General features: G+C 66.5%; 226 protein-coding genes, 1 tRNA gene and 5 pseudogenes. 125 read left to right on the forward strand and 107 right to left on the reverse strand.

Going from position 1 to position 221,249, the window contains the following annotated elements; all coding sequences use genetic code 11:
- Both OEZ60_RS07305 and OEZ60_RS07310 read left to right on the forward strand, forming a co-directional pair.
- A pseudogene (locus tag OEZ60_RS07305) lies at positions 1-128 on the forward strand (transposase); the annotation flags it as partial.
- A gap of 55 nt (positions 129-183) precedes the next feature.
- A complete protein-coding gene (locus tag OEZ60_RS07310) occupies positions 184-888 on the forward strand; it encodes an IS6 family transposase (RefSeq protein WP_263334643.1) in 705 nt (234 codons plus the stop codon).
- A 474-nt stretch (positions 889-1,362) separates the two neighbouring features.
- Here the strand turns inward: OEZ60_RS07310 and OEZ60_RS07315 are convergent, their stop codons facing one another.
- From OEZ60_RS07315 to OEZ60_RS22265, 9 genes and pseudogenes are all read right to left on the reverse strand, one after another.
- Positions 1,363-1,698, reverse strand: coding sequence for a DUF982 domain-containing protein (locus tag OEZ60_RS07315; RefSeq protein WP_263334645.1), 336 nt, complete (start codon positions 1,696-1,698; stop codon positions 1,363-1,365).
- Positions 1,699-1,728: 30 nt separating this feature from the next.
- Positions 1,729-1,935, reverse strand: coding sequence for a cold-shock protein (locus OEZ60_RS07320; RefSeq protein ID WP_263334647.1), 207 nt, complete (start codon positions 1,933-1,935; stop codon positions 1,729-1,731).
- 1,124 nt (positions 1,936-3,059) lie between these two features.
- Entirely contained in the window at positions 3,060-3,563 is a 504-nt protein-coding gene (locus tag OEZ60_RS07325; protein ID WP_263334649.1) for a hypothetical protein, read from the reverse strand.
- Positions 3,564-4,906: 1,343 nt separating this feature from the next.
- The gene (locus OEZ60_RS07330) at positions 4,907-6,379 is read right to left on the reverse strand and encodes a TniQ family protein (protein WP_263334651.1); all 1,473 of its coding nucleotides are present in this window, start codon (positions 6,377-6,379) and stop codon (positions 4,907-4,909) included.
- On the reverse strand, positions 6,379-7,353 hold the full coding sequence (locus OEZ60_RS07335) for a TniB family NTP-binding protein (protein ID WP_263334653.1): 975 nt from the start codon (positions 7,351-7,353) through the stop codon (positions 6,379-6,381). Before OEZ60_RS07335 ends, OEZ60_RS07330 begins: the two co-directional genes overlap by 1 nt.
- Before the next feature lie 2 nt (positions 7,354-7,355).
- Positions 7,356-9,551 carry a hypothetical protein gene (locus OEZ60_RS07340; protein WP_263334654.1) on the reverse strand — a complete coding sequence of 732 codons (2,196 nt, stop codon included), beginning with the start codon at positions 9,549-9,551 and terminating at the stop codon, positions 7,356-7,358.
- Complete coding sequence (locus OEZ60_RS07345; protein WP_263334656.1) at positions 9,551-10,231, reverse strand: PDDEXK family nuclease; 681 nt, start codon at positions 10,229-10,231, stop codon at positions 9,551-9,553. Before OEZ60_RS07345 ends, OEZ60_RS07340 begins: the two co-directional genes overlap by 1 nt.
- Positions 10,232-10,829: 598 nt before the next feature.
- Entirely contained in the window at positions 10,830-11,111 is a 282-nt protein-coding gene (locus OEZ60_RS07350; protein ID WP_263334658.1) for a hypothetical protein, read from the reverse strand.
- Positions 11,112-11,162: 51 nt separating this feature from the next.
- Positions 11,163-11,714 (reverse strand): annotated as a pseudogene (locus tag OEZ60_RS22265) (transposase); the annotation flags it as partial.
- 204 nt (positions 11,715-11,918) lie between these two features.
- Between OEZ60_RS22265 and OEZ60_RS07355 the strand changes: the two are divergent.
- The 3 genes from OEZ60_RS07355 (at position 11,919) to OEZ60_RS07365 (ending at position 13,462) form a co-directional block, all read left to right on the forward strand.
- Positions 11,919-12,419 carry a hypothetical protein gene (locus tag OEZ60_RS07355; RefSeq protein ID WP_263334659.1) on the forward strand — a complete coding sequence of 167 codons (501 nt, stop codon included), beginning with the start codon at positions 11,919-11,921 and terminating at the stop codon, positions 12,417-12,419.
- Between the two features lie 188 nt (positions 12,420-12,607).
- Entirely contained in the window at positions 12,608-13,060 is a 453-nt protein-coding gene (locus tag OEZ60_RS07360) for a hypothetical protein (protein WP_263334661.1), read from the forward strand.
- 12 nt (positions 13,061-13,072) lie between these two features.
- Complete coding sequence (locus tag OEZ60_RS07365) at positions 13,073-13,462, forward strand: hypothetical protein (RefSeq protein ID WP_263334662.1); 390 nt, start codon at positions 13,073-13,075, stop codon at positions 13,460-13,462.
- On the opposite strand, the pseudogene OEZ60_RS07370 reads toward OEZ60_RS07365, so the two are convergent.
- The 3 genes and pseudogenes from OEZ60_RS07370 to OEZ60_RS07380 form a co-directional block, all read right to left on the reverse strand.
- Positions 13,422-13,633, reverse strand: a pseudogene (locus tag OEZ60_RS07370) (IS5/IS1182 family transposase); the annotation flags it as partial. The gene OEZ60_RS07365 and the pseudogene OEZ60_RS07370 overlap by 41 nt on opposite strands.
- A 54-nt stretch (positions 13,634-13,687) precedes the next feature.
- Entirely contained in the window at positions 13,688-13,969 is a 282-nt protein-coding gene (locus OEZ60_RS07375; RefSeq protein ID WP_263334664.1) for a hypothetical protein, read from the reverse strand.
- A 16-nt stretch (positions 13,970-13,985) separates the two neighbouring features.
- Positions 13,986-15,038, reverse strand: coding sequence for an AAA family ATPase (locus OEZ60_RS07380; protein WP_263334666.1), 1,053 nt, complete (start codon positions 15,036-15,038; stop codon positions 13,986-13,988).
- Between the two features lie 274 nt (positions 15,039-15,312).
- On the opposite strand from OEZ60_RS07380, the gene OEZ60_RS07385 reads away from it, so the two are divergent.
- The 6 genes from OEZ60_RS07385 (at position 15,313) to OEZ60_RS07410 (ending at position 26,124) form a co-directional block, all read left to right on the forward strand.
- Complete coding sequence (locus tag OEZ60_RS07385; protein ID WP_263334668.1) at positions 15,313-18,063, forward strand: type I restriction-modification system subunit M; 2,751 nt, start codon at positions 15,313-15,315, stop codon at positions 18,061-18,063.
- A complete protein-coding gene (locus OEZ60_RS07390; protein WP_263334670.1) occupies positions 18,056-19,312 on the forward strand; it encodes a restriction endonuclease subunit S in 1,257 nt (418 codons plus the stop codon). The genes OEZ60_RS07385 and OEZ60_RS07390 overlap by 8 nt, the downstream gene beginning before the upstream one ends.
- A 15-nt stretch (positions 19,313-19,327) precedes the next feature.
- Positions 19,328-22,594, forward strand: coding sequence for a type I restriction endonuclease subunit R (locus OEZ60_RS07395; protein WP_263334672.1), 3,267 nt, complete (start codon positions 19,328-19,330; stop codon positions 22,592-22,594).
- Positions 22,594-23,346 carry a M48 family metallopeptidase gene (locus OEZ60_RS07400; protein WP_263334674.1) on the forward strand — a complete coding sequence of 251 codons (753 nt, stop codon included), beginning with the start codon at positions 22,594-22,596 and terminating at the stop codon, positions 23,344-23,346. Before OEZ60_RS07395 ends, OEZ60_RS07400 begins: the two co-directional genes overlap by 1 nt.
- A 484-nt stretch (positions 23,347-23,830) precedes the next feature.
- Entirely contained in the window at positions 23,831-24,289 is a 459-nt protein-coding gene (locus OEZ60_RS07405) for a hypothetical protein (RefSeq protein ID WP_263334675.1), read from the forward strand.
- A gap of 95 nt (positions 24,290-24,384) precedes the next feature.
- Positions 24,385-26,124 carry an NACHT domain-containing protein gene (locus tag OEZ60_RS07410; protein ID WP_263334677.1) on the forward strand — a complete coding sequence of 580 codons (1,740 nt, stop codon included), beginning with the start codon at positions 24,385-24,387 and terminating at the stop codon, positions 26,122-26,124.
- A 490-nt stretch (positions 26,125-26,614) separates the two neighbouring features.
- Here the strand turns inward: OEZ60_RS07410 and OEZ60_RS07415 are convergent, their stop codons facing one another.
- From OEZ60_RS07415 to OEZ60_RS07430, 4 genes are all read right to left on the reverse strand, one after another.
- Complete coding sequence (locus tag OEZ60_RS07415; RefSeq protein ID WP_263334679.1) at positions 26,615-27,523, reverse strand: hypothetical protein; 909 nt, start codon at positions 27,521-27,523, stop codon at positions 26,615-26,617.
- 390 nt (positions 27,524-27,913) lie between these two features.
- The gene (locus OEZ60_RS07420; protein ID WP_263334681.1) at positions 27,914-28,837 is read right to left on the reverse strand and encodes an MYG1 family protein; all 924 of its coding nucleotides are present in this window, start codon (positions 28,835-28,837) and stop codon (positions 27,914-27,916) included.
- 208 nt (positions 28,838-29,045) lie between these two features.
- Positions 29,046-29,357, reverse strand: a complete 312-nt coding sequence (locus OEZ60_RS07425; RefSeq protein WP_263334684.1) for an ETC complex I subunit — start codon at positions 29,355-29,357, stop codon at positions 29,046-29,048.
- A 132-nt stretch (positions 29,358-29,489) separates the two neighbouring features.
- Positions 29,490-31,415, reverse strand: a complete 1,926-nt coding sequence (locus OEZ60_RS07430; protein ID WP_263334685.1) for a DUF3604 domain-containing protein — start codon at positions 31,413-31,415, stop codon at positions 29,490-29,492.
- Between the two features lie 411 nt (positions 31,416-31,826).
- Between OEZ60_RS07430 and uvrB the strand changes: the two genes are divergently transcribed.
- Positions 31,827-34,001, forward strand: a complete 2,175-nt coding sequence (gene uvrB / locus OEZ60_RS07435; protein WP_263334687.1) for an excinuclease ABC subunit UvrB — start codon at positions 31,827-31,829, stop codon at positions 33,999-34,001.
- Between the two features lie 86 nt (positions 34,002-34,087).
- Here the strand turns inward: uvrB and OEZ60_RS07440 are convergent, their stop codons facing one another.
- On the reverse strand, positions 34,088-34,930 hold the full coding sequence (locus tag OEZ60_RS07440) for a bestrophin-like domain (RefSeq protein WP_263334689.1): 843 nt from the start codon (positions 34,928-34,930) through the stop codon (positions 34,088-34,090).
- A 494-nt stretch (positions 34,931-35,424) separates the two neighbouring features.
- Here OEZ60_RS07440 and OEZ60_RS07445 point away from each other — a divergent pair, with 494 nt between their 5' ends.
- From OEZ60_RS07445 to OEZ60_RS07495, 11 genes are all read left to right on the forward strand, one after another.
- A complete protein-coding gene (locus tag OEZ60_RS07445; RefSeq protein ID WP_263334690.1) occupies positions 35,425-35,634 on the forward strand; it encodes a Flp family type IVb pilin in 210 nt (69 codons plus the stop codon).
- A 142-nt stretch (positions 35,635-35,776) separates the two neighbouring features.
- Complete coding sequence (cpaB, locus tag OEZ60_RS07450; protein ID WP_263334692.1) at positions 35,777-36,580, forward strand: Flp pilus assembly protein CpaB; 804 nt, start codon at positions 35,777-35,779, stop codon at positions 36,578-36,580.
- A gap of 19 nt (positions 36,581-36,599) precedes the next feature.
- Positions 36,600-38,099: a TadE/TadG family type IV pilus assembly protein gene (locus OEZ60_RS07455; RefSeq protein ID WP_263334694.1), complete on the forward strand. Its 1,500-nt coding sequence runs from the start codon at positions 36,600-36,602 to the stop codon at positions 38,097-38,099.
- Between the two features lie 4 nt (positions 38,100-38,103).
- A complete protein-coding gene (locus OEZ60_RS07460) occupies positions 38,104-38,628 on the forward strand; it encodes a TadE/TadG family type IV pilus assembly protein (protein ID WP_263334696.1) in 525 nt (174 codons plus the stop codon).
- A complete protein-coding gene (locus tag OEZ60_RS07465; RefSeq protein WP_263334698.1) occupies positions 38,625-39,275 on the forward strand; it encodes a TadE/TadG family type IV pilus assembly protein in 651 nt (216 codons plus the stop codon). The genes OEZ60_RS07460 and OEZ60_RS07465 overlap by 4 nt, the downstream gene beginning before the upstream one ends.
- A gap of 54 nt (positions 39,276-39,329) precedes the next feature.
- Complete coding sequence (locus tag OEZ60_RS07470) at positions 39,330-40,538, forward strand: AAA family ATPase (protein WP_263334699.1); 1,209 nt, start codon at positions 39,330-39,332, stop codon at positions 40,536-40,538.
- Positions 40,539-40,543: 5 nt separating this feature from the next.
- On the forward strand, positions 40,544-41,935 hold the full coding sequence (locus OEZ60_RS07475) for a CpaF family protein (protein WP_263334701.1): 1,392 nt from the start codon (positions 40,544-40,546) through the stop codon (positions 41,933-41,935).
- Entirely contained in the window at positions 41,932-42,900 is a 969-nt protein-coding gene (locus OEZ60_RS07480; protein ID WP_263334703.1) for a type II secretion system F family protein, read from the forward strand. The genes OEZ60_RS07475 and OEZ60_RS07480 overlap by 4 nt, the downstream gene beginning before the upstream one ends.
- Positions 42,901-42,912: 12 nt before the next feature.
- Entirely contained in the window at positions 42,913-43,908 is a 996-nt protein-coding gene (locus tag OEZ60_RS07485; RefSeq protein ID WP_263334704.1) for a type II secretion system F family protein, read from the forward strand.
- A 294-nt stretch (positions 43,909-44,202) separates the two neighbouring features.
- Positions 44,203-45,066 (forward strand): helix-turn-helix transcriptional regulator, encoded by an 864-nt coding sequence (locus OEZ60_RS07490; protein WP_263334706.1) that lies wholly within the window; start codon positions 44,203-44,205, stop codon positions 45,064-45,066.
- 13 nt (positions 45,067-45,079) lie between these two features.
- Positions 45,080-45,568: an A24 family peptidase gene (locus OEZ60_RS07495; protein WP_263334708.1), complete on the forward strand. Its 489-nt coding sequence runs from the start codon at positions 45,080-45,082 to the stop codon at positions 45,566-45,568.
- A 21-nt stretch (positions 45,569-45,589) separates the two neighbouring features.
- Here OEZ60_RS07495 and OEZ60_RS07500 read toward each other — a convergent pair whose 3' ends face one another.
- From OEZ60_RS07500 to OEZ60_RS07515, 4 genes are read right to left on the reverse strand one after another with little or no spacing between them, the layout of a single operon-like run.
- Positions 45,590-46,369 carry an ABC transporter permease gene (locus OEZ60_RS07500; RefSeq protein ID WP_263334710.1) on the reverse strand — a complete coding sequence of 260 codons (780 nt, stop codon included), beginning with the start codon at positions 46,367-46,369 and terminating at the stop codon, positions 45,590-45,592.
- Positions 46,366-47,091 (reverse strand): ABC transporter permease, encoded by a 726-nt coding sequence (locus OEZ60_RS07505; protein ID WP_263334711.1) that lies wholly within the window; start codon positions 47,089-47,091, stop codon positions 46,366-46,368. The genes OEZ60_RS07500 and OEZ60_RS07505 overlap by 4 nt, the downstream gene beginning before the upstream one ends.
- A 9-nt stretch (positions 47,092-47,100) precedes the next feature.
- Positions 47,101-47,874 (reverse strand): transporter substrate-binding domain-containing protein, encoded by a 774-nt coding sequence (locus tag OEZ60_RS07510; RefSeq protein ID WP_263334714.1) that lies wholly within the window; start codon positions 47,872-47,874, stop codon positions 47,101-47,103.
- A 30-nt stretch (positions 47,875-47,904) separates the two neighbouring features.
- On the reverse strand, positions 47,905-48,702 hold the full coding sequence (locus OEZ60_RS07515; protein ID WP_411709790.1) for an ABC transporter ATP-binding protein: 798 nt from the start codon (positions 48,700-48,702) through the stop codon (positions 47,905-47,907).
- A gap of 140 nt (positions 48,703-48,842) precedes the next feature.
- Here OEZ60_RS07515 and OEZ60_RS07520 point away from each other — a divergent pair, with 140 nt between their 5' ends.
- From OEZ60_RS07520 to OEZ60_RS07530, 3 genes are all read left to right on the forward strand, one after another.
- A complete protein-coding gene (locus tag OEZ60_RS07520) occupies positions 48,843-49,625 on the forward strand; it encodes a dimethylarginine dimethylaminohydrolase family protein (protein ID WP_263334717.1) in 783 nt (260 codons plus the stop codon).
- 123 nt (positions 49,626-49,748) lie between these two features.
- The gene (locus OEZ60_RS07525) at positions 49,749-50,051 is read left to right on the forward strand and encodes a hypothetical protein (RefSeq protein WP_263334719.1); all 303 of its coding nucleotides are present in this window, start codon (positions 49,749-49,751) and stop codon (positions 50,049-50,051) included.
- Between the two features lie 110 nt (positions 50,052-50,161).
- Positions 50,162-51,136 (forward strand): zinc-dependent alcohol dehydrogenase family protein, encoded by a 975-nt coding sequence (locus OEZ60_RS07530; RefSeq protein ID WP_263334721.1) that lies wholly within the window; start codon positions 50,162-50,164, stop codon positions 51,134-51,136.
- A 15-nt stretch (positions 51,137-51,151) separates the two neighbouring features.
- Here OEZ60_RS07530 and OEZ60_RS07535 read toward each other — a convergent pair whose 3' ends face one another.
- The 3 genes from OEZ60_RS07535 to OEZ60_RS07545 all read right to left on the reverse strand — a co-directional run bounded on the left by OEZ60_RS07535 (position 51,152) and on the right by OEZ60_RS07545 (position 53,285).
- Positions 51,152-52,144 carry an Lnb N-terminal periplasmic domain-containing protein gene (locus tag OEZ60_RS07535; protein ID WP_263334722.1) on the reverse strand — a complete coding sequence of 331 codons (993 nt, stop codon included), beginning with the start codon at positions 52,142-52,144 and terminating at the stop codon, positions 51,152-51,154.
- 61 nt (positions 52,145-52,205) lie between these two features.
- A complete protein-coding gene (locus OEZ60_RS07540; RefSeq protein ID WP_263334724.1) occupies positions 52,206-52,484 on the reverse strand; it encodes a YiaA/YiaB family inner membrane protein in 279 nt (92 codons plus the stop codon).
- A 123-nt stretch (positions 52,485-52,607) separates the two neighbouring features.
- A complete protein-coding gene (locus OEZ60_RS07545) occupies positions 52,608-53,285 on the reverse strand; it encodes a PspA/IM30 family protein (RefSeq protein WP_263334726.1) in 678 nt (225 codons plus the stop codon).
- A gap of 104 nt (positions 53,286-53,389) precedes the next feature.
- On the opposite strand from OEZ60_RS07545, the gene OEZ60_RS07550 reads away from it, so the two are divergent.
- Together OEZ60_RS07550 and OEZ60_RS07555 are read left to right on the forward strand one after the other, a co-directional pair.
- Positions 53,390-54,007 carry a TetR-like C-terminal domain-containing protein gene (locus OEZ60_RS07550; RefSeq protein ID WP_263334727.1) on the forward strand — a complete coding sequence of 206 codons (618 nt, stop codon included), beginning with the start codon at positions 53,390-53,392 and terminating at the stop codon, positions 54,005-54,007.
- A gap of 67 nt (positions 54,008-54,074) precedes the next feature.
- On the forward strand, positions 54,075-54,845 hold the full coding sequence (locus tag OEZ60_RS07555; protein WP_263334730.1) for an FCD domain-containing protein: 771 nt from the start codon (positions 54,075-54,077) through the stop codon (positions 54,843-54,845).
- Positions 54,846-54,851: 6 nt separating this feature from the next.
- On the opposite strand, the gene OEZ60_RS07560 is transcribed toward OEZ60_RS07555, so the two are convergent.
- From OEZ60_RS07560 to OEZ60_RS07585, 6 genes are all read right to left on the reverse strand, one after another.
- A complete protein-coding gene (locus OEZ60_RS07560; RefSeq protein WP_263334732.1) occupies positions 54,852-55,610 on the reverse strand; it encodes an SDR family oxidoreductase in 759 nt (252 codons plus the stop codon).
- A 118-nt stretch (positions 55,611-55,728) separates the two neighbouring features.
- Complete coding sequence (locus tag OEZ60_RS07565) at positions 55,729-56,283, reverse strand: F0F1 ATP synthase subunit B (RefSeq protein ID WP_263334734.1); 555 nt, start codon at positions 56,281-56,283, stop codon at positions 55,729-55,731.
- A 4-nt stretch (positions 56,284-56,287) separates the two neighbouring features.
- On the reverse strand, positions 56,288-56,863 hold the full coding sequence (locus OEZ60_RS07570) for a F0F1 ATP synthase subunit B' (RefSeq protein WP_263334736.1): 576 nt from the start codon (positions 56,861-56,863) through the stop codon (positions 56,288-56,290).
- Between the two features lie 80 nt (positions 56,864-56,943).
- Entirely contained in the window at positions 56,944-57,180 is a 237-nt protein-coding gene (locus OEZ60_RS07575; RefSeq protein WP_263334738.1) for a F0F1 ATP synthase subunit C, read from the reverse strand.
- 49 nt (positions 57,181-57,229) lie between these two features.
- Complete coding sequence (locus OEZ60_RS07580; protein WP_263334740.1) at positions 57,230-58,000, reverse strand: F0F1 ATP synthase subunit A; 771 nt, start codon at positions 57,998-58,000, stop codon at positions 57,230-57,232.
- Positions 58,001-58,002: 2 nt separating this feature from the next.
- Positions 58,003-58,332 (reverse strand): AtpZ/AtpI family protein, encoded by a 330-nt coding sequence (locus OEZ60_RS07585; protein ID WP_263334742.1) that lies wholly within the window; start codon positions 58,330-58,332, stop codon positions 58,003-58,005.
- 259 nt (positions 58,333-58,591) lie between these two features.
- Between OEZ60_RS07585 and OEZ60_RS07590 the strand changes: the two genes are divergently transcribed.
- Positions 58,592-58,927 carry an ArsR/SmtB family transcription factor gene (locus OEZ60_RS07590; protein WP_263334744.1) on the forward strand — a complete coding sequence of 112 codons (336 nt, stop codon included), beginning with the start codon at positions 58,592-58,594 and terminating at the stop codon, positions 58,925-58,927.
- Between the two features lie 187 nt (positions 58,928-59,114).
- On the opposite strand, the gene OEZ60_RS07595 is transcribed toward OEZ60_RS07590, so the two are convergent.
- Positions 59,115-60,026 carry a DMT family transporter gene (locus tag OEZ60_RS07595; protein WP_263334746.1) on the reverse strand — a complete coding sequence of 304 codons (912 nt, stop codon included), beginning with the start codon at positions 60,024-60,026 and terminating at the stop codon, positions 59,115-59,117.
- A gap of 4 nt (positions 60,027-60,030) precedes the next feature.
- Positions 60,031-60,918, reverse strand: a complete 888-nt coding sequence (locus OEZ60_RS07600) for a LysR family transcriptional regulator (protein ID WP_263334748.1) — start codon at positions 60,916-60,918, stop codon at positions 60,031-60,033.
- A 102-nt stretch (positions 60,919-61,020) separates the two neighbouring features.
- Here OEZ60_RS07600 and OEZ60_RS07605 point away from each other — a divergent pair, with 102 nt between their 5' ends.
- Both OEZ60_RS07605 and OEZ60_RS07610 read left to right on the forward strand, forming a co-directional pair.
- Positions 61,021-61,611: an FMN-dependent NADH-azoreductase gene (locus OEZ60_RS07605; RefSeq protein WP_263334749.1), complete on the forward strand. Its 591-nt coding sequence runs from the start codon at positions 61,021-61,023 to the stop codon at positions 61,609-61,611.
- 41 nt (positions 61,612-61,652) lie between these two features.
- On the forward strand, positions 61,653-62,108 hold the full coding sequence (locus tag OEZ60_RS07610; RefSeq protein ID WP_263334751.1) for a hypothetical protein: 456 nt from the start codon (positions 61,653-61,655) through the stop codon (positions 62,106-62,108).
- Positions 62,109-62,136: 28 nt separating this feature from the next.
- Here the strand turns inward: OEZ60_RS07610 and OEZ60_RS07615 are convergent, their stop codons facing one another.
- A complete protein-coding gene (locus tag OEZ60_RS07615; protein ID WP_263334753.1) occupies positions 62,137-63,348 on the reverse strand; it encodes a flavin-containing monooxygenase in 1,212 nt (403 codons plus the stop codon).
- Between the two features lie 283 nt (positions 63,349-63,631).
- Between OEZ60_RS07615 and ffh the strand changes: the two genes are divergently transcribed.
- The 10 genes from ffh (at position 63,632) to trmD (ending at position 69,582) form a co-directional block, all read left to right on the forward strand.
- Positions 63,632-65,146, forward strand: a complete 1,515-nt coding sequence (gene ffh, locus OEZ60_RS07620) for a signal recognition particle protein (protein WP_263334754.1) — start codon at positions 63,632-63,634, stop codon at positions 65,144-65,146.
- Entirely contained in the window at positions 65,143-65,688 is a 546-nt protein-coding gene (locus OEZ60_RS07625) for a GNAT family N-acetyltransferase (RefSeq protein ID WP_263334757.1), read from the forward strand. Before ffh ends, OEZ60_RS07625 begins: the two co-directional genes overlap by 4 nt.
- Positions 65,685-66,194, forward strand: coding sequence for a GNAT family N-acetyltransferase (locus OEZ60_RS07630; RefSeq protein ID WP_263334758.1), 510 nt, complete (start codon positions 65,685-65,687; stop codon positions 66,192-66,194). The genes OEZ60_RS07625 and OEZ60_RS07630 overlap by 4 nt, the downstream gene beginning before the upstream one ends.
- The gene (locus OEZ60_RS07635) at positions 66,191-66,727 is read left to right on the forward strand and encodes a GNAT family N-acetyltransferase (protein ID WP_263334760.1); all 537 of its coding nucleotides are present in this window, start codon (positions 66,191-66,193) and stop codon (positions 66,725-66,727) included. Before OEZ60_RS07630 ends, OEZ60_RS07635 begins: the two co-directional genes overlap by 4 nt.
- Positions 66,724-67,251, forward strand: coding sequence for a GNAT family N-acetyltransferase (locus OEZ60_RS07640; protein ID WP_263334762.1), 528 nt, complete (start codon positions 66,724-66,726; stop codon positions 67,249-67,251). The genes OEZ60_RS07635 and OEZ60_RS07640 overlap by 4 nt, the downstream gene beginning before the upstream one ends.
- 154 nt (positions 67,252-67,405) lie before the next feature.
- Positions 67,406-67,702 (forward strand): chorismate mutase, encoded by a 297-nt coding sequence (locus OEZ60_RS07645; protein ID WP_263334763.1) that lies wholly within the window; start codon positions 67,406-67,408, stop codon positions 67,700-67,702.
- Positions 67,703-67,756: 54 nt separating this feature from the next.
- Entirely contained in the window at positions 67,757-68,113 is a 357-nt protein-coding gene (rpsP, locus tag OEZ60_RS07650) for a 30S ribosomal protein S16 (protein ID WP_263334765.1), read from the forward strand.
- A gap of 11 nt (positions 68,114-68,124) precedes the next feature.
- Complete coding sequence (locus OEZ60_RS07655) at positions 68,125-68,277, forward strand: hypothetical protein (protein ID WP_263334767.1); 153 nt, start codon at positions 68,125-68,127, stop codon at positions 68,275-68,277.
- The gene (gene rimM, locus OEZ60_RS07660) at positions 68,267-68,773 is read left to right on the forward strand and encodes a ribosome maturation factor RimM (RefSeq protein ID WP_263334768.1); all 507 of its coding nucleotides are present in this window, start codon (positions 68,267-68,269) and stop codon (positions 68,771-68,773) included. Before OEZ60_RS07655 ends, rimM begins: the two co-directional genes overlap by 11 nt.
- 68 nt (positions 68,774-68,841) lie before the next feature.
- Positions 68,842-69,582, forward strand: a complete 741-nt coding sequence (gene trmD / locus OEZ60_RS07665; RefSeq protein ID WP_263335050.1) for a tRNA (guanosine(37)-N1)-methyltransferase TrmD — start codon at positions 68,842-68,844, stop codon at positions 69,580-69,582.
- A 78-nt stretch (positions 69,583-69,660) separates the two neighbouring features.
- Here trmD and OEZ60_RS07670 read toward each other — a convergent pair whose 3' ends face one another.
- Positions 69,661-70,173, reverse strand: coding sequence for a c-type cytochrome (locus OEZ60_RS07670; RefSeq protein WP_263335052.1), 513 nt, complete (start codon positions 70,171-70,173; stop codon positions 69,661-69,663).
- Positions 70,174-70,709: 536 nt separating this feature from the next.
- Here OEZ60_RS07670 and rplS point away from each other — a divergent pair.
- On the forward strand, positions 70,710-71,093 hold the full coding sequence (gene rplS, locus OEZ60_RS07675; protein ID WP_263334770.1) for a 50S ribosomal protein L19: 384 nt from the start codon (positions 70,710-70,712) through the stop codon (positions 71,091-71,093).
- An 11-nt stretch (positions 71,094-71,104) separates the two neighbouring features.
- Positions 71,105-71,326 carry a 50S ribosomal protein L31 gene (rpmE, locus tag OEZ60_RS07680; RefSeq protein WP_263334771.1) on the forward strand — a complete coding sequence of 74 codons (222 nt, stop codon included), beginning with the start codon at positions 71,105-71,107 and terminating at the stop codon, positions 71,324-71,326.
- Between the two features lie 94 nt (positions 71,327-71,420).
- On the opposite strand, the gene OEZ60_RS07685 is transcribed toward rpmE, so the two are convergent.
- Complete coding sequence (locus tag OEZ60_RS07685) at positions 71,421-71,906, reverse strand: hypothetical protein (RefSeq protein ID WP_263334773.1); 486 nt, start codon at positions 71,904-71,906, stop codon at positions 71,421-71,423.
- A gap of 285 nt (positions 71,907-72,191) precedes the next feature.
- On the opposite strand from OEZ60_RS07685, the gene OEZ60_RS07690 reads away from it, so the two are divergent.
- Positions 72,192-73,001, forward strand: a complete 810-nt coding sequence (locus tag OEZ60_RS07690; protein WP_263334775.1) for a division plane positioning ATPase MipZ — start codon at positions 72,192-72,194, stop codon at positions 72,999-73,001.
- A gap of 6 nt (positions 73,002-73,007) precedes the next feature.
- On the opposite strand, the gene OEZ60_RS07695 is transcribed toward OEZ60_RS07690, so the two are convergent.
- Positions 73,008-73,184, reverse strand: a complete 177-nt coding sequence (locus OEZ60_RS07695; protein WP_263334777.1) for a hypothetical protein — start codon at positions 73,182-73,184, stop codon at positions 73,008-73,010.
- A gap of 540 nt (positions 73,185-73,724) precedes the next feature.
- Between OEZ60_RS07695 and OEZ60_RS07700 the strand changes: the two genes are divergently transcribed.
- From OEZ60_RS07700 to OEZ60_RS07725, 6 genes are all read left to right on the forward strand, one after another.
- The gene (locus tag OEZ60_RS07700) at positions 73,725-74,078 is read left to right on the forward strand and encodes a hypothetical protein (RefSeq protein WP_263334779.1); all 354 of its coding nucleotides are present in this window, start codon (positions 73,725-73,727) and stop codon (positions 74,076-74,078) included.
- 13 nt (positions 74,079-74,091) lie between these two features.
- A complete protein-coding gene (locus OEZ60_RS07705; protein WP_263334780.1) occupies positions 74,092-76,122 on the forward strand; it encodes a dynamin family protein in 2,031 nt (676 codons plus the stop codon).
- Between the two features lie 13 nt (positions 76,123-76,135).
- Positions 76,136-77,668: a dynamin family protein gene (locus tag OEZ60_RS07710; protein ID WP_263334782.1), complete on the forward strand. Its 1,533-nt coding sequence runs from the start codon at positions 76,136-76,138 to the stop codon at positions 77,666-77,668.
- An 88-nt stretch (positions 77,669-77,756) separates the two neighbouring features.
- On the forward strand, positions 77,757-78,128 hold the full coding sequence (locus OEZ60_RS07715; RefSeq protein ID WP_263334784.1) for a hypothetical protein: 372 nt from the start codon (positions 77,757-77,759) through the stop codon (positions 78,126-78,128).
- 33 nt (positions 78,129-78,161) lie between these two features.
- Positions 78,162-78,929 (forward strand): hypothetical protein, encoded by a 768-nt coding sequence (locus tag OEZ60_RS07720; RefSeq protein ID WP_263334786.1) that lies wholly within the window; start codon positions 78,162-78,164, stop codon positions 78,927-78,929.
- A gap of 16 nt (positions 78,930-78,945) precedes the next feature.
- Entirely contained in the window at positions 78,946-80,268 is a 1,323-nt protein-coding gene (locus OEZ60_RS07725; RefSeq protein ID WP_263334788.1) for a P-loop NTPase family protein, read from the forward strand.
- Positions 80,269-80,417: 149 nt separating this feature from the next.
- On the opposite strand, the gene OEZ60_RS07730 is transcribed toward OEZ60_RS07725, so the two are convergent.
- The 6 genes from OEZ60_RS07730 to OEZ60_RS07755 all read right to left on the reverse strand — a co-directional run bounded on the left by OEZ60_RS07730 (position 80,418) and on the right by OEZ60_RS07755 (position 88,182).
- Complete coding sequence (locus tag OEZ60_RS07730; RefSeq protein ID WP_263334790.1) at positions 80,418-81,521, reverse strand: LysM peptidoglycan-binding domain-containing protein; 1,104 nt, start codon at positions 81,519-81,521, stop codon at positions 80,418-80,420.
- Positions 81,522-81,583: 62 nt separating this feature from the next.
- The gene (locus OEZ60_RS07735) at positions 81,584-82,741 is read right to left on the reverse strand and encodes a LysM peptidoglycan-binding domain-containing protein (protein ID WP_263334792.1); all 1,158 of its coding nucleotides are present in this window, start codon (positions 82,739-82,741) and stop codon (positions 81,584-81,586) included.
- A 106-nt stretch (positions 82,742-82,847) separates the two neighbouring features.
- Positions 82,848-83,672: a PP2C family protein-serine/threonine phosphatase gene (locus OEZ60_RS07740; RefSeq protein ID WP_263334793.1), complete on the reverse strand. Its 825-nt coding sequence runs from the start codon at positions 83,670-83,672 to the stop codon at positions 82,848-82,850.
- Positions 83,632-84,495: an FHA domain-containing protein gene (locus tag OEZ60_RS07745; RefSeq protein WP_263334795.1), complete on the reverse strand. Its 864-nt coding sequence runs from the start codon at positions 84,493-84,495 to the stop codon at positions 83,632-83,634. Before OEZ60_RS07745 ends, OEZ60_RS07740 begins: the two co-directional genes overlap by 41 nt.
- 88 nt (positions 84,496-84,583) lie before the next feature.
- Positions 84,584-86,647, reverse strand: coding sequence for a serine/threonine-protein kinase (locus OEZ60_RS07750; RefSeq protein ID WP_263334797.1), 2,064 nt, complete (start codon positions 86,645-86,647; stop codon positions 84,584-84,586).
- Between the two features lie 332 nt (positions 86,648-86,979).
- Positions 86,980-88,182: a PepSY-associated TM helix domain-containing protein gene (locus OEZ60_RS07755; protein WP_263334799.1), complete on the reverse strand. Its 1,203-nt coding sequence runs from the start codon at positions 88,180-88,182 to the stop codon at positions 86,980-86,982.
- A 150-nt stretch (positions 88,183-88,332) separates the two neighbouring features.
- Here OEZ60_RS07755 and pcaD point away from each other — a divergent pair, with 150 nt between their 5' ends.
- The 6 genes from pcaD to OEZ60_RS07785 all read left to right on the forward strand — a co-directional run bounded on the left by pcaD (position 88,333) and on the right by OEZ60_RS07785 (position 94,489).
- Positions 88,333-89,121, forward strand: coding sequence for a 3-oxoadipate enol-lactonase (pcaD, locus tag OEZ60_RS07760; RefSeq protein ID WP_263334801.1), 789 nt, complete (start codon positions 88,333-88,335; stop codon positions 89,119-89,121).
- A 3-nt stretch (positions 89,122-89,124) separates the two neighbouring features.
- A complete protein-coding gene (locus tag OEZ60_RS07765) occupies positions 89,125-89,871 on the forward strand; it encodes an alpha/beta fold hydrolase (protein ID WP_263334803.1) in 747 nt (248 codons plus the stop codon).
- Positions 89,872-90,015: 144 nt separating this feature from the next.
- Positions 90,016-91,239, forward strand: a complete 1,224-nt coding sequence (locus OEZ60_RS07770; RefSeq protein ID WP_263334804.1) for a TCR/Tet family MFS transporter — start codon at positions 90,016-90,018, stop codon at positions 91,237-91,239.
- Between the two features lie 18 nt (positions 91,240-91,257).
- Positions 91,258-92,334, forward strand: coding sequence for a Zn-dependent alcohol dehydrogenase (locus OEZ60_RS07775; protein ID WP_263334806.1), 1,077 nt, complete (start codon positions 91,258-91,260; stop codon positions 92,332-92,334).
- A 94-nt stretch (positions 92,335-92,428) separates the two neighbouring features.
- Positions 92,429-93,670, forward strand: a complete 1,242-nt coding sequence (locus OEZ60_RS07780; RefSeq protein WP_263334807.1) for a mandelate racemase/muconate lactonizing enzyme family protein — start codon at positions 92,429-92,431, stop codon at positions 93,668-93,670.
- A 195-nt stretch (positions 93,671-93,865) separates the two neighbouring features.
- The gene (locus OEZ60_RS07785; RefSeq protein ID WP_263334809.1) at positions 93,866-94,489 is read left to right on the forward strand and encodes an exopolysaccharide biosynthesis protein; all 624 of its coding nucleotides are present in this window, start codon (positions 93,866-93,868) and stop codon (positions 94,487-94,489) included.
- A 497-nt stretch (positions 94,490-94,986) separates the two neighbouring features.
- On the opposite strand, the gene rpsO is transcribed toward OEZ60_RS07785, so the two are convergent.
- From rpsO to OEZ60_RS07820, 6 genes are all read right to left on the reverse strand, one after another.
- On the reverse strand, positions 94,987-95,256 hold the full coding sequence (rpsO, locus tag OEZ60_RS07795; RefSeq protein WP_263334811.1) for a 30S ribosomal protein S15: 270 nt from the start codon (positions 95,254-95,256) through the stop codon (positions 94,987-94,989).
- 144 nt (positions 95,257-95,400) lie between these two features.
- Entirely contained in the window at positions 95,401-96,501 is a 1,101-nt protein-coding gene (locus OEZ60_RS07800; RefSeq protein WP_263334812.1) for a calcium-binding protein, read from the reverse strand.
- 104 nt (positions 96,502-96,605) lie between these two features.
- Entirely contained in the window at positions 96,606-97,136 is a 531-nt protein-coding gene (locus tag OEZ60_RS07805; protein ID WP_263334814.1) for a DUF1643 domain-containing protein, read from the reverse strand.
- A complete protein-coding gene (locus tag OEZ60_RS07810; RefSeq protein ID WP_263334816.1) occupies positions 97,133-97,789 on the reverse strand; it encodes an RluA family pseudouridine synthase in 657 nt (218 codons plus the stop codon). The genes OEZ60_RS07805 and OEZ60_RS07810 overlap by 4 nt, the downstream gene beginning before the upstream one ends.
- Before the next feature lie 106 nt (positions 97,790-97,895).
- Complete coding sequence (locus OEZ60_RS07815; RefSeq protein WP_263334818.1) at positions 97,896-98,792, reverse strand: homocysteine S-methyltransferase family protein; 897 nt, start codon at positions 98,790-98,792, stop codon at positions 97,896-97,898.
- 4 nt (positions 98,793-98,796) lie between these two features.
- Entirely contained in the window at positions 98,797-99,420 is a 624-nt protein-coding gene (locus OEZ60_RS07820) for a LysE family translocator (RefSeq protein ID WP_263334819.1), read from the reverse strand.
- A 122-nt stretch (positions 99,421-99,542) separates the two neighbouring features.
- On the opposite strand from OEZ60_RS07820, the gene OEZ60_RS07825 reads away from it, so the two are divergent.
- A complete protein-coding gene (locus OEZ60_RS07825; protein WP_263334821.1) occupies positions 99,543-99,965 on the forward strand; it encodes a VOC family protein in 423 nt (140 codons plus the stop codon).
- Positions 99,966-99,974: 9 nt separating this feature from the next.
- On the opposite strand, the gene OEZ60_RS07830 is transcribed toward OEZ60_RS07825, so the two are convergent.
- The 3 genes from OEZ60_RS07830 to OEZ60_RS07840 form a co-directional block, all read right to left on the reverse strand.
- Positions 99,975-100,751, reverse strand: a complete 777-nt coding sequence (locus tag OEZ60_RS07830; protein WP_263334823.1) for a GFA family protein — start codon at positions 100,749-100,751, stop codon at positions 99,975-99,977.
- Positions 100,752-100,797: 46 nt separating this feature from the next.
- Positions 100,798-101,253 carry a GAF domain-containing protein gene (locus OEZ60_RS07835; RefSeq protein WP_263334824.1) on the reverse strand — a complete coding sequence of 152 codons (456 nt, stop codon included), beginning with the start codon at positions 101,251-101,253 and terminating at the stop codon, positions 100,798-100,800.
- Positions 101,254-101,327: 74 nt separating this feature from the next.
- On the reverse strand, positions 101,328-102,506 hold the full coding sequence (locus tag OEZ60_RS07840) for a thiolase family protein (protein WP_263335053.1): 1,179 nt from the start codon (positions 102,504-102,506) through the stop codon (positions 101,328-101,330).
- Positions 102,507-102,604: 98 nt separating this feature from the next.
- On the opposite strand from OEZ60_RS07840, the gene OEZ60_RS07845 reads away from it, so the two are divergent.
- Both OEZ60_RS07845 and OEZ60_RS07850 read left to right on the forward strand, forming a co-directional pair.
- Positions 102,605-102,949 (forward strand): STAS domain-containing protein, encoded by a 345-nt coding sequence (locus tag OEZ60_RS07845; RefSeq protein ID WP_263334826.1) that lies wholly within the window; start codon positions 102,605-102,607, stop codon positions 102,947-102,949.
- Positions 102,909-103,430: an ATP-binding protein gene (locus OEZ60_RS07850; protein ID WP_263334828.1), complete on the forward strand. Its 522-nt coding sequence runs from the start codon at positions 102,909-102,911 to the stop codon at positions 103,428-103,430. The genes OEZ60_RS07845 and OEZ60_RS07850 overlap by 41 nt, the downstream gene beginning before the upstream one ends.
- Before the next feature lie 538 nt (positions 103,431-103,968).
- Here OEZ60_RS07850 and hspQ read toward each other — a convergent pair.
- Positions 103,969-104,295: a heat shock protein HspQ gene (gene hspQ / locus OEZ60_RS07855; RefSeq protein WP_263334829.1), complete on the reverse strand. Its 327-nt coding sequence runs from the start codon at positions 104,293-104,295 to the stop codon at positions 103,969-103,971.
- Positions 104,296-104,572: 277 nt separating this feature from the next.
- Here hspQ and OEZ60_RS07860 point away from each other — a divergent pair, with 277 nt between their 5' ends.
- Positions 104,573-105,154 carry a transglycosylase SLT domain-containing protein gene (locus OEZ60_RS07860; protein WP_263334832.1) on the forward strand — a complete coding sequence of 194 codons (582 nt, stop codon included), beginning with the start codon at positions 104,573-104,575 and terminating at the stop codon, positions 105,152-105,154.
- A 4-nt stretch (positions 105,155-105,158) separates the two neighbouring features.
- Here the strand turns inward: OEZ60_RS07860 and OEZ60_RS07865 are convergent, their stop codons facing one another.
- Both OEZ60_RS07865 and OEZ60_RS07870 read right to left on the reverse strand, forming a co-directional pair.
- A complete protein-coding gene (locus tag OEZ60_RS07865) occupies positions 105,159-105,767 on the reverse strand; it encodes a LolA family protein (RefSeq protein ID WP_263334834.1) in 609 nt (202 codons plus the stop codon).
- A 230-nt stretch (positions 105,768-105,997) separates the two neighbouring features.
- Positions 105,998-106,756, reverse strand: coding sequence for a porin family protein (locus OEZ60_RS07870; protein WP_263334836.1), 759 nt, complete (start codon positions 106,754-106,756; stop codon positions 105,998-106,000).
- 317 nt (positions 106,757-107,073) lie between these two features.
- Between OEZ60_RS07870 and pnp the strand changes: the two genes are divergently transcribed.
- The 7 genes from pnp (at position 107,074) to OEZ60_RS07905 (ending at position 116,722) form a co-directional block, all read left to right on the forward strand.
- Positions 107,074-109,227: a polyribonucleotide nucleotidyltransferase gene (pnp, locus tag OEZ60_RS07875; RefSeq protein ID WP_263334838.1), complete on the forward strand. Its 2,154-nt coding sequence runs from the start codon at positions 107,074-107,076 to the stop codon at positions 109,225-109,227.
- Positions 109,228-109,497: 270 nt separating this feature from the next.
- Complete coding sequence (gene pdxR, locus OEZ60_RS07880; protein ID WP_263334840.1) at positions 109,498-110,928, forward strand: MocR-like pyridoxine biosynthesis transcription factor PdxR; 1,431 nt, start codon at positions 109,498-109,500, stop codon at positions 110,926-110,928.
- 166 nt (positions 110,929-111,094) lie between these two features.
- On the forward strand, positions 111,095-112,189 hold the full coding sequence (locus tag OEZ60_RS07885; protein ID WP_263335055.1) for an ABC transporter ATP-binding protein: 1,095 nt from the start codon (positions 111,095-111,097) through the stop codon (positions 112,187-112,189).
- A 35-nt stretch (positions 112,190-112,224) separates the two neighbouring features.
- On the forward strand, positions 112,225-113,283 hold the full coding sequence (locus OEZ60_RS07890; protein WP_263334842.1) for an ABC transporter substrate-binding protein: 1,059 nt from the start codon (positions 112,225-112,227) through the stop codon (positions 113,281-113,283).
- A gap of 74 nt (positions 113,284-113,357) precedes the next feature.
- Positions 113,358-114,596 carry an ABC transporter permease gene (locus tag OEZ60_RS07895; RefSeq protein WP_263334844.1) on the forward strand — a complete coding sequence of 413 codons (1,239 nt, stop codon included), beginning with the start codon at positions 113,358-113,360 and terminating at the stop codon, positions 114,594-114,596.
- Positions 114,597-114,601: 5 nt separating this feature from the next.
- Positions 114,602-115,453, forward strand: coding sequence for an ABC transporter permease (locus tag OEZ60_RS07900; protein ID WP_263334845.1), 852 nt, complete (start codon positions 114,602-114,604; stop codon positions 115,451-115,453).
- Positions 115,454-115,690: 237 nt separating this feature from the next.
- Positions 115,691-116,722 carry a YeiH family protein gene (locus OEZ60_RS07905; protein ID WP_263334847.1) on the forward strand — a complete coding sequence of 344 codons (1,032 nt, stop codon included), beginning with the start codon at positions 115,691-115,693 and terminating at the stop codon, positions 116,720-116,722.
- Positions 116,723-116,775: 53 nt separating this feature from the next.
- On the opposite strand, the gene OEZ60_RS07910 is transcribed toward OEZ60_RS07905, so the two are convergent.
- Complete coding sequence (locus OEZ60_RS07910; RefSeq protein WP_263334849.1) at positions 116,776-117,930, reverse strand: Do family serine endopeptidase; 1,155 nt, start codon at positions 117,928-117,930, stop codon at positions 116,776-116,778.
- Positions 117,931-118,218: 288 nt separating this feature from the next.
- Between OEZ60_RS07910 and OEZ60_RS07915 the strand changes: the two genes are divergently transcribed.
- From OEZ60_RS07915 to OEZ60_RS07935, 5 genes are all read left to right on the forward strand, one after another.
- The gene (locus OEZ60_RS07915) at positions 118,219-118,890 is read left to right on the forward strand and encodes a winged helix-turn-helix domain-containing protein (protein WP_263335057.1); all 672 of its coding nucleotides are present in this window, start codon (positions 118,219-118,221) and stop codon (positions 118,888-118,890) included.
- Positions 118,891-118,944: 54 nt separating this feature from the next.
- Positions 118,945-120,294 carry a sensor histidine kinase gene (locus tag OEZ60_RS07920; RefSeq protein WP_263334851.1) on the forward strand — a complete coding sequence of 450 codons (1,350 nt, stop codon included), beginning with the start codon at positions 118,945-118,947 and terminating at the stop codon, positions 120,292-120,294.
- The gene (locus tag OEZ60_RS07925) at positions 120,291-121,211 is read left to right on the forward strand and encodes a LysR substrate-binding domain-containing protein (protein WP_263334853.1); all 921 of its coding nucleotides are present in this window, start codon (positions 120,291-120,293) and stop codon (positions 121,209-121,211) included. Before OEZ60_RS07920 ends, OEZ60_RS07925 begins: the two co-directional genes overlap by 4 nt.
- 179 nt (positions 121,212-121,390) lie before the next feature.
- Entirely contained in the window at positions 121,391-122,857 is a 1,467-nt protein-coding gene (locus tag OEZ60_RS07930; protein WP_263334855.1) for a trimethylamine methyltransferase family protein, read from the forward strand.
- 24 nt (positions 122,858-122,881) lie between these two features.
- A complete protein-coding gene (locus OEZ60_RS07935; RefSeq protein ID WP_263334857.1) occupies positions 122,882-125,293 on the forward strand; it encodes an FAD-dependent oxidoreductase in 2,412 nt (803 codons plus the stop codon).
- Positions 125,294-125,304: 11 nt separating this feature from the next.
- On the opposite strand, the gene OEZ60_RS07940 is transcribed toward OEZ60_RS07935, so the two are convergent.
- From OEZ60_RS07940 to OEZ60_RS07955, 4 genes are all read right to left on the reverse strand, one after another.
- Complete coding sequence (locus OEZ60_RS07940) at positions 125,305-126,351, reverse strand: YeeE/YedE family protein (RefSeq protein WP_263334858.1); 1,047 nt, start codon at positions 126,349-126,351, stop codon at positions 125,305-125,307.
- A gap of 47 nt (positions 126,352-126,398) precedes the next feature.
- Positions 126,399-126,698 carry an ArsR/SmtB family transcription factor gene (locus tag OEZ60_RS07945; protein WP_263335059.1) on the reverse strand — a complete coding sequence of 100 codons (300 nt, stop codon included), beginning with the start codon at positions 126,696-126,698 and terminating at the stop codon, positions 126,399-126,401.
- A 91-nt stretch (positions 126,699-126,789) separates the two neighbouring features.
- Positions 126,790-127,281: a GlcG/HbpS family heme-binding protein gene (locus tag OEZ60_RS07950; protein WP_263334860.1), complete on the reverse strand. Its 492-nt coding sequence runs from the start codon at positions 127,279-127,281 to the stop codon at positions 126,790-126,792.
- Positions 127,278-127,652 (reverse strand): thioredoxin domain-containing protein, encoded by a 375-nt coding sequence (locus OEZ60_RS07955; protein ID WP_263334862.1) that lies wholly within the window; start codon positions 127,650-127,652, stop codon positions 127,278-127,280. Before OEZ60_RS07955 ends, OEZ60_RS07950 begins: the two co-directional genes overlap by 4 nt.
- 74 nt (positions 127,653-127,726) lie before the next feature.
- Here OEZ60_RS07955 and OEZ60_RS07960 point away from each other — a divergent pair, with 74 nt between their 5' ends.
- The 13 genes from OEZ60_RS07960 (at position 127,727) to OEZ60_RS08020 (ending at position 139,173) form a co-directional block, all read left to right on the forward strand.
- Positions 127,727-128,464 carry a cytochrome c biogenesis CcdA family protein gene (locus OEZ60_RS07960; protein WP_263335060.1) on the forward strand — a complete coding sequence of 246 codons (738 nt, stop codon included), beginning with the start codon at positions 127,727-127,729 and terminating at the stop codon, positions 128,462-128,464.
- 19 nt (positions 128,465-128,483) lie between these two features.
- Positions 128,484-129,050: a SoxW family protein gene (locus OEZ60_RS07965; RefSeq protein ID WP_263334864.1), complete on the forward strand. Its 567-nt coding sequence runs from the start codon at positions 128,484-128,486 to the stop codon at positions 129,048-129,050.
- Positions 129,051-129,166: 116 nt separating this feature from the next.
- Positions 129,167-129,637: a sulfur oxidation c-type cytochrome SoxX gene (soxX, locus tag OEZ60_RS07970; protein WP_263334866.1), complete on the forward strand. Its 471-nt coding sequence runs from the start codon at positions 129,167-129,169 to the stop codon at positions 129,635-129,637.
- A gap of 41 nt (positions 129,638-129,678) precedes the next feature.
- Entirely contained in the window at positions 129,679-130,098 is a 420-nt protein-coding gene (gene soxY, locus OEZ60_RS07975) for a thiosulfate oxidation carrier protein SoxY (RefSeq protein ID WP_263334868.1), read from the forward strand.
- 17 nt (positions 130,099-130,115) lie between these two features.
- Complete coding sequence (gene soxZ, locus OEZ60_RS07980) at positions 130,116-130,445, forward strand: thiosulfate oxidation carrier complex protein SoxZ (RefSeq protein WP_263334869.1); 330 nt, start codon at positions 130,116-130,118, stop codon at positions 130,443-130,445.
- A 71-nt stretch (positions 130,446-130,516) separates the two neighbouring features.
- A complete protein-coding gene (gene soxA / locus OEZ60_RS07985; protein WP_263335062.1) occupies positions 130,517-131,368 on the forward strand; it encodes a sulfur oxidation c-type cytochrome SoxA in 852 nt (283 codons plus the stop codon).
- Between the two features lie 117 nt (positions 131,369-131,485).
- Complete coding sequence (gene soxB / locus OEZ60_RS07990; protein WP_263334871.1) at positions 131,486-133,177, forward strand: thiosulfohydrolase SoxB; 1,692 nt, start codon at positions 131,486-131,488, stop codon at positions 133,175-133,177.
- 34 nt (positions 133,178-133,211) lie between these two features.
- The gene (gene soxC, locus OEZ60_RS07995) at positions 133,212-134,480 is read left to right on the forward strand and encodes a sulfite dehydrogenase (protein WP_263334872.1); all 1,269 of its coding nucleotides are present in this window, start codon (positions 133,212-133,214) and stop codon (positions 134,478-134,480) included.
- Positions 134,464-135,555 (forward strand): c-type cytochrome, encoded by a 1,092-nt coding sequence (locus OEZ60_RS08000; protein WP_263334874.1) that lies wholly within the window; start codon positions 134,464-134,466, stop codon positions 135,553-135,555. Before soxC ends, OEZ60_RS08000 begins: the two co-directional genes overlap by 17 nt.
- Position 135,556: 1 nt before the next feature.
- Positions 135,557-136,276, forward strand: coding sequence for a c-type cytochrome (locus OEZ60_RS08005; RefSeq protein WP_263334875.1), 720 nt, complete (start codon positions 135,557-135,559; stop codon positions 136,274-136,276).
- Between the two features lie 23 nt (positions 136,277-136,299).
- Positions 136,300-137,565, forward strand: coding sequence for an NAD(P)/FAD-dependent oxidoreductase (locus tag OEZ60_RS08010; RefSeq protein ID WP_263334877.1), 1,266 nt, complete (start codon positions 136,300-136,302; stop codon positions 137,563-137,565).
- Positions 137,566-137,603: 38 nt separating this feature from the next.
- On the forward strand, positions 137,604-138,035 hold the full coding sequence (locus OEZ60_RS08015) for a DUF302 domain-containing protein (protein WP_263335064.1): 432 nt from the start codon (positions 137,604-137,606) through the stop codon (positions 138,033-138,035).
- Positions 138,036-138,111: 76 nt separating this feature from the next.
- On the forward strand, positions 138,112-139,173 hold the full coding sequence (locus OEZ60_RS08020; protein ID WP_263334879.1) for a YeeE/YedE family protein: 1,062 nt from the start codon (positions 138,112-138,114) through the stop codon (positions 139,171-139,173).
- Between the two features lie 41 nt (positions 139,174-139,214).
- On the opposite strand, the gene OEZ60_RS08025 is transcribed toward OEZ60_RS08020, so the two are convergent.
- The 4 genes from OEZ60_RS08025 to OEZ60_RS08040 form a co-directional block, all read right to left on the reverse strand.
- The gene (locus OEZ60_RS08025) at positions 139,215-139,475 is read right to left on the reverse strand and encodes a hypothetical protein (protein WP_263334881.1); all 261 of its coding nucleotides are present in this window, start codon (positions 139,473-139,475) and stop codon (positions 139,215-139,217) included.
- A gap of 61 nt (positions 139,476-139,536) precedes the next feature.
- Entirely contained in the window at positions 139,537-140,970 is a 1,434-nt protein-coding gene (locus OEZ60_RS08030; RefSeq protein ID WP_263334883.1) for an ABC transporter permease subunit, read from the reverse strand.
- Positions 140,967-141,878, reverse strand: a complete 912-nt coding sequence (locus tag OEZ60_RS08035) for an ABC transporter permease (RefSeq protein ID WP_263334884.1) — start codon at positions 141,876-141,878, stop codon at positions 140,967-140,969. The genes OEZ60_RS08030 and OEZ60_RS08035 overlap by 4 nt, the downstream gene beginning before the upstream one ends.
- Positions 141,875-142,930 (reverse strand): ABC transporter ATP-binding protein, encoded by a 1,056-nt coding sequence (locus OEZ60_RS08040; RefSeq protein ID WP_317852825.1) that lies wholly within the window; start codon positions 142,928-142,930, stop codon positions 141,875-141,877. Before OEZ60_RS08040 ends, OEZ60_RS08035 begins: the two co-directional genes overlap by 4 nt.
- 232 nt (positions 142,931-143,162) lie before the next feature.
- Between OEZ60_RS08040 and OEZ60_RS08045 the strand changes: the two genes are divergently transcribed.
- A complete protein-coding gene (locus OEZ60_RS08045; protein WP_411709789.1) occupies positions 143,163-143,624 on the forward strand; it encodes a GNAT family N-acetyltransferase in 462 nt (153 codons plus the stop codon).
- 10 nt (positions 143,625-143,634) lie between these two features.
- Here OEZ60_RS08045 and OEZ60_RS08050 read toward each other — a convergent pair whose 3' ends face one another.
- A complete protein-coding gene (locus OEZ60_RS08050) occupies positions 143,635-144,306 on the reverse strand; it encodes a DNA-3-methyladenine glycosylase I (protein ID WP_263334886.1) in 672 nt (223 codons plus the stop codon).
- Positions 144,307-144,415: 109 nt separating this feature from the next.
- Between OEZ60_RS08050 and OEZ60_RS08055 the strand changes: the two genes are divergently transcribed.
- Positions 144,416-144,492: transfer RNA gene (locus tag OEZ60_RS08055), tRNA-Arg, on the forward strand.
- Between the two features lie 213 nt (positions 144,493-144,705).
- Here the strand turns inward: OEZ60_RS08055 and OEZ60_RS08060 are convergent.
- Positions 144,706-145,809: a hypothetical protein gene (locus OEZ60_RS08060; RefSeq protein ID WP_263335069.1), complete on the reverse strand. Its 1,104-nt coding sequence runs from the start codon at positions 145,807-145,809 to the stop codon at positions 144,706-144,708.
- Between the two features lie 65 nt (positions 145,810-145,874).
- Positions 145,875-146,036, reverse strand: a pseudogene (locus tag OEZ60_RS08065) (IS3 family transposase); the annotation flags it as partial.
- Positions 146,037-146,095: 59 nt separating this feature from the next.
- Here OEZ60_RS08065 and OEZ60_RS08070 point away from each other — a divergent pair.
- The 5 genes from OEZ60_RS08070 to OEZ60_RS08090 all read left to right on the forward strand — a co-directional run bounded on the left by OEZ60_RS08070 (position 146,096) and on the right by OEZ60_RS08090 (position 152,245).
- On the forward strand, positions 146,096-146,251 hold the full coding sequence (locus OEZ60_RS08070) for a hypothetical protein (RefSeq protein ID WP_263334888.1): 156 nt from the start codon (positions 146,096-146,098) through the stop codon (positions 146,249-146,251).
- A gap of 173 nt (positions 146,252-146,424) precedes the next feature.
- On the forward strand, positions 146,425-147,753 hold the full coding sequence (locus tag OEZ60_RS08075; RefSeq protein ID WP_263334889.1) for an amidase: 1,329 nt from the start codon (positions 146,425-146,427) through the stop codon (positions 147,751-147,753).
- Positions 147,754-147,878: 125 nt separating this feature from the next.
- Entirely contained in the window at positions 147,879-149,057 is a 1,179-nt protein-coding gene (locus OEZ60_RS08080; RefSeq protein ID WP_263334891.1) for an aminotransferase class I/II-fold pyridoxal phosphate-dependent enzyme, read from the forward strand.
- Positions 149,058-149,068: 11 nt separating this feature from the next.
- Entirely contained in the window at positions 149,069-151,966 is a 2,898-nt protein-coding gene (locus OEZ60_RS08085; RefSeq protein ID WP_263334893.1) for a DNA translocase FtsK, read from the forward strand.
- Positions 151,967-152,005: 39 nt separating this feature from the next.
- The gene (locus OEZ60_RS08090; RefSeq protein ID WP_263334895.1) at positions 152,006-152,245 is read left to right on the forward strand and encodes a hypothetical protein; all 240 of its coding nucleotides are present in this window, start codon (positions 152,006-152,008) and stop codon (positions 152,243-152,245) included.
- Between the two features lie 155 nt (positions 152,246-152,400).
- On the opposite strand, the gene OEZ60_RS08095 is transcribed toward OEZ60_RS08090, so the two are convergent.
- Positions 152,401-153,513: a RelA/SpoT domain-containing protein gene (locus OEZ60_RS08095; RefSeq protein ID WP_263334897.1), complete on the reverse strand. Its 1,113-nt coding sequence runs from the start codon at positions 153,511-153,513 to the stop codon at positions 152,401-152,403.
- 212 nt (positions 153,514-153,725) lie between these two features.
- On the opposite strand from OEZ60_RS08095, the gene OEZ60_RS08100 reads away from it, so the two are divergent.
- From OEZ60_RS08100 to OEZ60_RS08110, 3 genes are read left to right on the forward strand one after another with little or no spacing between them, the layout of a single operon-like run.
- A complete protein-coding gene (locus OEZ60_RS08100; protein WP_263334899.1) occupies positions 153,726-154,007 on the forward strand; it encodes a helix-turn-helix domain-containing protein in 282 nt (93 codons plus the stop codon).
- 3 nt (positions 154,008-154,010) lie between these two features.
- Positions 154,011-155,237: an FAD-dependent monooxygenase gene (locus OEZ60_RS08105; RefSeq protein WP_263334900.1), complete on the forward strand. Its 1,227-nt coding sequence runs from the start codon at positions 154,011-154,013 to the stop codon at positions 155,235-155,237.
- Between the two features lie 43 nt (positions 155,238-155,280).
- Positions 155,281-155,730, forward strand: coding sequence for a MaoC family dehydratase (locus OEZ60_RS08110; protein ID WP_263334902.1), 450 nt, complete (start codon positions 155,281-155,283; stop codon positions 155,728-155,730).
- Between the two features lie 57 nt (positions 155,731-155,787).
- Here the strand turns inward: OEZ60_RS08110 and OEZ60_RS08115 are convergent, their stop codons facing one another.
- Both OEZ60_RS08115 and OEZ60_RS08120 read right to left on the reverse strand, forming a co-directional pair.
- Positions 155,788-155,976, reverse strand: a complete 189-nt coding sequence (locus OEZ60_RS08115) for a hypothetical protein (protein ID WP_263334905.1) — start codon at positions 155,974-155,976, stop codon at positions 155,788-155,790.
- 139 nt (positions 155,977-156,115) lie between these two features.
- The gene (locus OEZ60_RS08120) at positions 156,116-157,078 is read right to left on the reverse strand and encodes a LysR family transcriptional regulator (RefSeq protein WP_263334908.1); all 963 of its coding nucleotides are present in this window, start codon (positions 157,076-157,078) and stop codon (positions 156,116-156,118) included.
- 132 nt (positions 157,079-157,210) lie between these two features.
- Here OEZ60_RS08120 and OEZ60_RS08125 point away from each other — a divergent pair, with 132 nt between their 5' ends.
- Positions 157,211-157,531, forward strand: coding sequence for a hypothetical protein (locus OEZ60_RS08125; protein WP_263334909.1), 321 nt, complete (start codon positions 157,211-157,213; stop codon positions 157,529-157,531).
- A gap of 34 nt (positions 157,532-157,565) precedes the next feature.
- Here OEZ60_RS08125 and OEZ60_RS08130 read toward each other — a convergent pair whose 3' ends face one another.
- The 5 genes from OEZ60_RS08130 to dapD all read right to left on the reverse strand — a co-directional run bounded on the left by OEZ60_RS08130 (position 157,566) and on the right by dapD (position 160,706).
- Complete coding sequence (locus OEZ60_RS08130; RefSeq protein WP_263334911.1) at positions 157,566-157,748, reverse strand: Trm112 family protein; 183 nt, start codon at positions 157,746-157,748, stop codon at positions 157,566-157,568.
- Entirely contained in the window at positions 157,745-158,383 is a 639-nt protein-coding gene (locus OEZ60_RS08135; protein WP_263334913.1) for an LON peptidase substrate-binding domain-containing protein, read from the reverse strand. Before OEZ60_RS08135 ends, OEZ60_RS08130 begins: the two co-directional genes overlap by 4 nt.
- Before the next feature lie 27 nt (positions 158,384-158,410).
- On the reverse strand, positions 158,411-159,319 hold the full coding sequence (trxA, locus tag OEZ60_RS08140) for a thioredoxin (protein WP_263334915.1): 909 nt from the start codon (positions 159,317-159,319) through the stop codon (positions 158,411-158,413).
- 144 nt (positions 159,320-159,463) lie between these two features.
- Positions 159,464-159,796 (reverse strand): hypothetical protein, encoded by a 333-nt coding sequence (locus OEZ60_RS08145; RefSeq protein WP_263334916.1) that lies wholly within the window; start codon positions 159,794-159,796, stop codon positions 159,464-159,466.
- A gap of 82 nt (positions 159,797-159,878) precedes the next feature.
- Positions 159,879-160,706, reverse strand: a complete 828-nt coding sequence (dapD, locus tag OEZ60_RS08150; RefSeq protein WP_263334918.1) for a 2,3,4,5-tetrahydropyridine-2,6-dicarboxylate N-succinyltransferase — start codon at positions 160,704-160,706, stop codon at positions 159,879-159,881.
- 167 nt (positions 160,707-160,873) lie between these two features.
- Between dapD and OEZ60_RS08155 the strand changes: the two genes are divergently transcribed.
- On the forward strand, positions 160,874-161,740 hold the full coding sequence (locus OEZ60_RS08155) for an LOG family protein (RefSeq protein ID WP_263334920.1): 867 nt from the start codon (positions 160,874-160,876) through the stop codon (positions 161,738-161,740).
- Between the two features lie 9 nt (positions 161,741-161,749).
- On the opposite strand, the gene OEZ60_RS08160 is transcribed toward OEZ60_RS08155, so the two are convergent.
- The 5 genes from OEZ60_RS08160 to OEZ60_RS08180 all read right to left on the reverse strand — a co-directional run bounded on the left by OEZ60_RS08160 (position 161,750) and on the right by OEZ60_RS08180 (position 166,370).
- A complete protein-coding gene (locus OEZ60_RS08160; RefSeq protein WP_263334921.1) occupies positions 161,750-163,321 on the reverse strand; it encodes a 5-guanidino-2-oxopentanoate decarboxylase in 1,572 nt (523 codons plus the stop codon).
- Between the two features lie 2 nt (positions 163,322-163,323).
- On the reverse strand, positions 163,324-164,508 hold the full coding sequence (locus tag OEZ60_RS08165; protein WP_263334923.1) for a pyridoxal phosphate-dependent aminotransferase: 1,185 nt from the start codon (positions 164,506-164,508) through the stop codon (positions 163,324-163,326).
- Complete coding sequence (locus tag OEZ60_RS08170; protein WP_263334925.1) at positions 164,505-165,149, reverse strand: TetR/AcrR family transcriptional regulator; 645 nt, start codon at positions 165,147-165,149, stop codon at positions 164,505-164,507. The genes OEZ60_RS08165 and OEZ60_RS08170 overlap by 4 nt, the downstream gene beginning before the upstream one ends.
- Positions 165,150-165,241: 92 nt before the next feature.
- Entirely contained in the window at positions 165,242-166,063 is an 822-nt protein-coding gene (locus OEZ60_RS08175) for a methyltransferase domain-containing protein (protein ID WP_263334926.1), read from the reverse strand.
- A gap of 61 nt (positions 166,064-166,124) precedes the next feature.
- Positions 166,125-166,370 (reverse strand): hypothetical protein, encoded by a 246-nt coding sequence (locus OEZ60_RS08180; protein WP_263334928.1) that lies wholly within the window; start codon positions 166,368-166,370, stop codon positions 166,125-166,127.
- An 84-nt stretch (positions 166,371-166,454) separates the two neighbouring features.
- On the opposite strand from OEZ60_RS08180, the gene OEZ60_RS08185 reads away from it, so the two are divergent.
- On the forward strand, positions 166,455-167,168 hold the full coding sequence (locus OEZ60_RS08185; protein ID WP_263334930.1) for an ArsR/SmtB family transcription factor: 714 nt from the start codon (positions 166,455-166,457) through the stop codon (positions 167,166-167,168).
- A gap of 91 nt (positions 167,169-167,259) precedes the next feature.
- A complete protein-coding gene (locus OEZ60_RS08190) occupies positions 167,260-168,624 on the forward strand; it encodes a tetratricopeptide repeat protein (RefSeq protein WP_263334932.1) in 1,365 nt (454 codons plus the stop codon).
- Positions 168,625-168,629: 5 nt separating this feature from the next.
- Here OEZ60_RS08190 and pncB read toward each other — a convergent pair whose 3' ends face one another.
- Positions 168,630-169,922: a nicotinate phosphoribosyltransferase gene (gene pncB / locus OEZ60_RS08195; protein WP_263334933.1), complete on the reverse strand. Its 1,293-nt coding sequence runs from the start codon at positions 169,920-169,922 to the stop codon at positions 168,630-168,632.
- Positions 169,923-170,531 carry a bifunctional nicotinamidase/pyrazinamidase gene (gene pncA / locus OEZ60_RS08200; protein WP_263334935.1) on the reverse strand — a complete coding sequence of 203 codons (609 nt, stop codon included), beginning with the start codon at positions 170,529-170,531 and terminating at the stop codon, positions 169,923-169,925.
- A gap of 97 nt (positions 170,532-170,628) precedes the next feature.
- Here pncA and OEZ60_RS08205 point away from each other — a divergent pair, with 97 nt between their 5' ends.
- Genes OEZ60_RS08205 through trhO form a run of 4 tightly spaced genes read left to right on the forward strand, consistent with a single transcriptional unit; the run spans position 170,629 to position 173,495 of the window.
- On the forward strand, positions 170,629-170,877 hold the full coding sequence (locus OEZ60_RS08205; protein ID WP_263334937.1) for a hypothetical protein: 249 nt from the start codon (positions 170,629-170,631) through the stop codon (positions 170,875-170,877).
- On the forward strand, positions 170,874-171,281 hold the full coding sequence (locus tag OEZ60_RS08210) for a hypothetical protein (RefSeq protein ID WP_263334938.1): 408 nt from the start codon (positions 170,874-170,876) through the stop codon (positions 171,279-171,281). The genes OEZ60_RS08205 and OEZ60_RS08210 overlap by 4 nt, the downstream gene beginning before the upstream one ends.
- 39 nt (positions 171,282-171,320) lie before the next feature.
- Positions 171,321-172,553, forward strand: coding sequence for an Hsp70 family protein (locus tag OEZ60_RS08215; RefSeq protein WP_263334940.1), 1,233 nt, complete (start codon positions 171,321-171,323; stop codon positions 172,551-172,553).
- A 36-nt stretch (positions 172,554-172,589) separates the two neighbouring features.
- Positions 172,590-173,495, forward strand: a complete 906-nt coding sequence (trhO, locus tag OEZ60_RS08220) for an oxygen-dependent tRNA uridine(34) hydroxylase TrhO (RefSeq protein ID WP_263334942.1) — start codon at positions 172,590-172,592, stop codon at positions 173,493-173,495.
- 7 nt (positions 173,496-173,502) lie between these two features.
- Here trhO and OEZ60_RS08225 read toward each other — a convergent pair whose 3' ends face one another.
- Positions 173,503-174,963, reverse strand: coding sequence for an O-antigen ligase family protein (locus OEZ60_RS08225; RefSeq protein ID WP_263334944.1), 1,461 nt, complete (start codon positions 174,961-174,963; stop codon positions 173,503-173,505).
- Positions 174,964-175,116: 153 nt separating this feature from the next.
- On the reverse strand, positions 175,117-176,088 hold the full coding sequence (locus OEZ60_RS08230; RefSeq protein WP_263334946.1) for a glycosyltransferase family 2 protein: 972 nt from the start codon (positions 176,086-176,088) through the stop codon (positions 175,117-175,119).
- Positions 176,089-176,310: 222 nt separating this feature from the next.
- Here OEZ60_RS08230 and OEZ60_RS22245 point away from each other — a divergent pair, with 222 nt between their 5' ends.
- Together OEZ60_RS22245 and OEZ60_RS08240 are read left to right on the forward strand one after the other, a co-directional pair.
- Positions 176,311-176,859: an acyltransferase gene (locus OEZ60_RS22245; protein WP_317852826.1), complete on the forward strand. Its 549-nt coding sequence runs from the start codon at positions 176,311-176,313 to the stop codon at positions 176,857-176,859.
- A gap of 237 nt (positions 176,860-177,096) precedes the next feature.
- Entirely contained in the window at positions 177,097-179,337 is a 2,241-nt protein-coding gene (locus OEZ60_RS08240) for a LamG-like jellyroll fold domain-containing protein (protein ID WP_263334947.1), read from the forward strand.
- Between the two features lie 90 nt (positions 179,338-179,427).
- Here OEZ60_RS08240 and OEZ60_RS08245 read toward each other — a convergent pair whose 3' ends face one another.
- On the reverse strand, positions 179,428-179,688 hold the full coding sequence (locus OEZ60_RS08245; protein WP_263334949.1) for a spike base protein, RCAP_Rcc01079 family: 261 nt from the start codon (positions 179,686-179,688) through the stop codon (positions 179,428-179,430).
- 277 nt (positions 179,689-179,965) lie between these two features.
- Between OEZ60_RS08245 and OEZ60_RS08250 the strand changes: the two genes are divergently transcribed.
- Entirely contained in the window at positions 179,966-181,870 is a 1,905-nt protein-coding gene (locus OEZ60_RS08250) for a choice-of-anchor Q domain-containing protein (RefSeq protein ID WP_263334952.1), read from the forward strand.
- A gap of 67 nt (positions 181,871-181,937) precedes the next feature.
- Here OEZ60_RS08250 and OEZ60_RS08255 read toward each other — a convergent pair whose 3' ends face one another.
- From OEZ60_RS08255 to OEZ60_RS08270, 4 genes are all read right to left on the reverse strand, one after another.
- Positions 181,938-182,807 carry a glycosyltransferase family 2 protein gene (locus tag OEZ60_RS08255; RefSeq protein WP_263334953.1) on the reverse strand — a complete coding sequence of 290 codons (870 nt, stop codon included), beginning with the start codon at positions 182,805-182,807 and terminating at the stop codon, positions 181,938-181,940.
- Between the two features lie 71 nt (positions 182,808-182,878).
- Positions 182,879-183,700 carry a tyrosine-protein kinase family protein gene (locus OEZ60_RS08260; protein ID WP_263334955.1) on the reverse strand — a complete coding sequence of 274 codons (822 nt, stop codon included), beginning with the start codon at positions 183,698-183,700 and terminating at the stop codon, positions 182,879-182,881.
- Positions 183,701-183,742: 42 nt separating this feature from the next.
- A complete protein-coding gene (locus tag OEZ60_RS08265) occupies positions 183,743-185,278 on the reverse strand; it encodes a GumC family protein (protein WP_263334957.1) in 1,536 nt (511 codons plus the stop codon).
- On the reverse strand, positions 185,275-186,165 hold the full coding sequence (locus OEZ60_RS08270; protein ID WP_263334959.1) for an ExeA family protein: 891 nt from the start codon (positions 186,163-186,165) through the stop codon (positions 185,275-185,277). The genes OEZ60_RS08265 and OEZ60_RS08270 overlap by 4 nt, the downstream gene beginning before the upstream one ends.
- A 479-nt stretch (positions 186,166-186,644) precedes the next feature.
- Between OEZ60_RS08270 and OEZ60_RS08275 the strand changes: the two genes are divergently transcribed.
- The 3 genes from OEZ60_RS08275 to OEZ60_RS08285 all read left to right on the forward strand — a co-directional run bounded on the left by OEZ60_RS08275 (position 186,645) and on the right by OEZ60_RS08285 (position 189,594).
- Positions 186,645-187,334 (forward strand): sugar transferase, encoded by a 690-nt coding sequence (locus OEZ60_RS08275; protein WP_263334960.1) that lies wholly within the window; start codon positions 186,645-186,647, stop codon positions 187,332-187,334.
- Positions 187,335-187,450: 116 nt separating this feature from the next.
- On the forward strand, positions 187,451-188,086 hold the full coding sequence (locus OEZ60_RS08280; RefSeq protein WP_263334962.1) for a polysaccharide biosynthesis/export family protein: 636 nt from the start codon (positions 187,451-187,453) through the stop codon (positions 188,084-188,086).
- Between the two features lie 122 nt (positions 188,087-188,208).
- The gene (locus OEZ60_RS08285; RefSeq protein WP_263334964.1) at positions 188,209-189,594 is read left to right on the forward strand and encodes a hypothetical protein; all 1,386 of its coding nucleotides are present in this window, start codon (positions 188,209-188,211) and stop codon (positions 189,592-189,594) included.
- Positions 189,595-189,613: 19 nt separating this feature from the next.
- Here the strand turns inward: OEZ60_RS08285 and OEZ60_RS08290 are convergent, their stop codons facing one another.
- On the reverse strand, positions 189,614-190,822 hold the full coding sequence (locus tag OEZ60_RS08290; protein WP_263334966.1) for a glycosyltransferase family 4 protein: 1,209 nt from the start codon (positions 190,820-190,822) through the stop codon (positions 189,614-189,616).
- 197 nt (positions 190,823-191,019) lie between these two features.
- On the opposite strand from OEZ60_RS08290, the gene OEZ60_RS08295 reads away from it, so the two are divergent.
- Complete coding sequence (locus OEZ60_RS08295; protein ID WP_263334967.1) at positions 191,020-191,586, forward strand: acyltransferase; 567 nt, start codon at positions 191,020-191,022, stop codon at positions 191,584-191,586.
- Between the two features lie 33 nt (positions 191,587-191,619).
- Here the strand turns inward: OEZ60_RS08295 and OEZ60_RS08300 are convergent, their stop codons facing one another.
- Together OEZ60_RS08300 and arfB are read right to left on the reverse strand one after the other, a co-directional pair.
- Positions 191,620-193,038 (reverse strand): oligosaccharide flippase family protein, encoded by a 1,419-nt coding sequence (locus tag OEZ60_RS08300; protein WP_263334969.1) that lies wholly within the window; start codon positions 193,036-193,038, stop codon positions 191,620-191,622.
- Between the two features lie 151 nt (positions 193,039-193,189).
- Positions 193,190-193,609 carry an alternative ribosome rescue aminoacyl-tRNA hydrolase ArfB gene (gene arfB, locus OEZ60_RS08305; protein ID WP_263334971.1) on the reverse strand — a complete coding sequence of 140 codons (420 nt, stop codon included), beginning with the start codon at positions 193,607-193,609 and terminating at the stop codon, positions 193,190-193,192.
- A 196-nt stretch (positions 193,610-193,805) separates the two neighbouring features.
- On the opposite strand from arfB, the gene OEZ60_RS08310 reads away from it, so the two are divergent.
- Complete coding sequence (locus OEZ60_RS08310) at positions 193,806-194,525, forward strand: hypothetical protein (protein WP_263334972.1); 720 nt, start codon at positions 193,806-193,808, stop codon at positions 194,523-194,525.
- Between the two features lie 273 nt (positions 194,526-194,798).
- Here the strand turns inward: OEZ60_RS08310 and OEZ60_RS08315 are convergent, their stop codons facing one another.
- The 5 genes from OEZ60_RS08315 to OEZ60_RS08335 form a co-directional block, all read right to left on the reverse strand.
- Positions 194,799-195,422 (reverse strand): queuosine precursor transporter, encoded by a 624-nt coding sequence (locus OEZ60_RS08315; protein WP_263334974.1) that lies wholly within the window; start codon positions 195,420-195,422, stop codon positions 194,799-194,801.
- A gap of 34 nt (positions 195,423-195,456) precedes the next feature.
- Complete coding sequence (locus OEZ60_RS08320; protein WP_263334976.1) at positions 195,457-196,347, reverse strand: esterase-like activity of phytase family protein; 891 nt, start codon at positions 196,345-196,347, stop codon at positions 195,457-195,459.
- On the reverse strand, positions 196,320-197,210 hold the full coding sequence (gene mepA, locus OEZ60_RS08325; protein WP_263334978.1) for a penicillin-insensitive murein endopeptidase: 891 nt from the start codon (positions 197,208-197,210) through the stop codon (positions 196,320-196,322). The genes OEZ60_RS08320 and mepA overlap by 28 nt, the downstream gene beginning before the upstream one ends.
- A 16-nt stretch (positions 197,211-197,226) precedes the next feature.
- Complete coding sequence (locus tag OEZ60_RS08330) at positions 197,227-198,591, reverse strand: MFS transporter (RefSeq protein ID WP_263335004.1); 1,365 nt, start codon at positions 198,589-198,591, stop codon at positions 197,227-197,229.
- A gap of 65 nt (positions 198,592-198,656) precedes the next feature.
- The gene (locus OEZ60_RS08335) at positions 198,657-199,220 is read right to left on the reverse strand and encodes an acyl-CoA thioesterase (RefSeq protein ID WP_263335006.1); all 564 of its coding nucleotides are present in this window, start codon (positions 199,218-199,220) and stop codon (positions 198,657-198,659) included.
- Between the two features lie 137 nt (positions 199,221-199,357).
- Between OEZ60_RS08335 and OEZ60_RS08340 the strand changes: the two genes are divergently transcribed.
- The 4 genes from OEZ60_RS08340 to OEZ60_RS08355 all read left to right on the forward strand — a co-directional run bounded on the left by OEZ60_RS08340 (position 199,358) and on the right by OEZ60_RS08355 (position 203,411).
- Positions 199,358-199,651: a YggT family protein gene (locus tag OEZ60_RS08340; RefSeq protein WP_263335008.1), complete on the forward strand. Its 294-nt coding sequence runs from the start codon at positions 199,358-199,360 to the stop codon at positions 199,649-199,651.
- 64 nt (positions 199,652-199,715) lie between these two features.
- Positions 199,716-201,758 carry a DNA helicase RecQ gene (gene recQ, locus OEZ60_RS08345; protein WP_263335009.1) on the forward strand — a complete coding sequence of 681 codons (2,043 nt, stop codon included), beginning with the start codon at positions 199,716-199,718 and terminating at the stop codon, positions 201,756-201,758.
- A 74-nt stretch (positions 201,759-201,832) separates the two neighbouring features.
- Positions 201,833-202,429 carry a glutathione S-transferase family protein gene (locus OEZ60_RS08350; RefSeq protein WP_263335011.1) on the forward strand — a complete coding sequence of 199 codons (597 nt, stop codon included), beginning with the start codon at positions 201,833-201,835 and terminating at the stop codon, positions 202,427-202,429.
- A gap of 121 nt (positions 202,430-202,550) precedes the next feature.
- Positions 202,551-203,411, forward strand: coding sequence for a Hint domain-containing protein (locus OEZ60_RS08355; protein ID WP_263335013.1), 861 nt, complete (start codon positions 202,551-202,553; stop codon positions 203,409-203,411).
- A gap of 341 nt (positions 203,412-203,752) precedes the next feature.
- Here OEZ60_RS08355 and OEZ60_RS08360 read toward each other — a convergent pair whose 3' ends face one another.
- Positions 203,753-204,007 (reverse strand): YMGG-like glycine zipper-containing protein, encoded by a 255-nt coding sequence (locus OEZ60_RS08360; protein ID WP_263335015.1) that lies wholly within the window; start codon positions 204,005-204,007, stop codon positions 203,753-203,755.
- Positions 204,008-204,100: 93 nt separating this feature from the next.
- Positions 204,101-205,279 carry a TIGR03862 family flavoprotein gene (locus OEZ60_RS08365; RefSeq protein ID WP_411709791.1) on the reverse strand — a complete coding sequence of 393 codons (1,179 nt, stop codon included), beginning with the start codon at positions 205,277-205,279 and terminating at the stop codon, positions 204,101-204,103.
- Between the two features lie 70 nt (positions 205,280-205,349).
- Here OEZ60_RS08365 and OEZ60_RS08370 point away from each other — a divergent pair, with 70 nt between their 5' ends.
- Positions 205,350-205,655, forward strand: coding sequence for an HNH endonuclease (locus OEZ60_RS08370; protein WP_263335018.1), 306 nt, complete (start codon positions 205,350-205,352; stop codon positions 205,653-205,655).
- Position 205,656: 1 nt separating this feature from the next.
- Here the strand turns inward: OEZ60_RS08370 and OEZ60_RS08375 are convergent, their stop codons facing one another.
- From OEZ60_RS08375 to OEZ60_RS08390, 4 genes are all read right to left on the reverse strand, one after another.
- Entirely contained in the window at positions 205,657-206,622 is a 966-nt protein-coding gene (locus OEZ60_RS08375) for an ornithine cyclodeaminase family protein (protein ID WP_263335020.1), read from the reverse strand.
- A gap of 18 nt (positions 206,623-206,640) precedes the next feature.
- On the reverse strand, positions 206,641-207,126 hold the full coding sequence (bfr, locus tag OEZ60_RS08380) for a bacterioferritin (RefSeq protein WP_263335022.1): 486 nt from the start codon (positions 207,124-207,126) through the stop codon (positions 206,641-206,643).
- Complete coding sequence (locus OEZ60_RS08385) at positions 207,074-207,367, reverse strand: (2Fe-2S)-binding protein (protein WP_263335023.1); 294 nt, start codon at positions 207,365-207,367, stop codon at positions 207,074-207,076. The genes bfr and OEZ60_RS08385 overlap by 53 nt, the downstream gene beginning before the upstream one ends.
- Before the next feature lie 136 nt (positions 207,368-207,503).
- On the reverse strand, positions 207,504-208,118 hold the full coding sequence (locus OEZ60_RS08390; RefSeq protein WP_263335025.1) for an enoyl-CoA hydratase/isomerase family protein: 615 nt from the start codon (positions 208,116-208,118) through the stop codon (positions 207,504-207,506).
- 134 nt (positions 208,119-208,252) lie between these two features.
- Between OEZ60_RS08390 and OEZ60_RS08395 the strand changes: the two genes are divergently transcribed.
- A complete protein-coding gene (locus OEZ60_RS08395) occupies positions 208,253-209,740 on the forward strand; it encodes a DUF2125 domain-containing protein (RefSeq protein ID WP_263335027.1) in 1,488 nt (495 codons plus the stop codon).
- Between the two features lie 72 nt (positions 209,741-209,812).
- On the opposite strand, the gene OEZ60_RS08400 is transcribed toward OEZ60_RS08395, so the two are convergent.
- On the reverse strand, positions 209,813-210,826 hold the full coding sequence (locus OEZ60_RS08400) for a hypothetical protein (RefSeq protein ID WP_263335029.1): 1,014 nt from the start codon (positions 210,824-210,826) through the stop codon (positions 209,813-209,815).
- A 166-nt stretch (positions 210,827-210,992) separates the two neighbouring features.
- Here OEZ60_RS08400 and OEZ60_RS08405 point away from each other — a divergent pair, with 166 nt between their 5' ends.
- From OEZ60_RS08405 to OEZ60_RS08430, 6 genes are all read left to right on the forward strand, one after another.
- Positions 210,993-212,339, forward strand: coding sequence for a TldD/PmbA family protein (locus OEZ60_RS08405; protein WP_263335030.1), 1,347 nt, complete (start codon positions 210,993-210,995; stop codon positions 212,337-212,339).
- Positions 212,326-213,105, forward strand: coding sequence for a 3'(2'),5'-bisphosphate nucleotidase CysQ (locus tag OEZ60_RS08410; RefSeq protein WP_263335032.1), 780 nt, complete (start codon positions 212,326-212,328; stop codon positions 213,103-213,105). Before OEZ60_RS08405 ends, OEZ60_RS08410 begins: the two co-directional genes overlap by 14 nt.
- Before the next feature lie 169 nt (positions 213,106-213,274).
- Positions 213,275-213,520 carry a DUF4170 domain-containing protein gene (locus OEZ60_RS08415; RefSeq protein WP_263335033.1) on the forward strand — a complete coding sequence of 82 codons (246 nt, stop codon included), beginning with the start codon at positions 213,275-213,277 and terminating at the stop codon, positions 213,518-213,520.
- Between the two features lie 12 nt (positions 213,521-213,532).
- Positions 213,533-214,762 (forward strand): 3-deoxy-D-manno-octulosonic acid transferase, encoded by a 1,230-nt coding sequence (locus tag OEZ60_RS08420; RefSeq protein ID WP_263335035.1) that lies wholly within the window; start codon positions 213,533-213,535, stop codon positions 214,760-214,762.
- On the forward strand, positions 214,762-215,766 hold the full coding sequence (gene lpxK, locus OEZ60_RS08425; protein ID WP_263335037.1) for a tetraacyldisaccharide 4'-kinase: 1,005 nt from the start codon (positions 214,762-214,764) through the stop codon (positions 215,764-215,766). The genes OEZ60_RS08420 and lpxK overlap by 1 nt, the downstream gene beginning before the upstream one ends.
- Before the next feature lie 62 nt (positions 215,767-215,828).
- A complete protein-coding gene (locus tag OEZ60_RS08430; RefSeq protein WP_263335039.1) occupies positions 215,829-216,275 on the forward strand; it encodes a hypothetical protein in 447 nt (148 codons plus the stop codon).
- Positions 216,276-216,339: 64 nt separating this feature from the next.
- Here OEZ60_RS08430 and OEZ60_RS08435 read toward each other — a convergent pair whose 3' ends face one another.
- Genes OEZ60_RS08435 through OEZ60_RS08445 form a run of 3 tightly spaced genes read right to left on the reverse strand, consistent with a single transcriptional unit; the run spans position 216,340 to position 218,687 of the window.
- Positions 216,340-217,473: a CaiB/BaiF CoA transferase family protein gene (locus OEZ60_RS08435; RefSeq protein ID WP_263335041.1), complete on the reverse strand. Its 1,134-nt coding sequence runs from the start codon at positions 217,471-217,473 to the stop codon at positions 216,340-216,342.
- 4 nt (positions 217,474-217,477) lie between these two features.
- Positions 217,478-218,161, reverse strand: coding sequence for a DsbA family protein (locus OEZ60_RS08440; protein ID WP_263335043.1), 684 nt, complete (start codon positions 218,159-218,161; stop codon positions 217,478-217,480).
- A gap of 4 nt (positions 218,162-218,165) precedes the next feature.
- Positions 218,166-218,687: a DUF721 domain-containing protein gene (locus OEZ60_RS08445; protein ID WP_263335044.1), complete on the reverse strand. Its 522-nt coding sequence runs from the start codon at positions 218,685-218,687 to the stop codon at positions 218,166-218,168.
- Between the two features lie 83 nt (positions 218,688-218,770).
- On the opposite strand from OEZ60_RS08445, the gene OEZ60_RS08450 reads away from it, so the two are divergent.
- Both OEZ60_RS08450 and OEZ60_RS08455 read left to right on the forward strand, forming a co-directional pair.
- Positions 218,771-219,832 carry an A/G-specific adenine glycosylase gene (locus tag OEZ60_RS08450; RefSeq protein ID WP_263335046.1) on the forward strand — a complete coding sequence of 354 codons (1,062 nt, stop codon included), beginning with the start codon at positions 218,771-218,773 and terminating at the stop codon, positions 219,830-219,832.
- Between the two features lie 53 nt (positions 219,833-219,885).
- Positions 219,886-221,022 carry an alkane 1-monooxygenase gene (locus tag OEZ60_RS08455; protein WP_263335048.1) on the forward strand — a complete coding sequence of 379 codons (1,137 nt, stop codon included), beginning with the start codon at positions 219,886-219,888 and terminating at the stop codon, positions 221,020-221,022.
- Between the two features lie 9 nt (positions 221,023-221,031).
- On the opposite strand, the pseudogene OEZ60_RS08460 reads toward OEZ60_RS08455, so the two are convergent.
- Positions 221,032-221,249 (reverse strand): annotated as a pseudogene (locus tag OEZ60_RS08460) (ABC transporter ATP-binding protein); the annotation flags it as partial.

Genomic DNA, 221,249 nt, shown 5'->3' on the forward strand with positions numbered 1-221,249 from the left:
CGGTGCCCGGCATCGGGCCCCTGATCGCCACCGCCATCGCGGTGTTGGCCCCGCCAGCAGAGACATTCCGCCGCGGTCGTGACTTCGCCGCCTGGCTCGGCCTCGTGCCGCGACAACACTCGACGGGGCGTTGTCAGAAGAACTTGGGTTGAGGCGGGGCAGGCGGGCGGCTAGCCTCCGACCATGGCCCAGCGATCCCCTTTCCGCCACTTCAAGACGTCGCCGGAGATCATCCGGCTGGCCGTGATGATGTACATTCGTTTCCCTCTGTCACTTCGCAATGTCGAGGAACTGCTGCACGAGCGGGGCATCGACATCTGCCACGAGACGGTCCGGTATTGGTGGCATCGGTTCGGCCCGATGTTCGCGGCAGAGATCCGCAAACGGCGCGTCGAGGGCATGCGCTCGAGCCGATGGCGCTGGCATCTCGACGAGGTGTTCGTGAGGATCAACGGTGAACTTCACTACCTGTGGCGAGCGGTCGATCATGAAGGTGAGGTGCTCGAGAGCTTCGTGACCAAGAAGCGTGACAAGAACGCCGCCCTGAAATTCTTGCGGAAATCACTGAAGCGGCACGGTAGAGCCGACGAACTCGTGACTGACCGTCTGCGCTCTTATGGCGCCGCGCTCGGTGTACTCGGCATTGTCGATCGCCAGCAAACCCGCCGGTGGATGAACAACCGAGCGGAGAACTCGCACCAGCCATTTCGAAGGCGGGAGCGGGCGATGCTCCGCTTCCGGCAGATGCGAACGCTCCAGAAATTCGCCTCCGTCCACGCCTCGGTCTACAACCTCTTCAACACGGAACGCAGCCTCCACGCACGAGCCAGTTTCAAACGAAATCGTGCCGCCGCTCTTGCCGAGTGGCGTGGTCTCTGCGCGGGATAAGGGAAAGTTATCCTGTCCTTGTGGAGACTGGTTCGCATTCGTCTGCCAGCACCGCCATATCATCCAAATATCACTATTAAACTCAATAGCTTGGCTATGGGTGGATATGCGCAATCCCCCATTCTGACCGCCATTCCGATTCCGCATGGCCTTGGACGCGGCGATAGAATGTTGCGGTTTATGGCCGCGAAGTGTCCGCACCGGTCCAACGCCAACAGGCCACAAAAATTGCCCCCCTAATTGATCGGGAGCAATCACCCCACCGTTGATTGTTGGGGACATGTCTGCAAACCGTGTCCGTCCTCTTTGCGTATAGTTCCGACATTCTCCGAAGGGGCCGAAACCATATGCTCGGGCGTCGCCATCTCTCGGTCGCACTCGCGATTTGGGGTTGCTGACGGGTGTAGTGACGCGAGCACAGGAATTTGCCGAAAGCGAGGAAGACAGGCTTAGGCGATCGACAAAGAACGCGGCTTAAGCGACCAGTGTCTCGGGCACGAACCCAGCGGTCTTGGCTGCCAAGATGAAGGCCCGTCGGGCAGACCCAACTGTTGCGAGACGGTGCATGGCGGCATCTAGCTGGTCGAGCGCGCGATGCCGGGCATCATCAGAAATCGGCCACTTGTTTTGAAGCCAATACGATGCTTGCTCGATTGTGCTGAACTTTTGGGCGTCACCTTCGGCGGTGACAACGAAAGTAAGGGGCTTACCCCAGTTTATTTCTATCAAGATTTTCTTCTTCCATAAGGAAAACGCCCCCCGGCGGAGATACCGATTCAAATAGAAGATGCGAGAACGGCTCAAAGCCATTCCCGCATCCGAGGTTAATTCGGCAGAGTCTTAAGCGAGCGCGAGATTTGTCGCCGACTGCCGGCCGTCGCGCCCGGCCTCGATATCAAACGTGACTGCCTGGCCGTCATCCAGCCTCTGGATACCCGCGCGTTCGAGCGCAGAGCTATGGACAAACACGTCCCTGTCGCCAGATTCAGGCGCGATGAAACCGAAACCTTTGCCTTGATTGAACCATTTCACGGTGCCGTTGGCCATCGTGATATTCCTTGTATAGTGCCGCTCACACAGCGCAGCGGCCCGGCAAAGCTGAAGATCGAAAGCTGAGCCAAGTAGGAACAGGTCCGAAAACAAGAGATGCGTAATCTATATAGGTCGGAAGCCGGTAATTTGCGAGTAAATTGTCTCTGAGATCGTCAGTTATCGCGTTAGCCCTTGATCGCGTTGAGAACTATTTGTGGATTTAATTTAACGCCAACGCTCAACTCACATCGGGCTTGGCTGGTGGCGCGGAACGTGTGTCGGATTTTTCTGGTTTGGTGGCAGTCGACAGCTTTCTCCAGCTGGCCTTTCGGACGTGGTAAGGAGTGCCTTTCTGGCTGAGGAATTCGGCGAGGTTTAGCGGCGGTTTGGGGACCGAGTAACCCATGTTCTGTTTCCTCCTTGGATCTACATCTTGCCCAGCAAAACGGCGAGGCTGACCTCGCCGTTTTACCTCCCGGCTACTCTTTGATGACCGGTGCCGACGACCGGCAACGATGTATCGCCGTTTTCGGCCAATTCACACGGGAACCCGCGCCGATCTGCCGGCAACGGTATCAACTGACACGAGGGTTTACTCTTGAATGGGCTTTGCCGGAGAAACGCTGGGCGCGTCCAACGTTCCATTTCCTAGACGGACGAAGAACTCGGGCCACGCGTATCCGCCGCGCGGAATCTTGCCAGCAACTCGATCCCTCGGTGCAGGACGCCGCGTACGGGTCTCGCGGGCCAAGTCGGTTGTCGGGAATCGATGTGAAACGTCTATGTCAGTCGCCCCTGCGGCAACAGTCGCATTCTTGGCCCTCATGTGCGGAAGTTCCTAATCCGGCGAAGAGATACCCCGCCGTTGCAATCAAGATGGGAGTGGAACGTCCAGAATGCCAGTCCCGCGGAGAAACTTTCCTTCAGGCACCTGATACAATGCGTAACTTTCCGTCCCATGAGGCTGTGTTGCGCAACAACGCCCATCGGGTGCGACGGAACGTCACCTTCGATGGACCGCGCTTCAGCAATTGCATTCCTCGCAAATGTCAACAGTTGCCGGTCTCGGCGTCGATGATGGGTGTCCCTCGTCAGCGCAGCCGCAGCATCGACTGCGCTGGCGGTCGATCGATTGAGCTCTACCAAAGCGCGGTGATCATGCCTGTAATCTCGATATGCACCGGCATGCCCGCACGCGCAAAGCTCTCGTCGACGGCCTCGAGGTAGCTCAGCGCCGACGTCGCCCGCGGCGGCGACATGTTTGCGCGCAGGAAGCTCGCATCAACCTGCGCGTTGTAGTGTTTCGCCGCCACGACGTCCTGACCCGGCCTGGACATCCACCCAGCGACCGGCATGCCAGCACGTTCAAAGCTTGCGGCGATCAGGTCAGCATAGTATTGCGCCCCCCCGGCCGGCGCCGGATCATCCGCCACCATTCCGGCCCGAGCGAAGCTTGCGATGACAAGATCGCGATAGACGGCGCTGTCGCTTGCAGCGCGGTCCGGCACAATTCCGGCACGCGCGAAGCTCGCGGAAACGTTCTCGAAATATCGCGACGCGCCATCAACCGCTGAAGAACCGCCTTCGGCGAGGGCGGTCGAGGCTAGTCCGATTACACAGGCGGAAAAAAGGATGGTCTTCATTGCTTTCTCCATCGAATGCCTTGGAACCATGTGCCGGTTCCTGATCGTGTAAGGCTGCACCCGCCCCCTTTCTGCTTGATTTCAAAATCGGACCAATTCTGTTGCAATTGTTTCAGGAATCGACGCTTCGCAGCCAAGATTATGCCGGCGGGTCGCACAAGCCGCGTCGGATGGGACCGGAGGGTGCTGAGAATGCAGCGCCGTTTTCTGGTTGGGGATCCAGGCGTATCGGTTTGATTGGGCGTGGCTGAGATGCCCGAAGGCATCGCGATCGTATCGCCGCGGGAAAACGGAATCGGATTACTGCCACGCAAGAAAATGATATGAGTATCGTCAAGGTTTGTTGGAGCCAGTGTCCCGCGGCTGGCATCTCGCAGATCGTTGTGGATAGGAAGTCAACGATGTTGTCGCGGCGGTACGCAGACGCCGAAAACAGCAAGCCCCGACCCGCGGCGAGTGCGTATCCCAGCCTGATCCTGTCAGGACTTCTGGAAATCCTAATTGCTTCGCTGGCTAGCCTGCTGCTGACAGGAGTGGCGGGGGCGCAAGAGCGTCTGCGTGTCATAACCGGGGGTATATCCGCCTTTCCTTGAGTACTCCCCTGCAGGAGAACCACAGGGATTTGACATCGACATCGCCGACGCGCTCTGCGCGGTGCTGCCAACCGCCCGCGCAAACCGTCTGCGTTCAGCCCTGGCAAGTTTTCCCGGTTTTTTTGGCAGAGATGACCGCCCGTTTGGCAGATTTATGCCCGCATCCACAAATCGCGATCGCCTTTGACAGGCGCCCACCGTTTGTTTGGCCGCACGGAGAACAAATTGTGCGGGCCTCTAACTTGCGGACTTACAGCGCGGAAATCACGGGCCGCCCTTCGGTGTGAGCTCGGCGCTCAGGTGGATAGAATGAGGTCTGCAAACGCTAGCGGGGCTCGCCCGTCATCGAGGGGGAGTTCCGCGTCCGCAAGCAGAGGTTTGTTCCACGCTCCTCTTGTCGTCCGCCGGCTTCAAGGCCCGGGGAGGCGCAAGCCGGACCGCTGGACCTACGGATTCGCTAGATATTGATGCTGCGCTTCAAAGCGCGCCACATATTGATCAGTCAAGCGGCTTCGCCGGATCTCGACTGCGATTTCGCAGTAACTTGAGTGCGATTCACAAATTGTAAATCTGGGCAAAGTTGACTCGGAAGAGCTCGAAAAGACAAGTAATAACAATGCCTTATTTTTGGCTGGCTTGGAGCGGGAGCAAAGATCCCGCGAAAATCGGGGCAAGATCCCGCGAATCCCAAGAAAAGACAACAAAAAAGCCCGCATCAGCGGGCTGGTTTTCGGGTGATTTCGCGCCGGATCAAGTCGACATTTTCATCCTGATGATGGAGTTCAGGTCGACGTAGATTGACCCAATCCCTGACTTCCCGGGATGCCGGCGGCACGTAATCCGCCCGGCCAATGCATCTGCGAAAACCCCTCCGAAGGGTCCGGCGCCGCGCTGGCAGGCATCGGCGATCGGCTGAAGGTTGGCACCGGATACCTCGTCGAGTTCAGGGATGGCGTTCAACCTCCGCAGAAGGTCATCGAGGTGATTCCTGGCGAAGACGACGTGCCGGACAGACCCGCGGCCAGCCCGAGGTACGAGCGGCTTCACGATGCCGGCGCGATAGAGGATTTCGACCTGCCGCTTGCTGGCCCCGAGATATTCGGGAACGTCGTGAAGCGGCACGGCAGTGTTGAAGGCTTTGACCAAGGGCACGGTCGTGGCGGCCTCGAACACCATGTTGCCGCTTTCAAGTTCGGTCGCATTCTCGGGCACCTGCCCAAGCTTCTTGAGCAGCCTCGACAGACGAGGGCGATCAATTCCGACTTCGGCGGACAGGCTGTAAATCGTGTAAAACCGCCTCTCGGTGATTTCGACACCCAACACAGTGGTGCCCGGCTCCACTGCGGAATGCTTCACGATATGATCGCGCAGGATGTCACGGATCGGTCCGGGATCGATGGCGTTACTCCGGCGATCCAGCCAATCGAACAACTTGCCATAGTAGGCCAGAGGACCGGCCTGAACGGCCGTTGCAGGGGAGGTCTGGCGGATGGTGTCCAACGCTTCTTCGATCGCCTGCCGCCCCTCCCGATAGATCGTGAAGCCGATGTCGGTCGCTTCTTCAGTCTGAGCAGGGGTAAGCTTCGTCACCGCAACCCAATGGCCATGCTCAAGGATCGCCCCAAGCATTTCCGAGGCCGCAAGAACCTGCTCGGTGGTCTGCCCATCCAGCCAGGGATCGTGGGCCCACGGCTCGCTATGGACGCGTTCCCGAATCCAGTCGAGATACTCCAGCGTCTCGCAATCGGCGGCCTTGGCCTGCGCCAGCGGTGAGTTGCCAAGCGCGATCCGCAGATTGGTCGCATCCTTCATCGGAGTTTCGGCAAGCAACAGGCCATGCTTGTGGCACCGGTTGACGTGCCGGAAGCCCCACAAAAGACGGTGACGGCGTTCTTCCTTGGTACCGTCAGCTGCAAGGCAGGCAGGGCAATAGCGGGCCGCACGCGGGGAAAGGAAAGACTTGGAGATATCCTCCCCACGGAACGATGCGCCACGCTGGAACACCCGAATGGCGTGGCGCTGCAAGTCCTCGACGGCATGCCCCGTCGCTTCCGCCAGGATTGCGACCGCGTCCGCCCGCCCCGAGACGAAGTGTTCCTTGTGAATGCCAAGATCCGCAAGAAGGCGTTCCATGCCGCGACCGGTATGCATAAGAGACAGCCGGTCCGTGTAGGACAAGAGCGTCTCTTCAGGATCAAGAAGAAGGTGGGGGCGCAGCACCATCACGCCCCCCACCCAATGGCTTCGAGCTCTTTCTTGACCGCCACCCACGCGCCGGGATGGAACGGGGTCATGCCGAAATTGGGATTGGATTTCTGGAACACCCGCTCGGAAAATTCGAGAGAAAGCACCTCACGCTTCCGGGTCACCGCGTCCCGCAAGATCTCCTTTCCCAAGGCCACGCTGCGACCCACCTGACCATGTTCAGCGAACAGGATGCGTTCCGCGACGGCGTCCTCTTCGCAAACCTGCACGCCGAGCACCTCCGCCGATTTCAGGAAGTTTTGGCCGAACCGGCGGGCCGCGGTGCTGCCCGGGCTGATCCTAGAAAGATGAAACTCCCGGAACCGGCGATAGGTCTCGCCAGAAGGTTCGGACAGGATCGCATCCCGCAAGCTGGGAACACCGGCGATGACAAGGGCCACGCCACGCTCGGACTGCATGATGTGCTTCAGCGACTGGATCGCCGCCAGGACATCGCGGCCAGGGCCGGACCGAAGGATATGGTGGCATTCGTCGATCACGACCGTATTGATCCCGACCATGCCGAAGCGATGCCGCGCAATTTCCCACGCATCCGCGGCTCGCAGTTTCGTGTCGACCTTCGCGTAGCCCGTCTGCTGGAGAATGATCTCGGCGAGCTTCTTGATCGTGGCCTCCGGCGGCACGGTAATGAACAGCGTGTTCCCAGGCTTGTCGACCTTGAATTCCGTCAGGACCGGATCCGCGCGCAGGGTGCGCATGAGGAGCGCGGTCTTGCCGTTGCCAGACCCGCCGAGGACCATGAGACCCTTGGTCTCGCCGGTGAGAGGGTCGCGGCGCGGCTGCGCGGTCATCTGCCCCTCGTCATCGACCTCATAGAGGTCGTGCAGATGGTCTGCCAAGGTGTCGTCCTGGCCGAATTTCCAATACCGGTTTTCCAGCCAGTCGAGTTTCTCGGTGATCGTGAAAGGGCGGATGGACGTCGTTTCGTTCATGTTCACTCCATTGAATCTTCTTCGAAATCATCATCTTCGCGGTCGAGATCGGTGTACTCGGTCGCATTTGCCGGATCGTGCTGTTCGGTTTCGACATCCGTGTCATCATCGAGGTCGGCCAAGAGATCGCGGTAACGTCCGGCAGCATGACGGCGCTCGGCCGTATCGGCATGCCGCATCAACCGCTCAATATCCTTGGCAAGCTCGGCACGCGTCTTGGGCAGGGGGATCAGCCCTGCCAGCCGTTTCAACCGGTAGGACTCCGAGTTGACATTGTTGATGAAGTTCCGACGCGCGATACGTTCATCTTCTTCCTGTGCCGACCGCTCATTGAGCCAGACCCGAAGATCCGTATCGGTTTTGCCAATCCACATCTCGTCGCAGGCCGTGACGCTCGTCCACGGGCCATCGTCGGCCCTGACGCTGATGGTTCCGATGTCGCCGTCCCAGCGCAGGATCTCGAAATCAGATGCGCTAGACTTGAGGAATTCTTCCATCACCGCATCGGCCTGATAGTCGAGATGGGCCACACGCAATCCGCTGCGGCTGAGTTTCCTCCGCATCCGGACGCCAAAGGCCTCCCGCATTTCATTGCTCGTCAGGTAGCGTGTCTCACAGACGCTTACGGCTTTCGCCCATGCCTGAGCAGGCGACATCCCAAGCGCGGGATGGCGCTTTGTGTGATACGCATCTACGGTCCAGCGTACGAGCCAGCCCAGAAAGGCTTCCAGTGTCAAAGTTGCGCGTTCTTCTGCATCGTTCTCGCCCCTTTCGACCACGTTACTGAACGCGCGACCGGAAAACCGGAGGAGCAGGTCGTCGTGGATCGTTCTGAAAACCCGCTCGATGAAAGGCTTGAGCCAAGGTTTTCCGGCGGGTGCGCCCAGGTTGGTGATACCGAGATACGCAAGGATATCGTATGCGTCGTCCTCGATATAATGGGCGCCACGATCCAGAACGATCGTTTCCGGCGCTCCGGCCATCGGCCAATTGAACTTCGCCCCTGCCGCATCGGCGATTGGGGACTTGTCCGTATAGATCATTTCGAGGGTGTGCCGGAGCGGACTTTCGACCGCCTGAGGCACAATCTGAAGCGCCAGCAGGCATCGCGTATGAACGTCAATGGCGGCGGAAAGCGTGACACGGCGGGCCGTACCGTCCAGTTCAAGGATGCGCTTGATGGACTCCGGCAGGTGATCGAAAAGGCTCGTACTCTCCATGAGCACGAACAGGTCGACCGTATATTCGTCCGCTTCGACGCGCTCGAGGGCCCGGGAAGTCTCGATACCCATTCCAAGGGTGTGCAGATCCTTGTAGGCCTTGTCCCAGCCATGCTTGCGGATGGCATGGTCGACGGGCGCCCGGTCCTTGATGTGTCCCAAGACGTAGTCATAGCCGACCATCTTGAGCTTGGCCGCCGGAACCGGCAGCCTTTCGCGGCGCTCATTCTCGGCGTCTATCGCCGCTTGGACGCTTTCGACGAGCGACTTGATCGTTACGCGCTCCTGATCAAAAAGCCTGTCCAGGATCTTGCAGACGAACGCTTCTGTCGCGTCGTTGTAGCGCTTGTACTTCCCGCAGTTGCGGTAACTGTCGAACAGGCCATCGTCTCCGTCGATGCGCCACTGCCAATACCATTTCCAAAAGGTGTGACCGCTCTTGAACCCCTGATGGAATTCGACAGCCTGTTCGATTTCTTTCCTGCTTTTTCTGACTTTGGCGCCGCCGCGCTTCGATTCACGAGTTGATTTTGCGGCAAGATATTCGTGATACCGCTTCGTGCCCTGAGCCACGATACTGATGACATGTGCGTCGAAATCGTCGCGGATAAGCTTGAGCTCCCCCTTGTCCAGCATCTCCTGGATCGCGAAGACATACTGCTTCTTGAACCGCATCCGCGCGATTTCCACCGAGACACGCTCGCAGCGGCGCACCTGCTTGGGGTCCAAGGGTCTGGCCAGGGGTCGCTTCAGGATCTTGAGTTTGCCGTAGTTGTTTTCCGTGACGATCGCATCGTAGGAAATGAGGCCAGCGGTGCTTTCATGGCATTCGCCGGTGTCGGGATCCGACCATTCCTCCCAGAAGGTCAGGTAACCTTCCTTGCGCAATTCCAGCACTCGGCCCTTCCGGATGCCGATCTGGAACTCGCAGTCCTTCTCCAGAAGAACCTTTACCTGCGTCTTGAAGGGGGCCGCCATTACGCGGCCACCTTGCTTTCGATCAGCGTCGTGCCCCTGATCTTTTCAGGGGTGAAAAGGCTCGCATATCCGAACCGGATCGCGCGCGCGACGCTGAAGAAACCCCGACCGCCGATGCCCGTGCCAGACAGGAACTCGTTGATGGAGATGGGCCTAGACACCTTTTTCAAGTGGGCAACCACGACCTCGTCCAACTCGGGTTCGGGATCCCGCGCGGCGTGGAAGAGCTTGGCGTTGTGAAGCTGAACCGGGTGAATGTTGCGTTCGGTGACGGTCACCACTGCATCGCAGATGTTGCCGATCGCCGCCCGCTTCACCTCGTCCATCATTGCCCGATACGCATAGGTCGCGGCAATTTTCTCGGGCTTCACAGAGACGCAAATCCGACGGCCGCCCTTCTGGGTGACCCGAAAATCGAAGAAATGGCGGCTCGGCTTCCCGTTGGGCAAGGTGAACGGCAGAGCGGCCAGCTGTTCTTCAATGTCGCGGAAATCGGGCCGGTAGATAAAGCAGAGAGCGGCATTATGTTCTCCGAGACTGCCGAGGCCCAAGCGCTGGGGCTGATCGCCCCCGTTGAAGACCAACTCGCCAACGAAGTGCCCCTTCGAGGCTTTCGGGATGGAACGTACCGCACGGCTCTTGGCCGGCGTCTTCCTGAGGTGTTTCTTCGTGTTCTTCATAGGTCGATGTTTCCGTTACGCAGGGCATGGCCCTGCCGAGATGAGTGAAAGTCCGCTGCGCAAGGCGTTGTTGCGCGGGGATGGTTTCGCGGGACGCCGACACGATGGTCTGCCGGCGTTGAGTGTCGGCATGGGTTCTTCATTCCCGGACTCAGAGTTCCGGGTTCGGATGGCGTGTTTCGGTGCAAGAGTGGCTGCGGGGACCACACGCCTTTACTGGCGCATGTCGATCATCCCCGTGCGGGCTTGATCAGTAGTACAGCGCCTGTCGCGCACTGGGTTGTTGGCCTGTTGTCTTCGTTCCTCTCCTTTCTAGCGCTCCTCTATCTTTGACCCAAACCGACGCCACGCGCAGACACGGCTGGGCCGGCCGGCGACATTGCATGCCGTCGATCTGGAGTCAATTTGTGTTCAAAAACAACATATTGAACAAAGAAAGCCGAGCTTTCTTTTTCGCATTTCCGTAACCGCAGGAACGCCTGCCAAGATCAGCGTCCTGCGAATGGAAGATTAGCAAGCCGCACCGTGGCTTGGAACACCTCCATGCCTCGCGGGCGTGGACAGGTTATCCCTTTTACTCAATGAGGTTTGTCGTAAGTTATGAAAAATGTTTGGCCAAGAACTGATCAAACCATGCCTCGTCGAAGTTCCTGATTTCCTCTTCGGAGGGCATGGGGTTTGTGGAGATGCACTGCCCGAGGAGTCCTCCGTCCTGCCCGGCGAGGCTTTCAAGGAGCAGGTGTTTCAGGCGATATGCGGTTTTGTAGGGACAGCCGAGATGTCTGCTGAGGGAGTCGGCTGTGGGCCCGGCGACGCCGCCGCTTCGTGATTGATATTTAACGATAAATTCTGCCGCGCCGAACCACTTTGGGAGCGCCATATGGCTCCTGTGCAGAACGGTACGCGACGTGACAGTGAACTGGTATTGGCATTCCCTGCAGTAGTATGTTCGGCGCTTCGACAGGTGGCCGACATTTCTTGAGTCACAATCAGGGCAGATCGCTCCGTTTGGCCACCGGACCTTGCGAAGCCGGCTTCGGCATGCGCGGTCCGTCGAAAAGTACTTTGCGGCGCCATCGCTCGGCAGCCGCAAAGAAAGCACTCGCCAGTGCCTCAGGCCAGGGTCTTTTAAAGGAACGCGCATCATCGCGATGGCGCATAGCCCGAACGGTAGCCGCAGTCCAACTCCCGGGGCGACGGTTAGCGTGATCGGTGGATTTAACCCGACCAGACCGGCCGACGATCTGCGAAAATCGCTCGATGAGGCCGGATCCGGCAGCTGGGCGTCGTACAACCTCCGATGTCGATGTGAATCGGACAACGGCTTGCGGGCCTTGAACTCGGCTTCAGGTATGAAGCGAACTGGAAGAAGCCCTAAAGGCCCTTGATCCAATCGCGCGCTTATGGACGAAGCTTTTCTCGGCTGCTTCGCACTCAAGAGCCAGCCTGCCATCGTCGCACAGAGTATGTTGATGGTTGTCATGGCTTCCCGGCAACACGAAGATTGGGGCCGGATCGACGTACCCGCGAGGGTGCGTCAGCATCTTCGGCCAGCCGACGGCCGCCGGAGCGCCGCGCGCTCGGCGGCCGAGAGTGCCCTGGGCGGCGCGAATCTCGTTCAACCCGCCGAAGATTTGCCGTATTCGCGGGCCCATATGTCGCGCCTTTCCCGGACCCGGAGCCAGCCATGCCGAAGACCCCCTGCCCCGCCGCCCCCGCGGCAATCCTCGCCCTTTCCGCGACGCTCGCCGGCCCCGCCCATGCCGACTGGCAGAACACGCGCTGGGGCATGAGCGCCGGGGAGATCGAGGGGCTGGCCGGGATCCGCCCGGCGACACCGGAACTGGGTTTCGACTCGGAATCCCAGGAAGCGCTCTACGCGATGGACTATACCGCCGCCGGCATCGCGACCCTCGCCGCTTTCCTCTTCGCGCGTGACGACCGGGCGAAAGGCCTTGCCGAGGTGCAGCTGCGGGTCGCCGACAGCGCCAATTGCGCAAAGGCGCTCGGGCGCCTGCGGGCGACCTACGGTGAGGAGGAGAGCGCCGACGAAGGCAGCCTCTCCTCCTACCATGTCTGGATGCCGAAGGAGCACGGCAACCGCATCGTCTACATGAAGCTCGGCGGGGACTACTGCAGCGTCACCTACCAGCCGATCCTGGATGGCAACACGCCCGGGAACTTCTGAGCCAGGTGATGTCGACCGGTTTCGGGGCGGGGAGTTGACTCGGTCCGCCCCTGTCGATGATGTGTTTTCAGACTTGGATGACTTTGATTACGCCAACGGCCAGCTGCGCGCGGCGCGAAGGCACCTTCCCAAGACCAGGCATACCGGAACGTGGAGATGCGGCGATGACGGTCCGACCTTTCATTACAATGCGCAAGTTCCTGAATGCATTGCGCGCCTCGGCAGCACTCGCCTTGCTTGCGGCAGTTCCCGCGAAGGCCGAAAGCTGGCTCTGCATCGATGAGGAGAACCTCGGGTTGGAGCGCGCGGACCAAGGCTGGAAAACCAGTCGCCCCGCACCCGAAAAATGGATGGTGACCCTGGAGGACGGCACTTACAGGCTGTCGAGTTTCAGCCTTGAGCAGATCAAGCGGACAGATGAAGCGGCCCGGGATATGGACCTTTCCTACATTTGTTACAGCCCCGACGGTTCCAATCTCATAATCGTCTGTGAAGGTGGTTTGGGCGGTCGCTTCGAGTTTGCGCCGGAAAAACTACGCTTCGTCTCCTTCAGCGGGCACGTGTTCTATCTCGGCGGGTTTGACGATGGCCCTGGGGCGCCTGGCCCTCATTTCAGCCTGGGAACCTGCGCCGCATTGTGAGCATATCCGGCGGTGCGCGCCTTCGGCAGCGCATTTCCAGCGGTCGATCTCGAGGCCTTCCGGGAGAGCGCCAAGTTCCGGGACTGGAGCGTGATCCCGAAGATCGGAGATGAAGACATGTTGGCCATATGCTGCAGAAATGAGCGCCTGACAGGCCGAGATCTCACCCTTCTCATTCACACCGGGAAGCTCGTCGCCGAAAGGGATGCGGCCAACTCGGAAGCCAAGGGGGTTGGCATCATGCGCGAAGCGATCATCGCACCGGTCTCAATTGAAGGAGACAGAAATGCTGTCGCGCAGAGTCTTTCCTATGAGCGCGGTGGTTTCATCAGCAGCTGTATCGTGCGCATACCCTTTGATCTCAAGCGAGGCGGAGGATCTTTGCGGTGCCGAGAGCGCTGAAGCGGTTGATGAGGGCGATGCGGATGCGGACTTCGACGCCTTTGCGGCCGGGGGGCGTGCGATGATGCGCTCGCCGCCGATCTTGAGGCAGCGGATCTTCGCCTCGATGCGGCTTTAAGCATGATATGCGGTCCAGAATTTCCGGAACGCCCTGCCGTGGTGCTTGGGGGCTGAAACGATACCCGTTGGATTTGTCCGAGCACTTGACGTACCCCTCTCGAAGCTTCATCGCTTGATGAAAGACACCCCAACCTTGATACGAGACCCGTATTTGGATCGCCCGAGGCTTGAGTTTCCGGTCTTCGTCGGGGCAGCCGGCCGGTGTTGCTGTCGGGATTGAATATCAAGGCACGCCAGCATGTTAGCTGAGCGCGCCTTGTATTTGCAATCGTGATCGCGCGCGACGACCGGCGCGTCGAGGAATGCGAACTCCCGCTCATCTAGGGACGCAAACGGATCCCACCCCGCTTCCAGCCAGCGGCCCAGGTGCAGATCGGCGGCGACCAAGACGCACTACCCACGCTCATTGCAGGATGTCTCCGTCGTCGATACTTCGCAGGATCTCGACGACCTGGCCGATCTGGCGCAGGCTCAGGCGGTTCGGTCCCGAGGCCGAACCTGCAACGAAAGCCCTGGCCTCGGCCTTGAGGCCATCGTTGTCACCAATATCCTGCGCGATGCGGTCGAAGAACTGAATCGCCATGTCGGATGTGATCTCTGGCATATGGAATACTCGGCAGCGGTCGCGGAGCGGGGCAGGAATTCGATCCGGATCGTTTGCCGTCAGCACCCAGATCACACGCGACATGTCGAACGTCACACGCGCGAAGGGGCACTCGAACCGCGGTGCGGTTCCGGGATCGAGGAACTGCAGGAGCGCCGTCGTCAGGCTGGAGGGGCTGCCCGACGTGCTGTAGACTGTTCCCGCCTTGTCGATCTCGTCGACCAACATGACGGGGTTGGCGACATGCGCCGACAGCACGCACTCCACTGGCAAGCCTGGTTGGGCGGTTCCCCACCCCTTCTCCGTCCCGGCCACGCGGAACGCCGCGGTCCCGGAGCCGACGTCGATCAGCCGCAGCGGAAGACCCGCGGCCCCGGCGACGCTGCGCGCCCACCAGGACTTGCCGACGCCCGGTGGCCCCGCGAGGATGATTGGCGGCAGGTGAAGGCCGACGCCGCCCGACCGAACGAAGCCGCGCATGTGACGCATGAGAAACGTGGTGAGCGCAAACATCCACGGGCTCTCGGCGTGCAGCCGCGCAGCCAGGATGTCCACCTCGTCGAGAGAGGTGGGACCGACCAACTTGCCGCCGGAGCGGGCAAGCGCAATCAACTCGTTACGCAGGTCTTCCTTGACCCTTGTAAGGCCCGCTTCACGCAACCGGCGGGCATGACATCGTTTTGCCAGGCTGCTCGTCGTCTCGAGCATGTTGTAGCTGAGCGTCGCGTTCGGTCTGAGATGGCGCTTCATCCTGAGCGCAAAGGCGCGAAACCCATCCAGGGTTTCCTTCTGGTCGGGAACGATCAGGTCGCGCGACAGCACCTGCAACCTGCGATCGTCATGGCTGCCCATCGTCTGGCCCTCCCATCTCTGGAGGAGCGCTGCTCGCCACTATGGCGGACGGTGCGGTGTACGAAATGCGGACGTTGGTCATGGTGAGACTCCTTGCGGATTGGGCAATCAGCGGTAGAGCACCGCTGTCGCGAGAGGATTGTTCGTCAATGGGACTGCAAAAGGACGGATGCCGAGGCGGGGCGTGCCTGCCCCCTTCGGGTCACGAAACGGGTATGACGCCCGTTATGATGAGGCTTGCGCGATTCATCGTTTTGGTCCTTGCTGCGAAGGCATGGATAGGGGGGTGCTACCGGCAACCGCAAGTCAGTTCGCCCGGCAATCGAGAGATTTTTTCGGCCGCCCCGATCACGCTTCGATTTTCGCAAGCGGCCACAGGTGGGTCATCGCCAACAAAGATTGGCCGCTGAGGCTGCGGCGGCGGGATTTTTCACATAAATCAAAGCGTTGCCAGAAAGACACGACCTCGGGCGCTTCGTGGGTTATAACGCTTGGTTCACGGATTGCCCTTTCCGTGAATCTACCGCAAGTTGCGATCAAAAGTGACGAGAAATACAACATGCCTTTGACCTTGGCTCAGCTCGAACGCCACCTGTTCAGCGCGGCGGATATCCTTCGTGGCAAAATGGATGCCTCGGAGTTCAAGGAGTACATTTTCGGAATGCTGTTCCTGAAACGGTGTTCGGATGTCTTTGAACAGGCTCGGCTCGAGGTCATCCAGAAACGCGTCGCCAATGGGGTCTCTCCCGAACAGGCTGCAGAGGATGCCGAAAACAAAGTCTGGTACGGCCGCAGCGGCACATTCTGGGTTCCTCCGCAGTCCCGCTTCAAGTTTCTCGTCGATGAAGCCCATGAAAACATTGGGGATAAGCTGAACAAGGCGCTGGGCGGCGTCGAGTCGGAGAACATCGCCCTTGAGGGCGTCCTCGACCACATCGACTTCACTCGGAAGGTTGGGCAGAGCAAGATCAGCGACCAAAAGCTACGCCAGCTGATCAACCATTTCGGTGAAATCCGCCTGCGGAACGAAGATTTCGAGTTTCCGGATCTGCTCGGAGCGGCCTACGAATATCTCATCGGGGAGTTCGCGGATTCCGCGGGCAAGAAGGGGGGCGAATTCTACACCCCGCGCTCCGTCGTCCGAATGATGGTCCGGCTTCTGAAACCCACCCTCGAACACGACATCTACGATCCCTGCTGTGGCTCGGGCGGTATGCTGATCGCAGCCAAGGAGTACATCGACGAGCACGGCCAGGACGGCCGCAAGGCCAATCTCTTTGGCCAAGAGAACGCGGGCACCGTCTGGTCCATCGCCAAGATGAACATGTTGCTGCATGGCATCAACAGCGCTGACCTGCGCAACGAGGATACCCTCGGCGAGCCGCAGCATGTCGAAAACGGCGAACTCCGTCGCTTTGACCGGATCCTGACCAATCCGCCGTTCTCGATCAACTGGGGCTCGAAGGACAAGGACAAGTCCGGCGAATACACCTGGCAGCCGAAGTTCCGCGAACGCTTCGTCCATGAGGTTCCGCTCGGCTCCAAGAAGGCCGACCTGATGTTCCTTCAGCATATGCTGCACGTCACGCGTGACGGCGGCATGATCGCCACCGTCATGCCCCACGGCGTGCTGTTCCGCGGCGGCGACGAGGGCAAGATCCGCCAGAAGATCATCGAGAGCGACCAGATCGAGGCGGTCATCGGCCTCGGCCCGCAGCTCTTCTACGGCACCGGCATTCCCGCCTGCGTCATCGTCCTGCGCCAGCGCGTCCACAACGGAGCAAACCTCGTTTCGGGCAAGCCCAAGGAACGCCAGGGCAAGGTGCTCTTCATCAATGCCGATCGCGAGTATTTCGAGGGTCGCGCGCAAAACCACCTGCTGCCCGAGCATATCGAAAAGATCGTCACCACTTTCGAGGAATACCGCGAGATCCCCGGCTTCTCGGCCATCGTCGACCTTAAGACGCTGAAAGAGAACGACTGGAACCTCAACATCCGCCGCTATGCCGACAACGCGCCGCCGCCCGAGCCGCATGACGTGCGCGCTCACCTGGTCGGTGGCATCCCGAAAGCCGAGGTTGCGGCCAAGTCCGACCTGTTCAAATCCCACGGGCTCGACCCCATGGATCTGTTCGTGCCGCGCGATGACCGCTACCTCGACTTCGCCTCTCACCTGACGGCCAAATCCGACCTGAAGGCGGCCATCGAGACCAACGCAGGCCTCCTTGCCCGCGAGGCGGAGATCAAGGACAGCTTCAACGACTGGTGGGCCGCGCATCAGGCGAATATCGTCGCCCTCGCTGGCGCCGACGAACCCGCCGCCCTTATTGCCCTGCGCGATGAACTCCTCTCCAGCTTCTCGAGCACACTTGAAAGTCTGGCCATGCTGGACCCGTTCACCGTGCGTGGGATCATCGCGCAGTTCTGGAACCAGTCGCGGTTCGACTTCCTCACCCTCATGGCGCGCGACACCAGGGGCGTGGTCGATGCCTGGCGCACCTCGATTGTCACCGCGCTGGAGGACAAGGGGAACAAGGAAAACCCGCTGGACCACAAGCTGGTCGCCTTCCTGATGGGCGGTTTCGTAACCGAGATCGCCGAGCTGGAGGCGCGCAAGACCGAGCTGGATGCCCAGATCAAGGCCGCGACCGCTACGCCCGAGGAAAGCGAGGAGGAAGAGGACGACGCCGAACCGGTGGACGAGGCGCAGGTCAAGCGCTGGAAGAAGGGTCTGACCGAGGTCAAGAAGACCCTCAAGGCCAAGAAGGACCAGTTCACCGACGAGATCAACAAGGATGTCGATGGGCTGTCACCCGAGGAGGCCGCCGAGCTGCTGCTGAAGATCCTGCATGACGACATGGAAAAGATCCTGACCCGCTACATCGCCGCACAGCGCGGGCAGATCGTGGCGGCGTTCGAGAACTGGTGGGACAAGTATCGCGTGACCCTGATCCAGATCGAGGGCGCACGGGCCGAGGCGACCGAGAAGCTGGCCGGTTTCCTGAAGGGGTTGGGGTATGTCTGAACCCGCGCAATTGCCGCTTCGTAGCCTTGCCGAGCTTGTCGAACCTGTCGACGACAAAATCGCGGTGAAAAAGAACCCTAACCGTCCATACGTTGGCCTGGAACATATCGGGCAACGTAACTCGCAACTGCTGGGATGGGCGCCATCCGAGGCATCTGTCAGTGTCAACTCGGTATTCGAGGAAGGTGACATCCTTTTCGGTAAGCTGCGCCCCAACCTTCGAAAATGTGTATCCGCGCCATTTGCGGGCTATTGCTCCACAGATATTCTGGTCTTGCGTGCTCGTGGCGGCAATGATCCCCGATTTGCGGCCCGTGTGTTTCAAACCGAAGCTGTTGGAGCGGAGGCCGAGCGCACCTCGATGGGCACAAAGATGCCGCGCACATCGTGGAAAGGCCTTTCGCATTTTTCCGTTCCCATTCCTGATCCGGAGCATCAATCCAAAATCGCCGAGATCCTCGACACGTTGGACGCGGCGATAAGGGGCACTGAGGCGGTGGTGGCGAAGCTGCGCGCGATGAAGCAGGGGCTGCTGCATGACCTGCTGACCCGCGGCATGGACGCCAACGGCGACCTCCGCCCCCCACAGCCCGAGGCCCCTCACCTCTACCACCAAACCCCACTCGGCTGGCTGCCGAAGGAGTGGGAAGAGACGGATGTCTTTGGTGTATCCACGACCGTGACCAGCGGATCGCGCGACTGGGCGCGATACTATTCCGAAGCGGGGGCCGTTTTCGTTCGCATCGGGAACCTGACGCGCGAGCACGTAAATCTACGGCTCGCGTCACTGATCTATGTAAGGCCTCCATCGAACGCTGACGGTCAGCGTACAAGTCTTGAAGAAGGCGACGTTCTGGTTTCGATCACTGCTGATCTGGGAATCGTGGGCGTCATCCCGGCCGAATTCGGCGAGGCCTACATCAATCAGCATGTTGCCCTGATCCGGCCAAACAAGAACCTGATCAGCTCAAGGTTCCTCGGTCACTTCTTGGCTTCACCTGTATCGCAGAACCATTTGTCGAAACTCAATGATGCGGGCGCGAAAGCAGGACTGAATTTGCCAACAATCCGCGGGCTGCCAGTCTTAAGACCTGATAGGTTCGAGCAAGACCAGATTGCCGAGCGGCTTGACGAGATCGACAGCCAGATCGAAAGCACACAGCTAGAAGCAGGCAAACTGAAGTCCTTGAAATCCGGCTTGATGGACGACCTGCTCACCGGCAGGACACCCGTCACCGCGCTTCTATAGCCGAAGGGTCTGCCCATGGGTCACGAGTATAACGACGTCGAAAAGCCCTTCATAGACCAATGTGTCGCCATGGGTTGGCAGGCGCAGACGGGAACCAAGGATGACCCCGCCCTGACCGGACGCACGAACTTCAAGGAGGTCATCGCCGAGGCCACCCTGCGCGACCGTCTGCGCGCCATCAACCCCGGCCCCGATGGCCAGCCATGGCTGGACGATGCGCGCCTGTCCGAGGCCGTCAACGCCCTGACCCGGCATGGCCAGCGGGGCCTGATGGAGGCAAACCAGGCGGTCACCGAACTACTGCTCAAGGGCCTGACGGTCGAGGGCCTGCCCGGCTGGGACGGCGGGCGCGGCCAGACCATCCGCTACATCGCCTGGGACGATGCGGGGGCCAACAGCTTCACTATCGCCAACCAGTTCCGCGTCGACTGCCCGCCCGGCCATGATGTGGGCAAGGGTTTCATCATCCCCGATGTGGTGATGATGGTGAACGGCATCCCTGTGGTGGTGGTCGAGGCGAAAAGCCCCGGCATCCCCGAACCGCTGGCCGAGGCGGTCAAGCAACTCCGCCGCTATCACAACGCCCGAAAGGCCGCTCTGGAGGTCGAGGAAAACGAAGGCGCGCCCGCGCTTTTTGCCTCGGTCCAGCTCTTGATCGCCACGAGCTTCGACCAGGCCCGCGTGGGCTGCATCGGCGCGGGGCTGGAATATTACGGCCAGTGGAAAACGGTGGTCGGCCCCGATGGCACAGGCTCCGAGGATGAGGCGGCGAAGGCGTTGGGCAAGAAGGGCCTGTCCGAGCAGGAGCGTCTTGTCGCCGGCATGCTGCGGCCGGCGCACCTTCTGGATATCCTGCGGCACTACTTGCTGTTCATGCAGGTGGGCGGCCAGACCATCAAGACCGTTTGCCGGTATCAGCAATACCGCGCCGTGAACCGCGCGCTGGAACGGCTGCGGACCGGCAAGACGCGGTCTCAGGACGGCGAATATGACCGCCGCGGCGGCATCGTCTGGCACACCCAAGGGTCGGGCAAGAGCCTGACCATGGTGTTCATGATCCGCAAGATGCGGACGGATCTGGCCCTGCGGAAGTTCAAGGTGATCATGGTCACCGACCGGCGCGATCTCCAGCGGCAGCTCTCCGAAACCGCAACCCTTTCGGGGGATGTGGTGGAGCTTGCAACGAGTGCCGGTTCGCTGAAGAAGCTCGCCAAGCGCAAGGGGCCGGGACTGATCTTTGCCACGATCCAGAAATACCGCACGGATGAGGATGTGGCCGAGGTCACGAAGGGGCCGGCCTTCGAGGTGCTGAACGAGGACGAGACGATCGTTGTGGTGGTGGACGAGGCGCACCGCACGCAGGCGGGTGACTTGCACGCAAACCTGCTGGCCGCGCTGCCGAATTGCGCCCGGATCGGCTTCACCGGCACACCGATCATCATGGGCGAGAAGAAGCGCACCACCCAGATATTTGGCGCGTTCATCGACCAATACACGATCAAGGAAGCCGAAGCCGATGGGGCCACTGTGCCCGTGCTTTACGAGGGACGGACCGCCGAAGGCGCGGTGAAGGACGGCGCGACGCTGGACGGGCTCTTCGAGGACATGTTCCGCGGTCGCACGGATGAAGAACTGGAAGCGATCCGAAAGAAGTACGCGACCAAGGGCAATATCCTCGAGGCGCCGGCGCTGATCGCCGAGAAGGCCCGCGACATGCTCCGACACTACGTGACCAACCTTCTGCCGAACGGCTACAAGGCCCAGGTAGTGGCCTACAGCCGTACTGCGGTCGTGCGATATCATGCTGCCTTTCTCAAAGCGCGGGATGAGCTGGTCGCAGAGGCCGCCGCGCTCTCGGATCACGACAAGGCGATGGACGATGAAGCGCTTTGTACAAAGCCGCCAAGGTTGCAGTCGTTGGTGCAGGCCTGGCGATACCGGGACACGCTGGATAAGCTCGAGTTTGCCGCCATCATGTCTGGCGGAAACAACGATGATGCGAGCTGGAAGCAGTGGACCGAAGGCTCAGTCCAGGAAACGCGGATCAAGAGGTTCAAGAAGCCCCTGTTCCACAAGGATCCAGCCAAGGCCGACCCGCTGGCTTTCCTGATCGTCAAATCGATGCTGCTGACCGGGTTCGACGCCCCGATCGAGGGCGTGATGTACCTGGACCGATCCATCCGCGAGGCCGAGCTCTTGCAGGCCATTGCGCGTGTGAACCGCACCGGCTTTGGGAAGACCTGCGGGATAGTCGTCGACTATTTCGGGGTGGCTCATCACCTGAAGGCCGCGCTCGCCGCCTACTCGGATGAAGACATAGATGGCGCGCTGGTCAGCCTGAATGATCAAGTCCCGGTTCTACGGGATCGGCATATACGTGTCGTCGACATTTTCCGCCGAGCAGGCCTTGATGAACTGTCCGATGACGAAGGCTGTCTGAATGTTCTGGCCACCGAGAAGGCGCGCGCTGAATTTACGGTGAAGCTTAAGGACTTTTTGAAATCATTGGAGATTGTGCTGCCGCGTCCTGAAGGTCTCCCCTTCGTCAAGGATGCCAAACGCCTTGCCTACATACATGCGCGCGCCCGCAACCGGTATCGGGATGTCATGGCTATCGGCTCGGACGTCGGCGCGAAGGTCCGGAAACTCATTGATGACCATGTGATCTCCCTCGGTATCGACCCGAAGATCCCGCCGGTGCAGCTGACCGATGCCGAATTCGATAACCAGGTTGGCCAAGCTTCACCTAGCCGCGCGAAGGCGTCCGAGATGGAGCACGCGATCCGCTCGCATATTCGAAAGAACCTCGAGACCGACCCGGTGCGCTTCAAGAAGATGTCGGAACGCCTGAACCAGATCCTCGACGGGTTCGGGCAGCAATGGGACCAGATCATCGAGCAGCTACAGGCGATAATCGATGAACTGCGTTCGCACTCGCAGCCGAACGATGTAACCACCGCTGACATCGCTGAGATCTACGTTCCCTTCCTTCGAACCGTTCTCGAAGCCTGCTCGGCGGACGACGAGACCTCTGCAGAACAGCTGCACACCATCCATCAGATGACCATGGAGGTCGTGGATCGCATCATTGAAGAAATCTGCGCCAACCGGTCCATCTGGAGCAGCTTCAAGATGGCTGATCAAGAAAACCTTCGATCGGAGATATTCGAAATCATCTTCGACAAACAATTGAAGGGGTTCAGTGTCGCCGATGCCGAGAGCCTGGCGGATCAGATCATGCACCAGGCGAAAGCCAACGATGACAAGCTAAGGGCTGCCTGATGCCAAGCTTACCTCTCTCTCCGATCAGGACAGGCGGCAAGCCGGCCCGCATCAGCGATCACAGGCTTGAGGTGGACGGCCTTACTTTCGAGGTTCATCGAAGCGATCGGCGAAAGACCCTTCAAATCACTGTGGAACGGTCTGGAGAACTGTCGATCGTTGCTCCTTCGCAAGTAACGGACCAGCATCTGATCGACTTTGTGGAAGAGAAGCTCCTCTGGATCCACACCAAGATCGAAGAGAAAGCCCGACTTCAAGAACGCGCTCCGGTCAAAGAATTCGTTGAAGGCGAAGGATTTCTGTATCTCGGGAAGAGCTATCGACTGCGCCTGGTAGAGAAACAGCTCGTCGACCTTTCTTTGAAGAACGGCCGCTTTTGCCTGCGGAGAAGTTCAATCCATCGTGGGCGGGACGCGTTCATTTCCTGGTACGCGAGGCGAGCCCAGCAGTGGTTTGAGAAACAAGTGACCGAGCATGCGACCCGTATGGGTGTCCAAGTCAAGGAGGTCAAAGTACAGGACCTTGGCTTCCGCTGGGGCTCGTTCGGTTCCGACGGGCGAATCTCGTTTCACTGGAAGGCCATCCTCCTTCCGCCTCGTATTGTGCAATACGTCATGGTCCACGAACTCGCGCACGCGCATCATCCTGATCACTCGTCGAGTTTCTGGATAAAGGTCGAGCAGCATCTTCCCGACTGGCGGTGGCGAAAGACCTGGCTGGCAGAGAATGGAATTCAGGTGGAGGGGCTGTAGGCTGAAATCAACGATAAACTGGAACCGCAGCCCTTGATTACACGAGGTCCGCAACTTACGAGCGTACTGGTGTATCGACGCAGCGAAGCGTCGGCCTCCCACTCCAAACAACCTGTTCGTTCCGATGCGGCATAGTGCAATTACTACAGAAGGGCGGAAAGCCGGCATTCGCGGCGCACGGCACGAGCGTCCGCAATGCTCGGGGAGCGAATACAATGGCAACAAACGCGGAGCGCGGGCGAAGCCGAGCCTCAAAACTTCACAGCCGAAGAACAGACCGAGAATCGCGTTCGTGACTCCGCGCGACTACGGATCGAAACGAGCGATCCTAATTCAAAGATAGAGAACTATAGCAACAGTTCGAGGCCCGCATGATGATCCTAGAAAAAGCCTTCAGTTTTCCGCTGCAAATATACTGAAGTGGTATGGCATGCTGGCCGCGACTTTCCGACGATAACGCCCTAATGAGGCACAGGGACCACAAATGAAGTTCAATTTTTCAGATAATTATGAGTTTGAGGCGTTTGTTAGAAAGATTGCGACGGAGTGTTGGGGAGCGACGGGCTATAACGGAGCTGTGGTTATCGATGACAAGGAACGCGATGGCGTCTTGGAAAACGAGCAGCACATTTACTGTCTGGAAATCACCACTGCGAAGAATGCTAAGCACACGGCCGACAGCTGTAAGAAGCTTGAGTCCCTTGTTCGCAAGCTCAGAGGGTTGCACCCTGACAAAGGTGTTACAGGCTGGTATATAACAAGATTTGAGCCAACTGGAGACCAAGGGGCAGTCCTTGCACAGTACAAGTCAATCATTAATCACCGAACTTATGATGCCTTCTACGCATCAATGATTGACGCAAAAGAGTATTTGATTGAGCGAGAGAAAAACCTTTTGGAAGCATTCGCGGTCCGGAAGATGGCAGATTCGATGCTAAACTAAGGTATACTCCGACGAAAATCTTAAACACAGTCACCGGGGATTACCTTCACACAGGAGCAATAGCTCGGCAACTTTCAAAATCTCCCCTTAGAGGGTTGCTCGTTGGTGAATATGGCGCGGGCAAGAGCATGGCGCTCAGGGATATTTTTCAGAAGTTATCTTTGCAATATAGACAGGGAGCGGATTCCCAATTTCCAGTGTACGTAAACCTTCGAGATCACGTGGAACAATATGATCCAGATGAATGTATTCGACGCCATGCATCCAGCGTCGGGTTAAAAAAGCCTGAGAATCTAATAAAGGCATGGCGATCTGGTTTAGTTTATCTGATTCTGGATGGATTTGATGAACTTGCGCCTCGGATTGCCACTGGCTCTCGAAAGCGAGCACAGGACCTCAGAAATTCAGCTATTAACTTGGTCCGCCGCCTGGTCGAAGAAACGCCCAAGGAGGGGAGTATTCTTCTTGCAGGAAGAAACAATTATTTCGATACAGACGCGGAACTACACGCTGCGGTCGGCGTTAATAGCGGTTGGAAGTTGTTTGAGATTCATGATTTGGACGATGATGACCTCGCTCGTTTCATTGCTGATCACGGATGGGAAGGTGGAGTTCCAGACTGGGTCCCTAAAAAACCTCTCTTGATCTCATACGTGAAACAGAATGATCTGATTGAGGGTTTGGAAGCCGATGCAGAGATGCGCATTTCAGACCCAGCATCAGGTTGGGACTATTTGGTAGACAAGATCTGCGAGCGTGAAGTCAGCCAGGTCTATATTGCGCTCGAACCGGGAGAGCTAAGGCAAATCTATAGTCGCCTCGCGACATTTGCTCGTCGCCGTTCGGATCGCAGAGGGCCCCTGGCCTTTGCGGATTGCCGCCGAGCATTTGTAGAAATTACAGGCGTCGAACCTGAAGAAAGGAGCGTCACAGCAATTCTTCGACTCCCTGGCCTCTCTGGAAGCTTGAACGGCGTCGAGGCTTCGGAGCTTGAAAGAGGGTCTCGTTTCTTTGTCGACCCTGACTTAGCTGACTGCCTCAGCGCTGGAGATGTGGAAGCTGCCATTCGCATGCCATACAACTACCAAGTAGCTACCCATGAAGGAATTGTGCATCCATTGGGAGAGCTAGGCCGAAGCGTTGTTTACAATCGCCTTGGCAACGCTAGGAATAGTAAATTAAGCGAGTCGCTCCGAGTATTTTCCCCTCAACATTCAGATGGCGCACGGAATCTCTGTGCAGATTTGATCAACGTAGCATTTTCAAGTTCCGCGAACATTTCAGGTGAGATATTTCTTTCTAATGTTTTTTCAACTGGCTTGACTATCGATGGTGGAGTAGATTTTTCTTCCTTCACGTTCGATTCCTGTGCCTTTGAGAGTGTGGTTATAGATGTAGTTGGCGAGCGAGACATGCCCGCGTTCCAAAACTGTCAGATGACGCGCGTGGTGGCTCCTGAGGTGATGCGAGATTATCTAATGCGTAGCATTGTACCGCACAACCAAATCGACAATGTTGAGATTGTCGACATAAGCTATGACACGCTCAGAAATGCTGGGGCCCCAGAAAACTACCTTGATCTGATCTCAATAATCGACAAGGTCTTCATACAATCAACGAGAGGTCGTCATCTTGGCGCAATGTATCGGGGCCGACCAGAGGATCGAAGAGGTCATATCAATAGTATTATAGACGCGATGATTAAAGAAAGCTGGATTAGCATGGCGCGACGAGGTGGCGCCGATATATTGGTGCCGAATATGTCTCGAGCGGCAGAGGCAAAAGCCATTATCGCACGCAAAGACTACGGTCACATTTTGGCAGTGGAAGATTAGATACTGGAGCGTTCTTAGGGATTCCGCAACGGACGCTTCTTAGCATTTCATTGAGGTGCCGTATTCTGGGCGTTTTGGCACACGCTTAGAAAATACTTCGTGCGGGAGTGATGGCGGAGCCGAGAAAAGGTTGGCCTTATTCTCGGGGCACCACGCGGCAACCATGTGCATCTGGCTAGAGAAAACGTCTAGAATGGGCTGGGACCAGCCCTTCTTAGGGGCCAGTGGGAGCGACGGCTCAGGGCCGGGCGTGTCAAAGCTTTCATATGGGCGTCCGTGCCGCCGCCTTTTCCGGCGCGCCAAAGCCCTACGGCGCATTTGGGGGTCTGTTGACCTAGCAGAGCGGCGCATGGCGAAAGAATAGGGGACAACAGTCCATGATCTGGCCGGAATGGCCTGCATCGATTGCCGAATCCCGATGAGGCCGACAACTCCGTTGATGTTGCATGCCAGCGCCTTCATCGTCACAACCCTGGCGCCCCTTGCTCGGTCAGTCGGATGGTTTAGCCTCAATCGTAGGCTCGATCACCCGAACGGTCTCGTTCACCTGACCCAGGCCGCGAATATGTGCTTTGCGCCAGCTTGACCCCCTTGCCGTCCGCATGTAGTGGCCCCGAACCCGATGAGCCCGACGTCGGGCGCCTCCTGAACCGCCCTCCTCGTCATCAACCGCCTTAAGGTGCAGTTGCCCCTGGGCGTTTACCCTGATCCTGGTTACGGTAGGTGAGGCCCCGGTGGAAAGCGCTCCCTCCCGCTCTAGCCGCCGCCGCTCCGGGCGCGAGAACATCGGCTCCTCATTCGCATCGAGTGGCCCACCCTTCGCGGCGATCAGGTGCATCGCCCCAACAGCGTTCAGAATCGTCCAGCCGGTCTGCGGGAACGCCTCAGCGAAGAACTGGCTAACCCTTTCATCTTGGCTTCCCTCGTAGCCGCTGATGAACCGGAGCGAGGTGAACGGATCAGCTCTCATATCGAGCTTTGCATCAGAGTCCACCGTCAGGAACAGCAGGGGCTCGATCAGCTGCTCACCGGCCGGCCGGTGAAGGGTGCAGACAAGAATCTTGCCGCCAACCTTCTGGATTAGAACACCAGATCCAATGTGCTTCCCTCCGACTTCCTCCCCGAACTCCATCCAGACCGAGTCAAAAGGCAGCGGGGCATCGAGGAGCAGTGGGCCAAAATCCTCGACCAAGTTTACGCCGGACTGCACGGTAGCGACAAGGTCAAGCGCGGCGGGTTCGATGACGAACGGGATCGCTCGATACGCAAGGTCACGGACCATCTTAACCCGCTGGAAACGCTCCTCCCGCGCATCGCCGCGTAGCTTCATTAACAACGAGTCCGATGTCGGGTCTGCCAGATGCCTGTCGTAGATTTCTCTAACTATTTTGAGAAGCACGGATTCACCCCATAAGCTTGCAGTATCGCGGTCAGGCGCGACGGGACCAAGATACGCTCTACAGCTTCTCGACCAGCTCCCGCCAGGCGTCCCACTCCCACTGGCCTAGTGTGTCGCATGCCGCAAACCGTAAGTCATTCTGATTTCGGAACGCCTCGAACTGAGGCTGGATGACGCGCACGCCTTCCGTGAGGCTCTGCGGACATGCGGGGTTCGCGATCCCGGGGAATGGCCAGTCTGGTGAAGCTGCGCCGCAGCGGTTGACGACGTGGCGAAGGTCCCGAATGGGCCGAAAGGTGTCTTCGCTTCGCAAGTTTGCTCGGGGAGCTTCCCGCGCATCTCGGACTTTAAAGGTTCCTTGGCCGGGAACCGCGATCGGCCTGACGAACCCTATGCGGCCTCGGTCTCCGCGACGGCCAGCCTTGCCATTTCCATCACCGCATCCCGCGTTCCTGCCACGGCGATGAAGCGGGCGTTGTGGCAGAATTTGGCGCCTTCGACACCGCAGGCCTTCTCCAGCGCCTCGTCTGTCAGACCTGCCCAGGCCTTGGGCAAGTCGGCCCGGCTTTCGAAGCTGTCGCCGCGTTTGCGGATGGTGGTCAGGGCCCAGTCGCTCTCGCGCGGATGAACCACGAACAATAGGTGATCCGCGCCCGCCTTCTCGATCGCCGAACGGAAGGGCATGCCCATAGGCAGTTCCAGGACGGGCGATGCGCCGGCCGCCGAGATGCCATGGGTGACGATCGCTGCGGCGCGGGCTTCGGCCGCTTTGCCCGTTATCACGGCCTCCACGAAGGCGCGGGCGACGGGCAGCGCCTTCATGAACGCGGTATCATCAGCATCGGCGCCGCGTTCATCGAAGGCCGGCTTCAGCGACTCCAGCAGAACCGGCAGGGTCATGCCCGCAAGCGGGCCCGCGACCGAGGGTTCCAGCGCGCCGTTATCCATCAGGTCGATCGGCAGGACGAAGTCCCGGTCGAAGTCGTGGTGAATGCCGTCGATATCGGCCTCGGGAACATCCAGCGCGCGAAGGTAGCTGCGCCCATACTGCTGCCAGATCAGCCCGAAGGAACTGTAGGGCTGACCATCCGCGCGCAGCGGGTTCGGGCGCTGATGGTGGTCGAAGATTCGCGCCTCCGGATCATGGGCACGCCCCACATCGTAGATGATCTTGCCCGCGCCGGGCGTGACCCACTGTGCCTCGCGGGACCGGATCAGGGTCGCGTCCGGGAAGAGGCGCGTCAGGATGACGGAGGACAGAAGCTCGTCCGCGTGAAAGCCGCCGGAGTGCGTGACAAGGTGCGTGATGGCCATTGTGCGTTACCTCGGCTGGCCCTGAAATGACTTGGGCGACCGTTCCGGCCGCCCAACGGGTCGCTGCCAGGGCTTGTCTCGGCCTGCATCCGCGAGGTTCAGCATGTTGCAGCTATTGGCCGGGCGCCCACAGCATATGGAGAGCGGCGCCGCTTCGCCGGATCTTTACCCCGATTCCGAGACAACTTTATCCCGATTTACACAAATCTCAGTGCGTCCAGGCGCTCTTGCGGTCGGTCGCGAAGTTCTCGCCGTAGCCGCGCGCGCGGATATTGGGCTTGCGCTTGTGCGGCTCGCTCACGACGTAGTCGAGGCCATTGGCGCGGGCGTAGTCCTCAGCCGCCTCGCGGCTGTCGAACTTGAGCCGGACCTGGGCCTGGGTGTCGCCCGAACCGGTCCAGCCCATCAGGGGATCGACCTCGCGCGCCTCGGAAGGGGCGAAGTCCAGCAACCATTGCCTCGTCTTCGCGGTTCCCGACTGCATCGCGTTGCGGGCCGGTTGATAGATGCGCGCGCGCATGGGCAAACTCCATCTGGTTCCCGCCTCTTATCCTGAAACCGGCGGGACTCTGCAAGGGGGACGATCCCTATCCGCAATCGCACCGGCGCCCGCGCCCCTCTGGAAGGACAAGGCGGCGCGGGCGTTCAGTGCTCAACTGGCCGGCGTGTACCAGATCGGCGAGGTATAGGCCCGCTCCTGGAGCGTGGTCGTCGCGTCCTCCGGGATCTCGACCCCGAAGCGAACCGCGTCGTAGACCACCCACCGCGGCGTCGGGATCTCGATCACGCGGGCGTAGTAGAACGCCCTTTGCGACGGATCGAACTCCGGATCTGTCCAGACGGTGCCAAGCTCGGCCGCGCCGATCGTGTTCGTCCAGCTTGCCGCCTCGAGATCGACGGTATTGCCGACGGGCGGCAACTTGCCATCATCTCCGGGCTCGCGGCCATCCGACCAGGCGACATCATAGACCTTTTCGTTCAGGGTTCCGTCCGCTGCGTGCCAGCCCTTGACGATCTGGATGCGGTCGAGATTGGCGCCGATCGGATCGCGCAGGGCATAGACCATAAAGGTCGGCGCCCCGGCGCCGTCGGGCGCCGGCTTGAGGTCGCCGCCCATCGGCACGCCGTCCCCGTAGCCGCGGAACGCGGGCTGCCGCGACCGCAGGTCGGTTTCGGTGAAATCCCAGCCGCCGAAGAAACGCACCATCATGCGCGGACCGGTCGTCGCGTAGACCTCCTTGCGCGCCATCGCGTCCCAGATCGCCTCGCGCGTGTTCTCGGTCGCCCACACCCCCGCGTAGCCCGAGGCGGACAGCGACCAGCCGGGAAAGACCCCCTTATCGCTCTCTGCAAAGGCGTGGCTCATCCGCTTTGGCGAGGGTTCGGCGCTTGTCGCCTTGCCGAAGTAGTTGTCCTCATCCGCGGTGGCGAGCGAGGTATGGCTGTCGGTGGAACCGACCATCCCGAATTTGTAGGGATTGGTCCCGAGCTTCTCTTCGAGCGCAAGACCCTGCTTCAGCGCCTCGCGCGCATATTCGGTGCGCAGCATCGCATCGGTCTTGGCCTCCGACAGGTCGAGGTTGCCGGCATCCCAAGTCTCGAAATCCGCGAACTCGTCGGTCGGGCTGAGGACCGGATGCGTCTCGCCATCGCCCTTGATCTGGGTGACCTCGTAGAGCGGCTCCCACTTGTCGCGCAGCGTGACGTAGTTCTCGTCGACGGCGGCGCCGGTGTATTGCGCATCGATCGGGAACATCAGCCCGTTAGACAGATTGCCGTTGTGGGCGATCGCGAGCGCACGGCCTCCCGTTTTCGCTTCGTAAGTCTCGAGCCAGGCATAGAGGTCGAGCGGATCGGTGCTGCCGAACGGCTCCTGGGTAACCATCGGCACCACCTGCTCGGCCCGGCGGGCGCCATCGCGTAGTATGACGTTCCGATGCAGGTTGTTGCCCTTGACGAGCGACGTCCACTCATAGGCGATGAAGGTCGTAAACACGCCCGGATCGTTGTATCTCTCGGCCGCTTCGATCACGTCCTCCCAGATGGCGTTGTAGGCGCTGGAGCCGGGCGAGTAGGCCGCGAGGAGTTTCGGGTCGAGCTTCGCCTGGGCAAAGGTCGTGATGAGATCGAGCGCCGCGCTGGACGCGGCCTCACCGCCCTGCTGGAGGCCTTCAAACCACCGTCTCCCCTGCTCAGTGTCGACGATCGCGGGCGCGCCGCCAAAGAGGTCCGGCGCGAAGCCCATCATGTCGGAATGATCCGCGACGGCCATCCAGTCGAGCGGCCTCGCGAGCCGGACCGGCAGGCCGGTGGCCGAGGTCACCTCTTCTCCGCGGGCAAAGCGGTAGGCCTCGTCGAGGCCGAGCGTATTGCCGAAGAGGCCGGCATCGGGAGAAAGGGCCGTGTGCAGATGGGACTCGCCCCAGAAGACCCGGCTCGGGAACGGCCGCTTCGCGTACGGCGAATAAGTTTTCCCAGGGTAAAGGCCCTCAAGCGACTCTGCGGAGGGAACGAACTGGGCCGCCGCCGGGCCTGAAAGCGCGGAAATCAAGAGCGTCGCGACGATGCTATACTTCATGGATTACCCTCCAACCAATCATGCGTTCCCGCTCCCGACTCGGAAGATAGCATGGATCGGGGCAGCGACGAACCGGTGGGATCAGGAACTGTCCGCCCCGGCCGGCAAGGCGGCGAGCAGGCCTGACTGCCGGTCGGTGCTACAGGGAGCGTTCGTGGGTGGGTGGTGGCAGGTGGGTGGGTGCCAATGACCGGCAGTCAGGTGCTGCTTGCAGGACCCATGTTACCGCGAAACGCAGCCGGTTCAATCTAAAGTTGTTTTCGATAGTGAGGTTTCTCTGTTTGTGGCCTCTCGTCGGACAACACCCAAGCGCGGACTTGATTTCCCCTCCAAAAGCGACAATGAACTCCCGCGCCGAACCTTGAACCGGAACAAAAACGGATCAAATTGGGGAGGCCGGAGGAATCGCCCATGCCCCACAACAACACCAACGCCCCCTCCCCGCGCCCGGAGGTCCTGACCCGGCCCAAGCTCGAGGGCGGCCGGCGCTTCGCGATGCGGACGGACTTCGCGCCGGCCGGAGACCAGCCGACGGCCATCGCGGAGCTCAGCGCCGGGGTGAACGACGGCGAGCGCGACCAGGTGCTGTTGGGCGCGACCGGCACGGGCAAGACCTTCACCATGGCCAAGGTGATCGAGGAGACCCAGCGCCCGGCCATCATCCTCGCGCCCAACAAGACGCTCGCGGCCCAGCTCTACGGCGAGTTCAAGGGCTTCTTCCCCGACAACGCGGTCGAGTACTTCGTCAGCTACTACGACTACTACCAGCCCGAGGCCTATGTCGCCCGGACCGACACCTATATCGAGAAGGAATCCCAGATCAACGAGCAGATCGACCGGATGCGCCACTCGGCCACGCGGGCGCTTCTGGAGCGCGACGACGTCATCATCGTCGCCTCGGTCTCGTGTATCTACGGTATCGGCTCGGTCGAGACCTATTCGGCGATGACCCAGGACATGGAGGTCGGCAAGCTCTACGAACAGCGCAAGTTCCTCGCCGATCTGGTCGCCCAGCAGTACCGCCGCGCCGATGCCGCCTTCCAGCGCGGCGCGTTCCGGGTGAAGGGCGATACCGTGGACCTCTGGCCCGCTCACCTCGAGGACCGCGCCTGGCGGTTCTCGTTCTTCGGCGAGGAGCTCGAAGGGATCACCGAGTTCGACCCCCTGACCGGCGCCCGCACCGACACGCTCGAAAAGATCCGCATCTACGCGAATTCCCACTACGTCACGCCGCGCCCGACGCTGCAACAGGCCATCGTCGGCATCCGCAAGGAGCTGGCGCTGCGGCTGAAGCAGTTGCAGGAGGAGGGCAAGCTGCTCGAGGCCCAGCGGCTCGAACAGCGCTGCAACTTCGACCTCGAGATGCTGGAGGCCACCGGCTCCTGCGCCGGGATCGAGAACTACTCGCGCTACCTGACCGGCCGCGCCCCCGGTGAACCGCCACCCACCCTCTTCGAGTTCATCCCCGACCACGCCATCGTCTTCGCCGACGAAAGCCATGTCTCGGTTCCCCAGATCGGCGGCATGTACAAGGGCGACTACCGGCGCAAGTTCACCCTCGCCGAGCACGGGTTCCGACTGCCCTCCTGCATGGACAACCGGCCGCTGAAGTTCGAGGAATGGGACGCGATGCGGCCGCAATCGGTCTTCGTCTCCGCCACGCCGGCGGCGTGGGAACTGGAGCAGGCCGGCGGTGTCTTCACAGAACAGGTGATCCGCCCGACCGGGCTTCTCGATCCGCAGGTCGAGATCCGGCCCGTCGAGATGCAGGTGGACGACCTTCTCGACGAGGTGCGCAAGGTCGCCGCCAAGGGCTTCCGGACCCTCGTGACCACGCTGACCAAGCGCATGGCCGAGGACCTGACCGAATACATGCACGAACAGGGCATCAGGGTGCGCTACATGCATTCCGACATCGACACGATCGAACGGATCGAGATCCTGCGCGACCTCCGCCTCGGCGCCTTTGACGTCCTCGTCGGCATCAACCTTTTGCGCGAGGGGCTCGACATCCCCGAATGCGGGCTGGTGGCGATCCTCGACGCCGACAAGGAGGGCTTCCTGCGTTCGGAAACCTCGCTGATCCAGACCATCGGCCGGGCCGCCCGCAACGCCGAGGGCCGCGTCATCATGTACGCCGACCGCGTCACCGGCTCGATGGAGCGGGCGCTGGCCGAGACCAACCGGCGGCGCGAAAAACAGATCGCATACAACGCGGCCCACGGCATCACGCCCGCGACGGTGAAGAAGAACGTCGAGGACATCCTTGCCGGTCTCTACAAAGGCGACGTCGACATGAACCGGGTGACCGCGAAGGTCGACCGGCCCATGCATGGCGCAAACCTGGAGACCCATCTCAACGGCCTTCGCACCCAGATGCGCAGGGCGGCCGAGAACCTCGAATTCGAGGAAGCCGCCCGGCTCCGGGACGAGATCAAGCGGCTCGAAGCGGTCGACCTCGTCCTTTCGGACGATCCCCTTGCGCGGCAATCGGCGGTCGAGGAGGCGGTGGATGCGGCAACCAAGGCCAGCGGGCGTTCGACGGCGGGGCGGCCGGGTCAAAGGGGCGGCAAGAGGCGGCGGTGAGGCCGAACGCGCGGAGACGTCTCGCGGCGGACTGAACTGCGTCCGTGCGGGGACGCGCTCCGGTCCAACTGACGGCACATTGCGGGCTAACGCGCCAAAGCCGCCAGGGCCGTCTCCATATCGTGGATCGTGGCGAGCATCGTGTCCGGATTCAGCCGCATCGTGCCTTCATGCATTCGATCGAGATCCAGGATCATGATCATCACGACAGCCAGAAGGCCCGCGAAGGCGAAGGTGCGCCAGGTCTGCGGCCGGCCCTGCAGCGCGGAGCGGTTGCCCACGATCATGATCGCGGCCAAGGCGGCCAGGAAGATCATCAGCTGCGCCGGAGGCGGGACCTGCTCGGCCGCCGCGGCAATGCGCCGCGTATGGGAATCGAGCATGTCCATCACGCCCCGCGCCACCAGCGTCCGGACCGGATCGGAGGTGGCGTCGCTCATTGCCCGCATGGTGGCGGGCCAGATCTCGGCCTGCGCCTCGAGCGTTCGTTCGAGAAACGCACCGAAGGCCTCCCGCGTCCGGAGGTCGTCGTTGCTGGCAAGGCGCGTCTGCGCATAGGCGAGGATCTGCGTCTGGAGATCGGTGCGCCCCGGATCCTTCAGCAGATCGGCGCCCAGAAAAGCCGAGCTGATCGCCGCCGCCTCCTCGACAAGCGCCGTCTGACGCGCCTCGCGCCAGTTGAGCACCGAACTGAATGCAAAGCCGAGCAGCAGCCCGACAAGCGCCAGCATCGCACCAAGGGACGTGGCGCCGGGAACCTGCTCGGGCGGGACCTTGTCGTATTGCCGTCGACCGTATTCGACGTGTCCGAAGCGGTACCCGACAAGGGCCGCGAGCGGGAGCGAGACGAGTATCATCGCCACGAGATAGGGAAACGGCAAAAGGGGCTCTCCGAGCCGCGTGTAAAGCTCTCCCGTCTCGTTGCCCACGGCTGTCCCTTCCCCTCAACCCGTTTGATCGTGTCGCCGCCGCCGCAATCCATCGGCGGGAACGGTGCCGAAGCCCCTCTCCCGGCACGCGAGCCGATCAAACCGAACTCGACCGATCCACTCCCAAATCTTTCGACAGATTCCCGTTTCATTCAAGCGGCTGTTTGCGCCGGAAATCAGGTTCCGATCGCGGCGGGACGAAAGTTCGGGCGCGGATCGTCGCGGTTGCCTTCGCGGCGGGACGGCGGGCGTGGAGTGCCTGATCGCCGCCGAGATTCGGATGTGCCCGCGAGTCGCGTGGCGCCGAGTCGTTTCGCCCAGATTTTGCCTCATTCGGCAGAAAATTCTACCTATGCGTGTATTTATCGGCATTTCAGACGATGCCCGGACACATTTCAGCCGCAATCATGAATGGGAGCCGAACACCCGTCTCGGCTTGTCTCTCTCCCGGGCTTCAGCCCGAAGCCCAGAAAACCGCATTTGAGGAGATTACAATGCGCTTTGCAATTCTGAAAAAGTGGAAGCAGTTCGGCCGCGATGAAAAGGGCGTGACCCTGGTTGAATACGGCGTCGGCGTGATGCTTGCCGTGCTCGTCTTCGGCCTGTTCGGCGCCGTCCTCGCACCGGAAATCAACGGTGCGTTCCTTGAGGCTGGCACGAGCATGCCGGGCACCTCGCAGACCTTTACGCTGCCGACCTGGTAAGCCCATCGGGTCGCCCAGGCGACCGTCTTGCCGGGGCGTCACCGATGCCCCGGCAGTGGCCTCCGGACCAAGATCCCGAGGCATCACCCGGACCGGGCGACGCCCCTTCCGCCCGCCCGGTCCCGCAATCAGGAGAAAAACCGTGGGAACCCGTTCCATTCTCATCGCCGTCCTCGGCGTCGCGGTTGCCGGCGGTTCCGCCTTCGGCGCACGCGAATACATCAACCAGAGCAAGGCGACGGCCGAGACCGACCCCGCAGCGGCCCTCGTCAGCGTGATCGTTGCCGGTCGTGACATCTCGTTCGGCCAGCCGATCCAGCCCCAAGCCCTCCAGGTCATCGCCTGGCCCCGCGCGGCGCTGCCGCCGGGCGCGATCACCGATCTCGATCAGCTTGTCGCCAAGCCCGGCATGCCGCCGCGCCGCGCCACCCGTGCAATGGCGCAGGGCGAGCTCGTGCTCGCCTCCAAGGTGTCCAACTTCGGCGACAAGGTGACCATCGTTCAAAGCCTGCGCGAGAACACCCGCGCGATGGCGATCAAGGTCGCCGCCGAAACCGCCGTCGGCGGCTTCGTCACGCCGGGCGACGCCGTGGACATCGTCCTGACCCAGGGCGGCGGAGCCGAACTGCGCGCGGTCACGATCCTGCAGAACATCCGCATCCTCGGCGTCGACCAGGATGCCAATGAGCAAACCGACCAGCCCGGCATCGCCCAGACCGTCACCGTCGAGGTGACGCCCGAAGAGAGCCAGAAGCTCGCGCTCGCCCAGAAGGCCGGGACGCTGAGCCTTTCGCTGCGGTCGATCGACAACATCGCGGACAAGCCGCTCGACTCGATCCGGCTGACCGACCTCATGCAGGACAAGTCGCCCGTGCCCGAGGCCATCACCAAGACGACGATCCGCGTCCGCCGCGGCAGCACCGTCGAGGACGTGGAAGTTCAGTAAGTAACCAAGAGGTGGCGCGATGACGATCCGAGACCGCATAGCCGAGTTCAACCGGGACCAGGACGGCGCAGTGCTCGTCTTCTTCGCGGGGGCGCTCGCGGTGCTGCTCGGTCTCATCGCGCTGTCGTTCGACTTCGGCCGCAGGGCCTCCACCCAGTCGGAACTGCAGTCCTACGCCGACCATGTGGCGCTCGCGGCCGCGGGCGAGCTTGACGGCAACAGCGACGCGATTGACCGCGCCACTGCCGCGGCAGCCAACCTCATCTCCGACAGCCAGAGCTTTGGCCGCACCTCGTCAGAGACCTACGGCAACGCCAACCACACGCTTGCGGGGGCCAGCAACTACACGCTGGCCTTCTACAAGACCCTGCCGAGCAGCGACACCGCCAGCCTGAACGCCGGCTTGACCACCAAGCCCGAGGATGCCTCCTACGTGCGCGTCGTGGTCACGCCGAAGATCGTCGATTACACCTTCGCGGCCGCCTTCTACGCGATGATGGGCGGGCAGGAGCCGGCCAACGCGGTCAGCGCCTCGGCGGTCGCGGGCTTCACCCAGTATGCCTGCGACATCACCCCCCTGATGTTCTGCCTGCCCAGCCCGACCTACAAGGCCGACGCCCATATCGGCGACATGATCCTGCTGCGCTCGGGCGGCAACGGTGCGGCCTGGGGGCCGGGCGACTTCGGCTTCCTCGACCCGTCCTATGCCAAGGTCGACCCGAACGGCCCCTGCGCGGGCAAGACCGGAGCGCAGCTCGACGCATGCCTTCTCGGCGCGATGGGCAGCATCACCCAGTGCTTCGCCCAGCGCGGCGTCGATACCGCGCCCGGCCAGAAGGTCGGCATCGAGGACGCGAGCTTCAACGTCCGCTTCGACATGTACCACGCGATCATGAACGGCAAGAAGAACGACCCGGCCTACGCGCCCGCGCCGAACGTGATCAAGGGCGTGGCGGACAAGAACGGCAATGCCTGCACCGGCAGCAATCCGCCAGCAACCTCCGATACGAAGGCGCTGCCCAGAGACAATTGCTTCTACACCGGCACCTGCTGGAATGGCCGCTTCGGTGACGGCACTTGGAACAGCCCAACCGACGGGCGCCCGAAATACGTCGAAATGAACTACGGCAACGGCGTGCCCGATCCTCACTCGAGCGCGAACACCAGGTATGAGTACTACCTGGCCGAGATCGCCGCTGCAGGAGGGGGCGGGTCGAGCACACCGATCCTCACCGGCCGCAGCGAGACCGGCCGCCCGCAATGCTCGAACAACCAGGCGATCGACCCCGACCGTCGCCTGATCATTGCCGCCGCGGTCGATTGCGCCGCCAATCCGATCAACGGCCAGACCAACAACGTGCCCGTGGAGGAGTTCGTCAAGATCTTCCTGACCGAGCCCGTGGGCACCGACGGCGCCTCGCCGCCGACGCTCGACATCTGGGGTGAAGTCGTCGGATCGGCCAGCGGGCCGGCCGGTGGCGGCGGTCTCTTCCACGAAGTCGTCCAGCTCTACAGGTGATCCGATGACCCGGTTTTCGATCCGAAACACGCCCCTGAGCCGCACGATCCACGCCGCGCGCCGCTTCCGCCGCGCAGAGGACGGTGTCGCGCTCATCGAGTTCGCGATCGTCCTGCCCGCGATGCTTCTCGTCTTCGCGGTGATCATCGAGGGCAGCCGGCTCATGTTCGCCTACCACGCCGCGATCACCGGGGTGCGCGACGCAACGCGCTACCTGTCGCGGGTCGTGCCCGTCGACATCTGCACGACCGGCGGATCGGTCACCGGACATACCGCGAAGCTCACCGGAATCGTCTCCCAGAGCGTCTCCGGCACCCCGGTCTTCCCGCCGCTGGTGACGGTGAACTCGGTGACGCCGAGCCTCGCGTGCGTCGCCGGCACCTACCGCAACAACCCCGCGCCGGTCGCGACCGTCACCGCGAGCTTCTCGATCTCCTTCCCGTTCAGCGGGGTCTTCGCGCTCTACGGCGGCAACGTGACGCCGCTGACCAAGAGCGTGACCGATTCAGCGAGGGTCTTCGGCACATGACACAGCGCAACCACCTTACCGCGCGGCTCCTGTCGCGCCTCGCCCGCGACGAGCGCGGCACGACGATGGTCGAACTCGCGATCGTGCTGCCGTTCCTCCTGCTGCTTCTTCTCGCCCTGGTCGATTTCGGCCGGATGGGCGGCGAGTACGTCATGACGAGCAAGGCGGTGCAATGGGCCTCGCGGCTCGCCGTGGTGCGCCCCCCGGCCTGCCCGGGCGTGCCGACCTTCAACGCCCGCGGCCCGGTCGCCGGCGGCACGATCCCGCCGAAATTCGGCACTGCCTGCTCCGCCGGCAGCAACATCTGCGTCAACCCCGGCACGATCAGCTGCACCGCCTCCACGGCCAACCCGACCGTGCAGGAAATCTGGACGGCGATCTCGCCGATGATGCCGAACAACGCCACCCCGGCGAACCTGCGGTTCAGCTACGCCTACGACCCCGCGCTCGGCTTTCTCGGCGGCCCCTATGTGCCCATCGTCACGGTCGAGGTGCAGAACCTCAACTTCAACTTCGTGACGCCGCTCGGCGGATTCTCGACGCTCTACGGCACCGTCAACCCGCAGGTGCCGCCCAACAGCCTGCCCTTCCCGGCAATCAGCACCTCGCTGCCGGGCGAAGACCTCGACCTTGGAACAAACGGATGAGTGAAACCCGGGGTCGGACCGCCTGACCGGCCGAGCCCCGAGGAGGATGAAACGATGACCGACAAGACAAAATCCATACTTCTGATCACCCCCGACGATGGTATTGCCGACCTGGTCGGAACCGCGCTGCAGACGAGCACCGGCCTGCAGGTCGAGACCCAGGCCTCGACTCTGGCGAAGATCAATGGGCACGCGGTCAAGATGATGTCCGATCACGACGTCATCCTGTTCCACACGAGCCCCAACAACATGGCCGAAATCACGGCGATCGAGGCCATGACGGCGAACCGGCGGCCGGGCACGACCCTGATCGCGCTCGTCGACGGCAATGTCTCGCTGTCGCAGGTGCGGGCGCTCACCCATGCCGGCGTCGACGAGGTCCTGCCGCTGCCGGCGGAGGGAGAGGAGCTTGACCGCCGGGTGCTGAAACTCGCCCGCGCCGCCGCCGCGAAACCGGCCGAGGCAGTGTCGAGAGGGCGGATCATCGCAGTCACCCAGGCGCGCGGCGGTATCGGCTCAACGACCGTCGCGGTCAACCTCGCCGATCAGCTTGTCGGCGGGCGTGGCTGGGGCGCGCGCAAGCAGGGCCGCAAGGTCGCGCTGGTCGATCTCGACCTGCAGTTCGGCACCGTCGGCTCGTTCCTCGACCTTCCCGAGCAGGACAGCCTGCTGCAGCTCGCGCTGGACGGGGTGGTTCCGGACGAGAACTTCCTCGACCAGGCGATGGTCAAGGGGCCGAACGGGATCTCGGTGATGCCCGCGCCGTCAAAATTCGCGCCGCTCGACTCGCTGCGCCCCGATCAGGTCGCGGCGATCCTCGACACGCTGCGCCAGAGCCACGACTTTGTCGTCGTGGACCTGCCGCGCGCGATCGTGAACTGGATCGAGCCGGTGATCCAGCGCGCCGACGAACTCCTCGTCGTCACCGACATGTCGGTTCCCGCCATCCGCCATTGCCGCCGGCTGATCGACTTCTTCACGCAGGACAATCCCGCGCTCACGGTGGACATCGTCGTCAACCATGAGAACCGGCCGCTCCTCCAGTCACGGGTGCACCGCGAGGCGGCCAAGGCGCTCGAGCGCAAGCTCGACCTCTGGCTCCCGCATGACGCACGCGCGGCCACGAATTCCGCCGATCGCGGGCAGCCGCTGTCCCTCGCCGCGCCACGATCGCCGCTCGGCAAAGCCATGGGCCGTCTCGCGCAGTCGGTCGTCAACCGTCATCAGGAAACGGCCCGTCGGCAGGGCAACAGTAAGGAGTAATCGTCGTGTTCAAGCAGTTCACCCGTACGGAAAAGCCCGTCGACCCCAAGATCGTGGCCATCGGAGCCCGCGCCCCGCGACAGGAGGCGGCCCCCGCCGCCCCGACCGCGGAGGAAAGCGAGCTGATGGCCCGCCTCGAGCTGAAGAGCAAGTTGCACGACGTGCTGCTTGACCGGCTCAACCTCGCCGTCATCGACCGCGTGCAGCCTGACGAGCTGCGCCGCGAGGTCGCGGCGCTGGTGTCGCAGGCGCTCACCGAGGAGGGCCGCCCGATGCGGACCGAGGAGTTCAAGCAACTTGTCGACGAGCTTCTCGACGAGGTGCTCGGCTTCGGCCCGCTGGAGCCGCTGCTGGCCGATCCGACGATCAACGACATCCTCGTCAACACCCACCGCAGCGTCTATGTCGAGCGCGCGGGTGTCCTGGAAAAAAGCCCGGTGCGGTTCCGCGACGAGCGCCACCTGCTCAGAATCATCGACAAGATCGTCTCGCGCATCGGCCGCCGGGTCGATGAATCGAACCCCTGGGTCGACGCGCGTCTCGCCGACGGCAGCCGGGTGAACGCGATCATCCGCCCCTGTGCCATCGACGGCCCGTCGATGTCGATCCGCAAGTTCGCGCGCCGTCCCCTGACGATGGAACGCATGATCGAGATCGGCACGCTGAACGAGGCAGCGGCGCTGCTCCTCCAGGGGCTCGTGAAGGCGAAGCTGAACATCCTCATCTCCGGCGGCACCGGCTCGGGCAAGACGACGATGCTGAACGCCATGTCCCGCAACATCGGCGCACGCGAGCGGATCGTCACGATCGAGGACGCGGCCGAACTGCAGCTCCAGCAGGATCATGTGGTGCGGCTGGAAACCCGGCCCGCCTCGCCCTCGGGCGGCGGCAGCGTGACCCAGCGCGACCTCGTGCGCAACGCGTTGCGGATGCGCCCCGACCGGATCATCGTCGGTGAGGTCCGCGGAGCGGAAACCTTCGACATGCTCCAAGCGATGAACACCGGCCATGAAGGCTCGATGACCACGGTGCACGCCAATACCGCGCGCGACGCGCTCGGCCGGATCGAGCAGATGGTGACCATGATCGGCCTTGACTTCCCGGTCTCGGCGATCCGCTCGCAGATCGCCTCGGGCCTCAACGTGGTAATCCAGCTCAACCGTCTCAGCGACGGCACCCGGCGGGTGATGAGCATCTCCGAGATCACCGGCATCGAGGGCAGCACGATCACGATGCAGGACATTTTCGTCTACCGTAAGACCGGCACCACCGAAAGCGGCCAGGTTCTCGGCGAATTCATGGCGACCGGCATCCGGCCGCGCTGCGCCGACGCGATCCGGGCGGCCGGCGTCGACCTGCGCGGCGACCTCTTTGCCAGCCGGGGGACAAGCCAATGACCAGCTTGCCGCAATTCGAACTGAGCTCGCTGGCCTATGTCGGGGTGTTCCTCGGAGCGCTTCTGATATTCGAGGGCCTGCGCCAGATCGTCACCCGCAGCGAAAGCCGGACAGAGGCGCGCAACCGCCGCATGCGGATGATTGCCGACGGCGCCTCGACCGAGGATATCCTGCGGCTCCTGAAGCCGCGGACCGACGGGTGGCAGCTGAAATCTCTGCCGCTGATCGGAACCCTGCCCGCGGATATCCGCAAGGCCGGGCTGACGATCAAACCCGGTGCGTTCCTTTCGCTCTGCCTCGCGGCGACGGGTGTCGTGGCGCTCGCGGCCTCGACGGTGACGTCGCCGCTGACAGCGGCCGGGGTCGCGGTCCTGGCGTGCCTTGTGCTTCCGCTGCTACGGCTGCGCGCCCTGCGCAACAAGCGGATAAAGGATCTGGTCCAGCAGCTTCCGGACGCGCTCGACCTGATGGCGCGCTCGCTCAAGGTCGGTCATCCGTTGAACACCTCGATCGCCGCCGTCGCGCGGGACATGCGCGACCCGATCGCCTCGGAATTCGGCATCGTGGTCGACCAGGTCAGCTACGGCGACGATCTGGTGGATGCCTTTACGGATTTCGCCGACCGCATCGACGTCGAGGACGTGCGCTACCTGGCGGTGAGCGTCGCGATCCAGCACGGCACCGGCGGCGACCTCGCGCGGGTTCTCTCGACGCTGTCCAAGGTGATCCGCGACCGCATGGCGATGCGCCGCAGGATCCAGGCAATCTCGGCCGAGGGTCGGCTCACCGCTGTGTTCCTTTCGGCATTGCCGATCCTCATCTTCTTGGGAAGCTCGGTGACAAACCCAAACTACTATTGGGGCATCTCCGGTGACCCGCTGTTCCGGCCGTTCGCGGCCGTCGTCGTGGCGCTGACCGTTGGAAACTACATTGCGATGCGCCGCCTCGTGAACTTCAGGATCTAAGTGGAGGCCAGGATGTTCGACACTGTACAATCTCTCGTGACCGACGCCGGAATCACAATACCGACCCTCATCATCCTCGGCGTCGGCATCGGCGTGATGCTGTTCGTGGTCGGCCTGTCCGGAAGCTCCTCCGGCAAGGATCCGGTCCTGCGCCGCATCGAGGAGCAGGGGCGGCGCAGGCAGACCACCGCCGACAATGGCATCCTGCGCCAGTCGAGCGCGGATCCGACCGGGCTGATGAAGACCCTGATCCCGGTGGACCGCAAGCAGCGCGGCGCGGTCGAGCGCCAGCTTGCGCTGGCCGGGTTCATGGGACCGCACTCGGTGCGCAATTTCTACCTCATGCGTCTCAGCCTCGGCATCATCATGCCCGGTCTGCTTCTCCTGGCGATCTGGACCGCGCGCACCGGTGCGCTGGCCGTGCCGAGCCCGATCGAAGCCGCGATGGCGAGCTGGAGCCCGGCGCGTGTTCTCATCGTCCTCGCTTTCTTCGTCGTCATGGGGTTCTTCGGCCCCGCGCTCTGGCTGAAGGACCGCGCGAACGAACGCCGCCGCGCCATCGAGGAGAGCTTTCCCAACGCGCTCGACCTCGTTCAGATCTCGGTCGAAGCCGGGCTTGGCTTCGACGCGGCAATGATCCGGGTGGCCAACGAGCTCGAGACCACCGCGCCCGAGATCTCCCAGGAGTTCCTGGCGGCGCAGCGCGAGATCCAGGCCGGACGTTCCCGCGACCGGGCGCTGCTCGACATGGCCGAGCGCACCGGCGTGGACGAGGTGAACTCCTTCGCCAACGTGGTGCTGCAATCCATGCAGTTCGGAAGCAGCATCTCCGAGACGCTGATGACCTATGCCGACGAAATGCGCCGCAACCGCGAGATGCGCGCGCAGGAGATGGCCAACAAGCTGCCGGTCAAGATGTCGGCCATCATGGCCTCGCTGATGCTGCCGGCCCTCCTCCTGCTGTCGCTCGGTCCGGTTGTGATCCGCTACATGCGGGTGATGATGTAGTGATTCTCCGGCGCGGGCGGCATCGGCCATCCGCCCGCGCCAGTACAGCAACAATTCCCAAAATCGGTACCTAATTATTCCCATGAGCCCTGAGAAATTCACCTCAGGGTTGCATTTGTTAACGATAACAGCCGAAACCGCGTCAGAACGTTGACAGAAGAGCGCGCCCACTGTCAGCATGATTTCGAAGGCGCACTGGTTTGAAACGCCGCATTTAATTCCAGCCTTGGATTTTATGGGCTACGCCTTCGTTGACCGCCGACAAAGCGGCCGTACGAGTGTGTTGGAGGTGTTATGATTAATCGCTCCGCTGGAATTGGCGACAACACCGCGCCCTTTTCCCCCGCTGTTCAGACAGACGTTGTCGATGCGATCGCGGACTGGTGCGAGGCGCTGCATGGCAGCCTGCCGCTCCAGGAGGCTTTTGCGCATTTCGCGATCGGTCTCGGGGCCGAGGCCGGGATGCTCGTCCGCACCCATGTAAGCGATTTCCGTCCGGTCCGCGTCGCGATGTGGGACCGCCGCGCGGACAACACGATCGCCCCACTCCGCACCTCCTTCGCGGACAGCTTCTTCGGCCCGGCGATAGCGCGGCCCAAGGTCGCCTCGATCTGGCTCGCCTCGGATCATAACGACGATCCGAGCCATCACCCCGATCCGGCGCTGGAATCCTGGCAGGAACGCCGGAGCCTGTCGGAATTCGTCGTGCTCGCACTGACCGGAGGCGGGGTCACGCGCGATCATATCGAGCTGCATTTCCAGACCCCGCTTTCCCCCGAAAAGCTGGCAACACTGAACTCGGTCCTGCCGCCGATGGCGCGGACCTGGGCCAGCCGCCAGGTCGGGCTGGTGACGCGCTCGGTGGTCAATCATCGCACTGTCACGGAACTGCCCCGCCCCAGCCGGCCCAAGCCTGCCCTGCTCGGGCCTGCGAATCCGGCTGGGCTCAGCCGGGCCGAGTTCCGGGTTTGCATCCTCCTAGCTCGGGGGCTCTCGGTGGTCGGCGTCGCGAGTGAACTGGCGGTGTCGGACTCCACCGTCCGCTCGCATCTGCGCAATGTCTACGCCAAGACCGAGACCTCGACCCTCGCCGAACTGGTCTACAACCTTGTGACCTCGGCGGCGGAGCCGGTGCCGTCGGATCCGCGCTGCGCATGAAGGGGGCGCGACCATGCCGACAGCCCTGATCCCGCTCGTCCTTGTCGCGCCGCTTCTTGTCTGGATGGCCTATGGCGACCTGCGGTTCCTGCGGATCCCGAACCTGCTTTGCATCGCGTTGATCGGGGTCTTCGCCGCCTCCGCGCTGGTTGCGCCGCCGCCCGATCTCGTCGCGCGGCTGATCATCGCCGGCGCGATTTTCGGCATCGGCTTCGTGACTTTCTGCCTCGGCCTCTTCGGTGGCGGCGACGTGAAGGCACTCTCTGCGCTCATGCTCTTCGTTCCAGCCGCCACCCTGCCGCTCTTCTGCATGGTCTTCTCGGCCTCTATGATGATCGGCATCGCCTTCGTCCTTGGTCTGCGCGCGATCCCGGCCACCGGGGCGCTCGACTGGGCCTCGATGGAGCGGAGCCGGAAGTTCCCGATGGGCGTGTCGATCGCGATGGCCGGCATCGCCCATCCCTTCGCGGTGATCTGGCTCATGCCGGAACTGCCGATCTGACGGCGGCGCGATGAGCCGCGCTCAGTGCCCTTTCACCGGCACCCGCGCCTCCAGCTTCCGGAACCCCAGCGCGAGCAGCCCCGCGATCACCAGGTAGACGACGGCGAGCAGCAGGAGCGGCTCGTAGACGATGAACGTGTCCTGCCTGACCCGCGAGGCGACCGCGTAGATCTCCACGATGGCGATGGTGGCGACGAGCGGCGTCGCCTTGAGCTGCAGCACCGTCTCGCCGCCGAGCGTGGGCAGCGCCGTCTGGATCGCCTGCGGCAGCCAGATCCGGCGGAACATGGTGAAGCGCGGCATGCCGAAGGCCTGCGCCGCCTCGATCTGACCGCGCGCGACGCTGGCGAAGGCGCCGCGCATCACCTCGCCCTCGTAGCCTGCATAGGACAGGGTGAGCGCGAGCACGGCGTAGGGCCAGGCCTGCCGGAGATAGGGCCAGAGCTCGCTCTCGCGTATCCAGGGATATTGCGGGAAGAGCGAGCCGAGCCCGTAATAGAGCAGCCAGATCTGAAGCAGGAGCGGCGTTCCGCGGATCACCGTGCAGAACACGCGAGCCGGGGTGGCGAGATACCACGGGCCGACCGCCTGCGCGAGCCCGAGCGGGATCGCGAGGAGAAAGCCGAGAACCGTGGTCACGACCAGCAGCCAGATCGTGCGCCAGATGCCCTCGAGCGCGAGTGGCGCGTATTTCGGGATCCAGTCCCAGCGCAGCGCGAAGGCGCACCAGAGGACAAGCGCGGCAAAGAGCCCGATCATCACGATTCGGTGCGGCAGGAGCCAGGCGCGCAACGCGGTCATGTCGCGGCCTTTCTGAGCGACGGCTGGCCGCGGCGGGCCCAGGCCTCGATCCGGGCGAAAACGCTGCCCGAGAGGAGCGTGACCATCAGGTACAGCGCGCCGGCGGCGAGGAAGAAGGTGAAATAGGCCCGAGTGCTGCTCGCGGCCTGCCGGGTCTCCTGCGTCAGTTCGTTGAAGCCCACGACGGCGAGGAGCGCGGTGTCCTTGGTCGCGATCAGCCAGAGATTGGCAAGGCCCGGGATGGCGAAGGGCATCATCGCCGGGATCGTCACCCGGCGCAGCATCAGGAAGGGCGGCATCCCATAGGCGCGGGCGGCCTCCATCTGGCCCGAGGGCACCGCCTTGATCGCGCCGCGCAGCACCTCGGTCGCATAGGCGCCCTGCACGATGCCGAGAACCCAGATACCGGCGGCGACGCCGCTGATCTCGACCCGGCCATAGCCCATCGCCTCGGAGGCCTTGTTCAGCAGATCCGTGCCGACGTAGTAGAGGATGAGGATAAGGACGAGCTCCGGCACCGCGCGCACGACGGTCGTGTAGACCGCGAGCAGGTCGCGCAGCACCGGCCCGCCGTAGAGTTTTCCACAGGCGCCCCCGAGCCCGATCAGAAGACCAAACCCGAAGGCGCCGAACGCGATTTCCAGTGAGTGGAGGAGGCCGCGCAGAAGGTTCCCCCCCCAGCCGGGAGGGGAGAGGGACAGAAGTTCGATCACCTGGTCCACGGCCGCGACTTAGCTGCCGTAGATGCTGGACGAGAAGTATTTCTTGGTGATCTCATCGTAAGCGCCGCTCTCGCGGATCGCGGCGATGCCCTTGTTGATCTGCTCGCGCAGCGCATCGTCGCCCTTGCGCACCCCGGCGCCGACGCCGAGCCCGAGGATCGCAGTATCATTTTCCACCGCGCCCTTGACCTCGCAGCAGGCGCCGATGTCGGAGGCCACGAACTCGTCCATCGCGATCGAGTCGGCCTGCGCCGCGTCGATGCGGCCGGCAGCGAGGTCCTGGTTGATCTCGTCCTGGGTCTGGTAGACGCGGATCTCGCCGGCGTTGGCGAAATGCGTCTGCGCATAGGACTGGTGAACCGTCGAGGCCTGCACCCCGAGGATCTTGCCAGCCAGCCCCTCAGGCGTTGGCGCGATGTCGACCGCCTTGTCGGCGACGATCACCGTCGGCGTGTCATAGTACTTGTCGGAGAAGTCGATGGACTGCATCCGCTCCTCGGTGATCGACATCGAGGCCATGATCGCATCGATCTGCTTGCCGGTGAGCGAGGGGATGATTCCGTCCCAGGCCACCGGCGTGATGACGCAATCCATCTCGGCCGCGGCACAGACCGCGTTGATGATCTCGATCTCCCAGCCGACCCAGTTGCCCGAGGCGTCGGGCGAGGAGAAGGGCGGGTAGGGCTCGGCGGCAATGCCGATCTTGACCTGCTCGGCCAGAGCCCCGCCCGCCGTCATCGCCAGCGCCAGAATCCCGGCCGCGAGTTTCGCTTTCATCGTCATGTGATAGTCTCCCCGTTGGTTGTTCCGCCTTCAGCTGACGGATTTCAAAAACTGCTTGAGCCGCTCCGATCGCGGCGCGCCGAAGACCTGATCCGGCGGTCCCTCCTCCTCGATCCGGCCGTTCGCGAAGTAGATCACGTGATCCGCGACCTCGCGGGCGAACTTCATCTCGTGCGTGACCAGAAGCATCGTCCGCCCCTCGGCGGCGAGGTCGCGGATCACCGTCAGCACCTCGCCCACCAGTTCGGGATCGAGCGCGCTCGTCGGCTCGTCGAAGAGCATGGCGCTCGGGTCGATCGCGAGCGCGCGGGCGATCGCGGCGCGCTGCTGCTGGCCGCCCGAAAGGAAAGCCGGATAGGTCGCAGCCTTGTCGGCGAGCCCGACACGGTCGAGCAGCACCATCGCGCGTTCGGCCGCCTCCGCCTTCGGCACGCCGAGCACATGGACCGGCACCTCGATGACATTATCCAGAAGCGTGCGGTGGGTCCAGAGGTTGAAGGCCTGGAACACCATGCCGAGCCGCGAGCGCACGCGTTCGAGCTGCTTGCGGCTCGCGGGCGTCCCGTCCGCCCTCATCGCGATCTCCTCGCCGCCGATCACGATCCGGCCCGAGGTCGGCGTTTCGAGGAAGTTGATGCAGCGCAGGCAGGTCGACTTGCCCGAACCCGAACCGCCGATGATCGCCACGACGTCACCACGGCGCGCCGTGAGCGAGACGCCCTTCAGCACTTCGAGGTGGCCGAAGGACTTGTGCAGGTTTTCGACCCGAATGGCCTCATCCGCCGTCGCGATCGCGCTCTGAGCAGGGTGGGCCGTAGCCAGGTCCATCATGCAGAATCTCTCCCAAACACTCCGACAGTAAGGTTCAGACTCGGAAATTATGCAAGCGTATAATTTCGGTCTTTTCTCTTCGGTGGATCCATGCCTATCTGGGCGCGACGAACCGAGCCGCCGGAGGAGGCCCCCCGATGACTGACCGCTCCTACGAGTTCACCCGCGCGATCACCCGGCGCCCGGGGCAAAGCATCATCCGCGGCCTGCGCGCGGTCGATACCGGCGCGCCCGATCTCGACCTGATGCTGGCGCATCACGCCGACTATGTCGCGACCCTGCGCGAGGCCGGCGCGACGGTGACCGAGCTGCCGCCGCTCGAGGACTTCCCCGACGCGCTCTTCGTCGAGGACACCGCACTCTGCCTGCCCGAAGGCGCGGTGCTGATGCGCCCCGGCGCACCGTCGCGGCTCGGCGAGGTCGCCCACATGGCGCCGGTCCTGCGCGACCTTTATGCCGACGTGCGCGTGATCGAGGGCCCCGGCTTCATCGAGGGCGGCGACATCCTCACCACCGGCCGCGAGGTCCTGGTCGGCCGCTCCGCCCGGACCGACGCGGCGGGAGTGGCGGAACTCGCCACGATCCTGAAGGACTGGGGCCGGCCCCTGCGCGAGGTCGCGACCCCGCCCGGCGTCCTGCATTTCAAGACCGACTGCTCGCTGCTCGACGGCGAGACGGTTCTTTCCACCGAACGGCTCGCGGCGAGCGGCTGCTTCGAGGGCTACCGGGTGATCCTCACCGCGGACGGGGAGGAGGCGGCGGCGAACGCGATCCGCTTCAACCGCTTCGTGCTGATGGCGGCCGGCTTCCCCGCCACCGCCGAGCGGCTCCGCAGGGCGGGCTACGAGGTCCGAGAGATCGGCAATTCCGAATGCGCCAAGCTCGACGGCGGCATGTCCTGCCTGTCGCTGCGGCTCTGACCGGGGCGGGCCCGTCAGCGGCGGCATGTAGCCGGGGGACGGCCCCGGCGCGGGGCGGATTTGAGTCGCGCGCGAATCCTGCTAGGTTGCTCTCCACGTGCGGACCTACCGAGGAGGGTCATCATGCATCCCGATCTTCGCGTGCAGCGCCGGGTGCTCGTCGCGTCCTACACACGGTATATGGTTGCGGACCGCGAATGGACCGTGGCCACTCAGGAGGCCCGGTCGTGGTTTCCCGCCGGAAAGCGGCCAACCTCACCGCTGCTCGGCGATCCCGGATCCCGGGTGCGGCGGCTCTACGAGGCGCGCGAGCGGGCACTTCAAAGACTGCTTCTGGCGCGCGAAAAGCTGGAGCGCGCCCGCCTCCGGCTGGACGAGCGTCGCCGCCGGGATGTCGAGGGCACCATCTATCTGCTGACCTGCTAGGACCTCGCCCGCTACAGCCCCCGGAATGCATTGCCCGGCCAAGGGATTCGCCGGACAATTTGCTACGCCGCCCGATCCGGGCAAGCGGAAAGGCCGATCACATGCGGGCAATGGTATTCGACGGACGCGCGCCGCGCCTCAGCCTCAGGGATGTTCCGAAGCCCGTACCAGGCGCGGATCAGGTCCTGATCCGGGTCGAGGCCTGCGGCGTCTGCCGCACCGATCTGCACGTCGTGGACGGCGAGCTGAAACACCCCTCGCTGCCGCTCATTCCGGGCCACGAGATCGTCGGCCGCGTCGAACGCACCGGCAACGCCGTGGCGGGTCTCCGGCCCGGCCAGCGGGTCGGCGTGCCCTGGCTCGGCCATACCTGCGGACATTGCGACTACTGCGCTTCGGCGCAGGAAAACCTCTGCGACGCGCCGGGCTTCACCGGCTACACGCTCGACGGCGGCTACGCCGAATACTGCGTCGCGGATGCAAGGTTCGTGTTTCCCCTGCCCGAAGAGGCCGAGGCCGCCGCCCTCGCGCCCCTGCTCTGCGCCGGCCTCATCGGCTACCGCAGCCTGAAGCTCGCGGGCGACGTCTCGCGCCTCGCGATCTACGGCTTCGGCGCGGCCGCGCATATCCTCTGCCAGATCGCGCGGCACCGGGGGATCGAGGTCCACGCCTTCACCCGCGACGGCGACACCGCGGCGCAGGACTTCGCCCGCAGACTCGGCGCCGTCTGGGCCGGCGGCTCCTCGGATACAACCCCCGAGACGTTCGACGCCGCCATCATCTTCGCGCCGGTCGGCGCCCTCGTTCCCCTTGCACTCAAAGCCGTCCGCAAGGGCGGGCGCGTGATCTGCGGCGGCATCCACATGAGCGACATTCCCGGCTTTCCCTACGCCGATCTCTGGGAGGAGCGGTCGATCCTCTCGGTCGCCAACCTGACCCGCGCGGACGGCGAGGAGTTCTTCCCCCTCGCCGCGCAGGCCGGCGTCCGGACGGAGGTCGTCAGCTACCCGCTCGACCGCGCGAACGAGGCGCTGGACGATCTGCGTGCCGGGCGGTTGCAGGGCGCGGCGGTGCTGACGCCGTAACCGCTTGATCCTTGGTCAGTTCCCGCCCGGACCCACGAGACGGATGGCTGCGGAGAAATCGACCCCCGCCTGCACGACCCGCGCGCGCGGCGTGATCAGGGCGGCCCGCCGCCGCGCCTCCATCGGCCCCTCGCCGCCGAGGACGCCGAGCGACTCGATATAGTCGGGCAGATGCCCCGACATCACCAGCCGCCAATCCATCGGAAGGTCGGGCGTGATCGCCTGGGCGAGCTGGTAGACCACGGTCGTGCAGTTCGCCGTCAGCGTGTTGTAGAAGGCGGGCTCGCGTTCCAGCCGCTGGGCCAGCGCGACATAGGACATGAACAACGTGCGGCGCTGCGCGGCATCGAGCTCGATCGGATAGAGGCTCACCTGCTCGCCGCGATGGTTCGTGCGCAGCTTGACGATGTCCTCCTCCGTCGCGGCGATCAGCACCAGTTCGAACTGGCGGAAGAAGCCGCCGATCTCGTTGAACGTCTCGCCCGCCTCGCGCCGGATCTCGACCGAGAACACCACATGCTCGCCGTCCTCGAAGCCGAAGCTCACCAGAAGATGCGCGATGTCCGGGCTGTCCCAGACCGAGGTCAGCATGTCCACGCTCTGCAGCCGGTCGAGATCGTAGGACGCGGTCGTCCAGCGTTCCTTCGCCTCGCTCGCGCTGACCCAGTCGAAGTCGCGCAGGTCTCGGAGCGTAACGGTATCGCCCGCCACCTCGGCCCGCACGCCGTGACGGACGTCGAAATCCCAGTCGCGGTCCTGGCGCGGGGTGATCGTCTGGTACCAGCCGCCGACGCCGAGCGCCGCCAACGCGAGGACCGCCCAGCCGGCGCGCCGCGAGCGGATCCGCGCCAGCCCCGCGGCGACCAATGCCCCGAGAAGCGCGCCCCAGCCAGCCAGGCGGGCGATCCCGTCGAGCTGGACCGAAAAGGCCGTCGCCGCCCAGGCGGCGCCCAGAAGGGCGACCGCCGCGAAGACGGAAACGCCGAAGATGCGAAACGTCCGTTTCATGCCGCCTGCTCCCTCTCGGAAATGGCGGGGTCTGGCTCCAGACCCCGCCGTCCCTCCACGCTCAGACCCGGTCGCTCGAGGCTTCGGCCAGAAGCCGCTCGGTGCGCGCATCCTCAAGCTTGTTGTAGATGCGGTCCGATTCCTCCTTGTCGCGCAGCGCCTTGGTGATCGAGGCCGTCGAATAGACCAGCATCAGCGCCGCCATCGCGTAGTAGCCCTTGGCGGAAAAGCTCGCCTCGAGCGAGTAGATGCCGCCTGCCATCATTACGACGGCGACGCCGAAGTTGAAGTAGGTGAAGGCGTTCCAGGCATTGGAAACCTTGGGCGCGTAATTGATCATTTGAACCTCCTGAGAATTTGTCGGCGTCACGCCTTTGTTGTGAACCCGCCCCGGCGCAAGCGCGCCGGAACAGGGATGTGCTCATGCGGCCGGTCCGCAGCGGCCGCGCTGCCGCGATCCGGCTCAGTTTACGCGGCCGCGGAGCCGTTCGAGCACCGCCGCCGCGTCCGGACGCAGCGGTGCGCCGCAGCCCGCCGCCGCGAGCCGCGCGCTGGTGGCCTCGGCGCTGGTGCCGGCCGAAAGCTCGGCCACCGCGGCCGCCGCCGCCTCCGCATGGGCCTGCCGCTCCTGCAGCCGGTCCAGCGTCGCCTCGGCCTCCTTCAGGCTCGCGAGGACACCCTGCGGGACCGTGCCGCGCAGCTTTTGCGACTTCGCCGTCGCATCGGCGAGCTGGAGCCCGCGCTGCAGGGTCCGGAGCCGCCCCTCGGCCAGCCCCACTTCCTCGCGCAGCCGCGCGATCTCGGCGCTGTAGGTCTCGATCGCCCGGTCGGTGGTGGTGCGCTCGGCCTCGAGCTGAGCAATCGCCGCGGCCGCCTCGGTCGCGAGATCCTCGCGGTCCATCCGCAAGGCCGCGACGGCGCGTCCCTCAAGGTCGTCGAGCTGCTGGGCGATGCGGGCGGCGGCCTTCTTCTCGCGCTCGCAATAGGCCATCACCACCGCGACCGACCGCCGCGCGCTTTCCAGCCCCTGCGCCGCGTCGCGCAGCTGCTGGCGCAGGATCGTGACCGCATTGGTGTCGGCCATCGCCTGCGCGGCGTCGTGGCCGTGGCCTCGGATCAGGGTCGTCAGCGTCTTGAACATCTTCGCCTCCCCAGTTATGAACCGTGTTCACAAACTTTATGCCCGAGTCGTGAACACCGTTCAATAATTTTCTGAACACCGTTCACGAAACAGTGAGGTTCCGTATGGGAAACAAACGCGAGGCCAGGCGCACCGATCTGCAGAACCGCCTGATCGCCGCCGCGGAAGCGCAGATCGCCGAAACCGGGCTGGCCGGCGTGAAGGCGCGCGAGGTCACGGCTAGGGCCGGCTGCGCGCTCGGCGCGCTCTACACCGCCTTCGACGATGTCGACATGCTGGTCCTCCATGTCAATTCGCGCACGCTCACCCGGCTCGGCGAGGCGCTCAAGACCGCCCGCGCGACCTGCGACGGCACGCCCGAGGAGGTGCTGCAGGCGCTCGCCGCCGAATATGTCCGTTTCGCGCGCGACAACCGCAGGCTCTGGTCCGCGCTCTTCGAACACCGCCTGCCGGAAGGGGTCGAGCCGCCGACCTGGCACAAGCGCGACCACGCCGTGCTGATCGAGGAGATCATCGCCCCGCTAGGCGCGCTGCGGCCCGATCTGTCCTCCAAGATGCTGCTGATGCGGGCGCGCACCACCTTCGCCGCGGTCCACGGCGTGGTGCAGCTGTCGCTGCAGGGGCGGTTCGTCGGCGTGCCGCAGGACAGCCTCGCCGCCGAGGTCACGGCCCTCGTCGACGCGATGGTACGCGGCGCGCATCTCGCGCGTCCGGGAGCATGACCGCCGGCCTTTCCGATTGCGATCCGCCAGCTTTGGTCATACCTTTTGACCAATCGCAGGAGATGCCATGCCCTTCCGCAAGGTCGAGCCCGAGAAGCTGTCGTACTCCGTCGTTCGCCAGATTGAGCGGCTGATCCTGCAGGGTATCCTGCGCCCCGGCGAACGCCTGCCGGCCGAGCGCGAGCTCTCCGAGCGGCTCGGCGTCTCCCGCCCGAGCCTGCGCGAGGCGGTGGCGGAGCTGCAGGAAGCCGGGCTCCTGACCGCCCGCGCCGGCGCCGGCATCTTCGTCGCCGAGGTTCTGGGCTCGGCCTTCGCTCCCGCGCTGATCCAGCTCTTCGCGAGCCATGAGGAGGCGGTCTTCGACTATCTCGACTTCCGCCGCGACCTCGAGGGGCTCGCCGCCGAGCGTGCTGCCCGGCTCGGCTCCGACACCGACCTGCAGGTCGTCGACGCGATTCTCAGCAAGATGGAGGCCGCGCATCTCAAGCGCGACCCCGCCGACGAGGCGCGGCTCGACGCCGAGTTCCACATGGCGATCATCGAGGCGAGCCACAATGTCGTCATGCTGCACATGATGCGCTCGATGTTCGACCTCTTGCGCCAGGGTGTCTTCTACAACCGCCAGGTCATGTTCAAGCAACGCATGACCCGCGACGCGCTGCTCGACCAACATCGCGCGATCAACGCGGCCATTCAGTCGCGCGAGCCCGAGGCTGCCCGTGCCGCCGTCGAGGCGCATCTGAGCTACGTCCGCCAGGCGCTCGAGGACGACCTCAAGGCGAGCCGCAACGAGGCCGTGGCGCAGCTCCGCTTCGAGCACGAGCAGGCGCGGCGCTGACGGCCATCAGGGGCAGGTATAGCCGCCGGTGACATCCATCACCGCCCCGGTGACGTAAGAGGCGTGGTCCGACAGGAACCACAGCACCGGCTCGGCCATCTCCTCGACGCTGCAGCTCCGACCCATCGGAACGCGGGTCAGGAACTCGTCGGCCCAGCCGGGATGATCCTTCATGTACTCCTCGTTCATTTCGGTGCGGGTGAAGCCCGGCCGCACGCAATTGACGCGGATCCCCTCGCCCGCGAGCTCCTTCGCGAGCCCCATCGTGAAGGTCTCGATCGCGCCCTTGGTCACCGCATAGTCGAGATAGCCCCCCGGCGCGCCGTGCTTCGCCGCCGCCGAGGAGATGTTGACGATCGCCCCGCCCGGCCCGCCGTTGCGCGTCGACATCCGCCGCACCGCCTCCTTGGCACAGTAGAACGGGCCGAGCACGTTGACATCGAAGATCCGCCGCGTCTTCGCGACGTCGAGATCCTCCACCCGTCCGGTGCTGCCCATGATCCCGGCGTTGTTCACCAGCGCCGTAACCGGGCCGAGCCGCTCGTCGACGGCGGCGAACATCGCGGCGACCTCACCCGGGTCACCGACATTGGCGCGCTGCGCGAAGGCCGCGCCTCCGTCGCGCCGCACCTCATCCACCACCGCCTCGGCGCACTCGCCGTTCGCAACGTAGTTCACGCAGACGGCCATTCCCCGCCGGGCGCCACCCCGGCAAACCGCGGCGCCAATGCCCCGGCTGCCCCCGGTCACCACAAGTACCGACATCGCTTCCTCCCTGGCTGGATGAGGAAGTCTAACACGGCGCGGCACACCGCTGGCGCCGCCCGGAAACGAAAAAACCCGGCGCGGAGCCGGGTTCCTTCACATGGTTCGGCTCTAAGCCTCAGTGCAGCTTGGCCTCGACCTCGCCGATCGCCTCTTCGATCAGCTTGCCGCGCTCGGCCGCGGTCATCTGCTTGGCGATCATCTCGCCCGCCGCCGCCACCGCGATGGTCACGGCGCGGTCGCGCACCTCGCGCACCGCCGAGGCTTCGGCCGAGGCGATCTGGTCCTCGGCCGCCGCCAGACGGCGCGCGATCGAGGCCTTGAGATCGGCCTTGGCCTGTTCGGCCGCGGCCATCGCCTCGCGCTTCGCGGTCTCGACGATCCGCACGGCCTGGTCCTGCACTTCCTTCTGCTTGCGCTCGTAGGAGGCGAGGATCGACCGCGCTTCGTCATGCAGCGCCCGCGCCTCGTCGAGGTCGGACTTGATGCCGGCCGCGCGCTTGTCCAGCAGCCCGCCAAGAAGCGCCGGCACCTTGAAGTAGACCAGCACGCCGACGAACAGCAGGAACGACAGCGTCACCACGAAATCGGTGTTCCGGAGCGAGAAGAACGGCCCCGTCGCCGCCAGGGCGGGCGTCGCGGCCAGGCTCAGGAAGATTGCGAGTGTCCTCATGTCCCTACCCTTTCAGCCGCGTGTCGACCGCTGCGGTCACGGCCGAGGCATCGGCCTTGCCGCCGAACGCCGCGACGATCTCCGCCGCCGCCGACTTGGCGACCTCGGCGACGTTCTCGACCGCATGGGCGCGGATCTCCTCGATCCGCTTGGCCGATTCCGCGGCCTTCGCGGCGATCTCGGCATCCGCCTTGGCGGTCGCGGCATCGAGATCCTCCTGGATCGCGGCCCGCGCCTCGGCGATGATCTTGTTCGCCTCGGCCCGCGCGTCGACGAGCGCCTGGTTGTAGGCCTTCTCGGCCTCCTCGGCCTTGAGCTTCAGTTCCTCGGCCGCGGCGATGTCGTTGGTGATCGTGCCCTGGCGGTCGGCCAGGATGCCACCGATCCTCGGCAGCGCGATGCGCGAGAGGATGAAATAGATGACGATCAGCGCGACGACGAGCCAGAAGATCTGGTTCGGGAACGTCGCGAAGTCGAGCTGCGGCATGCCCGCGGATTCGGCCGCGTGCCCTGCCGCTTCGGCCGCGTGGCCGACAGCTTCGGTTGCCGTCTCGGCAGCCTCATGCGTGGTGTTTGCCATCTCGGCCCCCTCGAAACCCGGAATTACAACCCGGATGGGCGCGAAGGCGCCCATCCGGCCGTAAGGATGGTTCTAAAGGATCAGACGGCGAACATCAGCAGGAGCGCGACGAGGAACGAGAAGATCCCGAGCGCTTCGGCGAAGGCGATGCCGATGAAGAGGGTCGCGGTCTGACCGGCGGCGGCCGACGGGTTGCGCAGCGCGCCGGCGAGGAAGTTGCCGGCAACGTTGCCCACCCCCATCGCGGCTCCGCCCATGCCCATGCAGGCCAGGCCAGCGCCGATGTACGCACCCATTTGAACGATAGAGCCTTCCATGTTCGTCACTCCTTACGGTTGGAATTGGCTGGAATTGGTTACCCTGACCTCAGTGGTGCGGATGCAGCGCATCCTTGAGGTAGACGCAGGTCAGGATGGTGAAGACATAGGCCTGGATGAAGGCCACGAGGATCTCGAGCCCGTACATCGCGGTGATCGCGATGATCGACAGCGGGGTCACGGCGACACCGATGCCCGAGATCAAAATGAGGGGAGCGAAGGCCGCGAAGACCTTGATCACGGCGTGGCCGGCCATCATGTTGCCGGCAAGTCGGATCGAGTGGCTGACGGGCCGCACGAAGTAGGAGATCACCTCGATCAGCGCGAGGATCGGGCGCAGCGGCAGGGGCGCCGAGGAGACCCAGAAGAGCCCGAGGAAGCCCGCGCCGTTCTTGACGAAGCCGACGATCGTCACGGTCAGGAACACCGCGATGGCCATCACGGCCGTGACCGCGATGTGGCTCGTGGTGGTGAAGGCCTTGGGCAGCAGGCCGAGGAAGTTCGAGAAGACGATGAAGCAGAAAAGCGTGAAGATGTAGGGGAAGAACTTAAGCGCGTCCTTGCCGGCGACATCCTCGACCATCTTGTGGATGAAGCCGTAGGCGAGCTCGGCGATCGACTGGATCCGGCTCGGGATGATCGCCCGGCCGCGGGTGCCGAAGACGAAGAGCCCGGTGATCGCGAGGATCGTGAGCGCCATCCAGAGCGTCACGTTGGTGGGCGTCATCATGCCGACCGTCTCGCCGCCGAAGAGCGGCTTGACGATGAACTGATCCATCGGATGGAATGCCAGACCTTCGCTTTGCGCTTCCGTCGCCACGTCTATTCCCCTTCGTCCCTGGCGGAGGTCCCCGCCGCCTGTGCGCCCTGGATCTCCCTGGCGGTGCGAAGCATCGTCTTCACCCCGGCCACGAAGCCCAGAAGTATGAACAGCACCAGAAACAGCGGCATGGTCCCGAAGACCGTGTCGAGCCCGTATCCGATGCCGAAACCGATGGCCAATCCGGCCACCAGCTCGATCACCATCCGCCAGCCTTGGCTCGCGGCAGAATAATGCTCGTCCGCGCGGGGCTTCGGCGCGCCAGCCTTCTTCGCCTCCGCGAGCCTCTTCTCCAGCGCCTGCAGGCGGCCGGGATCGGGTTCGTCGGACATCGAAAGCGCCCCCTCGGACAGTCGCCGGATTGCTAGTACCCCAAGGCGCGTGAGTCAATCCGGCTGTTCATTTGCGGCACGCCCAATAACACAATGATAAAGTTGAGTTATTCACCTGACGCCCCAACAGCGCGCTCGCGCGGCCCAGCCGCGCACTCCGCATTTCCGCCCCGAACCCATATTCAACCGCGCGGTTAAGGATCGCCCCGGCCCTTCCCGGCGCTTCCGCCCGGCGCGGCGAGGCGCTAGTCTCGCCGCCATGACTCTCGACGCCATCTTCGCGGCTCTCGCCGACCCGACCCGCAGGGCGATCCTCGCCATGCTGCTCGAGGACGACATGGCCGTGACCGATGTCGCCGAACCGTTCGAGATGTCGCTCGCGGCGATCTCCAAACACCTGACCGTGCTCGCCGAGGCCGGGTTGATCAGCCAGGAGCGGCGCGGCCGGGTGAAATGGTGCAAGCTCGAACCCGACGCGATGCGGGCGGCGACCGTGTGGATCCAGGGCTTCGGGCAGTTCGATCCGCTGGACTTCGACGCCTTCGAACGTTTCCTCGAAGTCGAAATGCCCGGCGACGACCCGTCAAACAGTTGAGCGCCCGCAAGCGGGCGCGAGTGTTGTCTCGCACCCGCCGCCAAGGCGGCGGGTGCTCGGCACGCCTCCGGCGGGGATGCTTTGAAAAGAAGAAAGGAACGGCAGTTGCCTCTTCTATTTTCCAAATATCCCCGCCGGAGGCAAACCGCACGAAGTGCCAGAAGGCGTGCGCCCGCCCTGCGGGCGCTCAATCCGGGTGCGCCGAACCGGGCCGCGCGCCGGCTTCCTCCTTGACGAGCAGCACCAGCGCCAGCGCGGTCAGGACAACGCCCGCGGCGACCCGCGCCGGCGGCGCGGCCTGGCCAAGCGCGATCTGCCAGAGGATCACCCAGGAGGGGATGAGATAGGTATAGGCCATGACCTTCGACGCCGGCAGCCGCAGCGTCGCGAACTGCAGGAGCACGAAGGTCGCGGCACTCGCAAAGACCGCCGTGTAGCCGAGCGTGATCCAGACGATCACCGGCAGCGCCGTCCAGTCGGTGGCGCGGATCGCGCCCCAGCCGTAAAGCGTCAGCAGGATCGCGCCTGCCACCAGCACGCCGAAGCTGAAGACCGTGGCGCTCTCGCCCCGGTTTAGGCGCCGGACCAGTGGGGTATAGAGCGCATGGGCCATGCAGCCGGCGAAATAGACCGCCTCGCCGCGGCCGACCTGCAGGTCGAGAAGCGCGGCCGGGTCGGCGCGGAAGATCACCCAGATTGCCCCCGCCGCGCCGATCGCCAGCGCCGCGGCGATGCGCGGCGTGGTCACCTGGCGCAGAAGCAGCCAGCCGAAGCCCGCCGAAAGCACGGGCGTCAGAGTGAAGACCGCCGCCGCGGAGACCGGGGCCGCGGTTTTCAGGCCCTCGAACATCAGCACGAAATAGGCCCCGAAGCTCGCCCCGAGCAGAAGGTAGCGCCACGGTGCCGCCAGTGCGGCGCGCGGCACCCCGCCCCGCGCCCGGACGACCGCGCCGATGATCGCGCCCGCCAGCACGAAGCGCAGGGCGGTGAAGGCGGTGGGCGCGATCTCGTTTGCCATCATCGCGCCGAGCGGGAACGACCCGGCCACCAGCGCCGAGAAAAGCAGCATCGCCAGATGGCCGCGCGTCGCCTGGCTCATCGGCCTAGCACATCCCGCAATCGCGCGCGTCTTCCTTCAGCGCCTTGAGGAACAGCTGGATCCGGGGCGTGCGGTGCAGATCGACATGGGTGACGAGCCAGAGCGGGCTGCTCCAGTCGTCGCGCTGCGGCAGCGCCTCGACCAGCCCCTCCTCGCGCCGCGCCGCGAGGACCGGCAGGAAGCCGATGGCGGCGCCGGACCGGATCGCCTCGCGCACCGCCTCGGCCTCGTTGGTGCGAAAGGCGATCGCGGCATCGGGCACCTTCGCGGCGAGCCAGCGGTGGAAGGGCGCGCGGCTGTCGGGATCGGCCGGGCCGATGAAGCGGTGACCGGCGAGGTCGGCCTCGTCCGCCGGCAACCCGTGCGCGGCGACATAGCTCTCGGCGGCGTAAAGTCCGGTCCGCTGGGTGCAGAAGGCCTGCACGACGTTGTCGGGCTCCTGCGGCTTGCCGCCGGCGCGGATCGCCACATGCGCCTCGCCATACTCCAGCCGGAAGAGCCGCGCGTCGCTGATGTAGCGCACCCTCAGGCCGGGAAACTCGGTCTGCAGCCGCAGCAGCGTCGGCGTCACCAGCTCGGCCAGCCCCGGCAGCGAGGTCACCACGAGCTCGCCCGAGATCTCGGTCGCGGCACCGGTGATGCGGGCGGCGAGATGGGCGAACTGGTCCTCGGTGGTCTGCGCGACCTTCAAAAGCTCCTGCCCGGCCTCCGTCGCGGTATAGCCGCGCGGATGGCGCTGGAAGAGCTTGGCGCCGAGCCGCGCCTCCAGCGCGTCGATATGGCGGATCACCGTGGCGTGGTGGACGCCCAGCACCTCGGCCGCGCCAGAGACGGTGCCGACGCGGGCGACCTGGAAGGCAGTGCGGATCTCGTCCCAGTTCTCGAAGGTCATATATGTGCGCCTATCAACAGAATTGGTGCGATCATGCCAGTTGTGTTCATAATGGCAATGAACATTTTGGTGACCAGACACCGAAACCGCAAGGATACCGACATGACCAGCATTCTCCGCATCGAGACATCGATCAAGGGCGAGGCCTCCGTCTCCCGCAAGCTCACCGACCGCATCGTGGCGCGTCTCACCGACGCCGCACCCGGCGCCCGAGTCACCGTGCGCGACCTCTCGGCCGGCGTGCCGCAGATCGACGGCGCCTGGATCGGCGCGGTCTACACCCCGGCCGAGGCGCGCACCCCCGACCAGGACCGCATCGCCGCCTATTCGGACACGCTTCTCGACGAGGTGAAGGCCGCCGACGTGCTGGTGATCGCACTGCCGGTCTACAATTTCGGCCTGCCCGCGCAGCTCAAAAGCTGGATCGACCACCTCGCGCGGAAGGGCGAGACCTTCCGCTACACCGAGAAGGGTCCGGAGGGCCTCCTGACCGGCAAACGCGCGATCGTGGCGCTTTCTTCCGACGGCACGAAGATGGGCAGCGAGATCGACTTCGCCTCGGGTTACCTGCGCCACATGCTCGGCTTCTTCGGCATCGCCGATGTCGAGTTCATTGCAGCCGACCGGATGGTCTTCGATCCCGAAGCGACGCTGAAGGCGGCGGAAGCGGAGGTCGACCGGCTCGCGGCCTGAACCTGCCACGACGATGCCGCAATCGTCGCCATGATGGGGCCATGCGAATCCTTTTCGAAACCGACGACCGGCTCATCATCGAGGACAAGCCCCTGTTCCTGGGGCTTGTCCTTGTGTTGTTCACCCTGAGCTGCGTCGGCTGGACCGTCAACGAGGTGCTCGCCGGCGCCTATCTGCGCGCGGCGCTCGCCTTCGCCGTCTCGCTCGGCCTCACCGCGATCGCCGCGCTCGCGGTCGAGCGGGTATGGCTGGTCCTCGACCGCGCCGCGGGGCGCATCGAGTTCCGCCGCCGCAACGCCCAGGGTTTCAGCACCGAGAGCTTCCCGCTCGCCGACCTCGCTCCGGACGGCGTGCTGGTCCAGAGCCATGACGACACCCACCGCCTCGCGCTGCGGCTCGCCTCGCGCGACAAGCCGGTGCCGATGACCTGGTATTACCAGAGCGGCAATCACATTCGCCGCTGCGCCGAAACCACCAGCCGCTGGCTCCGGGACTGAGAACGGCTTCGCCGCGCGGCCCCGGCCCTCAACGTCCGGCGATCTGGCGCGCCACGACCCGTGCGTCGTCCCCCACCCCGCAGAGCAGCGCCGAGCGGCGCGTGCGCATGAAGTGCAGGCCGACGAAATAGAGGCCCGGAACCGCCGTGCTGGCACCATCCGACTGGAGCGGGAAGCCGTCGGCGTCGAAGGCCTCGGGCCAGGGCAGCCAGGAGAGATAGTCGGGCCGGAAGCCACCGGTAAATATCACCGTGCCGAAGGGCCGAAGGTCGACGGAGTCGATCACCGGGGCCTCGAACGGCTCCGGATCAGGCAGGTCGGGAAAGGCGATCCCCGCCGTGGCGGCGAATCCCGCGAAATGGTCGCGCAAGAGCCGGAACTTCTCGTCGCCCCATGCGACGCTCTCCGCAAGGTCCGGGGCAAAGCGCGCCCGATCCCCTTCCACCCCGAGGAAACGGCCCACCAGCGTGATCTCCTGCGCGGCGAGGGTCCGGTAATGCAGGTCATGGCCACCGCCGTGCCCCGAGGCGAGGACATTCGCGAACAGCCGCGCCTCGGGCGGCAGCGTGGTTGCGTCGACATCCAGAAAGCCCGACTCGATCAGCCACCACATCAGGTCCCGCTCGCCGATGCGGCGCGGCGCCCAGGGCGCCCGCCCGCAGGACAGAACCACGGTCCGCCCCGCCGCCGAGAGTTCCTCGGCGAGCTGGCAGCCGGTCTGGCCGCTGCCAACGATCAGGACATCGCCCTCCGGCAGGTCCGCGACCGCCGTATATCCGGAAATGTCGATTCCACGCAGGTGCGCTGGTAGCCCGCCGCTGCCGGGCAACACATGGGGCTTCTGGTAGGCGCCCGTCGACACCACGAGGTTGCGCGCACGCAGCACCGCGCTCCCGTCGATCTCCACCTCGAACCCGCCCCCGGCAATCCTCCGGACCGCTGTGACATCGACTCCGGTCCGGACCGGGCAGCCGAAGGATGCCGCGTAGCGTTCCAGATAGGCCACGATCTCGTCACGCGGCATGAAGCCGTCGGGATCGTCGCCGTCATAGGGAAAGTCCGGCAGCTGCACCGACCAGTTCGGCGTGACGAGGCAGAACTTCTCCCACCGGTTGGCCCAGCCCGCGCCGATCCGGTCGCGCTCCAGCACCAGATGGTCGACGCCGCGCTTGCCCAGCTCATGGCTCGCCGCCAGCCCCGCCTGACCTGCGCCAACGACGACCGTATCCACGACCTCCACGCCTAGCCTCCCGTCCTTACAAGCCCCCAGCCTAGCCCTATCGCCCCCGTTTGCACACCGCGCCGGGCAAAACGCCCCATACCCCGCGAGACAACGCTCGCTTGACTCGCCCGCCCCGCTCGCCTAAATCCTCCCGGATTCCGGAAGTTCCGTGCTTCCGGTCCCCGCAGATCAGGGGATCGCCACCAGTCAGCGCGTTGCGCCCACTGGTGCGATTTGCGTTTGGGCGCTTCCTCACTATCTGAGGGGCGGGAAAGTCAACGAGGCCAAGGAGGGCCGCGAGATGTTCGAGAACCTGTCAGAACGCCTTGGCGGCGTCTTCGACCGGCTGACGAAACAGGGCGCCCTCTCGGCCGAGGACGTCAAGGCCGCGCTGCGCGAGGTGCGCGTCGCGCTGCTCGAAGCCGACGTCTCGCTCCCAGTGGCCCGCGACTTCGTCAAGGCGGTCGAGGCCAAGGCCACCGGCCAGGCGGTCACGAAATCGGTCACGCCGGGCCAGCAGGTCGTCAAGATCGTCCACGACGCGCTCATCGACGTGCTGCGCGGCGCCGAGGATCCCGGCGCGCTGAAGATCGACAACCCTCCCGCGCCGATCCTGATGGTGGGCCTGCAGGGCTCGGGCAAGACCACCACCACCGCGAAACTCGCGCGCCGCCTCAAGGAGCGCGAGAAGAAGCGCGTCCTGATGGCCTCCCTCGACACCAACCGCCCCGCCGCTATGGAGCAGCTCGCCATCCTCGGCACCCAGATCGGCGTCGACACGCTGCCGATCGTCAAGGGCGAAAGCGCGGTGCAGATCGCCAGGCGCGCCAAGCAGCAGGCGACGCTCGGCGGCTACGACGTCTACATGCTCGACACCGCCGGCCGCCTGCATATCGACGAAGTCCTGATGGACGAGGTCCAGGCCGTCCGCGATGTCGCGAAGCCCCGCGAGACGCTCCTCGTCGTCGACGGCCTCACCGGCCAGGACGCGGTCAATGTCGCGACCGAGTTCGACGCCAAGGTCGGCATCTCCGGCGTCGTCCTCACCCGGATGGACGGCGACGGCCGCGGCGGTGCCGCCCTGTCCATGCGCGCGGTCACCGGCAAGCCGATCCGCTTCGTCGGCCTCGGCGAGAAGATGGACGCGCTCGAGACCTTCGAGGCCGAGCGCATCGCCGGCCGCATCCTCGGCATGGGCGACATCGTGGCGCTGGTCGAGAAGGCCCAGGAAACGCTCGAGGCCGAGCAGGCCGAGCGGATGATGAAAAGGTTCCAGAAGGGCCTTTTCAACATGAACGACCTCAAGTCGCAGCTCGAGCAGATGCTCAAGATGGGCGGCATGCAGGGCATCATGGGGATGATGCCGGGCATGGGCAAGCTGTCCAGGCAGATGGACGAGGCCGGCTTCGACGACACGGTGCTCCGCCGCCAGATCGCGCTGATCAACTCGATGACCAAGAAGGAGCGCGCCAATCCCGACCTCCTGCAGGCCAGCCGCAAGAAGCGGATCGCCGCCGGCGCCGGCCTCGAGGTGAGCGAGGTCAACAAGCTTCTGAAGATGCACCGCCAGATGGCGGACATGATGAAGAAGATGGGCAAGATGGGCAAAGGTGGCATGCTCAAGCAGGCAATGAAGGGCATGATGGGCGGCAAGGGCGCGATGCCCGACATGAACGACCCCAAGGCGATGGAGGAGGCCGCCAAGGCGCTGAAATCCGGCATCGGCGCCGGCATGGGCGGCGGCCTGCCCGGCGGGCTCGGCGGCATGAACCTGCCCGGCGGCCTCTCGGGCCTCGGCTTCGGAAAGAAGAAATGACCCATCGGGTAACGCAGGACGCCGAAGGCCGTCCGGTCCTCTGGACCGAGCGGCTGCGCCTGCGCGTACCCAACGACCGTGATCTTTCGCCCTCGGCCCGGTTCTGGGCGTCCAAACGCTCGCATCTGATGGGTGGCCCGTGGACGTATGAAAAGACGCGCGAAAGCTATCTCGACATACTGGACCAGTGGCAGCGCCACGGCTTCAGCCTTTTCACAGTGACTTTCCACGACAGTGACAAGGGAATCGGCGCCATCGGCCCGGTCTACCCTGAGACCCATCCCGAACCCGAACTCGGCTGGAGCCTCTGGAACGAGGCGAACGAGGGCCGGGGCCTCGCCTTCGAAGCCGCCTCGGCGGCGCGCGACTGGTTCTTCGCCACCAGCGGGTTCCGGACCGCCGTGTCCTACACAGACCCCGACAACGCCACCTCGCACCGCCTCTGTGAACGGCTCGGCGCGGTCGTCGATCCAGACGCCCGCCATCCTTACGGCGACGAACCGACGTTGACGTGGCGCCATGATGCCGGGAGGGCCGCATGACCCCTCCCACGCTCCAAACCGACCGCCTGATCCTCCGCGCCCCGAAGCTTTCTGACTTCGAGCACTGGGCGGCCTTCTTCGCCTCTCCCCGCTCGGTCCCCGAACGCGGCATGATGAGCCGGGACGAGGCGTGGAAGAACTGGGCCGCCGATGTGGCCCTCTGGCCGCTCAAGGGCTACGGCGCCTTTGGCCTCGACGACCGCGCGACCGGCGCCTATGTCGGCGAGGTCGGCATCTACGAATTCGCGGGCTATCCCGTACCCGAACTGGGCTGGTTCGTGATCCCCGAAGCCGAGGGCAAGGGCTATGCCGCCGAAGCCGCCCGCGCCGTGATGCTCTGGGTGCGCCGGACCCTCGGCTGGGACCGGCTGATCAACATCGTCGACTCGGCCAACGACCGGTCCATCGCGCTCGGGCTGAAGCTCGGCGGCGTGATCGACCCGACCATCCCCGGCACCGATCCCGGAGACGTGGTGATCGTCCACGACATCAGGGGGCTGGCATGACACCAGTGCTCGCCAATACCCCGGTGATCGAGACCGAACGGCTCGCCTTACGCGCGCCGGCGGCCGCCGACTGGCCGGCCTGGCGCGGCTTCGCGATGTCGCCGCGCTCGGCCTTCATCCGCACCGAGGAGTTGGACGAGGGTCTCGCCTGGCGCGCCTTCGGCCATGTGATCGGCCACTGGGTCCTGCGCGGCTTCGGCATGTTCGTGTTCACCCTCAAGGGGACTGACGACGCCCTCGGCATGGCCGGCCCCTGGTACCCGGCGGGCTGGCCCGAACGTGAAATCGGCTGGACCGTCTGGAGCGAGGCCGCCGAGGGCAAGGGCTACGCCCGCGAGGCGGCGGCGGCCGCGCGCGACCACGCCTTCTCCGTCCTCGGCTGGACCACGGCGGTGAGCTACATCCACCCCGACAATGTCCGCTCGATCGCGCTCGCCGACCGGCTCGGCGCAACGCGTGACGAGAAGGCGGCGCATCCCTCCGACCGCCCGACCCTCGTCTACCGCCACCCCGCTCCGAGGATGCGCGCATGACGGTGACGCTCACCATCCCCGAACTCGCGACCGCGCGGCTCACGCTCAGGGCGCCGCGGCTCGACGACTTCGGCCATTACGCCGAGATCCTGATGTCGGACCGCGCCGCGCATATGGGCGGCCCCTTCGATCGCCACGCCGCCTGGCTCGACTTCGGCGCCGAGACCGCGAGCTGGCAGCTGCGCGGCTACGGCCCCTTCGCGATGGAGGACCGCGCGACCGGTCGCTTCGTCGGCATGTCGATCCTGCATTACGAGATCACCGACCCCGAGCCCGAGCTCGGCTGGATGACCACCGAGGAGGCCGAGGGCCAGGGCTTCGCCTACGAGGCCGCGGTCGCCACCCGCGACTATGTCTTCGACCGGCTCGGCTGGGACAGCATCGTCTCCTACATCGCGCCGGGCAACCGCCGCTCTGTGGCGCTCGCCGAACGGCTCGGCACGCGCCTCGACGCCGAGGCCGCGCGCCCCGAGGCCTGCCCCGGCTGCCTCGTCTACCGCCACGACCGGGAGCCCCGCGCATGACCGTTCCGGCTTCTTCATTGCCCCAATACCCCGGGGTCCGGGGCAGCGCCCCGGTCCCGCCCCAGCCGCTTGCGCCGTCGGCACGCCGTCTGTACGCGCGCTGCAGGCAGGCGGCACGCAAAACCGCCCCCCGTCCCCAGTCCCGGAGGCCCGAATGAGTGACCCGACGACCCGCGCCGCGAGCCTCCTGAAGGGCCACCGCGACTCGATCGACCGGCTCGACGCGATCCTGGTCTACACGCTGGCCGAGCGCTTCAAGCACACCCAGGCGGTGGGCCGGCTCAAGGCCGAGCACGACCTGCCGCCCTCGGACCCGATGCGCGAGGCCAGCCAGATCGAACGGCTCCAGCGGATGGCGCTCGACGCCGACCTCGACCCCGAATTCGCCAAGAAATTCCTGAGCTTCATCATCTCGGAAGTCATCAGGCATCACGAGCAGCTACAGAAATAACCAAGGAATGACAGGCACTTCGCCTGCGTCACAGCCAGATATAGGAGAACTGACATGGCTATGAAGATCCGCCTCGCCCGTGGGGGCTCCAAGAAGCGCCCGCACTACTCGATCGTCGCCTCGGACAGCCGCATGCCGCGCGACGGCCGCTTCCTCGAGAAGCTCGGCACCTACAACCCGCTCCTGCCGAAGGACAGCGAGGAGCGCGTTAAGATGAACATGGAGCGCGTCCAGTACTGGCTCTCCCAGGGCGCCCAGCCGACCGACCGCATCGCCCGCATGCTCGAAGCCGCCGGCGTCCGCGAGAAGGCCACCCGCGCCAACATGAAGAAGGCCGAGCCGGGCGCCAAGGCGAAGAAGCGCGCCGAGGAGAAGGCCAAGAAGGCCGCCCCGGCCGAAGCGTCCGAATAAGGCGCTGAACCATGATGGTCGGCTTCTTCCTGCGCCGGTTCGTCACCTTCGCGCTCTGCGGGGGCGCGTTCTGGCTCGGGATGAAGACCGACCGGCTCATGGTCCCCGAACCGGCCGCCGCCGCGGTGGCGGCCGCCTGCCCGGAGGCGGCGGATGGCAACTGACCGGATCTGCGTCGGCGCCATTTCTGGCGCTTTTGGCGTCAAGGGCGAGGTGCGGCTGAAAAGCTTCTGCGCCCAGCCCGAGGCGATCGCCGCCTATGCCCCACTTTACACCGAGGATGGCTCGCGCAGCTTCACCGTGAAGATCACGCGCGAGGTCCCCGGCGGCCTCGGCGCGCGGCTCTCGGGCGTCACGACCAAGGAGGAGGCCGACGCGCTGCGCGGCGTGTCGCTCTTCGCCGACCGTTCGAAACTGCCGAACCTGCCAGACGACGAGTTCTACCATGCCGACCTGATCGGGCTCGAAGTGCTCGATACCGGCGGCCAGCGGCTCGGCACGGTCCGGGCGGTCTTCAACCACGGCGCGGGCGACATCCTCGAGATCTTCGCGCCGGGCCGCAAGACCGCGCTCCTTCTGCCCTTCACCAAGGCCATCGTGCCGACCGTCGACCTCACCGCCGGCCGGATCATCGCCGACCCACCGGAGGAAAGCGAGTGACGGAGGCGGACAAGCCGAAGTCCCATGGGCGCTTGCGGGTGTCCGTCTCGGCGCGGCCGCGCGATCTCATGGAAGAGCCGCTGCGTCTGAAGGGCGCCTGGACGGCTCGGATCATCACCCTTTTCCCCGAGGCCTTCCCCGGCACGCTCGGCCTGTCCCTCACCGGCAAGGCCCTGCAGGACGGGCTCTGGGGGCTCGAGACGATCCCTTTGCGCCCCTTTGGCATCGGCAAGCATCGCAATGTCGACGATACGCCCGCAGGCGGCGGCGCGGGCATGGTCCTGCGCGCCGATGTCGTGGCAACCGCCTTCGATCAGGCTGCCATCGGCACGCCCCCTGACCGTGCCAAGTGGCCGGTGGTTTATCTCTCCCCTCGCGGCAAACCTTTCGATCAGGCCATGGCCCGGCGCTGGGCCGGGACCGAGGGGATCACCCTGCTCGCCGGAAGGTTCGAAGGCGTCGACCAGCGCGTCCTCGATCACTACGCGGTCGAGGAGGTCAGCCTCGGCGACTTCGTCCTGACCGGCGGCGAGATTGCCGCGCAGGCGATACTGGATGCGGTAGTGCGGCTCCTGCCCGGCGTCCTAGGCAACGCCGCCTCGACCGAGGAAGAAAGCCATTCGCACGGGCTGCTGGAGCACCCGCAATACACGAGGCCCGCGGTCTGGGAGGGGCGCGAGATCCCACCCGTCCTCATGTCCGGCCACCACGGCGAGATCGCGAAATGGCGGCGCGCCGAGTCGGAGCGGCTGACGAAGGCGCGTCGGCCGGACCTCTGGGCAGCGCGGAAGGAAGGGGCGAACAAGTGACGCGCCGGTGTCTTGCCGCGTAGCGCGACCCAGCCTTCGGATTTCATCCGCCTCGTTGACGACCGGAAGTTGCGACCGTCACTGCGCCTGGATTGACTCCAGGAATTTGACCAGAGCGGTCACCCGCCCGAGTGCAAGCGCCTGCGCATCGACGTCATGGGGAACGGACTGCGACCGTTTAGCCGCGGTTTCAAAATAGCGATCGCCCCAGATCGGCATGTCTCGGTCCCCGTGAGGATTTATCATATTCCGCCCGTCAATGATCTCTTGAATTGTCCCGGTCGGGAATTGGCCGCTGTATCGAGCGGAGATTTGTGTCAGATCGGGCGGTTTCTTTTCGAGGACTGCGGCTACTGGACCGTCCCCGTGCGCTTCCGCACCGTGGCAAGACGCACAATGGGCCGTGAACTCTGCGTGGCCCAACTCGATCTGGGCGGCTTCGTCGAATGCCAGAGCCGCGCCGGTCCACGCGCCGACTGCGACGCTCACTCCTGCCGCAATTGGCGCGGCACGGCCGACAAATCTGAAAAGATGCATTTTTTCCTCCTTTGCCACATGCCGATGAACGAATGCCAATCGGTCGAGATCCACGACCAAGCCGGGGTCGCCTCAACGCCGTTGGTCTCAACACTTCGGCGTACCGCCGGAACGTGTAGTCAGGATTCTGACCACCATGCTCCACTCGTGATGCGACGCACTGATATGCATCAGTCGGCACGGCCGTTTCTGAGCAAGTGTGCTGGGTTGAGAATGCGCCGCCGTTCTGTTCCACCCTCGATCCGCAGGAACTGACCATGTACAGCAGCCCAACCCTGCTTGATCGCTCGCGGCGACGTGACCGCCTCGGATGATGAACTGCGCCGCGGCGCCCGGCAAAATTCGCTTGATCGCAAGGCGTAGCCCCCCTATACCCCGCCCGTCCGGGGCTCTCGCGAGTCGTCCGGACCTGTCGTTTATTGGCCAGGGCCCTTCGCTTTCTTCGGCAAGGTGCGGCCCCAGGGCGGCAGCAACAAGGAATGACGACCTGATCTCTGGCGGGCGCTCATGCGGACCCGGAAGAAGACCGAGAGCTCTGAGGCGCGCACATCTTCGCGGACAGAACCGCGAGCATTGGAAAGGATCACGCGATGAACCTGATCGCGCAAATCGAAGCCGAGCAGATCGCCGCTCTCGGCAAGTCCATCCCGGACTTCAAGGCGGGCGACACGATCCGTGTCGGCTACAAGGTGACCGAAGGCACCCGCACCCGCGTGCAGGCCTACGAAGGCGTCTGCATCTCCCGCAAGGGCGGCTCGGGCATCGCCGCCTCGTTCACCGTCCGCAAGATTTCCTTCGGCGAGGGCGTCGAGCGCGTCTTCCCGCTCTACTCGACCAACATCGACTCGATCGAGGTCGTGCGTCGTGGCCGCGTGCGCCGCGCCAAGCTCTACTACCTGCGCGACCGCCGCGGCAAATCCGCCCGGATCGCCGAAGTTACCAACTACAAGCCCAAAGACGCGGCCAAGGCCTGAGGAGCGGGACCATGAGAAAAGACATTCACCCCGACTACCACATGATCGACGTCAAGATGACGGACGGCACGGTCTTCAAGGTCCGCTCGACTTGGGGCAAGGAAGGCGACCAGATGGCGCTCGACATCGACCCGCTGGCGCATCCCGCCTGGACCGGCGGCTCGGCCAAGCTGATGGACACCGGCGGCCGCGTGTCGAAGTTCAAGAACAAGTATGCCGGCCTCGGCTTCTGAGCCAGCCGCATCGAAACACAAAGCGCCGCCCCCTCGGGCGGCGCTTTCATTTTGGTCGGCCCGCACGTCGGGACCGGCGGGTCGGGGCCCGCGCTCAAAGCGCCTCGGCGCAGCTCGCCCCCTTCGCGATGGCCTCGGCCGCCCCGAGCAGGCTGAAGCCGGCGATCGCCGTGCCGGCGGCGTCGCGGACCGCGAGATCGGGCTGACCCTCAGCCCCGATCCCGGTCGCCGCGGCCAACGCGGATTCGAGGTCGGAAAACGCGGTGCCGGTTTCGTCCGTTAAGAGGATCGCAAGACCGTCGATCCGTGCCGCGAGGCTCACCGGCGCGGCGGCGCCAACCGCGATTTCCACGTTGCCCGCGCCGTCCTGCCAGCTTCCGGGAACCTCGGTCCACTCGAAGGACTCGATGGTCGCGAAGGCCCGGTCTGGCAGGTGGACGAAGGTGAGCTTCGCGCCGGAGTCATCCACGGCCGAGGTGGTGACAAGGCAGCTGTCGTCGCGCCCCATCACGGTCCAGGCCGAATGTTCCTCGATGAAGGCGGCGGCCGAAAGCGTGGCGGGCGCAGCAATCAGGGTCAACGCCGCGGCTACGGCGCATTGCAGTCGTCTCAAGTTCAGGTCTCCCGTTCGCCCCCGCGCGGCAAAAGCATCAGAACGACGGAAACCGCAACCGGGAATTGAGCCCCGGCAAGCCGCCGGCGCTTTTTTCGGGCACGGCGGCATGCCTGCGGCACTCCGCATGGCATTCGCGCCACGAAAGTGGCACGAACACATGGGTGGCAGCTTCCTCCGGGTAAAAACACCACCTATAGTGGCGCCAACAAGGGCAGCAGCGGTGCCCGCCGGCGAAGCGAGGGCAGATTAGTGGCGCATATCATCGTCGTTGGCAACGAGAAGGGCGGCTCCGGCAAGTCGACCACCTGCATGCATGTCGCGACCGCGCTTTCCAGGATGGGACACCGGGTCGGCGCCCTCGACCTCGACCTGCGCCAGCGGAGCTTCGGCCGCTACATCGAGAACCGGATCGCCTTCTGCCGCAAGCAAGGGATCGAGCTTCCGACCCCCGACTACCGCGAACTACCGGAGATCGACCAGGCCAGCCTCGCGGCCGGCGAGAACGTCTACGACCGGCGCCTGTCGGCAGCCGTGGCCGGGCTCGAGCGGGACGTGGACTTCATCGTGATCGACTGCCCCGGCTCGCACACGCGGCTGAGCCAGGTTGCGCATTCGCTCGCCGACACGCTGATCACGCCGCTCAACGACAGCTTCATCGATTTTGACCTCTTGGCGCGTGTCGACCCCGACACGAGCCGGGTCACCGGCCCGTCGATCTATTCGGAGATGGTGTGGAACGCGCGCCAGCTGCGGGCGCGGGCGGGGTTGAAGCCGATCGACTGGATCGTGTTGAGGAACCGGCTTGGCGCACAGCAGATGCACAACAAGCGCAAGGTCGGCGCGGCGCTGGAGCAGCTGTCCAAACGGATCGGGTTCCGCGTCGCGCCGGGCTTCACCGAGCGGGTCATCTTCCGCGAGCTGTTTCCGCGCGGGCTGACGCTGCTGGATCTGCGCGATGTCGGCGTCGAGGGGCTGAACATCTCCAACGTCGCCGCCCGGCAGGAAGTGCGGGACCTCGCACGCGAGCTGAATCTGCCCGGCGTCGAGGTCGATTTCTGAGGCCGTTCAGGCTACGCGCGGCATCCGGCGCGCGCGGCGGCAGAACACGGTCGGACGCGCGATTTGATCCCCGCGTTCCTCGCCTTTCTCGGTTCCCATATGGATCAGACGCAGTTCGAACGCGTCAGGCTCCTCCGCCTTACGACGCGAGATACAGTGCAGGATGGCCGCCATGATTTTCATTTGTTGTGGTCCTTCGCATCTGCGTGCCCCTCACAATCGAGCCTGACCGCGATCCATGTCCGAATAGTGGCGCCCTAGCGGTCATTCGGAGGATTTCCGGTGAATGCAGCGCCCTCTCGATGCCCAGCCGAATACAATCCGTCAGAGCGAGTCGCTTTGTTCCCGCAGCAGATTCAAGGCGGCCCCGGTTACGCGCCCCCGCCGGGCGCAATTGTGGCAATGGGCGGGCGCGTCGACTGAGGTGGATGCCGGCCGGCGCACGCGCCAAACGCCTTGCAAACAAGGGTGGGAGCGCCCGGCGAGCGCTCGGAGGCGGTTACGAACCGCCCCGAAATCGGTGAAGCTCAGGCGTAATTGAACCACCATTTTGCCACAAAAAATTACTAGCGTTCACGGGGTGCCTTGCGAGTTTCGTCCCTGTGCAGCGCGGCGGCGGACTTGCTATCGCCCATCGGAGCAATGAGACCCATGACGGCTCAACGCATGACAGTTCCCGGCCTGCCCCCTGGCACCCCCCACGGTGCCAGGTCCGGCGATCTCATGCCTCGCCTGAGGGCTCTGGAGGCCATCGCTCCCGGCATCGGCTTCGGCGTCCTGCTCACCGATTACGAGGGCACCACGGACTTTCTGGCGAACAGGGCACTGCCGCCGCTGACGCAGGACGATCAGCCGCCGCGCAGCTTCCAGCGCATCGCCGAACTCAGGAACGGCGGCTTCTACGAGCACATGCAGGTGTTCGTCAGCACGCCGGGGCTCCGCCTCACCCGCGACCACGTCAGCAAGCTGATGGTCGCCGCCCTCGACATCCTGTCATGCCTCGACCGGTCCGCCGGTCAGGTCCTCTCGTCGCTCGAGCATCTGCGCGAGGGGCATAACGATCGCAACCGTAACTAAGGAGCCCTCGAAGATGCTTGAGAACGCACCCTTCCTGACCTCCGCGAACACGACGCTTGCCAGGCTCACGTCGGAGTTCTCCGAACTCGCCGACACGCTCGACCGGCTTGGAGCGGCCGCCGATGCGCGCACCGCGTCGCGCGCGGCGGGGCTTAAATCGCGCCTTCAGTCCTTTTCACCGCGGATCACGCTCGTCGGCCAGGTCAAGGCCGGCAAATCGGCGCTGACCAACGTGCTCGCCGCCTCGCCCGGTCTCCTGCCCTCCGACGTCAACCCCTGGACATCGGTGGTAACCACGCTGGCGATCAACACGCGGGCGCCGGCGGATCCGACGGGCCCTGCCAACACCAAGGCGCGCTTCACCTTCTTCAACCGTGACGAATGGGACAATCTCGTCGTCAACGGCGGTCGGCTCGGCGAGCTTGCCGAGCGTGCCGGCGCCGAGGACGAGCTGATTGAGATCCAGCGCCAGATCGACACGATGCGGAAGACGACCGAGGCGCGACTCGGCAAGCATTTCGAGCTGCTCCTGGGGCAGAACCATTCCTACGGCTATGTCGATCACGAGCTGGTGGAGCGCTACGTCTGCCTAGGCGACGGGCCCGACCTTTCCGATGCCGGCGCCGCGACCGGGCGGTTCGCCGACATCACCAAATCGGCCGAGTTCTACCTCGACGTTCCGGAATACGATTTCTCGATGACGCTGTGCGACACGCCCGGGGTCAACGACACCTTCCTGATCCGCGAGCAGATCACCCTGCGCAGCCTGCGCAATTCCGATCTCTGCGTCGTCGTGCTCTCGGCCCATCAGGCGCTGACCACGGTCGATCTTGCGCTGATGCGGATCATCTCGAACCTCGAGAACCGCCAGATCATCCTTTTCGTCAACCGCATCGACGAGTTGAACGATCCGATGGCGCAGATCCCCGAGATTCGCGCCGGCATCGAACAGACGCTGAAGAAGTTCAACATCGGCCCTGATGTCGCGGTGATCTTCGGCAGCGCCAAGTGGGCCGAGGCGTCGCTGACCGCCTCGATGCGCCTGCTCAGCCCGGACAGCCAGCACGCGCTCACGGCCTATGCCTCGAGCCGGCCCGAGAGCAAGAGCGAGAGCGGCTGGGAGACGATGTGGAACCTCTCCGGAGTACCCGACCTTCTCGAGGCGATCGGGGAGCGGGTCTGCGAAGGCACCGGCAAGCGCCAGCTCGAACGGACGAGGCGCAGCGCCCGCAACCTCGCCAACGAGGCCCGCGCCAAGGCCGTCGCCGCGCGCCAGCCGTCCCGAGTAGTCAACATCAAGCTTGGCGAAGGCGGCGCCGCCGCCGCGATGCGCGAACTTTCCACCAGGTTCGAGACAGAGGTCGCGACGCTCTGCCAGCGCCTCCGGGATGACCTCTCGCAGCGCATGCAGACCGCGGAAGCGAGCTTCGTTAAGCGCGCGACGGATTCGCTCGTGACCTATCTCGAGCAGCATGGCGAGCAGGGCACCTGGAACTACGATCCGACCGGGCTCCGGGTCTTGCACCGCACGGCCTATGCCAGTTTTTCCCGCGCGCTCGCCGCGAAGGTCAGTACGCTCTACGGCGAGGCCGCCTCGCATGTGCAGGGGCTATATCTCGCGGTGCTCGGCGACGAGCTTGCCGATTTCAGCGTCGAGCCGCCGCATCCGCCGCGGGTGCCGGCACCGGTCGGACTCGGCCGGACCATCGCGCTCGACCTGCAGAGCACCTGGTGGCGGCGCTGGTGGCAGAAGCGGCGCGGCGCGAGCGCCTATGCCAAGGACTACGCCCAGTTGATCAGCGCCGAGGTCCACGCGATTTCCAAGGAGATCGAGGACAGCCAGGTCGCCGCGGTGCTCGAGAACACCCGCGCGACGCTGCGCGACTTCCTGCGGGAGCATGAGGAGACGATCAGCCGCATCACCAACGCCGACGCCTCCACTGATGAGAAGGCGGAAGACCGGTTGGCCGGTTTCCGCAGCGGCGGCGACGCGAATACGACCTTCAGCGAGATCCTCAAGGGTCTTGAAGAGATGGCAGCCTGAGCAGGACTGAAAGATGACCGACAGCAAGAACGAAGAGCGGCGCGAGGTGACGGCGGAGTGGATGTCCCGGCTTGAGGGCTGGGCAAGCCGCAAGCCGTGCATCGCGCTGATGGGGGAGTTCAGCGCCGGCAAGACGACACTCGTGAACTTCCTTCTCGGTGAGGACGTGCTTCCGACGCGCGTCACCGCCACCCAGTTGCCGCCGGTCTGGATGAGCTACGGCGAGCCCTCGGCGCATTACGTCGACACCGAGGGCCAGCACCACGAACTATCGATCAGCGACCTCCACGACGTCCCGGTCGAAGGGGTGCGCTATATCCGCCTGTTCTGCCGCGGCCGGATACTCGAGACGATAGACCTGATCGACACGCCCGGCATCTCCGACCCCTCGATCCCGCGCCACATCTGGGAGATCGCGGTCGGCTACGTCAACGCGATCCTGTGGTGCACGCATTCCACCCAGGCCTGGCGCGAGACGGAACGCAGCGCCTTCGAATCCCTGCCCGAACGGCTGCGCGCGGGCAGTGTCCTCCTCGCGACCCGCTCGGACAAGCTGACCGCGCCGGAGCGCGCGCGCGTGGCCGGGCGCCTGCGCCGCGAAGCTGGAGACCTGTTCCGCCAGGTCGTCATGTTCTCGGCCACCGACGCGATCAAGGCGAGCGGAGAGGACGAGGCGAGCGACCTCTGGGCGTCAAGCGGCGCGCAGGATCTTCTCGACGCGCTGCAAGAGGTCGCCCACGACATCGCCGACCGCCGCAAGGACATGCTGTCACGCTACGAGGTGGTCGAGACTTCCGCCACGAAACGCCCGGCACCGCTCACGCTCGTCGCGACCTCCGTGGACGACGAGGGCGCCCCCTCCCGGCTGCACGTCCTGCCGAGCCGCGTCGGCGGCACCATCCGGCCGATGCGCCCCGAAGCTCAGCCGCGCGCGCGCCTGAGCAGTACCGAAGCCAATACGCTGCGCACGCAGATGCTGGTCACCGACACGCCGGACGGCGCCACGAAAGCGCCAGAGGCACCGGCCGCGATGCCGCTCATGCTCAAGGCGCCGATCAGGCCGGTTGAAGAGGAGGCTTCCGGCGAGGGGAAGGCGACGGCCGATCAAGACGACACAGACGAGGCATTCACCAGCGCTCCGGAGGAAGCCATCGAAGCCTATGAGGACGAGGCGTCCGCGGACAGCCTCGACGACGTCGACCTCAGCTGGTTCGCCTCGTCGACCACGGAACCCGAGGAGACGACCGCAGCATCGCCCCCCCCCGAGGACAGCGAGTTGTCGACGGAGAAACCGGCCGAAACCGCGACGGTGAAGGTCGAAGGCGCACCGGATCACGACAAGGACGACCTGCCCGGCTCGGTCGCGCTCTGGCGCGAAATCGTCGCCCGCTCGCCGCAGATCGAGACCGTGCCCGAGGTGCTTGGGCTGATCGAGGAATTCCTCCGCGCCGACGATGCCCGCCGCCGGCGCGAGGCGGCCTCGGCCGAACGCGCGGCTGAAGATAGCGCCGGCCGAACGCCGCTCCGCCTGCCGCGGCGCGCATGACAGTGAGCACTGTCCTATCCGTCGCGACCCTTTCCGGCCCGTCCCGCTCCGGGGCGGGCCGCTTGTCCATTTCCGAGGAGTCCGCGCCATGTCGTTTCGTGAAGTGATTGAGGCCGGGCTGGACTCGGCCCCCGACTGTATCGCGCTGTCCTATATCGATATGCGGGCACGGCTGGTGCTCAACTCCGCGAGCCGCACGCCCCTGCCGCAGGAGTTGCTCGACCGGGTCGCGAACGTGTCGGCCCGGCTGTTCCTCGGCCCCGCCTTCGGCACGGCCGGAACTACGTCCGAGAAGGCGGATCAGGCGGCGATCCTCGGCAGCCGCCATATCTACCTCTTCCAGCGCATGCAGACCTTGCCCGACCACGCCTTTTGCCTGCTTTGCGAGCGCGGAGCCGATGCAGCGGGGCTGCGCCGGCATGCGTTGTCCTTGCGTGCAAGGCTCGCACATGCTCTTTGAGCAGTAAGCCGATTGACCGAGGGCCCGACAGCAATGACGCTCAGTACCGAGATCGTGACGATACTGGCCGGGGTCGACGAGACCGCCGCCATGCGCGGAAGGCCCGAGCGTGACCTGCCCGGCACCAGCGCCGAGTCGCGTCTCGAAGCGATGTTTGGCGCCATCGAGCACACGATCCTGCCGCGTCGGCTCAACTTCAGCTCGGAAGACGGAATCCGGCTCGAACTGACGGCTCGCAGCGGCCGGCTGTTTGCGCCGGGCGGTGCGAGCGGCCTTGCCGATGTCGCGCGTGCGCTGGTGGCGCATGCGCGGCGCGCGGGCCCGCACGCGGTCAGCAGCACCCCGACAAGTGACGACGGCGAGGACGGCGATGTCAGCTTCGCGCTGGCCGAGCTTCGCGCAGCCTGCGTGCAGGCGGCGGCCGCCGCGCCGGAAGCGGACGCGGCGCCCGAAACGGTGACTGACGACGGCAGCTTCTACGGGCTGATCGCAAGGGCCTGCCCCGTGCGGGCCGAATTCGCGGAGGACGGGACGCGGTTGCGCGATACCGGCGACGCCTCGCTGCCCGACGCGGCGGGCGCCGCTGCGCTGCTTGCCGAACTCGCCGCGCTCGAAGGCGACATGGCCGCGCTGGGAGATGCCCCGGCGCTGGTCGTGCTCGGCGAAGGGCGCGAAGGCGACCTCGTCCTCTGCGGCGATGAAACCGGCGCGGTGGTCGGCCGCCTTGGGGTAGCGGGGTGGTCCGAACTGGTAAGACTCTGGGATGCCGTCGTGCCTCCCGCGGTGGAACAGGATGAGTAACGGTGGGGATGCGGCGATGACCGATTTTACCGAGGTAGCCCAGGTGCGCGCGTTCCTGACCCGTCTGCTTGCGGCGATGGAAGCGGACACGAGCACCGAGCCCCGGATCGACCCTGCCGCGCGCGAGCAAGTGGCGGGCTGGATCGCGCGGCTCGATCACCCGGTCCGGATCACCCTCATCGGACCTGCCGGAGCCGGCAAGTCGAGCCTTCTCAACCTCCTCGTCTGCGAGGAGATACTTCCGACTGCGCTCGGCGGCGTCCCCCTGCCGGCGGTGGCCCTGCGTCACGCGGACGGCTACGAGACGGCGGCGGGCTGGTGGGACCGCCCCGAGGAGCGCTTCGACGGGCTCGCGCTGCCCGAGGCGACGGCGCTGGCACCGGACATCCTTTCGGTCGGCCTCGACAGCGAGCTGCTCGAAGATCTCAACTTCATCGAGCTTTCGAACTTCGACGACCCCGCGGCGCGAGCGAACGGATTTTTCGTCCTGAACCGGCTGACCGACATGGTGATCTGGTGCAGCCGTGCCGGCGCAAGCTGGACGGCCCGCGACCAGGAGCTTTGGGCCCAGGTTCCGACCGCGCTGCGCCGGCGCAGCATTTGCGTGCTCACCCATGCCGACAGGCTGTCCCCGCAGGAGCGGGCCGCCTGTTTCGACGGAACCGGCGCGCCTTTCGAACATGGCTTTACCGCCGTCCTGCCGATCGCGACGCCGGAGGGTTGGCAAGCGCTCCAGAGCACCGAGCCCGGCGCCGAACAGCGTTGGTCCAGAAGCGGCGCGGACGCGTTGCTGAAGGCCATCATCGAGATGGCCGGATCGATCTTCGACAGCGATCTCACGAAGATCGTGCAAGAGATCGAGCACCTGCCCGACACCTTCCTGACCCTCGGCCGCGATCAGGCCATGGAACCCACGCCGTCACCGGCGCCCGCCAGCGAAGCATCGTCCGCGACCGAGGTGGCAGAGACCGCGCCTGACGACGAGGCACCGGACGATGGTCTCTTCGCCCGCTGGAAACAGGAAGTGGCAGACCTCCATGCACGCGCCCTTTCCGGCGACTTCGCGGCCGACGGCGACTTCGTCGAGGCCTGTTGCGCGCTCGTCGGGGAGTTTCTCGACGAGCCGGACGCACTCGGCGGACGCGCGTTCGCCGGACACTGGCTCACCGAAGAGTTCGAAAAGGCGCGCGACCTGCTCGTGCTGATGCAGTACGAGGCGGACTCTCCCGCCGGCGCCGCTGCGGCGCTGCTCTTGGCGCAACTGACGGACGACCTCGCCTGGGGCGCGTCGGACACCGACGGGGTCGAAATCGCGGAAAAGCCCCGCAAGCGCGCCTGATCCGAGGAGGATCCTCGCGCCGCCAGGCTGCGCCAGCGCAGACCGCCAGAAAGAAGAAAGCCCGCCGGCTCCTTCAGGGCCGACGGGCAGGTGCCGCCATCGCGTGACGGTGATGTGCCGCGGACCGGTACCGGTCCGCGGCCGATTGGTCAGTTCGACGCCGAGCGCTCGTTCACTTCCTGCAGCGTCCCCGAGATGACGTCATACCATTCGCCCGTGTCGCGCATTTCGGTCAGGCCGCGGTTGATCATCGCGAGGTATTCGCGGCCGAACGGGTTCGACTTGTGGGCCAGCGCCGCCATCGTCATGACCGACGACAGGTAAGGGTTCTCGACCACCTCGGCTTCGATCCCGAGCGTCTTGATCACGTCGGCCGCCGACTGCACTTCCATCGCCACGATGTCGATATTGCCGAACATCATGCCTTCGAAGCATTCCTCGCGCTTGGCCGGGCGCACCATGGTGATCGTCGGCTCCACGAGACCCTGCTCCTCGAGGTCGAAGGTGTAGTAGCCTTCGAGCCGGCAGATCCGCGCGCCTTCGAAGTCCGCATAGGCCTTGGCGGTGGCGTATTTGCTGCCCGGCTTGGCGTAGAAGCCCGAAACCGGCTCGTATAGCGGCAGCGATGCGTCATAGTCGGTGCAGCGCTTGGCCATCGACTCGGACAGCATCCCGATCTTCTCGCAGTTCGGCATGTACCAGGCGAGGCCGATGTCGAACGCGCCCGAAGGCAGCAGCGCCGTCGTGTGCGAATCCCAGTCGTCGACCCAGTTGACGGTGTATTCGCGGTCGTTGCCGCCGCGGTGCATCGCAGTCGTCGCAAGGCGCACCGCGATGCCGCCGCCGGTCAGCGATTCATCGGCGAAGGGGCTCCAGTCGTTGCCGGAGACGAATTTCACCTTCGGCCGGTAGGCGCCGACGCTGCTGCCGCTCGAAGACCCGGTCGAGCTGGCCTCGGGAAGCTCGATCGACGGCGCCGGGGCGTCGGCCGTCAGACGGCCGTCCTCACAGGGCAGCACGAGCTCGGTGCCCGGCTCGAGCCCGTTCGGATTGGAGCCCAGGATCTGGCGGTTTGCGTTGAAGATGATCTGGTAGTCGAGCGATCCGTAGGCGGCCTTGGCGATGGTGCCGAGCGTATCGCCATCCTTGACGGTGTAGTTGGTACAGGCTTCCTGCGCGAAGGCGGCCGGGGACATGATCGCGACAACGGCGCAGGTGGCGGCCAGTTTGACGAATGTGGCTTGGATTTTCACGGGCTATTCTCCTGTGCTGGTATCTGGGTAAGGGTCAGACCCTTCGATGAGTTGAGGGGTGATCAGGACTTGGGTGCGACTTTGCGGGCCTGCTCCAGCAGCCCGGCGGAGACGATGTCGTACCACTCGCCGCTCTGGCGCATGATCGCGAGACCGGAATTGATGGTGGCGATGATCTCGTCCGCGTTCGGGTTCTGCTTGTGGACGAAGACACGCAGCGTCTTGATATGGGCGAGGTTCGGGTTCTCGATGGCTTCGTTCTTGAGCCCGAGCGCGTCGAGCGCCTCGGCCGCGACCTGGACCTCGATGTGAACGACATCGACCGAGCCCGCGGCGAGCGCCGAGAAACACTCCGCGACGGTGACGGGGCGAACCAGCGTGATCTCGGGTTCGGCAAGACCGGCGGTGCTCAGCCAGGCCAGCGAATGGCCGTCAGGCCGGCAGATCCGCTTGCCGCGGAAGGCGTCGAAGCTCTTTGCGTCCTCAAGCCCGCTGCCCTTCATCGCGAAATAACCGTCGACGATGTCGTAGAAGGACTCGCTGTGCGCGAAATCGGTGCAGCGGTAGGCGTCGGCCGCGGTCAGGACGCCGAGATTGCTGCAGTCCGGCAGGCTCCACGGGAAGGTCGCGTCGAAGGCACCGCTCGGCAGCAGGGTGTCGAGATGCGCGCCCCAGTCGTTGACAAAGGCGATCGAGACATCGGCGCCGCTGTTGGCACGCACCATGGCGGTCCGCACGAGCTGGGTGATGATGCCGCCACCGGAAAGCTGCTCGTCGGCGAAGGGCGGATAGTCGTCGCCGGTGATGAAGGAGATCTTCTCCAGCGGCGCGACTGCAGGCGTTGCCGGCGCTGCGGGCTCCGTTGCGACCTCGGCCGCGACTTCGGTCGCCGGTTCGGCCTCCTCCACCACTTCCGCGGTCGCTGGCGCAGCCGGCTCGGCACTCTCCGCATCGGCGGCGACCTGACCGTCGAGACACGGAATCTCGAGCATCGTCCCCTTTTCGATCAGGTTGGGATTGCCGCCGATGGTGTCACGGTTGGCATTGAATATCCGCTGGAAGTTGTAGTCGCCATAGGCCGTTCGGGAGATGCTCGACAGCGTGTCGCCGGGCTGCACCGTGTAGCGCGAGCACGCTTCCTGCGCGGAGACGCCGAACGGCACGGCAACCACCGCGAGACAGGCGGCTGCGAGGGTCTTGCGAAGGGTTCCGTTATCCATGCATTGGCCTTTTTTTGCGCAGGAAGACCCCGCCCGGCAAACCGGCCGCCTGTCCTGCCTGTTGGGTTTTCGTTTGAACGCCGCCACACGCGGGCGGGTTCACTCATTAACTGATCTTGATCACGGCCACCGAGATGTTGTCCTGGTCGGGATCGCCGAGGGACTCGACCGAGGCGACGAGCGCCCGCGCGAGAACAGCGCTGCTTTCGGTGCGCAACCTGCTCACAATGTCCTGAATCTCCTCGTCGGTGAGGAACTGCAGCCCATCGCTCGAGGCGATCACGATGTCGCCAGGCACAAGCTTTACTGGTGCCTTGCCCCAGTCGATCCGGGGGATCGCACTGCCCATCAGAACTGAGGTCAGGCAGTTGCGGTCAGGATGGTTGCGCGCGGTTTCGGCGTCCATCATACCCGTGCGCACCATCAGGTCGATCTGCGGCGCCATCGAATGGTCCTCGTTGATCTGCCGGAGGCCCTCTTCGCTGAAGACGTAGAGCGGCGAGTCCCCGACCGAGATCCAGTGCAGCCGGTCCTCGTGCACGACTGGCGCTATGAGTGTCGTACCCATCCCCGCGACGTCGCGGTTCTGCGCCACATAAGAAGCGATCGACGCGTTGGCGCTGGTGGCGGCTTCATGCAGGATCGAGGGGATATCATCGTCGCTGACTTCGCCGGGCTCTAACCGGTCGCCAAGGCTGCGCGACATCTCCTCTACCACGATGGCGCTGGCGATATCGCCCGCCGCGTGGCCGCCCATTCCGTCGGCGAGAACGGCGAAACCGATCGGACGATTGGCGGCGCACCGGGCCGCCACGGCGTCTTCCTGGTAATCGCGCTGGCCCTTGTGGAGCGCGGTGGCTACATCATAACGCATTGAACAAGCTACTTTCTTACTGATCAGCCCAAGTGAAATCCTCGTCGCAGAAGGCAACGAAGCTGAGTGTCGTCTCACCGATGCGGATCAGATCGCCGTCCTGCAGGTGCTCGGTCGAGAGGACCGGCTTGCCGTTCAGCCGGACGATGTTCGCCTTGCCGCCGTGGCCGAGATAGAACTTGCGCTCCTCGTCGTCGAAGGCGATCGCGGCATGGTTGGCGCGCGAGATGTTGGTATCGCCGAAATCGAGCTGGATCGCCTGGTCGTCGCCGCGCCCGATTTGCGAAACGCCGGCCTGCAGTGTGAACGAGGCGCCACGCCCCGGCCCCTTGACGACCACGACCCATCCGAACGGGAATTCCGAACGGCCGGTCACCGGCGCGCTGGCGGCGCCTTCGGCGAACAGCTCCGCCACGCGCCCGCCGGAGCGGTCGAACCCGAGGAAGGTCGTCTTGACCCGGCTCGAACGGCGCGGCGCAGACCCCTGCTCGGAATCCACGGCCGCAGCCGCGGGGGCAGGATCGGCAGTCGGAGCTGAGGGGGCGACAGGCGCCGGGGTGCTAATAGGCGCGACCTCGGCCGCGGGCCGGACCTCGGAAGCCTTGACCGGGGCGGCGACGGGTTGCGGCGCGGTCTCGGCCGTTTGCATGGCCGACGACAGGCGCCGCAGGATCAGCGTTTCGAAGGCTTCCACCTGCCCGGTGTTGGACGCGGCCGGCTTGGGCGTCTCGGCGGCAACCACCGGCGCTGGCTCGGGCTCGGATGCCGGCGCGGGTTCGGGTGCGGGCTCCGCAGCGCGCTCCTGCATCGCCTTGCGCCGCGACACGAGATCGAAGGAGAAGCCGCGGTCTCCGAGTCCTTGCAGTGGTCTTATCTTCATTGTCTCGGCCTTCTGGGTTGATGTGTCAGGTCGCGGCGACATCCGCGGGAGTACTTGAAAAGAAACGGCTCCGGGTCACCGCACCGGCTCAACTCGCGGGCGCCAGAGACATCGTCACGGTCGTCGTCTGGCCACCACGCTGCACTTCGAGCGTCGCCTCCGTGGTTTCGCCGCCAGCGAGCTTCTCGATCAGACGCTCGGCGGAATCCGCGGCATCGAACCGCGTGTTGGTGGATACCTCGCGCAAGAGCACATCGCCGTCGTGCAGCTTGGACGTAGCACCCTCGGTGACTCCAACCGCGACGGTCTTCCACGCGCCGTCGACCAGACGGCTCTCGAGACTCGTCGCATCGGCCAGGCCGACCCGGCGCACGGCGGGAATCGCGATTTCCACGCTTTGGTATTTCGCCCCGCCCGGTGTCTTGATCCGCAGCTCGGCGTGGGCCATTCCGTCCTTGCCCACCGTGATGTCGCGCAGCACCTGCGCCGCGAGATCGTTGGTGATCGAGATCGGCCGGCCGTTGATCGCAAAGATCATGGCGCCGTCGACCATCCAGTCGCCGACCAGGGCCGGGTCGACGCCCTCGTTCACGCCGGTCAGCCGCGCGAACCGGGTGGTGCCGATCACGCGGTATTCGGACGCGAAGGGCAGCGACACATCCCAGACCGCGTAGGAGAGTTCGGCGCGCACCGGCGCCGCCGCACTCTCCGCCGCCGCGCCCTCGGTGGCAGCGGTCTCGATTACCGGGCTCTCTGTGGCAGCACTCTCGGTGGTCGCTGTCGTAACTGCCACGGGTTCAGCCACCTTTGCCTCGGTCGCCGTCTTCGTCTCCGACGCAGGCGTCTCCGCCACCCCGGGCGCAGCTGGAACCGTCTTGGCCGCGGGTTCCGGGCCGGTCATCGTCATCGCGACGCCGACCGCCGCCACGATCGCGATCGCCGCGGCGCCGAGCATCAAGCCGCGCCGGCTCTTGCGCTCGGTCGGCGAAGGCGCGACCGCCTCCATTCGCCCGGTCGGCCGAAGTGCCGCCACCTCCGTCTTCCCGGTCGCCGGAGGCGCCGACGCCTCCTTCCGCCCGGCGCCGTCTTGAGGCGCCGAGGCCTGTTCCTTCTTCTCCTGCGGCTCGTCCTGCGGATCCGCCACGTCCTGCTGACCGGCCTCGGCCACCATCCCGGCCACCGCCGCCTCGATCGCCGCAGCCGCCGCCGAAGCCGACGCCACCGCCGCTCCGTCCAGAAGCGACAGCCAGTCGCCCGCCGACTGGATGCGATTGCGCGGCAGCACGTTCATCGCGTGGTCCACCGATCCGAGGAAGCCCTCGGGGTATCCCGGGAACCGCCCCGCGAGCGGCACGTAAGGGTCGGGCTTGGATTCGGCGATGGCGGCGAGCCGCACCTGGCTGTTGGCCGGAGCCTCCCCGGCGATCGCGTGGTAGATCGAGGCGCCGAGCGCGTAGAGATCGCTCCACGGCCCCTGCTCGCTGCCGGCGATGTAGAATTCCTGCGGCGAGTAGCCGTCCTTGACGACCCGGAGCGCCGAGAGCGCCCGGCTGGCGCGGGTCGCCTCCTCGCGCGCAGCGCCGAAGTCGATCAGGATCGGCTCGCCGGCCCCGTTGATGAGGATGTTGTCGGGCGCGATGTCGCGGTGCAGGAGGCCACTGGCGTGCACGAAGGCCACGGCGTCCAGAAGCCTGCGCGTGATCGACACGATCCGCGTCGGGGCGAACTCGACCTCCGGATCCTCGATGATCGCAAGCAGATCGCGACCGTTGACGTAGTCGATCGCCATGTAGGCCGTGTCGTTGTCCTCGAAGACCTGGTGCACGCCGACGATGTTCGGATGAGCGAGCTTGGAGAGGTTGCGCGCCTCCTGCACGAAGAGCCGCACGATCGAGCGGAACTCGGCCTGGTGGGCGCGCGAGCGGGCGCCGACGATGGTGTTCGAGCGCCGGCAGAACGCGCCCGGGAAGCACTCCTTGATCACGACGTCGCGGTCGAGGCTGTCCTTGGCCAGATAGGTGATGCCGAACCCGCCGTGATTGAGAAAGCGGGAAATCGTGTACTGGCCGTTCAGAAGCTTCGTGCCCGCCGACAGCTCGTCCACGAAGTCTTCCTGATCGACAGGGGTTTCCGCCTCAAGTTGCGCTTGCATTTTAAAATCGTTCCCCACGTTTCTGCGGTCGTACCAATGTAAAAGTCACGCCCGGCGCATCCCAACGCCGGCACAACTCGTACAAAAGAACGTAACAACATCCCCTGAGAACAATTGTTCACAGGATGAAAAAGGCCGAATTTTGGCGCAACATTGGCGCAACGGCGACGGAACCCAAGGGTGATTGATTTTACTCTTTTTTCACCCGACGCGACGACACGACAATTCCGGAGATACGGCCAAAAATCCGCGCGCGGCTCAATCGTGGCGCGAATCGCTTTCGACTGACCGCATCTACCGGAGCCGCCGGGTACGCACCACCGCGGAAACCCTCAGATCGCGTGGATAAGCGCCATTGCGGCCATCGTGACGGCGAGTGCCGCATAGGCCCATTTTACAGGTCCAAGCCCACCAAGAAACACGTCCAGACCGCCAGCGGACCGGTCGTTTCGCGCCGGACGAAGTCGCGCGATAAAGACCCTCATGCCGGTTACCGCAAGCGTGACCGCACCGAGACCGAATGCCACCCAGACGAGTATCGACACGAATCCGCCCCATTTGCCATAATGAACGCCGATCGCCACCGGAAGGATCCGGGCCATCGCATTGCCGGTCTCGGGCAGATCGCGCGCGACGATCCCCATCGTCGCGGGATCGAACCGGACCTCGGCCGGACCGAACATCGCCCCCCGGCCCGCGATATGGCCCACGACCGCGAGCGGCTCTCGCGGCAGCCCGGGAAGCGTGATCTGGGTCGCGACCAGTTCCGGCACCACCGCTTCGGCGGCGGCCACCAGCCGATCGAGGTCGTGGCCGTCGAAGCCGGCGGGCAGCCGCTCTGCGCGCACAGCGAGCGCGCCGGGCGGCGGATGCCGCGGGCGCACTCCGATCCGGTCGAGCAGGAAGATCATCCCGCTCACACTGACGATCAGCAGGAACGGCCAAACCCAGACCGCGACCAGCCGATGCCATGCCCCCATCCGCAGCCGGGCATCTCCGCCCGCAGCGGGCCGGCGGAGCATTCCCCTCCAGAACCGGCGGTAGGTGACGAGCCCGGTGACCAGCATTGAAAAGAGCGCGACCGACAGCGCCGTCACGGCGACCTCCGCCGGCCTCCACCGGGTCAGGTAGTTGACATGGATCTCGCGGATCGCATTGCGTGCCGCCGCCAGCCCAGCGCCACCCGAACCAAGCACCCGCCCGTCCGCCGGATCCGTCCAGACCATCCGCGGCCGGTCCCGCGCGTCCTTGACATAGGCGATGTCGCCGAACCAGGGCCGCTCGGAGCGCCGCATGATGAAGATCTCGGTACCGGGATCGGCCTTCCGTATGTTGTCGTATGCCGCTCCGAACGTGGTCTGCTCGGGCGGCGTCAGGCGGGCCAGCCACAGGTCCGGCCGGCCGGCAAGGGTCAGTTCCGGCGAGAAGAGAAGGAGCGTCCCGGTCACGAAACTGAGCGCGAACAGAAGGCTGAGGTTCAGCCCGACCAAGGCGTGCAGCCGAAACAGCACCCGTCGCAGGTTCCGACCGGCCATGATCAATCACACCATATCCAATATCCGTCCCGCCGAACTGGTAGCATTGCCACGGCCACGGCGCAAATCCCCGCCGCAGCGAGGCCGGCGCGGTCTTGTGGATCCCACCCTGCCGCCGCAGGATGCCGGAGCAACCCCGGAAGGCACGCGATGAACATTCTCGATCTCGGAGACATCCAGCTCCACTGGCGCGAGGACGGCGACCCGGCCGGCGCGCCGGTGGTCTTCGCCAACTCGCTCGGCACCGATCTGCGGATGTGGGACAAGCTCGTGCCACGCCTGCCGCAGGGGCTGCGGCTGATCCGCTACGACAAGCGCGGCCACGGGCTGTCCTCCTGCCCGGCCGGGCCCTACGGGATGGGCACGCTCGTCCGCGATGCCGAGCGGTTGCTCGACGGGCTCGGGGTGCGCGACTGCGTCTTCGTCGGGCTTTCGGTCGGCGGGCTGATCGCCCAAGGGCTCGCGGTGAAGCGGCTGGATCTCTTGCGCGCGATGGTGCTGTCGAACACCGCGGCCAAGATCGGCACCCAGCAGATGTGGGCCGACCGCATCGCGACGGTCCGCAAGGACGGGATCGAGGCGATCGCCGACGGGCTGATGGAGCGGTGGTTCTCGAAGCCGTTCCGCGCCACGCCCGAGCTGCGGGGCTGGCGCAACATGCTGACCCGCCAGCCGGTCGAGGGCTATGCCGGCACCGCCGCCGCGATCGCCGGGACCGATTTCATCACGCCGACCTCGGGCCTCACGCTGCCGACGCTGGTGCTTGCCGGCTCGGAGGACGGTGCCACCCCGCCCGACCTCGTGCGCGAGACCGCGGGCCTGATCCGCGGCGCCCGGTTCGAGCTCATCCGCGGCGCGGGTCACCTGCCGCCGGTCGAGAAGCCGGGCGAATACGCGACGCTCCTGACCGGCTTCCTTAACGCGATCGGCCATCACTGAACGATGGCGCGCTTTCTCCTGATCCACGGCTCCTGCCACGGCGCCTGGTGCTGGCGCGAGGTGATCGCGGAACTCGCCACCCTGGGTCACGACGCGAAGGCCATCGACCTGCCCGCCCACGGCGACGACCCGACTCCGGCGGCGGCGGCGACGCTTGACCTCTATGCCGAGACGATCCTCACCGCTATCGAGGCGCCGGTGACGCTGGTCGGCCATTCCGCCGGCGGCTACCCGATCACGCTCGCGGCCGAACGCGCGCCCCACAAGATCACCCGGCTCGTCTATCTCTGCGCCTACGTCCCCGCCCCCGGCCTCTCGATGATCGAGATGCGCCGCGCCGGGCCGAGCCAGCCTCTCGCCGGCGCCGTCCACGCCGATCCCGACGGCATCAGCTACCGGATCGACCCGGAGAAGGCGCGTACCACCTTCTTCCACGACTACTCAGAGGCGGCGCTGGCAGATACGCTGCCCCGGCTCTGCCCCGAGCCGATCGCGCCGCAATCGACCGCGCTACCGCAGCTGCACCACTGGCCCTCGGTCGAAAAGCACTACATCCGCTGCGACGACGACCACGCGATCCCGCCCGGCTACCAGACGACGATGAGCGCCGGCTTTCCCCCTGCCCATGTCAGCGCCCTGCCGACCGGCCATTCTCCCTTTCTCTCGGCGCCCGCGCTCCTCGCCCGGCGCCTCGACGAGATCGCCCGGACCCGGCCCAATCTCCGCCCCGACGGCGACACACCCGGCTGAAACGCCTCCCCTCCCCCTCGTGGGGAGGGGATGGGGGTGGGGGGCGACACCGGGCCCCGACTCGAACCTGCGGCAGGGAATTCCCGCCTTTCCCCGCCGCGCGGCGTCCGCTAGCGTGTCCGAGCCCGACGGGCAGGACACCCCATGCAGAACCGCCTCGCGCTGATCTTCATCCTGATGACCGTGATGATCGATGCCATCGGCATCGGCATCATCTTCCCCGTCATGCCCGACCTCCTCGCCGAGGTGACCGGCGCCGACATTTCGCATGCGGCGCTCTGGGGCGGGGTTCTGGCCACCTCCTTCGCGGTAATGCAGTTCCTCTTCGGCCCCGTTGTCGGCAACCTCTCGGACCGCTACGGACGGCGGCCGGTCATGCTCACCGCGCTTGGCGTGATGGCGGTGGACTACTCGATCATGGCGGTCGCCGGCACGATCTGGCTCCTGCTCGTCGGCCGCGTCGTCGCCGGGATCACCGCGGCGACCTACACCACCGCCTCGGCCTATATGGCAGACATCTCGCCGAAGGAAGACCGCGCGAAGAACTTCGGCCTGATCGGCGCGGCCTTCGGGCTCGGCTTCATCGCCGGCCCGTTCCTCGGCAGCCTGCTTTCGACCCTCGGCATCCGTGCGCCCTTCTGGGGCGCGGCGGCGCTTTCGGCCGCCAATCTCGTCCTTGGCCTCGTCGTCCTGCCGGAATCGGTGACCGACCGGATCCGCCGCCCCTTCTCCTGGGCGCGGGCCAATCCCCTCGCCTCGTTCCGCGCCATCGGCCGGCTGCCCGGCCTCGGCCGGCTCCTCGCGCTCTACCTCGTCTACAACGTCGCACTCCATGTCTACGAATCGGTCTGGGCCTTCTACGGCAAGGCCCGGTTCGACTGGGACCCGTTCATGATCGGCGTCTCGCTCGCCGTCTACGGGCTCTTCTTCACGCTCGTGCAGGCCTTCGCCATCGGCCCGGTGATCCGCGCCGTGGGCGAGCGCCGCGCGGCCCTCTACGGCCTCTGGATCGAGTTCGCGGCCTGCCTCTTCTTCGCCTTCGTCACCTCCGGCTCCGCCGCCATCGTCTTCACCGCCATCGCCGCCTTCGGCAGCATCGCCGGTCCGGCGATGCAGGGGCTGATGTCGAACGGCACCCCCGACGACCAGCAGGGCGAACTGCAGGGCGTGATAGCCTCGCTGACGGCCGTCGGCATGATCCTCTCGCCGATGCTGATGACCGGGACCTTCTCGTGGTTCACCCGCCCCGGCGCCGCGCCCTACTTCCCCGGCGCGCCGTTCCTGCTCGCCGCCGCGCTGGTGGTCGTTTGCGTCATCATCCTTGTCGCGCGTTCGCGCGAATCCGCACCCGCCGACCCCGTAGCCTGACCCCGAACGGAGACCGCGATGCCCCAGATCCGCGCCGCCATCTGCCATGCATTCGGCCAACCGCTCACGGTCGAGACGGTCGATCTGCGCGCGCCCGGCCCCGGCGAGGTCGAGGTGACGCTCGACGCCTGCGCGATCTGCTATTCCGACATCTCCTATATCGATGGCGGCTGGGGCGGCGCGCTGCCCGCGGTTTACGGCCACGAGGCGGCGGGCCGGGTCAGCGCCACCGGCCCCGGTGTTGTCGCCTACACGCCGGGTGACCCCGTCCTCGTCACGCTGATCCGCGCCTGCGGGGCCTGCGCGCCCTGCGCCACCGGCCGCCCGGTCCACTGCGCAACGCCCCCCGGCACCGAAAGCCCGCTGAGCTGGAACGGCAAGCCCCTCGAACAGGGCCTGAACTGCGGCGCCTTCGCCGAACGGGTCGTCGTGCAATCAAGCCAGCTCGCCTCCCTGCCCGCTGGCATCCCGATGGAGGCCGCCGCGCTTCTCTCCTGCGGCGCAATCACCGGGCTCGGCGCCGCGGTGAACACCGCCCGCATCCGCCCCGGCGAGGTGGTGACGGTGATCGGCGCGGGCGGCGTCGGCCTCAATGCGATCCAGGGCGCCCGGCTCGCCGGCGCCGCGCGCATCATCGCCGTCGACATGAACGCCGAGAAACTCGCCACCGCGATCGAGTTCGGCGCCACCGACGGCGTCCTCGCCACCAATCCGAAACCCTGGGCCGAGGCGAAACGCTTCGCCGGGCGCGGCGCCGACGCGGTGCTCGTCACCGTGGGGGCGATCCCCGCCTACGACACCGCGCCGCGCTTCCTCGCCCCCGGCGGGCGCATGGTCGCGGTCGGCATGCCGCATTCCGGCGCGACCTCCGCCTACGAACCGGTGATCCTTGCCGCGACCGGACAGAGCATGACCGGCTCGCTCATGGGCGACACCGTGCTCGCCCGCGACATCCCCTGGATCACCGATCTCTACGCCCAGGGCCGGCTCAAGCTCGACGAGCTGATCTCGGGCCGCTTCAGCCTCGACGAGATCAACGAGGCGATCGCCGACACCAGATCCGGAGCCGCCCGCCGAAACGTACTCATCTTCTGATTTCTTCATTGCCGAAATACCCCGCGGGGGAGGCCCGGGCCCCGCCCGGGCCCGGGGGGCGCGAAGCCCCCCGCCACGCCAGAAAGGACAGGACATGCGCCTCAAGGACCTCGAGATCTTCACCGTAGCCCCCCCCGCCCCCGGCTGGGGCGGCCGCTACTGGATCTTCACCAAGCTCACCACCGACGACGGCATCACCGGCTACGGCGAATGCTACGCCTCCTCGGTCGGGCCCAAGGCGATGGAGGCCGTCATCACCGACGTCTTCAACCGCCACATGGCCGGCGAAAACCCGGAAAACATCGAACTGATGTTCCGCCGCGCCTATTCCTCGGGCTTCACCCAGCGCCCCGACCTCACCGTGATGGGCGCCTTCTCGGGGCTCGAGATCGCCTGCTGGGACATCATCGGCAAGGCGCGAGGCCGCCCGGTCCACGCGCTCCTCGGCGGCAGGATCAACGAGCGCTTGCGCTCCTACACCTATCTCTACCCCGAGCCGGGCAAGGAGACGGCCGAGTTCTGGGTCAGCCCCGACATGGCCGCCGAGGCGGCGGCACGCTTCGCGGACATGGGCTTCACCGCCGTCAAGTTCGACCCCGCCGGCCCCTACACGATCCGCGGCGGCCACGATCCCAGCCAGTCCGACATCTCGCGCTCGGCCGCCTTCTGCAAGGCGATCCGCGAGGCGGTCGGCGACCGCGCCGACCTCCTCTTCGGCACCCACGGCCAGTTCAACGTCGCCGGTGCGATCCGGCTTGCCCAGGCGATCGAGCCCTACGGGCCGCTCTGGTACGAAGAACCGATCCCGCCCGACAACCTCTTGGACTTCGCCGAGGTGCAGAAGGCGGTGCGGATCCCGGTCGCGACCGGCGAGCGCTTCACCACCAAGGCCGAGTTCGCGACCGTGCTCAGGACCGGCGGCGCCCGCATCCTGCAACCCGCCCTCGGCCGCGCCGGCGGGATCTGGGAGATGAAGAAGCTCGCCGCCATCGCCGAGGTCTTTACCGCCCAGATGGCCCCGCATCTCTATGCCGGCCCGGTGGAATGGGCGGCCAACATCCAGCTCGGCGCCTCGATCCCGAACCTCCTTATGGTGGAGACGATCGAGACCGGCGGCGCCTTCCACCTCAAGCTCATAAAGAACTCGATCAAGTGGGAAGAGGGCTACGTCATCGTCCCGGACACCCCAGGTCTCGGCATCGAGTTCGACGAGGATCTCGCGCGCGCCCATCCCTACACCGGGACGCGCCTGCACCTCGAGATGCAGGAGGCGCCCTGCGACTACGCGAGGCCCAACTGGTTCGAGGGCGGCGCGCCCGCGACGAAGCGGCCCTGAGCGGCCGGCCGAAACCCGCCGCCGCCCCGGCACGCGCCCTTGACGCGCCGGGGCGGCGCCCCATCTAGATCGCTAGCCCCACCCGCCCCGATCACCGGCGGCGGCATTCCGGCGTCCACGAGGTAGTGAAATGCGCCGCCCCTCCGCCCAGCGCGGACCCGCCCCCCGATGAACGCGCCCGTTCATTTTCCGGACATGGGCGAAGAACCCCACGGCCCGTTCCGCGAGCCGAAGCCCCTGTCGCAGGTCCTCGTCGAAGCGGTGTCCAGTCCCGCTCCGCGGCTCACGCTCGGCGAACTCATCGGCCATCTCTCGTCGCGCGGGCTCGCGCCCCTGATCCTGCTCATGGGGATGATCAACGTCGTCACCATCATCCCCGGCTCCTCGACCGTGCTCGGCCTGCCGCTGGTCTTCCTCGGCCTTGCGCTCCTCATCGGAGCCCGCACGCTCTGGCTGCCGGCGAGCCTCCGCGACCGCAGCTTCGACCGCGCCGCGCTCCAACGGGGAGTTGAGCGCGCCCTGCCCTACCTGCAGCGGATCGAGCGCCTCGCCCATCCGCGTCTCTGGCCCTGGGGCCAGGTGCTTCTCGACAGGATCTACGGCGCGATCGTGCTTTTCCTCGGCCTGATGGTGACGCTGCCAGTGCCGTTCGGCAACACGATGCCGGCGATCTCGATCATCCTGCTGTCGCTCGGCTTCACTGCCCGCGATGGGCTCTGGGTCGTGGCCGGCCTCTTCACGACCGTGCTCGCGCTCGGTATCGTCCTTGGCTTTGCCGGCGCGGCCACGGTGGTCGGCGCGAGCCTTCTGGGATTCTGATGTCCGGCCGGCACGGGTGCTGCCGGTGCCGCCCTTCGACAACGAGACTGATAGACAAACCGTCGTACCGGCTAAAGGACGAGCAGATGGCGTGTCCTCGGCCGATCGCCGGTCAATCGACCCCCTGGATCTATTGCCGACCCGACTCGCGCCCGGAGAGCCATGACAGGCCGCGCGTCGATGATCGGCCTGTCCCAGGTGGACCAACCTTCATTAATCACAATGGTTTGCGCTGGGACATGCGCCAAGGGAGCATGGGCCGCCGACGCCTCACTTTAACCGCTGGAAATGATGGGCCGACCGCCGCGCAGGAAGCTCGGGCCTCATGGTTGCGCGCGAGCTCAAGTCCCGCGCCGGCTTCACCTGCCGCGAATGCATCCGCCGGAGGCCGGGACATACCACCGGACGACACGAGGTCAATGCGGTTTCCCGCTCGCCCGAAATGAAACGCCCGCGCCTTTCGGCACGGGCGTTCGATTCCGTCGGTCGATCCGCGATCAGCGGCGCAGGCCGAGGCGCTCGATGAGCTTGGCGTAGCGCGCTTCGTCGTTCTTCTTGAGGTAGTCGAGAAGCTTGCGGCGCTGGGCGACGAGCTTCAGCAGGCCGCGACGCGAATGGTTGTCCTTCGCGTGGGTCTTGAAGTGCTCGGTCAGCGTGGCAATCCGCGAGGAGAGGATTGCAACCTGGACTTCCGGTGAACCGGTGTCGTCCTTGGCGGTCGCGAATTCCTTGATGACGCGGGCTTTTTCTTCGGCAGTGATCGACATCGGGGTCTCCTTTCGGTGTCAAAGGGTCATGGCGCAAGCCGGGATGTCGTCCAGCAAGGCCCGTGGAGTGCACCCGCCGTTTCCAGCGGATGCGCGCGTATAGGGGAAAACACCCGAAAAGGAAAGCGGGAAATACCCCCGCTGTCAGGCGGCGCCCTTCGCATCCTCCGGCATCAGCGCGATATCGGTGGGCGTCAGCGCGGGATAGCCTAGAACATGGGCGATGACCAATCCATCGATCCGTATCTCCATCGCCCCCGCCACCTCCTGCGACGACCCGACCGCAACCTCCGGATCGGGATGCCGCGCCGGGTCGTAGATCAGGACCAGCCGATCCTGTTCCGGATCGTAGTCACCGATCGTCGTGACGCCCTCCTTGTCACCCAGCCAGTCGGCGAGTCCGAACGTATCCGCCCCGGCGCCGCCCTCGGCCCAGTCGCCCGCTCCGACGCGGATCGTGTCGTCACCCGCGCCGCCGTTGAGAAAGTCGCGCCCTTCGGTGTCCGGATCACACCCATTGGGCACGCGGCCGTCAAGGATGTCGCGGCCATCGCCACCCATGAGCGTGTCCTGCCCGGCCCCGCCGACGAGCGTGTCGTCGCCCAGCGTGCCTTGCAACGCATCGTCGCCATCGCCACCGTGAAGCAGGTCGGCGCCGCCGCCGCCGATCAGCGTGTCGTCGCCCGCGCCGCCGTCGAGCGTGTCGTCGCCTTCGTGGCCCGCAAGCAGATCATCGCCGTTCTCGCCATGCAGGTCGTCGTTGCCGTACCCGCCGTGCAGGGCATCGTCACCGCCGCCGCCAAGAAGCGTGTCATCGCCGTCCTGCCCGTGAAGGTCGTCGCGCCCCTCTCCGCCCGCGATGAGATCGTCGCCGCCATAGCCGCCGATCTGGTCCTCTCCGTCGCCTCCCGACAGGGTCTCAGCCTCGTCCGTGCCCGACACGATCAGGTCCAGCGGTGCTCCCCGGATCCCGTGTTCCCGCGAGGCGTCGTCGTCCTCGGACGGCGGATAGCCATGGCCGCCGATCCGGTCCTCCCCTTCGCCCCCCGACATGGTCTCTGCCTCGTCCGTGCCCGACACGATCAGGTCCAGCGGCGTTCCCTCGATCCCGTGCTCCTGCGAGGCGTCGTCGTCCTCGGGCGGCGGATCGCCTGCACCGGGATCCTCGCCCGCCCTCAATATGCCGCTGAAATCAACCGCGGCCCCCACCATCATCAGCCCAACGAGGCTGGCCAAAATGAACATGCCATCCACCCGATCTTCGCGGCCGGCAATCCCCGTGGCCGGCACACCCCGCTGCCAGTGAAGCGCCGAAACCTTAAGCCGGGGCCAAGAAACCTGCAGCCGATTCAATTCTCCGCATTTTCCGCCGGAGCCTCGCGCCAGGGTTCAGGGTGGCGCGCATAGCCGACGTAGAGCGGATGGCGTGGATGGCCACCGCGGGTCAGCCCGAGATGCCAGAGCGGAACGTCCGCCGCTCGTAGCGCCGCCGCGACCTCCAAACCGCGGCCGAGATGGGTGCCGTGCACGCCCCAGCCGCAGAGGACCAGCGCCGCCTCCGACGCGGCCGCGAGCAGCGCCGCGTCGTTATGCGGTCCGACCGGCGCGGCCGCCCGCTTCAGCTCGCGCGGATCCGTGGCGCGGTAGCCGAAGATGTTGGCGACGGTAAAACCTCCGAACCCCATCGCCCGCGCCCGCCGCTCGCAGCGTTCGACCGTCGGATCGTTCCGCTCCTCGGTCGCTGTCGAGGGGTTCAAGAGGACGAAGAGAAGCCGCCCGCCCTTCCCCCAGTCGCGGCGCAGCAAGTAGCGATACGCGCCGCAGTCGGAATAGAGCGCCGCGGACCGGGTTTCGCCGTCCTCGTGCCGACGGGTGATCACCGGAACGGGCAGGGTGCGGAGAAGGTCATGCCGCGCCCGGTCTCGGGATGGTTGCAGCGCAGGCTCTCGGCATGGAGCATAAGCCGCGGGAAGTGGCGCGCATCCCCCTCCGCATAAAGCGCGTCGCCGAGGATCGGGTGACCGAGTTCTCTCATGTGGACGCGCAGTTGATGGCTGCGCCCGGTGATCGGCATGAGCCGCACCCGCGTCGTGCCATCCGGATCGTGGCCGAGCACCTTCCAGTCGGTCTGGGCTGGCTTGCCGGTCTCGTGGTTGACGTGCTGGCGCGGCCGGTTCGGCCAGTCGACGATCAGCGGCAGGTCGACCCTGCCCTCCTTCGGCTCGAGATGGCCCCAGAGTCTTGCGCGGTAGGTCTTCTTCGTCTTGCGCCCCTCGAACTGGGCCGAAAGCTCGCGCTGCGCATGGCGGGTCAGCGCGAAGACGATCACGCCTGACGTGTCGCGGTCGAGCCGGTGCACCAGCAAAGCCTCGGGATAGACCATCTGCACTCGCGCGATCAGGCAGTCGGCCAGATCCTCGCCCTTGCCGGGCACCGAGAGGAGCCCAGCGGGCTTGTCGATGACGAGAATCGCGTGATCGGCATGGATCACGTTCAGCGGATCGGCGGGCGGATTGTAGGCGGCATCAGTCATGGGGCGCACCGGTAGCACGGCCACGGGCGCCGCGCAGCCCCCTTCATCCTGCCCCATTATCCCCGCCGGAGGCTTCCGCCGCCGCCGTCCGCGCCCACCTGCGGGATCAGACGAGGCGGTGCCCCGCCGCCTTCAGCCGGCGCGCGATCTCGGCGATATGCGCCGGGCCGGTCTCGCAACAGCCGCCGACGATCGTCGCGCCCATGTCGACCCATGTCATCGCGAACTCGGCATAGCGGGCCGGTGTCATCTCCGGCCGCGCCGCGAGCGCGTCGACCGTCGGGCTGTCCTTGAGAAACGCCTTGGTGATCTGCTGGAATCCGTTGGCGTAGGCGCCGAAGGGCAGGCCGAAGCGGGCGAGTTCCTCCAGCGCGGCCGCCATCGCCTCGGGCGCGGAGCAATTGGCGAGGACCGCCGCAGCCCCGCCGCGCTCGACGATCGGGCCGAGCGCGGCGACCGGCTCGCCCGAGCGCAGCCGCGCTCCTTCCTCGTCGTCGACCGTGACAGAGATCCAGACGGGCCGACCGCCGACCCTCGCGCCTTCGAGCACCGCGCGCGCGTGGGCAAGCGAGGCGACGGTCTCGGCGAGGAACACGTCGACGACCGGGGCGAGGAGTCCGGCGATCTCGGCGTATTTCGCGACCGCCTCGTCATGCGGCGGATGGGTCTCCGGCCGGTAGGAGGCGACAAGCGGACCGAGCGAGCCCGCGATCCGGCCGGATCCGTGTTCGGCCCGTGCTGCCGCGGCCTCGGCCAGCGCCTGCATGTGCAGGCTGGCAAAGCGGTCGTCGAGCCCGGCCTTCACCAGCCGGTCGTGATGGATCGCATAGGTATTGGTGGTCGCGACCGTGGCGCCGACGGCGAAGTAATCGGCGTGGACCTGGCGCACTAGGCCGGGATGGTCGAGCATCACCTGGGTCGCCCAGAGCGGCGTCGGCTTGTCGCCCGACCGCGCGAGCAGTTCCTGGCCCATGCCGCCATCGAGAAGGGTTACCTCGGCCATCGTCTCACTCCGTTACCAGTTTCGCCGCAAGTCCCGCGAACATCACCGCCGCGATCCGGTTAAGCGCGTTGAGCCTCGCCCCGATGCGCGCGCCAAGCACGCCCGCGACGATACCATAACCGACCGTGACCAGGGTCGCGGTGAAGGTGAAGATCCCGCCGAGAAGCAGGACCTGCTGCCAGATCGGCCCGTAGGAAGGGTCGGTGAACTGCGGCAGGAAGGCGAGGATGAAGAGCACCGGCTTGGGATTGAGCGCGTTCGACAGGAAGCCGCGCGCCACCGCGCGCCAGGGCGACATCACGCCGCGCACCCGCCCCTCCGGCCCCGCTGCCCGCCAGCTCTTCCACGCCAGCCAGAGGAGATAGGCCGCCCCGGCCCAGCGGATCGCCCCGAGCGCGCCGGGATGGGCCGCGATCAGCGCCGAGAGGCCGAGGACCGCGAGCGTCACATGCCAGACCACGCCGAGCCCGACCCCGAGCCCCGCCATCGCGCCGGCCCGCGGCCCGCCCTGCAGCCCGCAGGCGGTGGTGAAGAACACGTCCGCCCCCGGCGCGAGGTTGAGGATCAGCCCGCCCATCGTGAAGGCGATCAGGCTCTGGGTCGGAAAGATCTGGATCAGATCCCACATCGCTTGCGCTCCGCTGCGGCTCGCCCAAAGCCCTGACCGAAAGCTCGGGTCCGGTCAATCCCGCGCGGGATTGACCTCGCCCTCGGATGTTGCGAGCGTCGGTCCGGCAGAGGAAGGTTCCGATGGATTACGAGACGGTCAAGGCCGAGGATTTCGGGCGTTCGCTTTCCGGCATCGGGCTCAATCTCCTCGTCCGCGATGTCGAGCGTCTGGCGGCTTTCCTCGGCGCGGTGTTCGGGATGACCGCGCACCGGCTCAGCCGGGATTTCGCCATCATGTCATATCACGGCGAGGTGTTTCAGCTTCACGCCGATCCGACCTACCACGCGCACCCCTTACCGGCACTTCTGCCCGAGGCCGGTCCGCGCGGCGCCGGGGTCGAGATCCGGCTCTACGAGACCGATCCCGACGCCGCCGCCGAACGGGCCTCGGCCTTCCCGGATGCGACGATCCTGCAGCCGCCGACGGACAAGCCGCACGGGCTCAGGGAATGCTACATCCTGTGCGAGAACGGCTACGCCTGGGTACCGAGCCGGAGGCTCTGACCGCAGGCGTCACGAACCCGGGGTCCGGTCGTCGATCTCGTAGTAATCGCCCTTGTCGGCAACGAAGATATGCTCGGCAAGCCAACCGCCGGTCGGTCCGACCACCGACCCGGCCTCCACCGAGAACTCGCCTTTGGCCGATCGGAACCAGAGGCTCGCGCCGCAGCGGGCGCAGAAACCGCGCCGCCCGTCACCCGGGGTCCGGTACTCGGCAAGGGTTTCGCGGCTCCGCCAGGTGGCGGCGCTCTCGTCGGCGTCGAACGATGCCGCGTAATGGCCCGAGAGCTTGCGGCACTGCGTGCAGTGACAGGCCGTGATCGGGCCCGCCGCCCCGGGCACCGTGAAGGCCGCGCCGCCGCAGAGACAGGCGCAGTCGAGATGGTCGGGCCTCGCCGCCGGCGCGTCCGGCTGCGGGCCCTCGCAGGAGTAATAGTCCGCCGCATCCTCGGTGTGGATGTGGCGGGTGAGCCTCAGCCCGGTCGGCCCGTCGAGCGCGCCCGGCGCGATCGCCATGCGGTCCTGTCCGGCCGGTTTCCAGAAGAGGCTCGCCCCGCAGCGCCGGCAGAAGCCGCGCCGCGCGGCGGCAGAGCTGTCGTACCAGGCAAGCGTCTCGTCCGAGGTGATGCGGAGCCGGTCGAGCGGCGCCGAGGTCGCCGCCCAGAAATGCCCGCTGGTGCGCCGGCACTGGCCGCAATGGCAGGCCCAGACGTCGCGCAAGGGGCCGTCGGTCTCGAAAGTCACGCCGCCGCAGAGGCAGCTGCCATGGTGATGTTGGGTGTCGCTCATGCGGCGACGTTCTCACGCCGGCCGGTGCGCCGCCCGGCGATCCGCGTCACAGATGGCCGAAAACCGACTTCAGGATGGCGGCAAGCCCGCGCCCGTCTTCCTCGGTGAAGGCGCCGGGCTGGTCGCTGTCGATGTCGAAGACGCCGATCAGCCGCCCGTCCTTCGCGAAGACCGGCAGGACGATCTCCGACCGGGTCGACGAGGAGCAGGCGATGTGATCCGCGAAAGCCTCCACGTCGTCGACGATCTGGATCTCGCCCGAGCGCGCCGCTGCACCGCAGACGCCGCGTTCGAACGGGATCGCGAGGCAGCCATGACCGCCCTGATAGGGGCCGATCTTCAGCATCCCCGGCGCCGTGACCCGGTAAAACCCGGTCCAGTCGAAGCGGTCGTCGGAATGGTGCACCTCGCAGGCCACCGTGGCCATCAGCGCGACCGCGTCCGTCTCGCCTTCGGCAAGGCTCGCGATCACGGCGGCGAGCGTGGGATAATCGACGTTCATCTGTGCTCCTCTTGGCGGCCGGCCGAGGGCTGCCGCGCCCCGGTCCACCGGCAGTATCTCCGGCAATGTGAAGATCATGGGCGTTCGATGGCGATGGCAGTGCCCTCGCCGCCACCGATGCAAATCGCGGCGACGCCCCGCTTCAGCCCGCGCTTTTCCAGCGCGTTCAGGAGCGTCACGATGATCCGTGCGCCCGAGGCGCCGATCGGATGGCCGAGCGCGCAGGCGCCGCCGTTGACATTGACGATGTCATGCGAGAGGCCGAACTCGCGCATGAAGGCCATCGGCACGACGGCGAATGCCTCGTTAACCTCCCAAAGATCGACATCGGCGACCGACCAGCCGAGCCGGTCGAGAAGCTTCCGCGCCGCCGGAACCGGGGCGGTCGGGAACTCGGACGGGGCATGGGCATGCGACGCGTGGCCGAGGATCCGGGCGCGGATCTTCAGCCCGGCCGCCTCGGCGGCGCGGCGCGAGGCGAGGACGAGCGCCGCCGCGCCGTCGGAGATGGACGAGGAGTTGGCCGCCGTCACGGTGCCGTCCTTGCGGAAGGCGGGTTTCAGCTGCGGGATCTTCTCGGGCCGCGCGGTGGCGGGCTGTTCGTCGGACGCGACGGTCGTCTCGCCCTTGCGGGTCGTGACCGTCACGGGCGTGATCTCGCCATCGAACGCGCCGGACTTCTGCGCCTGAAGCGCTCGCGACAGCGAGGCAAGCGCGTAGTCGTCCTGCTCGGCCCTGGTAAACTGGAAGGCCGAAGCGCAATCCTCGGCGAAGGTGCCCATGAGGCGCCCTTTGTCATAGGCGTCCTCGAGCCCGTCGAGGAACATGTGGTCGATGACTTGGGCATGGCCGAGCCGCGCGCCGGAGCGCATCTTCGGCAGGAGATAGGGCGCGTTGGTCATGCTCTCCATCCCACCCGCGACCATGATGCCGGTGGTGCCGAGCGCGATCTGGTCATGCGCCATCATCGCCGCCTTCATGCCCGACCCGCACATCTTGTTGAGAGTCGTCGCCGGCACGGCGTCCGAGAGGCCGGCCTTGAACCCCGCCTGGCGCGCCGGGGCCTGACCCTGACCGGCTGGCAGAACGCAGCCCATCAGCACTTCCTCGACGAGGTCGGGGGCCGCGCCGGCATCCGCCAGGGCCGCGGCGATCGCGGCACCGCCCAGCGTTGCCGCATCGGAGTCCGAGAAAGCTCCCTGGAAACCGCCCATCGCGGTCCGCGCCGCGCCGGCGATCACTACATCTTCCATCATCGGTCCTTCCGTATCCGGTTCCGCTTCCGGTCCAAGGCATACCGAATAGTAAGGATTGGCGTCTAGCCTCCAGAGACCTGTTGGAGGTCTGCACCATGAACCTGACTGCCGAATCCGTTGCGGAGGCGCTCGTCGTCAACGTCGACGAGGAGCGAATAGATGCCGCCGTCGCGATCCAGTTCAAGGACCGGATGCGCGACCTGACAGCGGGGGCCGGCGGCCGGATCATTCTCGACCTCGGTCGCGTCATATTCGTCGACAGTTCCGGCCTCGGCGCGATCGTTTCGGTGATGAAGTTCCTCGCGCCGGCGCATCGGCTGGAACTGGCCGGACTTACGCCCAATGTCGGTCGGGTCTTCCATCTGACCCGCATGGACAGCGTGTTCCCGATCCACGCCGATGTCGCGGCCGCTCTTCACGGCGCCGGGCATGATCTCTGACGGCGAAACCGGATCACCCCGTCGCGAACCGGCCGGAAGGGTTTCCGCCCCGTCCACCGGGGAGGGGTTTCACCTTTGCTTCGAGGCCGACCCCTGCACCGTTCGCCGCGTACTTGGACAGGCGGTCGCCGAGCTTGCCCGCGGCCTCAGCCGGGACGATGCGGGCACGTTGGAACTGGCTCTTGCCGAGGTGCTCAACAACATCGTCGAGCACGCCTATGACGGACGGACGTCCGGACAGGTGGAAGTGTGCCTGCACCGGGAAGCGGGATGGATCTGCTGCCGAATCGTCGATTCCGGGCACGCGATGCCTGCGCTCACGCTTCCCGAGGGCCGCATGCGGCCCCTTCCGCCTCGACTTGACGACCTCCCCGAGGGCGGTTGGGGGTGGTCGCTCATTCGCACGCTGGCGACCGACCTCGCCTATCGCCGCGAAGATGGCAGCAATTACCTGACGTTCCGGCTTCCGCTGTCGAGATGACGCGCAATCGTCGCCGCAATTATGCCGCAAATCCACCCAATCCCGGCCCGATTGAAGAGCAAGGATTAACTCGTAGCTGCTAAAAGCTTCCCTCGGCGCCGCGTTCAACAGCCCCCACCCATTGCGCGGCGTCGAGGACTTTAATTTCCTTGATCAAAGCGCGCGCCCAATTATTTGCCCCGGCCTTCGCGCATCATAGGAAATACTCCCTTCAGGCAATCGAACGATCCTGCGATCTGCCCCGATCGGACGCTCGCCAATTGCGCCCGCCCTGTCGATTGATCGCGCTTGCGGTCGAAACCAGAGCGCCACGTCCCGGAAAGCGCTCCAAACGCGGCCACAGCGGGTCGACTGTTCACGCGTAGCGCAATAAGCGTATGGCTCCGCGATTCTCCTCGCAATCACGACAAGTTCGAAACGAAATTCCAGCCACCGTGCCGTCGGATACAGCTGCGTGGACGGCGGCCGGATGATATCGGAAATCGCCCGTCTCGGCACGCAAGCTGCATGCGTGATCTCACGGCTGGACTTGCCGATTTCAGTTCAATTGGAAATGCAGGGGATAGCGGCCGTTCTCGAAGTCGCCGAAAAGATCGTGGACATCCGGATGATCCACCGGCTCGCCAGACTGGTCGGCCACGAGATTCTGCTCCGACACATAGGCGACGTAGTAATTCTCCTCGTTCTCGGCCAGGAGATGGTAGAAGGGCTGGTCTTTCACCGGGCGACTATCCTCGGGTATCGCCGCGTACCATTCCTCCGTATTGGAGAACATCGCGTCCACATCGAACACGACACCGCGGAAGGGGTGCTTGCGGTGCCGCACCACCTGCCCGAGGTTATATTTCGCGTTCGTCTTCAACATCACGCCGTTCCCCTCCTTTTAAGGTACCCTTTGGCGAGTTGCCTGTCTATCGTCGAGGCCGAATGGAGCGGAAACAGTCTGTGAACCGCATTCCTACAGTTTTTCGGAACGTTGCCTGACGGACACGGATCTGCACCTCCTCCGGCTTGCCGCACCGCTACCGGATCGCCGGCGGTCGACGGCGCCCCGAGACTGGCCAGGGGAGCAACGCGTGGGGGATTTCCTCGCAGGTGGATATGCCGTAGACTCGATAAAAAAAGAGATCGAGCGAGGCAGTATGAGCAGAATTCTCCGCTTGGGCGTTCTATTGCTGTTGGTGTCCTGCGGCGGCGGCAACAATTCCGCGCCGCGCGATCTCGACAACGCCTGTTCGATCCTCGACCAGCGGCCGAAATACCACGGCGCGATGAAGCGCGCCGAGGAGCGCTGGGGCGTACCGGTCCATGTGCAGATGGCGACGATCTACCAGGAGTCGAAGTTCATCGGCAATGCCCGTACCAAGCGGCGCTACGCGCTCGGCTTCATTCCGGCCGGCCGGCAGAGTTCGGCCTATGGCTATTCGCAGGCGCTCGACGGCACCTGGGACGACTATCGCCGCGACACCGGCCGGCGCGGGGCGAAGCGCAACAGGATCGACGACGCGGCGGATTTCATGGGCTGGTACATGAGCCGCTCCGAGAGGAAGCTCGGCCTGTCGAAGTGGGACGCGCAGAGCCAGTACCTCGCCTATCACGAGGGTCAGGCGGGCTATGCACGGGGCAGCCACCTGCAGAAGGCCTGGCTGATACGGGTCGCGGCGGATGTCGGCCGCCGGGCCGACATGTACCAGCGCCAGCTCATCACCTGCGACCGGCTGTGAGGGATCACTTCCGGCGCTTCTGCCGCTCCGCTTCTGCGTGGATCGAGAAGATCGACGGGCGGTAGCTGTTGCCGGCCTCGAGCGGGCCGAGGATCACGGTCGTCTGGCCGCCGGCCTCGTCGGTCACGAGCCACTGTTTCAGCGCGACAGGATTGGCCGAGAAGGCGAGCTGCAGCGTGCCGTACTCGGGGTGTTCCGGATCCTGGGCGGTGACGATGGTGAGGGAGCCGGATTCGGTGTGGCCGACGACCATCTTCTCGCGGGAGAGGTCGACATTGGCGGCGAGGATCAGGTTGAGAGGGGTCTTCTTGAGCGGGTACTGTTCCGGGGGCTGGTTGGATTTTCCATCAAAAATAGCCACTTGTCCGCCACTTGCCAGCACCAGCGTGCGGTCGGGGGGACCGTATTCGAAGCGCATGCGGCCGGGGCGGCGGATGATGACCTTGCCGGAGGAGGTGGAGCCGTCGGCATTGATCTGCTGGAACGGCGCCTCGGCGGTCTTCAGGCTGTTGAGGTAGCCGGAGATCTGCGCGAGCGGGATCTTCTCGGCAAGGGCCGGGGAGACCGTCAGGGCGAGGGCGAGCGGGGCGAGGAGGAGACGCAGGTGTTTCATCATGCGCCTTATCTAGGTCAGGCCGCGCAGTTATGCCATAATGTCGGATTGTTGTCGGCAAACCGTATGGCAGACGCGGCGCCGTGGTCGTGGCGCCGCCACAACGCCCCTGTCCACCAGTGCGTCCGTCCATCCCGGCAAACGGATCCCGCCGTCGCGACATGGAATCGAACGCCCGCCCCGGAGAGGCTGCCGTCACCGCCTCGACAGCGTCGGTGCCGGCTTGCCGCTCAGAACCGGTAGGTCGCGCCGAGGATCGGGCCGGACTGCCGGAACGTGAAGGGCCGGCCGTTGATGTCGTGATCGAAATCCATGTACCGCCAGCCGCCACTGACAACCCAGTTCTGGTTGATCTCGTAGCTTACGGCCGCGAGCGCCTGCCACGTCTCGCTGTCGCTGCTGAACCCGCCATAGTCGGCCAGGACCATGCCGCTCCACCGGTCGGCGATGGGGAACCGCACCCTCGCGCCGATCACCGGGTCGACCCAGTCGTCACCGGCAGTGACCCGGCGCCCCGGCAGAGCGCCGGAGAACAGCTCAAGCGTGTTGTCGGTACTGAACCATCGGAAGCCACCGGCAATGTCAATCGAGGTAGAGGACTGCTCATAGACCGTGTACATCGCGTAGCCGGAGAATATCTGCGTCTTCAGATCAAGATCGGTGCCCGAGAACGCTCCGCCCAGCACCGGACCGCCCGGGATCGAGAGGTCGGTGAGCATGTAATCGGCAAGCAGCGACCAGCGCCCGTTGCGCGCCTCGAATGTCCCCATCAGCGCCAGATCGAGATTGTCGAGCGCATCGGAAAAGCTCAACTTGGACTCGACCGGCCCCACCGCCGTCCCGATGCTGGTCTTGGTTTCCGCCCCCCAAAGGTAGAAGGTCGCAAAGTAGCTCCAGTCGCTGGACTGCGCCGCAGCCTGTCCGGCCACGAGCGCGAGCGCCGCCACGCTGCAGGAAGTGGGGATCAATTTGCGCATCAGAAACTCCATTTGCTTTACGGTCCAAGACATTGCGCGAGAACGCGCCGGCGATCCGGGCGCGGCCATGATGGCATCGTTCCTTCCCTCCACCAACAAAAAACAGTCGCGGCCGCGGTTTGTCGGAACCCCGGCGCGGGCCTGCGAGAGTCGCGGGTTTCAAGCACTCTCTTCCCAATCCCCCGGTTTTCCTGTAAGGGCCGCGCATCTGTGACGTGAGCCCATGCCCCCGGGCGCATGCGAAGGATTGGGGGCGGCGGCAATGGGGCCGCCATATGAAATGGGAGACACGGGATACGCCCGTGGGTGCTCCCGAGAGGAACCGATATATGTTCAACGTGACCAAGAAATCCATCCAGTGGGGCCAGGAAACGCTCACGCTGGAAACCGGGAAGGTCGCCCGTCAGGCCGACGGCTCCGTCATCGCCACGCTCGGCGAGACCTCCGTCATGGCCAACGTGACCTTCGCCCGCGAGCAGAAGCCGGGCCAGGACTTCTTCCCGCTCACCGTGCATTACCAGGAAAAGACCTATGCCGCCGGCAAGATCCCGGGCGGCTTCTTCAAGCGTGAAGGCCGTCCTTCCGAGAAGGAAACGCTGACCTCGCGCCTGATCGACCGTCCGATCCGCCCGCTCTTCGTGCCGGGCTTCAAGAACGAAGTGCTGGTGATCTGCACCGTTCTTTCCCACGACCTCGTCAACGATCCCGACATCGTCGCGATGATCGCGGCCTCGGCGGCGCTGACGATCTCGGGCGTGCCGTTCATGGGCCCGATCGGCGCCGCGCGCGTCGGCTTCGCCAATGGCGAATACGTCCTGAACCCCGAAGTCGCCGACATGGACCAGCTCCGGATGAACCCTGAGCAGCGGCTCGACCTCGTCGTCGCCGGCACCAAGGACGCTGTGATGATGGTGGAATCGGAGGCCTACGAGCTGTCCGAGGCCGAGATGCTCGGCGCCGTGAAGTTCGGCCATGACGCGATGCAGCCGGTGATCGACCTGATCATCTCGCTCGCCGAGGCCGCCGCCAAGGAGCCGTTCGACTTCCAGCCGGCCGACTATTCGGAGCTTTACGCCAAGGTGAAGGCCGCCGGCGAGGAGAAGATGCGTGCCGCCTTCGCGATCCTCGACAAGCAGGAGCGCACCAACGCCATTTCCGCCGCCCGCGACGCCGTGAAGGCCGAGCTGACGGAAGACGAGCTGGCCAATGCGAACCTCGGCTCGGCGTTCAAGAAGCTTGAATCCTCGATCCTGCGCGGCGACGTCGTCGCCAACGGCAAACGCATCGACGGCCGCGACACCAAGACCGTGCGCCCGATCGTCTCGGAAGTCGGCATCCTGCCGCGCACCCACGGCTCGGCGCTCTTCACCCGCGGCGAGACGCAAGGCCTCGTGATCACCACGCTCGGCACCGGCGAGGACGAGCAGATCATCGACGCGCTGCACGCGAACTACCGCTCCAACTTCCTGCTGCACTACAACTTCCCGCCCTACTCGGTCGGTGAAGTGGGGCGCTTCGGTCCTCCGGGCCGCCGCGAGATCGGCCACGGCAAGCTTGCCTGGCGCGCGCTGCAGGCGGTTCTGCCGGCGCCGACCGACTTCCCCTACACGATCCGCATCGTCTCGGAGATCACCGAGTCGAACGGCTCGTCGTCGATGGCCACCGTCTGCGGCTCCTCGCTGTCGATGATGGATGCGGGCGTGCCGCTGAAGGCGCCGGTCGCCGGCGTCGCGATGGGCCTGATCCTCGAAGAGGACGGCAAATGGGCGGTTCTGACCGACATCCTCGGTGACGAGGACCACCTCGGCGACATGGACTTCAAGGTCGCGGGCACCGAGAACGGCATCACCTCGCTACAGATGGACATCAAGGTCGCGGGCATCACCCCTGCGATCATGGAGCAGGCCCTCGCCCAGGCGAAGGACGGCCGGATGCACATCCTCGGCGAGATGGCCAAGGCGCTCTCCGAGGGCCGGTCGGAGTTCTCCGCCCACGCCCCGCGCATCGAGACGATGACCATCCCGACCGACAAGATCCGCGAAGTGATCGGCTCGGGCGGCAAGGTGATCCGCGAGATCGTGGAAGTGTCGGGCGCCAAGGTCGACATCAACGACGACGGCGTGATCAAGATCGCCTCGGCCAACGCGGAGTCGATCAAGAAGGCCTACGACATGATCTACTCGATCGTGGCCGAGCCCGAAGAGGGCAAGATCTACACCGGCAAGGTCGTGAAGCTCGTCGATTTCGGCGCCTTCGTGAACTTCTTCGGCAAGCGCGACGGTCTGGTGCATGTCTCCCAGATCGCCAACAAGCGCTTGCAGCACCCGAACGAGGTGCTGAAGGAAGGCCAGGAAGTGAAGGTCAAGCTGCTCGGCTTCGACGAGCGCGGCAAGGTCCGGCTCGGCATGAAGATGGTCGACCAGGAGACCGGCGAGGAAATCGCGCCGGAAGCGAAGGAAAAGGCCGACACCGCCGAGGCGTGAGGTCTGGCTGAAACGAACCGACGGCCCGGGCACCCGCCCGGGCCGTTTCGTTTTGCGATGCGCCGGCTCAGGGGCCGGGACCGCGGGAAACCCGGCGTTGAGGCATGCGGCATCGAAGCCGTGCCCCGGACCGCCTCAGGACGTCGCGGGTGAATTGCATTCCGCCGCGAAAGCCGGAAGGATGCGGCAACAATGGTCATAGCCGCGAAACGAACAACCCAACATGGCAGGCTGACGGTTCCGCAAATCCGGCTGAACCGCAACTCGCCCGTGGGCCTTCGCGATCAGGTGCAGTCGGAGATCTCGCGGCTGATCTCGACCGGCGCGATCGCGCTCGGCGCCCGGCTGCCGTCCTGCCGCCAGCTGGCCCAGGACCTCGGCGTGTCGATCAACACCGTGCTCGGCGCCTATTCGCGGCTCTGCGACGACAAGCTCATCGCGGCGCGGCCGAGGGCGGGCTACTTCGTCTGCAACGAGCTGCGCATCCCGTCGAACCCCTCCGCATCGACCGAGGAGGTCCCGCCCGCCAAGGCCGACATTCTCGGACGGCTCGGCCGACACCGGCAGCCCTCGCGCGGGACCTATATCCTGCGGCCGCCGAACTGGCAGGAGTTCCGCTACCCCTTCGTCTGCAACCAGATCGACACCGGGCGGTTTCCGATCGCCGAATGGCGCGAATGCACCCGGCTCGCGATGAACCGCCGCGACCTCGGCATCTGGTCCGGCGACAACCAGTACTGGGACGCGCCGGAACTGCTCGACCAGATCTGCAACCGGCTGCTGCCCCGCCGCGGCGTCACCGCGCGGTCTGAAAACGTGCTGGTCACGCTCGGCGCGCAGCAGGGGCTCTACCTTGTCGCGAGCCTGCTCCGGGGCGCCGGCCGGGTCGTCGCGATGGAGGATCCGGGCTATCCCGATGCCCGCAACATCTTCGCCCAGCTCTTCGACGAGGTCCGCTTCATCCCGGTCGATGCCGAGGGCATCGTGGTCGATGACAGGCTGCGCGGCGCGGACCTGGTCTATGTCACGCCGAACCGGCAGTTCCCGACCACCGTCTCGCTTTCTCAGGCGCGGCGCCGGGCGCTGCTCGCGCTGGCCGAGGCCGAGGATTTCCTCATCATCGAGGACGATTACGACTGCGACGTCGATTTCCGCGCGAGCCCGCCCCTGCCGCTCTACCAGATCGACCGCAGCGCTCGGGTGATCTACACGACGAGCCTGTCGAAGAGCCTCGCGCCGGGGCTCCGGCTCGGCTTTCTCGTCGCGCCGGAGGAGCTGGTCACCGAGGCCCGCGCGCTGCGCGGCATGATGATCCGCCATCCGCCGCTGGTGCTGCAGCACACCGCGGCGCTGTTCCTCCGGTTCGGCCATTACGACGCGCTCTGTTCGCGGCTCCATGCCGCCTTCGAGCGGCGCTGGTCGATCGCTGGCGCGGCGCTGGCGCGCGACTTCTCAGACTTCGGTATCATCGGCGCGACCGGCGGCACGAACTTCATGCTGACCGATCCGACGCGGCGGCGGCCCGGCGCCGCGATCGTTCGCCGGGCGCTCGAAGAGGGCGTCGTGGTGGAGGCGGTGGAGCCCTGTTTCTTCACCGGAAGGGAGGGCGGCTTCGCCTTCCGCCTCGGGTTTTCCAGTGTGCCCGCCGCCGATATCGAGCCCGGCCTTGCGGTACTGCGGGGCGTGATCGACGACCTCTGATCTGTACCCACAGTTTGACTGGTTCTGTACCTGTACCCACCCGCGGGTCTGCTGATACCGATTGCGGTGGAGGCAGGCTCGGCCCTATGAGGCGGGCTTGGATGTGGGAAGAAGGCCGGGCGCGCGGGAGCGGCGCGACGGCACCACGAACGGGGGGATCGGCACGATGCCGTTGGACGCAAATGGAGCGTTCCTGAGCTTCAGGAACGTCAAGAAGAGCTATGACCAGAAGACACTGGTCGTGAAGGATTTCAACCTCGACGTCCAGAAGGGCGAGTTCATCACGCTGCTCGGCCCGTCGGGCTCGGGCAAGAGCACGGTCCTTATGATGTTGGCCGGGTTCGAGGGCGTGACCTCGGGCGACATCGTGATCGCCGGCCAGTCGGTGACCAGGACCGCGCCCTACCGGCGCAACATCGGCATGGTGTTCCAGAACTACGCGCTCTTTCCGCACATGACGATCGCGGAGAACCTCGCCTACCCGCTCCGGGTCCGCAAGATGGACAAGGCCGCGGTCAAGGACCGGGTCAACGAATACCTGCGGCTGATCGAGATGGGCAGCTTCGGCGGCCGCTATCCCGGCCAGCTCTCGGGCGGCCAGCGCCAGCGCGTGGCGCTAGCCCGGGCGCTCATCTTCGAACCCTCGCTGATCCTGATGGACGAGCCCCTCGGCGCGCTCGACAAGAAGCTGCGCGAGCAGATGCAGTACGAGATCACCCGGCTGCACGAACAGCTCGGCTTCACCGTCATCTACGTCACCCACGACCAGACCGAGGCGCTGACGATGTCGAGCCGGATCGCGGTCTTCAACGATGGCGTGGTGCAGCAATGCGCGGCCCCCGCGCAGCTCTACGAGCGGCCGTCGAACGCCTTCGTGGCGGACTTCATCGGCGAGAACAACTTCATCCCCGGCAAGGTCGATCGGATTGAGGGCGGCAAGGCCCGGGTCACGGTCGCCGGCGGCGGCACGATCACCGCCGACGCGGCCGAGGGGCTGAAGGCGGGCGCCGACTGCGTGCTCTCGATCCGGCCGGAGAAGCTCTTCATCAAGCCGACCAGCCACGCCTACGACAACGAGCTCGTGGCCGAGCATGTGACCCATCACTACGTAGGCGATTTCATCCGCTTCTACTTCCGCGTCGCGGAAGGGACCGAGATCACGATCAAGGTGCTCAACGATCTGGCGGCGCCGGACCTGAAGGCGGGCGACAAGGCCTCGCTCGTCTGGCTCGCCAAGGACTGCATCGCGTTCCCGGCCTGACCGGCACGGCTATCGGATTCACAGGGAGGAGACCCATGAAGACCAAACTGAAACTGCTCGCCGGCACCACGGCGCTGGTTCTGGCCTCGCTCGCCCAGGCGCAGGCGGAAAGCATGACCGTCGTGTCCTTCGGCGGCGCCTATGGCGCGGCGCAGAAAGAGCACATGATCGACCCCTTCGTCGCCGAGACCGGCAACGAGATCCTGTTCGAGGACTATTCGGGCGGCATCGCCGAGATCAAGGCCCAGGTCGAGGCTGGCAACGTCCAGTGGGACGTCGTCGACATCGAGACCATCGACCTCGAGCGCGCCTGTTCGGAAGGGCTTCTGGAGGTGATCCCGCAGGACATCCTACCCGCCGGCGATGACGGCGTCGCGGCGGCCGAGGACTTTGTGCCCGAGGCGATCGCCAGCGAATGCGGCGTCGGCGTCATCGTCTGGTCGATCATCTTCGCCTACAACGGCGCGGCAGAGGGCGACAAACCGGCGACTATCGCCGATTTCTTCGACACCGAGAAATTCCCCGGCAAGCGCGCGCTGCGCAAGCGACCGCAGGTCAACCTCGAATGGGCGCTCATCGCCGATGGCGTCGCGCCGGCCGATGTCTATTCCGTGCTCGCCACCGAGGAGGGCCAGGCCCGCGCCTTCGCCAAGCTCGACACGATCAAGAACGACATCGTCTGGTTCGACAGCTGGTCGCAGGCGCCGCAACTGCTCAACGACGGCGGCGCGTCGATGGTGCAGTCGGCCAACGGCCGCATCTTCTCGGCGATCAAGGAGGACGGCAAGCCGTTCGAGATCGTCTGGGACAGCCATGTCTACGACCTCGACGTCTGGGCCGTCGTGGCCGGGTCGGAGAAGAAGGACACCGCCTTCGAGTTCATCTCCTACGCCACCGGTTCCAAGCCGCTCGCAGGGATGGCGGACGTGGCCTACGGCCCGACCCGCAAGTCCTCGACCCCCTATGTCGACGCCTCGGTCAACGAGGACCTGCCCACGGCCCATCTCGACCAGGGCCTGAAGGCCGACGGCATCTTCTGGGCCGATTTCGGCGAAACGCTCGGCGAGCGCTTCAACGAATGGCTGCTGAAGTAAACTGACGCTCCCCGACTGGCCGCGTATCGCAAGAGATACGCGGCCACTTTTCCCGAGACCTACGCGAGACGGACATGACCCCCAGCGCCCTCGACGCGAACGATACCGCTTCCGCGCGCCGCGAGCTTCGCCGGCGCAAGATGACCGCGTTCCTCTTCGTCGCGCCGCTCCTCCTCTTCCTCGTCTTCGCCTTCGTCGCGCCGATCGCGACGATGCTGGTGCGCAGCGTCTACCACCCGGTGGTGTCGGAACTGATCCCCGAGACGCTGGAGGCGCTGAAGGACTGGGACGGCGAGGCGCTGCCCCCGGCCGAGGCGCGCGCGGTCTTCGCCGCCGACCTCAAGCGGCTGGCGGGCGAGCGGCTCTCCGGCAAGCTCGCCGAGGAGATCAACCGGGCACTGCCGGGCAGTTCCAGCACGATCAAGGCCTCGGCCCGCAAGCTCGGCCGCATGGATGACGCCGAGCTCGCCTCGGCCGGCGGCGCGATCCTCGCCGCGGCGGATGCCGCATGGGAGAATCCGAAGATCTGGAGTGCGATCCGCGATGCGGGCGCGGCCTATACGCCGGATTACTATCTCACCGCGCTCGACCTCGAAATGGCCGACGGCGGCGGCGTCCAGCCGCGCGACGGCGCGAAGATCTATGTCGACCTCTACACCAAGACGCTGCGGATCGCGCTCTACATCACGGTGCTGACGCTGATCGGCGGCTACCCGCTGGCCTACTACCTCGCCAATGCGGAATCGAAGAACGCCAACATGCTGATGGTCTTCGTGCTGCTGCCGTTCTGGACCTCGCTGCTGGTGCGGACGACCTCGTGGATCGCGCTTCTGCAGACCAGCGGCGTCGTCAACTCGGTCCTGACGGGGGCGGGCATCACCCGTTCGCCGCTGGAGATGCTCTACACCCAGTTCTCGACCGTGCTGGCGATGACGCATATCCTGATGCCGTTCATGATCCTGCCGCTCTACTCGGTGATGAAGGGCATCGACCCGAGCTACATGCGCGCGGCGATGTCGATGGGCAGCAAGCCGATCCCGGCCTTCCTCAAGATCTACCTGCCGATGACCCTGCCGGGGCTGAGCGCCGGGGTGCTGCTCGTCTTCATCATCTCGGTCGGCTACTACATCACCCCGGCCCTCGTCGGCGGCACCGACGGCCAGATGATCTCCAACATCATCGCCTTCCACATGCAGCAGTCCAACAACTGGGAGCTCGCGGCCGCGCTCGGCTCGCTCCTGCTCGCGATGATCCTCGTTCTCTACTGGGTCTACGACCGCTTCGTCGGCGCGGGCAACATCAAGCTGGGATGACGACCATGAAGCACCTGCCGGCCTACTTCACCTTCTGGCACATCCTCGGCCACTACTCGCTTAAATGGACCGCCTACCTGGTCCTCGCGTTCCTGATGCTGCCGATCGTCATCATCGTGCCGCTGTCGTTCAACGCCGAGCCCTACTTCACCTTCACCGACGGCATGCTCGCGCTCGATCCCGCGGCCTATTCGACGCGCTGGTACCAGGCAATCTTCTCGGATGCGAACTGGCTCCTGTCGATCAAGAACAGCTTTCTGATCGGGGCGCTGGCGGCGACGCTCTCGACCGTGCTCGGCACCATCGCGGCGGTCGGGCTGTCGTCGCCGGTGATGCCGTTCAAGCGGCTGATCACGGCGCTCCTCCTGTCGCCGATGATCGTGCCGCTGATCATCATCGCGGCGGGGATGTTCTTCTTCTATACGCGCTTCAACCTCGTCGGCTCCTACGCCGGGCTGGTCATCGCCCATGCCGCGCTCGGCGTGCCCTTCGTGATTATCACCGTGACGGCGACGCTCTCGGGCTTCGACCGCTCGCTCTACAATGCCGGGATCAGCATGGGCGCCTCGCCGGTCAAGGTGTTCTGGGACGTGGTGATCCCGCTCATCCGGCCGGGCGTGATCTCCGGCGGGCTCTTCGCCTTCGTGACCTCGTTCGACGAGGTGGTGCTGGTCTTGTTCCTCGCCGGGCCCGAGCAGCGCACGATCCCGCGGCAGATGTTCTCGGGCCTGCGCGAGCAGATCAACCCGACGATCCTCGCCGTCGCGACGCTCCTGATCCTGATCTCGATCGCGCTTCTGGTGACGCTCGAGATCCTCCGGCGCCGGTCGGAGCGGATGCGCGGCACCGAGTTCTGAGAGCCGGGGCCGATGCACCTCCCCCCGAGATCCGTCGCGAACCCGGCGCGCGCCGTCGCGCCGGGCCAAGCCCCGGCCGCGCCCGGCTTGTATCATCAGGCTTTCGCCGCCAATCGTCGGCGAGAATGAGACCGATAAGACCCTGTCCCGACGCGGCGGGCGCGCCCGCGCGCGCCTGGCCGACCCGAAACCGCACCGCCGGGACCGCCGGCGCCGCCCAGACGCCCGGATCCATCCATGTTCGCCGCTTCCGACCTCCGCGATGCCTTCTCGCTCTCGCGCGCCAAGACCCTCCGCACCGGTGTCCTCTCCGCAATCGTCGTCGCCTTCGCCGCGCGCTTCCTGTCGGAGCATTACGGCGCCCCGGCGATGCTGATGGCGCTCCTCCTCGGCATCGCCTTCCAGTTCCTGCACGAGGAGGGCCCGTGCCGCGCCGGCATCGACTTCTCGGCCCGCACGCTCCTGCGCGCGGGCGTGGCGCTCCTCGGCCTCCGGGTCAGCTGGCAGCTGCTTTCGGGTCTCGGCGCGGGGGCGGTGGTGCTGACCGTGCTCGGGGTGGCGCTGACGATCGGCGCCGGGATCCTCGGCGCGCGGCTCCTGGGGCGAGGCGTGCGGTTCGGCGTGCTGACCGGCGGCTCGGTCGCGATCTGCGGCGCCTCGGCGGCGATGGCGATCGCGGCGGTGCTGCCGCGTAACGAGCATTCCGAGCGCAACCTCGTCTTCACGGTGATGAGCGTGACCGTTCTCAGCACCCTGGCGATGATCGTCTACCCGATGATCGTCACGGCGCTAGGTCTCGACACCCATGCGGCGGGGCTGTTCCTCGGCGGCACGATCCATGACGTGGCCCAGGTGGTCGGCGCGGGCTATATGGTCTCGGACGAGACCGGCGACGTCGCCACCGTGGTCAAGCTGCTGCGGGTCTCGATGCTGGCGCCGGTGGTGTTCATCATCTCGCTGGTGGTCAACATGAAGGGGCTCGGCGGGACGGACAGCCAGCGCAAGACCCCGCTCCTGCCGGCCTTCGTCGTCGCTTTCCTCGTGCTCGCGGCGGTAAACTCGGTCCTCGGCATTCCCGAGGCGGTGGCGAACGTGGCCAACGAGCTGTCGCGCTGGCTTCTCCTGATCGCGGTCGCGGCGGTGGGCATGAAGACCTCGTTGAAGCAGGTCCGCGAGGTCGGCGGCCAGGCGATTCTTCTCGTCGTCTGCGAAACGGTCTTCCTCGGCCTGCTCTTCCTCGGCGCGCTCCTGCTGCGGCCGGGCCTGTAGGCGGCGCCCCCGAGCCGGGCTCGGAGGCGCTAGAGGGGTTCGCGCGGCTGGGATCAGGCCGGCTGTTCCGGCCGCGTCCCGAGCGTCACACTCGTGTCGAGCGGCTTGCCGGCGCGGAGGAGGCCGAGCTTCACCTCGGTGCCCGGCGCGTCGGTGGCGATCATCCGGGTCAGGTCGCGCGGCTCCTTCACCGCCGTGCCGTTCACGCTGAGCACGATGTCGCCCCGCGTCAGCCCGGCCTTGGCCGCCGGCGTGTCGGCGGTGACGTCGGTGATCAGCACGCCTTCGGCCTTCACCAAACCGAGGGCCGCCGCGATGTCCTCCGTGACCGGCTGGATCTGGACGCCGAGCCAGCCGCGCTCGACCGTGCCGTCGCCGGCGAGGTCGGCCACCACCTTCGCGGCGGTCTCGGAGGGCACGGCGAAGCCGATCCCGACCGAGCCGCCCGAGGGCGAGAAGATCGCGGTGTTGATGCCGACGACCTCGCCTTCCGCGTTGAAGAGCGGACCGCCCGAGTTGCCCTTGTTGATGGCCGCGTCGGTCTGGATGTAATTGTCGAACGGACCGGAATTGATGTCGCGGCCAAGCGCCGAGACGATGCCGGCGGTCACGGAGTTGCCGAGGCCGAAGGGGTTTCCGATCGCCACCACGTCCTGGCCGACCTTGAGCCCGGTGGAATCGCCGAAGGCGACCGTGGGCAGGGCGCCGCCGTCCTCGATCCTGACCAGCGCGATGTCGGTCGCAGGGTCGGCGCCCACGACCTTGCCGTCGACCTTGCGGCCGTCGGCGAGCGTTACGGAAACCTTGTCGGCACCCTCGACGACATGGGCGTTGGTCACGATCTGGCCGTCGGCCGAGATGATGAAGCCGGTGCCGACGCCGTGCATCTCGCGCCTGTTGCCGTCCGGGGTGCCGGGCATGGGCATCGGCATGCCGAACCGCTGCATGAACTGGTCGAGCGGGAAGCCCTGCGGCATGTTCTGGCTGTAGTATTCCGTCGGATCGGCCTTCTTCGTCACCTCGATATAGACCACCGCCGGCGCGACCTTTTCGACGAGGTCGACATAGCCGCCCTGCGGCATCGCCGAGGCGGCAAAGGCGGGGGCGGCGAGCATCGGCGGCAGCGCGGTCAGCGCCGTGGCGCCCATCAGGGCGCCGAGAACCAGCGCGGAAACCCGGCTTCGGGCTGTCTTGGTAGCGGTTTGCATGTCGTATCTCCTTAAGTCGTGTCCGGTACCGGACCGGGGATGGACATGACCTAGGTCTGCAACCTTTCGGGCGTCCGACGCGAAGATTGCAAATCCGACAGGTTTCTCACGAAAGGGTCAGATGCCGCGCGTCAGGAGTTCCGACAGATATGTAACCCCGCATTCAGGAACGGGTCGGAACCCCGCGCCATAATCCCTTTCACACCCCGAACGACCGTCTTTTGAAAGGCATGTGGAATGATTACCTTTCCGGCGCATGAGACCGGCGTGGATGCCTCGAAGGACAACATGAAACTCCTGCTGATCGAAGACGACCAGACCACGGCCGCCTATATCGTCAAGGGCCTTCGCGAGGAGGGCCACGTCGTCGATCACGTCGCCGACGGACGCGACGGGCTCGTCCAGGCGATGGCGGGCGGCTACGACGTGATGATCGTCGACCGGATGCTGCCGGGGCTCGACGGGCTGTCGCTGCTGCGCGCGCTGCGCTCGGCCAAGGTCACGGTTCCGGCGATCTTTCTTACCGCCATCGGCGGGGTCGACGACCGGATCGAGGGGTTGCAGGCGGGCGGCGACGACTACCTCGTCAAGCCCTTCGCCTTCGGCGAGCTTTCGGCGCGGATCGCGGTCCTCGCGCGGCGCGCGTCCCAGCCCATGACCGAGACGGTCCTGACCGCGGGCGATCTGCGCATGGATCTCATCGCGCGCACGGTGACCCGTGCAGGCCGCACGATCGACCTCCTGCCGCGCGAATTCGCGCTCCTGGAACACCTCCTGCGCCGCAAGGGACGGGTCCAGACCCGGACGATGCTCCTGGAAGCGGTCTGGGACCTGAGCTTCGATCCGCAGACCAACGTGGTCGAGACCCATGTCAGCCGGCTCCGCGCCAAGGTCGACAAGCCCTTCGACCGCGAGCTGATCCACACCGTGCGCGGCGCGGGCTACAAGATCGAGGCCTGAGGGGTGCGGTCCGGGCTCATCCGCGCCCTGCGGCACAGCGCCGGCTCGACGCCGATGCGCCAGGCGATCGGGCTCGTGGCCGTCGTGGCGGTGGTCAACCTTGTGACGCTCGGCCTCGCCTATCTCAGCCTTCGCAGCGCGATCGAGACCGGCATGCGCGCGAACCTCACGCAGCACATGGCGGGGTTCCAGGTCGCCGCCTCGCCCAGCGCGCTCGAGATCCTCGTCATGGCCGAGGCCAACGCCGCCGATCCCGCGCAGCGTGTCTTCGCCTATATCGCGCCGGATGGCCGCGTCACCGGCAATGCCAACGCGGTGCTGACCGGCGCCGGTGTCCAGATCCGCAGGATGCCCGAGGGCCGGCCGCTGGGCGAGCACGGCTACTTCCCCCTGATCGAACGGATGGCGGGCGGTGTTCTCATCCTCGCCGAAAGCCGGACACCGATCCACGAGCTTGGCAGGACCTTCCTGGCACTACTGGCGCTCAGCCTCGCGCCCACGGTTCTGATCTCGCTCGGCGCGGGCGCGATCATCGCGACCCGGGCGCGCCGGCGCGTCGACCTCATCGAGGCGACGCTCGGCAGGCTCTCCGAAGGCGCGCTCGACGCAAGGATCCCGGCCGAGCCGGGGCGCGCGGACGACCTCGCCCGCATCGGCGTGCAGGTGAACCGGATGGCCGCCGCGCAGGAGGCCGCGACCGAGGCCCTGCGCCAGGTCTCGGCCGACATCGCGCATGACTTGAAGACGCCGCTGCAGCGGATGGCGGTCCTGCTCCACGACCTGCGCGACCGGCTGCCCGAGGAGAGCGCCGAAGCAGCACTCGCCGACCGCGCCATCGCCGAGGCCGACGGCGCGGTCGGCATCTTCCATGCGCTGTTGCAGATCGCCCAGATCGAGGGCGGCGGCGCGCGCGCGAATTTCGCGGCCCTCGACCTCGCGCATGTCGCGGCCGAGATGACCGAGCTCTACGCCCCCGCCGCCGAGGAAGATGGCCGCAAGCTGGCGCTCCTCCTGCCCGACGGCCCGGCGACGATCATGGGCAACAAGGGGCTGATCGGCCAGGCCCTCGCGAACCTGATCGAGAACGCGCTGCGCCATACCCCGCCCGGCACCGATATCGGAATTACCGTTCGCCAGGACGCGGACAGCGTCACGCTTGTGGTCACCGATCGCGGGCCGGGCGTTCCCGAGACCGAGCGTGAGAACGTCCTGCGCCGGCTCTACCGGCTCGAGCGCAGCCGCACGACGCCCGGAAACGGGCTCGGGCTGGCGCTCGTCGCCGCCACGGCGGGCCTTCACGGGGCGGACCTTGCCCTCGAAGACAACGCGCCCGGCCTGAAGGTCAGCCTGTGCTTTCCGGCGGCGGCAGGAGTACCTGACACCCGGAGCCGGAGGAGCGCTTGAAACGATACACGATGCCGTCCCTGTCGCTGTTCCACACGTTCGAGGTCGTGGCCCGCCGAAAGAGCTTCACGCTCGCGGCGGATGAGCTGTGCCTGACGCAAAGCGCCGTCAGCCGGCAGATCAAGGCGCTCGAGGAGCAGCTGGGCGTGGCGCTCTTCCGGCGCCTGCACCGGGCGATCGAACCGACCGCCGAGGGGCGGCGGCTCTTCGAATCCGTGACTCGGGGCCTGCAGGAGATCGAGACCTGCGTCACCGGGCTGCGCGCCGCGACGGTGAATCCGCAGATCACCGTCGCGGCCTCGGTCGCGTTTTCCTATTTCTGGCTGATGCCGCGGCTGGAGAGGTTCAGCGCCCGGCATCCCGAAATCGACCTCAGGATACTCGCGACGGATCAGAGGGTGGACCTGCGCCAGGAAGGCGTGGATGTGGCGATCCTCTACGGCGTCGGGCAATGGGAGGGCGCCCGGACGCATCTTCTGTTCGGGGAGCGGGTCTATCCTGTCTGTAGCCCCGAATACCTGCGGAGCCACCCGGAGCTCCGCGCGCCTTCGGACATGCTCGACCAGACGCTTCTGCATCTCGACGGCGGCGGCAATATCTGGGGCGGCGTGGACTGGCGCGTCTGGCTTGCGACCCAGGGCGCTACGGGTCAGCCGGTGCGGCGCGGCGTCCGCCTGAACAGCTATCCGATGATCATCCAGGCGGCCGAGGCCGGGCGCGGCGTGGCGCTGGGCTGGAGCTACATCACCGACCCGATGCTGGCCGAGGGGCGCCTGGTCCGCCCGGTCGACAAGGTGCTGGAGACGCGCGAGGGCTATTACGTTGGCGCATTGGAGAAAGACGCGGATGTTCCTGCCATAGCCAGTTTCCTTCAGTGGATAAGGGGTGAGGTTGCAGAAAACTCGCCTCACGCATGATCTTCGGGAATGCATTGCATTCGGATTGATCGTTTGAACCCCGGCGCAAAAGCCGGTCAACTGCACCCTCGGAAGACCTCCGGAGGGCCGTCATGTCCAATCTTTCGCCTCGCCGATCCAAACGCCCGGGACGCGGTGGCGCCGAGCCGACGCCGGCGCCACCTCCGATCACGCCCGGCATGGTCGGTGGGCAGTACCAGCCGCTGACCGGGTCCGAGATGGAACGGATCCATCAGCTGGTTCTACGTCTTCTCGAGGATCTCGGGCTTTCGCAGGTCACGCCGAGCCTCGAGCAGCGCGCCATCGCGGCCGGGTGCCGGGTCGACGAGGACGGCCGCCTGCGGTTTCCCCGCGCGCTGGTCGAGGACGTGATCGCCCGGACGCGGCGCCGGTTCACGCTGCACGGGCTCGACCCGGTCCACGATCTGGAGATCGGCGGGCGGCGCGTACACGCGGGCACCGGCGGAGCGGCCCCGACCATCATGGATTTCGAGACCGGCAGGTACCGCGAAAGCACGGTGGCCGATCTCTACGACATCGCCCGCCTGGTGGACCGGCTCGACAATATCCACTGGTATCACCGCTCCGTCGTGGCGCGCGACACCGACACCATCCTCGATCTCGACATCAACACCACCTATGCCTGCCTCTCGGGCACCACGAAATCGATCGCCGTCAGCTACACCGACGGCAACAGCGTGCGCGCCGTGCAGCCGATGCTGGACATGGTCGCGGGCGGCGAGGGCAGGTTCCGCGAGCGGCCCTTCTGCACCGCCGTCTGCTGCCACGTCGTGCCGCCGATGCGCTTTGCCACCGAAAGCTGCGACGCGCTGGAGGCGGCGGTCCTCGCCGGCATGCCGATCCTCCTCGTCGCGGCCGGTCAGGCCGGGGCGACGGCGCCGGCGGCGCTGGCGGGGGCGGTGGCGCAGGCCTGTGCCGAGGTGCTCGCGGGGCTCATTCTGTGCAACATCATCGACCCGAACTGCCGCGGCATCTTCGCCGCCTGGCCCTTCGTATCGGACCTGCGCACCGGCGCGATGTCGGGCGGATCGGGCGAGCAGGCGCTCCTGTCGGCGGCCTGCGCGCAGATGGCGGGATTCTACGACCTGCCGAACTCGGTCCCGGCGGGCATGACCGACAGCAAGCTGCCCGACGCCCAGGCGGGCGGGGAGAAGGGCTACACGATCTCGCTCGCCGCCCATGCCGGGGCCACGATGATCCACGAATGCGCCGGGATGCAGGGCAGCCTGATGGGCACCGCGTTCGAAAGCTACGTGCTGGACAACGACCTTCTCGGCGCGGTGCTGCGCACGGTGAAGGGGGTCGAGGTCAGCGAGGACGCGCTCAGCTTCGAGGCGATCCGCGACGTGGTCATGGGCGCGGGGCACTTCCTCGGCCATCCGCAGACCTTCGCGCGGATGAAGACCGACTACCTCTACCCGGAGATCGCCGACCGCCGCAGCATCAGCGAATGGCAGGACGCCGGTGCAACAGATGCGCGCGAGGTGGCGCGCGGCCGCGTGCGCCAGCTCCTTGCCGACCACTATCCCCGCCACATCAGCGACAGCGTCGATGCACGCCTGCGCGAAAGGTACAACATCGTTCTGCCGAAGGCGCGCATGCGCGCCGGCAACGGTATCTGGTAATCCCGCCAAGCAAGGAAGCTCGTCATGCAGTCACAAGCGAAAGTGGTCATCGTCGGGGGCGGCATGATGGGCGTCGGCCTCGCCTATCACCTGGCCGAGGAAGGCTGGAAGGATGTGCTGCTGATCGAAAAAGGCGAGTTGACGAGCGGCTCCACCTGGCATGCGGCGGGCCAGTGCCCGTCGTTCATCGGCAACTACAACATGGCCAAGATCCACCACTACTCCAACACGCTCTATCCGCGGCTGGAAAAGCTGACCGGCCATCCGACCGGCTGGCACGGCTGTGGCGGCATCCGGCTCGCCACGACGCCGGAAGAGGTGGACTGGTTCCGCCATGTCGCGGGCTTCGCCGCCAACGTCGGCTTCGAGATGGAGATCATCGGCCCCGAGCGGATCCGCGCGCTGAATCCCTGGCTGAACACCGAGGGCATCCTTGCCGGCGCGCATACGACGATGGACGGCCATGTCGACCCGGCCAGCGCCTGCAACGCGATGGCCGCCGGGGCGCGGCAGCTCGGGGCAACGATCGTCCGGCGCAACCGGGTGACCGGCATCAACCGGCTGCCCTCGGGCGAGTTCGCGGTGGTGACCGAACAGGGCAGCGTCATCTGCGAGCACGTCGTCAACGCCGGCGGCTGCTATGCCCGCGAGGTCGGCGCCTGGGTTGGTGCCGAAACGCCGATCACCAACATGGAGCACCAGTACCTGGTGACGGAGCCGCTCGCAGCCTTCAAGGGCCTCGATACCGAGCTGCCAGTGATGCGCGACCCGGCCACCGCCGGCTATTACCGGCAGGAGCAGAAGGCCGGGCTCGTCGGCATCTACGAGCATTACGGCGCGAAGGAGGCCTGGGCGGGCCGCGGCGGCCGGCCGGAATGGCAGAGCGAGAACGAGCTGTTCGAGGGTGACCTCGACCGCATCGCCCCCTGGCTCGAAAAGGCGCTGGAGCGGATGTCGATCTTCGCCGAGGCGGGCATCAAGCGCGTCATCAACGGTGCCATTCCGCACACGCCGGATGGCAACCCGCTGGTCGGCCCCGCGCATGGGGTCCGGAACTTCTGGCAATGCTGCGGATCGTCGATCGGCATCGCCCAGGGCGCCGGGTGCGGAAAGTACCTCGCGCAGTGGATGGTGCATGGCGATGTCGAGATCAACATGGCCAGCGTCGATCCGCGCCGCTTCGGCGGCTACGCCGATGCGGACTACACCCGCGCCAAGAGCTTCGACGACTATCACAACATGTTCGAGACCCCGCTGCCCGGACGCGAGATCCATGCCGGCCGTCCGAGCCGGGTGACGCCGCTCCACGACAAGCTGACGGCGAGAGGGTCCGTCCACACCGAGGTCTACGGCTGGGAGCGGCCCAAGTACTTCGCCCCGGCGGGCTTCGTCGAACAGCTGCAGTACCGGCGCAACAACACCTTCGACCTGGTGGCCGCCGAGTGCCGGGCGGTGCGAGAGCGCGTGGGCGTCATGGACCTGTCGAGCTTCGCCAAGTTCGACGTCACCGGCCCCGGCGCCGAGGCGCTTCTCGACCGGCTGACGGCGAACCGGCTGCCGCGGAAGCCGGGCGGCATCACCCTCACCCATGTCCTCTCGGAGGGTGGCCGGATCGAGGGCGAATGGACCATCACCCGGCTTGCCTACGACCGGTTCTATGTGCTGACCGGAGCCGGTGCCGAGCGGCAGGCGCTCGACCATCTGCGCGCCGCCACCGGCGCGGACGTGACCATCACAAATGTGACCGACGATTACGGCATGCTGGTCGTCGCCGGCCCCGGGGCACGCGCCGTTCTGGCGCCGCTGACCGATGCGGATTTGAGCAACGAAGCCTTCCGCTGGCTCACCGGGCAGGAGATCACCGTCGCAAATGTTCCGGTCCGCGCGCTTCGGGTAACCTATGTCGGTGAGCTGGGCTGGGAACTTCATGCCCCGATGGCCGAACTGGGCAAGCTCTACGATGCGATCCGGGCATCGGGAGAGCCCCACGGCATCGCCGATTTCGGCAGTCACGCGGTGAATTCGCTGCGCATGGAAAAGGGTTATCGCGGTTTCGGCGCCGAGTTGACCAACGAGATCACCCTCGTCGAGGCCGATTGCCTGCGCTTCCACGCGCCGGATAAGGGCAACTTCATCGGCCGCGCCGCCACCGAGGCCCGCCGCAGGACCGGCGTTGCGACCCGGCTTGTCTATGGTACGGTCGCGGCAACCGATTGCGACATCTACGGCGGCGAGGCGGTGATGCTGGGCGACAGGGTTGTGGGCGTCTGCACCTCCGGCGGCTTTGGCCATGCGACCGGCAAGAGCCTTGCCTTCGCCTACCTGGATCCCGATGCCTCGGGTGACCTGGAGGCGGTCATCCTCGGCGAACGGCGCGCCTTTACGCTGCTCGACGAACCCGCCTGGGATCCCGGAAACGCTCGTCAGAGAGCGTGACGCCGGATCCGTCAGTCCGGCTGGAACCCCTGGATCAGCCGCCGCAACCCGACCAGGGCGCCGAGCAGGATCGCGCCGAGTGTGACCGGTGCGGAATAGGCCAGCGTGGACATCGCACTGATGCCCTGCCCGATCGAACAGCCCAGCGCCAGCGTTCCGCCGATGCCCATCATCGCCGCCCCCGAGATCTGGCGGCCGAGCTCGCGGGGATCCTCGCAGGCCTCCCAGCGGAAGCGGTGACGGATGCTCGACCCGATGAACGCACCGGCGAGAACGCCGGCGACGACACCGACCGAGAAGCCGGGACCGCCCGCGCTCGACGTCATCGCGTAAAGGATCGTGCGTCCGAGCGGCGCGGTGAAGGACGGCCCCTCGACGCCGATTTCGCCGAAACTGTACTCGGCGAGGAGCGAGGTGCCGACGAAGCACCAGACCACCGCCAGACCGGCCGCGACGCCCCAGCAGATCTGCCGCGGCGAGCGGCGCAGCGGCCGGTGGCCGAGTGCCCATGTGAATGCACCGCCCCCGGCGATCAGGGCGAAGAGGAGGGGTGGCAGCCCGGACAGGTCCGCGAAGAGATGCGCGAAGCCCTGCGGACCCTCGGAGGGTGACTGCGCGAAGAGCGCGACCCGGATCGGCGCCAGCGGGCCGGACAGCGTCACGAAGGCGAAGATGCCGATCACCACAACGACGACCAGCGACCGCAGGTCACCGCCGCCGAACCGCACCAGCGCGCCGAAGCCGCAGTTTCCGGCCATCGCCATGCCGTAGCCGAAGAGAAGCCCGCCGAGAACCGAGGCGAGGGGGTTCCAGCCGATCGTGTGGTAGAAGCTCGCTGCCGGATCGGCCCAGCCGAGCGCTGCGGCGGCGAAGATGCCGATGATCGAGGTGCCGAGCACCACGCCCCAGAGCCGCAGCCTGCGCTGGTCCTCGCCATAGAAGGCCGCCTCGATCGCACCGAGCGTGCAGAACTCGCCAAGCCGCGCGGCGAGCCCCAGAACGATGCCGCCGACGAGCCCGACGATTGCGGCGAGAGTGCCAGCAGGGAGTGGCTCCATCGTTTTTCCTTACCTCCCGTCGGTGCCGATCGACAGCCTTTCGGCCTTCACGTGTCGTTGCAGTACATCTCGAAGACTAGTTCGACGACCCGCGCCGCGCGATCGTCGTTGAGCGAATAGTAGATCGCCTTTCCGTCCCGGCGCGTCTTGACCAGACCCTCGAGACGCAGCCGCGCGAGCTGTTGGCTGACGGCAGATTGCCGCGACAGGAGTAGCGTTTCAAGCTCGGTGACGGACTTCTCGCCGCTGGTGAGAAAGCACAGAATCATCAGCCGCCCGTCATGGGCGAGCGCCTTGAGAAGGCTGGATGCCTGCTCGGCGCGCTCCGCAAGGACCGCGGAGTCGATGTCGCGACGCCCGTCGCTGCCGCAACCGCGCGGCTCCGGATTGCCCTTGCTGTCTGGTGCGTCCAACGGGGTGAATCCTTTCAGCTCGGGCTCAGAAGCTGATGTCGTCCTCCACGGCAGCGATTCCCGCGCGGGCGCAGGCGTCGTCGAGATCCGGCCCCGGCGCCCCGGAAACGCCGACTCCGCCGACCAGCGATCCGGCCGCGTCCACCGGCACCCCGCCGCCGAGCGCGATTGCCTGCGACAGGTCGCGGATCCCCGACGAGATCGTGCCCGCTCCGGTCTCTTCCGCAAGCGCCAAGGTGTCGGTGCGGAAGCTCACCGCCGTCCAGGCCTTGCGCCGCGCGGTTTCCTCGACATGGGGCCCCGCGAACTGGTCGCGGAGAAAGACCTGCGTCACGCCGAACCGGTCGACCACTGTGACGCCGACCTGGTAGCCCTTGCCGCGGCAATCCTCCAACGCCGCCTGGGCGAGACGGAGCGCGGTCTCCGGTTTCATCACGCTGAACTGGACAAGCGCCTCGTTGTCCTGCGCCACGGCAGGACCGGCAAACAGCGCGACGGCAAGTGCCACTTTCTTCATTCCTCGCTCTCCCTTTCGTATTGGCCCGTCTCGACGAGCATCTTTCCAAGCAATCCCCAGAAGAAATCCTCGCCCGGATGGCCTTCGATCCGGCCGGCCTCGCGCCCGTCGGCCAAGAGGATGAAGGTCGGCGTGAACACCGGCCGTGCCCCGATTTCGGCATCCGCCGGATACGGCCCGTGTACTTGCACGCGCTCCAGCGGAGCCGCCCGGCCCTCGGGCGTCTTCGGATAGATCGGGGCGATCACCCGGTCCCACTCGGCGCAATAGGCACAGCCCTCGCGCTCGATCATCAGGAGCCGGAGATCGGCCTGCGCTGCGCTTGCAGCGGTGCCGGCCAGAAGCGAAAGGCAGATCAGGGCGCTACGCATTGTTGACGCCTGCATTATTACATATAAATATCGTAATATGTTTTTGCACGACCGGCAAGGCGAGGTGTTCGGTGCTGCTCGATCCCACAATTGGCGGCGCGATTCTGGCCGGGCTGCTGTCGTTCCTGTCGCCCTGCATCCTGCCGATGGTGCCGTTCTACCTGTGCTACATGGCCGGCATCTCGATGGCGGAGCTGCGGTCGGACGCGTCGGTGGCGCCGGGCGCGCAGCGGCGTCTGGTCCTGTCGGCGGTCTTCTTCGCGCTCGGCGTGACCTCGATCTTCGTGCTCCTCGGCATGGGGGCCACCGCGATCGGCAATGCCTTCCGGCAGTGGATGGAGCCCCTGTCCTGGGTTGCCGCCGTGGTACTTCTGGTCTTCGGGCTGCACTTTCTCGGGATCCTGCGGATCCCGTTCCTGTACCGCGAAGCGCGGATCGAGGCGAAGGTGGCGCCGACGACCATCGCCGGGGCCTATGTCATGGGCCTCGCCTTCGGCTTCGGCTGGACGCCCTGCGTCGGACCGGCGCTCGCGGCGATCCTGATGGTCGCGTCCAGCCTCGACACGATCTGGCGCGGGGCGATGCTGCTCATGGTCTACGGGCTGGCAATGACCGCGCCGTTCGTGCTGGCCGCCGTCTTCGCCAAGCCGTTCCTGAGCTGGATAGGCCGATACCGGAAATACCTTGGCCATGTGGAAAAGGTCATGGGTCTCATGCTGATCGTCTTCGCGGCGCTGATCGCGACCGGGTCGGTCAATGCGATCGCCCAGTTCATGATCGAGCACATGCCCTGGACCATGAACTTCGTTTGACCCTGCAAGGGAGGAAGCCATGAAGACCATCATCCACGCGCTCGCCATTCTCGCCGCGCTCGCGACGCCTGCGCTGGGCGTCGAGCTCGGCGATGACGGCCTGCACAAGCCCGACTGGCTGCGCGACACGTTCAAGGACCTGCGCGAGGATCTGGCCGAGGCGAATGCCGAGGGAAAGCGCCTGATGGTCATCATCGAGCAGCGCGGCTGCATCTACTGCACCCGCATGCACGAGGAGATCTTCCCCGACCCCGAGATCGACGCGCTGATCCGCGACAACTACTTCGTCGTGCAGATGAACCTTTTCGGCGATGTCGAGGTCACCGATTTTGACGGAACGGTGCTGCCGGAAAAGGAGATGGCCGTGCGTTGGGGGGTGGTGTTCACCCCGACGATGATCTTCTTCCCCGAGGAGGTTCCCGAAGGGTTGACGGCCGCGCAGGCTTCGGTCTTCACCGTGCCGGGCGCGTTCGAAAGAGGGACCACCTCGGCCCTCTTTACCTGGGTTCGCGACCACGGTTACGAAACAGGTGAGCATTTCCAGCACTTCGTGGCGGAACGCGCGAACGCGGGCGGTTCGAACTGACTGTCTGCCTCTCGAAGCTAGAATACATTCTCACATTCACGTAGTTGAATTTTTTGTTGCGTGCGACAGTTTGCCTCGGGTACGCTCTGAGTCGGAGGAAATCAGGGAGGACTTCGATGAAGCGCCAGATTGTTCTTGGCCTTGCCTTGTCGGCGCTCGCGGCCCCGGCGATGGGCGCGACGGCGCCGTCGGCGGTGTCGTTCGCGGAAGGCGCGGTGGCCGGGTCCCTGACCGGGACGGCGGGCAACCCGGAAGAGGGGATGAAGGTGATTTCGGATCGCGGGCTTGGCAACTGCGTTGCCTGTCATGTGATCTCGGCGATGCCGGACGTCGCTTTCCAGGGCAATGTCGGACCGACCCTCGACGGGGCCGCCGACCGCTGGAGCGAGCAACAGCTCAGGGGCATCGTCGCCGATGCCAAGAAGACCTTCGACGGCACGATCATGCCGTCCTTCTACAAGAACGAGGGCTACATTCGCCCCGGCGACGCCTTCACCGGAAAGGCGGCCGAGGGTGAACTGGCGCCGCTGCTGACGGCGCAGCAGATCGAGGACGTGGTGGCCTATCTCCTGACGCTCAAGGAATGAGCGGGCGGGGACGGACGGATCGAATGAGAAGGAAGCAAGCGATGCAACTATCCAGACGAAACGCGATGGCGATCGGCCTCGGCGGCGTCGCCCTTGCCGTCCTGCCGCGGCAGGTGCGCGCGGCGACGGTCGAGGAGCTCACGGCGGCCTTCGCAGGCGGCGCCGCGGTCGGGACCGGCGGGCTCACCCTGACGGCGCCGGAGATCGCGGAAAACGGCAACACGGTGCCGATCTCGGTCTCCGCACCGGGGGCCGCGGCGATCATGCTCATCGCCACGGGGAACCCGACGCCCGCTGTCGGCACGTTCAACTTCGGCCCGGCGGCCGGGTCGCAGGCGGTTTCCACGCGAATTCGCTTGGCCAAGACCCAGGATGTGATCGCCATGGCGAAGATGGCTGACGGCAGTGTCGTGCAGGCTCAGGCTACGGTCAAAGTCACCATCGGCGGCTGCGGCGGCTGAGGCAAGGGAGCAATGAAATGGCAAAAGACGTCAAACCCCGCGTGAAGGTTCCGAGCTCGGCCGCTGCCGGCGACGTGGTGACCATCAAGACGCTGATCAGCCACCCGATGGAGTCGGGCCAGCGCAAGGACAAGGACGGGAGCCTCATCCCGCGCTCGATCATCAATCGCTTCACCTGCGACTTCAACGGCCAGAACGTCATCGACGTGACGCTGGAGCCGGCGATCTCGACCAACCCCTACTTCGAGTTCGACGCCAAGGTCGATGCGGCCGGAGAGTTCAAGTTCACCTGGTACGACGATGACGGCTCCGTCTACGAGGAAACCAAGGCGATCGAGGTCGCCTGACGCGTTGGGCAAGGATGGCGCCGCCGTCGGCCCCGCCGGCGGGCGCCTCTCAGGGAGGAAAACGGATGAAGATGAGAATACTCGCCGGCACCTGCGCCCTCGCGGCCTTTGCGCTCTCGGGCCTCTCGGCGGTGGCGGATCCCGCAGATGACACGCTGGTCGTCAACGGCGAGATCCAGATGATCACCCATACCGACAAGGCGCCGGACTATATCGACGGTCTGAGTGAGCAGTACTCGGGCTGGCACTTCCGCGAGGCCGACACCCGCGTGATGCAGGCCGACGACTTCGACAATCCTGGCATGCTCGGCGTCGAGGCCGCGACCGAGGTCTGGAACGCGGTCGACGGAAGCGAGGGCAAGGCCTGCGCGTCCTGCCACGAAGCGCCCGAAAGCATGGCGGGCGTGCGGACCCAGATGCCGAGTTTCAACGAGGCCAAGGGCGAGATGTACACGATGGAGATGTACATCAACGAATGCCGGGCCGAGCGCATGGGGGCCGAGGCCTGGGACTGGGACAGCTCCGACATGGTCAACATGACGGCGCTGATCTCCTCGGTCTCGCGCGGGATGCCGATGAACGTGGCCGTCGACGGGCCCGCCCAGTCCTACTGGGAGAAGGGCAAGGAGATGTACTACACCCGCTATGGCCAGCTCGAACTCGCCTGTTCGAACTGCCACGAGGACAATTACGGCAACTTCATCCGCGCCGACCACCTGAGCCAGGGTCAAATCAACGGCTTCCCGGTCTACCGGCTGAAGGACGCCAAACTCTCGTCGATCCACAACCGCTTCAAGGGCTGCATCCGCGACACGCGGGGCGAGACCTTCAAGCCGGGCTCGCCCGAGCTCATCGCGCTGGAGCTTTACGTCGCCTCGCGCGGCAACGGGCTGTCGGTCGAGGGGCCGTCGGTGCGCAACTAGTGACGGCGGCCGGGCGGTCCATCGCCCGGCCGTTGCATCCGCTCAATGAATGACGAGGCAGGGCAGCACGCGCTTCGGCGCGCGGGCGGGCTTTTGCCCAAGGATAAGGACGTAGAGATGATCTCGCGGCGGGACTTTCTTCAGGCGACGGTGGCGGCCTCGGCGCTCTGGGGCGCGTCGGGCGTCGGCAACTGGGCGCGGCTCGCCGCGCAGCAGCGGCTCACGCAGGCCCAGCTTCTGGAGTTCGAGGATTACGGCAACGTGACCCTCATCCACATCACCGACATCCATGCCCAGATGAAACCACTCTGGTTCCGCGAGCCGGAGATCAACATCGGCGTCGGCGACAACCGGGGTGTGCCGCCGCATGTCACGGGTGCCGACTTCCTGAAAATGTTCGACATCGAAACCGGCAGTCCCCATGCCTATGCGCTGACCTACCAGGATTTCGAGGCGCTGGCGAAGGCCTACGGCCGGATGGGCGGGCTCGACCGCTGCGCGACCGTGATCAAGGCGATCCGTGCGGCGCGACCCGATGCGCTGCTGCTGGATGGCGGCGACACGTGGCAGGGCTCGCTCACCGCGCAGCGCACGCTTGGTCAGGACATGGTCAACGTGATGAACGCGCTGAAGCCCGATGCGATGACCTCGCACTGGGAGTTCACGCTCGGCATCGACCGGGTGACCGAGATCGTCGAGGGGCTCGCCTTCCCCTTCCTCGGCGCCAACATCTTCGACGCCGAATGGAACGAGCCGGCCTACGAGCCCTACAAGATGTTCGAGGTGGGCGGTGCGCAGGTCGCGGTGATCGGCCAGGCTTTCCCCTACCTGCCCATCGCCAACCCGAAATGGATGTTCCCCGGCCTTTCCTTCGGTGTGCGCGAGGAGCGCATGGCCGAGGTAGTGGCAGAGGTCCGCGACGCCGGCGCCGATCTGGTCGTGGTGCTTTCCCACAACGGTTTCGACGTCGACCGCAAGATGGCCGGCAATGTCGAGGGGATCGACGTGATCCTCACCGGCCATACCCATGACGCTCTGCCCGAGCCGGTGATGGTGGGCAAGACGCTGCTGATCGCCTCCGGCTCGAACGGCAAGTTCATCAGCCGTGTCGATCTCGACGTCCAGAACGGTCAGATGATGGGCTTCAAGCACAAGCTGATCCCGATCTTCTCGGACGTGATCACCCCTGACGCCGAGGTCGCCGCGCTGATCGACGCCGAGCGCGAGCCCTTCAAGGCGGAGCTTGAGGAGGTCATCGGCACGACCGACAGCCTCCTCTACCGGCGTGGCAACTTCAACGGCACCTGGGACGACCTGATCTGCAACGCGCTGATCGACGAGCATCAGGCCGACATCGCACTGTCGCCGGGCTTCCGCTGGGGGCCGTCGCTCCTGCCCGGCGAGCCGATCACCCGCGAGGATCTGCACAACGCGACCGCGATGAACTACCCGGCCGCCTACCACACGGAAATGACCGGCGAGACGCTCCACACGATCCTCGAGGACGTGGCCGACAACCTCTTCAACCCCGACCCCTATTACCAGCAGGGCGGCGACATGGTCCGCGTCGGCGGCATGGGCTACCGCATCGACGTGACCAAGCCGCAAGGTTCCCGCATCACCGAGATGACGATGCTCAAGTCCGGCGAGGCGGTCGATCCGGCAAAGACCTATGCCGTCGCCGGTTGGGCCAGCGTCAACGAGGGCACCGAAGGCCCGGCGATCTGGGATCTCGTCGAGGCGTGGATCAAGAAGCAGGGCACCGTGTCGATCGATCCCAACACCTCCGTGCAGGTCGCGGGGGCATGAGATGAGCAAGAAGACCACGAGACAGGAGGTTTCAATGTCTGGAACCGTCGAGACAGGCACCAGCCGCCGCGCCTTCCTCGGCGCCGGGCTTGCCGCCGGCGCCGCCGTCGCGACCACGGGGCTGGCCCGCGCGCAGGAAGCCGACCCTCTGATCACCGAGGTGCAGGACTGGTCCTCCGCCTTCGGCGATCCAGTCGACGCGACGCCCTACGGAATGCCGATTCACTACGAATCCCACGTCGTCCGGCGCAATGTCGAATGGCTGACGGAAAGCCCGGTCTCCTCGATCAATTTCACGCCGATTCATGCTCTTGAAGGCACGATCACCCCGCAGGGCTGTGCCTTCGAACGCCACCACTCCGGAGCGATCGAACTGGCGAAGCAGGATTACCGGCTGATGATCTCGGGCCTCGTCGAGAGGCCGCTGGTCTTCACCTATGAGGATCTGACGCGGTTCCCTCGGACGATCACCACGGCCTTCTGCGAATGCGCGGCCAATGGCGGCATGGAATGGGGGGGCGCGCAGCTTGAAGGCTGCCAGTTCACCCAAGGCATGATCCACAACATGGAATATACCGGCGTGCCGCTGCGGCTGCTGCTGGAGGAAGCCGGGGTGAAGCCCGAGGGCAAGTGGGTCTATGCCGAGGGCGCCGATGCCTCCTCGAACGGTCGCTCGATGCCTCTGGAAAAGGCGATGGACGATGTGCTCGTGGCCTTCTTCGCCAATGGCGAGGCCCTTCGGAAGGAACACGGCTACCCGGTCCGGCTGGTCGTGCCGGGGTTCGAAGGCAACATGTGGGTCAAGTGGCTGCGCCGCATCGGGGTCTATGATCGGGCCGTTGAAAGCCGCGAGGAGACCTCGAAATACACCGACCTGATGCCCGACGGCCGGGCGCGGAAATGGACCTGGGTGATGGATGCGAAGTCGGTCATCACCTCGCCCTCTCCGCAAGCGCCGATCCGTCATGGCAAGGGGCCTCTGGTGATCACCGGCCTCGCCTGGTCCGGTCATGGCAAGGTCGCGCGCGTCGACGTCTCGCTCGACGGCGGCGTGAACTGGGTCGAGGCGCGGCTCACGGGCGACGTGAAATCGAAGGCCCTCACCCGCTTCCACCTCGACCTCGACTGGGACGGATCGGAGATGTTCCTGCAGTCGCGCGCGGTCGACGAGACCGGGTACGTCCAGCCCACCAAGAACCAGCTGCGCGAGATCAGGGGGCTGAACAACGTCTACCACAACAATGGCATCCAGACCTGGTGGGTCCGCGCCGACGGGGAGGTCGAGAATGTCGAAATCGCTTAAGCTTCTCGCCCCCGCGCTCGCGCTTCTGGCCGCACCCGCCTTCGCCGAACCGCTCGGTCTCGGCCGCGCCGCGTTGCCCGAGGAGATCGCGGCCTGGGATGTCGCGGTCCTGCCCGACGGCACCGGCCTGCCGGAAGGCTCTGGCGACGCCTTCACCGGCGACGAGGTCTTCGCCGAGAAATGCGCCTCCTGCCACGGCGATTTCGCGGAAGGCATCGACAACTGGCCGGTGCTGGCGGGCGGACAGGGGTCTCTGACGAACCGCCGACCGGTCAAGACGATCGGCTCGTACTGGCCGCATCTCTCGACGGTCTGGGACTACATCCACCGCTCGATGCCCTTCGGCGCGGCCCAGACCGTGAGCGCGGACGAGGCTTACGCGATCACCGCCTTCCTGCTCTATTCGAACGGGGTCGTGGAGGACGATTTCGAACTGTCGAAAGAGAACTTTGCGGAAATCGTGCTGCCCAACGCCGAGGGCTTCTACCCCGACGACCGGCCCGCAACGGAGTACCCGCTCTTCTCCGTCGCGCCCTGCATGCAGGGCTGCCGAGAGCCGGTGAAGGTCACCAAGCGCGCGGTCGAACTGAACGTCACGCCGATGGATCCGGACGGCAAGCCCGCGGGCACGCTTCCGGACCTGCGCGTCGGGGCAGCTGCGGGACAGGCCACCACAGAGGAAACCGCGCCCGAAACCGAACAGTCCGACGCGGAGCCTGCCGGCGAGACCGCCTCCGAGACCGCCGCCGCCGATCCGGCGTTGGTCGAGGCGGGCGCGAAGGTCTTCAAGAAATGCCAGGCCTGTCACAAGGTCGGCGAAGGCGCCAAGAACGCCACCGGCCCGGCGCTGAACGGCATCGTCGATGGCGCAGCCGGCAGTGTCCAGGGCTTTCGATACTCCAAGCCCATGCAGGCCGCCGCGGAAGGCGGACTGGTCTGGAGCCATGAGGCGCTTGCCGAGTTCCTTGCCGACCCCAAGGGCTACATGAAGGGGACCAAGATGTCCTTCGCTGGCCTGAAGAAGCCCGAAGAGATCGAGGCGGTTATCGCGTATCTCGCCTCGGTCGGTGGGTGAGATGGCCGGGCGGGGCGCGACATGCCTCGCCCTTTGCCTAGCGCTCGCCGGGGCGCCGGGCACGACCGCTCTGCGCGCGGCCGAGATCGGCGATGCCGAACGCGGGGCCGAGATCTTCGGCGAGTGCTCTGGCTGCCACGAGATCGGGCCGGAGGCTGAGAACGCCATAGGTCCCAAGCTCAACGGCGTCTTCGGCAGACGCGCTGCCGCCGTCGACGGGTTCGCTTATTCGAAAAGCCTGACCCGCGCCGGGCGGGACGGCCTCATCTGGACGCTCAAGACCCTCGACGCCTATGTCGCGAACCCGCGCATGTTCGCCTCGGGGACGCGCATGTCCTATCCTGGCCTGAAGGACGAGACCGACCGCGCCGACCTCCTCGCTTTCCTGCGCGATTACTCCGACCGCCCGCGCGACATCCCCGAGGCGGAGCCGACCGCGCGCCGCAGCCTGCCCGAACTGCCGCCGGACATCCTCGCCTTGAAGGGCGATCCGGCCTACGGCGAATACCTCGCGGGCGAATGCCAGACCTGTCACCGCGCCGATGGAGGGGATGCCGGCATCCCCTCCATCACGCGCTGGCCCGAGGAGGATTTCGTGCTGGCAATGCACGCCTACAAGCAGAAGCTGAGGCCGCACCCGGTCATGCAGATGATGGCCGGGCGCCTTGCCGAGGAAGAGATCGCGGCGCTCGCCGCCTATTTCGCAACCTTGACGGAGTGATTTCAGTAACGGGAGGAATGACGATGACGATGCAGAGACGCCAATTTCTTGGCACGATGGCGGCGGCCGGTGCGGTGCTCGGGGCGCCCGCCGTCTTCGGGCAGGCGAAGCCTCGCGTGGTCGTCATCGGCGGCGGCGCGGGCGGGGCCACCTGCGCGCGCTACATCGCGAGGGATTCCGAGGGCGCGATCGACGTGATCCTCGTCGAGCCCAGCGAAGTCTACTACACCTGCTTCTTCTCCAACCTCTACCTCGGCGGCTTCCGCGACTTCGAGAGCCTCGGCCACCGCTACGACAAGCTCGCCTCCGACTATGGCATCACGCTTGCCCGCGACATGGCGGCGGGTGTCGACCGAGACGCCGGAACCGTGACGCTGGCGGGCGGCGAGATGCTTTCCTACGACCGGCTGGTCATCGCGCCGGGGATCGACTTCGCCGATGGTTCGGTGCCGGGCTGGGATCTTTCCAAGGCCGAGATCATGCCGCATGCCTACAAGGCCGGGCCTCAGACCCAGCTCCTGAAGGCGCAGGTGGAGGCGATGCCCGAGGGCGGCACCTTCTGCATGATCGCGCCGCCCAATCCCTACCGCTGCCCGCCGGGACCCTATGAGCGGATTTCGATGGTCGCGCATCTCCTCACGCAGGCGAACCCCTCGGCGAAGATCCTCCTCGTCGATCCCAAGGAGAAATACTCGAAACAGGGGCTCTTCGAGGAGGGCTGGCAGCGGCATTACTCGGGGATGATCACCCGCATCGGCCCGGATTTCGGCGGCGACAAGGTCGAGGTGCGCCCCGAGGCTATGGAGGTGGTGATCGACGGCGAGGTCGAGCGCGTCGATGTCTGCAACGTGATCCCCGGCCAGCGCGCCGGTGCCATCGCCGAGGCGGCGGGCGTGACGGATGATACCGGCTGGGTGCCGGTCAATCCGCATTCCATGGCCAGCCGCGCCGACCCGAAGGTCTTCGTTCTGGGCGACGCATCGGCGCAGGGCGACATGCCGAAATCCGGTTTCGCCGCCAACAGCCAGGCCAAGGTCGCCGCGATGGTGATCCGGGCCGAGCTTTCGGGTTCGAAGGCGTTTCCGGCGAAGTATTCCAACACCTGCTGGTCGCTCATCGCCACCGATGACGGCGTGAAGGTCGGCGCCTCCTACGAGGCCACGGACGAGAAGATCGCGAGTGTCGACAGCTTCATCAGCCAGACCGGCGAGGACGCAGCACTTCGCAAGGCGACCTACGAGGAGAGCCTCGGATGGTACGCGGGCATCACCGCCGACATCTTCGGCTAGGAAGACCGGTTTCCAAACATGGAGGAACGGACATGCGGATGAGATGGAAAGCGGCGCTCGCCGCACTCGTGGTTTCGGCCGGTGGCGCGGTGGCGCAGGACGCGACCACCTATCCCTTCGACGGCAGCTTCGAGGACGCGACCTTCAGCGTCGAGACCGCGATCGTCGGCAAGGGCCTGGTGATCGACTATGTCAGCCATGTCGGCGACATGCTGAACCGCACCGGCGCGGACGTGGGCAGCGACGTCAAGATCTTCGACGCGGCCGACATCTTCCTCTTCTGCTCCGTGCAGATCTCGCGGAAGGTGATGGAGGCCGACCCGATGAACATCGCGCATTGCCCGTACGGCATCTTCGTGACCGACCGCGAGGGCGCGGTGTCGATCGGGTATCGTAACCAGCCCGACGGCCCGATGCAGGAGGTGCAGACGCTCCTCGATTCCATCGCGCGGGAGGCCGCCGGCCAGTAGCGCAAGGGGGTTGATGCAGGTCATGCCGCGCCGCTTGCGCCCGCGCTGGAGGCAGGCTGATGGGTAAGGAGAAGCCATGCTCGAGGCGCTGATCGACCGGCTGGGCGAGCCGGTCATGCTGTTCGGTTTCGGTCTCATCATCGGTGCGGTGTTCGGCGCGGCGGCACAGCATTCGCGCTTCTGCCTGCGCGGCGCCACGCTCGAAGTGGGGGCGTTCAGCATCGGGCCGCGGATGCTCGTCTGGATCATCGTCTTCGCGACTGCCGTATCGGTCACGCAGGGCGCCGTCGGCCTCGGCCTCCTCGACGTGTCGGCGGCCCGCCAGTTCGCCGCGACCGGCAGCCTGTCCGGCGCGATCATCGGCGGGCTGATGTTCGGCGCGGGCATGATCCTCGCGCGCGGATGCGTGAGCCGGCTGCTCGTTCTCTCGGCCACCGGGAACCTGCGCGCGATCATGACCGGTCTCGTCGTCACGCTCGTGGCGCAGGCAAGCCTTCGCGGCGCCCTGTCGCCGGCGCGGGAAATGCTGGCGCGGCTCTGGACGGTCGAGGGCGGCGCGGGCCGCAGCCTGGGGGAACGGCTCGGCATCGGCTCCGGTGCGGCCGGCGCGGTCTCCGCGATCGTCCTCCTCGCCGCGCTCGTCATGGCCTTCCGTCGCGCGTCGGCACCGAGCCATGTCGTCGCCGCGCTCTTCGTCGGCCTCGCGGTCGCGGCGGGCTGGATCGCGACGGCAAGCCTCGCGGCGGTGTCGCTCGAGATCGTGCCGGTCTCCAGCATCACCTTCACCGGTCCGTCGGCCGATACGCTGATGGGGCTCGTGAACGAACGCTACCTGCCGCTCAGTTTCGCCGTGGGCCTCGTGCCCGGCGTCTTCGCCGGGTCGCTGGCCATGTCGCTGGCCACGCGCGAGTTCGGCGTCGCGCGCTTCGGCCCCGATGCCCCGATGGAGCGCTACCTGATCGGCGCCGTGCTCATGGGCTTCGGCAGCATGCTCGCCGGCGGCTGCGCCGTCGGAGCGGCGGTATCGGGAGGCGCGCTCCTGTCGCTCACTGCGTGGGTCGCGGGGGCGTCAATGTGGGTCGGAGCCCTGCTGATGCCACTCTTCTTCCCGTCGCTCGCCAAAGAGAGGCCGCGCTAATCGCCAACGGCACACTGGCAGGGGCCCTATGGTCGACAACCTCACGGCGCTCGGCGAATTGCCGTGACCACCGCCATCGTGAGGGCGGATCCAGCGAAACCGGCGATGGCGGGATCGGCCAGATCCCCGACATTCATGAAGTCGAGCGTGTCAAAGACCATGCCGCCGGCGAGCCCGCCGACAAGACCGGCCGCGATGTTGCCGACCGGGCCGAACCCTCTGGCAAACATGCTCGCCAGCCCGCCGACGATCGCGCCGCTGATCAGGCTTACGATGGAATCGACGCTCATCAGGTATTCCATTGGCGGATCTCCCAACCTCAACACGAAACGGGGTCGTCATGCGTTCGACTGTGCGCGAGGGTCATCTGGCAACCCCGGCGCCGGCGGCGTCGTTGCCGCGCCGCCAGCGTCTTGACCGGCGGGACAGCAGCGCGAGCAGGATCAACGCGACCGGCACGCCGATCGCAACCGGCAGCACGCCGGCAGGATTGGAACTCGTGAAGGGCATGACGGTCAGATGGAGGCCGGGGCTCGACACGGGCAGGCTCGTCGCCTCGGGACCGTCGGGCGTCGGGACGACCGTCAGATAGACCAGGTAGTCGCCTTCCAGGATCGCCTCGACCGTCCATGACTGCTCGACGGACTCGCCCGGTGCGAGCGGGTCGAGAGCCTGGGTCCGCTCGGGAGACCAGTCCTCGGGATCGACCGGATCGCCGATCTGGGTCTTGATGATGTTCATCGCCACGTTCAGCGGCGCCGACGGCCGCGTCCCGGTGTTCACCACCGTCGTGGTGAACTTGACCTCGTCGCCGGCATTGACCGTCTTGTAGGTGAGGTCGATCCCGATCTCGAGCGCCTGCCCCGGGATCCAGTCTTGCGCCGGGGCCGGCGCAGGCGTCAGGAACGACGCCGCCGCCGCGACCAGAACGGATGCCGCCGCACGCCGCGCGCCCTTCCAGAACGGCCGCGGCACACCGCCGTCGAGCCGCATCCGCGGGGCGGCATAGGCGAACAGCACGACGAGAATGACCGCGGCCGATAACAGGGTGGCTACGAGGTAGCCCGACTGCTCCGCGAGGGTGCGGTTGTTGACGAGGAGCTTCTCGATGAACGCGCTGGTGGCTTGCAGGGGATTCAGTTGCTGGATGAAGTAGCCGAGGTCTCCCTTGTGGGCGCCGCCAGGGAACTGGGTCGGAATGAGCAGGATCACATAGATCAGCAGGCAGGCGAGCAGGCTCTTCTTGTTCGACTTCGACCAGATGCTCACCAGCATGCCGAACCCGGTGAATGCCGCGGCCAGGACGGTCCCGAGCAGGGTTCCGATCACGACCGCCTGGCCGAACACCGCGTCCCCGCGTGCCACGGCGGCCATGTAGGGGATCGACAGGATCAGCGCCGCCGGCCAGGGCGAGAGCGCCGCGATGAACTTGCCGAGCACGATCTGGCGGCGGCTCGCCGGGGTGAGGAGCAGGGCCTCGAACGTGGCGCGCTCGCGTTCGCCGCTGATGCTGTCGGCGCCGAGGATCAGGCTGATCAGCACGCCGAAGGAAACGCTGCCCAGCAGGGTCAGATAGACCATCTCGGCCGCGGGGATCGCGCTGATCTGGCTTTCGGTGTTCTGCAGGACCGCCGCGGTCGACATCAGGATGCTGAACAGGATGAGCAGGATCAGCACGCGGCCGCCGATCCAGAGGTCGATCAGTTCCTGCTTGGCGATGATCCACCAGAGCGGGGGAGCGGATGCCGGGTCCGGTCGCGCGGGCTGCCGCGCGGACGCATCGTTCTGAAGATTCATCTGTTCCCCCCCGCTGAGTTGCCAGGTGCCCCGGTACCACCGCCCTGCGCATCCGGTTTCCTGCGCGCCGCCCCCGGTCCGAACCGGAACGGATTCGCCGGCTCCAGGCCGAGGCGCGGTGCCGCGTAGATGAGCAGCACGCCGAGCAGCAGCGCGATGAACACGGCCGGCACCACGAGGTAGATCCACAGCTCGCCCGGCGACTGGTTTTCGACGAGCGTCATTCTCAGGAACCGGCGCGACGCATCCACCGGGTTGACGACCGACAGGATGAAACCCGCGGTCGTGTTCTGGAATTCGGTGGGAAGCTGCGCCGGCAAGAGCGCCAGGACATAAATGAGCAGCGTTGCCGACAGGCTGACCTTGGTCGAGCGTGACCAGATGCTGATCAGCATCCCGAGACCGATGAACGTAATCGCCAGCAGCGTTCCGACGATCGCGCCCCAGAGCAGGATCCGGCCGAGGATCGGATCGCCCTTCGACAACACGATCAGATAGGGCGCGGAGAGGGCCAGCGTCACCGGCCACGGCGACAACGAGGCCAGGAACTTGCCCCAGACGATCTGGCGCCGCGAGACCGGCGTGAGCAGCAGCGCCTCCAGCGTCGCGCGTTCCCGCTCCCCGCTGATGCTCTCGGCGGCGAGGACGAGGCCGGTGAACAGCCCGAAGGTGATTGCGGCAAGCAGCGCGACCAGGACGGATTCGTTCAGCGGCAGCAGCTGTATCTCGTTGTTGGTCGCCACCAGATAGGCGGTGATCGACATCAGCACGCTGAACAGGATCAGCAGGTTGAGCACATGCCCGCCGGCCCAGAGTTCCGTGAGTTCATGGCGGAACACGGTCCAGCCGAGCGAGCTGTCGCGCGTGGCGTGCGCCGTTTCGTCGCCCGCGTTGGAACGGGCGTTCATTCGATTGCCTCGGCGGTCAGTTCGAGGAACACATCCTGCAAGCGGCGGCCTTCGACCTCGAGCCCGATGATCGGGATATCGGCGGCGATGAGCGCCGTGAGGATCGGGTTCATGCCGCGATCCTCCGGACGCGCGTCGGCCCCGTCGGGGTCGGCATGGTCCACCACCAGCCAGCCGGGATCGGTTTCGTTCGGCATCACCCCGGTCACGCCCGGCACCGACAGGAGAACGGTCGCGGCACCGGCCACGGCGTCTTTCGGAACCCGGATGCGCGCGGCCACCCGGTTGTCGAGAGCGCGCTTCGCGCGGCGGGTGACCTCGGCCACGGTGCCCTCCGCCACCACCCGCCCCGCATTCAGGATGACGACGTCGTCGCAGATATTCTCGATCTCCGGCAGGAGGTGGCTCGACAGGACGACGCCGGCGTCGCGCTCGCGCGCGATGCGCCGGATCATCGCCAAGAGTTCCGTCTGGCCGCGCGGATCGAGCCCGAGCGTCGGCTCGTCGAGAAAGACCACGGCGGGATCGTTGACGAGCGCGCGGGCGATCCCCAGCCGCTGGCGCATGCCGTGGCTGAACGTGCCGATCGCCGAGTCGACCCGGTTCTGCATCCCCACATCCTTGAGCAGCGCGAGCCCGACGGTCCGGGCTTCGGCCGCCGAACGCCCGAACAGGCGGCCGAAATAGACCAAATACTCGATCGAGGTGACGCCGTTCGGGAATCCCAGCCCTTCGGGCAGAACGCCGATCTTGCGGCGGATCTTCTTGGGGTCCTTCGAACTGACTCCGGCGACCGAGAAATCACCCGACGTCGGTTCCAGCATCGTCGTCAGTATCCGGATCGTCGTCGTCTTTCCTGCGCCATTCGGGCCGAGAAAGCCCAGCACGCGTCCCGGCTGCAACGAGAACGTCAAGCCGCGAAGGGCCGGTCCCGCACCGTAGGACTTGCAAAGGTTCCTGGCCGTCAGAACCGGGGCACGGGCGCCGGGCAATTCGGACCCGGACGGGTTGGCTTGTGAACGGGTGTCGGGCGCCATCGGCAACAACCTCATCGCAAAGGAAATTTCGGCTGGTTCCGTCAGGCTAACTCAGTGACTGGCGATGCGTCGATATGGTTCTTGGGGGTAACCTGATCGGCTAGGTCGACTCCACTCATTGCCCGATCGATATATACGGCCGGTCAGGGCGCCGGAGGGTCCGAGGGGCGGTCGTTTACCGGCAGTCGATGCCAGGCATTGATTTCCCGCGTGGAATCGTGTGGCGTGGCGGCCGAAAGGAACCGCCATGCCCACGATCCGCCCCGAGAGCCCGTTGACGCCCGACCTCGCCCTGCTGATGGAGCGGCACACCGCCGCCATGCACGCGGAGACGCCGCCTGAAAGCATTCACATGCTTGATGCCGAGGCGCTCGCGGGGCCGGGCATCGACTTCTTCGTCATGCGCGAGGACGGCCGGCCGGTCGGTATGGGGGCGCTGAAGCGGATCGACGCGACCCATGCCGAGATCAAGTCGATGCACGTCCTCGCCGAGCTTCGCGGCCGCGGTCTGGCGCGGGCGATGCTCGACCATCTTGTCGCCTCGGCGCAGGCGGCGGGCTACGGGCGGCTCAGCCTCGAGACCGGCAGCGAGCCTCTCTTCGCTGCGGCGCGCGGGCTCTACGAGCGGGCGGGTTTCGAGGAATGCCCTCCCTTCGATGGCTACCGGCTCGATCCCAATTCGGTCTACATGACGCGGGCACTCGGCTGAGCCCGGAGGGTCAGCCGCCGATGCTCATCGCGAGGACCTGGCTGATCTCGGTCAGGCTGCGGCCGGACTGTGCGCGCCAGCGGTTGAAGGCTTCCTGCACGGCGGCGAGGTCGCGCTTGGACGTCGGCGCCTTGTCGACGATGCCTTCGGCAATCAGCCGGGCGGTCACGTCGGCCGAAAGGATGTAAGCGTCCTTACCCATCAGGCGCAGCACGCGCTGGCCGGTCACGCCGCCGAGCCGGGCGCCGCGCCTCGCCATGAACGCGGTGAGACCGGCCTGGTCCGCGTCCGGCCAGTCGCTGAAGAAACCCGCAGCACTGCCGTGCTCGCGGGCGAGGTCGGTCAGGAAGACGGCATTGGCGATGACGGCAGCGATCTTGGCGCCGTTGCGGACGATGCCGGTGTCGGCGAGCAGCCGGTCCAAGTCCCGATCGCCGTATAGAGCGACCCGAGCGGGATTGAACCCCTCGAAAGCGGTCTCGAATCCGTCCCATTTCGCCTCGATCACCTTCCAGTGGAAACCGGCCTGGAACAGGCATTTGGCCATCGCCGAGAGCCAGCGGTCGTCGGGAACCGCTGCGAGCGCCTCGCGGGGGGCAGGCATGGCGAGCCGCGCTTCGAGGGCGGAAGGGCCGCCCTTCCGGGCAGCTGCAATGGCGAAGATCTCGTCGAAATCACGCATGGGGCGCCTCCGGTCCGCTCGCGTCGGCCGGTCCGGCCCGCGCGCCCGGAATGCTGACCCGACAGGAGCCTTGCACGCAAGGGGCGTGACCCGCTAAAGGGAGCGAAGCGGTCCCGTAGCTCAACTGGATAGAGCAGCTGACTTCTAATCAGCAGGCTGAGGGTTCGAGTCCTTCCGGGATCGCCAATTTTTCCATATTGTCGTGCCAATGGGTCATAAGTGTGCGCAAAATCGCTGTTTTCCGCGCGCACCACGTCAGGGGCTTTGCGTCTCATCGCCTCGAAATTGCGCTATCACATTGATAAATAACAATATTGTTTAAATGTCCCAGCCCGCATCCGGAATCCATGCAAACGGCGCTTGGTTCTTGACTGTGGCGCCAAAGCGCCTCCGCCAGGCTCACCGGAGCGCGATCTCAGCCTCGCGCCGCAGATAGACTGGTCCGAACTCCTGCCCATCATGCGAAAACCGCGCGACTCGCGCGGCGGCTAGCTTGGCCCCCAAAGAGTTCCGGTGCATCCCGGTCTGGGCGGCCAGTGTCGTCATGGTGACGAAGCGACGGTGGAAAGCCTCGATATCCGCCTGGGTCATTCGATACTGGGGCCGGTTGGTTTTGGGATGGAGCACGCGAAGTGCCGGGGTCTGACCCGCTTCGATCAAGGCGGTGAAGTCTCCATGGTCGCGCAGACCGACGGATCTGCCGAAGGAGGCTGCCGAAACAAAGCCAGGCAGCATTCGTCCGACGTCCGGCCGCGCGCTTAGAACTACCGCCGCCAGCGCATCCACATCGCGCTTGCGAACTACAATACTATGGAACCCTTTGGCCCCTGCCTGTTGGCCCTTGGTGAGCGCCCCTTCCCGGATAGCCTTGAGCAGATCTCCAAGACAGAGCCCGCTCCGATTGCGGGCGAGCAGCAGGGTCTCCCAATTTCCGTCCTCCGCAGAGACCGGCCTGGCGCCCTCCTCCAGGTCCGACATCAACTCTAACCCGTCCGACAGCCGCCACGGGTTCTTGACCTTCGAAGCCCGAACGCGTGGTGCCAACAATCCGTCCTTTTCCAGGGCGGCCAACTCCTGTCGGGTCGCGCCGATCGCGTCACGCATGGCGATAGGGCCCACAAGAGCCGGGATCTCGGCCAGAAGGGATGCATGGGCCTGAGCGTCGAACAGTTTCCGGGCTGGTGGGCGCCCATCCTGAGCGGAAATGGCCCCGGCCTCGATCAGGAAGTATTCGAGAACCTCCGCACCTACCCCTGTCTCCGCTGCGGCGGTTCGCAACGAATGAAACCGGCGCTCAGAGACCTCGGCACCCAGAACAACCTCTCCGGCGGCAATTGGCCAGTGGTCCAGGATGCATTCCCGCAGGATCTGGCGAAGGGCATCGAACGCCCTCTCGCCAAGATATTCTCGAGCCAGACGGGAATAGAGCGGCCCGAAGGACTTCTTCGGTTCAGCGAGAGGGCCGCTCGCCGATGCCGCAAGCCGGTCGAGAGCCTCGCGCATTGCGCCTGCCCCCCCGATGGCGGCCTCGAAACCTGCGGCATGAAGGCGTCCCGAAGCGAAACTGTCGTCCGGATACCGCCATACTGCTTGCGCCAGCGATAGTAGGTCTGCTCGGTAATCCGTACCTCGCGGATCGCGTCCACACGCGCCATCCCCTGTCCGACAAGCACCTCAACCTGCCGCAGCTTCGTGACAATCTCTTCCGGCTTGTGCCGCTTCGTAGCCATTCTGATCCTCCGTTTTCCTAAACATAACGGCGGACCACTTCATTGGGGGAGGATCAACATTGGTGAAGAGGATCGGTGCGCCGTCCTGCGCGGATGCCGCGAAAGCAACTCCGGAGAACGCGCATGACAAAAGCAAAGATCGAAGCGAGAAGCCCATTGAACTGTCCTTCATGTCTGAAACCACGCCGGTGAACACGCCCGGCAGGCGTGGTTGAATTCTCTATTAGAATCAATAACTAACCCGGATCTTCGTCGCATCAGGCCGGCCCGGAAATCACACGCGGCGAAGCCATGCGCTCGCCTCCGGCAGCGCGCTTGACGAGATGCGTCGCACTTTCCAAGAGCCAGGCGCGGCGATACCGTCAATCCGGTAAATAGGGAGGCATCCATGGCCGAATGGCGGCAGATGAGCGCGGGCGATCTCGGCCGCGCAATCGGGCGGGGCGAGATCGACCCCGAGGAACTGACGGCAGCCTTTCTGGACGCGATCCGCGCCCACGCGCACCGCGACCGCATCTATGCCCGCCTCACCGAGGCGCGCGCGCTCGAAGAGGCGGCTGCGGCGGCGAAGCGGGCGAAGGCGGGCCAGCGGCTCTCGCTCCTCGACGGGGTGCCGATCTCCTGGAAGGACCTCTTCGACACCGCCGGCACCGCCACCGAGGCCGGCTCGCGCCTCCTTGAGAACCGAGTGCCGGAACGCGACGCCGAGGTGCTCGCCAGCGCCACCCTCCAGGGCCTCGTCTGCCTTGGCAAGACCCACATGACCGAGCTCGCCTTTTCCGGCCTCGGCCTCAACCCGGTGACCGCGACCCCGCCCAACGTCCACGATCCCGCGCTCGCCCCCGGCGGCTCCTCCTCCGGCGCCGCCGCCTCGACCGCCTTCGGCCTCGCCGCGGCCGGGATCGGCTCCGACACCGGCGGCTCGGTCCGGGTGCCCGCCGCCTGGAACGACCTCGTCGGCCTCAAGACCACCTCGGGCCGCCTGTCCCTGAAGGGCGTCGTCCCGCTCTGCGCCCGCTTCGACACCGTCGGCCCGCTGACCCGCACCGTCGAAGACGCCGCCCTCCTCCTCGCCGCGCTCGAAGGCGCGAAACCCGCCGACCTCACCGGCGCAACGCTGAAGGGCACCCGTCTCATGGTGCTCGAGACCACCGCGCTCGAGGATCTCCGCCCCGAGCCGAAGGCCGGCTTCACCCACGCGCTCGAACGCCTCAAGGACGCCGGCGCCGAGATCACGAACGCCGCCTTCCCCGACCTCGTCGAGGCGATGTCGCTCGCCGGCATCCTCTACACGACCGAGGCCTACGGCACCTGGAAAGGCGCGATCGAGACCGCGCCGGAAAAGATGTACGGCCCCGTCCGCGACCGCTTCCGCGCCGGCGCCGCCCATTCCGGCGCCGATTACGTCGCCGCCTGGCACCGGCTCGACGCGATTCGGGCGCGCTGGGCCACGCTCACCGCCCGCTACGACGCGGTGCTCGTGCCGACCACGCCGAACCTGCCGCCCGAGGCGGCGCGGCTCGAATCCGAGCGCGACTATTTCGTCACCGAGAACCTGCTCACCCTGCGCAACACCCGCATCGCCAACCTGATGGGGATCCCGGCTCTGACCCTGCCGACCGGGCTGCCCGCGACAGGGATCACGCTGATGGGCACGGCCTTCGGCGAGGCCCGGCTCCTGCGCCTCGCTGCCGCCGCCGAGATCGCCTTGCGCTGAGGACGGAAATGCCACATTCCCCCTCCACCGGGCCGCGAAAATCGCTGCTTTTTCTGGACCGCGGCGGTGGCTGCGGCTAATCTGAATCCAAAATGGGGCGCAACGACCCTATAGATTGAGGCAGTATGGCGTTTCCCGAGCGGTTTTCGAACCTGCCAGATTACGCGTTCCCGCGCTTGCGGAAGTTGCTCGACCACCACAAACCCGGTGGCGAGCCCATTGCCATGACCATCGGCGAGCCGCGCCACCCGATGCCGGACTTCGTCGGCCCGATCCTTGAGAAGCATCTCTCCGAGTTCGGCAAGTATCCCCCGAACGAGGGCGCGCCGGGCCTTCTCGCCGCAATCGCCGGCTGGCTCCGGCTGCGCTACGGCGCCGATCTCTCGCCCGAGCGGCTCATGGTCCTGAACGGCACCCGCGAGGGGCTCTTCGACGCCTGCATGGCCCTCTGCCCCGAGGTCAAGAACGGCCGCCAGCCCGTGGTGCTGATGCCGAACCCGTTCTACCAGCCCTATGCCGCCGCCGCGCTGTCGGTCGGCGCCGAGCCCGTCTTCGTCCCGGCCGGCGCGGCCACCGGCTTTCTGCCCGACTACACCGCGCTTCCGGCCGACATCCTCGACCGCACCGCGCTCGCCTATCTCTGCTCGCCCGCGAACCCGCAAGGCTCCATCGCCTCGCGCGACTACATCGCCGAGGTTCTGGCACTCGCGGAAAAGCACGATTTCATCCTGCTCGCCGACGAATGCTATTCCGAGATCTGGCGCGATCAGCCGCCGGTCGGCGCGCTCCAGGTCGCCGACGAGATCGGCGCCGATCCCGAGCGGGTCGCGGTCTTCCATTCGCTGTCGAAACGCTCGAACCTGCCGGGCCTGCGCTCGGGCTTCGTCGCCGGCGGGCCCGAGGCGATCACCCGCTTCCGCCAGCTCCGGAACTACGGCGGCGCGCCGCTGCCGCTACCAATCCAGCACGTCTCGGAAAAGGCGTGGTCCGACGAGGCCCATGTCGAGGCGAACCGGGCGCTCTATCAGGAAAAGTTCCGCATTGCCGACCGCATCTTTGCCAAGGTTCAGGGCTACAAGGGACCGGACGGCGGCTTCTTCCTCTGGCTGCCGGTCGAGGACGGCGAGGAAGCGGCACTGAAACTCTGGCGCGAGACGGGGGTTAGGGTGCTCCCGGGCGCCTATCTCGCCCGCGACGTTGCGGGCTTGAATCCGGGGAAGGGTTACATTCGCGTTGCGATGGTGGCCCCAAAAGAAGAAATGCGGCGCGGGCTCGAGATGCTCCGCGACTGCCTCTACGGTTGAGGACGAGGGCTATGGCATCGTACCAGGCAAGACAGCGCGATCCGCTTCTGGATCAGAACCTGCAGGCTGCGCTCGAACGGCGCGGCAAGGAACTTCTGGGGCTGGCGCTTCTGGTCATGGCGGTGATGACGGCGATGATGCTCGCGAGCTACTCGCCCGACGACCCGAGCTGGCTCGCCGCCACCGACTCGCCCGCCCAGAACCTGCTCGGCACGTTCGGCGCCTCGATCGCCTCGCCGCTCTTCGTCATTGCCGGCTACGGTTCCTGGGGCATCGCTCTGGTCTTCGCCGCCTGGGGTCTGCGCTTCGTCTTCCATCGCGGCGAGGAACGCGCATTGTCCCGCGTGATCTTCGCACCGATCGCGGTGGCGCTGATGGCGGTCTATGCCTCGACCCATGTCGCGGGCGAGGGCTGGGCGCACAGCTTCGGGCTCGGCGGGCTTTTCGGCGACACCGTGCTCGGCGCGATCCTCGGCGTCGCGCCGGTCAGCGCCGCCTTCGGACTCAAGGTGATGTCCCTCCTCGTCGCTGGCGGCGCGCTCGCGATGGCGCTCTTCGTCCTGGGGTTCGACCTGCGCGAGCTCGCCGGGATCGCCCGGTTCCTGCTCGTCGGCACCATCGTCGGCTACGATTTGCTGATGCGCGCCGCCGGCCGCGGCGCGGTCGCCTCGGTGCGCGGCGCCCAGGCGCTGCAGGACAAGTCCCGCGCCCGCCGCGAAGCGGCCGTGGAACGCGCCTCCCGCTACGCCCCGGAGGACGAGGAGGAGGACGAGGAGATCGCCGTCGCCCCGGTCCGCCGCGCCCGTACTGCCGAGGCGCCCCGCGCCGACGTGCTCCGCGCCGAGCCGCGCTTCGCCGCCCCCGGCCCGGCGGCCCCGGCCCCGCGCGAGAAGCGCGGCTTCCTTGCCCGCGTGACCGGCCTCGCCCGCCGCGGCGCCGAGCCCGAGTACGAGCCCGAGCCGGAGCTGATCGAATCCTATCCGACACAGGGCGGCTGGAGCGCCGAGGCGCCGAGCCCCGACCGCATCCGCGCCCGCATCGCCGACGCGGTGCGCACCCGCACCGTCCATGTCGCCGACGGCGAGCCGCGCCAGCGGGTCGAGCCGCCGCTCACCGGCGCGCCGCGCTACATGCCGCAGCCCCGCCGCGCCGCGCCCGAGCCCGCCCCGGTCGCCGGCCTCGACGACGAGGACAGCTTCGACGCCGCCCCGCCGCTCACCGCCGAGCCGCTCTTCGACACCGAGGACCGCCCCGGCCCCGCCGAGCGCGACGACACCTTCGCCCTAGAACCCACCGCCCCGCGCCCGATCGTCCAGCACGGCGCCCAGAAACCCCCCGCCCCCTCGCGCCAGGCCCTGGCCGAGGCCCAGCCGCGCCTGCGCTTCGACGACACCGCCCCGACCTACGAGACCCCGCCGCTCTCGCTCCTGGCCTCCCCCACCTCGGTCCAGCGCCGCCCGCTCTCCGACGAGGCGCTGCAGGAGAACGCCCGCATGCTCGAAAGCGTCCTCGACGACTACGGCGTCAAGGGCGAGATCGTCTCCGTCCGCCCCGGCCCCGTCGTCACCATGTACGAGCTCGAACCCGCCCCCGGCCTCAAGGCCTCCCGCGTCATCGGCCTCGCCGACGACATCGCCCGCTCGATGTCCGCGCTTTCCGCCCGCGTCTCCACCGTCCCCGGCCGCACCGTCATCGGCATCGAACTCCCCAACGCCTTCCGCGAGAAGGTGGTCCTGCGCGAGATCCTCTCCGCCCGCGACTTCGGCGACTCGGGCCTCCGCCTCCCCCTCGCCCTGGGCAAGGACATCGCCGGCGAGCCCATCGTCGCCAACCTCGCCAAGATGCCCCACCTTCTCATCGCCGGCACCACCGGCTCGGGCAAGTCCGTCGCCATCAACACGATGATCCTCTCGCTCCTCTACAAGCTCACGCCCGAGGAATGCCGGCTCATCATGATCGACCCCAAGATGCTGGAGCTCTCCGTCTACGACGGCATTCCCCATCTCCTCTCCCCCGTCGTCACCGACCCCAAGAAGGCCGTCGTCGCGCTGAAATGGACCGTCGGCGAGATGGAGGAGCGCTACCGCAAGATGTCGAAGATGGGCGTGCGCAACATCGAGGGCTACAACGGCCGCGTCCGCGAGGCGCTCGCCAAGGGCGAGATGTTCAAGCGCACCGTCCAGACCGGCTTCGACGAGGAGACCGGCGACCCGGTCTTCGAGACCGAGGAGCTGATGCCCGAGGCGCTGCCCTACATCGTCGTCATCGTCGACGAGATGGCCGACCTGATGATGGTCGCGGGGAAAGAGATCGAGGCCTGCATCCAGCGCCTCGCCCAGATGGCCCGCGCCAGCGGAATCCACCTGATCATGGCGACCCAGCGGCCCTCCGTCGACGTCATCACCGGCACGATCAAGGCCAACTTCCCGACCCGGATCTCCTTCCAGGTCACCTCCAAGATCGACAGCCGCACCATTCTGGGCGAGATGGGCGCCGAACAGCTCCTCGGCATGGGCGACATGCTCTACATGGCCGGCGGCAGCCGCATCACCCGCATCCACGGGCCCTTCGTGTCGGATGAAGAGGTCGAGGAGATCGTCAACCACCTGAAGAGCTTTGGCCCGCCCGAGTACATGTCCGGCGTGGTCGAGGGCCCCGACGACGAGAAGGAGGCCGACATCGACCTCGTCCTGGGGCTCGGCGGCAACACCGACGGCGAGGACGCGCTTTACGATCAGGCGGTGCAGGTCGTGCTGCGCGACCGGAAAGTGTCCACCTCCTACATCCAGCGCAAGCTCGGCATCGGCTACAACAAGGCCGCGCGGCTCGTCGAGCAGATGGAGGAGGAGGGCCTCGTCTCCCCCGCCAACCATGTCGGCAAGCGCGAGATTCTGGTGCCGGAGCAGTAGGGTATGGCTCCGCACAGTTTGCTCTTATTGGAGTGGTAGATGACGTTCACCAAGGCATGCAGAATTGTCGCAACTCTGGCCGTCGCCTTCGGCCTGTTGCGGCTCGGAATGGGGTTTGGCCTTGCCTTTGGGATGGGCGAGGGTGCCGACTTGTCCGGCTACATCGGCAACAAGACCACCGGACAGGTGATCAATCAGGGCATCTACGCGGTGCTTTTCGGGGTCGCCTTGGGCACACTGGCGGACATTAGCCGCGCACTGCAATCAAAGGCTAGATGAGGCTAACTCGCCGGCTTTGAATCGGCATGCTTTCCCGATGCCCGAATAGAGTACAAACGAAGACGCCGGGCGTTAATGAAGTAATACCCAAATTAACAGCTGGTCCCAACTCTTTCTTGCAGGTCCGGATCTATAAGTGCGTGCCTTTCGATGTGTTAGGGACTCGCGACGGCAACCTCTGCCTCTTGCTGTAATATTTCGACGAAATCAATAGGGTCATTGAAATAGTTTCGATAAGCGGATCTTAACTGCTTTGGCTTATCTGCACGAACGTAAACAGCGTTCAGGCTGAGGCCGGAATTTTCCAATTCAGTTGCTTTGTTGATGGCTTCTGCTGCGTTTCTAAAGGGGATAACTTCCAGGTCGGGTGTTCCATCTTCTCGTTTGAAAATGTTCAAAACATTATGTTTTTGCAGTTTCTCCTCGTCCTCAAATTGCTTCAATACAGAAAGCCTCTGTAGTATCCCCAATTCCGTTTCTAAGCTTTGAAGTTCCTGTTGTAATTCCGCCGTCGAGAGGTTTTGAAATGCTTTCACCAGGTTCTCGTGCTTGCGAGCGATTACCTCACTAGCAATGGAGAAAAACCGACCCCTCTTGGTCTGATCCATCTCAAACTTTGTCCTCTCGCCATCGAGGAGATCCGAGATTTCGACCGCAGTTGCCCATGCATGCTGCGCACGTGTTCTGTACTGTACCTCCACTAAAAGTCCGTCCCATGGCTTTCTGTTTTCCCGGCGCTCACTACCCCGCGGAAGATGGCGATACACATCGTGAATTCCACGATATCCCGTAAACTTAGGTTTTTCGATGTAGTCGTATTTTGATTTATCATAACGCAGTTCGTGTTTAACGTTTTTTGATACAGCCCCCGAATGCATATATTCTCTAAAATCTGTAAGCTCCTCTAATGTTGAAAAGATCATGCGACAGCCGGCAAAGTCATGCATTGCAGAAACGTCTGCAATTAATAGGTCTCCAGCCGCATTTTTTCTTCTTAACTTATCTATTACCGTGTTTCGGCGTTTTAGACGCTGCGCAAATTCAACTTCGTGTTCTCGCTTGTTTATATGTCTTTTGATCCATGTTTGAAATGTATTGATCACATATCCATGTGACGCGCGCCATTGGTCCACAATCTCGTAGTCTGCAGGTGCGGCGTTGCCATTTGCGATAGCAACGCCCGCGCGACGAACGGCACTCTTGTTTTCGGGGGGCGGAGGATAGATGGACATGTGATTTTCTGCATCGGAAAATTTGAACCCGATCACGTCGTATTCTTCTCCGATTGTCAAGTCGGCAAACTAAGCAATCTTGGGTTGAGCCACTTCCTTGTCCAGAAAAGTTCACCTACGACCCGCGCGGGCGGGGCGGCACCCTACTTCCCCATCCGCGACTCCTTGAGCCGCTTCAGCCCGGCGTTGCGCGCCCGTTTCGTCCTGTCCTCCGCCGCCGCCGCCTCGGCCGCCTCCTTCGCCGCGAGGTGGTCCATGAGCTCGCGGCCAAGGGCACCTCGTATCGCCAGATCAAGGACGAGGAGCGGCGGAGCGTCGCGGTTAAGCTCGTGTCGGAAACCCGGACCCCGTTTGCCGACATCGCGCAGCGGGTCGGGTTTTCCAGCCTGCCGGCGCTCGACCGGGCGTTCCGGCACTGGACCGGCAGGACCCCGACGGCATTTCGCGCCGAGAGCCTCACGGCGGATCCCGGCGCCGCCGGGGCCGGGAATGTGACGCATGGACAATCCCGCGCCGGAGCGGATAGTTGAGCGATGACCTACGATGCGGACGTGATCATTACCGGCGGCGGGCTGAACGGCCCGGCCCTTGGGCTTGCGCTGGCGCAGGCGGGGCTGACGGTCGCGGTGATCGACGCCCAGCCGGCACGGGCGCGGGCCGAGAGCAATTTCGACGGCCGCGCCTATGCGCTCGCCATCGCCTCGAAGCGGCTTCTGGCGGCGACCGGCGTCTGGGACCGGGTCGCGGCCGCGGCCCAGCCGATCCTGGAGATCAAGGCGAGCGACGGGCGGCCCGGCGAGGGCCCCGCGCCGTTCTTCCTGCATTTCGAGGCGGCCGAGATCGAGGAAGGCCCGATGGGCTTCATGCTCGAGGACCGGCACCTCTATGCCGCCTTCCTCGCCGCGATGGAGGCGGAGGCGAACCTCACCCATCTGCCCGCCACCACGGTGACCGCGCAGGAGCCGGGCGCGGCGGGCGTCACGGTCACGCTCTCGGACGGCCGGACGCTGAACGCGCGGGTGCTCGCGGGCTGCGACGGGCGCGCCTCGGGCACCGCCGTCCGGGCCGGGATCAGCCGCACCGGCTGGGGCTACGGCCAGACCGCAATCGTCTGCGCGGTGGCGCATGAGCGCCCGCATGGCGGCATCGCGCAGCAGTTCTTCATGCCCTCGGGACCGCTGGCGATCCTGCCGCTGAAGGGCAACCGCTCTTCGATCGTCTGGAGCGAGACCGACGCCGCCGCCCGCGCCATCGCCGAGCTGAACGACGCCGACTTCCTCGAGGTGCTGCGGCCGCGCTTCGGCGACTTCCTCGGCGAGATCGAGCTGGCGGGCGGGCGCTTCACCTATCCGCTGAACCTCACGCTCGCGACGAGCTACACCGCGCCGCGGCTGGCGCTCGTCGGCGATGCGGCGCACGGGGTCCATCCGATCGCCGGTCAAGGACTCAACCTTGGGTTCCGCGACGTCGGCGCACTGGCGGAGGTGCTGGTCGACGCCCATCGCCGCGGCGAAGATATCGGCGCGAGCGACGTGCTCGACCGCTACCAGAGCTGGCGGCGCTTCGATTCGACCGCGCTGGCGCTTGGCATGGACGGGGTAAACCGGCTGTTTTCGAACGACAATCCTCTGCTGCGCGCGGCCCGCGATGTCGGCATGGGGCTCGTCGGCAGCGTGCCGGGCCTGCGCCGCGCCTTCATCCGCCAGGCGGCGGGGCTGGCGGGCGATCCGCCGCGGCTGTTGCGCGGGCAGAGGCTTTGACCGCAAGCTGGGCGGAAGCGGGGCGCAGAAGCGGAGGACGGCAATGGCGGACACGGCTGCAGGCTGGACGGGCGTGATCAAGGGCAAGCCCGCCCCGGGGCAGGTCGCGACGCGGTGTCGCACGACCCGCATGGAGGACATCGCCGCCTTCACCGACATGACCGGCGACCGCAACCCGGTCCATTACGACGAGGCGCTGGCCCGGAAGACCCGTTTCGGCAAGCTGATCGTCCAGGGTGGCGTCATCACCGGCATCCTCAATGCTTGCGTCGCCGAGGACCTGCCGGGGCCGGGCACGGTGTTTCTCAACACCAACCTGAATTTCAGGAAGGCGGTCGGCGTGAACGAGACCATCACCGGGCGCGTCGAGGTCGTGTCGGTGCGCGACGACAAGCCGATCTGCGAGTTGAAGGTATCGGTGCTGGACGCCGGGGGCGAGGTCTGCGTCGAGGGCTCGGCGACGACCTACACGATGCCCCTCGAAGGGCTCTGAGCGGCACCCTCGCCGGGCCGGAGCCTGGCGGCGGCCGGAAACGGCGGTCCCGGTGGCTCAGGCGTTGAGCAGCGCGTGGAGGCGGCGGAGTACGCCGGGCTGCTTTGCGAGATCGACGGTATCGGACCAGAGACCCTGCAGTTCGCGGATGGCCTCGTCACGCGCTTTCTCCGCGCCGGGATAGAGCGGCGCAACGAAGGGGCCGCTGACAACTGCAAGGTGGGACGCTTGTCTTTCGAGTTTCATCACCAGTCTCCTCAGACTGTCATCTCGGTTAACCATGCGCCCGAATCCCGGCATCGGGATGGCAGGACCGTGCCGACCGTGGAGCCATTTCGCGGCCCATTGCGGCGGCGCCGGTTGCGCGGACGGCTCGATCCGGCGGTCAGGTCGCTTCGCGCGGCAGGAAGTTCCGGGCCGATGTCTTGCCGCGCAACCCGCCCCAGAGATCGGCCTCGGCACCGAGCGCCTCGTAGAGGAACGCCATCATCGCCCGGACCCTTGCGGCGTTGCGCAGGTCGGGGTGGGTCAGCACCCAGAGCTCCATGTCGAGGTTGCGGATCGGGTCCGAAATCCGCAGGAGCCGGGGGTCGGCGTCGCCGACGTAGCAGGGCAGGAAGGTGAGCCCGAGCCCCTCGGCGGCGGCGTTCTGGACCGCGCGCGAGGCGCGGCACTGGAAGACCGCGCGGTCCTCGCCCTCCTCCCTCGTCTTCCAGACCGTCGGCACGAGCCAGGGCGCGGTACCCTCGATCAGGCAGAACGGATGCTCGGCGAGCGGGCGGTCGGGCGCGGACGCTAGGTAGCTCTCGGTCGCGTAGAGCGCGAAGCGGAAGGCACAGATCTTGCGGCCGAAGCTGGTCTCGGGCGGGGCCCTGGTGGCGCGGATCGCGATCTCGGCCTCGCGCCGGTTGAGGTCGAGGGCGCCGTGGCCGGGGGTCACGTCGATCTGGATGTCGGGATGGTGGGCGAGGAAGCGCGCGACGAGGCCGGGCGCGTGATCCTCGGCGAAGGCCTCGGGGCAGGTGATCCGCAGCCGCCCGCTCAGCCGCGCGTCCTGCCCGAAGACCTCGAGCCCGAGCGCGTGGAACTCGCCCTCGATCCGCTCGGCATAGTCCATCGCGGTGCGGCCAGCATCGGTCATCATGTAGCCGTGGTCGAAGCGGTCGAAGAACCGCACGCCGGTCTTTTCCTCGATCGCGTTGATGTTGCGGAAGACCGTGCTGTGGGTCTTGCCGAGAAGCCGCGCGGCGCCGGAGAGGCTCTGCGCCCGGCAGATCGCGAGGATGATCGCGAGGTCGCTCCATTCGAGCGCGCGCTGCGTGGCCTGCAAGTCGGTGGTCTTCGGCATCGTCCGGGGCCTGTCCATTCCTGCAAACCGGGCTTTCGGGATTGGCGAATTCCCGGTCGCCCCCGAGCATGGCAGGTTTTTCTCAAGACCGGAACGGCCCGGTCGCCCCCACGTAAACCAGGGAGAGAGACGATGTTCATCCAGTTCGTGCAGTTCGAAACGACGCTGACGGAAGCCGAGGTCATGGCGATCGCCGAGGAGCGTGCGCCGCAGTTCCGCGCCATCGAGGGGCTTGTGCAGAAGTTCTACCTGAAGCTGGGCAAGCCCAACCATTACGGCGGGTTCTACATCTGGGCGTCGCGCGAGGCGATGGCGGCGTTCCGTCAATCCGAACTCGCCCGGACGATCCCCTCCGCCTACCGGGTCGTCGGCGCCCCGGATGTGGATATCCATGAGTTGCTCTTTCCGCTGCGTGACGACGCCGCACTCGCGCCCGGCGCCACAGCCGCCTGAAACCCCGGCGCCGCCCCCGGGCGGCGCCATCACCTCAGCCGATCTTGCGCGCCTCGCTCACCAGCATGATCGGGATGCCGCCGCGGATCGGAAAGGCGAGACCGGCGCGCTTGGAGATCAGCTCCTGGCGCTCGGCATCGTAGGAGAGCGGCGCCTGCGTCAGCGGACAGACCAGCGCCTCCAGCATCCGCCGGTCGACCTTCACCTCGTCGTTCATTGCATCATCTCCTCGCCGCCGCCGCGCAGCGCATACTCCATCAGCGTCACCAGCGTCTCGCGCCGGGTCGCAAGCGACGGCGCCTCGAGGAGCGCTTGCTTGTCCTCGGGCTCGAACGGGCAGAGCATCGAGAGCGAGTTGATCAGGAGCTCGTCCTCGGCATCTTTCAGGCTGTCCCAGTCGGTCGAGAGCTGCTCGGCCTCGAAGAAGCGCCGCAGGAGCGCGAGGAAATCGTCGCGGTCGAAGCCCGCGTCATGCTCGGCCGGCCCGCGGTCGCGCGAAAAGCCATCCCAGCTCACCTCGGCCGAGAGATAGGGCGCGAAGCCCGAGATCTCGCGCGTCAGCCGGAAGCGCGAGACGCCGGTGAGCGTGATCATGTAGCGCCCGTCATCGGTCTCGGAAAACCCGGTGACGCGCCCGGCGCAGCCGATCGCGGCCAGAAGCGGCTGGCCGTCGGGGCCGGGACGGGGCTGGATCATCCCGATCAGCCGGTGGCGGGTCTTCAGCGTGTCCTCGAGCATCGCGAGGTAGCGCGGCTCGAAAATCTGCAGGGGCAGCCGGGCGCGGGGCAAGAGAAGCGCCCCCGGCAGCGGGAAGAGCGGGATCTTGTCCGGCAGGTCGCCATGGAGCTTCATGCACCCGATCCTAGCGGCTTGACGCCATCAGGCAAAGATCATCGACGAGAGTTTCCGGCGCCCCTTGAGCACGATCGGATCGGTCGGCTTCAAGGCCTCGAAGATGGTGAAGAGCTGCGTCTTGGCCGCGCCGTCGTTCCACTCGCGGTCACGGCGGAAAAGCTCCAGCAGCTCCTCGACCGCGCCCTCGACCTTGCCGGCGGCATGGAGCGCCTGGGCGAGGTCGAACCGCGCCTCGTGGTCGTCGGGATGCGAGAGCACCCGGTCGAGCAGCTCCGCGACCGGGCCGGCATTGGCGGCCTGCCGGGCGAGCGCCAGCTGGGCGCGGGCGGCCTCGATCTCGGCCGCGTTGGCGATCGCGGCCGGCACCGCAGAGAGCAGCCCCTCGGCCTCATCCTTGCTGCCGGCGGCGAGATGGGCGCGCACCAGCCCGCCATAGGCGCGGGCATTCTCCGGCTCCTCGCCGAGGATCGCGGCGAAGGTCTCGGCGGCATCCACCGCGACCCCTTCGGCAAGCATCTGCTCGGCCGCGTCGAGCGCCTCGGAGAGCCCGCCGTCCCCGGCAAGCCCGGCGAGCCGGTCGACGAAGGCCTTGATCTCGGAGCCCTGGACCGCGCCCTGAAACCCGTCCACCGGCTTACCCTCCCAGAAGGCGTAGACGGTCGGGATCGACTGGATACGCAGCTGCGCCGCGATCATCTGGTTCTCGTCCACATTGACCTTGGCCATGCGAACCTTGCCCTTGGCCGCGGTCACCGCGGCTTCGAGCGCCGGCCCGAGCGTCTTGCAGGGTCCGCACCAGGGCGCCCAGAAGTCGACGATCACCGGCACCTCGCGGCTCGCCTCGATGACTTCCTTCATGAAATCCGCCTCGGTCACGTCGCGGATCAGGTCGCCGGCCGCCGGAGCGTCCTGTTTCTGGCTGAATTCGAGCATGTCTGCCCCCGTTGTCTCGTGTCGCCTCCTATATGAGCGCCCGGGGCCGAAAGGCCAAGAGGCATCCGCCACCCCGCCCGGCTCTTTCATCTTGCCCGAAGTATCCCCGCCGGAGGCATCCGCCGCCCAGCCCGGGGCGATGGCTCAGCCCTTGTCGAAGAACGGCGTCACCTGCGCCACGATCACCGAGTTCTCGGCGAGCGCACGCTCCATCAGCGCGCGCTCGTCGTCTTCGATCTCGTGGCCCTGGGCCGCGCGTTCTTCGGCGGTGCCGTAGCCGGTGACATCCAGCGGCGCCATGTCGGCCTGCTTGAGGATCGCCACCGTCTCGCGCACCGCCTCGTCCTCGTCGACGCCCGAGGCATAGATCATCAGCGCCGCGCCACTCGCGCCCTTGGGCAGGCCGTCACCGGACTTTCGGCCGACCTCGACAACGAGGGTGTAGACCTGCTGGGGTCGTTTCGGCTTCTCGGTCATTTTGCTCTCCAACCGCGCCCACCGAAAATCCTTCAAGGATCTTCGGGAAGAAAATTACTGAATTTTCTTCCCGCGCCCGGCCTCAGTCCCGCAGGAGATCGTTGATCGAGGTCTTGGCCCGGGTCTGGGCGTCGACCTTCTTCACGATCACCGCACAGTAGAGGTTGATGCCGCCCTTCGAAGGCATCGAACCCGCGACGACGACCGACCCCGCCGGCACCTCGCCGTAGAAGACATCGCCGGTCTCGCGGTCGACGATCTTCGTCGACTTGCCGATGAAGACGCCCATGCCGAGCACCGAGCCCTCGCGGATGATACAGCCCTCGACGACCTCCGACCGGGCGCCGATGAAGCAGTTGTCCTCGATGATCGTCGGGCCGGCCTGCATCGGCTCCAGCACGCCGCCGATGCCGACGCCGCCGGAAAGGTGGACGTTCTTGCCGATCTGGGCGCAGGAGCCGACGGTGGCCCAGCCATCGACCATCGAGCCCTCATCGACATAGGCGCCGATGTTGACGAAGGAGGGCATCAGCACCACGCCCTTGCCGATGAAGGCCGAGCGGCGGACGATCGAGCCCGGCACCGCGCGGAAGCCCGCGGCGCGCCATTCATGCTCGCCCCAGCCGTGGAACTTCGAGGGCACCTTGTCCCACCAGGTGGTGCCGCCGTTGCCGCCGGAGATCGGCTCCATGTCGTTCAGCCGGAACGACAGCAGAACCGCCTTCTTGGCCCACTGGTTCACATGCCAGTTGCCGTCGGACTGGCGCTCGGCGACGCGGAGCTTGCCGCTGTCGAGCGCGGTCAGCGTCGCCTCGATCGCCTCGCGGGTTTCGCCCCCGGTCGCGGTCGTGATCGTGTCGCGCGCCTCCCAGGCGGCTTCGATGGCGGTCTCAAGTGCGGCATTGGACATGGGCGTTCCCTCGGAATCTGACGTCGCGTGACCATGGCCTATAGGGCGGCTCGGCCCGCGAAGCAATGCGACCATGCGCGTCACAGTTGCGCCATCTTGCGCGGCCATGCTGGCATCCAGCCCGCAAAGGGGCTACGCCTTTGGGTAACAGGACCTCGAGGACGCTCATGAAAGAAGATCCCCGCCGCCACCCGTTCCGCCACAGCCACCAGGATGTGGAGACCGCCGACCGCATTCCCGACACGCCGCAGACCCGCGCCCCGGCCTACCGGCTCGCCTTCACCGATCCCGACTTCATGTGCCGCGAGGAGCTGCGCCCCGTGCGCCTGCAGCTCGAGCTTCTGAAGCCGCAGATGATCATGGACGAGCGCGGCATCGAGTCGACGATCGTGATGATGGGCAGCGCGCGTATCCCCGATCCGACCGGCACCGCCGAGCAGCCCGAGCCGCCGGTGATCGAGACCGCCGCGGGCGGCAAGACCGAGGCGGCGACCGGCGCCGCGGCGCTCGCGAAATGGTACGACGAGGCGAGGAAGCTCGCCCGGATCATGACCGAGAAGAGCCTCAGGAGCTACGGCCGCGAGGACGTGATCGTGACCGGCGGCGGCCCCGGCATCATGGAGGCCGGGAACCGCGGCGCGGTGGACGCGGGCGGCCATTCGATCGGGCTCAACATCGTCCTGCCGCACGAGCAGGCGCCGAACGTTTATGTAACGCCCGACCTCTGCTTCAACTTCCACTACTTCGCGATCCGCAAGATGCATTTCCTGATGCGCGCGAAGGCGATCTGCATCTTCCCCGGCGGGTTCGGCACATTGGACGAGATGTTCGAGAGCCTGACGCTGATTCAGACCGGGCGGATGAAGAAGGTGCCGTTCCTCCTCTTCGGCCGCGCCTTCTGGGACAGCATCATCAACTGGCAGGCGCTGGCCGAAGCGGGCACGATCTCGCCCGAGGACCTGAGCCTCTTTTCCTTCGTCGAGAGCGCCGAGGAAGCGGTGGAGATCATCGAGGGCTGGCAGAACGGCTGCTAGGCGGCCGGTTCAGCCGGCCTCGATCTCGATCATCACCGGCCCGTCGGGGCGGCGCAGGTCCCTCAGCGCCCCGGCCACCGCCTCGGGCGCCATCGCGACGCGGGCGAAGGGCATGGCGCAGGACTGCGCGACGGCGGCGAAATCGGGCGGCGTCGGGTGGCAGCCGGTGACGGCGACGCCGACGCGCGCCATCGAATCCGCGATCTCCTGATAGGCGTGGTTGTTCCAGATCAGGAAGGCGATCGGCAGCTTCTCGTCCACCGCGGTCATCAACTCGGGCAGGGAGAACTGCGCGCCGCCGTCGCCGGCGAGGCAGACGACCGGCGCGTCGGGGTCGGCGAGGGCCGCGCCGATCGCGGCCGGGATCGCGAAGCCGAGCGCGCCGAAGCCGGTCGCGGCGTTGAACCATCCGCCGGGGCGGTCGTGGTCGTAAAGAAGATTGCCGGCGTAGATCGCTTGCGTCGAGTCGCCGACGAAGATCGCGCCCGGAACCGTGTCGCGCACCGCTTCGAGGATGGCAAGTTGCGGCAGCATCACCGGGTCGAGCCCGGCGCGGGCGGCGTCGATTGCCTCAGCCGCGCGCGTCGCGCCGTCACGGGGCGCGCGTTCCGGCAGCGCCCCGGTCAGCGCCGGAAGCACCGCCTCGGCATGGCCGCGCAGCGCGATCTCCACCGGGTTGAGGGCAAGCTGCTCGGCCGAGATGTCGATCCGGACGAGCCGCGCCGGGACCGGCATCGCGCCGCCATACATCTCGTAGTCGGTGGGGCCGAACTCGGTGCCGACGGCGAGCACGACGTCGGCGGCGCGGATCAGGTCGCGCACCGGTTCGAGACAGGGATTGACCGGCACCGCGAGCGGGTGACGGTGCATCAGGCCGCGGGCGTTCACGGTCTGCACCACCGGTGCGTCGAGCCGTTCGGCAAGCGCGGTGAGCGCGGCGTCGGCGTGCCTGGCGCCGCCGCCGGCGAGGATCAGCGGGCGAACGGCCTGGCCGAGCGCCTCGGCGGCGCGGCGGATCGCATCAGGATCGGGCAGAACCGGCGCGGCATAGGCGGGCGCGGGGACCGGGAGCGCGGGCAGGCCCATCACGTCGAGCGGCACCTCGATATGGGCCGGGCCGGGCCGGTCGGAGGCGAAGCCCGCGAAGGCGCGGTCGAGGGCCGGGGCCAGCGCTTCGGCGCTCTCGACCCGGTCGGCGGTGCGGGCGACGAGCGCGGTCAGCCCGAGTTGGTCGGGCAGTTCGTGCAGGCAGCCGAGGCCACGCCCCAGCGTCGCCCGCCGGTTCACGCCCGAGATCACCAGCATCGGCACCGAATCCGCCCGCGCCTGGCCCATCGGCGTCAGCGTGTTGGTGACCCCCGGCCCGGTAATCACGAAGGCGACGCCGGGCTTACCCGAGACGCGGGCATAGCCGTCGGCCATGAAGCCCGCCCCCTGTTCGTGGCGTGGCGTGACATGGCGGATCGGCGAGCCCGCGAGCCCGCGGTAAAGCTCCACCGTGTGGACGCCGGGAATGCCGAACACCACGTTCACGCCGCGCGCCTCGAGCGCCTTCACAAGGGCTTCACCGATCGTCGTCACTTTCAGGCTCCTATCCGGCACTTGGCGTTGGCATGGGTCACGATCCGGTCGCAGGCGCGGCGGAAGCGGCCGTCATCGACGGTGAGCGCCACACGGACCCAGCCGGCGAGCGACTGGCCGAAGGCCGAGCCCGGCATCACCGCGACCCCGGATTCGATCAGGTCGAGCGCGTAGTTGCGGTCGCTCATGCCGGTAGCGGTGACGTCGATCAGCGCGAACATGCCCGCCTCGGGGCGGTGGACGCGGAGCCGCGTCTCCTGCGTAAGCCGTTCGGCGAGGTATTTCGCCCGCGCCGCGAAGCGGTGACGCATCCCCGCGGCGACCTCCGAGGGTCCGGAGACCGCGAGCGCGGTCATGTCGGCGATGAAGGGCTGGTTGCCGAAGAGCATGGATTCCGACAGGGGCAGCAGCCGTTCGGTGAAGGCGGCGGAACCGATACACCAGCCGGAGCGGAAACCGGGCGCGGCATGGGACTTGGAGATCGAGGAGACCACGACGACCCGCTCGGCGAGATCGGCGCGCGCGAGCGGCGAGGTGAAGGCAACGCCGTCGAAGACGAGCTCCTCGTAGACCTCGTCGACGATCAGCCAGAGATCGTGGGCAACCGCGAGGCGGCCGATGGCGTCGATATCCTCGGGGCGGAGCACCGCGCCGGTCGGATTGTGCGGCGTGTTGAGGAGCACCGCCCGCGTCCGCGGCGTGATCCGGGCCGCGATGTCCGCGGCGGCAATGCGGAAGCCGCGCTCGGGCCGGAGCGGCACCGGCACGAGCGCGGCACCGCTCGCGGCGACCACGGCCTCGTAGGTGGCGTACATCGGGTCGCCGACGAGGACCTCGGTGCCGGGCTCGGCGAGGCCCATCAGGACGGCGTAGAGCGCGGTCTGGGTGCCGGGGAAGCAGAGCACCTGATCGGCGCCGATCGGGCGGCCGGCGCTTTCCGTGTAGCGCGCGGCGAGCGCCTCGCGCAGCCCCTCCTCGCCGCGGCCGCTGGAATACTGGGTGCGGCCGGCACGCATCGCCGCCGTCGCCGCCTCGACCAGCTCAGCGGGGGCGGCGACGTCGGGATTGCCGATCGTCAGCTCGATCACGTCATGGCCCTGCCGGGCGCGGGCGCGGGCATGGGCATGGATCTCCCATTTCGCGCCTCCGAGACCGGAGAGGCGGTCGAGAACCGGGGAATACTTCATTGGGACGCCTCATCGCGCAAAAGGGAAAGACCAAGGATCGCGCCGACCGAGTCGCGGGCGATCCCTTCAAGCTCACTGGACCCGAAGGCCTCGGGCAGCGCACCGCCTTCGAGCCAGAGCCCGTCGATCACCGCGTTGCAGGCGATGGCGAGCCGCCGCGCCTCGGCCTCGGGCACGGGCCGGCCGGATTCGGCCAGCGCGTCGGACAGGAGCCCTTGCAGGAGGTCGCGGTAGCGCAGGTAGCTCTCGCGGTGGGTGGCGTGCATCGCCGGGTCGCGGCGGATCATGTGGATGAAGCCGGCCCAGAGCGAGACCGCGCGCGGGTCGGCGACCGGCGGCGTGACCGAGCCCGCGACGAAATGCGCGAGCCGCGCCCGCGCCGTGCCGGCGCCTCCAGCGGAGGCCTCGGAGGCTTCGGTCTGGGCCTGCATATGCGCCTCGTAAGCGGCGTTGACGAGCTCTTCCTTGGTCGAGAAATAGTGCCGGATCATGCCCTGGGTGAGCCCCGCCTCGGCGGCGATCGCGCGCACCGTGGCGGCCTGCGGACCGAACTCGGCAATCAGTTCCAGCGTCGCGCGGATCAGCGCCGCCCGACGGCTGTCGGGATCCTCGCGGGTGAAGCTGCGGCGCGGTTCGGACATCGGCTCCCCGGATTCGGTGTGGAAATTATACGCTTGCATAATTACCGGAACCGGAGGCGGCCACAACCGGAATCTGCGCCTCTCCGACGCTGTCAGGCGGGGCGGAACAGATAGGTGTAGTAGTTGCTCGATCCGAAGAACACGCCCTCTTCCGAGGCGGCAAGTTGCGCGTCGGCCCAGGCGTTGGCCTCGGCCTCGGTCATCACGCCCGAGCGCGGCCCGAGCACGCGGAGCCCCTCGACCGCGCTGACCCAGAAATCGGCGCGGCCAGCTTCGGTCAAGACGTAGGAGAACATGCGGTCGAGCACGAGGCCGTGGCGCTTGGCGATCCGCAACATCTGGCGCAGCACCCGCGGCTGGGTGACGAGCGCCTCGATCACCCGGTCGGAGTTTTGCCGCGACTGCTCTGGATCTGCTTCCTCGAAGGTGAGCGAGGCATAGTCGCCGTCATAGACCACGATCCTGCCGCCGGGCCGCACCACCCGCGCCATCTCGCCCAGAACCGCGCCGGGATCGTCGAGATGGCTGAAGAGTGTGTGGGCGATGACGGCGTCATAGCTGGCTTCGGCGAGGTTCAGCGAATGGGTGTCGCCCACCTCGAACCGGGTCCGCTCGCCTGCGCCCTCGTCGGCCGCGTACCGCCGCGCCGCGCGCACGAGGTAGTCGCTGAGGTCGATGCCGTGGCAAGTGCCGGCGAAATCCGGCCGGGCGCAGATCCGCCGCGAGACGAGGCCGGTGCCGCAGCCGAGGTCGAGGACCGAGGCGGCGCCGTCGATCTCCATCGCGTCGAGATAGTCGTCGAGCATGCCGACGAACGCGGCGTTCTTTCCCCGCGCCTCGAGCCGTGCCACCATCACGTCGAGCGTCGCCTCGTCGAGCCGGTCGGTGCCGTTCCAGGGATCGGTTCCAGCCATCGTTACCCCTCCTTCGTCATTGCGGTCACGTCGAAGGATAGCACGAAGCGCCGCGGCCCGCTCAGCGCCGCGCCGGTCCGCGACGGCGCGCGGAAAGCGCGTGGCGGATCCAGGCGACGGCCCTGGCGATGACCGCGCGCAGGCGGCGGCGACGCGCGGTCGAGGCCGCGCGGCGGCAGAGCCGCACCTGCGCCGCGCGGCGCGCGCGGTACTGGTCGAGCAGCACCTCGCGGCGCGACGGGGCGACGCCGCCCGTGCGCGGGTTCGACAGGTGGCGAAGGTGGAGATCGGTGTCGTCGTACAACATGGCAAGTCCTTTCTGACCTTGTGCTGGTGCCGGGATCGAGACTAGCCGGTTGAGCGGCGCCGACATTTCGGGTAAAACCGAAACATGAACGGACTCACCGCCATTGCCGAGGTTGCCTGGCTGATCGGGGATCCCGCACGCGCCAATATCCTTTACGCGCTGAGGGACGACGGCCATGTCTCGGCCGGCGACCTCGCGGAAGTGGCGGGACTCGCGCCCTCGACGACGAGCGGCCATCTCGCGCGGCTGGCCGAGGCCGGGCTGGTGCGGATCGACGCGCGCGGGCGCAAGCGCTTCTACAGCCTCGGCGATCCGGCAGTGGCCGAGATCCTCGAAGGCATCGAGGCGCTGGTGCGCAGGTTGTCGGACCGGGAACCAGAGCCCCTGCCCTGGGACCGGGGCCGGGTGCATTCGCGGATGTGCCTCGACCATCTCGCCGGGCGGCTCGGCGCGCAGCTCGCGGGCGCGGCGATCGGCAAGGACTATATCCGCCATTCGGCACGCGGCCTCGCGCTGACCGGGACCGGCGCGGCCTGGCTCGGTTCGCTCGGCGTCGATGTCGCCCGGATCGAGGCCGAGCCGCGGCGGTTCCTCGGGCTCTGCCCCGACTGGTCGCGACAGATGACGCATATCGGCGGCGCGGTCGGCGCGGCGATCTACCGCGGCCTCGTCGGCACCGGCTGGCTCAGGCGCGAGCCGGGGTCGGACCGTGTGGCGGTCACGCCGAAGGGCGTGGCGGGGTTCCGGGCGGAGTTCGGGCTGGATCTGAGAGAAGCGGCGGCCGGAGGCGCGGCCTAACCCGGCATGAGGCTGGCCAAGCCACCCGGTTCCGCCTAATGCTTTAGGGACAAAGCCGGACTTCCTGCCATCGCCTGCGAGGATCGACGCCATGTATCTTGACGCCAGAGGGCTGGTTCTTTCGACCAACAGCGGAAAGGCCGCGACCGCCTTCGACCATCTTGTCGCCGGTTACCTGACCCAGCGGGCCGATGCGGGCGAGCGGCTCGAGGCGGTGCTGGCCGCCGATCCGGACTTCGCGCTGGCGCAGTGCATGAAGGGCTATTTCGCGATGCTCGCCTTCAAGGAGGCGATGGTCCCCACCGCCGCCGAGCAGGCCCGCAAGGCGGCGGCGCTCTGCACGGACGTCACCGAGCGCGAGCGCAGCCATGTCGCGGCGCTGGCCGCCTGGGCGGAGGGCGATCTCGACCGCACGCTGGCGACCTGGGAGGCGATCCTGCGCGACCACCCGCTCGACGTCGTGGCCTTCCGTCTCGCGCATTTCCTCTACTTCTGGCTCGGCCGGCCCTATGAGATGGTGGCCTCGGTCGACCGCGTGCTTCCGGCCTGGTCGGAGGAGGTTCCGGGCTATTCGGCGATGCTCGCCTGCCATGCCTTCGCGCATGAGGAGGTCGGCGACTATGTCGCGGCGGAGCCGTCGGGGCGCAGGGCGATCGAGCTTGATCCCGGCGATCTCTGGGCGGCCCATGCCGTCGCCCATGTGATGGAGAGCCAGGGCCGCAGGAGCGAGGGCATCCGCTGGCTGACCGCGCTCGCGCCGAACTGGGAGGGCAGCCACAACATGCAGCACCACCTCTGGTGGCACTGCGCGCTCTTCAAGCTGGAGCATGGCGACCATGCCGGGGTGCTGGAGCTTTACGATACCCGGTTTCGCAACCTCAATGCGCCACTGACGGTCGCCTCGCCCGATGTCTATATCGACGTGCAGAACGCGGCCTCGATGCTGTTCCGGCTGCAGCGGCTGGGCGTTGATGTCGGCACCCGCTGGGTCGAGCTTGCCGACAAGGCCGAGGCGCGGATCGGCGACTGCGTGTCGGCCTTTACCCTGCCGCACTGGATGATGGCGCTTACGGCGACCGGCCGCACCGAGGCCGCCGGGCGCATGATCGAGGCGATGCGGGGCTTCGCCAAGGGACAGGGCACGCTGCCGCCCCTGGTGCGGGACTACGTGCTACCGATCTCGGAGGCCTTGCTGGCCCATGCCGCCGGGCACCACGACAGGGCGGTCGAGCTGATGCGCCCGGCGCTTGGCGGCATGTACCAGCTTGGCGGCAGCCATGCCCAGCAGGACGTGCTGGAACAGCTCTTCGTCGATGCCGCGCTGAAGGCCGGGAGCCTCGACGACGTCCGCCTCGTCGTGGAACGCGTCGCCGGGCGCCGAGCGATCCCGCCGGAACGCTTCCTCGGCTGGCGCGAGGCTGCGCGGCGCGCCGACCTTGCAGCACCCCTGGCCTGACCAGGTCAGACGATGACGTCGATCGCTTCCTGATCGCCGACGCCGAAGACCCGCTTGTAGCGGGCGATCTGGTCGGCCGGCCCCATCGCCTTCAGGGGATTGTCGGAGAGCTTCACGGTCGGCCGCCCCTCGGCCGCCACCGCCTTGCAGACGAGGCTGAACGGCGCCAGCGTGTCGCCCGGCGTGAGGCCGCGGAAATCGTTTGTGAGAAGCGTGCCCCAGCCGAAGGAGACCCGGACCTTGCCAGAGAAACGGGCGTGCAGCTCCTCGATCTTCTCGACGTCGAGCCCGTCCGAGAAGATCACCAGCTTCTGGGTCGGATCCTCGCCGCGCTCCTTCCACCAGCGGATCGCGGTCTCGGCGCCGGTCGCGGGATCGCCGCTGTCGATGCGAATCCCGGTCCAGCCGGCGAGCCAGTCGGGTGCGCGCTTGAGGAAGCCCTCGGTGCCGTAGGTGTCGGGCAGGATGATCCGCAGGTTGCCGGAATGCTCCTCGTGCCAGTCGGCGAGCACCCGGTAGGGGGCCTTGGCGAGGTCTTCGTCGGTTTCGGCGAGCGCGGAATAGACCATAGGCAGTTCGTGCGCGTTGGTGCCGATCGCCTCGATGTCACGGCGCATCGCGATGCGGCAGTTCGAGGTGCCGACGAAGGCCTCGCCCAGCCCCTCGATCATCGCCTGCACGCACCAGTCCTGCCAGAGGAACGAATGCCGTCGGCGCGAGCCGAAATCGGCGATGCGGAGACCCTCGATGGGCCGGAGCCGCTCGATCTTCTCCCAGAGCCGGGTCATGGCGCGGGCATAGAGCACTTCGAGCTCGAACTTGCCCATCGCGGCGAGCACCGCGCGCGAGCGCAGCTCCATCAGGATCGCGAGCGCGGGGATCTCCCAGAGCATCACCTCGGGCCACTTGCCTTCGAAGGTCAGCTCGTACTGGTCGCCCTTGCGTTCGAGATGGTAGGGCGGCAGGCGCAGCGCCTCGAACCACTCCATGAACGCGGGCGAGAACATCTGCCGCTTGCCGTAAAAGGTATTGCCGCGGAGCCAGGTCGACTCGCCGCGCGTGAGCGAGAGCGAGCGGACATGGTCGAGCTGCTCTCTCAGCTCGCCCTCGTCGATGAGCTTGGCGAGCGGGACCGATTTGGTTCGGTTGATGAGGCTGAAGGTGACGGTGGTGTCGGGCCGGTTCCGGTGCACCGACTGGCACATCAGGAGCTTGTAGAAATCGGTGTCGATCAGTGACCGGACGATCGGGTCGATCTTGAACGCGTGGTTGTAGACGCGGGTGGCGATGTCGACCATTCAGGCCTCCAGCCGCACACCGGCGGCACGCATTTCGGCGCGCGCCTTCGCGAGCGAGCCGTCGAGGTCAATGGCGCGGCATGCGCCTTCGAGCACGGTGACGTTGAAGCCGAGCTTCGCTGCGTCGATCGCCGAATAGGCGACGCAGAAATCGGTGGCGAGGCCGACGAGCGTCAGGTCGGTGACGCCGCGCGTTCTGAGATAGCCCTCAAGGCCCGTGGGCGTGGCGTGGTCGTTCTCGAAGAAGGCGGAATAGCTGTCGATGGCGGCGCGGAAGCCCTTGCGGATCACGAGGTCGGCAAGGTCGGTGGCGAGGCCGGCATGGAAGGCGGCCCCGTCAGATCCCTGGACGCAATGGATGGGCCAGAGCACCTGCGGCCCGTAGGGCATCTCGGTCAGGCTGAAAGGTTCGGCGCCGGGATGGTTCGCGGCGAAGGAAGCGTGATCCTCGGGGTGCCAGTCCTGGGTCAGCACCTTGACCGCGAAGTCGCCCATGAGCTCGTTGATGCGGGGGATGATCGCGTCGCCATCGGCGACGGCAAGAGCGCCGCCGGGGCAGAAGTCGTTCTGCACGTCGATGACGATCAGGGCATGGCTGGTGTCGCGCATGGTGCCTCCGCTGCTGCCATTTCGATGCGTAAGCAGCGGCGGAGCACTCGTCAACCTGCGGGTTGACTCTTTGGTACCTTGGTACCAATATACTGCCATGAAGAAAGTCGAACGCGTGCAGACCGGCCTCAGGCTGGAAAAGCGGCTCCTCAAGGTGATGAAGGGGCTGGCGGAGCATCTGGAGATGCCGGTAGCAGAGCTGGTCGAAGGCATGGCTCTGCATGCTTTCGAGGGAAAGGCGCCCTTCTCGGAGGAGACGCTCGGCAAGATCGCGCAGCTGAAGGGGGTCTACGGTCTCGACCTGACCGCCGCCGACAGCCATCGCCTGGCGGAGGACCCGGCGTGACCCCCGCAGAAACCCTCGCGGCCCTCGAAACCGGCACGCTGGACCCGGCGGGCTTCACCCATCGCGACCATGTCCTTACCGCGTGGGAGGCCCTTCGGCGGGACGATTTCTTCATCGCGGCCTGCCGCTATGCGTCGGCGATACGGCGGCTGGCGCAATCCTGCGGCCGACCCGAGAAATACTCCGCCACCATAACGCTTGCTTTCCTCAGCCTCATCGCGGAGCGCATGGAGCCGGCCTCCGACGACGCCGAAAGATTCCTTGCCGAGAACCCCGGCCTTCTCGCGGCGGGGATCCTGGAGCATTACTATTCGGCCGAACGGCTGGCTTCCGCGCGTGGCAGGCGGGTCGCGCTGCTGCCCGACCGCGCGGGCCAGAGGGTTGCGCCGCAGCCGCCGCTTTGATATCGGCGCGCTCCCTCATTCGCACCAGCAGGCAGAGCCATGTCCCCCGCGATCGGCATCGATTTCGGCACCTCGAACACCGCCGCCGCGACCTTTAGCGCGGGGCAGCCCCGGATCGTGCCGCTCGAGGCGGGGCGCGAGACGCTGCCCACCGCGATCTTCCTCGATTACGCCGCGCGGCGCACGGTGTTCGGCAGCGCCGCCGTCGGCGCGATGATCGACGGACAGGAGGGGCGCTTCATGCGGGCGCTGAAGAGCGTGCTCGGCACGCCGCTCGCCCGCGAGCGGCGGCAGTTCCTGAACCGGCGGCTGTCGCTGCTCGACGTGGTGGCGGAGTTCCTCGCGGAGATCCGCAGGCGGGCCGAGACCGAGGCCGGAACCGGGTTCCGCCGCGTCGTTTCGGGGCGGCCGGTGCGGTTCCACAGCGTCGACCCCGAACGCAATGCACAGGCGGAGATCGACCTGCGGGAATGCTACCATAACGCGGGCTTCGAGGAGATCCGCTTCGTCAACGAGCCGGAGGCGGCGGCCCGCGCCGCCGGTCCCGGCGCGGGCATCGGGCTCATCGTCGATATCGGCGGCGGCACCTCCGATTTCACGCTATTCGAGAGTCGGGAGGGTGCGATGCACGTCCTCGCGAGCCACGGGCTGCGGCTTGGCGGCACCGATTTCGACAAGGCATTGAGCCTTGAGAAGGTTATGCCGCTTCTCGGCCTCGGCGGCGAGCTGCGCAACGAGATCGGGCCCGGCCGCCATTCGGTGCCGCGCGCCATCTTCCTCGACCTCGCGTCCTGGGAGAAGATCGCCTTCCTCTACGGCCCCGCGACGCTGCGCAGCGTCCAGAAGATGGCCCGGCTCGCGGTGGAGCCGCAGCGGCTCGGCCGCCTCGCACGCGTGATCGAGAACGAGGTCGGCCATGATGTCGCCTTCGCGGTCGAGGCCGCCAAGATCGGCGCGAACGGCGCGGCCGAGGCGGGCATCGACCTGGCGCTCGTGGAGCGGGGATTGCGGCCGGTCCTGACCACGGGCGAGCTCGCCAGCACGCTCTTTCCCGCCGCGCGCGCCATCAGGGAAGCCATCGCGGAAGTGCTGGGGCAAGCCGGCCTTGGCCCCAAGGCGGTCGGGCGGGTGATCTTCGTCGGCGGGTCGAGCCTTCTCGCGGTCGTCGAGGCCGAGGTGCGCGCCGCCCTTCCCCACGCCGCCGCCGAGCGGTCGGACGTCTTCACCGCCGTCGTGCGCGGTCTCGCCATCTGCACCGCCGACAAAGCCTGACTTGCCTGCGCCGCGCGCTGACCGTATCACCCCGCCATGCTGACCGTCGCCGCACTCTACCAGTTCACCGCCTTCCCCGACCCGGCCGCGCTGCGCGCGCCGCTTCTCGCCCTTTGCGAAGAGCACGGGTTAAAGGGCTCGCTCCTCCTCGCGCGCGAGGGGATCAACGGCACCATCGCGGGTACGCGCGAGGGGATCGACGCGGTCCTCGCCCATATCCGCGCCCTGCCCGGCTGCGCCAGTCTCGACTGGAAGGAAAGCCCGGCCGGGGAGATGCCGTTCGGGCGGATGAAGGTGCGGCTCAAGCGCGAGATCGTGACGATGGGCGAGCCGGAGGTCGATCCGACCGCCGGCACCGGGCGCTATGTGGCGCCGGAGGGCTGGAACGCGCTGATTTCGGCCGAGGATGTCGTGGTGATCGACACCCGCAACGATTACGAGGTGGCGATCGGCACGTTCGAGGGCGCGGTCGATCCCGGCACGAAGAGTTTCCGCGAGTTTCCCGGCTGGTGGCGCGACAATGCGGCGCGTTTCGCCGGCAAGCGTGTCGCGATGTTCTGCACCGGCGGCATTCGCTGCGAGAAATCGACCAACTTCCTGATCCGCGAGGGAGTGGAGGAGGTCTTCCACCTCAAGGGCGGGATCCTGAAATACCTCGAGGAGGTGCCCGAGGCCGAGAGCCTCTGGCACGGCGCCTGCTTCGTCTTCGACCAGCGCGTCAGCGTCGGGCACGGGCTGGTCCCCGGCGGGCACGGCATGTGCCACGCCTGCCGCCGGCCGCTCACCGGGGAGGCCGAGCGCCATCCCGATTACGAGGAAGGCGTCTCCTGCCCGGCCTGCATCGACGAGTATTCGCCCGAGCAGCGCGCCCGGTTCCGCGAACGCCAGCGCCAGGTCGCGCTGGCCGAGGACCGCGGCGAGCGGCATCTGGGGCCGCGCTAGGTCCGGTTCAACGGCCGGGGCGCTTTGGCTTGGCGGTCTGGCTCTCGGGACCGGATTCAGGCTCGAAACGCGTGTATCGGCTGGTCTGGCGCGCAACTTGGCCCGGCGGTGCCGGCGCCTCTTCGGTCGATGCCGTCCGGAGGGATGGATCCTCGGGCGTCCCGCGAGCGCGGCTGGCTTCGATCTCGCGTGCCCAGACGGTGCGGGGCGGCGGCCCTTTAGCGGAAACGTCATCCGCTCCCTGCGTGATCGCCTCTTCCGGGATGGTCGCGATCCACAACCCCGCGCCCATGAGAAAGAAGACGAAGGAATAGAGCGAAGTCCAGATATGGACCGTGGTCAGGGTGAAGCTGAGGCCGACGAAGGTGATCATCCAGGCCAACCGCAGGTCCGCCAGCGCGGAGCCCGGTTCGAGCCGTCGCCGCCCGACCCGGAAGATCGCATCGAGGTAACCCAGCATGATCAGCACGAATCCGGGGATCCCGTAGCGCACCGCGATCACCAGCCAGAAGTTGTCCATCGTCCCGCTGCGCATATAGGCCGGGCGCACCCAGTAGTTGAAGCCGAGGCCGAAGATCGGATTGTTCCAGACGTTGAACATGCCCCAGTCGAAGATGACGAGTCGGTAATAGGCGTTGTGCGCCGAAAAGGTCGCGTAGCTCATGAACACCCGGAGCGGCGACCGGTTGGAGGCGAGATCGACGGCGACATACATCAGCGCAAAGAGCAGGCCGAGCAGCAGCCAGCGTCCGCGGACCCGGCGCAGGACGATGCTCCATCCGATCAGCATCGCCTGCAGAACCACCGACAGGACCGCGCCGCTCGACACCGAAAACACGACGCAGATGCCGACGCCGACGCTGCGCCACAGGCGCCCTCCAAGGTCGATCACGCTGCGCAGCCCGACGAAGGTCAGCGCGAAGACCGAGGCGCAGAAGAGGCCGTAGTGGATCGGGTGGGCGAAGAAGACCTGGGCGCGGAACAGCCCGAGGCGCGGGTAGCGGTTGACATCCTCGACCGCGTCGAGGCCGAGCGCGCGCACAATCTGGATCGGCACCGAGCGGTCGGTCTGCGTTTCCACGAAGGCCAGCGGCAGCGACAGCAGGACCAACAGCAGGAGCACCCGGATCAGCGCGATGAACGTGCCCGGCGTGCGGATGTAGGCGCGCGCGATCGCGTAGCCGCCGAGGAACTCGATCGCCGTCGAGCCGGTGGCTTCGGTCGCCGTCCAGGGGCTCGTGATACGGAGCGCGATCGCCATCCAGATCACGTGCAGGACGAAGATCACGTCGACCGGAAGCACCTTGCCGTAGCTGCCCCTGAACAGATTGACGAGCAACGGCAGCGTGGTGAAAAGCAAGAGGAGCCGCAGGGGCGAGAGCTTGAGCGGCCCCAGGTCCACGGTGAAGGGCGTGATCAGCAGGAGCAGGTAGACCCAGACGAGAAGCGGAAGCCGGGGAACCGCCATCCGCCACCCTGCGTCGCGGGCGGAAGTGGCGGAACTGCGCGCGCTCCGCGCGCCTGTCGTTTCCGCAACCGTCACGCCGAATAGCCCTCACATTGGACCAAAATGTCCCGCGGCCGGCGGCCGGAGCTGGTCCCGTGCCGCCATTGTGCCATGTCAGTACCCTTTCATCCAGTCGCGCCGCGCCCGCCACAGCCGCACCCAGCTGTCGGCGCGTTGCCTCATGCGCCCGCCGAGGAGCCGCGCAGCGAGGCCATATCCCGCCGCCCGCGTCGCGGACCAGGTCCACATCATCGCCAGCCCGAACGGCACCCAGGCTCGCGGCCAGTGATCGCGGATCAGCGTCACCCGCGCCTTCGCCAGGAGCACCAGCTTGTCGCCCAGCGTCTTGCTGGAGGCGCCGACGAGATGCATGATCTCGGCATCGGGCGTCACCATCGGCCGGCAGCCGAGCCGCGCCGCGCGCAGGCAGAGGTCCGCCTCCTCGCCGTAGATGTAGTAGCGCAGGTCGAAGCCGCCGAGCCGCGCCCAGAGCTCGCGCCGGATCAGCATCAGGCAGCCGACGACGATATCGACCTCGCGCACCGTGTCGCGGCGCCAACTGCCCATCGCCTCGGGATGGAAGAGCGAGGTGCGCGGGAAGAGGGTGGTGAGCCCGGAGGCGGCACAGAAGATGCTCCAGGGCGTGATCTGCTGCCAGCACGAGGCGAAATTGAGCGAGCCATCGGGAAACACCGTCCGACCGCCGTAGATGCCCGCCTCGGGATTGGCCTTGGCGAAGGCGAGGAGCCGGTCGACGGCGCCATCATGGACCTCGGTGTCGGGGTTGAGCAGGAGCAGCCATTCGGTTTCCGCCTGCGCGGCGACAATGTTGTTGGCCCGCGCGAAACCGACGTTCTCGGGGCTGCGGATCAGCTCGACCTCGGGAAAGGCCGCGGCGATCGCGTCGGCGGAGCCGTCGGAGGAGGCGTTGTCGAAGACGACGGCGCGCAGGAACGGGTTCCGGGTCTCGGCGAAGAGCGTCCGCAGCGCCGCAAGGGTGAGCGCGCGGGTGTTGTAGCTGACCATGATCACGGTCAGGCTGTCGGTCGTCTCGAACTGGCTCAACGATGTTTCGAGGGTGTTCACTGTCTCCGACCCGGCACTGACGACGCACCAGGTCGTTATAGCGCGCCCGGCCCCAGCGTGCGAGCCGCGATCGGGCTGGCGCCGATGACGGCCGCGTCCCTCGCGACATCGGGCAACGAAACCCGGCGCGTAGATTGAATATTTCCAATTTGTTAACTATCCTGTGCCCCTGTCGGAGGACCGGTCCCGCCATGGCCGGATTGCCAGTTTCGGGAGAGTCCGGTGCCAGACCGCGACGTCACAATCGCCGATCCGCCGCCGGGACAGCAGGCGGCGCCCGCCACCTCTCCGGTGAAGGCGCGACGGCGCGGGCTCAACCGGCTCAGCGGACTGCGCAACCTCCTCGTGACCTTGCGCCGGGGCGCGCTGCGGCGGCTCTGGGGCATGGACATCGACCCGACGGCGCAGTTCTCGCTCTCGGCGAAATTCGATCGGACCTTTCCGATCGGCGTCCATGTCGGCCCGTATTCCTACATCGCGTTCGAGGCGCGGATCCTCACCCATGACCGCACGCGCGGGCTTTACCTGCACACCCGGATCGGCGCGAACTGCTTCATCGGCGGGCGCAGCATGATCCTGCCGGGGGTCGAGATCGGCGACAACTGCATCGTCGGCGCCGGCGCGGTCGTGACGAAATCGGTGCCGCCGGGCTGTGTCGTCGCCGGCAACCCGGCGCGGATCCTTCGGCACGACATCGAGGTCGGTCCCTACGGCCGGTTCCTCGATGCCGACGCGACCGAAAGCGACCTCGCGTCGCGGGGCCTGACCTGAGACCACCGGCTTGACGGTTTCCTGACCGAGCGAGCGCGCGGAGCTTGCGCGCCGCAACACCTGTCAGCGCGATGGTATCGAGGTCCTGTGACCTGCCGCGCGCGGCCAGGACCGAGTCGCCGCGCCCGCGGCGATCCCGGACCGGCGACGCGACGGCGTAAGCCATCCGGACGAGCGCCGCGGATCTTGTGCCTTCCGGCCGAGCCGACGGCGCCGTCCCGCAAGACGGAACTCCGCATGATCTCGCTCTCCTCGCTTTCCATCGACCAGACCCCGCCCCGCGACGGCGCGACGCCGCCGCCCGCCGGGGCGCTGTCGCTAAACCCGTTCAGCCGCGACCGTACGATCTTCGACAGCGGCGCGGGCTTCGGCCGCGCCTCGGCCGCGGTGCCCGTCGCAGGCACCGGCACGCCCGGCGCCGTGGTCGAGGCGCGGGCCCTCTCGCTCGACGACGGCGGTGCCGCGACCACCGCCTGGACCGAGGTCGCCACGATCGACGGCGCCGGTGCCTGGCGCAGCAGCCTCGCTGTACCGCGCAGTTCCTCGTGGTTCCGGCCCGAGGCGCGGCTCAAGGACCTGCCCGGCATCGCCGCCCAGGGCGCGGCGCGGTTCGGCGTCGGCCATGTCGTCGCGATCTGGGGCCAGTCGGAGCCCGACCGGATCCTCTCGACCTTCCACGACAACACGCCGCCGCCGCCCGTCGCCGATCCCGAGGCGGTGCAGATCTTCCAGGGCGCGGCCGGCAGCCCGACGCGACAGTTCATCTCCAATGCCCAGCCGCTGACCGCCGCCGCGGCAGCGCTCGCCGCGACCCTGATCGCGGCGCGGCCCGGCGAGAAGTTCGCGGTGATCTTCCAGACCGTCCCCGGCACCGATCCGCGCGACCTCGTGGACGACACCAACCCGGCGCGGTCCTGGGCCGCCGACCGCACGCTCCACGCCTTCGCCACCGCCGACGGCCAGCATGTCGGGCTCGCCGCGATGTCGTGGTTCGCCGCCCCCGGCAATCTCGGCGCGAATTACAGTGAGGCCCTGTTCCCGCTCTTTTCCGGCCAGAAGACCGACGGCACGGCGGTGAGCTTCCCCGCGACGATCACCTACGGCAGCGGCCAGAGCTACCGCGCCGACCACTGGTTCGGAGAGCTCTACGACTATGCCCATACCCGCTGGGTCGGCTATGGCCCGCACCGCTTCGACATCGACGCCGACATGCGCGACGCCACGCACTACGCCGGCGGCGGCGACCAGTTCAATCTTGCCAACAAGGAGGCCGCCCGGAGAAGCTGGCGGGCGATGCTGGCGCTGCCGGGGGCGACGATGTTCCTGCCCGGCGGGATCGAGCCGGTGACCTATGTCAACGGCTATGCCGACGGCGCGGGCGGCTGGACCGACCCCTCGCATCCCGCCGGCAACACGCCCGATGGCTGCCAGGCCTGGGCGCGGCTCACGGCCCATGCGATCCTGCAGGCGGCGGGGCTCTCGGGCTGGACGGCGCCGGTCTTCGACCACTGCCTCTGGGAGCCCACGGGCGCCTGGGTCGAGCTCTGGTCCTCGGCCGGGCCGGTCACCACGACGCGGCTGAAGCGGGGCGACCCGGCGCTTGGCACCGGCCAGCCGCACTGGACCGAGGTGATGGGCTTCCAGATCAACGGGCTGCCCGCCGTGAAGGCGAGCATCGTTGCCGGAAGGGTGCGGATCCTGCCCAACGCGGGCAGCTTCAGCTATGCCGACACGGTGCAGTACGGCAATGGCGGCGCCACCGGCATGATCGCCTTCCCCGAGGATCAGATCGCCGGGACCTGGAAGAACCTGCCGATCGTCTATGTCGGCGCCGCGGGGCTCGACGGGGTGCCGGTGCGGCCGCTCGCCGATGCCGCGGTCGTCGCCAACACGCTGCCGGTCGTGGCGCCGCGCTTCACCACCTCGGCCACGGGGCCTTACTTCCTCGACCCGGTCAACCTGCCCGCGGGCACCGGCGCGCTCACCTTCGCCGGGCGTTTTCGCGTGGCCGCGCTGCCCGCGACGACGGCGATCCTGTTCACCCAGGTCTCGACCGGCTTCGACGTCGAGCTGATGAACACCGGCGCGCTGCGGTTCACGATCGAGGACGGCGCCGGGACGAAGATGCTCAACGCCCATGTCGTGGCGACCGCGCTGGCAGCCAATGTCTGGTACGACGTCGTCTGCGCCGCCGATCAGGTCGCGGCGGTCCTGCGCGTGACGGTGAACGGTGTGTTGGTGGCGACGGTTCCGTTCACCGCCTCGGGCAATGGCGTCTTCCAGAGCACCCGCGCGCTCGGCTTCCTCGCCCGCAACACGGCGACGCTGCAATTCGTCGGCGACGTCGAGTACCTGCGGGCCTGGCGGAGCGCCACGGAGACCGGTGCCGCGCCGGCGACGACACCCTACAAGCAGATTCTCGGTCCGGCCTCCGTGGCGAATGCCGATGGCTGGAAGCTTGGCGCCAACGCGACCTGACCTGGGCGCGCGAACAGGAAGAGGGCCGGCGGGTTGATGCACCCGCCGGCCCTTCCGCTTGACTCGACTTCGGGCGCACCCGCCCGCGGCTCACCAGAGCGCGACAATCCCGGCGGCCGTCGTGCCGGTCGCGTTGCCCCCCCGCGCCCGCACCGCGAGCACGCTACCGGAGGGCACGTTTCGGAACAGCACCGCCTGGCCTCCGGCGAGGCGGGCGGAGATATCGCCGCTCACGCCGACATAGAGCGCACGCGGCAGCATCGGCAGATCGGCCGCATCGTTCGGCACCACCGCCGCCGCATCGCGCGCCGGTGCTGTAAGGCTTGTCGGGTAGTCGGAAAACTTGTCCATCTCTCTCTTCCTGATCGCCGGGCCGGTTCCGTCCGGCCGGGCCTGCCTGTCCTGGTCATGTCCGGGAACCGCGCGCGTCGCGCAGTGCGCCGACCGACGAGTTATGACCGGCTTGTGTTAAGATCGGCGGAAACCGAAGCGCGCCGCCCGACTGTTTCTCATTTCCGAACACGCGAAAGCGGCGGATCAGCGGAAACACGCTGCCTTTTGGGCCCCCGGATTGTGTATTTGTGCCTAACTGGCCTAATCGGGCACATCGAGACTTCAATTGCGCCCAATGTTTGCCACTTTGTCGCGCATTGTTCCTAAAACAGACACACTCGCGGCACGAAAGAACACTTCTATGCACCTCCTACGCAACTTGATGGTTCTGAGTCTCAGCGCGGCATGTTGTGCCACTGCGGTCCAGGCGACCGACTTCTACGTTCAACCGGCCAATCCCGGCCCCGTCAAAGGCACCGCCCTGTCGGCGATTTCGCTGCAAGCGATGGGGGCCAGGCTCGGCCAGACCGACTTGGCCCTCGACCCGCTGGCGCTGCCCGAGCAGTCGCTGCGAGTCCGGCATAAAGAATCCTCGACCTCCGGCACCACCGCCGGCAAGTGGCTGCGCGCCCGCCGCCCCGGCAGCAGCAGCACGGACACCCAGCTCAACTCGAATGCCTGGAGCAGTGACCCGACGGCCGGCACCAGCACGAGCACCAGCACTTCGGTGCAGGAATCGAGCAGCGGCTCGACCGGGACCGGCACCGGCGACGGCAGCACGTCCGCGGACGGCAGCACCGGGACCGATGCGTCGACTTCAGAGTCGACGACACCGGTATCCGGCGCGACGAGCGAGTCCGCCGCGACGGAACCTGCGCCGGAAACCACGACGACAACGACGAAGACGGTCACGTCGGACACATCCAGCACGCAAACCGAGCCGACGGGAACCGACACCCAGACCTCGACGACGCAGCCGACCACCGCGACCAACACCTCGACCGCGGCGCCGGCGCCGGGCAGCACTTGGCAGAGCCTCTCGACGCTTCTGTCGTCTGGCCAGGTGAAGGGCGGCGACCGGATCTTCCTGATGGACGGCTATCACGGCGCGATCCTGATCCGTGACCAGCGGTTCACCTCGCCGGTCGTCATCGCACCGGTTCCGGGCCAGACCGCCCATGCCGAGTCGATTCAGATGAGGAATACGACGAACGTCGTGGTTCAGGGGCTCAAGGTCTGGGCGACCTCGTCCTCGGCCGGCGCCGGCATCCTGGTTCGCACCTACGGCGACACCGCAGACCTGTCCTTCCTCAATCTCGACGTACGCTCGGTCGCGGATGCCGCGAACTATGTGCAGTGGGACTCCTCCACCTGGCTCGCCAATAAGCGTAATGGCTTCCTCATCGACGGCAACCGCAACACGGTCTCCGGAAGCCGGATCACCGGGCTCTACCACGGGCTTCAGGGCTTCGGCACCAATGTGCTGCTGGAGAACAACATCATCGACGGCTTCTCCGGCGACGGGCTGCGGGCGCTCGGCGACAGCTCGATCGTACGCAACAACAAGGTCCAGAACTGCTTCCAGATCGACGGCAACCATGCAGACGGTTTCCAGTCGTTCTCGCGCGGCACCGACGGCAAGGTCGGCACCGGGACGGTAAGGAACCTGGTGATCGAGAACAACAAGCTGTTCGAATGGACGTCGTCGGCGACAAATCCGCTGCGCTGCAAGCTGCAAGGCATCGGCATGTTCGACGGCATGTTCGACGGCATCCTGATCCGCAACAACCTGATTACCTCCTCGGCCTATCACGGCATCACGATTGCGGGGGCGCTCAACTCGACCGTGGTGAACAACACGGTGATCCGCCCCGACGGTGCCGCCGACAAGGCGCCGTGGATCATGATCGGCTACCACAAGAACGGCACGCCGTCGAAGAACACGACGGTGGCAAACAACCTGGTGACGCGGATCAACACCAAGCCGGATACCGCCAACAACATCGTCGTGACCAACAATATCGAGGTCACGAACAGCTCGACCGAGTTCACCTCCGTCAACACGCAGAACTTCACGCTGAAGTCCGGCGCGCAGGCGATCGACGCGGGCACATCCAGGCACGCGCCGCCATCGGACATCGTGGGCGCGACCCGGCCGAAGGGTAAGGCACCGGACGCCGGCGCCTACGAGAACTTCTGACGCCACCGGAGGCGCGGACGACCTGGACCCCGCCGGTGCGCCGGTGGGGTTTTTCGTGCCCGGACGGTCAAATCACCGCGCCCAGCGCCTGGCGCAGCATCCACCAGCTACGCAGGAGCCGCAGCCGCACCAGCGTTCCCGCGCCACGCAGCCGCTCGCCCGCTCCGTTGAGCTTCGGCGAGAAGAGGAGCTTCGGCAGATGCACGGCGATGCTCGCCGCCATCGACAGCGCCCGGAGGAACCAGATGAGCCGGCCGGCCGCGCCGGGGCGGGCCGCAACGTGCAGCGCGAACATCTCGCGCGCGATCCGGCGCCATTTGCGCTCCAGCGCCGGCCAGTCCGCGCGGGTCGGATGCGCCACCCGAAGGTTCTCGGCGAGAACCAGCCGGTACCCCATATCCCGCGCTCGCAGGCACCATTCGGCGTCTTCCGAGACGCCGGGGGTGAAGGGGCCGACCGCCTCCATCACCGCGCGGGACGTGACAAGATTGGCTGTGACGGAGAAGCCCTTGCGCTCGATATAGTCGCGGTAGTTGAAGGCGAAGACGGTCTCGAAGGCCTCCGCGCCGCTGCGCGGTCCCGGCGTCTCGTCGAAGACCTCGATCGCGCCGCCGGCGATGTCGGAGGTTTCCCCCGCATGACGTGCAGCGGCGAGCCAGCCCGGTGCCGGAACGCAGTCGGCATCGAGAAAGCAGAGCCGCCCGCCACGGCTTTCACGGACCCCGCGGTTGCGGGCAGCCGCGGCGCCGGGCGCCGGCTCGTCGATGAAGCGGACGGCGGCGAACTCGGCCTTCAGCGCGTCGAGCGGCTCGGTCGAGCCGTTGTCGACGACGAGGATCTCCGCCCCCGCCGTGTCCCCGGCCATCAGCGCCGCGAGACACCGGCGCAGCCGCCGCGCATCGTTGTAATGCGGAATGATGACGCTGTCGGCAGGCATTTCGCCCCCCTCGCCGCACGGCACCGCGGCGCCGGAACGGACCTCACCGGTGCCGATCTCCACGCGCGCCCTCAGCCGTAGGCTTCGTAGTTGTAGCCGACCGAGTCGTCGGAATAGCGGCACTTGTTCAGAACGATGCCGAGCACGTCGGTGAGCTGGGCGAGCTCCTTCTCGCAGATGTCGATATTCGCCAGCGTCGTGCTTTCGGCCGCCGCAACGAGCAGCGCGCAGTCGACGTTGCCGAGGAAGTTCACATAGTCGTCGCCCGCGTCCATCGGCGCGAGATCGAACAGCATCAGGTCAGGTTGCCAGCTGCGTTCGATCTCATCGAGTGCCCTGCGCGTTGCGGCGCTCTGCATCAGTTCGGCGGGGTTTTGCGCCTTGCTGGTGTTCAGCGCGATCACCAGATTGGCGCCGATCCGCAGCGCCTGTTCGCCAAAGGCGACCCGGCCCTCGAGAACCTCATGGAACGAGCTTTCGGGAACATGGCCGAGCATCTTGTGCAGCGAGGGCCGCCTGAGGTCGAGATCGAGCAGCATCACCCGCAGATCGCGCTGCCGCGCCAGGCTGATCGCCAAGTTCAGCGCGATCGTCGTCTTGCCGCAGGCAGTACCGGGCGAGGTGATGGCAAGGCGGCTCCAGCCCTTCTCTTTCATGAGCCGGTAGGTGCGCGAGCGCAAAAGGTCGTAGGGCGTCGCGTCGCGGCCGCCGGACAATGCGGAGATGCGGCCGCGGGTGATGATGTCGGGGGTCAGCGTGATCTCGGGCAGCGCCAGCCAGTCGTTTCCTGGCCGATCGCGCACGCCCGTCCGGTCCCGGACCGGGTGCGACGCCGACAGCGCCGAGCGGCGCATCTCGCGGGCCTTGGCCAATGCGGCTTCAAGTTTTTCCATCGCTACTTCACCTCCGCGCCAGCGGTCGCACCGCCCGTGCGATCACAGACTCAGCCCCAGTTTTTCCGCCACCTTCGCGAAGATCGCGTCGAGCGGCTGGTAGTAGATGTGCACCGCGTAGATGATCGCCGGAATCCCGACGATCGCGACCAGAAGAACCGCCGCGAAACCGGAGCGGCGGCGCATCGTCTCGGACGGTGTGCGGATATAGGGAATCGTCACGATCGGGGTGATCCCGAACCTGTCGATCAGATCCTTCGGGCGCCGGACCGATCGGTTCAGCACCTCCAGAAGCACGATCACCGCGATGCCGAGCACGATGCCGGCGAGCATGCCGCCGGCCACGATCAGGGTGCGGTTCGGGCTCACCGGACCATCCGGGACGGTCGGCGTTTCGACCAGCGAGATGCGCTCGCCCTGTTCCAGTACCTGGATCCGTTCGCCCGCCGCGGCCTGCGAGCGGCGCGCCACCGCGGCATCATATTGCTGCTGGATGTTGGCCTGGTCGCGCACCAGCGCGTCGAGTACGACCTGGTTGGCCGGCGTCCGGTCGATCGTGTCCTGCAGGACCGCGAGTTCGTCGATCAGCTTGGCCCGCTGCTCCTCGGCCAGCGCGATCCTCGTGTCGAGATCGGCGAGCTGGACGTCGAGCATCGTTGCGGCCTGATTGGCGCTGCCGTCGCCCGGAAGCTGGGCCTTCACCACCTCTTCGAGCTGGGCGATCTTCTGCTGCAACACCCGGACCTTCGGGTTCGACGGCGCGAACACGGCGAGCATGTCGCTCAGCTGCGAGCGCAGGGCGTCGAGCTGCTGCGCCTCGGGGGTCTGACCAGCGGTCGTGGCATTGCTGATCTGCCCGGTCGACTGGAAGATCGCGATCATCCGTGCCTTCTGGTCCTTCAGCGTGGCGATGTCGTTCTCGATCGTCGCGAGCCGTCCCTGCAGGAGCGTTTGCTGCCCGAGACGGAACGTCAGCGTCGAAGGCAGCGCGTCCGCGTTCTTCTGCTGGAAATCGAGGATCCGGGCGCTCATCCGGTCGAGTTCGGCATCGAGCCGGTTCACCTCGTTCTCGAAGAATTCGAGCGTGCTCTCGGCGCTCGCCGTGCGCGAGGCGAGGTCGTAGTCGAGGATGAACTGGACGTAGTCGCCGACCACGGCGGCGGCGATCTCTCCGCTTTCGCCCTGGAACTCGATCCACATCGTCGTGGCCTCGCCGCGCCCGGTGCTCTTGTTGATCCGCGTGTTGCCACGCATGGCGTCGGCGGTCTGGTCCGGCGACATCGTCTCGACGTTCTCGAAGACCTGGTTCCGGCGCGCGATGTCGATCAGGTTGGCCCGCGTCATCAGGCGGTTCTCGACGGTCTGGAACTTCTCCATCGCCGCGGCCTGCACGGTCGGAGCAGCCAGCGCGTCGGGGATCCGCGAGCCTTCGAGAAGCAGCAGCGCCGAACTTGAATAGACGGGGGGCAGGAGCAGGGCCGCGGCGACGGATGCCGCGGTCACCAGCGCGAAGATCACGATGAAGTAATGCAGCCGCCGCAGGAAGATCGCGAAGTAGAAAGACAGGTCCAGATTCATTTGTGCTTCTCTTCCTCTGCCGCGATCTGAGCCGCAAAGAACACGCCGTCATCGAGAACCGACTGAACGACGCTTTCGTCCACATGGTGGTTGTCGGTGCTCCAGGCGTAAAGCAGTGCCATGTCGCAGAGCTGGTTGATCAGCCGCGGGATCCCGTGGGTCACCTTGTGGACCAGCTTCGCCGCCGCCACCGTCACCTCCGCGCCGGTGCCGCCCGCCGCCCTCAGCCGGTGCGCGATAAGCTCGACCACCGACCGCTCGTCCAGGGGAACGAGGTGGAAGCTCGCCGCGATCCGCTGGGCAAGCTGGCGCAGCGACGGATCGAGCACCATCTCGCGCAGTTCCGGCTGGCCGACGAGAACGAGCTGCAGCACCTCGTCCTTGCCGGAATTGATGTTGGTCAGCATGCGCAGCTCTTCAAGGCTTTCGCGCGACAGGTTCTGCGCCTCGTCGAAGATCAGGACGACCCGGCGCCCGGCGGCATATTCATCGATCAGGTAATCCTGGAGCTGCTGGAACAGCTGCACATAGCCCTGCCCCGCATCGAAGCGCACCCCGAGCGCGTTGAGCACCCACTGGATCAGCTCGCCGCGGTTGCCCTGGCTGTTAGAGATCAACCCGACGGTTACGCTCTCTTCGAACTGCCGCAGGAGTTCGCGCAGGAGCGTGGTCTTGCCGCAGCCGACACCGCCGGTGACGAGGGTGATCGGCGCGCGGCTCAGGATGCCGAATTCGAGCACCGAATAGGCGCGGCGATGCTGGGGCGACCAGAACAGAAAGTCGGGATCGGGAACGAGCGTGAAGGGGCGCTCGCGGAACCCGAAGAAGTTCATGTAGAAGCCGACGCCACTCGTCTCTTCCGCTCTGGTCTCCACGACCTTGTTCATCCACAAACCATTCGAAGCCGGGCTCCGTTGCGCCGTGCGGCTGCCCGCAATGCCTTTTCCAATCGTAGCAGCCCTGAACTCATCGCGTAAATGGTGCTGCGATGACTCAACCTTTGGCCGTACCGCAATTATTCATAGCAAGTCTCGCACTGGTGCGTCGATTCGCAGCGCCGTGCGGACCTCAATAATCGTAAGCCAACCTCATCAATCGACGAAATCCCGTTCACTGTATCACATTCAGAAACAGATAGCGCGGCGCTTTGGGCGAAAAGGCGCGCAACCGGGCCGGGTACAGGCATTTCGCGCGGGCTGTGGCCGACCGGCTGGCGAATTGGGAAATGCCGATTTCGAAATTAGCCATTCAATGATATGAATGACTACGGGTGGTGACCGTCTCATGGACGGAAGGCACAGGCTATTCGGGCCCTGCCGGCCGCTCGCGCGCAGAATGCGCGCGTTCCGAAACGGAGCGGTGTGGCATGACGCTTCAGGTCAATGACGTGTCGGACGAATTCGACTTGTCGGGCAACAAGCCCGACGCAGCGGTTCGCGTGATGCGGACCGGCCTTTACCGGAACGGGCTCAAACGCGTCCTCGATCTCACCCTCGTTCTGCTCACGGCCGGCTTGGCGGTGCCGCTCGTGGCGTTCCTTGCGCTGCTCGTGGCGCTCGACGGATCCGCGCCGTTCTACTTCAGTCCGCGGGTCGGCCGCGGCGGGCGCGAGTTCCGCATGCTCAAGCTGCGCACGATGGTGCCCGACGCCGAACGCCGGCTCGAGCACTACCTGTCGCGCAACGCCGAGGCGCGGCTGGAATGGAACAGCACCCAGAAACTAAAGGACGATCCGCGGATCACCTGGATCGGGCGGATCCTGCGCAAGACCTCGCTCGACGAACTGCCGCAGCTGTGGAACGTGGTGCTGGGGCAGATGTCGCTGGTCGGCCCGCGCCCCTTCATGCCGAGCCAGCGCGTGCTCTACGACGGAACCGCCTATTACACGCTGCGCCCCGGCGTTACCGGTCCCTGGCAGGTCTCCGCCCGCAACGAGACCACGTTCGCCAAACGCTCGGATTTCGACCGGCTCTACGATGAGACCCTGTCGCTCCAGACTGACGTAAAAATCCTCCTCGCGACCGTGCGGGTCGTCCTGAAAGGCACGGGATACTGACCTGTCGCGCAATAGCCGCAGGGTTGAATCATCTAGGCTGTCAGAAAGTTAACGATTTGACCTGACGGGGTTTCCCCGTACCCTTTTGATGATTCGTACCTCAATGGATGTGAGAAATGTTCAGAACACTGTTGGGCCTTTTAGTCGCTGTTCTCCTCGTTCCCGCCGCCTGGGCGCAGAGTGGTTATCGGATTCAGGCGGGCGATCTCCTGCAGATGGAGGTGCTCGAGGATCCGAGCCTCAACCGCAGCCTGCTGGTCCTTCCGGACGGCACCGTCAGCCTGCCGCTGGTCGGAACCGTGCGCGCCACCGGCCAGACGGTCGAGGGGCTGCGCTCGTCGATCACTAGCGCGCTCGCGTCGAACTTCGCCTCTCCGCCCACGGTGTTCCTCTCGGTCGGCCAGCTCAATCCCATGACCACGGCGGTGAATGCGGCCAACGCGCAAGCCGCCGCGGCAAGCATCGCGGTTGGCCCGACGATCGCGATCTACGCGCTCGGCGAGGTCACGACCCAGGGCCGCCGCGACGTCGCAAAGGGAACGACGCTGCTGCAGTTCCTTGCCGAGACCGGCGGCCTGACCAGGTTCGCGGCGGCCAAGCGCATCCAGCTGCGCCGCGTCGACAAGGCAACCGGGACGGAAAAGGTCTATCGCTACAACTACAATGCGGTGAAAGCGGGCGCCCAAGCCCCGTCGATCGTCCTTCGTGAGGGCGACGTCATCGTGGTACCCGAGCGCAGGCTCTTCGAGTAAAGGCAGGAAAAGTGGGGACAACCAGGACGGGGATCGCAACCCTCGCGGTAACAGCAACTCTCTGGCCCGGAGCCGCGCTCCCACAGCAGGGGAGCGCGGTTGCGATTCCGGGATCGCCCGCGGTGATCGGCGTGACGCCGGCACCCGGCACGGCAACGGTGACCGCGCCTGTCGCCGGCACAGCTCCGCCGGCCGCCAGCACGGCTCCGGCCGGGGGGCTCCAGGTCGACGTCAACATCGAATCCAAGGTGACGTACGACGACAACTTCGGGCTGGATCCCGTCAGCCCAGGCGACAGCACGGTCTTCGACAACACGCTCAGGGTCGGCGTGTCGAACATCACGGCGATCGACGATTTCAGGCTCGACGCGTCGGGGGTCTACCGCTTCGCCGATTTTGCCGGAAGCTCGGCAAGCGGCTTCGAAGACCCTACCGTAAAGTTTCGGTACCGGCGCGACACCGGCAACAGCGTGCTGACGGCCTACGGTCGCTTTCGTGATGTCGACAGGGATTTTCTCGACCCGTTCCTGGTCGAGCAGGTAGATCCAATCTCCAACGTGCTGCTCGGTGGCGGCGGACAGCTCAAGACGAAGTCTTACGGCGCCGCCTTGCAGACCGGCATCAACGATCCGATCGGTTTCAACCTCTCGGTCGATCATGACGAGCAGACCTACACGAATGTCACCGATCCCGCTCTGGTCGACAACCAGACCGACCAGGCCGCAGCGGGCGTGTCGATGCGCGTGTCGCCGGTGACCCAACTGCGCCTCGGCGCCTCGATAGAGGACTATACCGCCGACGACACCGTCCAGACCGATCGCCGGACGCTCGACTACACGCTGGGCGTCACGCAGGATATAAACCCGGTTCTGCTGCTCGACGCCCAGATCGGCTGGACCGACGTGGAAACCGACACGATCTTCGGCACGACCACGCGCGATGGTATCACCGGCTCTCTGCAACTGACCAAGGTGATGTCCAACGGCACCGCCTTCGTGTCGGCCGATTCCAGCATCAACGAGAACGGCAGGACCCAGACGCTCCGCTTCGGACGCGACCTGCAACTGCCCACCGGTACGCTCTCGGCGACACTGGGCGCCGCGGATTCGCCCTCGGGCGAGGTCTTCGTGATCGGCTCGCTCGCTTATGGGCAGCAGTTGCGCAACAGCACCGTCACCCTGGCGGTCGACCGCGGGCTCTCGACCGACTCGCTCAGCAACGACGTGATCGATACCCGGGTCCGGCTCGGCTACGGTTACATCATCGACAGCGTCTCGCGGATCAACATGTCGCTGAACTGGGGCCATTCCGAGCCCGCCGGTACGAATACCGCGCCGACGGTGACGCGGACCTCGTTCAACGCCAGCTATTCGCGCGCCCTCACCCAGGACTGGGACCTGACGGGCGGCGTCGTGCTGCGCGACCTGCAGGATTCCGGGGCTTCGGGCGACGCGCGTTCCAACGCCGTGTTCCTGTCGCTCGACCGGGATTTCAGTTTCCGGCCCTGAGCCGGAAACCGCCCCACGGTCAGCGGCCGATCTTCGCGAAGATCCGGTCATAGGCGGCGAGGAGCCGGGGCGCCGAATGCGCCCAGCTCAGCCGCTCCATGACCCGCGCGCGGCCGATCCGGCCCATCCGCGCCCGCTCCTCCGGCGCGTCGATCAGCGCGGCGATCTTCGACGCGAAATCCTCCGGCTCGTTGGCGCGGGCATAGAGCGACGCCTCCTCGGCCGAGGCGCGCCCCTCCTTCAGGTCGAACTGCACAACCGGCTTCTCCAGCGTCATGTATTCCATGACCTTGTTCATGGTGGAGATGTCGTTCATCGCGTTCTTCGGGTCGGGCGAGACGCCGATATCGCAGCTGTTGAGTGCGCGCAGCAGGTCCTCGCCATAGAGCGGCCCGGTGAAGGTGAAATGCGCCCCGAGCCCGCGACGCGCCACGTCGGCCTCGACGTTGGGAAGCTCCGGCCCGAAGCCGACGATGAGGAAATGCACGTCCCGATACCCGAACCCGCGGATCAGGTGATCGGCCGCGGCAACGAGGAGGTCCATCCCCTCCTGCTGGCCGATCACGCCGACATAGCCCATCACCGTGCCCGCGCCCTTGCGCACCACCGGATCGGCGGGGCGGATCTCGAACTTCTCGACCTTCGGGGCGGAACGGACGACGAACACGTCCTCGGCCGCCATGCCGCCCCGGCGGATCGCGATCTCGCGGAAGCTCTCGTTGGTGGCGATCGAAACGGCGGCGCAGGCGAAGGTCATCCGCTCCCAGATCCGCATGACCCGGTACAGCAGGCCGCGCTTGCCGAACTTCGCCTCGAAGAGCTCGGGGCAGACGTCGTGATGGTCGAAGAGGTAACGCACGCCGCGCGGCCGGTACCAGAGCGCGAGCAGGAAGATGAGGTCGGGCGGGTTGCAGCCCTGGATCACGTCGAAGCCGCGTTCGCGCCGGACCTCGCGCGCGAGCCGGAACCAGTGATAGATCGAATGGAGGTATTCCCTGGCGTAGGCCACAGCGCCCGAATGCGCCTCGGGCGGTTCGGGATAGCGGTAGATGTGGATGCCCTCGATCACCTCGCGGTGAAGATCCCAGCCGCGCCCGGTCGGGCAGATCACGCTGACCTCGTAGCCCGCTGCGGCGAGCGTCGTCGCCTCGAGCCAGACCCGGCGGTCCAGCGGCACCGGCAGGTTCTCGACGACGATCAGGACGCGTCGCACGGCACTCGCACTCATCACTCTCTCCCGCGTCCCGTCATTCCCTCGGTTCGTTCTCCGCGACGATCCGTTCCGGATTGCGGCCATGCTAACGTTCGACCGAGCCGCCGGCCAGAGCCGCGCACGCGGAATGCCGGGGGCGGCGCAAGAACCGGTTTACCGGCGGCGCGATTTCCGCTCTCCTGCACGGGACGCTTCGGCCGCGAGATGACCGCATGACGAGTGACAGGATCCACAAGACCCGCACGAGCCGGCTGCAGCGGCTCGGCCGGCTCATCCGCGCGGCGCTCGACCCGCGCGCCTATGCCCATGCGGTCAAAGTGCTGAACTACTACAATTACACCCATGTCGCCGAACTGCGGAAAGTCACCCGTGGCCAGGGGGTGAGCATCAGCCCGACCGCGAGCTTTTCCAACGGCCAGAACATCGTGATCGGCGACCGCGTCCATGTCGGCGCGAACACCAGCCTCTGGGCCGGACCCGGCGCGGCGCGGATCGAGATCGGCTCCGACGCGCTGATTGCGCCCTCGGTGATGGTGACGGCGGCGAGCTATCGCTACAACGACGGCAGCCCGGTCACCGACCAGGCGATGAACGAGGCGACCGTCCGCATCGGTCGCGACGTCTGGCTCGGTTACGGCGCGGTGGTGCTGGCCGGGGTCACCATCGGCGATGGCGCGATCATCGGCGCGGGCGCGGTCGTGCGCACCGACATTCCCGCGAACGCGATCGTCGCCGGCAACCCCGCCGCGATCGTCGGCCAGCGCCGCATCCAATCGTAGCGCGGCCGGGGCGGGGCATTCGCACCGCGGCGCTCAGGCGGCGCGGTTGCGGATCTGCCGGAAGATGTAGCCCCGCAACGCCTTCATGGAGGCAAGCGCGGCCAGGCCGCAGACCATGACTACCAGAAGCGGCCAACGCAGCAGGTGACCGGCGAGATCGGGCAGCGTCGGTTCGAAGCCGTCAACCGCGAGCGCCGCGGCGCAGGTCAGCGCGGCGAGCAGCGAGGGCAGCACGACCGGGCCGAGCTTGAGCCCGGTGCGCCGCGCCGCGAGATGGAGCGACAGGAGATAGCCAAGGACCTCCGCGCCAACGGCAATCCAGATCAGGAGCATCACGTCGCCGGTACGGTGCACCACGAGCCAGGAGACCGGCAGCGACGACACCCTGAGCAGGTTCGCCGCGACCGCGTTGCCGGTGAGCTCGCGCGACAGCGCGACGGTCGTGCTGCCGGTCTTGGCCATACGGACCGCCTGCAGCACCGCGACGGGCACGAGAAGCGGCAGGATCGCCGCGTATTTCTCGCCGAGCAGCAGATGGACCACGGGGCCGCCCAAGAGGACGATTCCGAGCAGAAGGACGAGCCCCGCCGCCAGCCCCGCCTCCACCGCCGCCACGCCGAGCCACTGGAACGCGGCCGGGCGCTCGCGCGCCGAACTCAGATGCGGCAGGAAGGCCGACTGGTTGGCATTGGCCATGACCAGGGTCGGCGTCAGCGTCAGCGTGACCGCCATCGAAAAGACCCCGAGCGCCGCCATGCCGAGCTCGCGCCCGACGATCACCCGCTCGCCGTAGAAGACGCCGAACAGGAGCGCCCCGTTGATGAGGAGCGGCCAGCCGAACACCGTCGCGCGCCGGATCAGCGCGAGGTCGAAGCCGATCTGGTAGCGCCGCTCGGCCGCGAGATGCGACAGGAGCGCCATCGCCCCCGCCTGCACCAGAAGCGAGATCAGCATGATCCGGTAGTCGCCATAAAGAAGCGCCAGCGGCCAGATCGCGAGCAGCGCGACCAGCGGCGGAATCGACTGCGACAGGATGAACGGCCGGAAGTTCAGGTGGCGCTTGAGCCGGTGGATGTCGAAATGCTGCAAACCATTGATCAGCGGGACCACGGCGATGACCTGGTAGGCCCAGGCGACATGCTCGATGCCGAGAAAGCGCGCGGTCGGATGGGCGATCACCAACAGGACGAGGCTCGCGAAGACGCCGCGCGCCAGCTGGAAGCCCTGCATCACGCTCTGGAACCGCGGATCGTCGCCGTCCTTGTCGACGACGATCATCTGGCTCAGCCCGAACTGCGACAGCATCTCGACGACCGACATGACGATCGCGAAGGTCGCGGCGATGCCGTAGTCCTCGGGGCTCACGAGCCGCGCGACGATCAGGTTGCGTGCCAGCAGAAGCGCCGAGCCGAGCGCGTTACCCGATACAAGCATGGCGGCCTTCTTCAGCATGTTGTCCGGTCAGTCCCGCTCGGTACGCTCACATTGCCCACATTAAACACGCTTCATCTCGCGCTGTCTGCGCCGCCGACCGCCGCAGTGCCACATGTTGCGCCATTGTGGCCGATCCGCGCGGCAGGTGGGCTTTGCCACCGGACCGGGGTCAATCCTCCTCGACCTTCCCGCGCAGCGCCTTGACCTGGCCGCGCGCGGTCTTGGCCTGGAGCCGCCGCCGCTGGCTGCCGAGCGTCGGCCTGGTCGCGATCCGCCGCTTCGGCGCGACAAGCGCGGCGCGGATCAGCTCGACCAGCCGCTCGCGGGCCAGTTCGCGGTTGCGCATCTGGCTGCGGGTCTCCTCGGCGCGGATCACGATGGCGCCGTCATTGGTCCAGCGCCGACCGGCGAGCCGCTTCAGCCGCTTCTTGACCGGCTCCGCCAGATTCGGGCTGCGCTCGGCCTCGAAGCGGAGCTCGACCGCGGTCTCGACCTTGTTGACGTTCTGTCCGCCCGGCCCGGAAGAGCGGCTGAAGCTCTCGGTCAGTTCCCAGTCGGCGATGGTGATCTCGTCGTCGATGCGCAGCATGGTTCCGGTCTTAGGTGGGCGCCCGACCCGTGTCCATGCGTCGGCGCGAAGGGATCCCGCCAGCCGATCTTGAACGCCGGCGCCGGCCTTGCCAAGATCACTGCCTTGTCCGAGCGGAGATGATACGCGTGGTATCGACACCAACGGAAGCACGAGCCCCACGTCCTGGTGCGGCACGCGTCGGCAGGCCGGGCGCGTGAGGCTCGAACCTCTCCTCGACGAACCGCTCTTCTTCATCGATCATCTCGGCGGCGAGGGGGGCGATCTGGTGATCGCCTTCTCCTTGATCGGCCACGATCCGGCGCGCCGGCCCTCTCCCGAATTCGTGGCGACCGCCATTGGCCGCGGCACCGGGGCCTCACCCCGACGGGCGCTGTTCGTCATGGACGAGAGCCGCAGTTGGGGCAACGATCCCGGTTTCGCCCCGGTGCTGCGGCGCGCTCTGGATCGCGTGGCGGCGCGGGCACCGGTCACACAGATCGCCACCACAGGCCAGTCGATGGGCGCCTTCTCGGCGCTCGTTGCGGCCCGGACCCTGCCGGTGGACGTGGTGGTCGCCTTCTCTCCGCAATGGTCGGTGATGCCAGGCGTGGTCCCTGGCGAAGACCGCTGGGCGCGCTGGACCGCGCGCCTGTCCCGGATCGACTGGCCGACCGCGCCACTTCCCGCAGCCGGCGGCGATCGGACCTGCCTCTTCCACGGCGCGGTCGACGATCTGCCGCATGCGAGGCACTTTCCCTGCCAGACCGGGACCGACCAGTTGCTCTTTCCCGGTCTCGGGCATTTCGACCTCGTGCCGCACCTGAAGGTGCGCGGCGTGCTCTCGGGCGTGATGGAGGCTGCGCTCGCCGGGGATCGCCAACGTATCCTGCGGCAGCGCTTTGTCGATGCTCAGGATCGGCGGGATCTCGGGTAGCGGCGACAGGCGCGTCGCGCCCCAGGCAGCGATACGGAAAGGGCCGTTCCGATTAGGAACGGCCCTCCGAGATCTACGGAGATGGGCCAGTTAGGGTGTCGAAGATCGACCGGCCCAGTCAGGGTTCTTAACCCTAGGGTTTGCCCTCAGGCCACGGCCCCCCTGACTGTCCCGACACCTCTCTCCAATATCACTCTCGACACTGGATCACCTCCTTTCGCTGCGTTGCCGTTAACAGTAGCGTGCCACAGATTTGGTGTTTGTCAAAACTTTTCACACAACTTTTTCCGTCAATCTTGCAACAATCAGCCGAAACGGCACGAGCGCAACAAGCGCGAGCGCAAGCTTGACCAGCCAGTCGGCGACCGCCAGCGACATCCAGAGCGGCGCCTCCGGTCCGATCCCGAGCATCGGCAAGACCTCTCCCGCCCAGCTCACGTCATTGCCCGGCTCGAGAAACCCCAACGCCCCGGAGAAGGCGACCGAGAAGAAGATCGCCGTGTCGAGCGAGGATCCCGCCAGCGTCGAGACCAGCGGCGCCCGCCACCAGCGGCCCTCGCGCAGGCGGTCGAAGATCCCGACATCGACCATCTGGGCGGTGAGGAAGGCGAGCCCCGATCCGATCGCGATCCGCCAGGTCACGAGCGGGCCGAACTCGCCCGCGATCTGCGTGCCGACGAGCGAGCAGGCGAGGCCGACGAGGAAGCCCGCCACAACCACCCGGCGCGCGGCGGCGGGACCCTGCAGGCGGTTCGCGAGGTCTGTAACGAGGAAGGCGAAGGGATAGGTGAAGGCGCCCCAGGTCAGCCACTGGCCGAAGAGGAACTGCACGAGGATGTTCGAGGCGACGACGATCGCCGCCATGGCGAGGATGCCGGGGATCAATCTGCGGGTCATGCGCGCTCCGTGTGCGTGCCGAGATGCAAGGGGGTCATTCCTCGATCCGGTAGTCCGCGATCTCGGTCCGTTGCACCGGCAGGAAATTGTCGTCCGCGATCATCGTCAGCCGGGTCGCCCCGGCGGGGTCGCGCCAGACCGCGATGCCCTCGAGATTGTCATGTACCCCGGCGCTGGTCTCGAGCACCGTCTCCTCGGCCGCGATGCGGTCGTCGGCGATCGTGAAGCGGCGGACCCGGCTCTTGAATCCGAGAGCTGGCCAGAAGTCGCGTTCGAGAAGATAGAGCCGCCCATCTGGTCCGAAATCGGCGCCGACCGGCAGCCAGCCGGGATCGCGGCGGATCGCGAACGGCTGGTCCCATGCCTCGTTGCGGTAGCGGAACACCGGGAACGGACGGCCCTTCGCGCCAGACCGTTCGGGCAAGGTGTAGAGCGTGCCCTCGGCGTCGATCGCCAGAGCCTCGAGGCCGGAATTGTATTCCAGGTCGGCAAAGACCTCCGCGCGGAGTTCGCGCTCCGACGGTTGGCGCCGGCCAGGGTAGTATGCGACCCGGTCGAAAAGCTCGAACGACAGGTAGAAGCCGCCGCCAGGCGCGAGGGCCACCCCCTCTGAATCTGCCTTTGCCGAGCGCAGTCGTTCTCCGTCCGGGGCCAGCAACTTCACGACCGGTCCGGCCGAGACGGCCGTCACCCTGCCATCCGGATCACGCTGGAACTGCCCCTCCACGGTCGCGCCGCTGTCGGAAACCGCAATGAACAGGACGCCGTCCGCGGAGATGTCCAGCCCGGAGAAGCCGCCGAAACCCGCGTCCGCCACCTCCCAGTCATAGGATCCGACAAGCTGCGCCCGCGGCGCGGCGGCAGCGGCCACGGCTTGCGCCGAGACCAGTGCCAGCGTCAGTCCGAGGCGAGTACGGCGGCGCATTGGCGCGGCAGATCGGCCATCGTGTAATCCCGCGCACCCCTCTTGCGCGGTCCCTTCGGCCCCTTCGGCGGGTTCTTCAGCTCATCGAGATAGGTGGTGACCCACCAGGTCAGGGTCTCGTCGCAGCCGTCGCCGCCCTTCGAAAGCTCGGCCACGGTCGGTGTCTGGGTCCGACAGCCGGGCGAGCCCTTGGGGCATTTCAGGCGGACATGGAAATGGCTGTCATGACCGTAGAGCGGGCGGATCTTCTGCAGCCACTTGCGGTCGGAGGCGCGCGCGCCCTTGCACATCTCGATCTTCACCGCGGCGGCGACGAAGATGCGGTCGACCCGCGGGTCCGAGGCCGCGGCGGCAAGCAGCCGATGGTGCGTCGCGCTCCAGTTGCCGTTCACGCGCTTCTGGTCGGCGGTGCGGACCGAGGCCGAGCTGACCTTCTCGCGCTCGCCCCGGCTGAGGTCGAGCCGCGCGGGCGGCAGCATCCAGATATCGGCATCGAGCCCGATCTGGTGGCTCGAATGTCCCGAGGTCATCGGCCCGCCCCTCGGCTGGCTCATGTCGCCGATATAGAGCCCGGCCCAGCCGAGCTTGCGGGCATGGGCCGAGAGGTCGACGACGAACTGCACCAGCGCCGGATGGCCCCAGTTGCGGTTGCGGCTGAGCCGCATCGCCTGCCACGTCGGGCCGCTCTCGGGCAGTTGCACAAGCCCCGCGCCGCAGCCCTTGGCATAGGTGCCGATCGAGGCCGGCTGATGCGCCGAGGCGGTGCGCTTGGCGCCGAACAGCTGGTTCGCCCGGGGCTCGGCCGCCGCCGGCGCCGCAAGTGTGCCAAGGATTGCCAGAATGCCGAAGGCCCGTCCGATCATGCCTGCCTCTCGCGCTTTATCGTTCACCCCGGGGATTGACCCAGCTCAGGAGCAGCATGCCAAGAAGGAAGAGCGCGATCAACGGTATCGCGATGCCGATCCGCTGCGAGCCGCTGAGTGTGGTGAAGACAGCGACCGAGAACGGCCCCACAAAGGCAGTGGCCTTGCCCGAGAGCGCGTAGAGCCCGAAGGCCTCGGTCGCGCGCGCGGCCGATGTGTGAAAGACCATCATCGTGCGGCTCGACGCCTGCAGCGTGCCGCCAGCCGCGCCGATCACGATGCCGCAGATGTAGAAGATGGTGTCCGGCGCCGTCGAGCCCGCCGCGAAGGGAACCCCGTAGAACGCCTCGCGCGACATGCCGGCGATGACGAGGCAGACCGCGATCAGAACGACCATCGACAGCATGATCACCGGTTTCGGCCCCTTCGCGCTGTCCATCTTGCCGCCGAGCCAGCTGAAGAGCGCGGCCGAGACCGCGGCGACGACGCCGAAGAGGCCGATCTTGCCGATCGACCAGCCGAGCACGCCCGAGGCATAGACGCCACCGAACGCGTAGAGCGCGTTCAGCGCGTCGCGGTAGAACATCGACGAGAGGAGATAGGCGGCGAGGCTTCGGCGCACCTTGAGCGATTTCAGGAGCTGCCAGAGGTCCGACATGGCCCGGCCGATATGAATGCCTCGGGAGGCGGTCCGGGGCTCGCGCACCCAGAGGAAGAACGGCACCATGAAGACCGCGTACCAGAGCGCCGTGAAGGGTCCGACCGCGCGCGCATCCTCACGCGCCGTGTAGTCGAGCAGGCCAAGGCCCGGCGCGAGCCCGGCGCGCGTCTGGCCCGACGGTTCGGCGACGAAGAAGACCAGCATGATCGCGAGCGAGATGATCCCGCCGAGATAGCCGAAGGCGAAGCCCGAGCCCGAGACCCGGCCCATCTCGGCGTCCCCCGCCAGCCCCGGCATCAGCGAGTTGGTGAAGATCGTGGCGAATTCCATGCCGATCAGGCCGATGCCGAAGAAGACCATCGCGCGCAGGAGGTCGGGCTCGCCCGGCGCCAGGTTCCACAGCATCCAGGCGCCCACCACGTAGCAGGCCGAGAAGATCCAGATCCAGAGCATGCGCCGGCCCGACTGGTCGGCCACCGCGCCGAGGATCGGGGCGAGGCAGGCGATGAGGACGCCGGAGACGGTCTGGCCCCAGCCCCAATAGGCCTGCGCCGCCGCGCCCGCGGCCTCGGCATCCATGCCCTGACCCGCGAAATGCGCCCGCGCCACCTCGGCGAAATAGGGGCCGAAGACGAAGGTGAGAAGCAATGTCGCATAGGGCTGGCTTGCCCAGTCAAAGAACCACCAGCCCCAGATCCGCTTCCGCGCCGAAACCGTCATGCCTGCCCCCGCTCGCTTTAACGGGATCAAGACGGAAAAGCCGCGCGAACGCAAGTGACCCCGCGTCAGGCGGCGCTCCGGTCCGGAGGCCCCGACAGCGCGCGCTCGGGCGGCCAGGGCCGCGTCGCGTCGGCGGCGATCCAGGCCCGGACCCAGCCGGGCAGCTCCGGGCTTTCCTCGTCGCGGCCGAGGGCTGCCAGCACCTCCGCGGGCGGCACGATGCCGGCGCGCGAGGTCACCGCCGAGCGCAGGAGCATGTGGCTCGTGCAGTCGTCGCCGCGCCACATGCTCTGCTCCATGTAAAGAAAGCGCTCGTCCCAGCCGATGCAGCGGCTGACCATTTCCACCCGGTCGAACATCCGGACCCGGCGCCGGTAGCGCAGCGAGTTGCCCGCCACCGTGATCGACCAGCCCTTGCGCCTCAGCACGTCGACGAGACCGGTCCGCATCGCCAGCGGGATCCGCCCGAGATCGAACAGCGTCAGCGTCCGGCCGTTGTTGAGCTCGACCCAGAGATCGAGATCCCAGGGCCAGCAGATGTGATGCGAGACATGCGGCTCGGTCAGGCCGAGCCGCGGCTGGCGGCGGCTGGTCCAAAGCTCGTTGGCCATGCGGACGAAGGGGTACATCGGGGCTCTCCCGGCAGGTTTCCACCAGCACCTCGGGCAACACTGCCCGCAGGTCAAGCCGCGACGTGGCGTTACGAGGTTGCACAAGCCCGGCGGGCGGCTTACCTCTGGGCCGACCCAACCGGCCGGAGCCCCTCATGCAGTCGTTGTTTCAGGCGCTGATGCTGATCCTCAACGTGATCTGGTTCATCATGATCGCCCATATCATCATGTCGTGGCTGATCAACTTCCAGGTCCTGAACATCCGCCAGCCGATGGTCTCGCAGATCTGGTACGGGCTGAGCCGCCTGCTGGAGCCGGTCTACGCCCCGATCCGCCGGATCCTGCCACAGACGCCGGGGCTCGACCTCGCGCCCCTGGTCGCCTTCATCCTGCTGATCATCATCCAGCAGACGCTCGTCAACAACGCCGGCTTCTTCTACGGCTACTGAGCCTTGCCCCTTCCCGGCTCGTGTGAGAGGGTCGGGAAATCGAGCCAACAAGAACCGCGAGCCAATGACCCGCGCCGAGGGACTGCTTTCCTCCGTCTTCGGATTTGACGCCTTCCGTCCCGGCCAGTCGGAAATCGTGGCCGCTGTCGCGGGCGGCCAGAACACGCTCGCGATCATGCCGACGGGCGGCGGCAAGTCGCTCTGCTACCAGCTGCCGGCGCTCCTGCGCGAGGGCGTGACGGTGGTGATCTCGCCCCTCATCGCGCTGATGCGCGACCAGGTCCGGGCCCTGCGCGAGGCGGGCGTCGCGGCGGGCGCGCTCACGTCGGGCAATACCGAGGAGGAGACCGAGGCGGTCTTCGCGGCGCTCGACGAGGGGCGGCTGAAACTGCTCTACATGGCACCGGAGCGGCTCGCCTCGGGCGGCACGCTGACGCTTCTTCGCCGCATCGGCACCAGCCTGATCGCGGTCGACGAGGCGCATTGCGTCAGCCAGTGGGGCCATGACTTCCGCCCAGACTACCTCAGGATCGGCGAGCTGCGCCGCACGCTGAACGTGCCGCTTGCCGCCTTCACCGCCACCGCCGACGAGGAGACGCGGGCCGAGATCGTCACCCGGCTCTTCGACGGGGCCGAACCCGCGACCTTCCTGCGCGGCTTCGACCGGCCCAATATCCACCTCGCCTTCGAGGTGAAGGACCAGCCGCGCCGCCAGATCCTCGCCTTCGCCGCCGCGCGGCGCGGCCAGTCGGGAATTGTCTACACCGCGACGCGGGCCAAGACCGAGACGCTGTCGCAGGCCTTGCGTGAGGAGGGCCACGCCGCCTGCCACTATCACGGCGGCATGGATCCCGACGACCGCCGCGAGGTCGAGGCGCGGTTCCAGCGCGAGGACGGGCTGATCGTCGTCGCCACCGTGGCCTTCGGCATGGGGATCGACAAGCCCGACATCCGCTGGGTCGCCCATGCCGACCTGCCGAAGTCGATCGAGGCCTATTACCAGGAGATCGGCCGCGCCGGCCGCGATGGCGCCCCGGCCGAGACGCTGACGCTCTACGGCCCCGACGACATCCGCCTCCGCCGCGCCCAGGTCGACGAGGGGCTGGCGCCCGCCGACCGCAAGGCCGCCGACCATGCGCGGCTCAACGCGCTTCTCGGCCTCGCCGAGGCGACCTCCTGCCGGCGCCAGCGGCTTCTGGGGTATTTCGGCGAAGAGGCCGGACCCTGCGGCGCCTGCGACCTCTGCGACACCGCGCCGGAGGTGTTCGACGGCACCGATGCGGTCAGGAAGGCGCTTTCCGCGATCCTCAGGACCGGCGAGAGTTTCGGCGCGGGGCATCTCATCGACATCCTGACCGGTACCGCCACCGACAAGGTGCGGCAACGCCGCCATGACGATCTGCCCACCTTCGGCGTCGGTCGCGACCTGCCGAAGCCGCAGTGGCAGGCGGTGTTCCGCCAGATGATGGGTCACGACCTGATCCGCCCCGACCCCGAGCGCCACGGCGCCTTCCGCATGACCGACGACGCCCGCCCGATCCTGCGCGGCGAGGCGCAGATCACGCTCCGCCGCGACACGATCCGCAAGGCGGCCGGCAAGCCGGTGGTGAAAACCCTCGTCTCCGAGGAGGACGCGCCGCTCCTGTCCGCGCTCAAGGCCAAGCGCCGGGCACTGGCCGAGGCGGCGCGGGTGCCGGCCTATGTGATCTTCCCCGACCGCACGCTGATCGAGATGGCCGAGACCCGGCCCGAGACGCTCGACCAGATGGCGCGGGTGAGCGGGGTCGGGGCGAAGAAGCTCGAAAGCTATGGCGCCGCGTTCCTCGCGGTCATCACCGGCGCCGCCGAGGCGATGCATCCGGCGCGGATGAAGCTCGCCGGTCGCGCCGAGGGCGACGTCTTCGACCGGCTGATGAACGCGCAGGCCGAGCTTTCGCGCGGCGAGGACGGCACCGGAAAGTACCTCACCTGCACCCCTTCGACGCTCCGGAAGATCGCCGAGACCCGGCCGCGCTGCCTCGACGACCTCGAGCGGATCGGCGGCATGGGCGCGCTCAAGGCCGAGCGGTTCGGAACCGCCTTCCTCGAGATCCTCGAGGCCGGCTGACCTACCTCACACCTTGCCTCTTGCACCCCCCGCGCCCGCATGGCTCCATGACTCAAAGGGCGGAGAAAGACAGCATGTACACCGTGATCGGCACAGTCGGCAGCCGCGCCATGCGGGTCCTGTGGATGCTCGAGGAACTCGGGATTCCGTTCGAGCACATCGCCGCGCCGCCGCGCTCGAAGGGCGTCACCGCCTTCAACCCGGCGGGAAAGGTTCCGGTGCTGATCGAGGACAGTACGCCCATCACCGATTCCACCGCGATCATCCAGTACCTCGCCGACAAGCACGGCCAGCTCACCCATCCCGCCGGCACGCTCGACCGCGCCCGGCAGGACAGCCTCACGCAGTTCCTGCTCGACGAGTTCGACGCCAATCTCTGGATGGCCGCGCGTCACAGCTTCGTGCTGCCCGAAGAGATGCGCCACGCCGCGATCAAGAACACGCTGCGCTGGGAGTTCGAGCGCAGCCAGAAGACGCTCGTCCACCGCATCGGCGAGGGGCCGTTCGTCATGGGCGACATGATGACGGTGCCCGACATCATCCTGACCCATTGCGGCAACTGGGCGCTCGGCGCCAAGTTCCCGATCACCGAGCACCGGCTGACCGACTATCTCGACCGGATGCGCGCGCGCCCGGCCTACAGGCGCGCGATGGCCCGGACCGGGGAGTGACCCGACCGCCGTACCGGCGGTGTATTTTCTTCGCACCTCGGTTTGCCCTATTTGAGAAAGCCGCCCGTGCTAGAGAGGCCCCACAGAGCCGGGGATTGGACCCGGTTCCTGGAGCAAAAAAATGTCCAGCATCAGCTTCTATGCCCGCGGCGATGAATCGTCCGCCAACAACGCTTCCTTGAACATCGAGAACACGACGAAACAGCCCACCGTGCTCTTGACCTTCAACAGCAGTGGCCCGTCGGGCGACATCGTTCTCGAATACAACGCGGGCAAGGTCGACCCCGACACCACGGTGACGATCAACGGCGCGACCTACAACTTCAAGGTCGAGATGACCGGCACCCTGCCCCTGGCAAACGGCAAGGTGCCCGACCCGCTTGAGGGCCACCAGATCACGGTGATCTCGGCGGTGATCAATGGCGTCACCGAGCGGTTCTATTTCGTCACCGACGGCAGCGGCACGCAAACGCTGATGACCCAGTTCGGCAACGGCGCGGTCCCCCTGAAGAACGTCAGCTTCGCGCCGCCGCCGATCCATGTCTGCTTCTGCGCCGGCACCGACATCCTGAAGCCCGGCGGCTGCCGCAAGATCGAGACGCTCAAGGCCGGCGATCTCGTCCTGACCGAGACGGGCGAGGCCAAGCCGACCCTCTGGATCGCCAGCAGCACCGTCAGCTTCGACGAGATGCTGCGCGCGCCCGAATTCCGGCCGATCCGCATTCCAGCGGGTACGATCGCTCAGGGCGTGCCGAATGCCGATCTCCAGGTCTCGGCCCGGCATCGGATCGTCATCGAGGATGCCGAGGCCATGCTCCTCTTCGGCGAGGCGCGGGTGCTCGTCGCCGCCAAGGACCTGGTCGGGACCGTGGCGGAACGGGTGATGCCGCTCGGAGACGTGAGCTATTACCACCTCTTGCTCGATGGCCACCACATGGTGGTGTCGAACGGCATGGTCACCGAAAGCTTCCAGCTTGCGTAGCGCAGCTTCGACGGCCTGTCGTCCGCGGCGCGAAGCGCGCTCCTGGCCGCATTGCCTGGCGACGCCCTGGTGGCCTGTTTCGCCCGCGAAGACGCGATGCCCAGCCTCAAGGCCCACGAGGCCGGGGTTCTGGCTCAGAGGATTTTCGGGGAGCCGGTGGAATCGGCGACCGTCGCGTGTACCGAATACGTGGAGGCGGCGCTCGTCGCGTGATGCCTGCCCGAACGAATTCGCCGCGCCGACGGGTCTCGTCGGCGCGGCGGTTTCGTTCCGGTCATTCGGGCGGCGCCGCCTTTCGATGCGCCCCCCGCGAACCGTTGTGTCAACTCATCGATGTGAGGTCAGCAGGAAGCCACATACTGGTTGCCGTTGGCGTCCCGATAGACGCAGTCGCCCGGCGTGTTGGCCTTGCCGATCAGGTTGCCGGCGAGCGCGCCGGCGGCCCCGCCGATCACCGCGCCCTTGACCGCGTTGTCCGAAACCGCGGCGCCGAGCGCCGCACCGGCCAGCGCGCCGGTCGCGGTGCTCCGCTGCTCGGTCGTCTGGCAGGCCGCAAGCGACAGGGCGATGGGCAGCATCAGCATCAACTTCTTCATTCTATCCTCCATTTCCGGACTATCCGTCCTTGTCAAAAGCGCGAGTTCACCGCCCAAACTGCCCCAGCCGCGCATCGGTTCCCTTGACGGGCATCAAGTCCGGCTGCCATTTGCCGCCGCTCGCCCCGCCCAGAGCCCGGTCGCAAGGCAGGCCGTCAGAAGGTATCCCCCTGTCGGCGCTTCCCAATCGAGCATCTCGCCGCAGGCGAAGATACCGGGAAGCCCTTGCAACTCCAAGCCTTCGCTCAACGCCGCGCGCCGAATCCCGCCGGCAACCGAGATCGCCTCGTCGAGCGGGCGCGGCCCGGCGTGGCGGACCGGCAGCGCCTTGATGAGCCGCGCCAGCCGTTCGCCCTTCGGCAGCGGCCGCCCCCATTCCTGCAGAAGCGCGATCCGCACCGGGTCGAGCTTCAGCGCCTTCCGCAGCCAGTTCGCCGCCGTCTCCTTGCCCGGCCCCGGCGCGAGTCGTCCCGCGACCTCGGCTAGGCTCCGCTCCGGCACGAGGTCGAGCGTCAGCGTCGCGCCCTCCCGGACCGCGCGCGACACCGCGTAGATGCCGCCGCCCTCGATGCCGCGCGCCGAGATCACGAACTCGCCCCGCTCGACGTGATTGCCCGCATGCAGCGCCACGCCCTTGACCGGCGTGCCGAAGAACCGCGCCATGGGCTCCGACCACTCGACCCGGAAACCCATGTTGGCGGGCTTGAACGGCGCGATGTCGACGCCCTTCGCCGCCAGCCACGGCACCCAGGCCGCGTCCGAGCCGAGCCGGGCCCAGCTCGCGCCGCCGAGCGCCAGCACCGTCACCGCTGGGTGCAGGAACTGCCAACCTTCCGGTGTCTCGAAGGCCAGCCCGTCCTCGTCGAACCCGGACCAGCGCCAGCGGGTGCGCAGCTCCACGCCCGCGCCCGCGAGGCGGGCAAGCCAGGCGCGCAGGAGCGGCGAGGCCTTCATCTCGACCGGAAAGACCCGCCCGGTGGAGCCCGCGAAGACCTCCTGGCCGAGCCCGCGCGCCCAGCCCATCACCGCATCGGGTCCGAACACCTCCAGCATCGGTCGGAGCCAGTCGGTATCGTAGCGCGCCACGAAATCGGCGAAGGGTTCGTCCTTGGTGAGGTTCAGCCCGGACTTGCCCGCCATCAGGAACTTGCGCGCGGGCGAGGGCTTGGCCTCGCAGATCACCACCCGCCGGCCCGCCGCGGCAAGCGCCTCGGCCGCCATCAGCCCGGCCGGCCCGGCGCCGATCACCAGCGCATCCGTCACCCGCCGCATCGCCATTCCCGCTCCATCGCCGCCTTGTTCCCCCGGCCCGCATTCGCCATCCTGTCGCAGGAAGCCCGCCATGACACAAGAGCCCGACCCGCCCCTCTGCCCTCTCTGCGGCCGCCCGATTCCGGCGGACGTGGCGCAGAGCCTGCACCATCTGGTGCCTAAGCTGCGGGGTGGCAAGGGCGGCCCGACGGTGCTTCTCCACGCGATCTGCCACGCCGAGATCCACGCCACGTTGAGCGAGACCGAGCTTGCCCGCGGCTATGCCACGGTCGAGGCGCTGCGCACCCATCCGCGGCTGGCGAAGTTCATCGACTGGATCGCAAAGCGCCCGCCCGGCTTCCGCTCGCGCGTGCCGGGGCCGCGGCGGGGGCGCTAGGTCAGCCGGCGACGCGCGTGCCCGCCCCGGAGGCGACGGCGCGTTCGTAGGCCAGAGCCGCCAGCGCGAAATCCCCGACCGCGAGCCCCCGGAACACGAAGGCCGCGCGCCGGTCGGGCGCGAATCCGGCGGCGATCCGCCCCCCGATCAGCTCGGTCAGGTCACCGGCAATGAGGCCGGGTTCGACCATCGGCCTGGCGCTTTCCGCCTCCTGCACGCGGTCGTCGATGATCACCGTGTCGAAAGCCGGCATGCCCGCGGGCTCCCACGGAATCGCAAGGTCGGTGATCGTCGCGAAGGCGCCGGGCTTCAGCCAGCGCGCGTCGAGGAAGGGCGCGACGGAATAGTCGAGCGTGATCGAGCTCACCACCAAATCGACGCCGTCAAGCGCCTCGCGGGCGTCGAGCGCGTGCGCCTCCAGCCCGAGGCCGCGCGCCGCGTCGCAAAGCGTGTCGACCTTGGCCCGGCCACGCCCGACCGCGCGGATCTCGCGCAGCGGGAAAAGCTCGGCGAAGGCGGCAAGGTGGCTGTGCGCCTGCACCCCGCAGCCGACGAAGGCGACGCTCTGCGCCTCCGGGTCGGCGAGCCGCCTGGCGACCACCGCGCTCAGGGCGGCGGTTCGGACCGCGGTGACCCAGTTGGCGTCCATCACCGCCTTCAGGACCCCGGTCACGCTGTCGAGGATGAGGATCGCGCCGTTGATGCCGGGCAGGCCGCGCGCGGCATTGTCGGGCGCGACCATCACCGACTTCACCACGATCACGCCCGGCTCGTCGGCCGCGGCGAGCGTCGCCATCATGTAGCGCCCGTCGCCCGGCATCACCGCCGTTTTCGGCGCGGTCCAGAGCCGCTCCTCCGTCCGCGCGAGCACCGCGCGCTCGACCGCCGCGACCACGTCCGCGGTCGAGATGCCGAGCCCGTCCAGAACCCGATCCGAAAGATAGACAAGCCCGCCTGCCTCACTCACCGCGCCACTCCCATCGTGTTACTCCGCCTCGTCCGCCGGCAGTGCGTTCAGGAGGCCGTACCGCTCCTCGCCAAGCCGGTCGAAAAGACCGATCTGGGTCTCGAGGAAATCGATATGCCCTTCCTCGTCGGCCATCAACTCCTCGAAGAGGTTCTTCGAGACATGGTCGCCCACCTTCTCGCAGTGATCGCGCGCCTCTATGTAGAGCTTGCGGGCATCGTGCTCGGCGGCGAGGTCGCTGTCGAGCGCCTCGCGGACGGTTTCGCCGATCCGCAGGGGGTCGAGCTTTTGCAGGTTCGGATGACCTTCGAGGAAGATGATGCGCTGGATCAGCTTGTCGGCGTGGTGCATCTCCTCAATGCTTTCGGCGCGCGACTTCCGCGCGAGCCGGCCGAAGCCCCAGTCTTCCTGCAATCGGTAGTGAAGCCAGAACTGGCTGACCGCGGTCAACTCACTCCGCAGCGCGGAGTTCAGGTACTCGATGACCTTCTTGTCGCCTTTCATCGGATCCTCCCTTCGGCTCGCACCGGCGAACGCCGCGCAGGGGCGCGGGAACCTCAAGGCTGTCACAGCCCCGCATCGTCTCGACGAACAGCGGCAGGCAGCCGCCACAATCGGCGCGTTTGCCGAGCGCGTGGTAGATGCGGCCGGGCGTGATCACTGTACGCGCATCGGCGGCGCGCATCCAGTCGACCGCGGCGCGGATGTCATGATCGCTGATGCACATGCAGTGGCAGACGATCATCGCGCCCCGCCTCCCGGCCGCCGATTTGTCCGTTCTGCGCGCATCGGTCCCCAAGGCTCGCGACAACGCCCCGGAACCGGGGCGCGCGCACTTCCTGACAAAAACAATCGGATTAGTCAAGCCCGGTGCACGAACCTCAGCCGACCAGCCGCTTGATCGCGCCGACCAACGCCATGTCGGCGCCGAGCGCGTCGGCGGTCAGCTCCGCGACCGTGGCCGCCAGCGCCTCGGACGCGACGATCCGGTCGACGAGGCCCCAGTCGAGCGCCTCGGCGGCGCCGACCTTGACCCCGGCCATCAGGATCATCTTGGCCCGCGCCGGCCCGACGAGCCGCGCCATCCGCACCGGGTCGGAGGGCTGGGGCAGAAAGCCGAGCTTCATCACCGGGTAGAAGAACTTCGCCTCGGGCACCGCGATCCTGAGATCGCAGGCAAGCGCCATGCCGAAGGCGCCGCCCGCGAGCGTGCCGTTCAGCGCCGCGACCGTGAGGCAGGGCAGCGCCGCGATCGCGCCCGAGAGCCGCTCCCAGACCGGATCGGTGGCAAGCCCCGCGCGCGCCTCGTCGAGATCGGCGCCGGCGGAGAAGACCCCGCCCTCGCCGGTCAGGACCAGCGCCCGCGCCTCCTCGCGCCCGGCCGCCTCGGCAATTGCGGCCAGTTCCGCGAGCATCGCTTTCGTCAGCGAGTTCGCCTTGTCCGGCCGCGCGATGACCGCCCGCCACAGCCCGCCGTTCTTCTCCAGCCGGATCATCCACGCCTCCGCTCACCTGATCGTGTACCTCTAGCAGCATCCCGGGGCGGAATTCCATACCGCCCCGACCCTTGACCCGGCCCGCTCGCGGGCCGATGGTACGGCCCGAAACGGGTAATGAAACGGGCAAAGACATGAGACATTGGACAGGCCGCAGCGCCGGCGCGCTGACCGCTCTTCTTCTCGGGACCACGGCGGTCCAGGCCGATGTGACCGCGGCCGAGGTCTGGCAGGGCCTCACCGACTACTACGGCGATCTCGGCCAGACCGTCACCACGGGGTCGAGCGCCATGGACGGCGACACGCTGGTGGTCACCGATGCGGTCTTCGCCTCAGAGACGCCCGAGGGCGGTACGAAGGCAACGGTTGCCGAGATCCGGCTGAAGGAGCTTGGCGACGGGCGGGTCGAGGTCACGATGTCCGAGGAGATCCCGGTCGCGATCACGGCCAAGCCGGCGACCGGCGAGGCGGTCGACATGGCGATGAAGATCACCCAATCCGGCCTCGCGATGGTCGTTTCGGGGCAGGCGACAGACATGACCTTCGATTTCACCGCCGACACGATCGGCATCCGCACCGAGCAGACGGAAGTCGAGGGCGACACCGTCCCCATGACGCTCGACGCCACCCTGACCGGCAACGCCGGCAACTACCGGATCGTCACCGAGGGCGCGCGCAACGTGACCTCGACGATGACGGCCGACAAGCTCGACTTCGCCGTCTCTGGCAAGGACCCCAAGGCTGAGACCGATTTTTCTGCCTCGGGCTCGCTCGCCGGGCTGAGCGGCACCTCGACCGCGACGATGCCGGACGCGGTCGACTTCGCCGACATGGGCGCAGCGCTGCAGGCCGGGCTGGCGATGGAGGGCACCTTCGACTACACCAGCGGCGGCTACGTCATCGACGGCAAGGACGGTGCCGACACGGTGAGCATCCAGTCCACCGGCGGCGCCGGCGCGCTCAAGTTCGCGATGTCGCGCGACGGGCTGAGCTATGGCGGCACCGGCAAGGCCGCTCAGATCGCGATCCAGGCTTCCGCCCTGCCGATTCCGGTCGATCTCTCGGTCGCCGAGACCGCGTTCGACATGAAGATGCCGGTCTCCAAGAGCGAGGAATCGCAGCCCTTCGGCCTTCTCGTGAAGCTGATCGATTTCGAGGTCTCCGAGGGGATCTGGGCGATGTTCGACCCGACGACCCAACTGCCGCGCGATCCGGCGACGCTGATCGTTGATCTCTCGGGCGCGGCGAAAGTCCTGTTCGACATCTTCGACCTGCATGAGCCGGCAGCGCCCGACGCAAGCCCCGGCGAGATCGAGTCGCTCGACATCAACGAAGTCAAGCTGTCGGCCGTCGGCGCCGAACTCACCGGTTCTGGCGCGATGACCTTCGACAACTCCGCCCCGGTACCGCAGCCGCGTGGCATGGTCGATCTGCAGCTTGTCGGCGGCAACGGTCTCATCGACAAGCTCGTGGCGATGGGCTTCGTGCCCGAGGACCAGGCGGCGGGCGCGAAGATGATGATGGGCCTCTTCGCGGTACCGTCGGGCGAGGACACGCTGACCTCGAAGATCGAGTTCAAGGAGGATGGCGGCGTCTACGCCAACGGCCAGCGCATCCAGTAACCTTGGCGGCAATGACCTAAACCTAAACCGCCCGCGCCCGCCGCGGGCGGTTTCGCCTTGGTCCCGCCGTCGTCACCAGTGGATCGTCGCCGGCGGACAATAGACCCCGTATTTCGTCTCGCGGTAGCTGCCGCCCTCCTTCGAACCGGTCGAGGTCCAGTACCGCTTGAAGTCAAGTTGCGCGTGGGCAAGCCCGCGCACCGTCACCTGTCCGAAGACCGAGACGATGATCCAGTGGGCTTTCTGCCGGTGGTTGGGCAGCGGCGTGAGTGGCGCGAGCTTCGGCAGCCAGCCGCCCCAGCGCGACTTGTCGATGTTCTGGCCGCCCTCGTCGATCGCCACGGCACTGGTGTATTGCGCGTCATGGTACTTGGGCGTGGGGTAGCCGAACGGCAACAGGCAAAGTCGCGCCGCCATCGCGACGCTGGCGAAACGGCTGGTGAGGAACCAGTCGTCGCTCCAGACCCGGTAGGCGCCATGTAGCCACGGCCGCGCGCTGCAGCTCCAGTCGCCATCGCCGAAAGGGATGTGCAGGAAATACCACTGGATCTCCATCCAGTCGAAGGAGTTGTATTCCGGAATGAACGAGAAATCGTAAAGCCCGGTGCCCTTTCCCCGGATGTCGAGAAAGAACTCCTGGCGTTCGGAATAGCCGGCCATCGTCCATGCATCCGGATTGGATGAGGCCTCGGCCGTGAAGCCGGCGATCGTATCCCGGTTCCGACCCACCGCGACGACGGCATAGGGATGCGCCGGCACCGTGCCGAGAGCGGGCACCGCCCTCAGCCCGAAACCGGGATCGTCGCTCTGCCGAGCCTGCCCGTCGAGGCGTGCGCCGGCATGCTGAAGATAGGCGGTCTCCTCGGCTTCGGCCTGCATCGCCAGTTCCTCATGCGTCAACCCGAGTTTTTTCAGCACGTCGCGGTCGAGCACCTTCCGTCGCGCCTCCAGCCAGGCCGTGCGGATCTCGGCGTCGCGTCCCTCCGCATGCTCGGCCTCGACCGCACCACTCACCAACCGCCGCGCCGCGGTGAAGCCCGCATATAGCTCTTCCGGCGAGAACCCCGACAAACTGTGCTGATCCATGATCCGCCCTTCGCTCTGCGGCCCCCTGCCGGACCCGCGTGTTCAAAGTAGCGGTCCGTCCAGCCGCCGCATTGACGGTGGTCAGCCCCGCACCATCGCGCCCTTGCGCGTGATCCCGGCCCGGACTACCTCCTAGGAAACGTTCCGCGACACAGGATCCGACCGCATGACCGACCGGCTCGCCCCCCTGACCGAGGCCCTCCTCGCCGCCGCCACCAAGGCTGGCGCCGAGGCCGCCGACGCGATCGCCGTCGACGGCACCGCGCTCTCCGTCGACGTGCGCGGCGGGCGGCTCGAACAGGCCGAAAGGGCCGAGGGGATCGAGATCGGCCTCCGCGTCCTGATCGGCAAGCGCCAGGCCTGCGTCTCGGCCTCCGACATCTCCGAACGGACCATCGCCGAGATGGCCTCGCGCGCCGTCGCGATGGCCCGCGAGGCGCCCGAGGATCCGAGCCTCGGCCTCGCCGATCCGGGCGAGCTTGCGTCCGCCTGGGATCTCGCGGCGCTCGACCTCGCCGACCCCGCCGCCGAACCCGCCGCCGCCATGCTCGAGGACGATGCCCGCCGCGCCGAGGCAGCCGCCCTCGCCGTCAAGGGCGTGAGCCAGGTCCAGTCGGCCTCGGCGAGCTATTCGCACCGCCGCCTGCACCTTGCCGCGACGAACGGCTTCGCCGGGGGCTACGCGCGGACGTCGCGCTCGACCTCCGCCGTCGCCATCACCGGCGAGGGGCTGAAGATGGAGCGCGACTGGGCCGCCGAATCCCGCGTCTATCAGTCCGACCTGCCAAGCCCGGAGGAGATCGGGCGGCTCGCCGGCGAGCGGGCGGTGGCGCGCGCAGGCGCGCGAAAGCCGAAGACCGGCGCCTATCCGGTCGTCTTCGACGAACGCATCTCGGCCGGGCTGATCGGCCATCTCCTCGGCGCGATCAACGGCAGCGCGATCGTGCGCGGCGCTTCCTGGCTCCGCGACGCGATGGGTGAACAGGTCCTGCCCCGTGGCCTCTCGGTCTTCGAGAACCCGCACCGCCCGCGCATCACCGGCTCCCGCCCCTTCGACGCCGAAGGGCTGCCGACCGAAGCCCGCGACATCGTCCGCGACGGCGTGCTGCAGACCTGGACGCTCGACCTTGGCACCGCCCGCCGGCTTGGCCTTAAATCCACCGCCTCGGCCTCGCGCGGCACCTCCTCGCCGCCCTCGCCCTCGGCCTCCAACATCGCACTGACCCAAGGCGACAAGAGCCGCGACCAGCTCCTCGAGGAGATCGGCACCGGCCTTCTCGTCACCTCGATGATCGGCTCCTCGATCAACCCCACGACCGGCGACTATTCGCGCGGCGCCTCGGGATTCTGGTTCGAGAACGGTCAGCTCGCCTACCCGGTGAACGAATGCACCATCGCCGGCAACCTGCGCGAGATGCTGCTCAGGATCACCCCCGCGAACGACGCCCGCGCCCATCTCAGCCATGTCGTCCCCTCGCTCCTCGTCGAAGGGCTCACCCTTGCCGGCGAGTGACCTCGACCTCCTGACCGAGGCGGCGCGCGCCGCCGGCGCGATCGCCCGGCGCTTCTTCCGCGCCTCGCCCGGCATCTGGCACAAGCCCGGCGGCGCCGGCCCGGTGACGGAGGCCGACCTCGAGGTGAACCGGATGCTCCATGCCGAGCTCGGCGCCGCCCGCCCCGGGTACGGCTGGCTGAGCGAGGAGACCCCCGACGACCCCGCCCGGCTCGGCACCGAACGCACCTTCATCATCGACCCGATCGACGGCACCCGCGCCTTCATCGAAGGCGACACGAGCTTCGCCCATTCACTCGCCGTGGCCGAAGACGGCCGGATCACCGCCGCCGTCGTCTACCTGCCGATGAAGGACATGCTATACGCCGCAACCGTTGCGGGCCCGGCGACGCTGAACGGCACCCCGATCCGTGCCTCCGTGAAGACCGGGGCCGAAGGCGCCACGCTCCTCACGGCGAAGCCGAACCTCGCCTCCGAGCACTGGAAGGACGGTACCCCGCCGCCCTTTCAGCGCAAGTTCCGCGCTTCGCTGGCCTGGCGGCTCTGCCTCGTCGCCGAAGGCCGTTATGACGCGATGCTGACGCTCCGGCCGAGCTGGGAATGGGACATCGCCGCGGGCGACCTGATCGCGCGGCAGGCGGGCGCCACGGTGACCGACCGTAAGGGCCTGCCGCTCCGCTTCAACGCCGCCGATCCCCGCACCGCCGGCGTCATCGCCGCACCGGCCCCGCTCTGGACGACACTCCGCGGCGCCCTCAACGCCTGAGCACCCGGTCCGTCTTTCATCCCGCCGAAACATCCTCGGAGGGAGATTGCCCGTTCCGGGCAATCCGGGGTGGCAGACGCCCCCGCCCTGCCCGCAAGCCGCCTTGAGGCGCCCCGCCCCTTGGCATAGGGTGGCGCGCGAAACCCAACCCCAAGCCCCGGAGCCCCCCATGACCCAGCGCCTGCATCTCGTTTTCGGCGGCGAGCTGGTGGACCCGACCAAGACCGTCTTCAGGGATCCCGAGCGGATCCACGTCGTGGGCGTCTTCCCCGACTACCAATCCGCCTACAACGCCTGGAAGGCCGAAGCCCAGCGCACCGTAGACGACGCCCATACCCGCTACTTCATCGCCCATATCCACCGCCTGCGGGACGAGGCGACGGCGGCCAGCCCGACCGAGGAACTCGGCCTCTGAGCCCTCGCCGGCATGGGACGCTCACTCGCCCTCGCGCTCTACCTCCTGACGGCGTCCCGCGCCGCGCCGGGCGAGGCGCCAACGCGCGCGCCGCGCCCCGACGGCCACCTCGCCTGGCTACATGTCGGCCGTGGCGCCAACCTGCGCAGCCTCGCCCAGTTGACCCAGCGGTTGCAGCGCGCCCGGCCGAAGCTCCGGCACCTCGTCACCGGCGAAGGACGGACACCGCCCGACCTCACCGGCTTTCCGGCCAACACCCGCTCCGACCTGCTGCCGCCCGACCGGTTACCAGCGCTCAGGCCCTTCCTCGACCACTGGCGCCCCGATCTCGCGATCCTCACCGGCGCCAGCCTGCCGCCCGCGCTGATCACCGAGGCCGCGGCACGTGCGATCCCGCTCATCCTCGCCGACATCCGCCTGACCCCGCAATCGGCGGCCGCCTGGCGCTGGCGGCCCGGCATGGCGGCCTCGCTTCTCGCCCGCTTCACCCGGATCCTCGCCCAGGACGCCGAGACCGCGGCCCGGCTCCGCGCCCTCGGCGGCCGGCGCCTGCCCGTCGACGTGGCCGGCCGGATCGAGGAAACCACCGATCCGCTACCTGGCAACGAGGCCGAGCGCGCCGCCCTCGCAGACCTCCTCCAGACCCGCCCGGTCTGGCTCGCCGTGGCCTGCCCGCAGGCCGAGGAGGAGGCGGTCATCGCCGCCCAGGCCCATGCGATGCGGCTGGCGCACCGCATGCTCCTGATCCTCGTCCCGTCGGAACCCGACCGCGCCCCGGCACTGGCCGATAGGATTGCCCGCGAAGGCTGGATCACCGCGATACGGTCGCGCGAAGAGGAACCCGACCCTGAGGTCCAGGTCTTCATCGCCGACAGCGAGGAGGAGCTCGGCCTCTGGTACCGGCTCGCGCCGGTAACTTTCATGGGCGGCACGCTTGGCGAGGGCGGGGCGAGCCGCAACCCGTTCGAACCGGCGGCACTGGGCTCGGCGATCCTGCACGGCCCCCATCCCGGCCCCTACCCCCATGCCTATGCCCGCCTCGCCGAGGCCCGCGCCGCCCGCCGCATCGCCACGCCCGAGGCTCTTGCCGCCGCGGTCGGCGACCTGATCGCACCCGACAAGGCGGCGGTCTTGGCTCACAATGCCTGGGCCGCCTCCTCCGGTGGCGCCGAGGTGGCCGAGCGCGTGGTGCAGCTTGCGCTGGCAACACTCGACGCCCGGCAAAAGCCGGAGACGCCCTGATGCGCGCGCCCGGATTCTGGCACGGCGATCCCGCCCGCCCGGCCTGGCAGGCCCGGCTCCTCGCCCCGCTCGGGCGGCTCTACGCCGCCGCCACCGCGCGCCGCCTCGCCGCCGGCTCGGCCGGCGCCGCCGATCCCGGCGTGCCGGTGATCTGCGTCGGCAACCTCAATGCCGGCGGTACCGGCAAGACGCCGACGGTAATTGCGCTCGCCCAGCGGCTCGCGGGGCGCGGCCTAACCGCCCATGTCGTGAGCCGCGGTCACGGCGGCCGCCTCGCCGGGCCAGTCCGCGTCGACGAGCGTCGCCACACCGCCACCGACTGCGGTGACGAACCCCTTCTGCTGGCGGGCTTCACCCCGACCTGGATCGCCCGCGACCGGGCTGCCGGTGCCCGCGCCGCCGTGAAAGCCGGCGCCGAGGTCATCCTGCTCGACGACGGATTCCAGAACCCCACCCTCGCCAAGCACCTCTCGATTGTCGTCGTCGATGCGGCGAAGGGCTTCGGCAACGGGCGTTGCCTGCCCGCCGGCCCCTTGCGCGAACCGGTCGCGACCGGTCTTTCCCGTGCCGACTTCCTGCTCTCGATCGGTCCCTCCGCCGCGCAGCAGAGCTTCGCCGCGACCTGGGGCCACGCGATCAGGGTCCCACACCTGACCGGCCAGCTCGCGCCGCTCCGGACCGGGATGGACTGGCCCGGCCTCAGGGTCCTCGCCTTCGCCGGCATCGGCCACCCCGAGAAGTTCTTTGCCACGCTCGAAACCCTCGGCGCCGAGATCGCCCGCGCCGAACCCTTCGACGACCACCAGCCCCTCAGCCCCGCGCTGCTGCGCCGGCTCGAGGCCGATGCCCTGGCGCTCGACGCCCAGCTCGTCACCACCGAGAAGGATGCCGTGCGCCTGCCGCCCGACTTCCGGCCCAAGGTGCTGACCCTCCCGGTCCGGCTTGACCTCGACGACTGGTCGCCGCTCGACGCGGCACTCGACCGGCTGCTGCCGCGCCGCTGACCCGCCCGGATTTGGCGAGGGGCCGCATCCGGGGTATCCTGCCTTCGCACATGGAGGCCGCCATGAAACCGACCGCCCTTGTCCCCGCCTTCCTCATCGCCGCGCTTCCGGCCCTGGCCTGGGAGACCGAACAGACGCCCGATTCCGCTCGCACCTGGCAGTCCGTGAGCGGCCTTGCCGCCGAGTTCGGCTGCCGTCGCGGCCAGCAGGGCTATCTCGATTTCCGCCTGACCGACGCAGCCGGCGGCGGCCGCTTCGCCGGCATCCGCTCGCTGATGCTCTGGATCGAGCTCGCCGATGGCCGCACCGCCCGCTACCCTGTCGATGTGGCCATCGCGGGTCCGTCCCTCATCGGCCGTTTCTATGTCTCGGCCGAGATCCTCGACCACTTCCAGAATGGCACCGCGATGATCATCGACAGCGCGCTGCCACGGCAGGAATTTCTGCGCACCGACATGAAGGGCACCGGCGCCGCCCGCCTCGCCTTCCGCGAACGCTGCGGCCTCTGATCTTCATCTTGCCGGAAGTATCCTCCGGGGGTCCGGGGGTGGAAAACCCCCGGCGCCGCCGCCCTCAGCCGCGACCGGACTTCACTTCCGCGTCATGCTCGCCAAGCATCGGCGACGGCCGCTCGAGCGCGAGCTCGGAGCCTGAGAACCGGAACGGCGAACGCACGCCCGGCACGCCGTCCAGCTCCACCCGCATCCCCCGCGCGACGACCTGGGGATCGGCGAAGACCTCGCCCATGTCGTTGATCGGCCCCGCCGGCACGCCCTCGGCCTCGCAGGCGGAGAGCAGATCGGCCTTCTGCCACGACACCGTCTTCTCTGTGATCAGCCGCGTCAGTTCCGCCCGGTTGGCGATCCGGTCGGCATTGGTGCGGTAGTCCGGCGCCTCGGCCAGCGCATCGAGCCCGAGGATCCGGCAGAGCCGCCGGTACTGGCCGTCATTGCCGGTGGCGATGATGATCCAGCCATCGGCGCAGTCGAAGACCGAATAGGGCACGATGTTGGGATGTGCATTGCCCATCCGCATCGGCGGCGTGCCGGAGGCGAGGTAGTTCATCGCCTGGTTGGCCATCACGCTCGTCGCCACGTCGAGCAGCGCCATGTCGATCTGCTGGCCCTCGCCGGTCCGCCCCCGCTGGTGCACCGCGGCGAGGATCGCCGCCACGGCATAGATGCCGGTAAAGACATCTGTGACCGCGACGCCCACCTTCTGTGGCTGGCCATCGGGCTCGCCGGTGATGCTCATCAGCCCCGACATGCCCTGGATGATGTAGTCGTAACCCGCCCTGTGGGCATAGGGTCCGTCCTGCCCGAACCCGGTGATCGAGCAATAGATGAGCCGCGGATTGACCGCCCGCAGGCTCTCGTAGTCGAGCCCGTATTTCTTCAGCCCGCCGACCTTGAAGTTCTCGATCAGGATATCGGCGTCCTTCACCAGATCGCGGACGAAGGCCTGCCCTTCGGGCGTGCGAAAATCGGCCGTCACCGATTTCTTGCCGCGGTTCGCGGCGTGGAAATAGGCGGCCGTCCGATCGCCCTCGCGCTCGATGAAGGGCGGTCCCCATTGGCGGGTGTCGTCGCCCTCGGGCGCCTCCACCTTGATCACCTCAGCGCCGAGATCGGCGAGCGTCTGGCCGGCCCAGGGACCGGCCAGAATCCGCGCGAGCTCGACGACCTTCAGCCCCTGAAGCGGCGCCATCGGCTCAGTTCGCGAGCTTTTCGTCGAGGATCTTGGCGAAATCCTCGTAGGACATGTTGGAATACTTCTGACCGTCGATCACGAAGGAGGGCGTGGAGTTGATCTCGTCCTTCGTGGCATTGTCCTGGTAGGTCGCGACCATGGCCTGAGCCATGTCGTTGTCGTTGAGGCAGGCTTCGAGCGCCTCCGCCCCGATCCCTGCCTTCAGCCCGACCTTGCGCAGGTTCTCGGCTATCCCGGCCGCTTCCCCGGGGGCGAGCCACTCCTTCTGCTGATCGAAAAGCATGTCGGCGATGCCGAAATACTTCTCCGCGCCGCCGCAGCGCGCCACCATACCCGCCCAGAGCCCGAACTTGTCGAAATAGACCTCGCGGTAGACGAAGCGGACCTTGCCGGTGTCGATGTAGTTGGCCTTGAGCTGGTCGAAGACGGTCTCGTGGAAATTCGCGCAATGCGGACAGGTGAAGGAGGCATATTCGATCACCTCGACCGGCGCCTCGGCCTCACCCAGCACCATGTCGGGCACGAGCGCGGCCTGCGAGCTTGCGGTGGCCTCCTGCGCGACGGCGGCGGTCGAGAAGGTGGTGACGTTGGCCTCGGGCGCGGAGGCGGACCGGGTCATCCAGAAGGCGCCGCCCGCGGCAGCGGCGAGCGCCACGGCGCCGGCAATCAGATAGGTCTTCGACATGGGATCAGCCTTTCCTCTTTCCGGGCCGAGATAAGACCTTTTCGCCCAGAGCTTCAAGCGCCGCCCGGAGCGTCGGGTCGCCGATCTCACCGGAAAGTGTACGCGCCGCGGCCACGCATCCTGGATCGGGCGGCGCGGGCGGCGCCTTCGGTGCGGGGCGGAACGCGACCTGGCCCTCGGCAAACCCCGTGGGCGCGGTCTGGGTGATCACCACCTTGGAGATCGCGTTGTAGCCGTAGCAGGCATTCACCCGCTCGCGGATCTTCGGAAGCTGCATCTGCAGGACCGGCGCGGCGGCGCCCGTCGTCAGGAGCGTCAGCGTCGCCCCGATCCCCTCACGCCCGTAGCCGATCTTGACCGGCAAGGCCATCGCCGCGATCTCCTCGCCCACGACCTCGGCCCAATGGGTGAGAAGCCGCGACACCGCGAAGCCGCGCGATTCGCCGGCCACGCGGATCCGCTCCTTGAGAAGCCGCGCCGCCGACTGAAAGCCGCGCCCGCGCCGATCCGGAGTCGCAACGCTCATCCCTGTCCTTTCCCGTGCCCGTCGCTATTCTAGGCGCAGGGCGCGGGCTTGCCCACCGGATTGACGGCAACAGGAGAGAAAACTTGCGCGACGAGGAAATCAGCGCGGCCCTTCTGGCCTGGTACGACGGCCATGCCCGCGTGCTGCCGTGGCGCACCGGCCCGGCGGAGCGCCGCGCCGGCCACCGCCCCGATCCCTACCGTGTCTGGCTCTCCGAGGTCATGCTCCAGCAGACGACCGTGGCCGCCGTGCGCGACTATTTCCACCGCTTCACCAGCCGCTGGCCCGATGTCGCGGCGCTCGCCGCCGCCGACGACGGTGAAGTCATGGCCGAATGGGCGGGGCTCGGCTATTACGCCCGCGCCCGCAACCTCCTGAAATGCGCCCGCGCCGTTGTGGCGGACCACGATGGCCGCTTCCCCGAGACGAGCGCCGCGCTCCTCACCCTGCCCGGCATCGGCCCCTATACCGCCGCCGCCATCGCCGCGATCGCCTGCGACGAGCCCGCGACCGTCGTCGACGGCAATGTCGAACGCGTCACCGCCCGTCTCTTTGCCGTCGAAACCCCGCTTCCCAACGCGAAGCCCGAGCTGACCGCGCTTGCCCGCCGCCTGACGCCGGAGACGCGCCCCGGCGACCGCGCCCAGGCAATGATGGATCTCGGAGCCACGATCTGCACCCCGAGAAACCCTGCCTGCGGCATCTGCCCGCTCCGCTCCTTCTGCGCAGGGCACGCCTCAGGCATTGCGACCGAGCTGCCCCGCAAGCTTGCCAAGAAACCGAAACCCACCCGTTTCGGCATCGCCTATGTCGGCACCCGCGAGGATGGCGCGGCACTCCTCGAACGTCGGCCCGAGCGCGGCCTTCTCGGCGGCACGCTCGGCTGGCCCGGCAGCGCCTGGACCGAGGCCACGCCCGCCCCCGCCCCGCCCGCCGCCGCCGACTGGCGGGAGAGCCCGGGCGCGGTGCGCCACACCTTCACCCATTTCCACCTCGTCCTCACCGTCCTGACCGCCCGCCTGCCCGCCGGCTCCAATCCCGAGCGAGGCCATTTCGTCTCCCGCGACAACTTCCGCCCCGGCGACCTGCCAACCGTCATGCGCAAGGTCCATGACCTCGCGTCCCGCGCGCTTCTGACCGATTGAGCCGCCCCGCGCCCGCCCCTAGACTGCCGGCGATGACAGCGAGCGGAACACCCATGTCGCAACCGATCTCCCGCTTCACTTCGGCGGCGCCGTTCTGGCTGTCGCTCGTCCTCGTGCCGCTCGCCGCGACCGGCGCGGGGATCGGCGGCTGGACCGTCTGGCTGTTGCCGATCTACGGCTGGATCGGCACCACGATCCTCGACCTGCTCGCCGGAAACGAGACCCGCACCCCGGATCCCGACACGCCCGAGGCCGATCTCTTCTGGTACCGCCTGATCACGATGATCTGGTTCCCGATACAGGCGGCCACGCTCTACGGCCTCATCTGGTACGTCACCCGCGCGGATCACCTCGCCACATGGGAAAAGATCGCGCTCTTCTTCGGTCTTGGCGTGATCTCGGGCTCGATCGGCATCACCTATGCCCATGAGCTCATGCACCAGAAGAACCGGCTCGAACGCTGGCTCGGCGACCTCCTCCTTGCCACCGTACTCTACAGCCATTTCCGGACCGAGCACCTCCTCGTCCATCACCGCTATGTCGGCACCCCCCGCGACGCGGTCACGGCGCGCTACAACGAGGGCTTCCACCGCGCCTTCTTCCGGGTGCTGAAGGACGGTCCCGGCTCCGCCTGGCGGGCGGAGAGGCAGCTTCTGTCCCGCGCCGGCCGCACGGTGCTGCACCCGTCGAACCCGTTCTGGCGCTACGGCGCGCTGCAGCTCGCCGCCCTCGCGCTCGCCTATGCGGTGGGTGGCTGGGCGGGGCTCGCGCTCTTCGCATGGCAGGCCTTTGTCGCGGTCTGGCAGCTCGAACTTGTCAACTATGTCGAGCATTACGGCCTGACCCGCCGCCACCTCGGCGAGAGCAAGTACGAGCGCGTCCTGCCGCGCCACTCCTGGAATGCCGACCACAAGGTCACCAACTGGATGTTGATCAACCTGCAGCGCCATTCAGACCACCACTACAAGCCCGACCGCCGCTTCCCGCTGCTCCAGACCTACGGCGCCGACGAAGCTCCGCAGCTTCCCTTCGGCTACCCGGCGATGACAGCGCTGGCGATGGTTCCGCCGCTCTGGCGCAGACGCATGAACCCGCGCGTCCGGGCCTGGCGCAAGACCTACTATCCCGACATAACCGATTGGTCCGACTACAATTCCGGCCGCCTGCCGATGCCCTCGGGCGCGAGCTGACGCGCGCCGTCAGCGGGCTTCCGCGTGTCCGAACTGGTGGTCGTAGAGGGTTCGGAAGAGGCCGTCCCTGGCGAGGAGGCTGTCCGGGGCGCCCTCTTCGTCGACCTGGCCGTCCTTGATCACGACGATGCGGTCGGCGCTCATCACGGTCGAGAGCCGGTGCGCGATGACGATCGTGGTGCGGCCCTCGGTCAGCCGGCCGAGCGCCTGCTGCACCAGGAACTCCG

It is taken from the genome of Albidovulum salinarum (assembly GCF_025673475.1).
In the GTDB taxonomy this organism is placed as follows: domain Bacteria; phylum Pseudomonadota; class Alphaproteobacteria; order Rhodobacterales; family Rhodobacteraceae; genus Albidovulum; species Albidovulum salinarum.

Excerpts from the sequence above, each read along its gene's own strand:
- OEZ60_RS07310 (WP_263334643.1), top strand. The coding sequence starts at position 184 with ATGGCCCAGCGATCCCCTTTCCGCCACTTCAAGACGTCGCCGGAGATC.
- OEZ60_RS07315 (WP_263334645.1), bottom strand. The coding sequence starts at position 1,698 with ATGGCTTTGAGCCGTTCTCGCATCTTCTATTTGAATCGGTATCTCCGC.
- OEZ60_RS07320 (WP_263334647.1), bottom strand. The coding sequence starts at position 1,935 with ATGGCCAACGGCACCGTGAAATGGTTCAATCAAGGCAAAGGTTTCGGT.
- OEZ60_RS07325 (WP_263334649.1), bottom strand. The coding sequence starts at position 3,563 with ATGAAGACCATCCTTTTTTCCGCCTGTGTAATCGGACTAGCCTCGACC.
- OEZ60_RS07330 (WP_263334651.1), bottom strand. The coding sequence starts at position 6,379 with ATGGTGCTGCGCCCCCACCTTCTTCTTGATCCTGAAGAGACGCTCTTG.
- OEZ60_RS07335 (WP_263334653.1), bottom strand. The coding sequence starts at position 7,353 with ATGAACGAAACGACGTCCATCCGCCCTTTCACGATCACCGAGAAACTC.
- OEZ60_RS07340 (WP_263334654.1), bottom strand. The coding sequence starts at position 9,551 with ATGGCGGCCCCCTTCAAGACGCAGGTAAAGGTTCTTCTGGAGAAGGAC.
- OEZ60_RS07345 (WP_263334656.1), bottom strand. The coding sequence starts at position 10,231 with ATGAAGAACACGAAGAAACACCTCAGGAAGACGCCGGCCAAGAGCCGT.
- OEZ60_RS07350 (WP_263334658.1), bottom strand. The coding sequence starts at position 11,111 with ATGGCGCTCCCAAAGTGGTTCGGCGCGGCAGAATTTATCGTTAAATAT.
- OEZ60_RS07355 (WP_263334659.1), top strand. The coding sequence starts at position 11,919 with ATGCCGAAGACCCCCTGCCCCGCCGCCCCCGCGGCAATCCTCGCCCTT.
- OEZ60_RS07360 (WP_263334661.1), top strand. The coding sequence starts at position 12,608 with ATGCGCAAGTTCCTGAATGCATTGCGCGCCTCGGCAGCACTCGCCTTG.
- OEZ60_RS07380 (WP_263334666.1), bottom strand. The coding sequence starts at position 15,038 with ATGGGCAGCCATGACGATCGCAGGTTGCAGGTGCTGTCGCGCGACCTG.
- OEZ60_RS07385 (WP_263334668.1), top strand. The coding sequence starts at position 15,313 with ATGGATAGGGGGGTGCTACCGGCAACCGCAAGTCAGTTCGCCCGGCAA.
- OEZ60_RS07390 (WP_263334670.1), top strand. The coding sequence starts at position 18,056 with ATGTCTGAACCCGCGCAATTGCCGCTTCGTAGCCTTGCCGAGCTTGTC.
- OEZ60_RS07395 (WP_263334672.1), top strand. The coding sequence starts at position 19,328 with ATGGGTCACGAGTATAACGACGTCGAAAAGCCCTTCATAGACCAATGT.
- OEZ60_RS07400 (WP_263334674.1), top strand. The coding sequence starts at position 22,594 with ATGCCAAGCTTACCTCTCTCTCCGATCAGGACAGGCGGCAAGCCGGCC.
- OEZ60_RS07405 (WP_263334675.1), top strand. The coding sequence starts at position 23,831 with ATGAAGTTCAATTTTTCAGATAATTATGAGTTTGAGGCGTTTGTTAGA.
- OEZ60_RS07420 (WP_263334681.1), bottom strand. The coding sequence starts at position 28,837 with ATGGCCATCACGCACCTTGTCACGCACTCCGGCGGCTTTCACGCGGAC.
- OEZ60_RS07425 (WP_263334684.1), bottom strand. The coding sequence starts at position 29,357 with ATGCGCGCGCGCATCTATCAACCGGCCCGCAACGCGATGCAGTCGGGA.
- OEZ60_RS07430 (WP_263334685.1), bottom strand. The coding sequence starts at position 31,415 with ATGAAGTATAGCATCGTCGCGACGCTCTTGATTTCCGCGCTTTCAGGC.
- uvrB (WP_263334687.1), top strand. The coding sequence starts at position 31,827 with ATGCCCCACAACAACACCAACGCCCCCTCCCCGCGCCCGGAGGTCCTG.
- OEZ60_RS07445 (WP_263334690.1), top strand. The coding sequence starts at position 35,425 with ATGCGCTTTGCAATTCTGAAAAAGTGGAAGCAGTTCGGCCGCGATGAA.
- OEZ60_RS07455 (WP_263334694.1), top strand. The coding sequence starts at position 36,600 with ATGACGATCCGAGACCGCATAGCCGAGTTCAACCGGGACCAGGACGGC.
- OEZ60_RS07460 (WP_263334696.1), top strand. The coding sequence starts at position 38,104 with ATGACCCGGTTTTCGATCCGAAACACGCCCCTGAGCCGCACGATCCAC.
- OEZ60_RS07465 (WP_263334698.1), top strand. The coding sequence starts at position 38,625 with ATGACACAGCGCAACCACCTTACCGCGCGGCTCCTGTCGCGCCTCGCC.
- OEZ60_RS07470 (WP_263334699.1), top strand. The coding sequence starts at position 39,330 with ATGACCGACAAGACAAAATCCATACTTCTGATCACCCCCGACGATGGT.
- OEZ60_RS07480 (WP_263334703.1), top strand. The coding sequence starts at position 41,932 with ATGACCAGCTTGCCGCAATTCGAACTGAGCTCGCTGGCCTATGTCGGG.
- OEZ60_RS07485 (WP_263334704.1), top strand. The coding sequence starts at position 42,913 with ATGTTCGACACTGTACAATCTCTCGTGACCGACGCCGGAATCACAATA.
- OEZ60_RS07490 (WP_263334706.1), top strand. The coding sequence starts at position 44,203 with ATGATTAATCGCTCCGCTGGAATTGGCGACAACACCGCGCCCTTTTCC.
- OEZ60_RS07495 (WP_263334708.1), top strand. The coding sequence starts at position 45,080 with ATGCCGACAGCCCTGATCCCGCTCGTCCTTGTCGCGCCGCTTCTTGTC.
- OEZ60_RS07500 (WP_263334710.1), bottom strand. The coding sequence starts at position 46,369 with ATGACCGCGTTGCGCGCCTGGCTCCTGCCGCACCGAATCGTGATGATC.
- OEZ60_RS07510 (WP_263334714.1), bottom strand. The coding sequence starts at position 47,874 with ATGACGATGAAAGCGAAACTCGCGGCCGGGATTCTGGCGCTGGCGATG.
- OEZ60_RS07515 (WP_411709790.1), bottom strand. The coding sequence starts at position 48,702 with ATGGACCTGGCTACGGCCCACCCTGCTCAGAGCGCGATCGCGACGGCG.
- OEZ60_RS07520 (WP_263334717.1), top strand. The coding sequence starts at position 48,843 with ATGACTGACCGCTCCTACGAGTTCACCCGCGCGATCACCCGGCGCCCG.
- OEZ60_RS07525 (WP_263334719.1), top strand. The coding sequence starts at position 49,749 with ATGCATCCCGATCTTCGCGTGCAGCGCCGGGTGCTCGTCGCGTCCTAC.
- OEZ60_RS07530 (WP_263334721.1), top strand. The coding sequence starts at position 50,162 with ATGGTATTCGACGGACGCGCGCCGCGCCTCAGCCTCAGGGATGTTCCG.
- OEZ60_RS07535 (WP_263334722.1), bottom strand. The coding sequence starts at position 52,144 with ATGAAACGGACGTTTCGCATCTTCGGCGTTTCCGTCTTCGCGGCGGTC.
- OEZ60_RS07540 (WP_263334724.1), bottom strand. The coding sequence starts at position 52,484 with ATGATCAATTACGCGCCCAAGGTTTCCAATGCCTGGAACGCCTTCACC.
- OEZ60_RS07545 (WP_263334726.1), bottom strand. The coding sequence starts at position 53,285 with ATGTTCAAGACGCTGACGACCCTGATCCGAGGCCACGGCCACGACGCC.
- OEZ60_RS07550 (WP_263334727.1), top strand. The coding sequence starts at position 53,390 with ATGGGAAACAAACGCGAGGCCAGGCGCACCGATCTGCAGAACCGCCTG.
- OEZ60_RS07555 (WP_263334730.1), top strand. The coding sequence starts at position 54,075 with ATGCCCTTCCGCAAGGTCGAGCCCGAGAAGCTGTCGTACTCCGTCGTT.
- OEZ60_RS07560 (WP_263334732.1), bottom strand. The coding sequence starts at position 55,610 with ATGTCGGTACTTGTGGTGACCGGGGGCAGCCGGGGCATTGGCGCCGCG.
- OEZ60_RS07565 (WP_263334734.1), bottom strand. The coding sequence starts at position 56,283 with ATGAGGACACTCGCAATCTTCCTGAGCCTGGCCGCGACGCCCGCCCTG.
- OEZ60_RS07570 (WP_263334736.1), bottom strand. The coding sequence starts at position 56,863 with ATGGCAAACACCACGCATGAGGCTGCCGAGACGGCAACCGAAGCTGTC.
- OEZ60_RS07575 (WP_263334738.1), bottom strand. The coding sequence starts at position 57,180 with ATGGAAGGCTCTATCGTTCAAATGGGTGCGTACATCGGCGCTGGCCTG.
- OEZ60_RS07585 (WP_263334742.1), bottom strand. The coding sequence starts at position 58,332 with ATGTCCGACGAACCCGATCCCGGCCGCCTGCAGGCGCTGGAGAAGAGG.
- OEZ60_RS07590 (WP_263334744.1), top strand. The coding sequence starts at position 58,592 with ATGACTCTCGACGCCATCTTCGCGGCTCTCGCCGACCCGACCCGCAGG.
- OEZ60_RS07595 (WP_263334746.1), bottom strand. The coding sequence starts at position 60,026 with ATGAGCCAGGCGACGCGCGGCCATCTGGCGATGCTGCTTTTCTCGGCG.
- OEZ60_RS07600 (WP_263334748.1), bottom strand. The coding sequence starts at position 60,918 with ATGACCTTCGAGAACTGGGACGAGATCCGCACTGCCTTCCAGGTCGCC.
- OEZ60_RS07605 (WP_263334749.1), top strand. The coding sequence starts at position 61,021 with ATGACCAGCATTCTCCGCATCGAGACATCGATCAAGGGCGAGGCCTCC.
- OEZ60_RS07610 (WP_263334751.1), top strand. The coding sequence starts at position 61,653 with ATGCGAATCCTTTTCGAAACCGACGACCGGCTCATCATCGAGGACAAG.
- ffh (WP_263334754.1), top strand. The coding sequence starts at position 63,632 with ATGTTCGAGAACCTGTCAGAACGCCTTGGCGGCGTCTTCGACCGGCTG.
- OEZ60_RS07625 (WP_263334757.1), top strand. The coding sequence starts at position 65,143 with ATGACCCATCGGGTAACGCAGGACGCCGAAGGCCGTCCGGTCCTCTGG.
- OEZ60_RS07630 (WP_263334758.1), top strand. The coding sequence starts at position 65,685 with ATGACCCCTCCCACGCTCCAAACCGACCGCCTGATCCTCCGCGCCCCG.
- OEZ60_RS07635 (WP_263334760.1), top strand. The coding sequence starts at position 66,191 with ATGACACCAGTGCTCGCCAATACCCCGGTGATCGAGACCGAACGGCTC.
- OEZ60_RS07640 (WP_263334762.1), top strand. The coding sequence starts at position 66,724 with ATGACGGTGACGCTCACCATCCCCGAACTCGCGACCGCGCGGCTCACG.
- OEZ60_RS07645 (WP_263334763.1), top strand. The coding sequence starts at position 67,406 with ATGAGTGACCCGACGACCCGCGCCGCGAGCCTCCTGAAGGGCCACCGC.
- rpsP (WP_263334765.1), top strand. The coding sequence starts at position 67,757 with ATGGCTATGAAGATCCGCCTCGCCCGTGGGGGCTCCAAGAAGCGCCCG.
- OEZ60_RS07655 (WP_263334767.1), top strand. The coding sequence starts at position 68,125 with ATGATGGTCGGCTTCTTCCTGCGCCGGTTCGTCACCTTCGCGCTCTGC.
- rimM (WP_263334768.1), top strand. The coding sequence starts at position 68,267 with ATGGCAACTGACCGGATCTGCGTCGGCGCCATTTCTGGCGCTTTTGGC.
- trmD (WP_263335050.1), top strand. The coding sequence starts at position 68,842 with ATGGAAGAGCCGCTGCGTCTGAAGGGCGCCTGGACGGCTCGGATCATC.
- rplS (WP_263334770.1), top strand. The coding sequence starts at position 70,710 with ATGAACCTGATCGCGCAAATCGAAGCCGAGCAGATCGCCGCTCTCGGC.
- rpmE (WP_263334771.1), top strand. The coding sequence starts at position 71,105 with ATGAGAAAAGACATTCACCCCGACTACCACATGATCGACGTCAAGATG.
- OEZ60_RS07695 (WP_263334777.1), bottom strand. The coding sequence starts at position 73,184 with ATGAAAATCATGGCGGCCATCCTGCACTGTATCTCGCGTCGTAAGGCG.
- OEZ60_RS07700 (WP_263334779.1), top strand. The coding sequence starts at position 73,725 with ATGCCTCGCCTGAGGGCTCTGGAGGCCATCGCTCCCGGCATCGGCTTC.
- OEZ60_RS07705 (WP_263334780.1), top strand. The coding sequence starts at position 74,092 with ATGCTTGAGAACGCACCCTTCCTGACCTCCGCGAACACGACGCTTGCC.
- OEZ60_RS07710 (WP_263334782.1), top strand. The coding sequence starts at position 76,136 with ATGACCGACAGCAAGAACGAAGAGCGGCGCGAGGTGACGGCGGAGTGG.
- OEZ60_RS07715 (WP_263334784.1), top strand. The coding sequence starts at position 77,757 with ATGTCGTTTCGTGAAGTGATTGAGGCCGGGCTGGACTCGGCCCCCGAC.
- OEZ60_RS07720 (WP_263334786.1), top strand. The coding sequence starts at position 78,162 with ATGACGCTCAGTACCGAGATCGTGACGATACTGGCCGGGGTCGACGAG.
- OEZ60_RS07725 (WP_263334788.1), top strand. The coding sequence starts at position 78,946 with ATGACCGATTTTACCGAGGTAGCCCAGGTGCGCGCGTTCCTGACCCGT.
- OEZ60_RS07735 (WP_263334792.1), bottom strand. The coding sequence starts at position 82,741 with ATGGATAACGGAACCCTTCGCAAGACCCTCGCAGCCGCCTGTCTCGCG.
- OEZ60_RS07745 (WP_263334795.1), bottom strand. The coding sequence starts at position 84,495 with ATGAAGATAAGACCACTGCAAGGACTCGGAGACCGCGGCTTCTCCTTC.
- OEZ60_RS07750 (WP_263334797.1), bottom strand. The coding sequence starts at position 86,647 with ATGCAAGCGCAACTTGAGGCGGAAACCCCTGTCGATCAGGAAGACTTC.
- OEZ60_RS07755 (WP_263334799.1), bottom strand. The coding sequence starts at position 88,182 with ATGGCCGGTCGGAACCTGCGACGGGTGCTGTTTCGGCTGCACGCCTTG.
- pcaD (WP_263334801.1), top strand. The coding sequence starts at position 88,333 with ATGAACATTCTCGATCTCGGAGACATCCAGCTCCACTGGCGCGAGGAC.
- OEZ60_RS07765 (WP_263334803.1), top strand. The coding sequence starts at position 89,125 with ATGGCGCGCTTTCTCCTGATCCACGGCTCCTGCCACGGCGCCTGGTGC.
- OEZ60_RS07770 (WP_263334804.1), top strand. The coding sequence starts at position 90,016 with ATGCAGAACCGCCTCGCGCTGATCTTCATCCTGATGACCGTGATGATC.
- OEZ60_RS07775 (WP_263334806.1), top strand. The coding sequence starts at position 91,258 with ATGCCCCAGATCCGCGCCGCCATCTGCCATGCATTCGGCCAACCGCTC.
- OEZ60_RS07780 (WP_263334807.1), top strand. The coding sequence starts at position 92,429 with ATGCGCCTCAAGGACCTCGAGATCTTCACCGTAGCCCCCCCCGCCCCC.
- OEZ60_RS07785 (WP_263334809.1), top strand. The coding sequence starts at position 93,866 with ATGGGCGAAGAACCCCACGGCCCGTTCCGCGAGCCGAAGCCCCTGTCG.
- rpsO (WP_263334811.1), bottom strand. The coding sequence starts at position 95,256 with ATGTCGATCACTGCCGAAGAAAAAGCCCGCGTCATCAAGGAATTCGCG.
- OEZ60_RS07800 (WP_263334812.1), bottom strand. The coding sequence starts at position 96,501 with ATGTTCATTTTGGCCAGCCTCGTTGGGCTGATGATGGTGGGGGCCGCG.
- OEZ60_RS07810 (WP_263334816.1), bottom strand. The coding sequence starts at position 97,789 with ATGACTGATGCCGCCTACAATCCGCCCGCCGATCCGCTGAACGTGATC.
- OEZ60_RS07815 (WP_263334818.1), bottom strand. The coding sequence starts at position 98,792 with ATGGCCGAGGTAACCCTTCTCGATGGCGGCATGGGCCAGGAACTGCTC.
- OEZ60_RS07820 (WP_263334819.1), bottom strand. The coding sequence starts at position 99,420 with ATGTGGGATCTGATCCAGATCTTTCCGACCCAGAGCCTGATCGCCTTC.
- OEZ60_RS07825 (WP_263334821.1), top strand. The coding sequence starts at position 99,543 with ATGGATTACGAGACGGTCAAGGCCGAGGATTTCGGGCGTTCGCTTTCC.
- OEZ60_RS07830 (WP_263334823.1), bottom strand. The coding sequence starts at position 100,751 with ATGAGCGACACCCAACATCACCATGGCAGCTGCCTCTGCGGCGGCGTG.
- OEZ60_RS07835 (WP_263334824.1), bottom strand. The coding sequence starts at position 101,253 with ATGAACGTCGATTATCCCACGCTCGCCGCCGTGATCGCGAGCCTTGCC.
- OEZ60_RS07840 (WP_263335053.1), bottom strand. The coding sequence starts at position 102,506 with ATGGAAGATGTAGTGATCGCCGGCGCGGCGCGGACCGCGATGGGCGGT.
- OEZ60_RS07845 (WP_263334826.1), top strand. The coding sequence starts at position 102,605 with ATGAACCTGACTGCCGAATCCGTTGCGGAGGCGCTCGTCGTCAACGTC.
- OEZ60_RS07850 (WP_263334828.1), top strand. The coding sequence starts at position 102,909 with ATGTCGCGGCCGCTCTTCACGGCGCCGGGCATGATCTCTGACGGCGAA.
- hspQ (WP_263334829.1), bottom strand. The coding sequence starts at position 104,295 with ATGTTGAAGACGAACGCGAAATATAACCTCGGGCAGGTGGTGCGGCAC.
- OEZ60_RS07860 (WP_263334832.1), top strand. The coding sequence starts at position 104,573 with ATGAGCAGAATTCTCCGCTTGGGCGTTCTATTGCTGTTGGTGTCCTGC.
- OEZ60_RS07865 (WP_263334834.1), bottom strand. The coding sequence starts at position 105,767 with ATGAAACACCTGCGTCTCCTCCTCGCCCCGCTCGCCCTCGCCCTGACG.
- OEZ60_RS07870 (WP_263334836.1), bottom strand. The coding sequence starts at position 106,756 with ATGGAGTTTCTGATGCGCAAATTGATCCCCACTTCCTGCAGCGTGGCG.
- pnp (WP_263334838.1), top strand. The coding sequence starts at position 107,074 with ATGTTCAACGTGACCAAGAAATCCATCCAGTGGGGCCAGGAAACGCTC.
- OEZ60_RS07885 (WP_263335055.1), top strand. The coding sequence starts at position 111,095 with ATGCCGTTGGACGCAAATGGAGCGTTCCTGAGCTTCAGGAACGTCAAG.
- OEZ60_RS07890 (WP_263334842.1), top strand. The coding sequence starts at position 112,225 with ATGAAGACCAAACTGAAACTGCTCGCCGGCACCACGGCGCTGGTTCTG.
- OEZ60_RS07895 (WP_263334844.1), top strand. The coding sequence starts at position 113,358 with ATGACCCCCAGCGCCCTCGACGCGAACGATACCGCTTCCGCGCGCCGC.
- OEZ60_RS07900 (WP_263334845.1), top strand. The coding sequence starts at position 114,602 with ATGAAGCACCTGCCGGCCTACTTCACCTTCTGGCACATCCTCGGCCAC.
- OEZ60_RS07905 (WP_263334847.1), top strand. The coding sequence starts at position 115,691 with ATGTTCGCCGCTTCCGACCTCCGCGATGCCTTCTCGCTCTCGCGCGCC.
- OEZ60_RS07910 (WP_263334849.1), bottom strand. The coding sequence starts at position 117,930 with ATGCAAACCGCTACCAAGACAGCCCGAAGCCGGGTTTCCGCGCTGGTT.
- OEZ60_RS07915 (WP_263335057.1), top strand. The coding sequence starts at position 118,219 with ATGAAACTCCTGCTGATCGAAGACGACCAGACCACGGCCGCCTATATC.
- OEZ60_RS07920 (WP_263334851.1), top strand. The coding sequence starts at position 118,945 with ATGCGCCAGGCGATCGGGCTCGTGGCCGTCGTGGCGGTGGTCAACCTT.
- OEZ60_RS07930 (WP_263334855.1), top strand. The coding sequence starts at position 121,391 with ATGGTCGGTGGGCAGTACCAGCCGCTGACCGGGTCCGAGATGGAACGG.
- OEZ60_RS07935 (WP_263334857.1), top strand. The coding sequence starts at position 122,882 with ATGCAGTCACAAGCGAAAGTGGTCATCGTCGGGGGCGGCATGATGGGC.
- OEZ60_RS07940 (WP_263334858.1), bottom strand. The coding sequence starts at position 126,351 with ATGGAGCCACTCCCTGCTGGCACTCTCGCCGCAATCGTCGGGCTCGTC.
- OEZ60_RS07950 (WP_263334860.1), bottom strand. The coding sequence starts at position 127,281 with ATGAAGAAAGTGGCACTTGCCGTCGCGCTGTTTGCCGGTCCTGCCGTG.
- OEZ60_RS07955 (WP_263334862.1), bottom strand. The coding sequence starts at position 127,652 with ATGCGTAGCGCCCTGATCTGCCTTTCGCTTCTGGCCGGCACCGCTGCA.
- OEZ60_RS07965 (WP_263334864.1), top strand. The coding sequence starts at position 128,484 with ATGAAGACCATCATCCACGCGCTCGCCATTCTCGCCGCGCTCGCGACG.
- soxX (WP_263334866.1), top strand. The coding sequence starts at position 129,167 with ATGAAGCGCCAGATTGTTCTTGGCCTTGCCTTGTCGGCGCTCGCGGCC.
- soxY (WP_263334868.1), top strand. The coding sequence starts at position 129,679 with ATGCAACTATCCAGACGAAACGCGATGGCGATCGGCCTCGGCGGCGTC.
- soxZ (WP_263334869.1), top strand. The coding sequence starts at position 130,116 with ATGGCAAAAGACGTCAAACCCCGCGTGAAGGTTCCGAGCTCGGCCGCT.
- soxA (WP_263335062.1), top strand. The coding sequence starts at position 130,517 with ATGAGAATACTCGCCGGCACCTGCGCCCTCGCGGCCTTTGCGCTCTCG.
- soxB (WP_263334871.1), top strand. The coding sequence starts at position 131,486 with ATGATCTCGCGGCGGGACTTTCTTCAGGCGACGGTGGCGGCCTCGGCG.
- soxC (WP_263334872.1), top strand. The coding sequence starts at position 133,212 with ATGTCTGGAACCGTCGAGACAGGCACCAGCCGCCGCGCCTTCCTCGGC.
- OEZ60_RS08000 (WP_263334874.1), top strand. The coding sequence starts at position 134,464 with ATGTCGAAATCGCTTAAGCTTCTCGCCCCCGCGCTCGCGCTTCTGGCC.
- OEZ60_RS08005 (WP_263334875.1), top strand. The coding sequence starts at position 135,557 with ATGGCCGGGCGGGGCGCGACATGCCTCGCCCTTTGCCTAGCGCTCGCC.
- OEZ60_RS08010 (WP_263334877.1), top strand. The coding sequence starts at position 136,300 with ATGACGATGCAGAGACGCCAATTTCTTGGCACGATGGCGGCGGCCGGT.
- OEZ60_RS08015 (WP_263335064.1), top strand. The coding sequence starts at position 137,604 with ATGAGATGGAAAGCGGCGCTCGCCGCACTCGTGGTTTCGGCCGGTGGC.
- OEZ60_RS08020 (WP_263334879.1), top strand. The coding sequence starts at position 138,112 with ATGCTCGAGGCGCTGATCGACCGGCTGGGCGAGCCGGTCATGCTGTTC.
- OEZ60_RS08025 (WP_263334881.1), bottom strand. The coding sequence starts at position 139,475 with ATGGAATACCTGATGAGCGTCGATTCCATCGTAAGCCTGATCAGCGGC.
- OEZ60_RS08030 (WP_263334883.1), bottom strand. The coding sequence starts at position 140,970 with ATGAATCTTCAGAACGATGCGTCCGCGCGGCAGCCCGCGCGACCGGAC.
- OEZ60_RS08035 (WP_263334884.1), bottom strand. The coding sequence starts at position 141,878 with ATGAACGCCCGTTCCAACGCGGGCGACGAAACGGCGCACGCCACGCGC.
- OEZ60_RS08040 (WP_317852825.1), bottom strand. The coding sequence starts at position 142,930 with ATGAGGTTGTTGCCGATGGCGCCCGACACCCGTTCACAAGCCAACCCG.
- OEZ60_RS08045 (WP_411709789.1), top strand. The coding sequence starts at position 143,163 with ATGCCCACGATCCGCCCCGAGAGCCCGTTGACGCCCGACCTCGCCCTG.
- OEZ60_RS08050 (WP_263334886.1), bottom strand. The coding sequence starts at position 144,306 with ATGCGTGATTTCGACGAGATCTTCGCCATTGCAGCTGCCCGGAAGGGC.
- OEZ60_RS08060 (WP_263335069.1), bottom strand. The coding sequence starts at position 145,809 with ATGCGCGAGGCTCTCGACCGGCTTGCGGCATCGGCGAGCGGCCCTCTC.
- OEZ60_RS08075 (WP_263334889.1), top strand. The coding sequence starts at position 146,425 with ATGGCCGAATGGCGGCAGATGAGCGCGGGCGATCTCGGCCGCGCAATC.
- OEZ60_RS08080 (WP_263334891.1), top strand. The coding sequence starts at position 147,879 with ATGGCGTTTCCCGAGCGGTTTTCGAACCTGCCAGATTACGCGTTCCCG.
- OEZ60_RS08085 (WP_263334893.1), top strand. The coding sequence starts at position 149,069 with ATGGCATCGTACCAGGCAAGACAGCGCGATCCGCTTCTGGATCAGAAC.
- OEZ60_RS08090 (WP_263334895.1), top strand. The coding sequence starts at position 152,006 with ATGACGTTCACCAAGGCATGCAGAATTGTCGCAACTCTGGCCGTCGCC.
- OEZ60_RS08105 (WP_263334900.1), top strand. The coding sequence starts at position 154,011 with ATGACCTACGATGCGGACGTGATCATTACCGGCGGCGGGCTGAACGGC.
- OEZ60_RS08110 (WP_263334902.1), top strand. The coding sequence starts at position 155,281 with ATGGCGGACACGGCTGCAGGCTGGACGGGCGTGATCAAGGGCAAGCCC.
- OEZ60_RS08115 (WP_263334905.1), bottom strand. The coding sequence starts at position 155,976 with ATGAAACTCGAAAGACAAGCGTCCCACCTTGCAGTTGTCAGCGGCCCC.
- OEZ60_RS08120 (WP_263334908.1), bottom strand. The coding sequence starts at position 157,078 with ATGCCGAAGACCACCGACTTGCAGGCCACGCAGCGCGCGCTCGAATGG.
- OEZ60_RS08125 (WP_263334909.1), top strand. The coding sequence starts at position 157,211 with ATGTTCATCCAGTTCGTGCAGTTCGAAACGACGCTGACGGAAGCCGAG.
- OEZ60_RS08130 (WP_263334911.1), bottom strand. The coding sequence starts at position 157,748 with ATGAACGACGAGGTGAAGGTCGACCGGCGGATGCTGGAGGCGCTGGTC.
- OEZ60_RS08135 (WP_263334913.1), bottom strand. The coding sequence starts at position 158,383 with ATGAAGCTCCATGGCGACCTGCCGGACAAGATCCCGCTCTTCCCGCTG.
- trxA (WP_263334915.1), bottom strand. The coding sequence starts at position 159,319 with ATGCTCGAATTCAGCCAGAAACAGGACGCTCCGGCGGCCGGCGACCTG.
- OEZ60_RS08145 (WP_263334916.1), bottom strand. The coding sequence starts at position 159,796 with ATGACCGAGAAGCCGAAACGACCCCAGCAGGTCTACACCCTCGTTGTC.
- dapD (WP_263334918.1), bottom strand. The coding sequence starts at position 160,706 with ATGTCCAATGCCGCACTTGAGACCGCCATCGAAGCCGCCTGGGAGGCG.
- OEZ60_RS08155 (WP_263334920.1), top strand. The coding sequence starts at position 160,874 with ATGAAAGAAGATCCCCGCCGCCACCCGTTCCGCCACAGCCACCAGGAT.
- OEZ60_RS08165 (WP_263334923.1), bottom strand. The coding sequence starts at position 164,508 with ATGAAGTATTCCCCGGTTCTCGACCGCCTCTCCGGTCTCGGAGGCGCG.
- OEZ60_RS08170 (WP_263334925.1), bottom strand. The coding sequence starts at position 165,149 with ATGTCCGAACCGCGCCGCAGCTTCACCCGCGAGGATCCCGACAGCCGT.
- OEZ60_RS08175 (WP_263334926.1), bottom strand. The coding sequence starts at position 166,063 with ATGGCTGGAACCGATCCCTGGAACGGCACCGACCGGCTCGACGAGGCG.
- OEZ60_RS08180 (WP_263334928.1), bottom strand. The coding sequence starts at position 166,370 with ATGTTGTACGACGACACCGATCTCCACCTTCGCCACCTGTCGAACCCG.
- OEZ60_RS08185 (WP_263334930.1), top strand. The coding sequence starts at position 166,455 with ATGAACGGACTCACCGCCATTGCCGAGGTTGCCTGGCTGATCGGGGAT.
- OEZ60_RS08190 (WP_263334932.1), top strand. The coding sequence starts at position 167,260 with ATGTATCTTGACGCCAGAGGGCTGGTTCTTTCGACCAACAGCGGAAAG.
- pncB (WP_263334933.1), bottom strand. The coding sequence starts at position 169,922 with ATGGTCGACATCGCCACCCGCGTCTACAACCACGCGTTCAAGATCGAC.
- pncA (WP_263334935.1), bottom strand. The coding sequence starts at position 170,531 with ATGCGCGACACCAGCCATGCCCTGATCGTCATCGACGTGCAGAACGAC.
- OEZ60_RS08205 (WP_263334937.1), top strand. The coding sequence starts at position 170,629 with ATGAAGAAAGTCGAACGCGTGCAGACCGGCCTCAGGCTGGAAAAGCGG.
- OEZ60_RS08215 (WP_263334940.1), top strand. The coding sequence starts at position 171,321 with ATGTCCCCCGCGATCGGCATCGATTTCGGCACCTCGAACACCGCCGCC.
- trhO (WP_263334942.1), top strand. The coding sequence starts at position 172,590 with ATGCTGACCGTCGCCGCACTCTACCAGTTCACCGCCTTCCCCGACCCG.
- OEZ60_RS08225 (WP_263334944.1), bottom strand. The coding sequence starts at position 174,963 with ATGGCGGTTCCCCGGCTTCCGCTTCTCGTCTGGGTCTACCTGCTCCTG.
- OEZ60_RS08240 (WP_263334947.1), top strand. The coding sequence starts at position 177,097 with ATGATCTCGCTCTCCTCGCTTTCCATCGACCAGACCCCGCCCCGCGAC.
- OEZ60_RS08245 (WP_263334949.1), bottom strand. The coding sequence starts at position 179,688 with ATGGACAAGTTTTCCGACTACCCGACAAGCCTTACAGCACCGGCGCGC.
- OEZ60_RS08250 (WP_263334952.1), top strand. The coding sequence starts at position 179,966 with ATGTTTGCCACTTTGTCGCGCATTGTTCCTAAAACAGACACACTCGCG.
- OEZ60_RS08255 (WP_263334953.1), bottom strand. The coding sequence starts at position 182,807 with ATGCCTGCCGACAGCGTCATCATTCCGCATTACAACGATGCGCGGCGG.
- OEZ60_RS08260 (WP_263334955.1), bottom strand. The coding sequence starts at position 183,700 with ATGGAAAAACTTGAAGCCGCATTGGCCAAGGCCCGCGAGATGCGCCGC.
- OEZ60_RS08265 (WP_263334957.1), bottom strand. The coding sequence starts at position 185,278 with ATGAATCTGGACCTGTCTTTCTACTTCGCGATCTTCCTGCGGCGGCTG.
- OEZ60_RS08270 (WP_263334959.1), bottom strand. The coding sequence starts at position 186,165 with ATGAACAAGGTCGTGGAGACCAGAGCGGAAGAGACGAGTGGCGTCGGC.
- OEZ60_RS08275 (WP_263334960.1), top strand. The coding sequence starts at position 186,645 with ATGACGCTTCAGGTCAATGACGTGTCGGACGAATTCGACTTGTCGGGC.
- OEZ60_RS08280 (WP_263334962.1), top strand. The coding sequence starts at position 187,451 with ATGTTCAGAACACTGTTGGGCCTTTTAGTCGCTGTTCTCCTCGTTCCC.
- OEZ60_RS08290 (WP_263334966.1), bottom strand. The coding sequence starts at position 190,822 with ATGAGTGCGAGTGCCGTGCGACGCGTCCTGATCGTCGTCGAGAACCTG.
- OEZ60_RS08295 (WP_263334967.1), top strand. The coding sequence starts at position 191,020 with ATGACGAGTGACAGGATCCACAAGACCCGCACGAGCCGGCTGCAGCGG.
- OEZ60_RS08300 (WP_263334969.1), bottom strand. The coding sequence starts at position 193,038 with ATGCTGAAGAAGGCCGCCATGCTTGTATCGGGTAACGCGCTCGGCTCG.
- arfB (WP_263334971.1), bottom strand. The coding sequence starts at position 193,609 with ATGCTGCGCATCGACGACGAGATCACCATCGCCGACTGGGAACTGACC.
- OEZ60_RS08315 (WP_263334974.1), bottom strand. The coding sequence starts at position 195,422 with ATGACCCGCAGATTGATCCCCGGCATCCTCGCCATGGCGGCGATCGTC.
- OEZ60_RS08320 (WP_263334976.1), bottom strand. The coding sequence starts at position 196,347 with ATGCGCCGCCGTACTCGCCTCGGACTGACGCTGGCACTGGTCTCGGCG.
- mepA (WP_263334978.1), bottom strand. The coding sequence starts at position 197,210 with ATGATCGGACGGGCCTTCGGCATTCTGGCAATCCTTGGCACACTTGCG.
- OEZ60_RS08330 (WP_263335004.1), bottom strand. The coding sequence starts at position 198,591 with ATGACGGTTTCGGCGCGGAAGCGGATCTGGGGCTGGTGGTTCTTTGAC.
- OEZ60_RS08335 (WP_263335006.1), bottom strand. The coding sequence starts at position 199,220 with ATGTACCCCTTCGTCCGCATGGCCAACGAGCTTTGGACCAGCCGCCGC.
- OEZ60_RS08340 (WP_263335008.1), top strand. The coding sequence starts at position 199,358 with ATGCAGTCGTTGTTTCAGGCGCTGATGCTGATCCTCAACGTGATCTGG.
- recQ (WP_263335009.1), top strand. The coding sequence starts at position 199,716 with ATGACCCGCGCCGAGGGACTGCTTTCCTCCGTCTTCGGATTTGACGCC.
- OEZ60_RS08350 (WP_263335011.1), top strand. The coding sequence starts at position 201,833 with ATGTACACCGTGATCGGCACAGTCGGCAGCCGCGCCATGCGGGTCCTG.
- OEZ60_RS08355 (WP_263335013.1), top strand. The coding sequence starts at position 202,551 with ATGTCCAGCATCAGCTTCTATGCCCGCGGCGATGAATCGTCCGCCAAC.
- OEZ60_RS08360 (WP_263335015.1), bottom strand. The coding sequence starts at position 204,007 with ATGAAGAAGTTGATGCTGATGCTGCCCATCGCCCTGTCGCTTGCGGCC.
- OEZ60_RS08365 (WP_411709791.1), bottom strand. The coding sequence starts at position 205,279 with ATGCGGCGGGTGACGGATGCGCTGGTGATCGGCGCCGGGCCGGCCGGG.
- OEZ60_RS08370 (WP_263335018.1), top strand. The coding sequence starts at position 205,350 with ATGACACAAGAGCCCGACCCGCCCCTCTGCCCTCTCTGCGGCCGCCCG.
- bfr (WP_263335022.1), bottom strand. The coding sequence starts at position 207,126 with ATGAAAGGCGACAAGAAGGTCATCGAGTACCTGAACTCCGCGCTGCGG.
- OEZ60_RS08385 (WP_263335023.1), bottom strand. The coding sequence starts at position 207,367 with ATGATCGTCTGCCACTGCATGTGCATCAGCGATCATGACATCCGCGCC.
- OEZ60_RS08390 (WP_263335025.1), bottom strand. The coding sequence starts at position 208,118 with ATGATCCGGCTGGAGAAGAACGGCGGGCTGTGGCGGGCGGTCATCGCG.
- OEZ60_RS08395 (WP_263335027.1), top strand. The coding sequence starts at position 208,253 with ATGAGACATTGGACAGGCCGCAGCGCCGGCGCGCTGACCGCTCTTCTT.
- OEZ60_RS08400 (WP_263335029.1), bottom strand. The coding sequence starts at position 210,826 with ATGGATCAGCACAGTTTGTCGGGGTTCTCGCCGGAAGAGCTATATGCG.
- OEZ60_RS08405 (WP_263335030.1), top strand. The coding sequence starts at position 210,993 with ATGACCGACCGGCTCGCCCCCCTGACCGAGGCCCTCCTCGCCGCCGCC.
- OEZ60_RS08415 (WP_263335033.1), top strand. The coding sequence starts at position 213,275 with ATGACCCAGCGCCTGCATCTCGTTTTCGGCGGCGAGCTGGTGGACCCG.
- OEZ60_RS08420 (WP_263335035.1), top strand. The coding sequence starts at position 213,533 with ATGGGACGCTCACTCGCCCTCGCGCTCTACCTCCTGACGGCGTCCCGC.
- lpxK (WP_263335037.1), top strand. The coding sequence starts at position 214,762 with ATGCGCGCGCCCGGATTCTGGCACGGCGATCCCGCCCGCCCGGCCTGG.
- OEZ60_RS08430 (WP_263335039.1), top strand. The coding sequence starts at position 215,829 with ATGAAACCGACCGCCCTTGTCCCCGCCTTCCTCATCGCCGCGCTTCCG.
- OEZ60_RS08435 (WP_263335041.1), bottom strand. The coding sequence starts at position 217,473 with ATGGCGCCGCTTCAGGGGCTGAAGGTCGTCGAGCTCGCGCGGATTCTG.
- OEZ60_RS08440 (WP_263335043.1), bottom strand. The coding sequence starts at position 218,161 with ATGTCGAAGACCTATCTGATTGCCGGCGCCGTGGCGCTCGCCGCTGCC.
- OEZ60_RS08445 (WP_263335044.1), bottom strand. The coding sequence starts at position 218,687 with ATGAGCGTTGCGACTCCGGATCGGCGCGGGCGCGGCTTTCAGTCGGCG.
- OEZ60_RS08455 (WP_263335048.1), top strand. The coding sequence starts at position 219,886 with ATGTCGCAACCGATCTCCCGCTTCACTTCGGCGGCGCCGTTCTGGCTG.